The organism is Nocardioides xinjiangensis, assembly GCF_017916455.1.
GTDB classification, from domain to species: Bacteria; Actinomycetota; Actinomycetes; order Propionibacteriales; family Nocardioidaceae; genus Nocardioides; species Nocardioides xinjiangensis.
Map to the genome: position 1 here is coordinate 455,212 of NZ_JAFMSY010000001.1, position 227,164 is coordinate 682,375.

The window sequence follows — 227,164 nt, forward strand, 5'->3', positions numbered from 1 at the left end:
TCTCGGCGGCCTTCATGGCCTGCTCGGAGTCGAACGCCTTCTCGGCCTGCTCGATCAGGGTGAGCATGTCGCCCATGTCGAGGATGCGCGAGGCCATCCGGTCGGGGTGGAAGAGGTCGAAGTCGGTCATCTTCTCGCCGCTGGAGGCGAACATGACCGGCTTGCCGGTGATCGAGCGGATCGACAGGGCCGCACCGCCGCGGGCGTCGCCGTCGAGCTTGGTGAGCACCACGCCGTCGTACCCGACGCCGTCGAGGAAGGCCTGGGCCGTGGTGACGGCGTCCTGGCCGATCATCGCGTCGACGACGAAGAGCACCTCGTCGGGCTGCACCGCGTCGCGGATGTCGGCGGCCTGCTGCATCAGGGTCTCGTCGACGCCGAGGCGGCCGGCGGTGTCGATGATGACGACGTCGTGCAGCCGGCGCCTCGCCTCCTCGATCGAGGCCCGCGCGACGTCCACGGGGTTGCCGGTGCCGTTGCCCGGCTCGGGGGCGAAGACGGGCACGCCGACCCGCTCGCCGTTGACCTGCAGCTGCTGCACCGCGTTGGGGCGCTGGAGGTCGGCCGCGACGAGCATCGGGGTCTTGTCCTGGTCCTTCAACCACAGCGCGAGCTTGGCCGCGAGCGTCGTCTTGCCGGCGCCCTGGAGGCCCGCGAGCATGATGACCGTCGGACCGCTCTTGGCGTAGCGCAGCCGGCGCGTCTCCCCGCCGAGGATCGCGACGAGCTCCTCGTGGACGATCTTGATGATCTGCTGCGCCGGGTTGAGGGCGCCGCTGACCTCCTCGCCGCGGGCGCGCTCCTTGACCGCCCCGACGAACTCCTTGACGACCGGCAGGGCGACGTCGGCCTCCAGCAGCGCGATGCGGATCTCGCGCGCCGTGGCGTCGATGTCGGCCTCGGAGAGCCGGCCCTTGCCCCGGAGGTTCTTGAAGGTGTCGGCAAGGCGGTCGGAGAGTGTGGCGAACACGGTGTGGGCTGTCCCTCGCGTCGATGGCTGGATCGGGGGTCGTGCAGGAGTCGTACGACGCTCCAGCCTAACGTCCGGACCCGCGCAGGGCTCAGCCGCCGAGCGCGGTGCGCACGGCGTGCGCGGCCTCCGCGGCTCGTTCCTCGCTGGGGCGCACGCCGCCCACCTCCTGCACGTAGAACACGTCGACCGCCTGCGGACCGAGGGTCGAGACGTGCGCCGACGCGACCGTGAGGCCCAGTCGGGCAAGGGTGGTCAGCACGCGGTGGACCACACCGGGCCGGTCGGAGGTGCGGATCTCGAGCACCAGGGAGGCGCGCGAGGCGTCGGGACGCACCTCCACGATCGGCGGCAGCTCGCCGTCCGGCCGGGCCGGCAGGTCGGGCAGTCGCTGGGTGCCGTCGACGACGCGCCCGATGCGCTCGCGGAGCACCGTGGCGTCCAGGTAGGCGTCGGGCACCTCCCAGGCGCTGACCCCCCACTCCCCGTCGGCGTCGACCTGCGCCCAGGCGCGGGCGGCCTTGACGGGCATCCGCAGCGCGGCGAGTCCGCCCGCCACGTCGGCGAGGAGGCCGACCCGGTCGGCGGCGACGACGGTCACCGTGGCGCCGTCGTCGTGCGGCTCGACCGAGACCGCGACCGCCTCGTGGTCGCGGCGCACCGACTCCGGCACGGGCAGCGAGCCCTCGGGTGCGGCGGAGGTCGGCTCGGCGCCGAGCGCCTGGTCGGCCCGCGAGACGAGGCGGTCGACCAGCGAGGCCCGCCACGACGTCCACGCGGCGGCCGAGGCGGCCTTCGCGTCCGCCTCGGTCAGCGCCCGCAACAGCTCGAGGCTGGCGGCGTCGGGGACGTGCGCCAGCAGCTCGGCGGTGGTCGCCGGGTCGTCGGGGTCGCGGGTGGTCGCGAGGGTGACGAGCAGCAGGTGCCACCGCACCAGCGAGGCCACCACCTCGGCGTCGAGGTCGGTGAAGCCCATCCGGGTCACGACCTTGCGGGCCAGCGGCTCGCCGGCGACGGAGTGGTCGTGCAGCGAGCCCTTGCCGATGTCGTGGAGCAGCGCCGCCACCAGCAGCAGGTCGGGGCGCCGCACGCCGCGGATGAGCGCCCCCGCCGCCGCGCACGTCTCGACGACGTGGCGGTCGACGGTGAAGCGGTGGACGGCGGAGGCGTGCGGCAGCAGCCGGATCTGCTCCCACTCGGGCAGGAAGGTCTCGATCCCGTCGACCTCGTCGAGCGTCTCCCACACCGGCAGCAGGCCGGGGCCGCTCGCGAGCAGACGGACGAGCGCGTCGCGGGCGGCGGCGGGCCACGGCACCGGCAGCTCGGCTCCCTCGCGCACGAGGCGGGCCGCCGTGGTGGGGGCCAGCACGGCGTCGCGGCTGGCTGCCTCGGCGGCCGCCCGCAGCAGGAGCGTCGGGTCGTCGGCCGGCCGCACCCCGGTGTCGAGCACCACCTCGCCCCGGGAGAGGGCGATGCCGGGCGCGATCGGCTCGAGCGCGGGCGTCCGTCGGCTCCGCTCGCCCGTCGGGCGGGCGAGCACCATGTCCGTGCGCCGCCACGTCAGTCGCGAGAGGTGCGCCACCCGGCGACCCATGGAGCGCACGTGGCGCTGGGCGGCCCCGGCGTCGCCCAGCTCGAGCCGCTCCGCGAGCGGGGCCCACATCTCCGGGGTGATGCGGTCGGCGGGGCGGCCGGCGAGGTCCTGCACCTCGTCGCGCACGTCGAGGAGCTGGAGGCGGGCCGACTCCAGGTCGGGTGTGGAGGCGTCGACGAGCCAGCTGGCCTCGAGCGCCTTCAGCACCCCGGCGTCGCGCAACCCGCCCTCGGCCTCCTTGACGTCGGGGACCGAGGCGTGGGCGAGCTCCCCGGTGACGGCGTGGCGCTTGCGGCTCATCGCCTTCAACTCCGGGAGCCGGGTGCGGGCCTGGCGGCGCCAGTCGGCCAGCATCACCGTGCGCAGGCGCAGGCTCAGGCCCGGGTCGCCCGCGAGGTGGCGGGCGTCGAGCAGTCCGAGCGCGACGCGGAGGTCGGCGGCGGCCTCGAGCGCCTCGCTGAGGGATCGGACCGAGTGGTCCAGCCGCCGGCCCGAGTCCCACAGCGGGTACCAGAGGGTCCTGCCGAGGTCGCCGAGGTCGGCGTCGTCGTCGTGGACGAGCACGACGTCGAGGTCGGAGTGCGGGGCGAGCTCGCCGCGGCCGTACCCCCCGACGGCGACCAGGGCCACCCCGGTGTCGGGCCCTGCGGAGGCGGCGTACGCCTCCCGGCAGAGCTCGTCGGCCGAGGCGGCCCTGGTCCGGCGCCCAGGGGCGGTCACGCGCCCGCCGCCTGGGGACCGGGTGCCGTCGGAGTGCCGGTCACAACGCGCTGGCGTCCTGCTCGCCGGTGCGCACCCGGACGACGGTCTCGACCGGGCTGACCCAGACCTTGCCGTCCCCGATGCGCCCGGTCTGGGCGGTCTTGACGACGATCCCCACGACGTCGTCGGCGTCGGCGTCGTCGACGACGATCTCGATGCGGATCTTGGGCACGAGGGCGATGTCGTACTCGGCACCGCGGTAGACCTCGGTGTGGCCCTTCTGGCGGCCGTAGCCGCTGACCTCGGAGACCGTCATGCCGGCGACCCCGAAGGTCTCGAGCGCCTCGCGAACGTCCTCCCACTTGTGCGGCTTGATCACCGCGGTCACGAGCTTCATGCGCTGGCTCCTTCGGTCTTGGCGGGGGTGGAGGCGGCGGTGGACGCGGCCAGGACGCTGCCGCCACCGCTGGTGCCGCTGTGCAGGTCGTAGGCCGACTCGCCGTGGGCGACGAGGTCGATGCCGTTGACCTCGTCCTCCTCGTCCAGGCGCAGGCCGATGGTGAGCTTGACGGCCAGGGCGATGATCGCGGTCAGGACGCCGGAGTAGACGACCGCCACCACCACACCGAGGGACTGGTCGGCCAGCGAGCCGAAGCCGCCTCCGTGGACGAGGCCGTCGACCCCGCCGGCACCGTCGGCGGTGGAGAACACGCCGATCAGCACGGTGCCCACGATGCCTCCGACGAGGTGCACGCCGACCACGTCGAGCGAGTCGTCGTACCGCAGCTTGTACTTGAGGCTGACCGCCCAGGCGCAGACCGCGCCGGCAATGGCGCCGATCGCGACCGCGCCACCGATGTCGACCGCGCCCGCGGCCGGGGTGATGGCGACCAGCCCGGCCACGATGCCCGACGCGGCACCGAGGGAGGTGGCCTTGCCGTGCAGGAGGCGCTCGACCAGCAGCCAGCCGAGGATGGCGGCCATCGTGGCGAGGGTGGTGTTGGCGAAGGTGCGGCCGGTCTCCGCGAAGAACTGGGCGAGGTTCTCCTCGTCGGTCTCGCCGGCGAAGACGATCGAGCCGACGTTGAAGCCGTACCAGCCGAACCACAGCAGGCCGGCGCCGACCATGGTGAGGGTCAGGTTGTGGGGGCGCATCTGGTCCTTGGGCCAGCCGACCCGCTTGCCGAGCAGCAGCACGAGCACGAGGGCGGCCACTCCGGCGTTGATGTGGACGGCGGTCCCGCCGGCGTAGTCCTGCGCGCCGATGCGGCCGCAGATCAGCGAGTCGTCGGTGCAGCTGAAGACCATGTGCGCCATCGGGAAGTAGACCAGCAGCGCCCAGAGCGGGACGAAGACCACCCACGCCGAGAACTTCATGCGGTCGGCGACCGCACCGCTGATCAGCGCGGCGGTGATGATGGCGAACGTCATCTGGAACATCACGTAGATGTAGTCGCCGGTCGCGACACCGTCGAGCCAGAAGAGCTCGAAGGGGTTGGCGAACAACGTGCCGTCCCCGCTCCAGCCCATCGACCAGCCGACGGCGACGTACAGGATGCCGACGATCGCAGCAGCGATGTACGACATCATCATCATGTTGAGCACGGACTTCGACCGTGCCATGCCGCCGTAGAACATCGCCAGCGCGGGCACCGTCATCATCAGGACGAGGGCAGTCGCCACCAGCATGAAGGCGTAATAGCCGTCCACAGGACCTCCAGGAACGAAATGGGGGTGTGGCCGCCAGGCCGTGACGCCGGTGTCAGGCAGGGGTCCACGTGTTGCCCGCAGCCTGCAGGCGCCAGGTTTCCCCCGGCCGCGGCACGTGTTGCGCGCAGGCAACGGATCGGGCGGCTGTGTTACGCGTGTGTGAACAGGGAGGGGCCCGGCCCCTCCTTGTTAGTGTTCGGCCGTGTCCAGACTGGCCGTGATGGCGCACTACGACGTCGCCGGGGAGCTGCGGCCCCACGTGCGAGGTCAGGTGGAGGCGCTGGCCGCGTCGGTCGACACCCTGCTGGTCTGCACCACCGCCAGCCTGCAGGACCACGCGCGGGCCTGGCTGAACGAGCGCGCCGTCGTGGTGGAGCGGGCCAACTACGGCTACGACTTCTTCAGCTACAAGGTCGGCCTCGACGCCGCCGGCGACCTGACGGCGTACGACGAAGTCGTGGTCTGCAACGACACCTACGTCTTCGCCCTCGACACCTACGACCCGGTGTTCGCCGAGATGGCGACGCGGCCGTGCGACTTCTGGGGCCTCACCGGCGCGGAGCGCGTGGCGCCCCACATCCAGTCCTTCTTCGTCGCCTTCCGTCCGTGGGTCGTCGGCTCGCGCGCCTTCACCACGTTCTGGGAGGAGATGGAACCGATCTCCAAGCGCCGCCAGGTGATCCGGCGCTACGAGGTCGGCATGTCGCGCCGCCTCTACGAGGCCGGCTTCGTCTCCGACACCTACTTCGTGGAGACCAGCGAGGACCGCCGCATCGCCCGGGAGCGGATGCGCTGGTGGGCCGCGCACCGCTCCAGCTTCCCCCGCACGCGCGCGGAGGTCCGCGAGTGGCGCGAGCGGGCCAACGAGCCGTGGAACCCGGCGCGGAGCCTCGCCGACCGGGTGCTCGACAACGCCCGCCTGCCCTACGTCAAGATCGACACCCTGCGCTACGACCCCTACAACCTCGACGCCAAGCGCCTGCTCGAGCTGTGCGAGAGGCGCTTCCCCCAGCGCTTCGAGGGCGTGCGCGAGTTCCTCGAGGAGACCGCGCAGTACTACCCGCTGCGCGACACCGAGCGGCTGCTGCCGACACCGCTGGCCCTCGAGCCGCTGTTCCCCCGGGTGAGGTACTCCGATGCGCGCTGAGCGCCGCCACCAGGCCCGGCTGGACGACGCCGCCGAGGTCCTGGTCGAGTCCGGGCTCGTCGACGTCGACTACGTCGGCGCCCAGCTCGGCACCACCTTCGACTCCGTCCAGGAGGCCGCGCGCGCCGCCGTCCTCGCCGGGGACGTCTCGACGCACCCGCTCTTCGAGGCGCAGTGGATCGGACGGCGCCGCTCGTGGCAGCGCCTCGGCCAGCACCCCGTGCTCTGGTACGTCTCCGAGCGGCGGCGCCGCAACCGCATCGCCCCCCACCCGCTCGTCGACCCGCGGATCGTCTTCGCGGCCTACCCCGAGGCCCGGCACCACCCCTACGGCGCGCTGTCCTACTGGTTGTCGGTGGCGACGCCCGGTACGCCGCTGCCGACCCGGATCCTGCCGCGCAAGGTCTCGTGGGGCACCTACCGCGCCGCCGCGATCGAGGCGGCCGCCCAGTGGCGCGAGGAGGTGGTGCTCGCGCGACCGGAGCTCGTCGGACCGGCGCCGGCCCTGCCGGCGACGCTCGGCACCTCCCCCGCCGTCACCGTCGTGATGGCGACGCAGGACGCCGGCCCGCTGGTCCACCGGACGGTGGAGTCGCTCCAGGCGCAGTCCTTCGCCGACTGGCACCTCGTCGCGGTCGACAGGGGGTCCGTCGACGACACGGCCGCGGTCCTCCAGGGCATGGCGGCGTTCGACGCCCGGATCACGATCGTGCGCGAGTCCCGCTGCTCGCACGCCCGAGCGCTCAACGTGGCGCTCGAGCACAGCACCGCCGAGCACGTCGCGTTCCTTCCGCTGGGTCGTGAGTGGCTGCCCGACCACCTCGCCGCCCTGCTCGCGCACGCGCACCACTCCGGCAGCGCCGCCGTCGTCGCCGGCCCGGGCGGCGTCGCCCGCTCGCGGTCCGAGCTGGTGGGCGGGCGTCCGGTCGACCTCGCCACCGGCCTGCTGCGCCGCGACGCGGTCAAGGACGTCGGCGGCCTCGACGAGAGCCTCGGCGGGGCGGCCGAGCGCGACCTGCTGCTCCGGCTCACCCGCGACCACGAGCCGCTCGCCGTCGACGTACCCGTCCTCAAGCGGCCCGACCCCACGCCCTCCGGCTTCGCCGACGACTGGCGGTCGGTGGTCCTCGAGCGCCAGCTGGTCGACTGGGACGCCGCTGCCGCGCGCCGCACCGACGAGGGCCTCGTCAGCCACGTGATGCCGCTCGGCCCGGAGCCGCGCCGCACGGTCGAGTGGCTCGGGTCGGTGCCCCGCGAGGGTGCCGAGCTGATCCTGGTCGGGGTCCGGCTGCGCCGCGCGCACCACGTGCTGGCCGCCTCCATCGCCTCCGTCATCGCCGGCGCCCGGTTCGTCTCGGTGCCGGCCGCGGTGTCGACGTCCGCGGCGACCAACGTCGGCATCGCCGAGGCGGCCGGCAGCACCGTCCTGCTCGTGCGTCCGGAGGCGATGCCGCCGCGGCAGCCGATCGCCGAGCGGCTCGCCGACGTGGTGCGCCAGGACGGAGTCGCCCTCGCCCAGCCCCTCGTCGTCGACCTCGACGGGGTGGCGTTGAGCGCGGGGGCACGGTTCAGCGCGGACAACCCGCACCCCGAGCTGTTCTTGTCCGGTCTGCCGACCAGCGACGCCGTGCGGATCGGGCAGTGCGAGGTCGCCGCGCCCGCGGCCCCGCTGGTCGCGCTGCGGACCGAGACCGCGGTGGCGCTGCGCGGGCTGAGCGCTCGCTTCCACAGCGTGCTCGCCGAGACCGACCTCGGGCTCCGTGCCCGGCAGGCGGGGCACGGCACCTCGGTGGTCGTGCCCGACGCGGTGATCACCTCGCGCACGGCGTACGCCACCGCGGAGGAGCTGATCGGCGCGACGTCCTCCCTGCGCTCCACCGTCCTGGGCGGCGCGGGCACCCCGCCGCCCGATCGGGCACCCGAGCTGCTGCGCACGGCCGGCCTCGAGGTGACCGACCAGCGCAGCCGGCGGGTCTCCGCCGATCCGGAGGACCGTACCGCCCCGGCGGTGCTCGTGCCCGAGCTCGTGGTGCGCGCGATCGACGGCATCCACGAGTCGCCCCCGCGGCTGCGGTGGGCCGTGGACATCGCCGCGCCCGCCGCCCAGCGGGGGGACCGCTGGGGAGACACCTACTTCGCGCGCTCCCTCGCCGACGCCCTCGAGCGCCGCGGCCAGCACGTCGCGATCGACCGGCGCGACGCCCGCGAGCGCGACTCACGTGACCACGACGACGTCCTGCTGGTGCTGCGCGGGCTGGACCGCGTGGCGCCCCGCCCGGGACTGCTCAACGTCGAGTGGATCATCAGCCACCCCGACATGATCGCGCCCGACGAGGTGGCCGGCTTCGACCTCGTCTACGCCGCCAGCACGAGCTGGTCGGAGCGGGTGACCCGCGAGTGGGGCACCACGGTCCGCCCGCTCCTGCAGTGCACGGACACCCGCTGGTTCCACCCCGACCGGGCCGAGCCGGACACCGGGCCCGCACTGCTGTTCGTCGGCAACTCGCGCGGCGTGTACCGCTACGCCGTGCGCAGTGCCCTGGCCATCGGCGCCGACCTCACGCTGCACGGCAACGACTGGACCGAGTTCGTCGACCGCGACCAGATCGCCTCGGGCGGCGTGGCCAACGAGGAGGTGGGGGCGCTCTACGCCTCGGCCGGCATCGTCCTCAACGACCACCACCTCGACATGCGGCGCGACAGCTTCGCCTCCAACCGGCTCTTCGACGCGGCCGCGTGCGGCGCGCGGATCCTCAGCGACCGCATCGACGGGCTCGAGGAGACGTTCTCCGGCCTGGTGGTGCCGTTCGACAACGAGCACGAGCTCGCGCGCCTGGTGAAGCCGCCCTACGAGGCCTTCCCCGACGACGCGACCCGCCGCGAGATCGCGATGCGGATCATCGCCGAGCACAGCTTCGACAAGCGCGCGGAGCGGCTCGTCGACGACGCGGTGCGCGCCCTGCTCGCCCGCCGCTGACGCCGAGGCGGCGCGGACGTCCCGTCAGTCCACGTCGACTGGGCGCGAACGTCCCGGCGGCCCACATCGAGTCGGCGCGAACGTCCCGGCGGTGCACGTCCAGTCGGCGCCAACGTCCCCTCGGTGCACGTCCAGTCGGCGCCAACGTCCCCTCGGTGCACGTCGAGGCGGCGCGAACGTCTCGGCGGTGCACGTCCAGTCGGCGCCAACGTCCCCTCGGTGCACGTCGAGTCGGCGCCAACGTCCCCTCGGTGCACGTCGAGGCGGCGCGAACGTCCCGTCGGTCCATGTCGAGTCGGCGCCAACGTCCCCTCGGTGCACGTCGAGTCGGCGTCAACGTCCCACTGGCCCACGTTGAGTCGGCGAGAACGTCCCACTGCCAGCGGGCCACTCACGCCGCCTCGACACCCCGGCGCGGGACACCAGCGCCGCCTCGACACCCCGGCGCGGGACACCAGCGCCGCCTCGGCGCCGCGATTCGGGACACTCGCGCCGCCTCGGCGCCGCGACGCGGGACACTCGCGCCGCCTCGGCGCCGCGACGCGGGGCACTCGCGCCGCCTCGACACCCAGGAGCGGGGCACTCGCGCCGCCTCAGCGCCGCGACGCGGGACTCTTACGCCGTCTCGGCGCCGCGACGCGGGACACTCGCGCCGCCTCGGCGCCACGACGCGGGACACCCGCGCCGCCTCGGCGCCGCGACACGGGACACCCGCGCCGCCTCGGCGCCGCGACGCGGGACACTCGCGCCGCCTCGGCGCCGCTACGCGGGACACTCGCGCCGTCTCGGCGCCGCCTCGACCCCTGAACGGGTCCTAGCCGAGCAGCGCGTCGACGAAGGCTGCGGCGTCGAAGGGGGCCATGTCGTCGGCGCCCTCACCCAGCCCGACGAGCTTGACCGGCACGCCCAGCTCGCGCTGGACCTGCACCACGATCCCGCCCTTGGCCGAGCCGTCGAGCTTGGTCAGCACGATGCCGGTGACGTCGACGATCTCGCTGAAGACCCGCGCCTGGATGAGGCCGTTCTGCCCCGTCGTGGCGTCGAGCACGAGGAGGACCTCGGTGACGGGGGCCTGCTTCTCGATGACGCGCTTGACCTTGCCGAGCTCGTCCATGAGACCGGCCTTGTTCTGCAGCCGACCGGCCGTGTCGATCAGCACCGTGTCGACGCCGTTGTCGAGGCCGTGCTTCACGGCCTCGAACGCCACGCTCGCGGGGTCGCCGCCCTCCGGTCCGCGGACGACCTCCACGCCCACCCGCTCGCCCCACGTGGCGAGCTGGTCGACGGCGGCGGCGCGGAACGTGTCGGCCGCGCCGAGCGTGACGGTCAGGTCCTCGGCGACGAGGATGCGGGCGATCTTGCCGACGGTGGTCGTCTTGCCGGCGCCGTTGACGCCCACGACGAGGACCACGCCGGGCTTGCCGTCGGCGCCGGTGACCTGGACACGGCGGTCCAGGTCGGTGCCGACGAGCTCGATGAGCTCCTCACGCAGCACCGCCCGGGCGTCGGGCGCCTGGCCGCCCTCGACCCGCAGCCGGGTGCGCAGCCTCTCGACGAGCGCCTGGGTGGGGGCGACGCCGACGTCGGCGGTGAGGAGCGTGTCCTCGATGGCCTCCCAGGTGTCCTCGTCGAGCCGGTCGCGGCTGAGCAGCGCGAGCAGGCCCTGGCCCAGCCCGCCCTGCGACCGCGACAGCCGCTGGCGGAGGCGTACGAGACGCGACGCCGTGCCCTCGGGCCTCTCGACCGTGGGTGCCGCCGCAGCGGGGCCGGCGTCGACCGCCGGCTCCGGCGGCGCCCCGGTCGCGGTCTCGGTCTCGGTCGGCGGCGGCGCGATGACGTCGGTGCCGCCGCTCGGCGGGATTGCCCTGCGCCGGCGTCCGGAGGTCAGCAGCCCGGCGAGCGTGAGCACGCCGACGACCGCGATCGCGATGATCAGATAGAGCCAGTCACCCATGGGGCCAATCCAACCATCACCCGGCGACCCGTCCAGCGGCCGGGCGGGCCGGGATCAGACGCGGGACTCGGAGTCCTCCAGCGTCGGCAGCGCGTCGACCCCCCGGCGCATGGCGTTGCCGAGCTGCGGCGCGACGGGCAGGTCCTCCCCGCGGTGCGGGTAGGCGACGTAGATCGCCACCGCGGCCGCGACGAGCACGCCGAGGGTCATCATCGAGACGATCACGAGCACGGGGTTCCTCCGAGATGGTCCGGGCAGGTCGCCTCCACCATGGCACGTCGCGGGCGCGGCTCCGGCGACGCCACCCGACGGCGGCGCGTCGCCGTGGCGAGCGTCACCCGGGCTGTGCCCCCGGACGCAGCAGGGGGACGACGGCGGCGCGGACGACGTCGGGGATCGGGGTCACCGGGCGGTCGCCGGGGCCGCGGGAGTTGTCGACGTACACGTGGACGAAGCGGCCCTCGGCCGCGGCACTCTCCGCGGGGCCCTGGAACAGCCCGATCCGGTAGACGACCGAGCTCGTGCCGACCTTGTCGACGACCAGGCCCATCTCGATCGGCTCGGGGAAGCCGATCTCCCGGAAGTAGCGGCAGCCGGTCTCCGCGACGACGCCGATCTGCGGCAGCGCGCGCACGTCGACGCCGGTCGCCTCGTAGAGGTAGGCGTTGACCGCGGTGTCGAAGAGCTCGTAGTAGGTCGCGTTGTTGAGGTGCCCGTAGGCGTCGTCGTCACGCCACCGCGTCGTCGCGGTGCGCCAGGCGACGTAGTCGGCGCGGGTCGGCACGTCTCGAGGCATGCGCGCATCCTCCCACCGGGGGTGCGTGCAGCCGCGGGGCCGGGTCACCGTTGGGTCGCAGCAGGGGCGCAGCCGGGTCGCAGCAGGGTCGCAGCAGGTGGTCAGCGCGACTCGAACGCCAGGCGCAGCCCGAGCGCGGCGAAGGCGGCCGCGAAGAAGCCCTGGATGCGCTCGACGAGCCGCGGACGCGCGAGCACGCGTTCGCGCAGCAGCCCCGCGCACACGCCGTACGCCGCGAAGACCAGGAACGTCAGCGCCATGAACACCGCGCTCAGCAGCAGCATCCGCGAGGTCGCGTGCGGCGCCGAGGCCGGCACGAACTGGGGCAGGAACGCGAAGAAGAACAACGTGAGCTTCGGGTTGAGCAGGTTGAGGGTGACGCCCGAGGCCATGACGCTCCAGGTCGAGCCCGGCCGCTCGTCGGTGCCGCCGATCGGCTCACGGCGGTGCCGCCAGGTGCTCCAGGCCATCCACAGCAGGTAGGCGACGCCGAGGTACTTGAGCACGGCGAACGCCACACCGCTGGCGTGCAGGAGCGCGGCCAGGCCGGTCAGTGCCGCCACCAGGTGCGGGACCCGTGCCGACCGTGCAGGCGAGCGCGGCCACCACGGCGGCGCGCGGACCGCGACCGAGGCCGGCGGCGATGGTGAAGACGGCGCCGGTGCCGGGGGTGGCCACGATGACCAGGGCGGTCAGGAGGAACGCCCAGGTCATGGGCCCATCGTGCCAGCCGGTGGGCGGTCCCGGCAGGGGCCGGTCTAGGCCGACTCGGCGTCGCGGAGGCGCTGGCTGATCACCGCGGACACCCCGTCGCCGCGCATCGTCACGCCGTAGAGCGCGTCGCCGACCTCCATCGTCCGCTTCTGGTGGGTGATGACGAGGAGCTGGGAGTTCTCCCGCAGCTCCTCGTAGATCTCCAGCAGGCGGCCGAGGTTGGTGTCGTCCAGCGCCGCCTCGACCTCGTCGAGGATGTAGAAGGGCGACGGCCGCGCCTTGAAGAGCGCGACGAGGAAGGCCACCGCCACGAGCGAGCGCTCACCGCCGGAGAGCAGCGAGAGGCGCTTGACCTTCTTGCCGGGCGGCCGCGCCTCCACCTCCACGCCCGTGGTGAGCATGTCGGAGGGGTTGGTGAGCACGAGGCGGCCCTCACCACCCGGGAAGAGCCGGGCGAAGGTCTGGTCGAAGGCCTTCTCCACGTCGGCGTAGGCCTCGGTGAAGACCTGCTCCACGCGGGAGTCGACCTCCCGGACGATGTCGAGGAGGTCCTTGCGCGTGCGCTTGAGGTCCTCGAGCTGCTCGGTGAGGAAGCGGTGGCGCTCCTCCATCGCGGAGAACTCCTCCAGCGCGAGCGGGTTGACCCGCCCGAGCATCGACAGGGCGCGCTCGGCCGTGCGGAGGCGCTTCACCTGCTCCTCGCGCACGTAGGGCCTCGGCTCGGGCGGCTCCTCACCGTCGGGGACCTCACCGGCGAAGGGAACCGGCACCTGCGGGCCGTAGTCGCCCACCAGTCCGTCGGCGTCGAGCCCGAGCTCCTCCAGCGCCCGCTCCTCCAGCTGCTCGATGCGCATCCGCTGCTGGGTGCGGGCCATCTCGTCGCGGTGCACCGAGCTGACCAGCTCGTCGTGCTCGCGTCCGAGGTCGCGCAGCCGGGCCCGGACGGACACGAGCTCCTGCTCGCTCCCCTGCCGGGACTCCTCGACCGCGGCCCGCTCGTCGGCCGCCTGCATCACCGAGCGCTCCAGCTGGTGCAGGACCACGGCGACCGCGGCGGCGACGGCCCGGGCGGCCCGGCCCTCCCGCAGCAGCCGCTCGCGGCGCTCGGCGGCGCGGGCGCGGGACTCGCGCTCAGCCTGCGCGGCGCGGAGCAGGGAGTCGGCGCGGCCGTGCAGCGCCCGGGCCCGCTCCTCGGCGGTGCGGAGCCCGAGGCGGGCGTCCATCTCGGCCTGGCGGGCCGCGCGGGCGGCCTCGGCGAGCCGCTCGCGCTCGGAGGTGTCGGGCTCCTCGTCGGTGACGTCCTCGGCCGCGGCGAGCCGCGCCTCGAGCTCGGCCAGGCCGGCGAGGTCCTTCTCACGGGCCTCCCGGGCGGCGGCGATCGCCCGCTCGAGTCGCTCGGCCTCGCCCTTGGCGGCACGGGCCTGGGAGCCGTACTGCCCCAGCTCCTCGGCCACCGCGGCCAGCGTCGCGTCGGACTCGTGCAGCTTGGCCAGGGCGACGTCCACACGCTTCAGCGCGTCGTGGCGGGCGGCCTCGAGGCGCGAGATCTCGAAGCCGAGCCGCTCGGTGGTCGCCGTCGCCTCGGCGAGTCGCGTCGTCGCCTCGTCGACGGCGGCCTGGACCTCGATCAGGCTGGGCTGGCTGGTGGAGCCGCCGGCCGCGAAGTGGGCGCCCAGCAGGTCGCCCTCGCGCGTCACCGCGACGACGTCGGGCAGGTCGGCGACGAGGCGCCGGGCGGCGGGCAGGTCGTCGACGACGGCGACCCGCGCGAGCAGCCGCACCAGCGCGGGGCGTACGTCGTCGGGTGCGGACACCACGTCGACGGCGTACACCGCCCCGTCGGGGAGGCCCGGCCAGTCCCGCGGGTCCAGCGGGGCGCCGCCCAGGAGCATCCCGGCGCGGCCGAGGTCGTCGGCCTTGAGGTGGCCGATCGCCTCCACCGCGGCGGCCGCGTCGGTGACGACCACGGCGTCGGCCGCGGTGCCGAGCGCGGCGGCCACGGCGGTCTCGTAGCCGTGGTCGACGTCGAGCAGCGCCGCCACGGAGCCCAGGAGCCCGTCGACGGTGTCGGTGGCGGCGAGCAGCGCCCCGGCGCCGTCCTTGCGGTTGAGCCCGATCTCCAGGGCGTCGCGACGGGCAACGAGCCCGGCGCGGTCGCGCTCCGCCTGCTGGGCGTCCTCGCGGGCGCGGGCGAGCTGCTCCTCGACCTCGTCGAGGGCGTCGACCGCCTCCTCGTGCTCGGAGTCCAGTCCCTCCTCGCCGGCGTCGAGGCCGGCGACCTTCGTCTCGAGGGCGGTGAAGTCGCGCTGGGCCCGCTCGGCCCGGGCGACGGCGTCCTCGCGGGCGTCGGTCAGGCGCTGGATCTCGGCGTCGGCGGCCTCGGCGCGCGACGTCAGCGCGTTGACCTGGCCGGTGAGCCGGGCGAGCCCCTCGCGTCGGTCGGCGGCGGCGCGCTGGAGGGCGGCGATGCGCTTGTCCTCCTCGGCGGCGGCCTCCTCGGCCGCGCGCCTGGCCACGACCGCGGCGTCGAGGGCGCTGCGCTGCTCCTCGACCTGCTCGGCGATCTCCGCCTCCTGCCGGCGCACCCGCTCGGCCTGCGCCTCGAGCTCGTCGGGGTCGCGACCGGAGTCGACGGTGTCGCCGTCGGCGGCGCCGGCGGCGTTGCGGATCCGCTCCTCGGCCAGCGAGGCGGTGCCGCGCAGCCGCTCCCGCAGCCCGGAGAGCGCGAACCAGGTCTCCTGAGCCGCAGCCAGCCGCGGCAGGTCGTCGCGCAGGGCGGCCTCGAGCCGGGCCTCCTTCTCGCGACCCGCGGCGATCTCGGCCTCGACCTGCTCGCGCCGCTGCACCAGCAGCGTCTCGTCGGCGACCTCCTGGTCGAGGGCGGTGCGGGCCGTCACCAGGTCGTCGGCCAGCAGGCGGGCCCGGGCGTCGCGCACGTCGGCCTGCACGGTCTGTGCCTGGCGCGCGACCTCGGCCTGGCGGCCCAGCGGCTTCAGCTGGCGCCGGATCTCGGAGAGCAGGTCGGCGAGGCGGGTCAGGTTGCCGTCCGTGGCGTCGAGCTTGCGGAGCGCCTTCTCCTTGCGCTTGCGGTGCTTCAGCACGCCCGCGGCCTCCTCGATGAAGCCGCGCCGGTCCTCCGGGGTCGCGTGCAGGATCGAGTCGAGCTGGCCCTGGCCGACGATCACGTGCATCTCCCGCCCGATGCCGGAGTCGCTCAGCAGCTCCTGCACGTCGAGCAGCCGGCAGCCGGTGCCGTTGATGGCGTACTCCGAGCCCCCGTTGCGGAACATCGTGCGGCTGATCGTGACCTCGGCGTAGTCGATGGGCAGCGCACCGTCGGAGTTGTCGATCGTGAGCTGCACCTCCGCACGACCCAGGGGCGGGCGTCCGGACGTGCCGGCGAAGATCACGTCCTCCATCTTGCCGCCGCGCAGGCTCTTGGCACCCTGCTCGCCCATCACCCACGCGAGGGCGTCGACGACGTTGGACTTCCCCGAACCGTTGGGACCGACGATGCAGGTGATGCCGGGCTCGAGCTGCATGGTCGTCGAGGAGGCGAAGGACTTGAACCCCTTGAGGGTCAGGCTCTTCAGGTACACCGCGGGCTCCTCACCGGATCAGGCCGACTCTCATGGCGGCAGGGAGACTGAGGGCTGGGGAAGCTCAGCGCCGCTCACCCTACGACACCAGCGCCCGCCCGCAGGCCGGTGCACGCCGCGCGTGCCGGGGCCCGCCGGGGGCGGCCCGGGCTCAGCGCCCGAGGACGTCCTCGAGGGCGGCGAGCACGAGGAGCACCATGTCGGGGCGGGCGTTGCGGCCCATCAGCCCGATGCGCCACACGCTCGAGGCGTACGGCCCCGCCCCGGCGCCGATCTCGATGCCGTGCCGCTCGAGCAGCGCCGTGCGGACCGCCGCGGAGTCGACGCCCTCGGGCACCCTCACGGTCGTCAGCTCGGGCAGGCGGCTGCCCTCCGCCACGAACAGCTCGAGGCCCAGGTCCTGGAGGCCGGCCTGGAGGGCGTCCCCGGCGGCCTGGTGGCGGGCCCAGACGGCGTCGAGGCCCTCGGCCAGGATCCGGGTGAGGCCCGCGTGCAGGCTGGCGACCATCGCCGTGGGGGCGGTGTGGTGGTAGGTCCGCTGGGCCTTCCCGCCGTCCTTCACCCCGGCCTCGCCGACGTACCCGCCCAGCATGCCGAGGTCGAGGTACCACGAGCGCGGCTTCTCCACCCGGCGCTCGAACGCCCGGTCGCCGATGGTGAACGGCGCGAGCCCGGGGGCGACGCCGAGGCACTTCTGGGTCCCGGCGTAGCCGATGTCGATGCCCCAGTCGTCGGCGCGCAGCTCGATGCCGCCGATCGAGGTGACGGCGTCGGTGAGCAGGAGGGCGTCGCCCTTGCCGGCGCCCAGGGCGGCGACGTCGGAGCGCACGCCGGTCGAGGTCTCGGCGTGCACCGCGGCGATCACCGTCGGCGAGGGGTGGGCCGAGAGGACCCGGTCCACGTCGACGGGCTGGCCCCACTCGTGCTCGACCGCGACGACCTCGGCGCCGCAGCGCGCGGCCACGTCGGTCATCCGCTGGCCGAAGAGCCCGTTGACGGCGACGACCACGACGTCGCCGGGGTGCACGGTGTTGACGAACGCCGCCTCCATGCCGGCCGAGCCGGTCGCGCTGAGCGGGAGGGTGCGCGCGTTCTGCGTGCCCCAGACCGTGCGGAGCATCTCGCACGTCTCGTCCATGATGCGCAGGAACTCCGGGTCGAGGTGTCCGAGCAGCGGCTGCGCCAGCGCGCGCGTCGCCTCGGGGTACGGGTTCGACGGGCCGGGACCGAGGAGGTGGCGCTCGCGGATCATGCAGCCGACCGTAGCCAACCCGCGGGCGTCACAGCACCGCGCCCGGGTTGAGGATGCCGGCCGGGTCCAGCGCGTCCTTGACCCGCCGAGTCAGCGCCATCACGTCGGCGCCGAGCTGGTCGGGCAGCGCCGCCTTCTTGGTGCGGCCCACGCCGTGCTCGCCGGTGATGGTGCCGCCGAGGCGGATCGCCGCCCGGAGGATGTCGTCGAACGCCGCCCGCGCCCGGCGCTCGGAGTCGGGGTCCCCGGCGTCGTAGACGATGATCGGGTGGGTGTTGCCGTCACCGGCGTGCGCGACGGTCGGGATCTCGACGTCGTGCCGCCGGGCGATGTCGGCGACCGCCGCAAGGAGGTGCGGGAGCAGCGGCACGGGCGCTCCGACGTCCTCCAGCAGCAGCGCGCCGCGGGCCTCCACCGCAGGGAACGCGGCCCGTCGCGCCGCGACGAACATCTCCCCCTCGGCGGGATCGTCGGTGAGCACGACCTCGCTCGCCCCGGCTGCCGTGCACGCGGCCTCCACGGCGGCGATCTCGGCCACGCGGGCGTCCCCGGGCGCGTCGGACTGCACGACCAGCAGCGCCCCGGCCGTCCGGTCCAGGCCGCGCGGCGAGAAGTCCTCGACCGCGTTGATCGAGGCCTGGTCCATCAGCTCCATCATCGAGGGCCGCAGCGTGCGGCGCACGGCCACGACCGCCTCCGCCGCCGCGACGACGGTGGGGAACGACGCCACCAGCGTCGCGGGCGGCAGGGGCAGCGGGACGAGCCGTAGCACGGCGCGGGTGACGATGCCGAGCGTCCCCTCCGAGCCGACGAAGAGCTTGAGGAGGGAGAGCCCGGCGACGTCCTTGATGCGCTTGCCACCGAGGGTGACGAGGGTGCCGTCGGCGAGCACCACGTCGAGGCCGAGGACGTAGTCGGTGGTCACGCCGTACTTCACGCAGCACAGGCCACCGGCGTTGGTGGCGACGTTGCCGCCGATCGAGCAGATCTCGTACGACGACGGGTCCGGCGGGTACCAGAGTCCGTGCTCGCGGGCGGCCGCCTTGACCTCGGCGTTGAAGGCGCCCGGCTCGACCACGGCGACCTGGCAGTCGGCGTCGACCTCGACCGCCCGCATCCGCTCGAGGCTCAGCACGATCCCGCCGTCGACGGCGCTGGCGCCGCCGGACAGGCCCGTCCCCGCCCCGCGCGGCACGACCGGGACCCCGTGCCCGGCCGCCCAGCGCACCGCCGCCTGCACCTGCGCGGCGTCCTCGGCGCGCACGACGGCGAGCGGCGTGCCGGCACCGGTCTCGCGCGACCAGTCGTGACGGTAGGTGCCGACGGTCGCGGGATCGGTGGCCACGACGCCCGGGGGCAGGGCGTCCACGAGCTCGCTGAGGGCTTCCACCCGCCCATCGAACCACGTAGGCGGCCCCGCCGCCGGTCACGCGGCAGCGGTGACGACCTCGTCCGCGTGCGCGATGTGGGCGAGCTGGCGCCACACCAGGGCCAGCGTGACGCCGGCACCGCCGAAGGCGAACCACCACGGCGCGGTGAGCCCCCAATGGTCGGCGATCAGCCCGCCGAGCAGGGAGCCGACCAGCATGCCGCCCATCACGCAGATCATGTAGACCGAGCCCACCCGCCCCTGGAACTCCGTGGGCACGGCGCGCTGGCGCACCGCGTTGGAGAGCGTCCCCCAGACGAAGGCGTAGGCGCCGAAGAAGAACATCAGCGGGTACGCCGCCCACGCGGACGTCGTGAACGCCATGGCCAGGTGGAAGACGACCTCGGCGAGCAGGCAGGTGCGCATGAGGGTCGCCAGGCGCACGTGCTTCTCGAGGAAGCCGTAGGAGAAGGTGCCGACCAGCCCGCCCAGCGCGGAGGCGGTGGTCAGCAGGCCGAAGCCGGCCTCGTCGATGCCGACCCGCTCCAGCGACCACAGCACCAGCACGGACCACGGCGCCGCCCAGGTCACGTTGAACACGACGATCGTCAGCGCCAGCGTCCGGACCGCCGGGCTGCCCAGCAGCCAGCGCACTCCTTCGGCGATGTCCTGGCGGACGTGGGTGTCGACCTCGCCGCGGACCGCACCCGGCGCCGTGCCGATGCGCGAGATCAGCACCACGCCCAGCGCCACGAAGACCGTGGTGACCAGGAACGGCAGCGCCGTCGCGGTCACGAACAGCAGCGCTCCCACCGCCGGGCCGACGAGCTGGTTGGCGGTGACCGCCCCGGCCATGATCCGTGAGTTGGCGATGCCGAGGTCGCGCTTGTCCACCAGCATCGGGACCAGGGTGCCGCCGGTCGCGTCGGCGAACACCTCCGCGGTGCCGAGCGCGACGAGCGCCAGCAGGACGATGGCGATGTCGACGTGCCCGGTGACGATGACCGTGCAGAGCAGCCCGAGCACGACGACCCGCACGCCGTTGGCAACCATGATGACCCGGCGCCTGTCGAGGCGGTCGGCGAGCGCGCCGGCGTACAGCCCGACCACCAGCCACGGCAGCTGCAGCGCGACCGCGGCCGACGCCACGAGCAGCGGGTTGCGGGTCTGCGAGGCCACGAGCAGCGGTCCTGCGGCGAGCAGCAGCCCGTCGCCGACGTTGGTGGACCAGGACGAGGCGACGAGCCACCGGAACCCCCGCCCGAGGCGCGCCGGCAGCAGGGTCTCGAGCAGTCTCACCACAAGCCGGTGAGCCTACGGGGGCGGGGAGGGCGACCGCACCCGGATATCAGCCGGCCGGCAGGGGCTGTCGGGCCGGCGTCACGGACGTTCAGGCGGGCTGCAGGTCCTCGACGGCGCGCTCCGCCCGCGCTGCGGCACGCAGGCGGTCGTTGTCGGCCTGGAGCCGCAGGACCAGCGCCTCGAGGTCGTCGACGCGCCGGCGGAGCCGCCGGTTCTCGACGGCGAGGACCGACGAGGTCCGCACGTCGCTGTTCACATGACCCAACAGCGCCTTGGCCATGGGGAGCCTTTCGCGAGGTTTCGAGGGCCGGTCGACCGGCCGTCTCCAAGAGTCCCACCGCGGTGGCGGGTCGGTCAATGCGGCTCAGCGCGAGCGCGGCGGGCGCTGGCAGCGGGGGCAGAAGAACGACGACCGGTTCATGAACGCGACGCGGCGGATCGGGGTGCCGCACCGGCGGCACGGCCGGCCCTCCTGCCCGTAGGCGTCGAGCGACCGGTCGAAGTAGCCGGACTCGCCGTTGACGTTGACGTAGAGCGCGTCGAACGAGGTGCCGCCCTGGGCGAGGGCCTCCCCCATCACGTCGCGCACGTGCCCGAGCAGGCCGCGGAGGACGGGTCCGCTCAGCCGGTCGCCCGGCCGTTCGCCGTGGAGCCGCGCCCGCCAGAGCGCCTCGTCGGCGTAGATGTTGCCCACGCCGGAGACCAGGCCCTGGTCGAGCAGCAGCCGCTTGACCGCGGAGGTACGCCGACGCGCCCGCCGCACGAACTCGTCGTCGTCGAACTGCGGGTCGACGGGGTCGCGGGCGATGTGCGCGATCTCGACGGGGAGGTCGGCGCCACCGGCGGAGACGACGAGGCCGCCGAACATGCGCTGGTCGACGAAGCGCATCTCGAGCGCCTGGCCCGCGGGGGTGCGGAGGGTGAAGCGCACGCGGAGGTGCCGCTCGTCGAGCGCGCCGGGCTCGTGGAGCAGCATCTGCCCGCTCATGCCGAGGTGGCCGAGGAGGGCGTCGCCACGGTCCTGCCCGCTCGTGGGGGCGAGGGCCAGCCAGAAGTACTTGCCGCGGCGGCGGACGGCGTCGATCCGCTGCCCGGCCAGTGCTGCGGCGAAGCCGGTGGAGCCGCGGTGGTCGCGGCGCACCGGCCGCGGGTGCAGCACCTCGACGGCCTCGATCCTGCTGCCGACGACGTGGCGCTCGAGGCCCGCGCGGACGACCTCGACCTCGGGGAGCTCGGGCACGGCTGACGACCCGGCAGGTCAGGCGTCGGCGCCGGACGCGGCCGGCTCGACCTCGCGCGGGGCGGCCTGGGCGTCCTTGATCTCCCGGTAGGCCGTCTCGGCGGCGCCCTGCTCGGCCTCCTTCTTGGAGCGGCCGGTGCCGTTGCCGAGGACCTGCTCACCGACGCGCACCCGGGCGACGAAGGTCTTCATGTGGTCGGGGCCGTCGTCCTCGATGAGGTACTCGGGCACGCCCAGACCGAGGTCGGCGGAGAGCTCCTGCAGAGAGGTCTTCCAGTCGAGGCCGGCGCCCATGGAGGCGGCCGCCTCCATCACGGGGTCGAAGAGGCGGTGGACCACCTTGGCGGCCTCGTCGATGCCGCCGCTGAGGTGGATCGCCCCGATCACGGCCTCGACGGTGTCGGAGAGGATCGACGCCTTGTCGCGGCCGCCGGTGGTCTCCTCGCCGCGCCCCAGCCTGATGTGCCGGCCGAGACCGATCTGCCGGGCGACGTCGGCCAGCGCGCGCGCGTTGACGACCGCGGCCCGCAGCTTGGCCAGCCGGCCCTCGGAGAAGTCCGGGTGGGCGCGGTAGAGCGTCTCGGTCACCACGACCCCGAGCACGGAGTCCCCGAGGAACTCCAGGCGCTCGTTGGTCGGGATCTGCCCGTTCTCGTAGGCGAACGAGCGGTGCGTCAGGGCACGCTGCAGCAGCTCGGGATCCAGGACCGGATCACCGAGCGCTGCGCGGAGCTCGTCGGTGCTCAGAGGACCTGGCGACGGTCGGCGCGGGCGCCGTACTGGCCGCACTGGCCGCACGCACGGTGCGGCAGGTGCTTGGCGCCGCAGGCGGGGTTGGCGCACGTCACGAGGGTCGGCGCGACGGCCTTCCACTGCGAACGGCGGTGACGCGTGTTGCTGCGCGACATCTTCCGCTTCGGAACAGCCATGGTGGTCTCCTACTAGCTTGGCGTGCTTGCTCCGCCGGGGATTCCCGGCGGGGTGGTCAGTCCTGGGGGTGCTGCGGGTCTTCGGGGTCCTGCTCCGGCTGCAGCTGCTGCAGTCCGGCCCAGCGCGGGTCGATCGGCGCGTCGTGCGCGTGGTCCGGGTCGTCCGCGAGCCGCGCACCGCACTCGGCGCACAACCCGGGGCAATCGTCCATGCACAGCGGCTGGAACGGTAGCGCGAGCACCACCGCGTCCCGCAGCAGCGGTTCGAGGTCGAGCAGGTCGTCCTCGAGCCGGCTGGTCTCGTCGTCGAGGTCGCGGTCGTCGTTCTCCGCGGCCCTGTCGTGCTGGTCGGGGTAGACGTAGAGCTCCTGCAGCGTCGCGTGGATCTCGTCCTCGATCGGCTCCAGGCACCGTACGCACTCCCCCTCGAGCCTGGCCGTGGCCGTGCCCGTGAGCAGCACGCCCTCCATGACCGCCTCCAGCCGCAGGTCGAGCTCGACCGGCGATCCTTCGGGGACAGCGAGGACTTCGATACCGAGCTGTGGCGGTGCCGGAACGGAGAGCTCGAGCTCACGCTGGGACCCCGGGCGGCGGCCGAGCTCGCGAGTATCGAGCACGAGCGGCGCCCTCGGGTCCAGGCTGCTCACGTCGAACTCCCACATCTGGACACCAACACAACCTCGGAATCGTATCGGTCGCCCCGCCGGAGGGCCAAAACGAGTGCCGGGTGGGGCCCGTCACCCGGGCGGCGCACGCCGGGACCCGTCAGCCGGTGCGCTCCGCGAGGCGCGCCACGAGCCGCTCGCGGACCGCGTCGGGAAGCAGGCCCCGGACGTCGCCGCCGAGGGCCGCGACCTCCTTGACCAGGCTCGAGGAGACGAACCCGTGGCCGGGGGCGCCGGGGAGGAAGACGGTGTCCACGTCGGTGAGGTGGGCGTTCATCTGGGCCATCGGCAGCTCGTACTCGTAGTCGCCGGACCCGCGCAGCCCCTTGACGATCGCCACGGCGCCGACGTCGCGGCAGAAGTCGACGACGAGGCCCTCGAAGCCCGCGACGCGGACGTGGGGGAAGCCGTCGGTCGCCTCCTCGAGCATCGCGATGCGCTCCTCGGGGGTGAACAGCCGGTTCTTGGAGGCGTTCACGCCGACGGCGACCACGACCTCGTCGAACAGCCTCGCGGCGCGCCGGACGATGTCGAGGTGGCCGTTGGTCACGGGGTCGAAGGACCCGGGGCAGACAGCGCGACGCACGGGCGTGGCCTTCCTTCGGGGCCCCGTCCGGTCCGTCGGACCGTCCGGGCCGGGATGTCGATCAGGACGCGGGTCGGGATACGGGGGTGGCGTGACCGTACCAAAGCGCGGTCTCGCCGTAGCGCTTCGTGCGGTCCGCCTCGATCCCGCCCGGCCACACGACCTCGCTGCGCTTGGCGGCGCGCTCGACGACGACCAGCGCGCCCGGCACGAGCCAGCCCTGGTCGACCAGCGCCGCCAGATCGGCCGCGACGTCGGCGTCGGGCATGGGATAGGGCGGGTCGGAGAAGACGACGTCGTAGGGCGCGGCCGGCGGCGACTGCAGCACGGTCCGCACGGCCGCGGCGACCACGCGCACCCGGGAGAAGCCGAGCGCTGCGGCGTTGCGGGTGATCAGGGCGGCGGTACGGCGGTCCTGCTCGACCATCGTCACCACCCCGGCACCCCGGGACCACGCCTCCAGGCCGACGGCGCCCGACCCGGCGTAGAGGTCGAGGAAGCGCAGTCCGTCGAGGGAGCCCGTCCGTGACTCCACTGCGGAGAAGAGAGCCTCGCGCACCCGGTCGCTCGTGGGGCGGGTCGCTTGGCCGCGCGGCGTCTCCAGACGGCGACCCCCCGCCGTTCCCCCGATGATCCGAGTCATGTCGTCGCGTTCAGCCCTTCTCCGTCCAGCCCTCGTCGTTCAGCCCTTGTCCATGTAGGCCGACGCCGCGGAGCGCTCGACCTCGGCGACGGCACGGGCCAGGTCGGGCGCCTGCGCCAGCGCAGGGTCCTCGGAGAGTAGCGCCTCCGCTGCCTCGCGGGCACGGACGATGGTCTTCTCGTCGCGCAATACCCGAAGTGTGGCAAGGCCCGACCGGAAGCCCGACTGGCTGGCGCCGAGCACGTCGCCCTCGCGCCGCTGCTCGAGGTCGATGCGGCTCAGCTCGAAGCCGTCGGTCGTCGCGGCGACCGCGTCGAGCCGGTCGCGGGCGGCGGAGCCGGCCTCGGCGTGGCTGACCAGCAGGCAGAGCCCGGGCAGGCCGCCCCGGCCCACGCGGCCGCGCAGCTGGTGGAGCTGGGAGACGCCGAACCGGTCGGCGTCGAGCAGCACCATCGCGGTGGCGTTCGGCACGTCGACACCGACCTCGATGACGGTCGTGGAGACCAGCACGTCGACCTCCCCCGCCGCGAAGGCACGCATGGTCCGGTCCTTGTCGTCGGGCGGCATCCTCCCGTGCAGGACGGCCGTGCGCAGCCCGGCGAGGGGGCCGGCGGCGAGCTCGGCGTGGACCTCCTCGACGGCCGCGAGCGCCCGCCGCGGCGCGACCTCGGCGCCGTCGTCGTCGAGCTCGACCTGCTCGGCCTCCCCCTCCTCCCGGGCGTCGGCGGAGATGCGCGGGCACACGACGTAGACCTGGTGGCCCTTCTCGACCTCCTCGCGCACCCGCTGCCAGACCCGGTCGATCCACGCCGGCTGGTCGGCGAGCGGGACGACGTTCGTCTGGATCGGCGCGCGCCCGGCGGGGAGCTCGCTGAGCACGGACGTCTCGAGGTCGCCGAAGACCGTCATGGCGACCGTGCGGGGGATGGGCGTCGCGGTCATGACGAGCACGTGCGGTGGGGCGCCGGCCTTGTCGGTCAGCGCCGCCCGCTGCTCCACGCCGAAGCGGTGCTGCTCGTCGACGACCACGAGGCCGAGGTCGGCGAGCTCCACCCGGTCCTCGAGCAGGGCGTGGGTGCCGATGACGATGCCGGCCTCCCCGGTGACCAAGCGCAACATGGCCTCCTGCCGCGCCGTCCGGCCCATCGAGCCGGTGAGCAGCACGACCTGGGTCGCGTGCGCGGCGCCGCCGAGCATGCCGCCCTGGGCGAGGTCGCCGAGCATCGCCGAGATCGACCTGTGGTGCTGCTGCGCGAGCACCTCGGTGGGCGCGAGCAGGGCCGCCTGTCCCCCGGCGTCGACCACCTGGAGCATGGCGCGGAGCGCGACGAGGGTCTTGCCCGAGCCCACCTCGCCCTGCAGCAGCCGGTGCATCGGGTGGTCGCGGGCGAGCTCGGCGGCGAGCAGGTCGCCGATCTCGCGCTGGCCGCCGGTGAGCTCGAAGGGCAGCCGGTCGTCGAAGGCCGCGAGCAGCCCGTCGTCCCGGCGCACGCGCGCCCGGGCTCCCTGCGCCCGGTGCGCGGCGCGGCGCCGGGCGAGCACCAGCTGGAGGACAAGGGCCTCCTCGAAGCGGAAGCGCTTCTGCGCGGCACCGACCTGGCTCCACTCGTCGGGGGCGTGGATCCAGCGGAGGGCCTGCATGACGTCCAGCAGCTCGTAGCGCTCGCGGAGCTCGGGAGTGAGCACGTCGGGGACGCCGGCCACCAGGTCGAGCGCCGCGGCGACCACCTTCTGGATGTCCCAGGTGTAGAGCTTGGCGGTGAGCGGGTAGACCGGCATCAGCCTGCTCAGCCGGGGGGCCTCGGGGCCGTCGAGGGCGAACCCGTGCGGCTGCTCGAGCTGCCAGCTGCCGCGGAACTGCTTGGCCTTGCCGGTGAAGACGACCCGGGTGCCCGGGCGGAACTCGGTCTCGTGGCGCTGCGCCATGGCGGCGTACGGGCTGAACAGGGTGACCGAGAAGTCGGGACCGTCGGTGCGCAGCCGCACCGTCGTGCGGAACTGCCGGCGGTTGCCGCTGGAGAACGGGGCGCTGTCGCACGAGCGCACCTCGCCGACGATCGTGAGCTGCTCGCCGACGGCAGGGGTGGCGACCTCGGACAGCTCGGTCGCGGCGACATAGCGCCGCGGGAAGTGGCGCAGCAGGTCGCCGACGGTCCTCAGGCCGAGGCCCTCCTCGGCGAGCTTGCGCTTCTTGTGGTGGTTGCCGAAGACGACCCCGATGGGGCTCTCCGGCGTGATCGCGACCATCGACGCCGACCGCTCACTCGACGCTGACCAGCAGCGGGTAGCGCGACTGGCCGCCCTCGTGGACGGCGACGTCGACGTGCGGGTGGTGCTCCTCGACGCGGGCGGCGACCTTCTCGGCGAGCGCGCCGCCGTCCTCACCCGAGACGATCGTCACGAGCTCCCCGCCACCGGCGAGCAGGCGCTCGAGCACCTCGACCGCCACCTCCTCGAGGTCCGAGCCGACCACGGCGAAGTCGCCGGCGACGACCCCGAGCGCGTCGCCGGCCTCGCACGGGCCGGCCATCGTGATGGCCCGGCGGGCGGCGACGGTGACGGCGCCGTGCCGCACGTGGCGGGCCGTCGCCGTCATCTCGCGCACGTCCGCGTCGAAGCTCCTGCCGGGCTCGTGCACCGAGATGGCGGCGAGCCCCTGGACCTGCGCGTGGGTCGGGATGACCTCCACCGAGACGTCGTGCTCGGCCTCCGCGGTGCGGGCGGCGATCTCCGCGGCCCGGACGGTGTCGCCGTCGTTGGGCAGGACGACGACCTCGGCCGCGCCGCACCCGGTGATCGCCTCGAGCAGCTGGCCGGTGGACGGTCGCTGGCCGGGTCCGCCGGGCACCACCAGCGCGCCCGCGGACGTGAACAGCTCCGCGAGCCCGGCGCCCGCGGCGACCGCCACGACCTGGCGCCCGGCGCGGGAGGAGGCTCGCAGCCGGCCGGCGGCGGTCTGCTCGGCGAAGTGGGTGACCCGCACCCGGTGCGGACGGCCGGCAGCGATGCCCGCCTCGATCGCCGCGCCGACGTCGTCGACGTGCACGTGGACGTTCCACAGGCCCTCGCCGCCCACCACGACGAGGCTGTCGCCGAGCGAGGCGAGGCGGGTGCGGAGCTCGGCGATGCGCTCCTGCTCGTCGGAAGCCACGTCGAGGAGGTACATCACCTCGTAGCCCGGCCCGTCCGGGGTGAGGTCCTCCCCCGGGACCGCGGCGGCGACCGGGATCTGGTGGGTGCCGATCGGGGCCGACCACGGCGACGGACGGCGTCCGGTCGCGGTCGTCTCCGCCGCGTCCAGCACGACGCACAGCCCGCGCCCGCCGGCGTCGACCACCCCCGCCTGCGCCAGGACCTCGAGCTGCTCGGGCGTGCGCGCGAGCGCCGCCCGCGCGGCCGCGGCCGCCGCGGTGAACACCTCACGCGTGCGGACCCCTCGCCCGGCCGCCTCCAGCGCCGCGTCGGAGGCGGCGCGCGACACGCTCAGGATCGTGCCCTCGACGGGCGTGCCGACAGCGGCGTAGCTGGCCTCCGTGGCCTCGGCCATCGCCGCGGCGATCGTCTCCGCCGGGCGGTCCGCGACCTCGGCCCCCGCGAGGTGGCGTACGTAGGCGCGCAGCATCTGGCTGAGGATCACGCCCGAGTTGCCGCGCGCGCCCATGAGCGCCGCCCGGGCCAGCACGGCCATCCCGTCGCCCAGCGACAGGTCGGGGTCGGCGGCACGGGCCTCGCGGAGCGCGTCACGGGCGGCCGAGACGGTGAGGAACATGTTGGTGCCGGTGTCGCCGTCGGGCACGGGGTAGACGTTGAGCGCGTCGATCTCCTCGCGGGCCGAGGACAGCGCGTCGGTCGCGATGTCGACGAACCGCGCGACGCCGTCCAGCGTGATGCCGTGGGTGACGTGCTCCATCGAGTCGGTGTGCTCCCGGTGTCTGTGCTGCGATGTCTGCTGCTGCGGTCTGGTGGAGGTCCTGCCGGGTCCTGCCGGGTCGTGCTGGTGCCTGCCGGCGCCTGGGGGTCTGGTGGGGTCCGCCGCGGCGTCCGTCGTACGTCGCGGTGCGCGCCACAGGGTAGTGCCCGGCGGCGACGACGCTGCGATTTCATCTCGCCGCCGGTCCTCGGCTACTCTTGCGCGGTTGCCTGCTGCCACCTCCTGTGGCGTCCGGGCTCACGAACAACTGTCAACCTCGAACGGATCGGAGTGCACGGTGGCTGCCGTCTGCGACATCTGCGCCAAGAAGCCGGGCTTCGGAAACAACCGTCCCTGGTCGCGCAAGATCACGAAGCGTCGCTTCAACCCCAACATCCAGCGCGTCCGGGCGACCGTCAACGGCACGCCCAAGCGCCTCAACGTCTGCACCGGCTGCCTCAAGGCCGGCAAGGTCTCCCGCTGACCTGACCAGACTCGGTACGAGACCCCCGTCGCTGCTGCGGCGGGGGTCTCGTTCATTTCGGGGCGTTCTTGACGGATGCTGCGAATCCCCCGCTTAAGCGGGGGATTGCGAACTTCCGGTGGCGTGCATGCCACTGGAAGTTCGCGACACGCTCACGAAGTCCGCGGCGCCGCCTGGCGGCGGGGGCGTCATGCGAAGCCGTACGTATGGGTGCGGGTTCGTATGACGCGAGACGAGACACCGCCCGGGCGTCATGCGAAGGCGTACGTATAGGTGCGGGTTCCTATGACGCAGGCCCGACACCGCCCTGGGGCGTCATGCGAAGGCGTACGAATATGTGCGAGTTCGTATGACGCATGCCGGGACACCGCAGGAGGGCGTCATGCGAAGGCGTACCTATAGGCGCGGGTTCGTATGACGCAGCCCGGGCCCCGCTCAGAAGTGCGTCCAGCCGGTCGGGCCGTCGTACTCGGCGCCGTCCACGGTGACGCCCTCCCCCGCCCGCACCTCGCCGATGACCTGCCAGCCGGAGGGCACCGACGCCACGTCGGGGAAGGTGGCGAGCAGGGAGTGGTCGTCGCCGCCGCCGAGGATGAACTCCATAGGGTCGGCGCCGAGCGCGGCGCCCACGGCGTGCAGCGGCTCGGGCACCTCGAACGCGTCGCGGCGTACGTCGATCGCGACCCCGCTGGCGGCGGCGATGTGGCCGGCCTCGGCGAGGAGGCCGTCGGAGACGTCGATGAGGGACGTGGCGCCGGCCTCGGCGGCCTCCGCGCCGGCGGCGTACGGCGGCTCGGGGCGGCGGTAGGCCTCCACCAGCGCGCGCGGCGAGCGGAACCCGCGGCCGAGCACCGCCAGGCCGCCGGCCGCCCAGCCCTGCCGGCCGGTGAGGGCGAGCACGTCGCCGGGCTGCGCCCCCGAGCGCAGCACCGGCGCCTGCGTGCACTGGCCCAGCACCGTGACCGCGACCACCACCTGGTCGGCGCGGGTGAGGTCGCCGCCCACGACGGTGGCGCCGATGCTCGCGCACTCCTCGGCGAAGCCGCGGGCCAGGTCGAGCGCCCACTCCACCGGGAGGTCGGCGGGCGCGGCCAGGCCGATCGTCAGGTGGCGCGCCGTCCCGCCCATGGCGTTGATGTCGGAGAGGTTCTGCGCGGCGGCCCGGTGACCCACGTCGGCAGCGCTCGCCCAGTCGCGGCGGAAGTGCCGTCCCTCGACCATGAGGTCGGTGGAGACCACCACGTGGCCGTGCCTGATCCGCAGGACGGCCGCGTCGTCGCCGGGTCCGACGAGCACGTGCTCGTCGGTCTCGAAGATGTCCACCAGCTGCGAGATCAGGCCGAACTCGCCGGCCTCGCCGAGGGTCGTCGTCGCGTCCGGAGCCATGCGCCCATCCCACCAGACCGGGACGCCGACCACCGTCACCCCGCCCCTGTCGGGTGCGCCGCGCGGCGCGGTAGGTTGTGCCGGTCACACCCGCTGAACGAGACCGAGGAGTCCACGATGGTCGTCCAGGCCTACATCCTGATCCAGACCGACGTCGGCAAGGCCGCCGAGGTTGCCCGCGAGATCGCCCAGGTCAAGGGCGTCACGCTCGCCGAGGACGTCACCGGTCCCTACGACGTGATCGTCCGCGCCGAGGCCAAGAACGTCGACGAGCTGGGCAAGCTCGTCGTCTCCAAGGTGCAGAACCTCGACGGCATCACCCGCACGCTCACGTGCCCCGTCGTCCACATCTGAGGCACCCGGCCCACGTGCCACCGAGTCGACGCCCCGGCCGCCTGAGGCACCGGGGCGTCGCCGCGTCCGGGGCCGCCCTCGCCGCGCTGACCCTCGCCGGCTGCAGCGGCACGCCGACGATCGAGGAGGTCGACCTCTCGTCCTCCGACCGCGCCGCCTGCGAGGCCCTCGTCGCCGCCCTCCCGGACACGCTGGCCGGGCAGGACCGGGTCGACGTGCGGCCCGACGGCGCCCTCGGCGCGGCCTGGGGCGACCCGGCGTACGTCCTGACCTGCGGTGTCGCCGAGCCGTCGGACTACGAGCCCACCGCGGAGTGCAGCGTCATCAAGGGCGTCGGCTGGTACGTCACCGACGAGCAGCTGCGCGACCCGGGTGGGGACGCGACGCCGATCGCCCTCAGCCTGCGGCCGTACGTCGAGGTGCGGGTGCCGGCCGACTACCGGACCGAGGGCATCGACCGGGCGCTCGCCGACCTCGCGCCCGCGCTCAGGGAGCACCTCGGCGAGGGACTGTCCTGCCTCTGAGGCGCCGCCGGCGCAACGCCCGATCGGCGCCCGCTCAGCGCCGGCCCAGCGCCGGCCCAGCGCCGGCTCAGCGCAGCCCGGTGTCGCGGCGCAGCGCGAGCTGCAGCAGCCGGTCGACCAGCTCGGGATAGGCCATCCCGGAGGCGGCCCACAGCTGGGGGTACATCGACGTCGGGGTGAAGCCGGGCATCGTGTTGAGCTCGTTGATGACCAGGGCCCCGTCGGGCATCACGAAGAAGTCGACCCGGGCCAGGCCCTCGCACGAGAGCGCCTCGAAGGCACGCACGGCCATCGCGCGCAGCTCCTGCTCGGTCTCCGCGGGCAGGTCGGCGGGGATGTCGATCTCGGTGTGCTGGTCGGCGAGGTACTTGGCCTCGAAGTCGTAGAACTCGTGGTCGCCGCCGGTGCGCACCTCGCCGGGGCGCGACGTCTCCGGCGGCCCCTCGAAGGTGCCGAGCACGCCGCACTCCACCTCGCGGGCGCCCTCCATCGACTGCTCGACGAGCACCTTGGGGTCGTGCCGGAACGCCTCCTCGAGGGCCTCGTCGAGCTCCGAGGCGTCGTGCACCTTGCTGATGCCCATGCTCGACCCGGCGCGCGCGGGCTTGGCGAACGACGGGAAGCCCTGCTGCTTGACGCGGGCACGGCAGCCGACCGGGTCCTGCTGCCACTCCGAGCGGGTCACCACGACCCCCGGCGTGACCGGGAGCCCGGCCGCCTGCAGCACGACCTTCATGTACGCCTTGTCCATGCCGACGGCCGAGGCGAGCACGCCCGAGCCGACGTAGCGCACGGCAGCCATCTCGAGCATCCCCTGTAGCGTGCCGTCCTCGCCCCAGGGCCCGTGCAGCAGCGGGAACACCACGTCGACCTCGCCGATCACCGACGGCACGCTCGACGGCTCGGTGACGACGAGGTCGGTCCCGGTGGTGGCACCCATCAGGGCGACGGGCGAGCGGTCGGCGTCGACCTCGGGGAGGTCGGCGCCGCGGATCGCGAGCCGGGCCGGCTCGTCGGCCTCGAGCACCCACCGCCCGTCGGTGGCGATGCCGACCGGCACCACGTCGTACGCCTCGCGGTCGATCGCGGCCAGCACGCTGCCCGCCGTCACGCACGAGATGCCGTGCTCGGAGGAGCGTCCACCGAACACCACGGCGACGCGCGGCTTCCGCGCGGTCTTGTCAGGCGAGGTGTCGTTCATCGCGACGACCCTATCCACCTACGCTGGCGCGCATGGCCACGGACTCGCCCGCCTCCCCGACGCCCTCCTCCCCGACGCCCGCCTTCCCGACACCTGCGCTCAAGCCCAGCACCATCGCCGTCACCGCCGGCCGCCCCGCGCGGACCCCGGACGCGCCGCTGAACACGCCGATCACGATGGCCGCGACCTACGTCGCGGGTGGCGAGGTGGAGTACGGCCGCTACGGCAACCCGACGTGGACGGCGCTCGAGGACGCGCTCGGCGCGCTCGAGGGCGGGCGCTGCCTGACGTTCGCGTCGGGCCTCGCGGCGGTCGCCACGGTGCTCGACCTGGTGGGGGCCGACGGCAAGGTCGTCGTGCCCAGGCACGCCTACACCGGCACGATCATGCAGCTCGGCGACCTCGAGGCACGCGGTCGCCTCCGCACGGAGCTCGTCGACGTCACGGACACCGACGCGGTGGTCGCGGCGTGCGACGGGGCCGCGCTCGTGTGGCTGGAGTCGCCCACCAACCCGGCGCTCGAGGTCGCCGACATCGCGACGATCACCGCGGCGGCGCACGAGGCGGGGGCGTACGTCGTCGTCGACAACACGTTCGCCACTCCCCTGCTCCAGCGGCCGCTGGAGCACGGCGTGGACCTCGTCGTCCACTCCGCCACCAAGTACCTCGCCGGCCACTCCGACGTGCAGATGGGCGCGATCGTCACCCGCGACGACGAGCTCCACGGCGTGCTGAAGGGCCGGCGTGACCTCGTCGGCGCGATCCCCGGCCCGTTCGAGGCGTGGCTGACGCTGCGGGGGCTGCGCACGCTGCACCTGCGGGTCGAGCGGGCGCAGGCCAACGCCGAGGAGCTCGCCCGCCGCCTCGCCGAGCATCCCGCGCTCTCGGAGGTCCGCTACCCCGGCTTCGGCGGGATCGTCAGCATCGTCCTCGCGCAGGGCGAGGTCGCGGCCGACCTGCTCAGCCGCAAGACCCGGCTGTGGATCCACGCCACGTCGCTCGGCGGCGTGGAGTCGAGCCTCGAGCGCCGCCGCCGCTGGAAGGCGGAGGCGGCGACCATCCCCGACGGGCTGGTCCGCCTGTCGGTCGGGATCGAGGACGTCGACGACCTCTGGGACGACCTGCGCAGCGCCCTCGACGGGTGCGTGGGCTGAGCGCAGCGGGCCCGTGCGCCGTCAGTGCAGCTCGGGCTTGGTGTCGCGGGCGATGAAGGAGTTCATCATGTCGTGCGCGGTCATCCTGCCGTCCACGACCGCGTCGACCGCCTCGGCGATCGGAGCGTCCACGCCGGTGCGCCGCGCCAGCTCGAGCAGGGACTTGCAGGACTTGGCCCCCTCGGCGACCTGGCGCGTGGAGGCGTAGATCTCCGCGGTGGTCATCCCCTGGCCGAGGCGCTCGCCGAACGTGCGGTTGCGCGACAGCGGCGAGGAGCAGGTGGCGACGAGGTCGCCCAGGCCGGCCAGGCCCATCAGGGTCAGCGGGTTCGCGCCCTGCGCCGTGGCCAAGCGGGCGGTCTCCGCGAGACCGCGGGTGATCACCGAGGCGGTGGTGTTGTCGCCGAAGCCGAGCCCGACGGCCATGCCGACGGCGATCCCGACGACGTTCTTGTAGGCGCCGCCGATCTCGCAGCCGAGCACGTCGACCGACGTGTAGGGCCGCCACGACGGCCCGTGCGTGAGGGCCTGGATGTGCTTGGCCCGCTCCTCGTCGAGGCAGGCCACCACCGAGGCCGCGGGCTCGCGGCGCGCGATCTCGCGCGCCAGGTTGGGCCCGCTGACCACGGCGATGCGGTCGGCGGGGGCGTCGGTCACCTCCTGGATGACCTCGCTCATCCGCATCAGGGAGCCGAGCTCCACGCCCTTCATCAGCGAGACCAGCGTGGCCTGCCGCGGCAGGATCGGCGCCCACGTGGTGAGGTTCTCGCGCAGGCTCTGCGACGGCACGGTGAGCACGACGACGTCGGCGTCGGCGGCCACCCGCTCGGGGTCGGTCGAGGCCGTGATCGACGGCGGCAGCTCGACGCCCGGCAGGTACTCGGTGTTCTCGCGACGGTCGTTGACCGCCTCGACGACCTCGTCGCGCCGCGCCCACAGCGACACCTCGTTGCCGGCGTCGGCGAGGACCAGGGAGAAGGCCGTGCCCCAGGAGCCGGCGCTGAACACTGCGATCTTCGTCATCGGCTGCGCTTCCTCGTCCTGGGCTGGTTCTTCGGGCGGGTCCGGAACTCCTCGCGGGGGTTGCCGGTCTCCCGCACGCCGCTGCGGCGCGGGTCGTACCGCTCGGCCGGGGCGGTCGCGCCCCGGAGGTCCTCCACCAGTCCGGTGATGGCCGCCATGATGCGGTCGGTCGCCTGGGCTGTGGCCTCCGGGGTCGGCGGCAGCGCGAGCAGGTCGTCCAGCTGCACCGGGTCCCCGGCCTTCATGGTGATGTTCTTGCGCGGCAGCAGGTGCGGCGTGGTGGTGTACGGCGGCAGCACGTCCTGCGCGCCCCACTGCCCCACGGGGATGACGGGGCACCCGGTGGCGAGGGCGATGCGCGCCGCCCCGGTCTTGCCCTTCATCGGCCACAGGTCCGGGTCGCGGGTCAGCGTGCCCTCCGGGTAGATCACGATGCACTCACCGTCGGCGATCGCCCGCACGGCGGCGTCGTAGGCGCCCACCGCGTTGCGGCTGAGCCGCTCGACCGGGATCTGCCCGGCGGAGCTGAGGAAGCCGCCGAGGTACTTGTTCGTGAAGAGCCCCGACTTCGCGAGGTAGCGCGGCAGCCGGCCGTGGTCGTAGACGAAGTGCGCCGAGACCAGCGGGTCGATGTGGGAGATGTGGTTGATCGCGATGATGCAGCCACCGGAGGCGGGGATCTTCTCCCCGTCGATCCAGGTGCGCGACGTCGCTGCGAGCAGCGTCGGCTTCAGGATGCTCGCGGCGACGGTCATGGCCCATCCGCGCTTCCGCTCCAACTTCCTGACGCGCACGCCCCACCCCTCCCATCCGACGGTCGCGAGCAGGCTACTCGGTCGCACCGGTGCGGGGGCTGCACCGGCACGCTGTCCCACATGGGAGGATCCACACGATGTCCCAGCCCGCTCCGGCCCTCCGACCCCGCTGCGTGGTCGTCGTCCCGGTCAAGCCGCCCGCGTTCGGCAAGTCCCGCCTGAGCGGGCTCGACGACGACGAGCGGCGCGCGCTGGCGGAGGCGTTCGCGCTCGACACCGTGCAGGCGGTCGCCGCCACCCCCGGCGTGCACGCCGTCCTGGTGGTGACCGACGACTTCCGGCTGGCCTCGCGCGTGCGCGCCTTCGGTTGCGAGGTGATCCCCGACGGCACCACCGAGGACCTCAACGCCACCCTCGTCCAGGGCTGCGCCGAGGCCGTGCGCCGCTGGCCGGGCGCGGTGCCCGTCGCGCTGTGCGCGGACCTGCCGGGGCTGCGTCCCGTCGAGCTGGCCGGCGTGCTGGGTGAGGTCGTCGCGCAGGTCGAGGCCGGGCGGGCGGCGTACGTGCGGGACGCGTCCGGCGCCGGCACGACCCTGTACGCCGCTCCCGCCGAGCGCTTCGACCCCCTCTTCGGCGCGGCGTCCGCGGCGCGGCACGAGGCGGCGGGTGCGGTCGAGGTGGGCGCCACCGCGACCAGCGTGCGCACCGACGTCGACGACCTGGCCGACCTGGACGCCGCGCTCGCCGCGGGCGTCGGCCCGCACACCTCGCACGCGAGCCGAGGGCGGGCCACCCCGTCGGGGTGACCCGCCCTCGCTCGTGACCGCCGGGCCCGCAGGCCCGCCGGCTCAGGACGACTTCTTGGCCGCGGCCTTCTTGGCCGGGGCCTTCTTGGCCGGGGCCTTCTTGGCCGGGGCCTTCTTGGCGGCGGTCTTGGTGGCGGCCGTCTTCTCGGCCGGAGCGGCCTTCTTCGCGGTCGAGGACGACGACTTCTTGGCCGAGGCCGCCTTCTTCGTCGACGAGGACGACGAGGACGAGGAAGACGAGGAAGACGAGGAGGACGACTTCTTGGCGGCGGTCTTCTTGGCCGGAGCGGCCTTCTTCGTGGTCGAGGTCGAGGAGGTGCCCGACGTGGCCGTCGAGGAGGAGGACTTCGAGGCGGCCTTCTTGGCGCTCGCGCCGGTGACGGCGGCCGCGGCCGCGCGGACGCCCGGGGGCTTGGGCATGGTGGCAGCGGTCAGCCGGGGCAGCTTCTTGGCACCGGAGATGACGTCGCGCAGCTCCTTGCCCGGGGAGAACTTCGGCACCGACTTCTTCTTGGACTTGATCCGCTCGCCGGTCTGCGGGTTGCGGACCCAGCGGGCGTTGCGCACGGCCTTCTCGAACGAGCCGAAGCCGGTCATGGCGACCTTCTCGCCCCGCGCGACCTCGCGCGTGATGGTGTCGAGCACCGACTCCAGTGCGTACGCCGCCTGCTTGCGGTTCCCCTCGTAACGCGCAGCGAGCGCGTCGATGAGCTCAGACTTGTTCACTAGCTTCCCTTCCAATGAACCCCGGTGCCGAGCTCGTGCCCGACTCTCTGCAGGGCACGCTAAGCACATGGAAGGGTGAGGACAATCACCGATGCCCTTGTTTCACGGGGAAATTCACGCGGTGACGGGCTTCCAGCTCGGGCGCGTCGCCTCGAACGCGGCGATGTCGGCGTCGTGCCCCAGCGTGATCCCGATGTCGTCGAGGCCCTCCAGCAGGCGCCAGCGGGTGTAGTCGTCGATGTCGAAGGAGTCCTCGACGGCGTCCTCGCCGGCGCCGGCACGGATCGTGCGGCTCTCCAGGTCGACGGTGACCTCGCCGCCCGGGTGGTCCTCGAGCCAGTCCCACAGGCGCTGCACGACCTTCTCGTCGACCTGGGCCGCCAGCAGGCCGGCCTTGCCGGAGTTGCCGCGGAAGATGTCGGCGAAGCGGGAGGAGACGACGACCTTGAAGCCGTAGTTCTGCAGGGCCCAGACGGCGTGCTCGCGGGAGCTGCCGGTGCCGAAGTCGGGTCCGGCGACGAGCACCGAACCGGTCGCGTACGTCGGGTCGTTGAGCACGAACGCGGGGTCGTTGCGCCACGCGGCGAACAGCCCGTCCTCGAAGCCGGTGCGCGTCACCCGCTTGAGGTAGACCGCCGGGATGATCTGGTCGGTGTCGACGTTGCTGCGCTTCAGCGGGACGCCGACGCCGGTGTGGGTGGTGAACTTGTCCATCGTCTGGGGCTCCTTGGGGTGCTGACGGCTCAGGCGATCGGCGCCAGGTCGGCCGGGGACGAGAGGGTGCCGCGCACCGCGGTGGCGGCCGCGACGGGCACCGAGACGAGGTGCGTGCGCCCGCCCTTGCCCTGCCGGCCCTCGAAGTTGCGGTTGGACGTCGATGCGCTGCGCTCGCCGGGGGCCAGCTGGTCGGGGTTCATGCCCAGGCACATCGAGCAGCCGGCGCCGCGCCACTCGGCACCGGCGGCGGTGAAGACCTTGTCGAGGCCCTCGGCCTCGGCCTGGAGGCGTACGCGCACCGAGCCGGGCACGACCAGCAGCCGCGTGTCGGCGGCGACCCGGCGGCCGTCGAGGATGGAGGCGGCCAGGCGCAGGTCCTCGATGCGGCCGTTGGTGCAGGAGCCGACGAAGACGGTGTCCACCTTGACCTCGCGCAGCGGGGTGCCGGCCTCGAGCCCCATGTACTGCAGGGCCTTCTCGGTCGCGACCTTGTCGGTGGGCTCGTCGAAGTCGTCGGGGCTCGGGACGCTGGCACCGAGCGGCGCGCCCTGGCCGGGGTTGGTGCCCCAGGTGACGAACGGCGTCATGGTGGAGGCGTCGAGCTCGATCTCCTTGTCGAACACCGCGTCGTCGTCGGTGCGCAGCGTCCTCCAGTGGGCGACGGCGGCGTCCCAGTCGGCTCCCGTGGGCGCCTCGGGACGGCCCTCGATGTAGTCGAACGTCGTCTGGTCGGGGGCGATGAGGCCGGCCTTCGCGCCCCACTCGATCGACATGTTGCACACCGTCATCCGGCCCTCCATCGAGAGCTCCTCGATGGCCTGGCCGCGGTACTCCACGATGTAGCCCTGCCCGCCGCCCGTGCCGGTGTGCGCGATCAGGGTCAGGACGAGGTCCTTGGCGGTGACGCCCTCGGGGAGGCTGCCGTTGACGGTGACCGCCATCGTCCGGGGCCGCGCCTGGGTCAGGGTCTGGGTCGCGAGGACGTGCTCGACCTCGGAGGTGCCGATGCCGAACGCGATCGCGCCGAACGCACCGTGGGTGGAGGTGTGCGAGTCGCCGCACACGATCGTCATGCCGGGCTGGGTGAGCCCGAGCTGCGGCCCGACGACGTGGACGATGCCCTGCTCGATGTCACCGAGCGGGTGGAGGCGGACGCCGAAGTCAGCGGCGTTCTTGCGCAGGGTCTCGACCTGGGTGCGGCTCACCGGGTCGGCGATCGGCTTGTCCCAGTCCACGGTCGGGACGTTGTGGTCCTCGGTCGCGAGGGTGAGGTCCGGGCGGCGTACGGTGCGGTTGGCGAGCCGGAGCCCGTCGAAGGCCTGCGGCGAGGTCACCTCGTGCAGGAGGTGCAGGTCGATGTAGAGGAGGTCGGGCTCTCCCGGGGCACTCCGGACGACGTGCTCGTCCCAGACCTTCTCGGACAGGGTCTTGCCCATGCTGCGAACTCCTTCACTTGGTGCGGTGAGGACGACCCTACGGCTTGCATCCCACTCCCTGAGATGAGAATATCGGCATATGGACAACGGATCTGGCGTAGGCGTCCTCGACAAGGCCGCCCTCGTGCTCGCCGCCCTCGAGGCCGGACCGGCCACGCTGGCCGGACTGGTGGCCGGCACGGGCCTGGCCCGGCCGACCGCGCACCGCCTGGCGGTCGCGCTCGAGCACCACCGTCTCGTCGCCCGCGACATGCAGGGCCGCTTCGTCCTCGGCCCCCGCCTGGCCGAGCTGTCCGCCGCTGCGGGAGAGGACCGCCTGCTCGCCGCGGCCGGCCCGGTCCTGGCCCGGCTCCGCGACATCACCGGCGAGTCGGCCCAGCTCTGGCGACGTCAGGGCGAGCACCGCGTGTGCGTCGCCGCGGCCGAGCGGCCCTCCGGCCTGCGGGACACGATCCCGGTCGGATCGCAGCTCACCATGAACGCCGGGTCCGCCGCGCAGATCCTCCTCGCCTGGGAGGACCCCGAGCGGATGCACCGGGGCCTCCAGAACGCCGCCTTCTCCGCCACCGCGCTCTCCGGCATCCGCCGGCGCGGCTGGTCGCAGTCGGTCGGCGAGCGCGAGCAGGGCGTGGCGTCCGTGTCCGCCCCCGTGCGCTCCCCCGGCGGCAAGGTCATCGCCGCGGTGTCGGTCTCCGGTCCGCTCGAGCGGCTCTCGCGCCAGCCCGGCCGGATGCACGCACCCGCCGTGCTCGCCGCCGCCGACCGGCTCTCGGAGTCGCTGCGCCGCGCGGCGTCGGAGTAGCCGGGGAGCAGGCGGCGTCGGCCTTCTCACCGCCGCCGCGATCCGGCAGGGTGGTGCCATGGCAGACCTCATGGACCTCGCGCCGGCCGGCGAGCAGCTCGCCGACGTGGTCGTCGACGTCCGCGACGACCAGCTCGACGCAGCGACGCCCTGCGAGGGGCGGACCGTCGGCCAGCTGCTGCAGCACCTCGTCGGGTTGACGCTGGCGTTCCGCGCCGCGGCCGAGAAGGACCTCGGCCCGTGGACCGACACCCCGCCCGACGGCGACGACTGGCCCGAGGCCGAGCCCGGCTGGCGCCAGACGCTCGCCGAGCGCATCCCCGCCCTGGTGGCGGCCTGGCGCGACCCGGCGGCGTGGGAGGGCATGACGCGGGCAGGCGGCGTCGACCTCCCCGGCGAGGTCTGCGGTCTGGTCGCGCTCGACGAGATCGTCCTGCACGGCTGGGACCTCGCCCGCGCCACGGGGCAGAGCTACGGCTGCGACGACGCGACCGCGGGCGCCCTCCTGGCGTTCATCGAGGGCTTCGACGAGAGCGGCACGCCCGGGATGTTCGGCCCGGCCGTCACGGTCGGTCCCGGGACCTCCCGCTTCGACCGCGTGCTGGCCGGCTCGGGCCGCGACCCGCAGTGGCCGGGCCCCTGAAGGCGACCTCGCGACCGCCGCGGCTGCGGGCCGCGTCTCAGAAGAGGGCGTCCTGCTCGAGCTCGAGCAGCTGTTGCTTGCGCTGCAGCCCGCCGGCGTACCCGGTCAGCGTGCCGTTGGCGCCGATGACGCGGTGGCACGGCACGACGATCGGGATCGGGTTGCGGCCGTTGGCCAGCCCGACCGCGCGTGAGGCGGCGTTGGTCATCCCGAGGCGGCCGGCGATCTCGCCGTAGGACGCGGTCTCCCCGTAGCCGATGGTCGCCAGCTGGGTCCACACCCGTCGCTGGAAGTCGGTGCCGACCGGCGCCAGCGGCAGCTCGAAGCCGGTGCGCTCCCGGGCGAAGTACGCCGTCAGCTGGCGCACCGCCTCGACCAGCACCGGGTCGTCGTCGGTGCGCGCGCCGAGCGGCCGGCCGTCCACCGGCGGGCGGAACGGGGAGAACTCGATCGCCACGATCGCGCCGTCCCGCTCCACGATGCGCAGGTCGCCGACCGGCGAGGGCATCACGGTCCACATGTCAGTTCTCCTCCGTCGCGGGGGTGGGGGGCATCAGGGTGTTCCAGAGGTGCATCAGTGCGTAGGACCGCCACGGGCGCCACCGGTCGGGATCGGCGTCGCCGCCGAGGCCGGCCAGCACCCGGCGGACCGCCAGGTCGGTCGGCAGGAAGACGTCAGGATGCCCGAGCGCCCGCATCGCGACGTAGTCGGCGGTCCACGGTCCGATCCCGGGCAGCGCGAGCAGCGCACGTCGTACGTCGTCGCGGTCCGGTCCCCGGTCGAGCAGGACCGTCCCGTCGGCGAGGGCGGCCGCGAGACCCACGAGGGCACGACCGCGCGCCCGCGGCATCGGGAGCCGGCCGGGGTCGGCGGCGGCGAGGGAGGCGGCGTCCGGGAACAGGTGGGTGAGGCCCGGGACGTCGGTCGTCACCCGCCGGCCGTGCTCGGCCACCAGCCGGCCCGCGACGGTGCGGGCCCCGGCGACGCTCACCTGCTGGCCGATGACCGTGCGGATCGCCGTCTCGTCCCCGTCGACCTGGCCGGGCACCCGCAGGCCGGGAGTGGCCCGGACCAGGTGGGCGAGCGCCGGGTCGGCGCCGAGGTGCCCGTCGACGGCGACGGGATCGCAGTCGGCGTCGAGCAGGCGGCGCACGCGCTCGCTCGCGGCGGCGGTGTCGCGCAGGTCCCCGAGCCGGAACTCCGCGGTGACGGCGCCCGTGCCGCCGCCGTATCGGTCGGCCGGCTGCCCGGCGGGCAGGTCGGAGAGGTGGAGGCGCACGGTGCCGGGGGCGTGCGGCAGGTCGAGGGTGCGTGCGTACCAGCCCGGACCGGCCGCCTCGACGCCCGCGACGAGGTGGTGGGCCAGGAAGTCGAGCATCCGCCGACCGGCGAACGGCGTCCGCACCGGGAGCCGCATCGTCACCACGCCCGCGCTGCGCACACCGGCCCGGTGGCCGCGGAGCTCGGTCGGGGAGGCTGCGTAGATCTCGCGCAACGTCTCGTTGAACTGGCGCACGCTGGCGAACCCGGCCGCGAAGGCCACGTCGGTCAGCGGCAGGTCGGTCGTCTCGATCAGCACCCGCGCGCTCTGGGCGCGGCGGGCGCGGGCCAGGGAGAGGGGCGTGGCACCGAGCTCACGCACGAGCAGGCGGCCGAGGTGCCGCGGCGTGTAGCCCACCCGGCGCGCCAGTCCGGCCACGCCCTCCCGGTCGACGAGGCCGTCGGAGATCAGCCGCATCGCGCGTCCGGCGACGTCGGCCGCGACGTCCCACTCGGGGCTGCCCGGGGTGGCGTCGGGCAGGCACCGCTTGCAGGCGCGGTAGCCGGCGGCGTGGGCGCTGGCCGCGGTGGCGTGGAAGGTCACGTTGCCGGCGGCCGGGGTACGCGCGGGGCAGGAGGGCCGGCAGTAGATCCCGGTCGTGCGCACCGCGGTGTAGAAGACGCCGTCGAAGCGGCGGTCCCGACTCTGCACGGCCCGGTAGCAGGCGTCGGCGTCGAGGTGCCCAGTCGGTGTCATGGCACCAGTCTGGGGCGCGCCACGACTCCGTACCAGCGGAAAACGGACACGGCGGCGACGAGCAGGGCGCCCCTCAGGCGGCCCGCCGGTAGCGCCGCTCCGGCCTTCCGCCGCCGCCGTACTGCAGCCGCACCGAGACCAGTCCGACCGCCACGAAGTGCTCGAGGTAGCGCCGTGCCGAGACCCGCGAGATGCCGACGAGGTCGGCGCACTCGGCCGCCGAGAGCTCACCGGCCTGCGTCAGTGCCGCCGCCACGGCGTCTGCGGTCTGCGGGCTCAGCCCCTTGGGCAGCGCCGCGACCGTCGCCGGGGCGGGGGTCGCGCCGAAGACGGCGTCGATGTCCTGCTGGCCCGGAGCGGGCGACCCGGACAGGGCCTGGTGCGCCTGGTGCGCGGCGCGGAACGACTCCAGCCGCACGCGCAGGTCGTCGTAGTCGAAGGGCTTGACGAGGTAGTGCACCGCTCCTCCGGAGGCCGCGGCGCGCACGGTGTCGGCCTCGCGCGCGGCCGTGACCACCAGGACGCCGACGTCGTCGCCGTCGGCCCGCAGCCGGCGCAGCACGTCGATGCCGGAGATGTCGGGCAGGTGCACGTCGAGCAGCACCAGGTCGGGACGCAGCCGCGCGACGTCGTCCAGCGCAGCGCGCCCGCTGCTGGCCACGCCGACCACGCGGAAGCCCTGGGTCCGCTCGACGAACTGGGTGTGGATGCGCGCCACCATGAAGTCGTCGTCGACGACGAGGACCGTGACCTCGCTCATCCGACCTCCACCCCTGGCAACCGGGCCTCGAACACGGCGCCCGTGTCGTCGGCCCCGGCACGCACCACCACCTCGCCGCCCCGACGCTCGCAGACGACCTGCACCAGGGCCAGCCCGACACCCCGGCCCTCCACGGTCGGCGCCTTCGAGCTCCAGCCCCGGCGGAAGATCTCGCTCAGGACCTCGCTCGGCACGCCCGGCCCGGTGTCGGCGACGGCGAGTCGCACGGCGCCGTCGTCGAGCCCGAGCTCGACCTCGACGCCGGTGCCGCCGACGGACACCGACGCGTCGACGGCGTTGTCGACGAGGTTGCCGAGCACCGTGCCCACGTCGGTGGACGACTCGGGGTCCAGGCGCGGCAGGTCGCTCCCGTCGCTCACCCGCAGCTCCACGCCACGCTCGGAGGCGAGGCTGGTCTTCGCGATGAGCAGGGCCGCGACCGCCGGGTCCTCGACCCGAGCGGTGACCGCGTCGGAGATCTCCGCCCGGCGCCGGCTGAGCGTGCCCACGAGCCGCGACACCTCGTCGTACTCGCCGAGCTGCACCAGGCCGGAGATCGTGTGGAGCTGGTTGTGGAACTCGTGGGTCTGGGCGCGCAGCGTGTTGGTGATCGACTCGCGCGCGCTCAGCTCGCTCTGCAGGGCGAGCAGCTCGGTGCGGTCGCGCAGGGTGGTGACCGAGGCCACCCTCCGGCTGCCCTCGACGACCGGGTTGCGGTTGACGACCAGCACGCGATCGGCCAGCACCACGACGTGGTCGCGGATCTCCGCGTCGTCGGCGAGGAGGTCGCGGACGGCCGCGTCGAGGTCGAGCTCGTCCACGTTCCGGCCCACGACGTCCCCCGCCGGACCCGGCTCGAGGCCGATCAGCTCGCGGGCACTGTCGCTGAGCACCGTGACCGTGCCGTCCTCGGCGACGGCCACCACTCCTTCGCGGATCGAGTGCAGCAGGGCCTCGCGCTGGTCGGCGAGGGCGGCAATGGCCGCCGGCTCCAGCCCGCGCGTACGCCGGCGGATCAGGCGCGAGAGCAGGAAGGAGCCCGCCGCTCCGAGGCCCAGCCCCAGCCCGGCGAAGGTGAGCAGGTCGGGCAGCACGCCCCGGGCCCGCTCGGCCAACGACGGGTAGGACTGGGTGACGACGGAGATGCCGACGAGGTCGCCCTCGTTGTCGAGCACCGGCACGTGCGCGGCGATGGCACGCTCGCCGAAGTCGTCGACGTCACCGGTCCACGGCCGCCCCTGCTGCACCGTGCTCGAACCGAGGTCGACCCGCTGCCCGCGACCGACGAAGTCGCTGCTCACCTGCACCACCCCGGTGGGGTCCGTGAGGTAGACCCCGCTGGCCTGGAGGTTGTTGCGCACGCGCTGGGTGTACGACGTCAGCGACACGCGGTTGCCGACGACGTCGTCGCGGATGTAGGCCTTGCGCACGAGCCGGATGTTGGCCATCGACTCGGCCTCGGCCCGCAGCCGGGCGCCTCTCGTCTCGCGGAAGTCGGCGTCGCTCTGCTGCACCGACACCACGCTCGCCACCGCGACCACGGCGAGGAGCACCGAGAGCTGCAGCACCAGGAACTGGCCGGCGAGCGTCGCCGGCCACCACCGCGAGCGTGACCACAAGTTCCACAACCTCCATTGCTTACCCAAGCGTGACGGGCGCCACAGGAAGTCTCCACCATCGTGGGGGTCGGTCGCGTCGGCGCCGGCCGCGCGGACCCACGACGACCGTGGGGACGCGGGAGACACTGACAGAGATCGGAGTGCACATGCTGCGTCCCAGGACGAGTCGGCCGGTGGCCACCGTCGTGGCCCTCGCCGGCGCGCTGCTGCTCGCGACGGGGTGCGGGGTCACCCGAGGCCCGCAGAGCGACGACATGACGATGCTGATCCCGAACAGCCCGGGGGGCGGCTACGACACGACCGGGCGCACCGCGATCGCGGTGATGGAGGAGTCGGACATCACCGGCGGGTCGTTCGAGGTGACCAACGTGATCGGCGCCGGCGGCTCGGTCGCCATGACCCGGCTGATGAACGCCGAGGGCGACGAGCGCACCATGATGACCGCGGGCCTCGGCGTGGTCGGGTCGCTCTACTCCTTCGGCGCTCCCCACAAGCTCCAGGACGCGACGCCGATCGCCCAGGTGATCGAGGACCAGGAGGGCGTGCTCGTCCCCGCGGACTCGCCCTACGAGACGATCGGGGACCTGGCGGCCGCCTGGCAGGACGACCCCGGCTCGATCGTCGTCGGCGGCGGCTCCTCCCCCGGCGGCCCCGACCACCTCTTCCCGATGCAGCTCGCCACCGCCCTCGACATCGACGCCCGCGACGTGCGCTACGTGCCGTACGACGGGGGCGGCCCGCTGACCACCGCCCTGCTCGGCGGCAAGATCGACGTCGGGTTCTCCGGTGTCGGCGAGTTCGAGGGACCGCTGTCGGAGGGCAGGCTGCGCCTGCTCGCCGTCTCCGGCGAGGAGCGGCTCGAGGGCGAGGGCGTCCGCGAGGCCCCCACCCTGCAGGAGTCGGGCATCGACCTCGTGTTCACCAACTGGCGCGGGATCTTCGCGCCCCCCGGCATCAGCGAGGAGCGCCGCGACGAGCTCATCTCGATGCTCGAGGAGATGCACGACACACCCGAGTGGCAGCAGGCCCTCGAGGACAACGGCTGGATCGACGAGTTCAAGACCGGCGACGAGTTCACCGCGTTCCTCCAGGAGCAGGACGAGCGCGTCGCCACCACCCTCGAGGAGCTGGACCTGCTGTGAGCACACCACTGGACACCCCCACGACCCCGGCTGCGCCCGGGACCACCGACGGTCCCGACCGCGACCTGGCCCAGCTCGGCCTCGCCGCGCTCCTGGTCGTGGTCGGCGGCTACACCCTCTACGACGCGACGACCCTCCGGGTCGGGTTCGGCGACCCCGTCGGACCGCGCCTGTTCCCCTACGTCATCGGCGCCGTGACGGTCGTCCTCGGCCTGCTGCTCGTGCTCGCCACCCTCCGCGGCGACGTGCCCGAGGGCGAGGGCGGCGAGGACGTCGACCTGCGCCAGCCCGCCGACTGGGTCACCGTCCTCAAGCTGGTCGGCGTGCTGCTCTTCACCGTGCTGACGATCTCGTTCCTCGGGTGGGCCGTCAGCGGCGCACTGCTCTTCGTCGGCTCGGCGTGGTCGCTGGGCAGCCGCACCCTGGTGCGCGACGTGATCGTCGGCCTCGTGCTGTCGGTCGCCAGCTGGTACTTCTTCCACGAGGGCCTGGGCGTCATCCTCCCGGCCGGGATCCTGGACGGGGTGCTGTGATGGACAACCTCGGCCTGCTCGCGGACGGCTTCGGTGCCGTCCTCACCCCGGAGAACCTGCTGTACGCCGTCATCGGCGTGCTGCTGGGCACCTTCGTCGGCGTCCTCCCCGGCATCGGCCCGGCCATGGCGGTCGCGCTGCTGCTGCCCGTGACCTACGGCCTCGAGCCGATCTCGGCGTTCATCATGTTCGCCGGCATCTACTACGGCGGCATGTACGGCGGGTCGACGACCGCGATCCTGCTGAACACCCCCGGCGAGTCGGCGTCGGTGATGACCGCGCTCGAGGGCAACCTGATGGCCCGCGGGGGACGAGCCGCCCAGGCGCTCGCCACCGCTGCGATCGGCTCCTTCGTCGCCGGCACGGTCGGCACGCTGCTGGTCGTGCTCTTCGCCCCCGCGCTCGCGTCGGTGGCCGTGGAGATCGGCGCTCCCTCCTACTTCGCGCTGATGGTGCTCGCGATGATCATGGTGACGAGCGTGCTCGGGGGCTCGCCGCTGCGCGGCTTCATCGCCCTCTTCCTCGGCCTGACGATCGGCCTGGTCGGCCTCGACCTCAACACCGGCCAGACCCGGCTGAGCTTCGACCAGCCGCTGCTGGCGGAGCGGATCGACGTCGTCGTGGTCGCGGTCGGCATCTTCGCCCTCGGCGAGGCGCTGTGGGTGGCGGCGCACCTGCGCCGCACCCCGGCGCACGTGGTCCCGGTCGGTCGACCGTGGATGAGCGGCGACGACGTCAGGCGGTCGTGGGGCCCGTGGCTGCGCGGCACCGCCTACGGCTTCCCGTTCGGGGCGCTGCCCGCCGGTGGCGCGGAGATCCCGACGTTCCTCTCCTACGTCACGGAGAAGCGGATCGCCGCCCGCAAGGGCCGCGACGAGTTCGGGCGGGGCGCCATCGAGGGCGTCGCCGGTCCGGAGGCGGCCAACAACGCCTCCGCCGCCGGCACGTTCGTGCCGCTGCTCGCACTCGGGCTGCCGGTCACCGCGACCTCCGCGGTGATGCTCGCCGCCCTCCAGGGCTACGGCATCGAGCCGGGTCCCGGCCTCATGACCGACCAGCCCGAGCTGGTCTGGGCCCTCCTGGCCAGCCTGCTCATCGGCAACGTGCTGCTGCTGGTGCTCAACCTGCCGCTGGCACCGGTGTGGGCGAGGCTCCTCCAGATCCCGCGGCCGCAGCTCTACGCCGGCATCCTGTTCTTCGCCGCGCTCGGCGCCTACGCGGCCAACCTGCAGGCGTTCGACCTGTTCCTGCTCCTGCTCCTCGGGCTGCTCGGGCTCCTGATGCGGCGGTTCGGGCTGCCCGTCCTGCCGCTGATCCTCGGGGTGATCCTGGGGCCGCTCATGGAGTACCGGCTTCGCGAGGCGATGGCCATCTCCGGCGGGGAGGTGTCCGCGCTGTGGAGCGAGCCGCTCGCGGTGGTGATCTACGTGGTCGTGGCGGTCGCCGTGGTCGCGCCGCTGGTGGTCCGCCGGGTGCGTCCTGCACCGGCCGCGGTGGCCGTGGACGAGGGCATCGCCGGGAACGCCGACGACGAGGAGAAGGTGCGATGAACGACCGGGTGACGACGATCGTGGTGGGCTGGACGCCCGACGAGTTCGGGGCGGCCGCGCTGGCGCGCGGCACCGAGGAGGCGCGGTTGCGCGCGGGCCGCGTCGTGGTGGTCAACGCGACGCGCGGCGACGCGCTCGTCGACGAGCGGTACGCCGACGAGGACCAGCTGGCCCGTCTGGCCGGCGAGCTGGCCGACAGCGGGGTGGACGTCGACGTACGCCGCTCGATGGGCGCCGACGTCGGCGACCAGGTCCTCGAGGTGGCTGCCGACGTGGGCGCCGACCTCATCGTGATCGGCCTGCGCCGCCGCTCCCCCGTCGGCAAGCTGCTCATGGGCAGCGTGGCGCAGCGCGTGCTGCTCGGCGCGGAGTGCGCGGTGCTGGCGGTGAAGCCGGCGTCCTGACCGGCTCAGGAGCCGGTGAGGGCACGGCGCCGGTGCCACAGCACGAGGGCGACGGCACCGCCCGCGAGGACGACGGCGCCCGGCAGCAGCACGCCGCCGAGCCCGTCGTCCCCGCCGGCCTCGGCGGAGGTGGGTGCGGACGCCTCGTCCACCCCTGGCTCGGCGCCCGCACCCACCTGGAACTGGACCTCGCCGGTGATCTCGTGCCCGTCGGCCGAGACGACCTCGTAGGTCATGGTGTAGGCGCCGTCGGGGCCGGCCCAGAGGTTCTGGCGCACCTCCGGCCCGACCGACGTCGGCTCGCCGTTGACGACGCTGCCGTCGGGTCCGGTGACGCTCACGTCGTGCACCTCGCTCACCGGGCCGGTGAAGGTGAGGACCGCCCGTGACGGGAGGACGTCGACGACACCGGACTGCGACGGGTCGGAGGTGAGCAGCTCGTCGTGCGCGGACGCCGGGGCGACCGGTGCCCACCCGAGCGGCACCGCGAGCGCGGCGAGCACCGCGAGGGCAGCGGCCCCGGCGCCGGGACGGGTGGGCATCGTCGTCGCCTCAGGACTGCGTCGAGAAGGCGGCGTCGAAGGCGGCGGACGGGGCGTCGAAGGCGAGCCGGCGGACGAACTCGAGCGCCTCGGGCGCCCCGACGAGGCGGTCCATGCCGGCGTCCTCCCACTCCACCGAGATGGGGCCGTCGTAGCCGATCGTGTTGAGCATCCGGAACGACGCCTCCCACGGGACGTCGCCGTGCCCGGTGGACACGAAGTCCCAGCCCCGGCGCGGGTCGGCCCACGCCAGGTGCGAGCCCATCCGGCCGTTGCGGCCGTTGCCGACCTGCTTCTTCGCGTCCTTGCAGTCGACGTGGTAGATGCGGTCCTTGAAGTCCCAGAGGAAGCCGACGGGGTCGAGGTCCTGCCAGACGAAGTGGGAGGGGTCCCAGTTGAGGCCGAAGGCCTCGCGGTGCCCGATCGCCTCCAGCGCCGCGACCGTCGTCCAGTAGTCGTAGGCGATCTCGGACGGGTGCACCTCGTGGGCGAACCGCACGCCCTCGCTGTCGAACACGTCGAGGATGGGGTTCCAGCGGTCGGCGAAGTCCTGGTAGCCCGCGTCGACGAGGTCCTGCGAGGCCGGCGGGAACATCGCGACGTACTTCCAGATCGAGGATCCGGTGAAGCCGACGACGACGTCGACGCCGAGCCTGCGCGCCGCCCGGGCGGTCGTCTTCATCTCCTCGGCCGCACGCCGGCGCACGCCCTCGGCGTCGCCGTCGCCCCAGATCCTGTCGGGCAGGATGCCGCGGTGGCGCTCGTCGATCGGGTCGTCGCAGACGGCCTGACCCTTGAGGTGGTTGCTGATCGCGAACACCTGGAGGTCGTGCTTCTGCAGCATCTCGAGCTTCGCCGGGACGTAGGAGTCGTCCTCGACGGCCGCCCACGGGTCGAAGTGGTCACCCCAGCAGGCGAGCTCGAGGCCGTCGTAGCCCCAGCCCGATGCGAGCCGGCACACCTCCTCGAACGGCAGGTCGGCCCACTGGCCGGTGAACAGGGTGATCGGGCGGGTCATCGGTGCTCCTGAGTCTCTCGGTGGGGTGGAGGGGTGGTGCTGGGTGCTGGGTGCTGCTGGCGTTGCTGGTGCTGGGTGGTGCGGATCGTGCGGCCTGGTGCGGTGGGTCGTGCCGGCGGGTGCGGCCGGTGCCGGGACGGAGCGCGCTGTCCCGCCACCGGCCGCGTGGGCGGCACCTCGCGGTGCCGCCCGGCGCCCGGGCGGTGGACCCGGCCCCCCTCCCGTGACCCAGGGCCGAACCTGCGTCACGGTCGGGTGCGGCACCTCGCGGTGCCACGCGGCCGGGTCCATCACTGCGGACGTTCCTCGCCCCGCGCCTAGAGCTGCGCCTTCATGGCGCGCGCCAGGTGCTGGAGGGCGGTGCGTGCTTCTTCGTCCTCCACACGCTTCGCCAGCCTCTCGAAGCGCTTGAGCGCCTTGACGGCCTTCTGCGAACCGGCCTTCCTGGCGATCCTCAGCTCCTTCTTGAGCTTCTTCGCCAGCCTCGGGCCGACCGAGCCCTCGTCGTCGAGCCTGTCGACGAGGCGCTTGCCGGAGCCGAAGGACGCGACCACCGTGAAGGTGAGGGTGCGCGTCGTCTGGTTGCCGGCCTCGTCGAGGACGGCCACCTCCAGCCGGTGCGTACCGGCGCCGAGCGACATCGCGTCGAGGCGGGCCGGCGAGCCGACCACCGCGCCGTCGAGCCGCACGACGCTCTCCGCCGTCCCGGACGTGGCGTCACCGAGGGTGACGACCGCCGTCCGCACCGCCGCCGCGTCGAACGTTGCCCCGTCGGCGAGGCCGCTGACGGCGACCGTCGGTGCCGTGGCGTCGATCTTCACGGGGAGCGTGCCGACCGCCGACGTGGTGCCGGCCGCGTCGGTGGCCCGCGCCTGGACGAGCGTGACACCGTCGGTGCTGACCGTGAACGGCGCGGTGTACGCCGTCCAGGCACCGTTGCCGCCGATGCGGTACTCCAGGCCGACCTCGCCCTGGCCGCCCGACCCCGCGAGGGAGACGGTGACCGGACCGGTGAACCACCCGGCCCGGCCGTTGGCCGCGGCGGGAGCCGTGGTCAGGCTGACCGTCGGCTTGGCCGGCTCGACGGGCTCGCCCGGCTCGCTGACCACGACCTCGAGCTGGCCGCCCACGGTGTTGCCCGCCTCGTCGGCGGCGCGGTAGCGGACGAGGTGCGTCCCCGGCTCGTCGAGCACGAGCGGCGTGGCGTAGTCGCTCCACGACGCGTCGTCGCCGATGCGGTACTCGATGCCCGCCACGCCCGAGGTGGCGTCGGTGGCGGTCAGCGTGACCGTCTTGGTGGTGCTGCCGGTCTCCGCGGTGGTGACGACGGGCGGCGCCGTGTCGACCTTGACGGTCTGCGACCGCGTGGTCTCGACGTTGCCCGCTGCGTCGGTCGAGCGGTACTCGACCAGGCGCTCGCCCTCACCGGTGACGGGGACCGCGAGGGTGTACGGCGTCCATGCGCCTGCGCCGATGCGGTACTCGATCGCGGCGACGCCCGACCCGGCCGCACCGTCGGCCGCCGCCAGCGTGACCGACGGACGCGTGGTGTGCCACCCGTCCTGGCCCGTGGCCGAGGGGACGGTGATCGTCGCGGTCGGGGCGACCGTGTCGATCTTCACCGTGAGCGACTTCGTCGCCTCGGTGTTGCCGGCTGCGTCGGTCGAGCGGTACTCGACCAGGCGCTCGCCCTCACCCGTGACCGGCACGGCCGCGGTGTAGGGCGTCCAGGCACCTCCGGCGATCCGGTACTCGGTCGAGGCGACGCCCGACCCGCCGGTCTCGTCGGCGGCCGCGAGCGTGAACGACGGACGCGTGGTGTACCAGCCGGCCTGGCCGGTGGCACCCGGGATGCTGAGCGTCGTCGTCGGCGCCGTGGTGTCGGTGGGACCGCCACCGGGCTCGCAGGTGTCGTCCTCACCGAGGGTGAAGAAGTCGAAGCTGGCGGTGATGCCGGCCCCGGCTGCCTGGTTGGCGGCGGACAGCAGGCCGATCCGCGGGTTCGCGATGCCGGCCAGGCTGTAGCCGCCCGACATGGTCGTCCACGTCTGGCCATCGGTGCTGTAGCTGCCGAGGACCTGCTCGCCGTCCTCGCTCGTCAGCCTCAGCCAGACCGTGCTGGGGAAGGTGGCTCCCAGCCCGGGCGTGTTGGTCTCGACGGCGGTGCCTGCGGTCTCCCGCGCCGTCTGGACGATGTTGGACGCCGCGTTCGGGTCCGCGCTGCGTCCCTGGAAGACGTGCTTGAGGTAGTTGTCGTCGTCCCCGTAGACCAGCAGCCCCGCCGACTGGTACTGGCGGTTGATCGGCGCGCTGACCTTGGTGGTCGCGACGAACGGGCCGTCCGGGAGGTCCCGCAGCACCAGGTCACGAGCGGTGTTCGTGGTCTGGTAGAGGTCGGTGCCCTCCATCGGGATCTTCACCGAGCCGCCGGAGACCGTGAGGTTCCCGCTCGGCCGCACGACCGTCCACGGCGGGGAGGTCAACGACTGGCCGTTGAAGTCCTCGACGAAGCACGGCTGGGGGCACGGCACGGCCGTGTCGTCCGGGGTGATGGTGAAGTAGTCGAACCGCGCGTTGATGGCGGGCGTGGCCGAGGCCGCGGTGCTGCCCAGGGCCAGCAGGCCGACCTTCGGGGCGGTGATGCCCGAGAGGTTGCGCGCAGCCGCGGTGGTGCCGTTCGACAGGGTGATCGGGAGCCAGGTGTCGCCGTCGGTGCTGTACGACGGGGTCACCGTGCTGCCGTCCGTGCTCGACATCCTCAGGTAGACGGTGTCGGGGAAGGCCGCCCCCAGGTTGGCGGAGTTGGACTCCGATGCAGTCCCGTTGGTCTCCTTGGCGAACTGGATGACGTTGGCCGCCTTGTCGCCGTTGGTGGCGGTGGAGCGGCCCGAGTAGACCAGCTTCAGGTAGTTGTTGTCGTCGCCGTAGACGATCAGGCCACCCTGCTGGTAGCCCTTCGTCGCGGGCAGCGTCACCTTGGTCGTCACCTCGAAGGCGCCGGCCGGCAGGTCCTGCAGGACGATGTTCGGCGCGGTGTTGGTGCCCTGGTAGATGTCGGTCGCGGTGATCGGGATGGTGAGCATCCCGTCGGCCACCGTCAGTGCCTGGTTGACCCTGACGTTCCGGTTCCACCGGGTGGTGTCGAGCTCGGTGCCCAGGAAGTCGTCGGAACGACCGCTGAAGCACATGTCGGACTGCCTCCTGACCGTGACCTCCAAGGTCCTGGTCGTCCTGGCTCCCCGCGCGTCCGTCACCGTGAGCTCGACGACGTACGTGCCGGGCGTGGCGTAGGTGTGGCTCGGGTTGGCCTGCGTGGAGGTGGTGCCGTCACCGAACTTCCACGCGTAGGTCAGCGGGACGTCGTTCTCCGAGTCGCTCACCGTGCTGGTGAAGCTCACCGGCAGCGGCGCCTCGCCGTTGGTGGTGCTGGCGGAGATGGCGACGGTCGGCGGCTTGTTGTCGGTGACGCCGCGACCGTTGAACTCGAGCCAGTTGACGTTGGCGCCACCGGTGGTGGCGACGACGTAGAGCGCCTGGCTCGTGGTGGTCGCGCCGGTGAACGTCGCGGAGACGTTCTGGTAGGTCTGCGCGCCGCCGGTGTTGGGGATCGTCAGCGTGCCGATCGCGGTGCCGGTCGGCGAGCCCTGCCGGACCTCGAACGTGGCGCCGGCCGTGGTCGACGCGGCCCGCATGGTGACGCCGCTGATGCCGCTCAGGTTCATGACGTCCCACGCGAACCAGTCACCCGTCTCGACGCCGGTCACGTTCTGGCCGCCACCGGCGTCGGTGGTCGTCTGCGTCGCGACGCCCGCCTGCCCGGTGGTGTTGCTGCCCGTGCGACCGGTCCGGTCGAAGAACTCGACCTCCTTGTGCTTGGTGTGCAGGACCACGCCGTCGACACCGGTCAGCGCGCCGGCGACGCCGTTGCCCTTGTCGGTGTAGGTGGCCTTGATGGTGCCGAAGATGTTCGCGCCGGAGTGGCCGGTGTCGCCGGGAAGCGCCAGCGTGCCCGAGCAGCCGTTGTACTGCTCGTAGTCGTGCGAGTGCTGGTCGTGGCCCAGGCCGGGCTGCACGACGACCTTGCTGCAGTCGATCGTGCCGTCCTCGGGGTCGGTGACCTGGACCTCGTACGCGACGTGGTCGTCGAAGTCGAAGAACCCGCCGTTCCTCGGCAGGACCAGCTTCACCGTCGGGGCGGTGTTGCCCACCGTGATGGAGAGGTTGGTCGTGCCGCTGCGTCCGTCGACGTCCGTCACGGTCAGCCGCGCGGTGTAGTTGCCGGCCTGCGGGTAGGTGTAGGAGCCCTTCGCGGTCACGGCGTCGGCGGTGCCGTCGCCGTCGAAGTCCCACGAGTAGGTGAGGCCGGTCGCGTCACCGGTGTCGGGGTCGAAGGACGCCGCGCCGTCGAACTGGACGGTCAGCGGCGCCGGGCCCGACGTCTTGTCGGCCGTGGCCCGGGCGACCGGTGCACGATTGCCCTCGACGTAGTCGATCCGGTAGATGCCGGAGTCGGTGTTGTCGCCGTTGAAGCCGCTGCCCCACTCGATCATGTAGAGGGCACCGTCGGGACCGAACTGCAGCGCGTGCGGGCGCCGCATCTGCAGCGGGGCCAGGAAGCGGTTGAGGTCGGTGTAGCCCGTGCCGTCCTGGTTCATCTGCACCGTGAACAGGCGGTTGTTGTTCCAGTCGGCCCAGACCGCCTTGCGGTCGAAGTACGCCGGCCACTTGCGGTCGGACTCCAGCTCCGGGTCGTAGCTGTAGGTGCCCGAGGTCATCGGCGCACCGCTCGCACCGATCTCCGGGGTGCCGGTGATCGAGGCGTTGTTGCTCTGCCACATGGTGGCGGCCTTGGCCGCGGGCAGGTTGGTCAGGCCCGTGTTGTTGGGCGAGTCGTTGACGGGCGCGGCGCAGTCGAACGTCGCACCGGCCGTGCTGCTGGCGAAGTTGTAGTCGTTGTACGGCGTGTTGTTGCCCACGCAGTACGGCCAGCCGTAGTTGCCCGGCTCGTCGAGGACGTTCCACTCCACGCGGCCGTTGGGCCCGCGGGTGGCGCTCACGGAGCCGGCGTCCGGACCGTAGTCGGCGACGAGGATGTTGTTGTTCTGCTCGTCGAGGCCGATGCGGAACGGGTTGCGGAAGCCCATGGCGTAGATCTCGGGACGGGTCTTCTGCTGGGTGTCGGTGGCCTCGTCGAAGAGGTTGCCGGCCGGGATGGTGTAGCCGCCGTCGGCCTTGGGCCGGATGCGGAGGACCTTGCCGTTGAGGCTGTTGGTGTTGGCCGAGGTGCGCTGGGCGTCCCAGGCGCTGCGGTTCGGTCGCTCGTCGATGGGCGTGTAGCCACCAGAGTCGAACGGGTTGGTGTTGTCACCGGTCGCGAGGTAGAGGTTGCCGTCGTTGTCGAACTCCATGGACCCGCCCGCGTGGCAGCACTGGTCGCGCTGCGTCGGCACGTCGAGGATCGTCACCGCGGTGCCGAGCTGCAGCGTGTCGCCCGACATCGTGTAGCGCGCGATGCGGTCGGTCGGCGTGGTGCCCTGCGGGGAGTAGTAGAGGTAGACCCAGTTGTTGGTGGCGAAGTCGGGGTCGAGCGCGATCCCGAGAAGGCCGAACTCCTGGCCGGTGTAGACGGGGATCGTGCCGGCGGTCACCACGTTGCCGTTGGGCTTGATGATGCGCACGGCGCCGTTGCGGTCGATGTAGAAGACCCGGCCGTCGTCGGCGATGTCGAGCTCCATCGGGTTCGAGGTGTTCTCGTCGAGCGCGACCTTCTCGAAGCTCGAGGGCAGCGTCGCCTTGCAGTCGGAGTCGACGACGCCCGCGGCGGTCTGGATGCCACCGAGGACGTGCTCGAGGAAGGTCGGGTCGACGAAGGACGCCTCGGTGTGACCCATGCCGGTGTACCAGCTCCGGCCGCCGTCGTAGTCCTGGCACCAGGCGATGGGGTGCTCGGCACCCATCGCGCCGTTGCCGGGCGTGTAGGTCGTCTCGTCGAGGGAGGCGAGCACGTGCAGCTTCTCGCGGGGGTTGGCCGGATTGGTGCGGAAGTTGTACCACTCGTCGGTGCGCTGCCAGCGCGGAGCGATGCCCGCGGTGGACGCGTGGGCGTGGTCCTCGACCTTCACGGTCGCGGTGGGCGTGCCGGGCGGGTGGTTGTTGAAGTAGGCGCCCACGAGCTGGCCGTACCAGGGCCAGTCGTACTCGGTGTCGGACGCCGCGTGGATGCCGGCGTAGCCGCCGCCCGCCTGGATGTAGCGCTCGAAGGCGGCCTGCTGGGAGGAGTTGAGCACGTCGCCGGTCGTCGACAGGAAGATGACGACCTCGTACTGCTCGAGGTTCGCGTCGGTGAAGGCGGCGCTGTCCTCCGTCGCGGTCACCGTGAAGTTGTTGTCGGCCGCCAGGGCCTGGATGGCGGTGGTCGCCTCGTCGATGTTGGAGTGGCGGAACGCGGCGGTCTTGGAGAACAGGAGCGCGTCGAACGACTCCTCCGCGGCCGCCGCCGCGGACGCGGCCGCAGAGGGTGCGGTCCAGGGCGTCGCCTCGCCGATGACGTCCTGCTCCGGCTGGCGCTTCTCGGAGGAGGAGGCCTCCTTCGTCGGCCTGTCCGGCACGGCGGCGCCGGCCGGGGCGGCCGAGAGCCCGAGCGTCGCCCCGAGGGGCAGCGCCACGAGCATGGCCATGGTGGATCCGAGGGCTGCACGGGATCGACCCTGCAGCTGCGTGATGAGTCTGTTCATCACGATCCCTTCTCTGGTGATGGACGTGCGCTCCATCGGTTCCGGGGCGGGTCCCCGGGCGTTCGGCCCCTGGTGGTGCGGTCACCTCCCGGCGGGTTCGGCCCCGCCGGGAGGTGGGGGTCAGCGAGCTCCGAGCAGGTGCTCCAGCGCGAGCTGGTCGAGGGCCTCCATGCCCACGCTGCGCGCGGCGAGCCCCTCGACGTCGTACGACGCCGCCCGCAGGTCGGCGAGCGACTCCCCCTCGCCGAGGGTGGGGGTGCGCAGCGTGCCGACCTCGGCCGCCTCGAGCGCCGCGACGACGTCGGGGTCGGAGCGGAACGCCTGCACGCGCTCGCGCAGCATGAGGTAGTTGCGCATGCAGCCGCGAGCGGACTCCCAGACGCCGTCCATGGCCTCGGCCCGCGGCGGCTTGAAGTCGAAGTGCACGTAGCCGTCGTAGGCCTTGCCGGTGCCGGCGCCGAGCAGCGCGTCCACGGTCCAGAACGCACCGCGCAGGTTGCCCGCGCCGAACCGGAGGTCCTGGTCGAAGCGCGGGCCGTGCTGGCCGTTGAGGTCGACGTGGAAGAGCTTGTCGTGCCAGAGCGCCTGGCTGATGCCCTGGGCGAAGTTCAGCCCGGCCATCTCCTCGTGGCCCACCTCCGGGTTGAGCCCCACCATCGACGGGTCGTCGAGCTCGGCGATCAGCGCGAGCGCGTGCCCGATCGTCGGGAGCAGGATGTCGCCACGCGGCTCGTTGGGCTTGGGCTCGAGCGCGAACCGGATGTCGTAGCCCTGCTCCTTCACGTAGGCGCAGAGCAGGTCGAGGGACTCGCGGTAGCGGTCGAGCGCCGCCTGCACGTCCTTCGCCGCACCGTGCTCGGCGCCCTCGCGACCGCCCCACAGCACGAACGTCTTCGCGCCGAGCGAGGCGGCGAGGTCCACGTTGCGCAGCACCTTGGCCAGGGCGTAGCGGCGCACCTCGCGGTTGTTGGCGGTGAGCGCGCCCTCCTTGAAGACCGGGGCGCTGAAGAGGTTGGTCGTCACCATCTCGACAGCCAGTCCCGTCTCGGCGAGGGCCTTCTCGAACCGCTCGAGCACGGCGTCGCGCTCGTCCTCGTCGGGGAGGAGGTCGTCGTCGTGGAACGTCACCGCGGCCGCACCGAGCTCGGCGAGCCGGTAGGTCGCCTCGACGGGGTCGAGGAGGTCACGGCTGCTGGGACCGAACACGTCGGTGCCCTGCCAGCCCACGGTCCAGAGCCCGAAGGAGAACTTGTCCTCGGGGGAAGGGGTGTAGTCGGTCATGTGGGGATCTCCTGCCACGAGTTGGTGTCACTGCTGGTCTCGACCGCGGCCAGGACGCGTTGCACCTGGAGTCCGTCGGCAAAGGTCGGGGTGGGGTCCGATCCGGCCGCGATGTCGCGGACCAGGTCGACCACCTGGTGGATGAAGCCGTGCTCGTAGCCGATGACGTGACCCGCGGGCCACCAGGCACCGACGTAGGGGTGCTGCGGCTCGGTGACGAGGATGCGGCGGAAGCCGGCGGTGCGGGCGTCCTCCGTGCCGTCGAAGAAGTGCAGGACGTTCATGTCCTCGAAGTCGAACGCGATGCTGCCGAGCGAGCCGTTCACCTCGATCCGGATGGCGTTCTTGCGGCCGGACGCGAAGCGCGTCGCTTCGAAGACACCCATGGCGCCGCTGCCGAAGTCGGCCAGGAAGGTCGCCGCGTCGTCGACGGTGACCTTGCCCCGCCCGCTGCCGGCCGTGCCCGAGAGGCCCGAGTGCTCGCTGGGCAGCGGCCGCTCGTCCACGAACGTGCGCAGGCGGCCCGAGACCCTCGTGATGGTGTCGCCGGTGATGAACTGCGCGATGTCGATGACGTGGGCGCCGATGTCGCCCAGCGAGCCGGAGCCGGCCTTGTCCTTCTCCAGGCGCCACGACAGCGGAGCGTCGGGATCGACGATCCAGTCCTGGAGGTACTGGCCGCGGACGTGGTGGATGGTGCCGAGGCGGCCCTCCGCGATGAGTTGTCGGGCCAGGGAGATGGCGGGCACGCGCCGGTAGGTGAAGCCGACCATCGAGCGCACGCCGCTCGCAGCGGCCCGCTCGGCGGCCCGGGTCATCGCCTCGGCCTCCTCGACGCTGTTGGCCAGCGGCTTCTCGCAGAGCACGTGCTTGCCGGCCTCGAGCGCGGCGATGACGATCTCGGCGTGGGTGTGCCCCGGCGTGCACACGTCCACGAGGTCGATGTCGTCGCGGGCGACCAGCGCCTGCCAGGAGGTCTCCACGGAGTCCCACCCGAGGCGGTCGGCGGCGGCCTTCACGCCCTGGGGGTCGCGGCCCGCGACGGCGCTCATGCGCGGGCGCAGCGGGAGGTCGAAGAACCGCGGGGCGGTGCGCCACGCCTGGGAGTGCGCCGCTCCCATGAAGGCGTAGCCCACCATGCCGACGGACAGCTCGGCGTCGGGGGCGGTGCCGGCTCGGGCTCCGGGTGAGTCGGGAGTGGCGGTCATCGGACCTCCTCGGGTTCGGGACCAGCCGGGGTCGGCTGGGATCGGGCTACAGCTGCTGGGTGCGCCTGGGCGGGACTGGGGTGCGGTGGGATGCCGTGACAGGCACGGCGCGGGGCGCCAGTGGGCGCGGTCGACCCGCGGCGGCTCCCGTGGGAGCCGCCGCCGGCCGTCACGCGTCGCTCAGGACTCGAACGCGGTGTCGATGTACTGGTCGACGTTGTCCGTGGTCACGACGGGGGCGTAGAGCTGCACGGTGCGGGGCACCTCGACCTCGACGAGGTCGCTCATCGCCTTCTGCTGCAGCAGCAGACGGGCGAGCTTGACGCCGTCGGCGCCCTGGGTGGAGGGGTAGATGACGGTCGCCTTGAGCACGCTGTTGTCCTCCTGGATGGCGCGCATCGCGTTGGCCGAGCCGGCGCCGCCGATCATGGTGAACTCGTCGCGTCCCGCGTTCTCGATGGCGGCCAGGACGCCGAGGCCCTGGTCGTCGTCGTGGTTCCACAGGTAGTCGATCTTCGACTCGGCCTGCAGCAGGTTGGCCGCGACCTCCTCGCCGCTCTCGACGGTGAACTCAGCGGCCTGGCGGGCGTCCACGTCGAGGCCGCACTCGCCGAGCGCGTCCTTGAAGCCCTGGCTGCGGTCCTGGGTGAGGGGCAGGGAGTCGATGCCGGCGATCTCGGCCACGACGACGTCCTTGTCGCCGCCGGCCTGCTCGCAGACGTACTGGCCGGCGGAGACGCCCATGCCGTAGTTGTCGCCGAGCACGGTGACGCGTGCGGCGTTCGGGTCGTCGAACTCGCGGTCGACGTTGATGACCGGGATGCCGGCCTCCATCGCCTTGAGCGCGACCGGCGTCATCGCGGCGCCGTCGAAGGGCAGCAGCACGATGGCGTCGACCTCGTCGTTGATGAAGGTCTCGACCTGGCTGATCTGGAGGTTGACGTCGTTGGTGCCCTCGGCGACCTGGAGGTCGATGTCGGGGTACTGCTCGGCGAGGTCGCGGACGTTGCTGGTGATGGCGCCCATCCAGCCGTGGTCCGCGGCGGGCGCCGAGAAGCCGATGGTGACCTTCTCGCCCTCCTCGTCGTTGCTGCCTGCGGCGGCCACGGGCGCGTCGTTCGACCCGTCCTCGTCCGCCGCGTCCTGGGCGCTGCCGGTGCAGGCGGCGAGGGTGAGGACGGCGGCCGCGCCGACCACGATGCCGGTGAAGCGGCTCTGCTGCCGTCCGAAGGGGGTGCGCAGTCGCATGGGTGGTGCTCCTTGTTCATCTCGTTGGGTGCGGTGCTCGAGCCGGTTGCACGAGGCGTCCCGGCGCAGGGGGTGGGTGGTGCTGTTCGTCCGAGCTGGGAGGCGACCGACCGCTCAGGTCGAGGTCGCGTTGCGCGCCAGGCGCTGCTGCAGCAGCACGGCGACGACGATGATCAGGCCCTTGGCAACCGCCTGGGTCGAGGTGTCCTGGTTGTTGAGGGTGAAGACGTTGTTGAGGGTGGCGAAGATCAGGACCCCGACGACGGTGCCCACGATCGTGCCGCGGCCGCCGGTGAGGAGCGTGCCGCCGATGACCACGGCGGCGATGGCGTCGAGCTCCCAGAGGCTGCCGTGGGTCGAGCTGCCGACGGTCGTGCGGCTGACGAGCATGAGCGCCGCGAGCCCGCAGCAGACGCCGACCAGGACGTAGAGCATGACGGTGTGGCGGTTGACGTTGATGCCCGCCAGGCGAGCAGCCTCGGGGTTGCCGCCGACGGCGAGGGTGCGCCGGCCGAACGTCGTCCGGTTGAGCAGCACCCATCCGGCGATGGAGACGAGCGCGAAGATGATCACCAGGAGCGGCACGCCGAGGACGTCGGCGCCGAAGAAGTCCTTGAACCCGTCGACGGTGACGATCTGCGTGCGACGCTCGGAGATGATCTCGGCGAGACCTCGGGCGGCGGCGAGCATCGCGAGCGTGGTGATGAAGGGGACCACCTTGCCGTAGGCGATCACCAACCCGTTGATCAGCCCCGCTCCGGCGCCCACCGCCAGGGCCGCGAACACCATGACGATCCAGTGGTTGTCGGTGGCCATGGTCTGGGTGGCGAAGGTCGTCGCCCACACCGAGCAGAGGGCCACCAGTGCCCCCACCGACAGGTCGATGCCGCCACCGGTGATGACGAACGTCATGCCGATCGCGACCACGCCGAGCGCCGAGGCGAAGCGCAGGATGGTCAGCGTGTTGTCGAGGCTGGCGAAGCGGTCGCCGGCCGTGATGAGGCCGGCCGCGCAGATCAGCAGCAGCGCGACCACCAGGCCGAGGTTGCGCCCGAACGGGCCGCTCATGAGCCCGGCTGCACCTCCTCCCGCGTGCTCGGTCTCGGCTGCGGCGCGCTCGACCTGGACGGTGTCCCGCGTCGGGGCGACGGTGTTCTCGACGTCTCCCAGGTGGCGCGCGCGCTCGGCGCCCTGGCTCGTACCCTGCTCGCTCATGCGACCTTTCCTTCCATGACCAGGTCCAGGACCCGCGACTCGTCGATCTCGGTTGCCGGCCCCTCGTGCACGACACGGCCCTCGCGGACCACGAGGACCCGGTCCGCGAGCCCGAGCACCTCCTCCACCTCGCTCGACACCAGGACCACGGCGACACCGGAGTCGGCGAGCGAGCGCACGAGGGCGTAGATCTCGGCGCGGGCGCCGACGTCCACCCCTCGGGTCGGCTCGTCCAGCAGCAGCACCCGGCACTCCCGGAGCAGCCACCTGGCGAGCACGACCTTCTGCTGGTTGCCGCCCGAGAGGAGGCGCACGAGGCGATCGACTCCTGCCGGACGGACGTCGAGGGACTCCGTGAGCTCGGTGGCGCGCTTGCGCTCGGAGCGGCTGTCGAGCAGCCCGAGGCGGCTGAAGCGGCTCATCGAGGACACGGTGATGTTGCGGTAGACGGCCTGGTCGAGCAGCAGGCCCTGCGACTTGCGCTCCTCCGGGCAGAGGCCCATGCCGGCCTTGACGGCGGCGGGGACCGAGCCGCGGCGCAGCTCCTTGCCGTTGACGCGCACCCGTCCGGCGGAGGCGCGGCGAGCGCCGTAGAGCGTCTCGATGATCTCCGAGCGCCCGGCGCCGACGAGTCCGGCCAGTCCGACGATCTCGCCCGCGCGCACCTTCAGGTCCACGCCGGAGAAGACGCCCGGCAGCGCGAGCCCCTCGACCTCCAGGACCGTCGCCGCGTCCGCCGGCACGGCCTCGCCGCGAGGCGGGAAGACGTACTCGATGGAGCGACCGGTCATCAGCTTGATGAGCTCGCTCGTGGGTGTCTGGTCGACCGCGAGGCCGGTCGCGACGGTGCTGCCGTCCTTGAGGACCGTGATCCGGTCCCCGATCCGGCGGATCTCGTCGAGGCGGTGGGAGATGTAGACCACCGCCACCCCCTCGGCGGTGAGGTCGCGGATCACCCGGAAGAGGTTGTCGACCTCGCCCTGGTCGAGCACGGCGGAGGGCTCGTCGAGGACGAGCAGACGCGTGTCCTGCGACAGTGCCCGCGCCATGCTGACGATCTGCTGCGCGGCCGGGGACAGCCGGCCCACGGAACGCGTCGCCGGGATCTCGCCGTGCCCCAGCCGGGCGAGCAGCTCGCGGGTGCGGCGGAGCGTCTCGGAGCGCTGGCTGAAGCCGCCCCGGCTCAGCTCGTGGCCGAGGAAGATGTTCTCGGCGACACTCAGGTCCGGGACCAGGTCGAGCTCCTGGTAGATCGTCGAGATGCCGAGGTCCATCGCGGCCTGCGGGGTGCCGAGCGCGACCGGCTGTCCCTCCCAGAGGATCTCGCCCTCGTCGGGCTGGTAGCTCGCGGACAGGATCTTGATCAGGGTGGACTTGCCGGCGCCGTTCTGGCCGAGGAGGCAGTGCACCTCGCCCGCACGGACCTCGAGCTCGACGCCGCCGAGGGCGAGCACGCCGGGGAACCGCTTGACGATGCCGCGCATCGTCAGCAGTGGGGAGTCGGTCATGGGAGCACCTCCAGGGCGTGGCCCACACGCGGGACCAGGGTGGGGTCGTCGTAGACGTGGTCGATGGCCACCGCGGCGGCGCCGTGGACGGCCGCGGAGAAGCCGAGGGTCGAGAGGCCGATGCGGGTCCCGCCGGCGCCGGGGGCGAGCACGCCGGTCGCGAGCTCGGCCTCGACCTCGTCGCGGATCCACTCGCCCACCTCGCCGAGGTAGCCCGAGAGCACGATCATCCCGGGATTGAGGACGTTGGTCAGGAGCGCGGCCCCGATGCCGACCCACCGGCCGATCTCGCGCAGGGCCGCGAGGGTGCGCTCGTCGCCCGCGGCGGCGCGACGGGTGATCTCGCCGACCTTTCCCTCCAGGTCGAGCAGCGGCGAGCGGAGCAGGTCGTCCTCGCCCTCGGCTACCAGCTCGATGAGGCGGCTGAGGCCGATGACCGTCTCCCAGCACCCGGTCCGGCCACAGCCGCAGCGGTCGCCGTCGCGGTCGACGATCATGTGGCCGAACTCGCCGGCGTAGCCGCGCCGGCCAGGGAAGGGCCGTCCGTCGGCGACGATGCCGCCGCCGATGCCCACCTCGCCGTGCAGGACCAGGATGTCGCGGCGCTCCGGGTCGCCCGGCGTGGCCTCGGCGACGGCGGCGAGGTTGGCCTCGTTGGCCACCTCGAGGCGGTAGCCCGGGTCGGAAAGCTTGCTGCGCAGGAGCCCGGCGAGCGCGACGTCCTGCCAGCCGAGGTTGGCCGCGACGGGGACCGTGCCGCGGTCGTGGTCGACCAGCCCGGCGACGCCGACGACGGCCGAGACCGGCGTGCCACCGAGGTCGGCGAGGTCGGCGAGGGTGCCCTGGAGGAGCTCGACGAGCCGGTCGATGACCTCGTCGGGCTCCAGGCCCCTGGTGTCGACGGAGGTGCGCCGCTCGCTCACCACGACCCCGGCCAGGTCGACGGCGCGGGTGGAGACGTGGTGCACGTTGATCTCCGCGCCGAGACCGTAGGCGCCGGCGCCGTCGATCTCGACGATCGTGCCCGGCCGGCCGACGGCTCCGCGCTCGGCGCTGCCCTCGCGGACCAGGCCGCGCTCGAGGAGCTCGCCGACCAGGCTGGAGACGGTGGCTTTGTTCAGGCCCAGGTCCGACGCGAGCCGGGCCCTGGACCGCGGGCCGTCCTCGCGGAGGCTGCGGAGGAGGAGGGACAGGTTGGCGCGACGGACGGTGCCCTGGTCGGCACCGCCGTTGCTGGTCGAGGACCAGCCGTCACGCAGCTGCGACATCCCAGGCTCCGTCCCGTGTGACCGGTGTCACCACTTAGTTTGATGGACCGCCAAACTAAGTCGGTGACGCACGTCACGTCAAGGACCTGGGCGCGGAAGTTTCAGGTGGTCCGGTCCAGGTGCCGCTCGCGCCCCTCCGCGTAGCGCAGCCGGATCGCGTGGACGGGATCCGCCTCGTAGCGGCGGGTGCCCTCGCGCTGCCAGACCGGCGCCTGGTCGGTCCCCGCCAGCGCCCAGGCCGCTTGGCGCGCCGCGCCGTCCGCGACGTACTCGCCGGGCGGGGGGACGTCGACCGGGATGCCGAGCACCTCGGCCGCGACCGTGCGGACGGCCTCGGAGGCAGCCGCCCCGCCGACCAGCAGCGCGCGGGCGGGGCGTACGCCAGTCGTCACGATCGCGTCCAGGCCGTCGGCGAGGCTGCACAGCAGGCCCTCGATCGCCGCACGAGCGAGCATCGGACGCGTCGCGGTCGCGAGCGTGAGGCCGTGCAGCGACCCGGTCGCCTCGGGCCGGTTCGGCGTGCGCTCCCCCTCCAGGTACGGCACCAGCGCGAGGCCGCCGGCTCCGGACGGGGCCTCGAGGGCAAGCGCCGAGAGCGTCTCGTGGTCCGTTCCGAGGATCCGCGCGGCCGCGTCGAGGACGCGAGCGCCGTTGAGGGTCGCGACGAGCGGCAGGAACAACCCGCTGGCGTCGGCGAAGCCCGCCACCGACCCGGTGGGGTCGAGCGGCGCCACGTCGGTGACGGCGGTGACGACCCCGGAGGTCCCGATGGAGACGACCACGTCGCCCTCCCCCGCCCCGAGGCCGAGGGCGGCTCCGGCGTTGTCCCCCGCCCCGGCGCCGAGGACGGCGCCGCCGCCCGTCGAGCCGGCGACGGCGCCGGGCTCGACGACCCGCGGCAGGTGGGGGACGGCACCGAAGGCGCGCTCGAGGAGGTCGGGGCGGTAGGCCCCGGTGGCGGCCGACCAGTAGCCCGTGCCGCTCGCGTCGCTGCGGTCGGTGGTGAGGTCGGCGAGGTCGCTGCTGCCGGAGAGCCTCCAGGTCAGCCAGTCGTGCGGGAGGCACACCGCGGCCGTGCGGCGCGCGCTCTCCGGCTCGTGCTCGGCGAGCCAGCGGAGCTTGGTGATCGTGAACGACGCCACCGGCACGACCCCGACGGCCTCGGCCCACGCGCGTCCCCCCTCGTCGGGGCCGCCGAGCTCGTCGACGAGGTCGCGAGCGGCGGCGGCCGAGCGGGTGTCGTTCCACAGCAGCGCCGGGCGGACGACCTGCCCGTCCTCATCGAGGCACACCATGCCGTGCTGCTGACCGCCGACGCTGACCGCGGCCACGTCGTCCAGCCCGCCGGCCTCGGCGACGGCCGCCTGCAGGGCCTCCCACCAGCGGTCCGGGTGCACCTCGGTGCCGTCGGGATGGCTCGCGCGTCCCTGCCGGAGGAGGCGGCCCGTCTCGGCGTCGCGGACGACGACCTTGCAGGACTGGGTGGAGGAGTCGATGCCGGCGACCAGCCGGGGCCCGTCAGTCATGGGCGCGGATGCTAGCCCACCGCGCCGGTCCGGCTCCGCCGCGAGCAGCCGGGCGCGAGACGACGAAGGGCCCGGTCTGCTGACCGGGCCCTTCCTCGTGCGTTGTACCCCCGACCGGATTTGAACCGGCGTTACCGCCGTGAGAGGGCGACGTCCTAGGCCGCTAGACGACGGGGGCTTGCACTGCCGCTCTGCGAGCGACGGAGCGAGACTCTATCGAAGATGGAGTGCCGCTCCAAATCCGGCTCTCGTTCTCCGGATCCGCTGGGGTACTAGGACTCGAACCTAGAACAACTGAACCAGAATCAGCCGTGTTGCCAATTACACCATACCCCATGGGGGTATCGGATCGCTCCGACCACCCACGTGGTTCTGCCACAGAACTCTGCAGAACCGACCCCGAACGTTACACGCGCGGTGGTGGCACGGCCAAAACGGGGTCGGCCTCAGGAGGAGGCAGCGCTCCCCCGACGGGCGGCCCCTGGGTGACCAGGCCCATCGCCCTGGCCACCGCCACCGCGAGCCCGAGGTAGACCAGCGACTGGGTCAGCGTGGACAGGATCGTCCACCAGCTGCTGCCGCCCTCGGCGTTGAGTGCCGTGGTGAGGTCGCCGAACGCCAGCGCGAGACCGAAGGCGAGGAAGTTGTTGAGCACGTGCATCGCGATGGGCGCCTCGAGACCGCCGGTGCGGATGACGAGGATGCCCGCCACCACGCCGAAGGCGAAGCGGTCGAAGAAGACGGGCCAGTCCTGCGAGAGGCCGTGGAAGAGCGCGAAGATGAGCGCTGGTCCGAGCACCGCCAGGGCCTGCGAGGTGCGGCGCGCCCACACCAGCGAGCCGAACGCCTGGGTGAGGTAGCCGCGGAACAGGTACTCCTCCCCCGCGGCCTGCAGCGGCGTGAGCAGCAGGATCACGATGAGGAAGTCGCGGGTGCGCGTCGTGAAGTCGTTGACCTCGCCGACCGGCGCCTCCCCCGGGTCGAGCGGCAGCAGCAGGCCGACGCCGAGCGAGGCGAGCAGGGCCACGACCGACAGGCCGAGGCAGACGACGAGGTAGCCCCACCGCAGCCGCGGTGCGACCGACGACACCCAGCGCGGCTTGAGCCGGTGCAGCCACCAGGTCACCACGAAGGTGAGGGGGATCGCGGCGGCGATCACCACGTTGAGCAGCGCAAGCCCCGTGGGCGTGGCCTCCGAGGTCACGTCGAGGACCGCGGTGGCCTCGTCGACCGTCCTGCCGAGCGCCAGCAGGGCGGCGAAGAAGGCCCCGCCGGCCGCCAGGGGGACGACGGCGAACACGAGGAGCAGCAGCAGCAGCGAGCCGACGACCGAGCGCCAGGCGCCGGGGCGACCGACGCGGTGCAGCTGGTGGTACTGCGGCCGGAAGGACGGGTCGAGGGGGGCGGGCACGACTCAGCCGGACATCGCGTCGTGCAGCCGGGCGAGCGACCGGTCGCGGCCGAGCAGCTCCATGGACTCGAACAGCGGCGGGCTGACCTTGCGGCCGGTCACGGCGATGCGGACGGGACCGAAGGCGACGCGCGGCTTGAGACCGAGGCCGTCGATGAGCGCCGCACGCAGCGCCTCGTCGATCGCCGCGGTGCTCCAGGTCTCGACCGCCGACAGCGCGTCGTGCGCGGCCTTGACCACGTCCCGGCCGGCCTCGTCGATCTCCTCGTGCCGCGCGAAGTCGGCCTCGTCGACGAAGAGGAAGTCGAGCATCGTCGCGGCCTCGGTGAGCTTGTTGATGCGCTCGGCCACGAGCGGCATCGCCAGCTCGAGCAGCTGCGCGTCGGCGTCGCTGACCGGGTCGCCGACAACACCTGCCTCCTTCAGGAACGGCAGCACGCGGTGGGTCACCTCGTCGAGGGGCAGCAGCCGCATCTGGGAGGCGTTGATCGCCTCGGCCTTCTTGAGGTCGAAGCGGGCCGGGTTGGGGTTGACGTCGGCGATGTCGAACGCCTCGACCATCTCGGCCATCGAGAAGACGTCGCGGTCGCCGGCGATCGACCAGCCGAGCAGCGCGAGGTAGTTGAGCAGGCCCTCGGGCAGGAAGCCCTGCTCCCGGTAGGCCAGCGCGTGCGCCTCGGGGTCGCGCTTGGACAGCTTCTTGTTGCCCTGGCCCATCACGTACGGGAGGTGGCCGTAGGCCGGCACCTGCTCGGCGATCCCCAGCTCCACGAGCGCCTCGAAGAGCGCGAGCTGGCGCGGCGTGCTGGACAGCAGGTCCTCGCCGCGCAGCACGTGAGTGATCTGCATCAGTGCGTCGTCGACCGGGTTGACCAGCGTGTAGAGCGGGTCGCCGTTGGCGCGCGAGAGCGCGTAGTCGGGGACGTTCTCGGTCTCGAAGGTGATGTCGCCGCGCACGAGGTCGTGCCAGGTGATCGAGCCGTCGGGCATCCGGAACCGGACGACCGGCGAGCGGCCCTCGGCCTCGAAGGCCGCGCGCTGCTCGTCGGTGAGGTCGCGGCAGAAGCCGTCGTAGCCCTGCATCTTCGAGCCCGACGCCTTGCGGCGGGCGTCGACCTCCTCGGTCGTGCAGAAGCAGTCGTAGGTGTACGACGACGCGCGCAGCCGGGCGAGCACGTCGCGGTAGACCGCGCCGCGCTCGCTCTGCCGGTAGGGGCCGTGCGGGCCGCCGACCTCGATGCCCTCGTCCCAGTCGAGGCCGAGCCAGCGCCAGAGCTCCAGGATCGCGTCGTAGGACTCCTGGGTGCTGCGCTCGCGGTCGGTGTCCTCCATCCGGAAGACGATCTGCCCGCCGTGGTGGCGCGCGAAGGCCCAGTTGAACAGGGCGGTGCGCACCAGGCCGACGTGGGGCGAGCCGGTGGGCGAGGGGCAGAAACGGACGCGGACGGGGCTCGTCATGGGGTACTCAGCTTCTCTGGGCTACGGGGTTGGTCAGGGCGCCGATGCCGGCGATCGAGATCTCGACCTCGTCGCCGACCTGCATCGGACCGACGCCCTCGGGGGTGCCGGTGAGGATCACGTCGCCGGGCAGCAGCGTCATCACCGAGGACACGTGGGCGACCAGCGTCGGCACGTCGAAGATCATGTCCGCGGTCGTGCCGTCCTGCACGACGTCGCCGTTGAGGTAGGTCTGGACCGCGCGCCCGTCGGCGAAGTGCTGGGGGTCGAGGTCGGTCTCGATCCACGGCCCGAGCGGGCAGAACGAGTCGAACCCCTTGGCCCGGGTGAACTGCACGTCGGAGCGCTGCAGGTCGCGCGCCGTCACGTCGTTGGCGATCGTGTAGCCGAAGATCACGTCGGTGGCCTGCTCGGCGGGGACGTCGCGGCAGATCCGCCCGATGACGACCGCGAGCTCGCCCTCGTAGTGCAGGTCACCGGTCTGCGGCGGGTAGAAGATCGGGTCGCCCGGACCGATCACGGTCGTGTTGGGCTTGAGGAACATCAGCGGCTCGGCGGGCAGGTCGTTGCCGAGCTCGGCCGCGTGGGCGGCGTAGTTGCGGCCGATGCCGACGACCTTGCTGCGCGGGATGATCGGCGCGATGAGGCGTACGTCGCTCAGCCGGTGCTCCTCCTCGACGAGCTTGACGCCGACGTAGAGCGGGTCGCCCGCGAGGGTCACGACCACGGAGTCGTCGGCCGGCTGGCCGAACTCGTCGACCTCACCGGTGACGACGCCGAAGCGGGGCTCCTCGCCCGTGCTGAACCGACAGATGCGCATGCGCCGAGGCTATCCAACGCTCGGCAGCCGGCAGTCAGCCGCCCGCTGCGCGCCTGAGGGCGGCCAGGGTCGTCGCGACGTCGTCGACCGTCGTCGACCAGTTGCTGACGCTGACCCGCAGCACGGCTCGGCCGTGCCACCGCGAGCCCGTGGTCCACGCCGTCCCCTCGGCGAGCATGGCCGCGACCACGGCCCGCGTGCGGTCGTCGTCGCCGAAGGACGCGCACACCTGGGTGAACTCCACGTCGTTGAGCACCTCGGCGCCGTCGATGGCCGCGATCCCCTCCGCGAACGCGGCGGCATGCTCGCAGAAGCCGTCGACGAGCCGCGCGACGCCGTCACGCCCGAGCGCGCGGAGCACGGCCCACACGGGGAACGCACGGCCCCGCCGACTGATCTCGGGCACCTTGTCGAACGGCTCCCCCACCGCGTCGTGGATCAGGTAGTCGCCGTGCATGCCCATCGCCGCACGCAGCGCCGCGCGGTCGCGGACGATGGCGAGGCCGCAGTCGTAGGGCACGTTGAGGGTCTTGTGGGCGTCGGTGGCCCACGAGTCGGCGTGCTCGACGCCGGCGAGGAGGTACCGGCGTCGCGTGGAGGCGCCGGCAAAGAGCCCGAAGGCTCCGTCGACGTGCACCCAGGCCCCGGCGTCGTGGGCGGCGGTCACGGTCGCCTCGAACGGGTCGAAGGTCCCGGAGTGCACGTTGCCGGCCTGCAGGACGACGATCGTCGGGCGCCCGTCACCGGCGTCGAGGGCGGCGGCGAGAGCGGCCGGCTCGATGCGACCCTGGTCGTCGGCCGCGACCGGCTCCGGCGCTCCGAGCCCGAGGTAGCGCAGGCTGAGGTCGACGGTGTCGTGCCGCTCGGCACCGACGAGGACCCGCACGGGCGGCGACCCGGCGAGCCCCTGCTCGGCGACGTCCCAGCCGGCGCGGCGCAGCACCTCGTCGCGCCCGGCGGCCAGGCAGGTGAAGTTGGCCATCGTGCCGCCGGTGACGAAGCCGACCGCACTGCCTGCCGGCAGGCCGAGCAGGTCGAGGATCCACTCCTCGGTGACGTGCTCCACCGCGGAGTGCGCCGGGGTGGGCGTGCGGAGGCCGGCGTTCTGGTCCCACGCGCTGACCAGCCAGTCGACGGCGAGGGCGGCGGGGTGCGAGCCGCCGATGACGAACCCGAAGAACCGGCCGCCCGGCATCGCGGTCAGTCCCGGCTCGCATGCCGCGACGAGCTCGTCGACGACCTCCACCGGGTCGCGCGGTCCGTCCTGCAGGTGCCGGTCGAGGCGGGCCAGCATGTCGTCGGCGCCGAGCCGCGGCGGCACCGGCCGGTCGGCGAGCGAGTCGAGCCACGCGACCGCGTGCTGGTGGGCGCGGTCCAGGCCGGAGGTGCGGTCCATGCGGGCAGTGTCCTCCGCGCGCCGGCCCGGGTCGAGGGACCGGGCGAGCGGCCCAGACCGCCCCGTGCTGCAACCCCCACCGGGCCCCGCGGCTGGGTTGAACTACGTTGGAGCGGTGCGCGTGCTGTCCGAGTCCGAGTGGCGCCCGCTCGCCGAGGCGCACGCCGCCCGCGTCGACGCGTTCGTCGCGCCCCACCTGGCCCGGCGCGCCGACAAGGTCGCCCACCCGGTGCACGACTTCCTCTTCACCTACTACTCCCAGCGGCCCGCGCAGCTGCGTCGCTGGCACCCCGGTCACGGCGTCGCGCTGGCGGGCGCCGAGGCCTACGCCGGCCTCAAGGGCTACGAGCAGGTCGCGTGCGCGACCGGCAGCGGCGACGGCGCGGCGCCCGCGACGCGGGTGTCGACGGCGTACGTCGCCTCGCAGCGGCCGCTGCTGGACCGGCTGCACGCCCTGCTGAGCGCGACGGCCGGCCGCGCGCCCCAGTTCGGCTGCTTCGGCCTGCACGAGTGGGCGATGGTGCACCGCGCCCACGAGGTGGACGGCGGCACCCGCCACGACTGGCCGCTGCGGCTGGGGCAGGCGGGCACCGATGCCGTCGTGGAGTCGCACCGCATCGCCTGCTCGCACTTCGACGCCTACCGGTTCTTCACCCCGAGCGCGCGCCGGCTCAACGTCCTGCAGCCGGGGCGCGACGACCGGCCGGACTTCGAGCAGCCCGGCTGCCTCCACGCCGGGATGGACCTCTACAAGCACGCCTTCCGGCTCACGCCGATGATCAGCAGCGACCTCGTCGCCGACTGCTTCGAGCTGGCCCGCGACATCCGTGTCCTCGACATGCGCGCGGCGCCGTACGACCTCACCGACCTCGGCTTCGACCCGGTCCCGATCGAGACGGCCGAGGGCAAGGCGGAGTACGTCGAGGCCCAGAGAGGCTTCGCCGCGCGCGGCGCGCCGCTGCGGCGACGGCTGGTCGAGCAGTGCGAGCGGCTGCTCGCCGTCGTGCCGGTCGCCGCCGGGAGCTAGAACTCGTAGCCGAAGGCCTCGATGGTGTCGGCGAAGACGGTGGCGACCCGCTCGCGCGACGCCGGGGTGTAGAGCTCGCGGTAGTGCCCGGCCGGACGCGCGTGGCCCTTGGCGCGCGGCAGGTCGGGGCGGCCGGGCAGGCCGAGGTGGTCCCAGACCTCCTCGAGCTCGGCGTCGAGGTTCTCGTAGCGCAGCACCCGGTCGAGCGCCATCTTCCCGCGGATCCGGTAGAGCCGGCGGTTGTTGGCCAGCTGCTCGATCCAGATCTCGCGGACGTAGGACTCGAAGTCCGGGAGCTCGGCGCGGTCCTTGTACTTCCAGAAGTAGAGCGAGACGACCGCGTCCCACGGGTTCCGCTCGATCGCGAAGGTGAAGTAGTCGGCGAAGACGTCGGCGCCCACGAGGTCGCGCGTGGCCTTCGCGCCCATGTGGTTGTACGCCTTGCGCGGCAGCGGCGGCGACGTGAAGTTCTGGGGCGGACGGCCGCCGGCGGCCCGGCGGAGCTCCTCGTCCTCGGGGCTGATCTCGGTGATGATGTCGTCGGGACCGCACACCTTGGACAACGCGATCTCCACGCTCGTGCCCGCGGTCTTGCGGGTCTTGAGGAAGATGAAGCGGTGCTGGTGGGACGCGATCACGGGCACGACCCTATCGGCCGCGTGACGGATACGGTGGCTGCCGTGACCGAGCCCCAGCACGCCGCCGGACAGCACTTCCGCGGCGACGACTGGTACGGCGACGACCTGGGCGGGGCCCGCTTCGTGGAGTGTACGTTCACCGACGTGGACCTGTCCGAGGCGACCACGACGGGGGCGACGTTCGAGCGGTGCACCTTCCACGGCGGCCGGTTCAACGCCTCCGCCCACACCGCGACGGCGTTCGTGGGCTGCGACTTCCGGCGCACGTCGTTCTTCGGCGCGAGCCTCGACGGCTGCAAGCTCGTCGGCAGCACGTTCTCCGAGTGCGTGCTGCGCCCGCTGACGGTCACCGGCGGCTCGTGGCTCGGCGTGACGATCCGCGGCACCAGCCTCGCGCGGGTCGACCTCAGCGGCGTCGACCTCCGCGAGGCCGACCTGTCGCTGTCCGACCTCACCCTCGCCACGCTGGCCCGTGCCCGCCTCGACCGGGCGGTGCTCCGTGGGACCACGCTCGACCGCACCGACCTGCGCGCTGCGAGCCTCGACGGCGTCGACCTCACGGCCGCCGTGCTCACCCGGACCCGGCTGGACCTCGCCGGCGCCGTCCTGCTCGCGCAGCTCCACGGCGCCGAGGTCGACACCACGGCCTGAGCTCAGGCCAGCCGGGCGCGCAGGCCGTCGATCACGAGGTCGAGGCCGAGCTCGAAGTCGGGCAGCGACTCCAGGGACCGGTCGACCGCGCCGAGGCTGACGGCCTGCCGGGCGGTCTGCTCCTCGAAGGCGTGCCCGAAGACGTAGTGGAGCAGGGTCCGGGAGGCGACCGCGACCAGCTCGGCGGGCGCGCCGGCGTCGGCTAGGACCTTCTCGAGCTCGGCGACCGGGGCGGCCGCCCCGAGACCGAAGGCCCACACGGTCGCCACGACGTCGGCGCCGTCGGTGCACGCGAGCATCGCGTGCCGGAGCTCGGTGCACACCTCGCGCAGCCGGTCGGGCCACTCCACGGCGGTCCGCGGTCGCGCACCACGGGCCAGGATCTCGTCGGCGACCGCGGCGAGCAGCGCCTGCTTGCTCGCGAAGTGGTGGTAGATCGCGCTCGGCTGCACCTCGAGCTCCGCGCCGAGCCGGCGCATCGTGAGCGCGGCGAGGCCGTGCGCGTCGAGCAGGGCGACGGCCCGGGCGAGCACGTCGGCTCGGCGGTGCGGCACGACGTACCCCTCTCGCTCGCGAGGTCGCGACCCCGGCGTTGACGCGCCGGCTCCGCGACCCTAACCTGAACACCGTTCAACTGATCACCGTTCAGGTAGAGGAAACACCCGATGAGCACCCGTCGCAACCCCGGCACCGACGTCGCCCTGGTCGCCGCCTTCGCCGCCCTCGTCGCGGTCTGCGCCCTGCTGCCCGCCATCAAGGTCGCCGGTCCGGTCCCGATCACGCTGCAGACCTTCGCGGTGCTGCTCTCGGGCGCGGTGCTGGGCATGCGACGCGGCTTCCTCGCCGTCTCGCTGTACGTCGCCGCCGGCGCCGCGGGCCTGCCGATCTTCTCCGGCGGCGCCGCCGGCCTCGCCGTGCTGGCCGGTCCGACCGCCGGCTACCTGCTCGGCTTCCCGCTCGCCGCCGCCTTGTGCGGCGCCATCGTGGAGCGCCTCCCCCGGCGCTCGCTCGGCAGCGCGGTGGCGATCTTCTGCGCGGGCCTGGTGAGCTCGGCGGTCTTCATCCACACCTGCGGCATGGCGGGCCTCGTCGTGCGCGCCGACCTGACGTGGTCCCAGGCGTGGGACGTCGACAAGGTCTTCTGGCTCGGCGACGTCCTGAAGAACGTCGCCATGTCGCTCGTGGCCACCGCCGTGCACCGGGCCTTCCCCGACATGCTCGCCCGACCGGACGCCCCCGCCGGCACCGAGCAGCCCCAGGGAACGCCCGCCGCGTGAGCGAGGTCCGCCTCGAGCAGGTGACCGTCTCGTTCCCCACCCACGACGGCCACCGGCAGGTGCTCCAGGAGACGTCGCTGCACCTGACCGAGCGCCGCATCGCGCTGGTGGGGCCCAACGGGTCGGGCAAGTCGACGCTCGCCCGCCTCGTCAACGGCCTGGTCGCCGCGACGACCGGGCGCGTGCTTGTCGACGGCCTCGACGTGGCACGCGAGGGGCGGGAGGTGCGCCGGCGCGTGGGGTTCGTCTTCACCGACCCGGCCGCGCAGCTCGTGATGCCGACGGCCCGCGAGGACGTCGCCCTCTCCCTGCGGCGCACGCACCGGGACCGCCCCGAGCGCCTCGTCGCCGCGGACCGGGTGCTGGCCGACGTCGGGCTGGCGGGCTTCGGCGACCGCAGCGTGCACGGGCTGTCCGGGGGCGAGGGCCAGCTGCTCGCCCTGGCCGGCGTGCTCGCCACCCGGCCGTCGCTCCTCGTCGCCGACGAGCCGACGACGCTGCTCGACCTGGGCAACAGCCGCCGCATCGGCGAGCTGCTCCTCGGCCTGCCGCAGCAGCTCGTGGTGGTGACGCACGACCTCGAGCTGGCCGCGCGCTGCGACCGCGTGCTGCTCGTGCGCGCCGGGCGCGTCGAGCGCGACGGGGACCCCGCAGAGGTCGTCGAGCACTACCGGGCGACCGCGTGAGCGCTCAGCTCCTGGGCCTGCACCAGCCCGGTACGACGTGGCTGCACCGCCTCGGAGCCGGCGCCAAGCTGCTCGGCCTGATGGCCGCCGGCCTCGCCGTGGTCGTCGTCCGCGGTCCGGCCTCGGCGCTCGTCGCCGTGACCCTCGCCGCGGCGCTGCTCGGGTGGTCCGGCGCCCGGGTCGGTCGCACGCTGGCGGCGATGCGCTGGCTGCTGCTCACGGCGGCCCTCCTCGGCGGTTGGACGGTCTGGCAGCACGGCTGGCCGCGCGCGGTCGAGGTCGTCGGCGACCTCGTCGCGCTGATCCTGCTCGCGACCACCCTGACCGTGACCACACCGGTCGACGAGGTGATGGACGCCGTCGCCCGCGGCCTGCGGCCCCTGCGGCGTCTCGGTGTCGACCCGGAGGTCGTGGCGCTCGCCTTCTCGCTCATGCTCCGCGCCATCCCGTCGACGATCGTGCTGGCCGAGGAGGCCCGCGACGCAGCGCTCGCCCGCGGGTTGGAGCGCTCGCCGCGCGCGCGGCTGATCCCGTTCGTGGTGCGCGTCGTGGCCCGCGCCCGCGACACCGGGGACGCCCTGCACGCCCGCGGGATCGGCGAGGACTAGCGCCTCACCAGCCGGCCGGGCGCCGGTGCGCCCACGGCGCGGCGGTCTCGACCTGTGCGGCCACGGAGAGCAGCAGCTCCTCCTCCGCGGGCCGCGCGGCCAGCATGACGCCGACCGGCAGTCCGTCGTCGGTCCAGTGCAGCGGCAGCGACACCGCGGGCATGCCGGTGACGTTCCACGCGCTCGTCCACGGCGTGAAGGCCTTCTGGCGGTCGAAGTCCCGCGCGGGGTCCGCGTCGTCGCGGAGGGCGCCCACCGCCACCGGGGGCATGGCGAGGGTCGGCGTCAGCACGACGTCGTACGGCGCCAGCGCGGCGAGCGCCGCCGCCGCGTGCTGCCGCAGCCGCCCGATGGCCAGGCCGAACTCGGGCCCGCTGACCGCGTGACCGCGCTCGCCGAGCCAGCGGGTGAGCGGCCGGAGCCGGTCCTCGCGGCCCGGCGGGGCGGCCGACAGCGCGGTGAGCACCGCCCAGCACGTCTCGAAGTCCGCGACCGCCTCGGGCGGGATCGGCACGGGCACGTCCTCGACGTCGTGGCCCAGCGACTCCAGCAGCCGGGAGGCACGCTGCCAGGCCGTCACGCTGGAGCCGTGCACCTCCACGTCGGCGATGACGGGCGCGATGAACCTCGCGACCCGGAGCCGACCGGGCAGGCGGTCGCAGGCATCGAGGAACGGCCCGGACGGCGCAGGTGCCCAGAACGGGTCGCCCACCCGCCGACCCGCGAGCACGTCGAGCAGGGCCGCCGCGTCGCGCACGGTGCGGGCCAGGGTGCCGGCGGTGGCGAGGCCCACGGGGTCGCCGTAGCGCGGGGCGCCGCTGATCCGGCCGCGGGACGGCTTTAGCCCGACGAGCCCGCAGCAGGACGCGGGGATGCGGATCGAGCCGCCGCCGTCGGAGCCGGGCGCGAGCGGGAGCAGTCCCGCCGCGACGGCGGCGGCGGCCCCGCCGGAGGAGCCGCCGGCCGTCCGCCCGGTGTCCCACGGCGTGACGGCGGGCGGCGCGACGTCGGGCTCGGTGTAGCAGGGCGACCCGAACTCCGGCGTGCTCGTCTTGCCCAGGCTGGGCATGCCGGCGGCCTCGACCGTGAGGACGAGGTCGTCGGAGACGTCCGGGACGAAGTCGTCGTACGCCGCCGAGCCGAAGGTGGTGCGCACGCCGGCCGTCGGGTGCAGGTCCTTGATGCCGGTCGGGACGCCCCAGAGCGGACCCGCGTCCGTGGGGCGTCCCTCGGCGGTGAGGCGGGTGGTCAGCCGGCGCGCGTGCTCGCGCGCCAGGTCGTGCGTGGTGGTGACGAAGGCCCCGACGCGGTCGAGGCGGCCGGCGTAGTGCTCCACCAGCTCGAGCGGCGACACCTCGCCGCGGCGCACGGCGTCGCCCTGCTCGAGCGCGGTCAGGTCGTGGAGCACGCCGCCGACCGTACCGGGATCAGGCAGCGACCTCGGCCTCGTGCGCCACCAGGTCGTCGAGGGCGGTGAGGAAGCGCCGCACGGCCGCCTCGTCCTGCAGCGGGTCGCCCGCGACGGCGGGCTCGTCCACCACGATGGTGTCGACGACCAGGGCGCCGGCGATGCGCGCGGAGTGGCGGGCGTGCTCGTGCGACCACTTGCCGCCGTACGGCGTGGGCGTGGCGCCGATGGCCGCGAAGGGCTTGCCGACGATGGCGCCCTGGCCGTAGGGCCGGGAGAGCCAGTCGATGGCGTTGTTGAGCACGGCCGGCATGGTGCCGTTGTACTCCGGCGTCACGGCGAGGACGCGGTCGGCGGAGGCGACGGCCTCGCGCAGCGCGGTGGCGCTGGCCGGGGCGTCGTCCCCGTCGAGCTCCTCGTTGTAGAACGGGACGCGGTCGATGCCCTCGACGACGTCGACGGTGACGCCCGCCGGCGCGTGGTCGCGCAGGTGCTCGGCGATGCGGCGGTTGAGGGAGCCGGTGCGGGAGGATCCGAGGAGGACGGCGACACGGATCTGCTTGTCAGTGGTCATGCCGGTCCAAACGGACCGCAGTCCGGTTCTATTCCGGTGCAGCCGAACTTCCTGCCGCCCTACTCTGGGTGCCGTGACCACGCTGCTGCCGCTCGCCGACGAGCCGACGCCCGAGCGGGCCGACGCCGCGCGCAACCGGCAGGCGATCCTCGCAGCGGCGTTGCGCCTCGTGGAGACCCGGGGGGTCGCCTGCGTGACGATGGACACCGTCGCCTCGGAGGCGGGGGTGGGCAAGGGCACGCTCTTCCGTCGGTTCGAGAGCCGCGAGGGCCTGATGGCGGCGGTCCTCAACGAGTCGGAGACGGCCTGGCAGGCGAGCGTGATCTCCGGTCCCCCGCCGCTCGGTCCGGGCGCGCCGCCCCTGGAGCGGCTGCTGGCATTCGGGCACTCGCGGCTGCGGACCAACCTGACCCACGCCGACCTGATCGCCGCCGCCGGCCGGCCCGGCGCCCGCTCCGCGGCGGCCGTGTCGTTCGCGAACATGCACGTGCGCTACCTGCTCGGCGAGCTCGGGGTCACCGGCGACCTGCTGATGCTCGCGACCGCCCTCCTGGCGCCGCTGGAGATGGTCGTGCTCGAGCAGCAGGTCAATCGCGAGCACATCTCGATCGAGCGGATCGAGGCCGGCTGGGACGACCTGGTGCGGCGGGTCGTCGGCGGCTCCCCTACCGGTGGTGACGGCGCAGCCCGAAGGTGAGCCCGTCGACGAGGGCGCCCCACGACGCCTCGATGACGTTGGCGCCGACGCCGACGGTGACCCACGAGGACTCGCCGTCGCTGGTCTCGATGAGCACCCGGGTGATGGCGTCGGTGCCGTGGCCCTGGTCGAGGATGCGGACCTTGTAGTCGATCAGCTCGAACTTCGCGACCTCCGGGAAGGCCTGCCCGATCGCCTCGCGCAGCGCGGCGTCGAGGGCGTTGACGGGGCCGTTGCCCTCACCGGTCACGACGTAGCGAACGCCCGCGGAGCGCAGCTTGACCGTCGCCTCCGAGACCGCCTCGCCGTCGGGCCGGGTCTCGGTGATGACGCGCCAGGACTCCACGTCGAAGTACGACGGCCGCACGCCCTCGACCTCCTCGGCCAGCAGCAGCTCGAAGGACGCGTCGGCGGCCTCGAAGGTGTAACCCTGCTGCTCCATCGCCTTGACCCGGTCGGTGACCCGCGTGACCAGCTCCTTCATCTCGCGGGAGCCGTCGGAGAGGTCGTAGCCCAGCTCCTTGCCCTTGAGCTCGATCGAGGCGCGGCCGGCCATGTCGGAGACGAGCAGCCGCATGTCGTTGCCGACGCCCAGCGGGTCCATGTGCTGGTAGAGGTCGGGGTCGACCTTGATGGCGCTGGCGTGCAGCCCGGCCTTGTGCGCGAAGGCGGACGTGCCGACGTACGGCTGGCGCGACGCCGGCGGCACGTTGGTGACCTCGGCGACGGCGTGGGCGATCCGGGTGGCCTCGCGCAACAGGCCGGGGGGCAGCACGGTGCGGTCCAGCTTGAGCTCGAGGTTGGCGACGACGGTGACGAGGTCGGCGTTGCCGGTGCGCTCGCCGTAGCCGTTGATGCACCCCTGCACGTGGCTCGCCCCGGCGGCGACCGCCGCGAGCGAGTTGGCGACCGCGCAGCCGCTGTCGTTGTGCGCGTGGATGCCGACGCGCGCGCCGGTCGAGGCGATCACGTCGAGCACCACGTCGGAGACCCAGTCGGGCAGCATGCCCCCGTTGGTGTCGCAGAGGGCGACGACCTCGGCCCCGGCCTCGGCCGCGGTGCGCAGCACCTCCAGGGCGTAGGCGCGGTTGGCGCGGTAGCCGTCGAAGAAGTGCTCCGCGTCGACGAAGACCGTCTGCCCCTCATCGCGCAGGTGCGTCACGGTGTCGCGGACCATCGCGAGGTTCTCCTCCAGCGTCGTGCGCAGCGCCAGCTCGACGTGCCGGTCGTGCGACTTCGCCACCAGCGTCACGACGCCCGCCCCGGAGTCGCGGAGGGCGGCCACCAGCGGGTCGTCCGCGGCCGGTACGCCGGCGCGGCGGGTGGCTCCGAACGCAGCGAGCCGCGCGTGCTCGAGGTGCAGCTCCTCGCGGGCGCGGCGGAAGAACTCGGTGTCCTTCGGGTTGGACCCCGGCCAGCCGCCCTCGATGTAGCCCACCCCGAGCCCGTCGAGCTGGCGCGCGATGGCCAGCTTGTCGGCGACGGAGAGGTTGAGGCCCTCCTGCTGGGCGCCGTCGCGCAGGGTGGTGTCGTAGACGTGGAACGAGCCGTGCAGGTCCATCGGAGTCTCTCGGGTCGGGGTGGGACATGAAAAAACCTCCTGGGGTGCAGGAGGTCGGCGCGGCGGGGGTCCCGACGCGCTAGGCGATGATGATGGTGCGGGTGCTCACGGGACGATCGTGCCACTCAGGCGCGGGGCGTGAGACGGGCGTCTCGCGATCCGGTCGGCGCGCTGGCGGGGCGCGCGTGCTCGTCGCCCGTGCGGGGTACGGGGCGTCCCCGTCCGAGTCCCACTGAATTCGAGGTAGCCATGAGCGAGCAGGACGGCCGCGGCGCGGCCGAGGAGAACACCGGCGTCCCCGAGACCGAGGAGGAGCACGCCGGACCGGCGTCGCCCTCCTCCACGCCCGGCGGCGAGCCGTCGCGGGTCGACGGCGCCGCCGAGGAGGGCGCCGGCGTCGAGGAGTGACGACCGCCACCTGACACGCAGAGTCCGGCACGCATGGCGATGCGCGGGGTGCAGGAGCAGCCGTCCGGGCTGCTCCTCGCCCTCGACGTCGTCTCGGTGACCGAGGAGCGCGCGCTCCTCGCGTGGTGCGGCGGCCTGTCGGTGGAGCCTGTCGTCATGCGCGGCGTCGCCTCCCGACGCCAGGTGCGGCACTTCGGTGTCGGGTACGACTACGAGTCGTGGGCGCCCACGCAGGCCGAGCCGGTCCCCCGCGAGCTGCTCCCGCTGCGCGCGCGGGCGGCCGAGGTCGCCGGTGTCGAGGAGAGCAGCCTGGTCGAGGCGCTCGTGACCCGCTACCCGCCCGGGGCCGGCATCGGCTGGCACCGCGACGCGACGGCGTTCGGGCCCGTGGTGGTGGGCGTCTCCCTGGGCTCCGACTCGGTGATGCGCTTCCAGCGCCGCGCCGCCGGCGGGGAGCGGCGGGTCTTCGAGCAGCCGCTCGCCCGCCGTTCGGCGTACGTCCTGTCCGGCGCCGCGCGCAGCGCGTGGCAGCACAGCGTGCCGGCCGTCGGCGAGGAACGCTGGTCGGTGACGTTCCGCCAGCTCCGTCGGCGACCCGGCGGGCAGCGCGCACCCGGCACGCTTGAGGTCACGGGCGGTGGGGTACCGAGCGGCATGAACCACCACGAGCCGCCCCTGCCCGACTACGACAACCTCGCCACCGGCTCGATCGAGTCGCGGGCGCACGCCCTCGACCCCGACGGGGTGCGCCAGCTGCTGGAGTACGAGCGCAGCCACGCCGACCGGCCGCAGATCGTGCTGATGCTGGAGCACCGCCTGGCCTCCCTCGAGAGCGGCGACGCCACGCCGTCCGGCGGCGACCCCACGGCACCCGCGCCCGAGGCCGCGCCGGGAGCGCCCGCGGGCAGTGCGGTCACCGAGGGACCGCCGATCAACCCGCCGTCGCAGGGCGACCCGACCAACCCCGCCCAGCCGCGCGGCTGACCCCCGACAGGCGAGAGCCCCGATCCGCGGTCGCGGTCGGGGCTCTCGGCGTGTGTCGGCGTGGGTCGAGCGGTCAGCGCGCGTCGGGCTCGGAGTCGACGACCTCTCCGTCCAGCAGCAGCGGGTCCTCGACCTCCGGGTCGTCGACCACGTGCATCGCTGCCTCCTCGGCACCGGCCGCCGCGCCGTCGATGCCCACGTCGGTGGCGACGAGGTCCTTCTCGGCGTCCGTGCGGACGCCCTCGTCCTCGGCGACCAGCCGCCCGGCGCGCTCGCCGTCGACGTCGGCCTCGAGCGCCTCGTCCGACCCGCTGCCCTCCGCGACGAGGGCAGCCAGGTCACCACGCTCGGCCTCCTGGTCCGCGACCTCGTACGGGTCGGGCTCGGCGACCTCCTGGTCGACGCGCTGGTCCAGCGTCTCGCCCTGGATCTCCTCGAGCGGGGTGTTGCCGTAGCCCTGGCCGGCCGACCACTTCTCCGGGGGCGAGTAGCCCTCGTCGAGCGGCTCGGGCAGTCCGCGGTCGTCGACCAGGCTGTCGCCCGTGCTCTGCGGCTGCGTCTCGTCGTCGACGCTGTAGCCGTGGTAGCTCTCGTTGTCCGTGCTGTCCCCGGTGACGTCCACGGCGGGATCGGTCCCGATCTCGGTGCCGATGTCCGGTTGCTCAGTCATGAGCCCTCCTGTCTGGTCGTGAACAGCCTAGGTACCCCGTTCACCCCCGTGGAACCGCGAGGAACCTCACAGCCGGCAGTGCCCCGCCCTACGCGCCGGCGCGGTAGGCCGTCCAGGCCAGCTGCATCCGCGCGGTCTGCCCCGGCGTGAACTCCGTCATGCAGGAGTCGTAGGTGTAGTCCATGAAGTTGGTGATCGGGTCCGCTCCCCCGCCGGCGCAGGTGTCGCGACCCACCGGGCACTGGAAGGCCGGCGACGCCTCGGGCGCCGTGTCGGCGACGTGGTCGCCCGGCTCGGAGCACCCGCCCTGGAACGTGTGGTACAGCTCGAGCCAGTGGCCCACCTCGTGGGTGGCGGTGTCGCCCTCGCCGTAGACGCTGAACACGGCGCTGTCACCCGTGTCGCCGGCGACGGACGGCAGGCTGCGGTAGTCGATGACCACCCCGTCGCGGTACTGGGGCAGCGGGTTGCCCGCCGTGGCGTCGGCGTCGAAGTCCGACGGGAAGTAGGCCCACCCGAGCAGGGACTGGCCGAGCGAGGCGGAGTAGATGTTGAGCGTCTCGGACGTGCTGTCGCCGTAGAGCGCCTTCTTCATCGCGACCTCCTTGCCGCCGCCGCGGTAGAACCGGGGCTCGGCGCCGTTGGAGGAGATGAGGTTGAACCACTGAGGCTCGAAGGTCCGGGTGACGCGCTCGAGCTCGAAGGTGAACCCCGTGCCCTCGTAGGCGGCGTTGAGGACAGCGACCTGCGCCTCGATGCGGGCGCGGGAGAGGTTGCCGCCCTCCTGCCCGCGGTCCTTGGCGATCACGTGGAAGCGGACCGGGACCGTCACGGGCTCGAACGCGTCCGCCGCGGCACCGGCGCCCGACCTGCTCGTCGTCGACGCGGTGGCCCGTGCGACCTTGGCGAGCGGGTCCTTGTGGACGTGGTGCAGGTCGTCGCGCGGGATGGTGCCCGCGGGCGCGTCGGCGAGGTCGCCGTAGTCGATGCAGTCAGCCGCCCTGTCCTTCGCCGGTGCGGCGTGGACAGGGGTCGACATGCCGATCCCGAGTGCGAGAGCCGTGAGCGCGACGCCGAGCCGGCGGGCGACGAGGGTGCTGGTCGAGTGCATGTGGAGATCCCCTTACGACGGTGGTGCAGCGACGGTAGCCCGGCGACGCGCGGCCGGGGAAGACCACCTACGGGTGGAGCGGCCCCGGTCTGTTCACAGCCAGCCGGGCAGGCGTACGTCGGCGAACGGCGCGGAGTCGTCCGGCGTCCAGGACGTGCCCTGCGCCGACGCGGCGGCGGCCAGCCCCGAGCCCAGCGCCGCCACCAGCAGCGTGGTGAGCAGCCACGGCACGACGCGCCGGGACAGCGGGTCGACGGCGCGGTGCACGGGTGAGCGGAGCCGCTCCGAGCCGGGTCCCCACCACAGCCCGAGGGCGAACGAGACGCCCACCGGGCCCAGGGTGGTGGTCAGCGGGACGGACGCGGCGAAGCAGAGCAGCGCGATCGCCGCAGCGATGCCCAGGCTCCAGAGGAGGAGCACCACGGTGCCGCCCAGCCCGGCGATCGCGTGCCACGGCGCGGCCAGCAGCAGCTGGACGCCGTCGTACCACCTGGCCCCGCGCCGCTCGCGCCTGCTGCCTGCTGCGGCCGCGGCCATCGAGCCGCTGCGCAGCAGCCAGACGGTGACCAGGACCAGGGCGAGGGTGACGTAGGGCGCGAGGACGACGCCGCCGGCGACGACACCGCCGGCGGCGAGGATGGTGAGGGCGCGGCGCAGGCGCTCCCCCGCGGGTGCATGCGGGCGGGCGGGCGCGCCGTACTCCGCCGAGACCCACTCGGTCGTGCCGTCCGGCAGGACGCGCGTCTGGCGGCTCGGGACGGTGGTGGCGGCGTCCCACCCCGGGACGGGCCCGGCGCCGTGCTGGTCCTCCTGGGGGCTCCAGGCCGACGACCAGTGGACGGGCTCGTCGGCCGGTTGCGCGCGACCCGCCGGCGAGGCCGGGCCGACCGCTCCGGTGCCGAGGCGCGTCGGCGCGGCGGCGTCCAGGTGGGTGGCGGCGACGTAGGGCAGCGTCACGGGCGCCGCACGTGTGCCCTCGGCGCGGTCCCGCACGGGGGCGCCGCCCGCCGACAGGTCCTCCAGCCAGTCGCGGACCTCGTCGAGGGAGGGGCGGTCCGCGGCCTGCGGGGCCAGCGCCTCCTCCGCGAGGTCGAGCAGGAGCGGGTCGAGGCCGGTGAGGTCGTGCTCGCCGCGGCGGACGCGGTCCATGATCGCCACCGACGGTCCGCGGCCGAAGGGGGCGCGGCCCGTCCCGGCGTACGCCACCGTCGCTGCCCAGGCGTGCACGTCGGAGGCGGCGGTGGCGTCGTCGCCGTGCAGGATCTCGGGTGCCAGGTAGCCGGGCGTGCCGAGCAGCCAGCCGTTCATCGTGATGCGGGAGTCCTCGGCCACCCGGGCCAGCCCGAAGTCGATCAGGATCGGCGTACGCCCCTCCATGATGACGTTGGACGGCTTGACGTCGCGGTGCAGCACCCCCACCGAGTGCACGGCCTCGAGCGCCTCGGCGAGGCAGTCGGCGAACCACAGGAGGTCGTCGCCGTCGAGCGGGCCCTCCTCCTGCACGTGGTCGTGCAGCGAGAGCCCGGGGACGTAGCGGGTGGCCACGAACGGGATCTCGCCCCAGGGGTCGGCGTCGACGATCTCGGCGACGCGGCGACTGCGGATCCGGCTCAGCGAGCTGACCTCGCGGGCGAGGCGGCGGCGCGCCTCGTCGTCGCCCACCACGTGCGGGCGCAGCACCTTGATGGCCACCGGTCGCTCCCCCGGCCTCTGGCCGAGGTGCACGACGCCCATGCCGCCCTCGCCGAGGCGGGCGCGCAGCGCGTAGCCACCCACGGTCAGGCCGGGTGGCGGCGCCTCCGGGGACGTCGTCACGCCTCTGAGGATACGGGCGGCCGGCGCCCCCGCCCCTCATCCCGCGCGCCCCATCCGCCCCTGGTTCCCCCGCTTAGGCGGGGGATCACCAACTTATAGGGGTGTGCAGGCCCCCTTGAGTTCACAATCCCCCGCTCAACCGGGGGATTGCGACGGCGCTGTCGGACGGGTCGGCGACGATGGGACGGTGGACGGGACCAGGAGGCGCCTCGCGGAGGAGCGCGAGCAGGCGCTCGCGCGGCTGGCGGGCCTCACCGGCGACTACGACGCGGTGGTCGCCGCCTCGCGCGACACCAACGCCGACGACGAGCACGACCCCGAGGGAGCGACCATCGCGTTCGAGCGCTCGCAGATCGGGGCGCTCGTGCGGCAGGTACGCCGCCACCTCGCCGAGCTGGACGCCGCCTCGGCGCGCGTCGAGGCCGGCACGTACGGCATCTGCGAGCGGTGCGGGTCGCCGATCGGGGCGGCGCGCCTCGACGCGCTGCCGGCCGCCCGCCGGTGCATCGGGTGCGCCTCCGCCCCCGGCTGACCACCCGGCACGGACACACCCGGCACGGACACCCGGCGCGCACACCCGGCGCGGGACCTCGGACCGGTCCACACCCGGCGGACCCAGCGGCCGGGAGGCCTCAGCCGGTCGGCCGGCGTGCCGACTCGAGCGCGGCGATCAGGCTGCGGGCGTCGTAGGGACCGACGTGCCGGGTCTCGCCGACGAAGAACGTCGGCGTGCCACGCACGCCGCTCGCATCCGCCGAGGCGACGTCGTGCTCGACGTGCCGGACCACCGCGTCGTCGTCGAGGTCGCGCATGAACTGCTCCACGTCGAGGCCGACCTCGGCGGCGTACCCGACGAGGTCCTCGAGCTCGAGCTCGTCCTGGTGGGCGAAGAGGACGGCGTGCATCTCCCAGAACCGGTCCTGGCGGGCGGCCGCCTCCGCGGCGAGGGCGGCGAGCTCGGCGTGCGGGTGGACCGGGAGGGGCAGGTGCCGGGTGACGTAGCGCAACCGGTCGCCGAAGTGCGCCCGGAGCTCCGCGCCGACGCCGCTGACGCGGGCGCAGAACGGGCACTCGTAGTCGAGGTACTCGACCAGGGTCAGCTCGGCGTCGGCAGGACCGAGGACGTGGTCCCGGTCCGGGTCGACCGGCTGGCTGAGGGTGGTGGGCAGCGCGGCGTCGGTCTGGCCGAGCACGCGCGCGGAGAAGCGGAACGCCGCCCACCCGGCGAGGCTGGCCAGGACGGCGGCGAGCAGCACGCCCACGCGGGCCTGGTCCTGCAGCCGCGAGGACTCGAAGGCCAGGCTGATGATGAGCAGCGAGACGGTGAAGCCGATCCCCGACAGCGCACCGCCGGCGAGCGTGTGCCCGAGCCCGACACCCTGGGGCAGCCGGCCCCAGCCGAGCCGGACGCTGGCGAAGGCGCCGCCGAAGATGCCCACCGCCTTGCCGAGGACGAGGCCGAGCACGACGCCCCACATCAGCGTCGAGGTGAGGGCGTCGCCCAGCACCCCGTCGCGCAGGTCGACGCCGGCGTTGGCCAGCGCGAAGACGGGCACCACCACGTGGCTCGTCGGCGTGTGCAGCGCCTCCTGCAGGCGCTCGTTGACCGAGATCGCCCGGGTCAGCGAGCGGCGCGCGACCCGTTGCACGCCCGGCATCGGCGACTGCCGGAACGCGCGGAACGACCGCGCCGCGTCCTCCACATCGGAGCGGCGCGGATCGAGCGCCGGCACGAGCAGCCCGCTGACCATCCCCGCGATCGAGGCGTGGACGCCCGACTCGAGGGTCGCGATCCACAGCACCAGCACGACGAGCACGTACGGCGCCGCCTGCCACACGGCGTACCTGTCGAGCACGACCAGCACCACCAGGCACGCGCCGGCCACGGCCAGCGCCCCCAGGGACAGGTCGTCGGAGTACACGATGCCGATGACGCTGACGGCGACGATGTCGTCGATGACGGTCAGGGTCAGCAGGAAGATCCGCAGCTGCGTGGAGACGGCCGGCCCGACGAGCGCCATCACGCCCAGCAGGAACGCCGTGTCGGTGCCGATGACAGCGCCCCAGCCGGCGGCCTGCTCGCCGGTGGGGTTCAACGCGAGGAAGACCGCGGCGGGCACCAGCATGCCGGTGACGCCGGCGGCCAGCGGCACGACGACCCGGCGGCGGTCGGTGAGCTCGCCGATCGCGAACTCCTTGCGGACCTCGAGGCCGATGACGAAGAAGAACACCACCATCAGGCCGTCGTTGATCCAGTGGTGCAGGTCCATCGTGAGGCCGCCGTCGCCGAAGCGGATCGACAGCTCGGTGTGCCAGAGGTCGACGTAGGCCTGCGACCACGGCGAGTTCGCCCAGACCAGGGCGACCAGCGCGGCCACCACGAGCAGCCCGGCCGAGCCGGACTCGGTGCGCATGTAGTCGCGCAGCGACCTCGAGGTCTGGGCCTCGAAGGCGTGGGCGCCCTTGCAGGCCGACTGGTCGGCGGTCCTCGCCTCGGCCGCGGTCACCAGGGCAGGCTATCGGCGCCGGGCAACGCGCGGGCGGTCAGCAGACCCGGTGCATCCATCCGAAGGTGTCCTCGGCGCGGCCGAACTGCATGCCCACGAGCGCGTCGCGGATCCGCATGGTCAGCTCGGTGCTGGCGGGCGCCGGGGTCACGCCGTGGGGCGAGCGCAGCTCGCCGACCGGGGTGACGACGGCGGCGGTGCCGCAGGCGAAGACCTCGGTGATCTCGCCCGACGCGACGCCGTCGCGCCACTCGTCGATCGAGAACTTCCGCTCCTCGACGGCGTGGCCCAGCTTGCCGGCGAGCTCGATGATCGAGGCGCGGGTGATGCCCTCGAGGATCGTGCCGGTCTCGGGCGTGACGACGCGGCCGTCGGCGTGGACGAAGAACAGGTTCATCCCGCCGAGCTCCTCGATGTAGCGGAACTCCTGGTCGTCGAGGAACACGACCTGGTCGCAGCCCTGCTCGATGGCCTCGCGCTGCGCCGCCAGCGACGCCGCGTAGTTGCCACCGGTCTTCGCCGCGCCCATGCCGCCGCGACCGGCCCGGGTGAACGTCTCGGAGAGCCACAGGTTGACCGGCTTGACGCCGCCCTTGAAGTACGCCCCGGCCGGCGAGGCGATGACCATGAACGTCACGTGCTGCGCCGGGCGGACCCCCAGGAACTTCTCCGAGGCGAACATGAACGGCCGCAGGTAGAGCGACTTCTCCCCCTCGCTGTCGGGCACCCACCGCTGGTCGACCTCGACGAGCGCGTCGACGCACGCGACGAAGTCCTCGACGGGCAGCTCCGGGAAGGCCAGTCGCGCGCTCGAGCGCACCATCCGGGCGGCGTTCTGCTCGGGACGGAAGGTCCAGATCGAGCCGTCGTCGTGGCGGTAGGCCTTCATGCCCTCGAAGGTCTCCTGCGCGTAGTGCAGGACCGCGGTCGCCGGGTCGAGCGTCAGCGGGCCGTACGGCGTGATCCGCGCGTCGTGCCAGCCGGCGTCCGGTGTCCACTCGACCGTGAGCATGTGGTCGGTGAAGTGCACCCCGAAGCCCGGGTTGGCGAGGATCTCGACGAGCCTGGCGTCGTCGACGGGCGTGGGGTTCGCGGCGGTGCTGATCTGCATGGGGTCAACCTACTCAGAGGCGGGCTGCGATGGCGTCCCCGACCTCGCTCGTACGACGGCTGGTGCCCGGCGTGCGCTCGCTGAGGTCTGCGAGGACGGCAGCCTCGATGGCGGCGGCCGCCTCGGGGTGGCCGAGGTGGTCGAGGAGGAGGGCACCCGAGAGGATCGCGGCGGTCGGGTCGGCCTTCTGCTGGCCGGCGATGTCGGGGGCGGAGCCGTGCACGGGCTCGAACATCGACGGGGCGGTGCGGTCGGGGTTGACGTTGCCCGAGGCGGCCAGCCCGATGCCGCCGGTGATGGCCGCGGCGAGGTCGGTGACGATGTCGCCGAACAGGTTGTCGGTGACGATCACGTCGAAGCGGGCCGGGTCGGTGGCGAGGAAGATCATCGCCGCGTCGATGTGCATGTAGTCGATCGTGACGTCGGGGTGCTCGGCCGCGACGGACTCGAAGAGCCGCCACCACAGCGACCCGGCGTTGACCAGCACGTTGGTCTTGTGGATCAGCGTCAGCTTCTTGCGCGGGCGCTTCTGCGCCCGCGCGAACGCATCGCGGACCACGCGCTCGACGCCGTACGCGGTGTTGACCGAGACCTCGGTCGCGACCTCCGCGGGAGTGCCGACCCGCAGGGCGCCGCCGTTGCCCGTGTAGGGGCCCTCGGTGCCCTCGCGGACCACGACGAAGTCGATGTCGCCCCTCTCGAGAACCGGGTCCGCCAGGGGTGAGGTCGAGCCGGGGAAGAGCCGCGACGGTCGCAGGTTGACGTAGTGGTCGAGCTCGAACCGCAGCCGCAGCAGCAGGCCGCGCTCGAGGAGGCCGGGCGGCAGGCCGGGGTCGTTGGGCCTGCCGCCGACCGCACCCAGCAGGATCGCGTCGTGCTCGCGGACCTCCGCGAGCACGGAGTCCGGCAGCACCTCGCCGGTCGCGAGGTAGCGCTCCGCGCCGAGGTCGTACTGCGTGGTCGCGAACGACACCGGCGACGCGACCTCGAGCACCTTTAGCGCCTCGGCCGTCACCTCCGGGCCGATGCCGTCGCCCGGGATGACGGCGAGGGTCTGGCTGCCGGAGGGACGCGACGGGGACGGTGGCTGGCTGTCAGGCATGCCGGGAACGCTAGTTGTCCTCCGGCCACTGACCGCCGTCGTCTCGCAGGTCAAGCGCGGTCTGCACGGCGAACGCGACGTTCTCGGCGCTGCGCGGGTTCTCGGGGTCGTGGGCGGCGGGGCCCCATGCGTCGGGGTACATCTGGTACATCGGTCACTCCTGCGGCTTCGAGGGCGACAGCGTCGAAGGCGTCGATGGCTGTCGTGGCTGGATCGAGAAGCCGGGTGGCGGAACCTCGTCAACGCCGAACGCCGCGACGAGGTGGCCTCTCTGTCAGGCCTCGCCGCGGCGGTCGATGAGTACGAGCACGCTCCGCATGGTGCCGCGACTGTACGACCGTGGCTGCGGTCGGCGCACGCGACTTCGGGGAACGTGTCAGATCGTGAGATCTCGGATCGCCACGTGGGATCCGCCGCGAGGAGTGACAGACTCGGCGGCCTCATGTCTGCTCCTCCGGAACTCCCCGACATCGTCCAGCGCGCCTTCGACGTGTGCCGCCAGGCCGGCTACGTCGCGTTCTGCCGCAACGAGACCGGTCGGCTGCTGGCGACGCTGGCGGCGACGCGCGGCGGCACGATGGCGGAGTTCGGCACCGGCTGCGGCGTGGGGACCGCGTGGCTGCGCAGCGGCGTGCGCAACGGTGCGCGGATCCTCACCGCGGAGCTCGACGAGTCGCTCGCCGGGGCCGCGCAGACGATCTTCACCGACGACGACCGGGTCGAGGTGCTGGCCGCGGACTGGAGCGTGCTGCGCGAGCAGGGTCCGTTCTCGCTGCTCTTCCTGGACTCCGGGAGCCCCTCCGAGGTCGGCGTCGAGTCGACGATCGACCTGGTGGAGCCGGGCGGGATCGTGGTTCTCGACGACTTCGCGCCGTGCGAGTCGTGGCCGCCGATCGCCTACGGCCGCGTCGACACGCTGCGCGAGCAGTGGCTCACCGACGAGCGCTTCACCGCGGTCGAGGTGATGGTGGCGGCCGACGCGTCCGCGATCATCGCCACCCGTCGCTGACGGCGCGGCGTCAGCGCGGGCCCGGCGCCGTCACGTCGACGGTGAACCACGGCAGCATCAGCTGGGTGAGCGGCCCGATCGCCAGCGCGTAGACGACGGTGCCGACGCCGAGCACGCCCCCGAGCAGCAGGCCGATCGCCACGACGCTCACCTCGATCCCGGTGCGCACGAGCCGCAGGGACAGCCCCGTGCGCCGCGAGAGGCCGGTCATCAGCCCGTCGCGCGGGCCGCGGCCGAGCTGGGCGCCGATGTAGAGCGCGCCGGCCGCGCCGCACAGCACCACTCCGCCGACCACCAGCCCGAGGCGGGCCGCCAGGGCGTCGGGCCGGTCGAGCACGGCGAGGGTGGCGTCGGCGGACAGTCCCACCACGACCGCGTTGCTGATGGTGCCGAGGCCGGGCATCTCCCGCAGCGGGATCCACAGGAGCAGCACGACGAAGCTGAAGAGCACGACGGCCTGGCCGAGCGTCATCGGCACGTGGCGGATGAAGCCGGAGTGCAGCACGTCCCAGGGCGCGAGGCCGAGCGCCCCGCGGACCATGAGGGCGAGCGAGACGCCGTAGAGGAAGAGCCCCACGTAGAGCTGGGGCAGGCGGCGGCCGAGCCGGCCGGCGCGCAGCTGCGCGAGCGGGCCGAGGTCGACGAGGACGCGCCCGGAGGCGGCGGGGACGGAAGACGTGGTGGTGCTGCTCATGCCTCGAGCATCCCGCAGATTGGCCTTGTCGGAAATAGCCAATCGTGGAACAGTGGCCTGCATGAGTCGCGTCGTCACTGCCCAGCGCATAGCCAGTCTGGTGGGTGACTTCCCCCGCTCCCCCGCCTACGTCGGCCTCGCCGACAGCCTGCGCGTCCTGATCGGCGACGGCCGCGTCGGCATCGACGTACGCCTGCCGAGCGAGCGGGAGCTGACCAGCGCGCTCGACGTGTCGCGCACCACCGTGACGCGGGCCTACGAGGTGCTGCGCGAGTCGGGGTACGCCGAGGCGCGCCGCGGGTCGGGCACGTTCACGACCGTGCCGGGCGGGCAGCGGCGTGCCCACGACCGCGCCCTGATGCCGGGCACCGGCGGTCGCGACGTCATCGACCTCAACTGCGCCGCCCACTCGGCGCCACCCGGCCTGGTGGAGGCCTACCAGCGCGCGACCGAGCAGCTGCCGGCCTACCTCGGCGGACCGGGGTACTTCCCGCTGGGCGTCCCGGAGCTGCAGGCGCGGATCGCCGCGGCCTACGACGCCCGCGGGCTGCCGACGGCTCCGGAGCAGGTGATGGTGACCGCGGGCGCGCTGGCCGCGGCGTCCGTCGTCGCCCAGGCCTTCACCGCCCCCGGCGAGCGCGTGGTCGTCGAGTCGCCGACCTACCCCAACGCCACCCAGGCCGTGCGCCACGCCGGCGCCCGCCTCGTGCCGGCCGCCGTCGATCCCGACGGCTGGGACCTCGACGCGCTCGCCGCGACGCTGCGGCAGACCTCGCCGCGGCTCGCCTACCTCATCCCCGACTTCCAGAACCCCACCGGCCACCTCATGTCCGAGGCGCAGCGCGAGGCACTGGCCGCTGCCCTCGCGCGCACCCGGACGACCGTCGTCGCCGACGAGGCGCACCAGGCCCTGGCCCTGCGGCCGGGACTGGCCGAGGCGATGCCGCCACCGCTGGCGGCGTACGCCGACGACGCGATCACGATCGGCAGCGCGAGCAAGTCGTACTGGGGCGGGCTGCGGCTGGGGTGGGTGCGGGCCCCGATGGCGGCCGTGGAGCGGCTGGTCCAGGCCCGGATCGGCCTCGACCTCGGAGCGCCGGTCCTCGAGCAGCTGGTGCTCGCGGACCTGATGGACCACGCCGACGAGGTGCTGCCGCTGCACCGGGAGCGGCTCGTCGCCGGTCGGGACGCGCTCGTGGCGGCGCTGCGCGAGCACCTGCCGTCGTGGCGGTTCCGGGTGCCCGACGGCGGGCTCGCGCTGTGGTGCGAGCTGCCGGAGGCGCTCGGCACGGCGACCACCGTCGAGGCCGAGCGCCGCGGCGTCGTCGTGGCACCCGGACCGGTCTTCGCGGTCGAGGGCGGGCTCGACCGCTACGTCCGCATCCCGTGGACCGCCGCGCCGGAGGACCTCACCGAGGCCGTCCGCCGCCTGGCGGCGGCGTGGGAGCACGTGTCCACCGACGCCGCCCGGCCGGCGGCCCGGGCCGCCGGCCGCGTGATGGTGGCCTGAGCCACGACGGACCGGCCTCCCGTCAGGACAGGTCGACCGCGCGGACCGAGGCGGCCTGCATGGCGGTCTCGATCTCGGCCAGGGTCTCGGCCGGGATCGCGGAGTCGACGCTCAGCGCGACCAGCGCGGCGCCGCCCTTGTCCTGGCGCGAGACCTGCATGCCGGCGATGTTGACAGCGGCGTCGCCGAGGATGCCGCCGACCGTGCCCACCATGCCGGGGCGGTCCTCGTAGGTGAGGAAGGCGAGGTGGGTGGTCGGCTCGATGTCCACGTCGAACCCGTTGACCTCGACCAGCCGCTCCTTCTGCGCGAGGCCGACCAGCGTGCCGCTGACCGAGACCTGCGTGCCGTCGGCGAGGGTGCCGCGGAGGGTGATGAGGTTGCGGTGGTCGGGGCTCTCGGTCTCGGTCACGAGCCGCACCTCGGTGCCGCGCTCGGCCGCGAGCAGCGGGGCGTTCACGTAGGAGACCTGCTCCTCGACGATGTCGGCGAACACGCCCTTGAGGGCCGCGAGCTCGAGCACCTTGACGTCGTACTCGGTGATCTCGCCGCGGACCTCCACGTCGAGCTGGTGGGCGACCTCGCCGGCCAGCGCGGTGAAGACGCGGCCGAGCTTCTCGGTGAGCGGGATGCCCGGACGCACGTCCTCGGCGATGACGCCGCCCTGCACGTTGACCGCGTCGGGGACGAGCTCGCCGCTCAGCGCGAGGCGCACCGACCTGGCGACCGCGATGCCCGCCTTCTCCTGGGCCTCGTCGGTCGAGGCGCCCAGGTGCGGGGTGGCGACGACGTTCTCCAGCTCGAAGAGCGGGCTGTCGGTGCACGGCTCCTTCGCGAACACGTCGAGCCCGGCGGCGGCGATCTGCCCCGTCTTGAGCGCGTCGTAGAGCGCCGCCTCGTCGACGATGCCGCCGCGGGCGGCGTTGACGAGCACCAGGCTCCTCTTCGCGCGGGCGAGCTGGTCGGCGCCGATGAGACCCACGGTCTCGGGGGTCTTCGGCAGGTGCACGCTCATGAAGTCGGACTCGGCGACGAGGGTCTCGAGGTCGACGAGCCGGACGCCCATCTGCGCGGCGCGGCCGGCCTGGACGTAGGGGTCGTAGGCGATCACCTTCATGCCGAAGGCGCTCAGCCGCTGCGCCACGAGGACGCCGATGCGGCCCAGGCCCACGATCCCCACGGTCTTCTCGTAGAGCTCGATGCCGGTGTACTTCGAGCGCTTCCACTCGCCGTTGCGCAGCGCCGCGTGGGCCGGGCTGAGGTGACGGGCGGCGGCGAGCATCAGCGCGACGGCGAGCTCGGCGGCGCTGACGATGTTCGAGGTCGGCGCGTTGACGACCATCACGCCGGCCTGCGTGGCGGCCTTGACGTCGACGTTGTCGAGCCCGACGCCCGCGCGGGCGACGACCTTCAGGCGGTTCGCGGCGGCCAGCGCCTCGGCGTCGACCTTCGTCGCGGAGCGCACGAGGACCGCGTCGACGTCGGCGATCGCCGGGATCAGCTCGGCGCGGTCGGCGCCGTTGCAGTGCCGGACCTCGAAGTCGGGGCCGAGCGCCTCGATCGTGGCGGGGCTCAGCTCTTCGGCGATGAGCACGACCGGCCGGGCGAGCGGTGCAGGAGCGGATGCGTTCACAGCGGGGTCCTCGGGTGATCAAGGGTGTGTGCGGGGACTGCACGACGCTGTGCGCGCACCACACTACCCGCGAGCCGGGCGCGAGTCCCAGCGCCTCACCATCCGGACGTCGTACCCGGCGCCTACGATCCCGGCATGGGAGCCATGGACGACGCGCAGCGGCTGGAGCCCGCCTCGGTCGAGGAGTGGAGCGCGTGGCTGCGCGAGCACCACACGCAGCCCCAGGGAGTGTGGCTGGTGAGCCCGCGCAAGGCCGGTGACCGGGCGTTCTCCTACGAGGAGGCGGTGCTCGAGGCGCTTCGCTTCGGCTGGGTCGACTCGACGGTGAAGCCGGTCGACGAGCAGCGCTCGATGCAGTGGTTCGCACCGCGCCGCAGGGGCAGCATGTGGACGCGGATCAACAAGGGCCGGGTCGCCCGGCTCGAGGAGTCGGGGCTGATGGAGCCGGCCGGGGCGGCGGCGGTCGCCCTGGCCAAGGAGACCGGGATGTGGACCCTGATGGACGACGTCGAGGCCTGCGTCGTGCCCGACGACCTCGCCGCGGCCTTCGACCGCCATCCCGGGTCGCGGGAGCACTGGGAGTCGTGGCCGGCGTCGGCGCAGAAGCTGATCCTCACCTGGATCGTGCTGGCCAAGAGGGCCGAGACGCGCGCGAGCCGCGTCGAGACGACCGCCGAGCAGGCCGCCCGCGGCGAGAGGTCGCGCTAGGTCAGACGGCGCAGCCGTCGGGGCCGCAGGCCTCGCCGCCGTCGCTGGTCGCGAGCACCTCGATCCTCGGGTGCGACTCCGACCAGGCGCGCTCCAGCACCTGCGTGAAGACCTCGGTCGGCTGCGCGCCGGAGACGCCGTACCTGTCGTCGACGACGAAGAACGGGACGCCGCCGGCGCCGTAGGCCTGCGCCTGCGCGGCGTCGGCGTGCACGTCCTGCTCGAACTCGCGGGAGCCGAGCACCTCGTCGAGGCGCGCGGCGTCGAGCCCGGCTGACAGGCCGACCTCCCGCAGCACGGCGTGGTCGGCGACGTTGCGCGCCTCGGTGAAGTAGGCGTGCAGCAGCGCCTCCTTCACCCGGCCCTGCAGCTCGTTGCCGCCCTGCTGGTGGGCGAGGTGGATGACCCGGTGGGCGTCGACGGTGTTGAGGTGCAGCGTCTCGGAGAGCCGGTAGACCAGGCCCTCCTCGGCGGCGACGGCCTCCACACGGTCCTGCATCTGCCGCGCCCCGGCGGGCGACTGGCCGTACTTGCGGGCCAGCATCGCGCTGGTCCGCTCGGTCGGTACGACGGGCGCGCCGGGGTCGAGCTGGTAGGAGCGCCAGTGCACCTCCACCTCGTCGGCGTGCGGGAACCGCGCCAGCGCGTTCTCGATGCGGCGCTTGCCGATGTAGCACCAGGGGCAGACGACGTCGGACCAGATCTCGATCTTCACCTCCGCGCCAACGCCGCTCGTGGCCCGCGTGTTCCCTGCGGCCGCGGGAGCAGGATCAGGCGCCGGCCTCCTGGCGACGGACCGCGCCGCGGCGAGCGACGTACGTCACCGCGAAGCCGAGCACGAGCGCCAGGAGCACGCCGAGGTTGGCGTAGGGCCAGTTGCCCTCCCAGTAGGGGCCGGCCGGGTCGTCGACGTAGGTCCCGAGGCCGAGGGGGCCGATGAGGAAGCCCTGCCAGTTGTTCCACGCGGCGTCGGCGGCGAAGCTGTTGACCACCAGGCCCCAGCCGATGACCGAGGCGCCCACCATCGTGGCGACCGACGTCCAGTCGACGGCTCCGTAGCGGCCGCTGCTGTCGAAGAGCGCCTCGTCGTCGTAGTCGCGCCGGCGCAGCGCGATGTCGGCGATCATGATGCCCGCCCACGCGGCCAGCGGCACCCCGAGGGTGATCAGGAAGCTCTGGAAGGGACCGAGGAAGTCCTCGGCGAAGAACACCACCCAGACCGTGCCGAGGGTGAGGATGAGGCCGTCGACGAAGGCAGCCGCCGGCCGCGGCATCCGCACCCCCAGCGAGAGCAGCGTCAGCCCGGAGGAGTAGATGCCGAGCACCGCCCCGCTCACCAGCGCCAGGATGGCGGCGAGGAGGAACGGCACGAGGAACCACGTCGGCAGCAGCGTGCCGAGGGTGCCGATCGGGTCGGCGACGATGCCGGCGCTGAGGTCGCTCGACGAGCCCGCGAGCAGCAGGCCGAAGACGACCAGCACGGTGGGCGCCACCGCCCCGCCGAAGGTGTTCCAGCCGACGATCGCCGAGCCCCTGGCGTCCCGGTGCTGGTAGCGCGACCAGTCGGCGGCGATGTTGATCCAGCCCAGGCCGAAGCCGGTCATCACCATCACGAGGGCCCCGACCAGCTGCTGGGCGCTGCCGCCCGGGACGTCCTGCACCGCCGACCAGTCGATCTCGTCGACGGTGAGCGCGACGTAGACCACGGTGGCGATGCCGGTGATCCAGGTCAGCACCGACTGCATGCGCATGATGACGTGGTAGCCCGCGACGCTGGCCGAGACGATGAGCGCCGCCACGACGACGGTGGCCACCACCCGGGTGCTCGTGCCGGACGCCCAGCCGAGCTGGTCGAAGATCGTGGCGGTCGCCAGCACGGCGAGGATGGCGAGGAAGGTCTCCCAGCCGATCGACACCAGCCACGAGATCACGCCGGGCAGCTTCTGGCCCTGCACGCCGAACGCCGCCCGGCTCAGGATCATCGTCGGCGCCGACCCGCGCTTGCCCGCGATCGCGATGATCCCGCACAGCGCGAAGGACACCACGACCCCGACCACGGTGACGAGGAGCGCCTGGACGAAGGAGATGCCGAAGCCCAGCACGAACGAGCCGTAGCTGATGCCGAAGACCGACACGTTGGCCGCGAACCACGGCCAGAACAGGTCGCGCGGGCGGGCGGTGCGCGCGGACTCCTCGATGATCTCGATGCCCGTGGTCTCCACCCCGAGGCGACGGGTCTGCTCGAGGCCCGACCCGTCCGGGCCGGTGGTCGCTGTGTGACTCATGACCGCATCGTCGCGCACCGGGGCCTCGTGGGTCGAGGCAGGGCCCCGGACGCACGTACGGCTCGCCGCCCAGGAGGTCGTCCTGGCCGGCGCGCCGTACGACGCGGAGGCGGGGCAGCGGTCAGCGCGCGGCGGTGCCCTCGACGTAGTCGGAGTCGTGCGACTTCACCCAGGCCATGAGCTTGCGCAGCTCCCGGCCGGTCTGCTCGATGGGGTGGGTCTCCCCCTTCTTGCGCAGCTCGGCGAACTCGGGCGCGCCGGCGTCCTGGTCGTCGATGAAGCGCTTGGCGAAGGCGCCGTTGCGGATGTCCTCGAGGACGGCCTGCATGTTCTCCTTCACCTGCGGCGTGATGACGCGGGGGCCGGAGACGTAGTCGCCGTACTCGGCCGTGTCGGAGACCGACCAGCGCTGCTTGGCGATGCCGCCCTCGTACATGAGGTCGACGATGAGCTTGAGCTCGTGCAGGCACTCGAAGTAGGCGACCTCGGGCTGGTAGCCGGCCTCGATGAGGGTCTCGAAGCCGTACATGACCAGCTGCGAGGCGCCGCCGCAGAGCACGGCCTGCTCGCCGAACAGGTCGGTCTCGGTCTCCTCGGCGAACGTGGTCCTGATGCCGCCCGCACGGAGGCCGCCGATGGCCTTGGCGTAGGACAGGGCGACGTCCCAGGCCTTGCCGGACTCGTCCTTCTCGACGGCGACGAGCACCGGGACGCCGCGGCCGTCGACGTACTCGCGACGCACGAGGTGCCCGGGGCCCTTGGGGGCGACCATGAACACGTCGACGCCCTCGGGCGGGGTGATGTAGCCGAAGCGGATGTTGAAGCCGTGGCCGAACACCAGCGTGTCGCCGGGCGTGAGCGCCGGGGCGATCTCCTCGGCGTAGAGCGTGCGCTGGTGCTGGTCGGGGGCGAGGATCACGATGAGGTCGGACTCCTCGGCGGCCTCGCGCGGGGTCAGGACGCGCAGGCCCTCGGCCTCGGCCTTGTCCCGGCTCCTCGAGCCGGGCTGCAGGCCGATCCGGACGTCGACGCCGGAGTCGCGCAGCGACAGCGCGTGGGCGTGCCCCTGGCTGCCGTAGCCGATCACCGCGACGTTCTTGCCCTGGATCAGGCTCAGGTCGGCGTCGTCGTCGTAGAACATCTCAGCCACTGGGGCTCTCCTTCGAATGGTTGGTGGTACGCGTAGCAGGTGGGACGGCAGGTGGGACGGCAGGTGGGACGGGGTCAGCCGGCTCGCGGCGGGACGGGCACGGCGACGGGGCGCTGGGTGCGCTCGCTGATGGAGCGGGAGCCGCGGCCGATCGCGACCATGCCCGACTGCACGAGCTCGCGGATGCCGAACGGCTCGAGCACCCGCAGCAGGTCGGCCAGCTTGTCGGCGTTGCCGACGGCCTGCACCGTGACCGCGTCGGGCGCGACGTCGACCACCTTGGCGCGGAACAGCTGGACGGCGTCGAGCACCGCACCGCGGGTGGCGGCGTCGGCGCGGACCTTGACCAGGAGCAGCTCGCGGTTCACCGAGCCGGCGCCGTCGAGCTCGACGATCTTGATGACCTCGACGAGCTTGTTCAGCTGCTTGGTGACCTGCTCGAGCGGGGACTGGTCGACGTTGACGACGATGGTCATCCGCGACACCTCGGCGTGCTCGGTCGGGCCGACGGCGAGGCTGTCGATGTTGAACCCGCGGCGCGAGAACAGGCTCGCGATCCGGGCCAGGACGCCGGGCTTGTTCTCCACGAGCACCGACAGGGTGTGCTTGTTCATGCGCGGACCTCCCAGTCGTCCTGCACCTCGTCGAACTGGGGCGCCAGGTCGCGGGCGTACTTGATCTCGTCGTTGCTGGTGCCGGCGGCCACCATGGGCCACACCATGGCGTCGCGGTGGACGCGGAAGTCGACCACGACCGGCTGGTCGTCGATCGCCATCGCCTTCTCGATCGTGGCGTCGACCTCGTCGGGCGACTCGCAGGCCAGGCCGACGCATCCGTAGGCGTCGGCGAGCTTCACGAAGTCGGGAATGCGCTTGGAGTGCAGGTCGGTGTTGGAGTAGCGCTCGTTGTAGAACAGCGTCTGCCACTGGCGCACCATGCCGAGCGACTCGTTGTTGATGATGGCCACCTTGATCGGGATGTCGTTGATCGCGCAGGTGGCCAGCTCCTGGTTGGTCATCTGGAAGCAGCCGTCGCCGTCGATGGCCCACACGGTGCTGTCCGGCATGCCGACCTTGGCCCCCATCGCCGCGGGCACCGAGAAGCCCATCGTGCCGAGGCCGCCGGAGTTGATCCACGTGCGCGGCTTCTCGTAGCCGACGAAGTGGGCCGCCCACATCTGGTGCTGGCCGACGCCGGCGCAGTAGATGGTCTCCGGCCCGGCGATCGCGCCGAGCCGCTCGAGGACGTGCTGCGGTGCGAGGGAGCCGTCGGTGGGCGCGTCGTAGCCGAGGGGGTACTTCTGCTTCACGCCGGCCAGGAAGGCCACCCAGGCCTCGTAGTCCCCGTCGGCGCCCTCGGCCTGCAGCAGCGAGACGAGCTGCGCGATGACCTCCTTGCAGTCGCCGACGATGGGCACGTCGGCGTGGCGGTTCTTGCCGATCTCCGCCGGGTCGATGTCGGCGTGGACGACGAGGGCGTGGGGGGCGAAGGAGTCGAGGTTGCCCGTCACCCGGTCGTCGAACCGGGCACCGAGGCTGATGATGAGGTCGCTCTTCTGCAGCCCGGCCACCGCGGCGACCGTGCCGTGCATGCCCGGCATGCCGAGGTGCTGCGGGTGGCTGTCGGGGAACGCACCGCGCGCCATCAGCGTGGTGACGACCGGGATGCCGGTCAGCGTGGCCAGCTGGGCCAGCTCACGGTGCGCGTGGGCGCGGATGACGCCGCCGCCGACGTAGAGCACGGGCCGCTTCGCCTCGCGGATGAGGCGCACGGCCTCCTTGATCTGCTTGGCGTGCGGGGTCGTCACCGGCCGGTAGCCCGGCAGGTGCAGCTCGGTCGGCCACTCGAAGGACGTCTGCGCCTGGAGGGCGGACTTGGCCACGTCGACCAGGACCGGGCCGGGCCGACCGGTCGCGGCGATGTGGAACGCCTCGGCGATGGTCCGGGGGATCTCGGCGGGGTCGGTGACGAGGAAGTTGTGCTTGGTGATCGGCATGGTGATGCCCCGGATGTCGGCCTCCTGGAACGCGTCCGTGCCGATCATCGACGCCCCGACCTGCCCCGTGACGGCCACCATCGGGACCGAGTCCATGTGCGCGTCCGCCAGCGGCGTCACGAGGTTCGTCGCCCCCGGGCCCGAGGTCGCCATGCACACTCCCACCCGGCCCGTGGCGGCGGCGTAGCCCTGCGCGGCGTGACCGGCGCCCTGCTCGTGGCGGACCAGGATGTGCCGGATCCGCGTGGAGTCCATCAGGGGGTCGTACGCCGGCAGGATCGCGCCGCCGGGGATGCCGAAGATGTCGGTGACGCCGGCCGCCTCGAGCGAGGTGACCAGGCTCTGCGCGCCCGTCACCGATCGGCCCTGTCCGCCCTGCTCCGTCATGTCTGTCTCCGGTCCTGTCGTGCTGTGCCCAACAAAAAACCCCCCGGCCCGGTGGGCGACGAGGGGTGACGCGCGTGCATCCGGCCTGGGGGGCCTCAGCTCACGCGTCGCGTGCGTACGAGGATCTCGGTGCGCATGGGACAACCGTCGTCGCCGGGGCGGTCCGGCGTCAAGCAAGTGTGCCAGTCGTCCCAGCATTCGGACGGCGGTCTCGGAATGTGGCCTCTTCGCTGCGCCCGTTCACGCTCAGGAGCGGTCGAGCGGCGTGCAGATGCACGACCGGTTGCCGTCGGCGTCCGCCACGACCCAGAACGACGGCGCCTCGGCGTCGCTGACCAGCCGGCCGCCCGCGGCGAGGACGGCGGCGAGCCGGCGTTCGCCCTCGTCGTGGGGCACCCACACGTCGAGGTGCCAGCGCTGCTCGTGGTCGTCGGGCGGCAGCGGGGAGCCGGCGTCCTCGGGGTCTGCCGGCTCCTGGAACCAGATCGTCGGCACCTGCCCGCTCGGGTCGACGGGCTCGCCGTCCTTCACCTCCGCGCCGAGCAGGGCGGCGTAGAACGGGGCGAGCCGCGAACCGTCGGGCGTGTCGAGGCCGGCCTCGAGCTGGGTGAGCCCCGCCGTGTCGGCCACGGCCCCGAGCCCGGCGGCGATCCCGCTGATCCGCCGCGCCAGGTCGACGTCGCGACTCGTGATGCCGCCGACGTCGTGGCTGCGCAGGGTCACGATGACCTCGGAGTAGGTGAGCGAGACGTCGGGGTGGTGGTCGGCCTCCTCCGCCGCCGCGCCGACCCGGTCGACCAGCTCGAGGCCGGTCGCGAAGTCCCCGGTGCGGAAGCGGGCCTTGAGCCGGTCGACGAGCTTGCGCCAGTCGGCAAGGCCGGCGGCGAGCAGGTCGTCGTGGCTGAGTCGGGCTCTCGGGTCGGACGCGGCGTCGCTCTGGCTCATGCCGTGACCCTGCCACTGACCACCGGCGTCGGCCAGCCCTGTGCGCTGGCTCAGGCCAGGTTCTGGACGACCTGCCGGGTGTCGCCGTCGACGACGACGCGGGCCAGCGCGCCGTTGACCAGCGGCAGGTGCGGCGGGACGTGCCCGATCTCGAGGTCCCACACGATCGGCAGGTCCAGCCGGCCGAGCGCGTCGAGGACGGCCTCGCGCTGGGTGAGCTCGGGATGGTCCGGGGCGCTCGTGCGCCCGACGAGGACCGCCGCCGCGCGGTCGAACCAGCCCGCGAGGCGCATCCCGTGCAGATAACGGCAGATGTCCACCGCGTGGTCCTCGCAGGCCTCGACGTAGACGATCGTGGGCTCCTCGAGCCGCTCCGCCCACGCGCGCACGTCGCCGTAGGGCGTGCCGGCGAGGTGGCCGACGGTCTCGATGCAGCCGCCGATCAGGCGCCCGCTGACGTCCAGGCGGCCGCCGCCGTGCACCTCCCAGGCACCGTGGCCGACGGAGGTCCACTCGGTCGCCCGGGGGTCCTGCTCGAACCGCACCCAGTCGGCCACCAGGCCGGAGTCGCGCTGGACGAAGGGACCCGGTCCCCCGGCGAGGTCGAGCCAGTGCAGCAGGCCGCCGGGGACGGCGTACGGCGTGTCGGCGAGGTTGTCCCCGTGCAGGGTGGCCCAGCCGAGGCGGGTGGTCACCGGCACCAGGAGGGTCGAGATGTCCGAGAAGCCCACCAGCCAGGTCGGCTCGGCGCCGGCCAGGAGGTCCCAGTCGATGAGGTCGACGAGGTCGATGGCGGTCTCCCCGCCCCACGGCGGCACGACGCACCGGATGTCGGGGTCGGCCAGCATCCGGGTCAGCTCGGCGGCGCGCTGGTGCGCCGGCGCCGACGTCAGGCCCGCACGGCCCATGCACTCCCCCACCACGACGTCGTACCCGCGGCCTCGCAGCCACTCGACGCAGAAGTCGATGCGGGCGGCCGCGGCCCCAACCACGCCGGCCGACGGCGAGGTCACACCGATCCGGTCGCCGGGCCGGAGTGGTCGCGGGAAGCGCAGCGGCGAGCTCATGCGAGGAGTCTGTCACTGTGTGTCCATGGGATTCGGCGACGTGCTCCAGCAGGCCATCCACGCCGGCACCGGCGTGCCGCGACTGTGGGTCGCGGCCACGAGGGCCGGTCTCGGCCCCTCGGCCGCCGCGGAGGTGCTTCGTCTGTCCCAGGCCGCGCTGCAGGCCGCCGCGGCGCACGGTCGCGGCGTGCCGGGGCGCACCAACGCGATGCGCCACTTCTTGTGGCAGGCGGCGCTCACCGCGCGCTTCGGGGCGGACGTCGCCGGGTCGATCGCCGCCGCGCAGGAGGCGGGCACGCCGAACCGCCGCGACTCGCGCGTCGACGAGCACAACAACGCCGCCGGCCGGGCCCACGGCGCCGCCCACGCCGCCGACCTCGCGGACCTCTCGCCGCGGGCGGCGATGGCCAGGCTGGTGCCGGTCGCGCTGGCGAAGTGGGAGTCCGGCGAGCTGGTGTGGGTGCGCCGCTGACCGTGGCGGGGTGCGTCGCGGCCGGCTAGGGAAGGACGGACCGGCCGATCTCGCCCGGGTTGTGGGCCACTTCCCACCGGAAGCCGTCGGGGTCGGCGAAGTAGCCGGTGTAGCCGCCCCACTCCCGCTCGACCGCCTCGCTGACGTGGCTCGCCCCGGCCGCGCGCGCCTGCTCGAGGACGGTGTCGACCCCCTGGGCGGTGGCGACGTTGTGGGCGAGGGTGACCGGCGGCACGCCGCGGGTGGGCCGCTGCCCGACCTCGGCGACGAAGCCGGCCTCGACCCAGAAGCTGAGCACGACCTTGTCGGCCACCCGGAACATCAGGACCTCGCCGGGCACGTCGACCTCGGCCTCCCAGCCCAGCCCGCCGACGTAGAACCGGCGGGTGGCCTCGAGGTCGGTGACCACGAGGGTGATGAAGCTGACGCGCTGGTCCACGTCATCGCTCCGCGTCGGCCCGGTTGGCCTGGTCGGGCTGGTCGGGCTGGTCGGGCTGGGGCGGGCGAGCGGCGAGGCGGACGCGCTGGCGGCCCATCGAGTCGAAGTTGCGGTCGTCGAGCCAGTCGTCGAGGGCCTGGCGCACGCGCGGCCACTCCAGGTCCGTGATGGAGAACCAGTCGGTGTCGCGGTTGCGGCCCTTGTAGACCACCGCGTTGCGGAAGCGCCCCTCCCAGATGAACCCCAGGCGGATCGCCGCCCGGCGCGACGGCGCGTTGAGGCTGTCGCACTTCCACTCGTAGCGCCGGTAGCCGAGGTCGTCGAAGACGTGGCGCATGAGCAGCGCCATCGCCTCGGTGGCGGCTCGGCTGCGCTGGAGCTGCCGGCCGAAGGCGATCCCGCCTACTTCGACCGAGCCCATCGCGGGGTCGATCCGCATGAGCGAGCAGAACCCGGCCGCGCGACCGGTCTCGCGCGGCACGATCGCGTACATCACCTGGCCGGGGTCGGCCGCGCCGCGATGCACGATGTCGGCCAGCTCCTCGCGGTCGCGGGGCCGGTCCCAGGCGAGGTACGTCCACAGCGGGTCGTCGTCCGCGCCGCACACCGCGGCGAGCAGGTCGTCGACGTGCTGGGGACCGATCGGCTCGAGCCGGACGCCCTTGCCCTCCAGCACGTTGCCACCGGGCGGCTGCACGGGCGCCCAGTCCACCGGCCGGCCGATCCGCTGACCGTGGGCGTTGGTGCGCGGGCCCTGCGTGTGCGCGCTCACCGCAGGGCCTCCGCGACCGCGGCCATGCCACGCTCGACCTCGTCGTACGACGTCGACAGCGGCGACAGCCCGATCCGCAGCCCGCCGGGGTCGCGGTAGTCCGGGATCACGTCGCGCTCCCAGAGCCGGGCGGTCACCTCCCGCATCCGGTCGTGGTGGAGCGTCACGTGGCCGCCGCGCCGCTGGGCGTCGCGCGGCGACGCGAGGGTGACCTCGGGCAGGGTCGCGTCGGCGAGGTCGACGGCGTACGACGTCAGCGCGACGGACTTGGCGCGGATCGCCTCGATGCCCGCCTCCTCGACCAGCTCGAGCATCTGCTGCATCGCGACCATGCCGAGGATCGGCGGCGTGCCGGAGATGAAGCGACGGATGCCGGCGGCGGGGGTGTAGCCGGGGCCCATGCGGAACGGGTCGGCATGGCCCATCCAGCCCTGGATGGGCTGGGTGAGCTCGCCCTGGAGCCGGGCGTTGACGTAGCCGAAGGCCGGCGAGCCGGGACCGCCGTTGAGGTACTTGTACGTGCAGCCGACCGCCAGGTCGACGTCCCACGCGTCGAGGGCGACCGGGACGACGCCGGCCGAGTGGCAGAGGTCCCACAGCACGAGTGCCCCCGCGTCGTGGGCGATCCGCGTCAGCTCCGGCGCGTCGGCGAGCCAGGCGGAGCGGTAGGAGACGTGGTTCAGCACGACGAGGGCGGTGCGCTCGGTGACCGCCTCGCGCAGCTGGTCCGCGGTGACGCCGGCACTCGTGTCGACCTCGATCCACCGCAGGCTCAGGCCGCGCTCGGCCGCGATGCCCTCGGCGACGTAGCGGTCGGTCGGGAAGTTGTCGGTGTCGATGACGATCTCCGTGCGGGCGGGGTCCGTCCGCGAGGCGTGGTCGACCGCTGCGCGCATCAGCTTGTAGAGCCAGACGGTCGTCGAGTCACCGACCGCGGTCTGCCCCGCGGTGGCGCCGAGCACGACGCGCCCGAGGTCGTCGCCGAGCGTCGTCGGCAGGTCCATCCACTGCTCGTCCCACCCCCGGATCAGGCGCCCGCCCCAGTCCTGCTGGACGAACGCGGTGAGGCGGTCGGCCGTGGTCGCCACCGGCCGGCCGAGGGAGTTGCCGTCGAAGTAGACGAGGTCGCTGGCGGCGCCGACGAAGCGCTCGCGGAATCCGGCGAGGGGGTCGGCCGCGTCGAGCTCTGCCGCGCCGCGCTGGAGGAGACTGGTCACCACCGCAACCTATCCGTCGTCCGCCCCTCCAGCGACGGCGCGTCAGTAGCAGACGGCTCCGTGAGCGGCGCTCTGGACGACCTTGCGGTACTTGCCGAGGACGCCGCGGGTGTACTTCGGCGGGAGCGGCTCCCAGCCCTCGGCCCGCGCGGCCAGCTCGGACTCGTCCACGTGGACGTCGAGCGTCATGTTGGCGACGTCGAGGGTGATCCGGTCGCCGTCGCGGAGGAAGGCGATCGGACCGCCGTCGCTCGCCTCCGGCGCGATGTGGCCGACGCAGAGGCCGGTCGTGCCGCCGGAGAACCGGCCGTCGGTGATCAGCAGGACGTCCTTGCCGAGGCCGGCACCCTTGATCGCCCCGGTGATGGCGAGCATCTCGCGCATGCCGGGACCGCCCTTGGGACCCTCGTAGCGGATGACGACGACGTCGCCGGCCTGGATCGCGCCGTCGGCGAGGGCGTCGAGGGCCTTGCGCTCGCCGTCGAAGACCCGGGCGGTGCCGGTGAAGGTGGAGTCGTCGAACCCCGCGCTCTTGACCACCGCGCCCTCGGGGGCGAGCGAGCCCTTGAGGATCGTGAGGCCCCCGGTGGCGTGGATCGGCCGGTCCAGCTGGCGCAGGATCTCGCCGTCGAGCGGCTTCGGGTCGAGGTCGGCGAGGTTCTCCGCCATAGTCTTGCCGGTGCAGGTGAGCACGTCACCGTGGAGGTGACCGGCGTCGAGCAGCGCCCGCAGCAGCACCGGGATGCCGCCGACCCGGTCGAAGTCGGTCCACACGAAGCGGCCGAACGGCTTCATATCGGCCAGGTGCGGGACCTTGCGCCCGATGCGGGTGAAGTCGTCGAGCGTGAGGTCCACCTCGGCCTCGCGCGCGATGGCGAGGAGGTGCAGGACGGCGTTGGTCGAGCCGCCGAGCGCCATGGCCATCGCGATGGCGTTCTCGAACGCGGGGCGGGTCATGATCTGCCGGGCGGTGATGCCCTGGCGCAGCATGTTGACGACCGCCTCGCCGGACTTGTGGGCGAACCCGTCACGGCGGCGGTCCACCGCCGGCGGGGAGGAGCTGCCGGGCAGCGACATGCCGATCGCCTCGGCGACGCTCGCCATCGTGTTCGCGGTGTACGCACCGCCGCAGGCACCCTCGCCAGGACAGATCGCACGCTCGATCTCGTCGACCTTCTCACGCGAGATCTTGCCCGCGAGGCAGGCACCGACGGCCTCGAAGGCGTCGATGATGGTCACGTCGCGCCCGTCGACCTGGCCCGGCATGATCGTGCCGGCGTACAGGAAGACGCTCGCGAGGTCGAGGCGCGCGGCCGCCATGAGCATGCCGGGGAGCGACTTGTCGCACCCCGCGAGGAGGACCGACCCGTCGAGGCGCTCGGCCATCATCACGGTCTCCACCGAGTCGGCGATGACCTCACGGCTGACGAGGGAGAAGTGCATCCCCTCGTGCCCCATGGAGATGCCGTCGGAGACCGAGATCGTGCCGAACTCGAGCGGGTAGCCGCCGCCGGCGTGCACGCCGTTCTTGACCGCCTTGGCCAGGCGGTCCAGCGAGAGGTTGCAGGGCGTGATCTCGTTCCAGCTCGACGCGACGCCGATCTGCGGCTTCTCCCAGTCGTCGTCACCCATCCCCACCGCGCGGAGCATGCCGCGGGCGGCGGCCTTCTCGAGGCCGTCGGTGACGTCGCGACTGCGGGGCTTGATGTCCGGTCCCTCGGCTGCGTGGGTCATGCCTGCAGGCTAATCGGCGCGCCCGCACCCTCCGGCGCTCGTCTCACCGCCGGCGCCGAGTCAGCCCGGCCATGTGCCGGACCGGACGCTCGCCTGCTCGCCCTGTTGCTGCAGGCGGCGGCGCCGCCGTTCCTCGCGGACCTCGTCGAGGTGCACCATCTCCGCGACCAGCTGGTGGCGGGCGGGGTGGTCGACCGGGGTGCCGAACAGGTTCCGTTCGAGGTGCTTGCGCCAGGGCCCGTGGTAGCCGATCGCCGGGTCCTTCGCCGCGCGGGACCGTCGTGGCCACCCGAGCGCCTCGATCGAGGTCATCGCCCGTAGCCGCCGGGGCACCCACCACCCCGCCACACGCAGGTCGGCGTGCGCCGGGAACCGGCTTCCTCCGCGCGTGCGTGCCCCGTCGGCGCGCATCGGCTCCACCGGCTCACCGGATTCGCGGTCGCTGAAGCCGACCTCGAGCCGTGCCAGCTCGAGCAGCGCCTGGAGGACGCTGGCGCGGGGGCTCGTGCGTCCGGTCTCCCACCGGGCCACCGCGGACTGCGACACCTCCAGCGCCTGCGCCAGCCCCCGTTGCGAGACGTCGAGGATCCGTCGGATCCGTCGGACCAGCCCGGGGACCCCGCCCGGGAACGGCCCCATGCACAACCACTCCTCCTCGGCCTCGGTCACCGCCGCGCCGACCGTCGTACCGTCCACCACCTGTCTCCTCTCCGCTGTGACCACCGGCGCGTCTCTTCGGCGCCGGTGCGGCCATCACAGCCGAGCCCGCGGACGGACGCCGGACGTCGTCCACAGCGGGCCCGGTCACCCGCCGGTCCGCGCGCCTGTGGACGTCTGATGGCCGGCGACGAGCTGTGGTGGCGTACCGGCCACGCCTCCTCCATCTCGCGAAGCCCCGCCGCCACCCCTTGTCGCTGAGTCGCTCAGCGACTCACTGGCAACAGCCGGGCGAGCGGCCGGGGCGGCGGCGTGCCGCACCTCGAGTCGGTCAGCGACTCACGGGCAAGGACGCGACTGAGGCCCGCTCGGCCTCCCGGCGCCCACGGGCGGATTGCAGTTCCGGGGTCCGCCACGACCGGGCGCAGCGCGAGCACAAGCAGGCCGGCCACCCCCGCCCGGAAGGACTCAGGCGAGCCGGGCGGCACGGACGACGAGCACGTCCGGCAGGTCCTTGTGGATCTCCTGCCACGTCGCGCCCTCGTCGGGCGAGGCCCACACGCCGCCGTTGCGGCCACCGAAGTAAAGCCCGGGCTGCTCGTGGTCGTCGGCGCACATGGCGTCGCGCATCACGGCGGTGAAGTAGCCGTCGGGGAGCATCCCCTCGCCGAGCGGCTCCCAGGACGCGCCGGCGTCCGTGGTCCGGTAGACCCGGGCCTTGCCGTCGACGGGCCAGCGCGCCTCGGCCCCGGCGATCGGGAAGTTGTACGCCGTGTCGGCGCGGTGCGGGTGCGCCACGATCGCGAACCCGAACTCGGTCGGCAGACCGGGGGCGATGTCCTGCCAGGAGGCGCCACCGTCGTCCGAGCGGTACACGCCGCCGTGGTTCTGCAGGTAGAGCCGCTCGGGATCGACGGCGTCCCGTGCGACCTTGTGCACGCACTGGCCGAACTCCGGGTAGTGACGGTCGCCCGGGAAGAACTCGGCCTTCACCCCGGTGTTGGACGCCGCCCACGTGGACCCGCCGTCCGCGGTGACGTAGACGCCGCCCGTCGACAGCGCAGCGAGCACGCGGGAGGGGTCGGCGGGGTGCGGCAGGATGGTGTGGAACGCCTGGCCGCCGAACCCCTGGTCCCACTCCGCGCGGTGGGGGTGGTCCCACAGGCCGCGCACGAGCGAGAAGGTCTCGCCGCGGTCGGTGGAGCGGAACACCGCGCCCGGCTCCGTCCCGGCCCACACGACGCCGTCGCCGCCGTCCTCCGACGGCCCGGGCTGCAACTGCCACACGCGGGCCAGCGTGGCGCCGGTGTCCTCGGGGAAGCGGACCGCACCGTTCGGCGTCTCGTCCCAGGTGGCGCCGAGGTCGTCGGAGCGCCACACCTGTGGACCCAGCCAGCTCGACGACGCCCCCGCCAGCAACCGCGTGGATGGGCCGCGGGTGTCGACCATGACCGAGTAGACCTCCTCCATCGGGAAGTGCGGCCCGGTCCACTCCCACGACGTCCGGGCCTCGTCGGAGGTCCCCAGCCACATGCCCTTGCGGGTACCGACCATCAGCAGCGTGCGCGACATGGGGGCTCCTTAGTGTGGGGACGGGCGGCGACGGCGCTCACGGGACGGTTCACTGCATCGTGCGGTTGCGGAAGACCTTCAGGGACAGCGGCGCGACGACCGCCGTGATCGCCACCGTCCACAGGACCGTGAAGAGCACGGGGTGCTGCATCGGCAGGTGCGCGTCGGCCGGGGCCGGACCGGTGTTGCCCCAGAGCTCGCGCACGGCCTGGACGAGCGCGGAGATCGGGTTCCACTCCGCGATCGCCCGCAGGACCGTGCCCATCCGCTCCGACGGCGCGAACGCGTTGGAGAGGAACGTCAGCGGGAACATCGTGGTGAACATGACGCCGTTGACGGCCTCGACCGAGCGCATCGCCGAGCCGACGAGGATGCCGATCCAGATCATGGCGAAGCCCCAGAGCAGCAGCAGCCCGTACGCCGCCAGCGCGTCGAGGGCCGAGCCGCGGATCCGCCAGCCCACGACCAGGCCGGTCAGCGACATCACGATGATGCCGATGAACGAGTGGGTCAGGCTGGACATCGAGCGACCGACCAGGATCGCCGCCGGGTTGATCGGCAGCGACCGGAACCGGTCGACGACGCCCTTGTCGATGTCGGCGGTCAGGCCGACCGCCACGATGAACGACGCGAACGCGATGGTCTGGCCCATGATCCCGCCCAGCAGCCACTCGCGGTAGCCGGCCGGCGCCGCGACCGCGATCGCCCCGCCGAAGACGTAGGCGAACAGCAGCACGAACATCACCGGCTGGATGGTGACGTCGAGCAGCATCTCCGGCATCCGCTTGATGTGGATGAGGTTGCGCCGGAAGATCGTCACGGACTGGTGCCACAGCGAGGTGTGGCGGATCTCGGGGCGCTCCAGGGCGCCGTACGGCGTGTGGCTCATGCGCGCACCTCCTCGTCCTCGGTCGTGTGGCCGGCGGCGGGCCCGGCCGACGGGTCGGCGCCGGAGCCGTCGGGACCAGCCGCCGGCTCGGCCTCCTCGGCCCGGTGGCCGGTGAGGTTGAGGAAGACGTCGTCGAGGCTGGGCCGCTGGAGGCCCAGGTCGTCGATCTCGATGCCGCTGCCGTCGAAGAGGGCGGCGATGCGGGTGATGTCGGAGAGCCCCTCGGCCGGCGCGGTGATCCGGCGGGCCGACTCCTCGACGTGCACCTCGAGACCCGCCTCCCGCACACGCTCCACCGCCGCGGGCAGGTCGTCGGGTCGGGAGACCGTGACGACGAGGGCGGCCTTGCCGGACGCGTCCTTGAGCTGCAGCGGCGTCCCGTGCGCGATGACCGTGCCGCGGTCGATCACGACGATGTCGTCGGCGAGCTGGTCGGCCTCCTCGAGGTACTGGGTGGTGAGCAGCAGCGTCGTCCCGTCGTCGACCAGGTCTCGCAGGACGTCCCACAGCTCGACCCGGCTGCGCGGGTCGAGGCCCGTGGTGGGCTCGTCGAGGAAGAGCACCGGCGGTGTCGCCACGAGGCTCACCGCCAGGTCCAGCCGCCGGCGCATGCCGCCGGAGTAGGTCTTCACCACGCGGTCGGCGGCGTCGCTGAGCGAGAACCGCTCCAGCAGCTCGCCGCCGACCCGGTCGATCGTGCGCCGGTCGAGGCCGTACAGGCTGCCGATGAGCCAGATGTTCTCCCGGCCGGTGAGCAGCTCGTCGACCGTCGCCGACTGGCCGGTCAGGCCCATCGCGCGGCGTACGGCGGCCGGCTCGGTCAGGATGTCGTGCCCGGCCACGCGCGCGGTGCCGCGGGTGGGCTTGGTCAGTGTCGTCATCATCCGGACGGTGGTCGTCTTGCCGGCCCCGTTCGGTCCCAGGAGGCCCAGGACCGACCCCCTCGGTACCGCGAAGCTGACGTCGTCCACCGCCAGCGTGTCCCCGAACTGCTTGACCAGTCCGTCCGCCTCGATCGCGTGCTCGTGCGTCACCCCGTCGTCCCCGTCCCTCGTGTCCCTCCGTGACTATTCCGATTAGGAACACTACTCTCGGAACGCCATGAGTCAAGACATCCCGGTGACCGGGTACGCGATCCTCGGCCTCCTCACGTTCGGCGACGAGCTGACGGGGTACGAGATCAAGCAGCGCGCCGACATCACGTTGCGCTTCTACTGGGTCGCGCCCGCGATGAGCCAGGTCTACACCGAGCTGCGCCGGCTCACCGAGCACGGACTGGTGCGCGCGGACGCCCGTGCCGAGGGTGGCCGGGAGGTGACGTCGTACGCGATCACCGGCGCCGGCCAGGCCGCGCTGCGCGACTGGATGGAGGGCACTCCGGCCGGCTTCCCGGTGCTCAAGCACACGGTGCTGCTGCGCCTGCTGATCGGCCACGCGACCGAGCCGGGGACCACGCGGCGGATGCTGGACGACTACCTCGACGAGCTCGACCGCGCCAGGGCCGACCTCGCCGCCGTGCGCGAGGCCCTGCGCGGGGCCGACCGCCCGGGCGAGCCGTTCCGGTTCCCGTCGATGGTGGCGGACTGGGGACTGGACTACTTCGCCGCCGAGACCCGCCACGCCAGGCGCGCGCTCGCCAGTCTCGACGAGACCGGGCCGAGGGACGACGACGCCGCTGACTAGGGTGGCCCGGTGACGTCGCGACCGAGCCGGGCACTGCTCGGGCCCGTCGGCCTCGTCCTCGTGGGCATCCTGTCGGTGCAGGTCGGCGCCGCCATCGCGAAGGGCCTCTTCGGTGAGATTTCCCCGACGGCGATGGTGTGGCTGCGACTGGTGACCAGCGCCGTCGTGCTGGCCGCGATCGCCCGTCCCCGCCTCGGCGGGCGCAGCCGGCACGACTGGTTCGTCGTGCTCGGCTTCGGTGCCAGCCTGGCGACGATGAACTGGGCGATCTACCAGTCCTTCTCGCGCATCCCCCTCGGCCTCGCGGTCGCGATCGAGTTCGTCGGCCCGCTGACGCTCGCCGTGCTCGGGTCGCACCGCGCGCGCGACCTCGTCTGGGTGCTGCTCGCGGGCAGCGGCGTCGCCCTCCTCGGCTTCCAGCGCACCGACCTGGACCTCCTGGGCGTCGCCTACGCCCTGCTCGCCGGGGCCGCGTGGGCGGCGTACATCCTGCTCAGCGCGAGCACCGGGCGCCGGTGGGCGGGCTTCGACGGCCTCGCTGTCGCGAGCGTGCTCGCCGCGCTGGGCATGACGCTGCCCGCCCTGCTGACGGCGGGTACGTCGCTGTGGGACGGCCGGGTGCTTCTCATTGGCGCGCTCGTCGGCCTCCTGAGCTCAGTCATCCCCTACAGCTGCGAGCTCGTCGCGCTGCGCAGCCTGCGTCCGGCGGTGTTCGGCATCCTGATGAGCGTCGAGCCGGCGGCGGCGGCCCTGGCTGCCATCGTCGTGCTGGACGAGCACCTGTCGGCCGTGCAGTGGCTCGCCATCGCCTGCGTGGTCGCCGCCTCGATCGGCGCGACCCGCTCCGCTCCGGCGCCGGTCGAGCGTTCGGCGGCACCCGGCACACTGGCGACATGACGGGGGCGACATGACGGGGGCGACATGACGGGCGACATGGCCAGAGGCAACAGGGGACCGCGTCTGGCGCTCGGCGCGCTCGCCCTCGCGCTCGGGGTGACGACCGGGTGCTCCAGCAGCACGCCGGAGCCGCTGCCGCGCACCACGCAGCCGACCGACGTGCCGAGCCAGCCCACGCCCAGCGACACGACCAGCGAGGCGGAGCCGGGCGGCGGCCAGGGTCGACGCGACCCGCGGGCGGTCGGCACGCTCGTCGACCAGCTCGAGGTCCCGTGGGGCGTCGACTTCCTTCCCGACGGCGACGCCGTGGTCACCGAGCGGATGACCGGCCTGGTCCTGCGGGTCTCCCCCGACGGCAGGCGCACCCGGCTCGGCTCGATCGGATCGGTCGTGCCGCAGGGCGAGGCCGGCCTGCTGGGCGTCGCGGTCTCGCCGGACTTCGGCACGGACTCGACGGTGTTCTTCTACCTGACCGCGGGGGCGGACAACCGCGTGGTCAAGGCGCAGGTCGACGGCGAACGGCTCGGCGAGCCGACCGTCGTGCTCGACGGCATCCCGGCGGGGTTCATCCACGACGGCGGCCGCATCGCCTTCGGTCCCGACGGGCACCTCTACGTCACGACCGGCGAGACCGGGGACCCGGAGCTCGCGCAGGATCCCGACAGCTTGGCGGGCAAGATCCTGCGGATCACCGCCGACGGCGAGCCCGCCCCGGGCAACCCGGACCCCGGTTCGCCCGTGTGGTCGCTCGGCCACCGCAACGTCCAGGGCCTGGCGTGGGACGACGCTGGGCGCCTGTGGGCCTCGGAGTTCGGCGACTCGACGTGGGACGAGCTCAACCTCGTCGAGAAGGGCGGCAACTACGGCTGGCCCGAGGTCGAGGGCACCGGTGGAGGCCCCGACTTCGTCGATCCCGAGCTGGTGTGGCCGGTGGAGCAGGCCTCTCCGAGCGGGCTGGCCTACGCGGACGGGCACCTGTGGATGGCCGGCCTCCGCGGCCAGCGGCTGTGGCGGATCGAGGTCTCGCCGGCCGGCAGGGCGTGGCGGCCGACGGCGTTCTTCACCGAGGACTACGGCCGGCTGCGCACGGTCGCCGTCGCACCGGACGGTCTGCTCTGGCTCACCACCTCGAACCAGGACGGCCGTGGCAACCCGACGCCGGCCGACGACCGGATCGTGCAGGTCCAGCCCTGAGCCGCGCTGCTCGAGTTGCTGAGCGACTCACCGCACAGCGTGGCCGGCCGGCTCGCGCTGCACGACGGCGCGGCGGGCGGCGCGGCGCAGCGTGGTGAGGATCGCCGGCCCGAGGACCACGATCGCGATGGCGGTGGTCACCGCCCGCCCGGTGTCCCAGCCGCCGGTGGAGGTGAGCAGCGTGTAGACCAGGAACCGGTGGGCGTTCTCCAGCACGGGCGCACCCGCGACGTAGGCCAGCGAGCCCTCGTGGCCGGGGACCACGATGCCGAGCGCGAAGGGCCAGCTGCTGAGGTTCATCAGCAGACCGTAGAGGTAGGACGCCACCACGGCGTACGCCACGAGCATGGCGATCTCGGCGCGGCCGCCGACCCGGCGCGGCAGGAGGCCGGCGCCCATGCCGACCCAGGCGGCGCAGATCATCTGGAACGGCAGCCAGGGCCCGACGCCGGCGGTGAGCAGCGCGGACGCGAACAGCGAGGTGCAGCCGAGCACGAACCCGAATCCGGCTCCGAAGACGCGCCCGGCCAGCACCAGCAGGAAGAAGACGAGCTCGATCCCCGCGGTGCCGGCGCCGAGGCCCCGCAGCACGGCGTTGATGGCGGAGAGCACGCCGAGCACCGCCAGCACGCGGGAGTCCATGCCGCCCTCCCCCATCTCCGCCAGCACGACCACCATCACGAGCGGCAGGAGCGCCAGGAAGACGAAGGGAGGCTCGACCCGGTCCCCGGGCGAGGCCTCGAGCAGGAGCGGCCAGCACAGCATCATCAGGCCGGCCACGGAGGCGACGAGCAGGACGGCAGCGGTGCGCGGTCCGATCGGCAGGGCGACGGGGTGCGGACGGAGGATGCTCACCGGGTGTCTCCGAGCGCCGCCGCGACTTCCTCGACGGTGAGCCAGGGATCGCCGAGCACCTTGGTGACCTGCGGCGCGAACGACGGCGACTCCGCGAGCACCCGGCGCGGCGGGCCGCTCGAGACGACCTCGCCCTCCGCCATCACCACGACCTCGTCGGCGACGTGGGCGGCGAACTCGACGTCGTGGGTGGCGAGCAGCACCGCGTGGCGGTCGGCCGCGAGGCCGGCCACGATGCGGGCGAGCTCGGCCTTGCCGGCGTAGTCCAGGCCTCGCGTGGGCTCGTCGAGCAGGACGACCGGCGGGCGGGCGGTGAGCACGATCGCGAGGGCCAGGGCCAGGCGCTGGCCCTCCGAGAGGTCGCGCGGGTGGCTGGCGCGGTCGACGCCGGGGACGAGCCGGTCGAGGAGCGCCCAGCAGGTGCCGGGCGCCACCTCGGCGCCGGTGTCCGCGGCTGCGCACTCCTCGTCGACGGTCTCGAGGTAGAGCAGGTCGGCCGCCGTCTGCGGCACGAGTCCGACGCGCGTACGCCGCTCGGCCGGCGCGAGGGCGGCGGGGTCGGCTCCGTCGACGTCGACCGTCCCCGACCGGCGCTTGCCGGTGCCCTGCAGCGCCCAGATGAGGCTGGACTTGCCGGAGCCGTTGCGCCCCATCAGCACGGTGACCCTGCCTGCCGACAGCGTGAGGTCGAGCTCGCGGACCGCGACGTGGCGGCCGTGGACGACGGTGACGCCGCGGGCGGCCAGCAGCGGTGCCCCGCCCGGAGCAGGTACGCCGGGTGGCGCGGCCAGGTCCGGCAGCGACCGCGCCCGCCGGCGGGCGTCGCGCACCGTCAGCGGGAGCGGGTCCCACCCGACGGCGCGGCCGAGGTGGACCAGCGGCGGAGCGACGGGTGAGTCGACCAGCACCGGCTGCGGCGCGTCGACCCGGATCCCTCCGTCGCCGGTGACGAGGCAGATCCGGTCCGCGAACGGCACGACGCGCTCGAGCCGGTGCTCGGCGAGCAGGACGGTGAGCCCGAGGTCGTGGACCAGCCGGGTGATCGTCGCGAGGACGTCCTCCGCCGCGGTGGGGTCGAGCGCGGAGGTCGGCTCGTCGAGGACGAGCACCCGCGGGTGCGTGGTGAGCACCGCCCCGATCGCGACGCGCTGCTGCTGGCCGCCGGAGAGCGTGCGCAGGTCGCGGGCCCGGAGGTCGGCGATGCCGAGGAGGTCGAGGGTCTCCTCGACGCGGCGGCGCATCGTGCCCGGCGCCGTGCCGAGCTGCTCCATGCCGTAGGCGAGCTCCTCCTCGACCGAGTCCGTGACGAACCCGGCGAGCGGGTCCTGGCCGACGTAGCCGACGACGTGGGCACGCTCGCGCGGCGGCTGTGCGACCACGCTCCTGCCGCCGACGAGCACGTCGCCGGTGAGCACGCCGCCGGTGAAGCGGGGAACCAGCCCCGTCACGACGCCGAGGAGCGTCGACTTCCCGACCCCGGTGCGGCCGGAGACGAGCACCAGCTCGCCCTCGTCGAGGGTGAGGTCGACGTCGCGGAGCACCTCGTGCTCGTCGTAGCGGAAGGTGATGCCGCGGAGCTCCACCGCGCCGTGCAGGGTCACGCGGTCACCTCGCGGTGGGCGAGCGCGCTGGCCGGGACCGGGGTGGCCACGGCGGGGAGCGTGCCGAGGACGCCGACCGCGAGGGCGAGCGGCGAGAGGTACGGGACGACGTCGACCTGCGGGTAGGCGACGACCACCTGGGCGTGGCCGACGTACCAGCCGAGCACGGCCACGACGAGCCCGACCGCGAGCGTCGACAGCTCGGCGGCACGCCACGGGTCGGGCCGGTAGCGGGTGCGCTGCACCCGCCGGCCGGCGCTGACCAGGCCCAGCACCGCGACTCCCACCCCAGCACCGAGCATCGGGAGCGCCAGCACCCGGGGCGCCGTCGGGTCCAGCCAAGCGTACGTCCCCACGCAGATGCCGGTCAGCGCCAGGAGCAGCAGGCCACCGGTCAGCCACCGCTCCCGCGTGGCCGCCCCACCCGAGCGTCCGTAGCCCCGGGTGTCCATCCCGGCGGCGAGCGCCAGGGACCGTTCGAGCGCGTCCTCGAGGACGGGGACGAGGAAGCGGCGGAGCCGGCCGACCCCCGTGGTCGTCCCGCCGCGCAGCGCCTGCGCCGCCCGCACCCGGCGGGCGCTGTCGGCGAGCTGCGGGAAGATCGTCACCGCGACGACCAGCGCGGTGCCGATCTCGTAGAGCGCCGGCGGCACCGAGGCGAGCAGGCGCTTGGGGTTGGCGAGGGCGTTCGCCGCTCCGACGCAGAGGATGATCGCGGCGAGGCGGAGCCCGTCGTAGAGCCCCGCCAGGAGCGCCTCGCTGGTGATCGGGCCGAGCAGCCGGATGCCTGCGGCCCAGTCGGGCAGCGGCACCTCCGGGAGGTCGAGCAGCACGTTGCCGACCTCCTGGCCGCCGAAGAGGATCCGGAAGACGACCCGCAGGACCACGGTCGCCGCCGCGAGCGCGGCGTACAGCCGGAACGAGCGACCGAAGGGATGACCGGATCGGCGTGCCACCACCACCACCGTCGCCGAGCCCATCAGCAGGAGCAGCAGCAGCGGGTTCGTGGTCAGCGAGGCCGCGGTGGCCAGCCCGATCGCCCAGGACCACCAGGCGAGCGGGTGCAGGTCACGCGGCAGCCCCGTGCGGGGGAGCGCCGATCCGGTCACGACGCGTCAGACCCCCCGTCTACGACGCGTCACGACGGCACCGACTGCGATGGCGATCGCGAGCAGGCCGACGACGGCGAGGCTGAGGGCGGCCGGGACGCGAGCCGGTCCGTCGGTCTCGGGCCGGGCCGCCTCGGAGGAGGCGCCGGCAGACGGGTCTCCCGCCGCGCCTGGGTCGGAACCCGCGGCGGGGTCGTCACTGGCCGCTGAGTCTCCTGGCGACTCACGATCGTCGGAGGCCTCGGCGCCCTTCGCGCGCTTGCCCGCACCCGTGTCTTCGCCGCTCTCCGCGCCCTGCCTCCCGCCGTCCTTGCCGCTGCGCGGGGCTGGTGAGTCGCTGGGCGACTCACTGGCCGAGGGCGACGCGGAGGGGGCGCCGGACGGCGAGGCCGACGGACTCGACGAGGGCGAGGACGACCCGGTGGAGCCGTTCCTGCCACCCGGGGACGGGGACGAGGTGGGATGCGACCCGCCGCCGGACCCGCTCCCCGACCCGTTGCCCCCGGCGGACGGGGACGAGGTCGGGCCGGACGACGGCGTCGAGGCCGACCCCGTGGGCGTCGGCGTCGGGGTGGACGACGGCCTCACCGGCGGCGCGACGCCGGGAGGTACGGGGCCGCTGCCGGCACGGTCCTGCTGCCAGGACCACCCCACGGAGCCGCCCGCAGGAACGACGAGGCCGCCCACCCCGGAGGTCGAGTAGGACCACGATGCCGACGAGCCGTCGGCCCACCACAGCCCCCAGTAGGCGTCGGTCGGGGAGGCGTTCACGCACGGGTCGCTCGAGGGCGCGCCGTTGACGCGGCACACGAAGCCCGGCTGCCGCTGGGCGTAGGAGAGCTGGACGCCGACCGAGGCGAAGACCGCTGCTGCGCTCCTTCCCCCGCCGTCCGGGGCGCACGCGGTGATCGTGCTGCCCCCGAGCTCGCGGAAGTCCACGACGACGCTCACGCCGCCGGCCGACGTGCACGTCGCGGCCGCCGCGCCGGGGAGGAACGTCGTCGGCGCCAGTCCGAGCGTGGCTCCCCCGCCCACCAGGCCGACCACCAGCACGGCGAGGGCCGTCGCCGCCCGCCGGGCCCGAGCACCCATGCGGATCACCTCCTGCGGATCCAGAACGTCGTGCGGGCGGGCTCCGCTCCGCGAGCGGTCTGGGTAGCGACGACCCGCAGTCGCTTCTTCCCCAGCACGGCCCGGGCCGGCTTGGTGAGCCTCGTCTTGACGGTGGCCGTCGCGCCCGGCGCGACGGTGTAGGACGACTTCGCCAGCACCAGCGTCCGGCGCTCGCCGCCGGCGAGCTCCACCTTGCGGGCCGAGCGCAGCTTGAGCCTGCCGGCGCAGGGCCGGGCGGCGTCGCAGGCGATCTCGACCTTGACGACGTCGTTGTTCTTGACCCTGACGACCTTCGGGACGGACAGCTCCCCCGTCGCCGGGGCTGCCGGCGTGGCGGGAGCCGGCGTGACGATCGCCGCCGTGGTCGACGTCGTCGTGCCACCCAGGGTGGCCAGCGTGAACGTGCGCGCTGCAGCCCCTGCCGGCAGGACGAAGGAGACGACGAGGTCGGATCCGGTGCCGACGACGCGGCGGGCGTCGCCGCCGAGGCTCACGCACGCCTGCTCACCGGCCGCGAGCCCGCGCACGGTGGCGGCGACGGTGGTCCGCTCCGCAGCGCTGACCGGGGTCGAGATGGACAGCGGCTCGGTCGCCGCGGGCGCCCACCGGAGGACCGGCGCGGACTGGAAGGTGGCGCGGCGCCACTTGTCCCGCACCGTGGAGCTGCCGGCGATGCCGTCGGTCCGGGCGGCGGAGAGGTCCGCCACGTTGTAGGCGACGGCACCCGTCGGCGCCTGGCTCGCACAGGCGCCGGCGTCGGCGACCTGCATGCTCCGGGTCCAGACGGCGGCGCGCGCCGCGGACGTCGAGCGGCCCACCTCGCCGAGGGCCCAGCCGGCGAGTCCCGTGCTGTTCGCGTTGCTGCCAGGGGTCGAGGCGTCGCCCTCGAAGGAGCCGTCCGACTTCTGGACGGACTCGAGCCACTGGGTCGCGAGCGCGACGGCGGCGGCCACCCGGGTCGAGCCGATCCCGGACGCGCGCAGCGAGATGACGGCCAGAGCGGTCACGTCGGCGCTCGGGACGTCGCCGCACTCGGTGGAGCCGAGGGTGAAGAGGAAGTACCCGGCCGGGCACTGCTGGGCCAGGAGGGCCTGCGTCGCAGCGCCCGCCTCGTCCGACCCTGCCCGTGCGAGGGCCTCGACCGCGAAGGCCTGGCCGATGGTGTTGGCGTAGTCGGAGAAGCTCGTGTCGTCGCCGATCACGCCGGTGGCGTCGTCGGTGAGGTCCTCGAGCTGCGCGACCAGGTCCACGTTGTCGTACGCGGTCGCCGCGTCGCGGCCGACTCGCCCCGCGAACGCCGCAGCCTTGGCGGTCGCGTTCGCGTAGCGGCCCTGGCCGAGGTACTCGTTCCCGGGCCAGGAGTACTCGTCCGACGTGACGTACCCGTACGGGTACGCCTCGGAGGTGACGAGGGCCGGCTCGATCCGGTCGGCGACCAGCTCGGCCCCGGCGGTGTCGCCGATGGCCTCGAAGGCCAGGCCCGCGTCGATGCTCAGGCCGATGTCGGCGAAGTCGCCCACGGCGATGCCGTCGGTGAGCTGGCTCGCGATCCAGTCCCCCGCGAGGCGGGTGGGCGTCATGGGCGCCGCGCCGGCGGGCGCCGCGACGAGAGTGGTGGCGGCGACCGCGATGGCGGCCAGGCCGGAGAGGAGCTTCATGGTTCCTTCCCCCGCTGCGACAACGAGGGAAGGCGGCGTGCGCCGCTTCGCCCCGCTGCATTCCTCGACAGCGATGGTGGTCAAGACGCGTCGAGGCGGGTGTTCCGGCTCGCACGGGATGACTCCCGTGCCCACGGTTGCGGGTCAGCGCCGGATTCGGACCGGCTTTCCCCAGCTCGGGCGTGTGTGGTGCCGACCCGGACGGGCGCGGCGCGCGCAGCCTAACCCGCGCACGGCCCCCCACGCACGTCGGCCCGGCGTCCGGGGACGCCGGGCCGACGGCTCGGTCGCGGGTGTGACGCGTGGGGTCAGTTGCGCACCCGCAGCGACGTACGCGCGACGTCGTCCGAGGTCTTCACGAGCGCGACTCGGCGCTGGTTGCCGGTCGGCAGCTGCAGCCGGCGCACGATCTTCTCGCCGGACTTCTTGCCCGTCACGCGCAGGAAGTCGCCCTTGACCTGCATGCAGGCGCTCTCGCTGGGGGCGAGGCCGTAGACCCGGAACTGCACGCGGTCGCCCGCGCGGGCCTCGCGACGCACCGAGACGATCCGGAGGCGGTCCTTGCTCGCCGGGGCGAACTGGAGGCCGAGGATCGCCTGCGAGGTGGCCCGTCGCCACTCGTCACGGGCGTCTGCGGGGATGCCGGACGTCTTGGCCCCGTTCACCCGGTCCTTGCGGTAGGCCACCGCGCCGGTGTCCTTGGTGAGTGCCGTGCGGCACTTGTACTTGTCGACCGGCTGGTTCTTGCGCACCCACAGCGCCGCCTTGAGCGCGGCGTCGCGCTTCTTCAGCAGCCCCAGGGCGTAGCCGCCGATGGCGGTGGAGTTGGTGTTGATCTCCGCCGTGCCGGCGCCGCCGCGGATGGCGCCGCTGCCGCGCTGCCGCGCGGCCAGCCAGGTGCCGGCCTTGGCCAGGGCGGCCTGGACGGCGGGGCTCTTGTCGCCCGACTCGACGAGGTTGATCACCGCGAGGGAGGTGGCGTCGGGGTCGGCCTCGCTGCCGGCGACGCCCTCGGTGCACGACTGGTTGGGCACGTCGGCCTTGGCGAAGTTCAGCCGGAACCAGCCGGAGGGGCACTGCTGCTTGAGCAGGGAGTCGCGGGCCGCGCCGGCCTCGGTCGAGTTGGCGAGCGTCAGGGCCCGCACGGCGTACGACTGACCGACCACGTTGGCGTAGTTGCCGAACTCCGACTTGTCGAAGATGCGGCCCGCGAACGCAGCCGCCTGCGGCTGCGCGGCCGGATCGGCCGGCACGTCGGCGGTGCGCTCCTCGAGGCGGGTGATGAGGTTGATGCCCCCGTAGCTGGTCGGGTTCCTCTTCGCGGTGCGCGCGAAGGCAGCGGCCTTGGCCAGGGCGCCGGCGTAGGACTCCTTCGTCCCGTCGCCGACGTACTCGCCGATGCGGGGCTCGAGGGCGTTGTTGATCGCCGTGACGGTCGAACCCTGGCCGGCGACGGTCGAGAGCGCCATGCCGGTGTCGATGGTGAGGCCGAAGTCGGGGCCGTAGGGACCCGTCATCAGGCCGTTGGTGAGCTCCCCGGCCAGCCACTGGGCGGCGATCGTCGAGGGGGTGCTGTCGGTGTTGGCCAGCGCACGGGCGGACCGCAGGGCGGGGGACGGCTCGGCGGAGGCCGGGGCCGCGGTGAGCACGCCGGCCCCCAGCACGGCGCTCGTCAGGGCGACGGTGGCCGTCCGGAGGGGTCGATTCAGATGGTGCATGACTTCCTTCCCGCTCGCCGAGGACCGCGGGCGGCGAGCGCCCGTGCAGTCCCCCGAGTGGTGCGAGCGTTGGTTGGTGATGTGACCAATGTGACTCGCCAGCACCCTAACAAGTTGTCTAGACCGTCAACTTCTCCAGAATCAGCTCCCGGACGCGGCCGGCGTCGGCCTGGCCGCGCATCTCCTTCATGACTGCGCCGATGAGCGCCCCGGCGGCGGCGACCTTGCCGTCGCGGATCTTGTCGGCGACGTCGGGGTTGGCGGCGATGGCCTTGTCGACGGCGGCCCCCAGGGCGCCGTCGTCGGACACCACGGCCAGCCCGCGCTTCTCGACGACCTCGTCGGGGGTCCCCTCGCCGGCGAGCACGCCCTCGAGGACCTGGCGGGCCAGCTTGTCGTTGACGACCTTCTCGTCGACCAGCGCCTGGACCCGGGCGACGTCGGTCGGGGTGATGGGCAGGTCGACCAGGTCGACGCCGTCCTCGTTGCTGCGGCGGGCGAGCTCTCCGAGCCACCACTTCCGCGCGGCCTGCGGGGCCGCTCCGGCCGCGATGGTCTCCTCGACGAGCCCGAGCGCGCCGGCCCCGACGGTGTCGCGCATTTCGAGGTCGCTGAACCCCCACTCCGCCTGGAGCCGGGCGCGGCGGGCCGTCGGGTTCTCCGGCAGCGTGCCGCGCAGCTCCTCGACCCACTCGCGGCTCGGCGCGACCGGCACGAGGTCCGGCTCGGGGAAGTAGCGGTAGTCCTCGGCGTCGGACTTGGCCCGACCACTCGTGGTGATGCCGGTGTCCTCGTGCCAGTGGCGCGTCTCCTGCAGGATCGAGCCGCCGCCGCTGAGGATCGCCGCGTGCCGCTGCATCTCGTAGCGCACGGCGCGCTCGACGGAGCGGAAGGAGTTGACGTTCTTGGTCTCGGTGCGGGTGCCGAGCACGCCGCTGCCCTTGGGCGAGAGCGACAGGTTGACGTCGGCGCGCAGGTTGCCCTGGTCCATGCGGGCCTCGGAGACGCCGAGGGCGACGATCAGCTCCCGCAGCTGCGCCACGTAGGCGCGGGCGACCTCGGGGGCCCGCTCGCCGGCGCCGAGGATGGGTCGGGTGACGATCTCGATCAGCGGGATGCCGGCCCGGTTGTAGTCGACGAGGGAGTGGTCGGCGCCGTGGATGCGGCCGGTGGCCCCGCCGACGTGCAGCGACTTGCCGGTGTCCTCCTCCATGTGGGCGCGCTCGATCTCGACCCGGAAGGTCTCCCCGTCCACGTCGACGTCCATCCACCCGTCGAAGGCGATGGGCTCGTCGTACTGCGAGGTCTGGAAGTTCTTCGGCATGTCCGGGTAGAAGTAGTTCTTCCGGGCGAAGCGGCACCACTCGGCGATCTGGCAGTTGAGCGCGAGGCCGATGCGGATCGCGGACTCCACGGCCTTGCCGTTGACCACCGGCATCGCGCCGGGCAGGCCCAGGCAGGTCGGGCAGACGCCGGCGTTGGGCTCCCCGCCGAACTCCGCGGGGCAGCCGCAGAACATCTTCGAGGCGGTGTTGAGCTCGACGTGCACCTCGAGGCCGAGGGCGGGGTCGTACGCCGCCAGCACGTCGTCGTAGGCCATGAGTGTCTCGGTCATCGGGATCCCTCGGGGGTCGCGGCACCCGCGAGCTCGGGCGCCTTGTCGAGCAGCGGGCCGCCCCAGGCGGCGGTGTGGAGCGCCTCGAGGGCGGCACCGACCCGGTAGACGCGGTCGTCGGCCAGGGCCGGTGCGAGCACCTGGAAGCCGCTGGGCAGGCCGTCCTCCTCGGCGAGCCCGTTGGGGATCGAGATCCCCGGGACGCCGGCGAGGTTGGCCGGGATGGTGGCGAGGTCGTTGAGGTACATCGCCATCGGGTCGTCGAGCTTCTCCCCCAGCCGGAACGCCGTGGTCGGCGCCGTCGGCGAGACGAGGACGTCGACCTGCGCGAAGGCGGCGTCGAAGTCGCGGCTGATGAGGGTGCGGATCTTCTGCGCCTGCCCGTAGTAGGCGTCGTAGTAGCCGGAGGACAGCGCGTAGGTGCCCAGGATGATGCGGCGCTTGACCTCGTCGCCGAAGCCCGCGTCGCGCGTCGCGCGCATGACCTCCTCGGCGCTCGGGTCGCCCTCGGGGACCACGCGCAGGCCGTAGCGCATCGCGTCGAACTTGGCGAGGTTGCTCGACGCCTCGGCCGGCAGGATCAGGTAGTAGGTGGCCAGCGCGTGCACGAAGGAGGGGCACGACACCTCCACGACCTCGGCGCCGGCCCGGACGAGCAGCTCGACGGACTCGTCGAAGCGCGCCATCACGCCGCGCTGCCAGCCGTCGCCGGCGAGCTCGGTGATGACCCCGACCCTGACGCCGGTCATGTCGCCGGCGGCGCCGGCACGGGCGGCCTCGGTGAAGGACGGCCACTCCTGCTGGATCGACGTGGAGTCGCGGGGGTCGTGCCCGCCGATCACGTCGTGCAGCATCGCGGCGTCGAGGACGGTGCGGGTGACGGGGCCTGCCTGGTCCAGGCTGTTGGCCAGCGCCACGAGGCCGTAGCGCGACACGCCGCCGTAGGTCGGCTTCACGCCGACGGTGCCGGTGACCGCACCGGGCTGCCGGATCGACCCACCGGTGTCGGTGCCGATGGCGAGCGGCGCCTCGAACGCGGCGACCGCCGCGGCGGACCCGCCGCCGGAGCCGCCCGGGATGCGGTCGAGGTCCCACGGGTTGCGCGTGGGCCCGTAGGCGGAGTGCTCGGTGGAGGAGCCCATGGCGAACTCGTCCATGTTGGTCTTGCCGAGGATCGGGAGGCCGGCGTCGCGCAGGCGCGTCACGACGGTCGCGTCGTAGGGCGGCACCCAGCCCTCGAGGATCCTCGAGCCGCAGGTGGTCGGCAGTCCCCTGGTGGTCAGCACGTCCTTGACCGCGATCGGCACGCCGTCCAGCACACCGCGCGCCTCGCCGCGGGAGCGGCGCGCGTCGGACTCGGCGGCCTGCGCGAGCGCTCCGTCGCGGTCGACGTGGAGGAAGGCGTGCACGGCGCCGTCGACGGCCTCGATCCGGTCGAGGTGCGCCTCGGTGAGGTCGGTCGAGGTGACGTCGCCGGCCGCGAGCGCCTCGGCCAGCTCGGCGGCGGTGCGGCGCACGGTCTCGCTCATCAGGCCTCCTCGCCGAGGATCCGGGGGACGGAGAAGCGCTGGTCCTCCACGGCGGGCGCGCCGGAGAGCGCCTCCTCGGCGGTGAGCCCGGGCACCACGACGTCCTCGCGGAAGACGTTGGTCAGGGGGATGGCGTGCGAGGTGGGCGGCACGTCGTCGCCGGCGACGCCGTTGATGGAGGCGACGGAGTCCAGGATCACGCTCAGCTGGGGCGCGAGGTGATCGAGCTCGGCGTCGGAGAGGTCGATGCGGGCGAGCATGGCCAGGTGGGCCACCTCGTCCCGGGAGATCTCAGGCATGGGAGTGATCCTAGGTCCCCGCCCCGCCCGCCTCCGCGCCCGGTCGGGACGGGGGCCGGGACCGGTGTCGTGTTCGTCCCGGACCGGCGGGACCGCCACCACGTGTGCCGGGACCAGCGCCGGCCGGAACGTCGGCTGCACGGTGCGCGGACGGTCCGTCGCCCGGGGCGAGGTGGTCACGATGAGGGCACGGACGGTGGCGGCGACGGTGGCGGTCCTGGCGCTCGGGCCGCTCGTGGGGGCGTGCGGAACGGCGTCGCGGATCCCCCAGCCGGAGTCGGTCGCGTCGCCCCCGGCGCCGGCCGCCGCCACGAGGGGCACGGCGCCACGCAGGCCCCGGGCGCCCGAGCGACGCGGCAGCGAGGACTGGCGGGTCACCAGGCAGGCGCTGCGCGGCGAGGTGGCGGCGTACACCACCCGGGCGAGCGGCGTCCCCGGGACCCGCGTCGGGCTCAAGGTGTCGACGACCGAGGGCGGCTGGGAGGCGTCGGCGTTCCGCATCGGCTCGTACGAGGGCGGCACGGGCGCGCTCGTCTGGGAGTCCGGCTCCCGCGTGGGGCGCGAGCAGCCGGGGCCGGTGTTCCGCCCCTACGCGACGCGCACCGTCGTCGCGCCCTGGAAGCGGGACCTGACGGTGGACACCAGCGGCTGGGAGCCCGGCTTCTACGTCTTCCGGCTGCGGACGGACACCGGCTGGGAGACCCAGGTCCCGTACGTCGTCACCTCCCCCTCGGCGGCGGGCACGGTCGCCCTCGTCGCGCCGGTCACCACCTGGCAGGCCTACAACCAGTGGGGCGGCTACAGCCTGTACGCCGGCGCGGACGGCGACACCCGCAGCCACGCGGTCAGCTTCGACCGGCCCTACAACGGCGCGACCGGGGCCAACGACTACCGCACGGCCGCCCTGCCGATCGTCGTGGGCGCGGAGGCGACCGGCGCCCCGCTGTCGTACTTCACCAACGTCGACCTCCACACGACCCCCGGCGCGCTGGACGGCGCCCGCGGCTACGTGTCGATGGGCCACGACGAGTACTGGACGCCCACCATGCGGCGGGTCGTGCTGGACGCGCGCGACGCGGGCACCAACCTGGCCTTCCTCGGCGCCAACACGATGTACTGGCGGGTCCGCCTCGCGCCGGGAGCCGGCGGCCCGGCCCGCGTGGTGGTCGGCTACCGGCACGACGCGCACCTCGACCCGCTGTACGCGCAGGGCTCGCCCGAGGCGACCGCCCTGTTCCGCGACCCGCCGGCGCCGCGGCCCGAGCACGACCTGCTCGGCATGCAGTACGAGTGCTACCCGGTCGACACGGACTACGTCGTGGTGACCCCCGGCTGGTGGGGGTTCCGCGGGACGGGGGTGCGCCGCGGGGACCACGTCCACGGACTGGTGGGACCGGAGGCCGACCGCGTCTACCCCGACGCCCGGCTGCCTCGCCCCCTGCAGGTCCTCGCCCACTCGCCGTACTCCTGCCGCGGCGTCACCACGTCGTCGCAGTCGGTCTACTACTCCATGCCGTCCGGGGCCGGCGTGTTCACCGCCGGGACGCTGCGGTGGGGATGCGCGATGGTGGACCGGTGCGAGCGGCCCCTGGGGAAGGACACCCAGCGGTTCACCCGGACGGTCACCCACACCCTGGTGCGCGAGTTCGCTCGCGGCCCCGTCGGCCGACGCCACCCCGCCCGGGACAACGTCGACGCGTTCGACCTGCCAGCGGTCAACACGGTCCCGGCGAGTTGAGGCAGGCGGCGGGTCCGTCGGCCATGATGAACGACATGGGCCTCCCGCGACGCCGCACCGGCGGCACGGCCTCCGCTGCGGCGGTGGTCGTGCTGGTGGCCCTGCTCGCGGCCGGGTGCACGACGCAGGCCCCGCCGGACGAGCAGGAGACCCCGCGGTCCGCGGCGCTGCACGTCACGACCGTCGCGGGCGCCGGCCGCCTCGACGAGCAGACCCGCGCCGACCTCGAGGGTGCCGTCGGCGACGTGCTGTCGGCGTACGTCGTCGAGGCCTTCCTCGGCGACTTCCCGCGCGAGGAGTTCGTCCGGTCCTTCGAGTCGTTCACCAGCGACGCCGCCCGCGAGGCCGCCGGTGACATCCGCGTGCTCACCGCCGCCGGCGTCCCCGACGCGACCGCGGTCCGGGCCACCGAGCTCGACGCCCGGCTGTCCTTCCTCACCCAGGGGGGCACCGTGCACGCGGGCACCGCGAACGTCCACTTCGCGTTCGAGGCCACGATGGAGGACGGCAGCACGCGCCCGCTCACCCTCGACGGCCGGTTCCTCATGGAGTCCGGGAGCGAGGCCTGGTCGGTGTTCGGCTACGACGTGCGGTTCGACGGCGGCGACGGCGGGACCGTCGAGGGCTCGTCCGCGGGTCCGTCCGGGGGTCCGTCCGGGGAGTCCTCGTCGGGGACGGCGTCGTGAGGACCGCGCTGCGAGCGGTGCGCCGGGGAGCGCTGCGACTGGCCCTGCTCGGCGCCGTCGTGCTGGTGGTCCCCGACGGGTCGGTGCACCCGGCCACGATCAGCCTCACCACCGTCGGCACCGCGAAGGCGGTCGACAACGGGGACGACGTGCTCTGGGTCCTCGCGCTGGGGTCCGAGGCCGGGCCCGGCGAGGACGTGATGGAGGGACTGACCGACGCCGTGCAGCTCGTCGGCGTCCGGCCCGAGACGGGCCGGGCGACCGCGATCGGCCTCCCCCGCGACCTCTACGTCGCGGACCGTGGGGCGCGGCTCAACACGGTGCTGGCCCGGGCCGGCGTCGAGGGCGTGGCCGTCGAGGTCGAGCGGCTGCTGGGCATCGCTCCCGACCTCGTCCTGGTGACCGGGACCGAGGGCTTCCTGTCGATGATGGGCACCGTCGGTCCCGTCGAGGTCGACTCGCCGATCCGCTTCGACACCGAGGACGGGGAGGTGGAGATCCGACCCGGCAGCAACACCCTCGACGCCGACCAGGCGCTCTCCTACGCGACCACGCGCGACACCCTCCCCCTGCGCAGCGACTTCGCGCGCGCCGCCAACCACCAGCGGCTGCTGCTCGGCGTGCTGGCCCGGCTGCGTGCCGCCGAGGACGACGAGGGGTACCTCGAGGCGGTCACCCTGTCGGCCCTCGGCGGCCTGGAGACCGACCTGTCCCCCGCCGAGGCGTTCCGGGTCATCGCCTCGCTGACCACGGTGGATCCCTCGCGTACCGACGCCTGCATCATCCGCGGCACGTTCGGGGACGAGTCCGGGGCCGCGGTGGTCTACCCCGACGAGGACCAGGCGGAGGCGGTCGGCCGGGACGCCCGCGACGACGCACGACTGCAGGGCGGGTGCCGCGACGCCGGGTGACGTGCCCGGTGGCGCTCAGCCCAGGCCGGCCTCGCGGGCCTTCACGATCGCCTGTGCCCGGTGGGCGACCTGCAGCTTGGTGAAGATGTTGCTCGCGTGGTTGCGGACGGTCTTGATCGACAGGTCCAGCTGCCGGGCGATCTCGGCGTTCTCCTTGCCCTCCGCGATCAGCCCGAGCACGACCCGCTCCCGGTCGGTGAGGTCGGGGAACGCGTCGCCGGTCGGGCGCGTGCGGGCGCCGGCGAAGTAGGCCATCATCCGGTCGGCGATCCCCGGCCCGAAGATCACCTCGCCGGCCCCGACGGCCTGCACGGCGCGGATGATCTCGGCGCGCCGGGCGCCCTTGAGCAGGTAGCCGCGCGCCCCGGCGCGCACGGCGGCGAAGACCGACTCCTCGTCCTCCATCATCGTCAGCACCAGCACCCCGATGTGCGGGGAGGAGCGGACGATCCGGGTCGTCGCGTCGATGCCGTTGACGCGGGGCATGTGCAGGTCCATGAGGACGACGTCGGGCTGCAGGTCGAGCGCCATCGCGACCGCGAGCGCGCCGTCCGCGGCGGTGCCGACCACCTCGATCGCGGGCGTGGCGGCGAGCAGCGCCTCGATCCCGCGCCGGAACTCCTCGTGGTCGTCGGCGACCAGCACCCGGTGGGGCTCCATCGCGACCACCTCCTCCCTCGTGGGTGCCTCACCGGTCCTCGAGCGGCAGGCGTACCCCGACCCGGGTGCCGCCCCCGGCAGCGGGCCCGACCTCGATCGAGCCGCCGAGCTCCTCGGCACGCTCCCGCATCGAGGACAGGCCTACACCCGCGCGGCGGTCCGGAGCCAGCCCCCTGCCCGTGTCGACCACCTCGATCCGCAGGTCGGGACCGACGCGCGCGAGCCTGACGGTGCACCGGTCGGCCTCGCTGTGCCGCTGCACGTTGTTCACGGCCTCCACGACGATCCGGTAGGCGGCGACCTCGACGGCTGCCGGCAGCGGCTCGAGGTCGTCCTCGGCCTCGACCGTCCACGGCACCGCCACCGGCGCCGTCGGCGAGCCGTGCTCGGCCGCGCGGTGTCGCAGGGCCGAGACGAGCCCGAGCTGGTCGAGCGCGGGCGGACGCAGGCCCTCGACGAGGCGACGCACCTCGGCGATGCCCTCCCGCGTCTGGTCGGACAGCCGCGCCACCAGGTCGGCTGCCCGGTCGGGGTCCTCGTGGACGAGGTCGGCCGCTCCCTCGAGCCGCATCGCCAGCGTCGCGAGCGAGGGGCCCAGGCCGTCGTGGAGGTCGCGGCGCAGCCGTCGCCGCTCCTCCTCGCGCGCAGCCACCAGCCGTTGCCGGGCGAGCTGCAGCTCGCGGTTCGTGCTCACGGCCTGGACGAGCGTCCCCACCTGCGTTCCGACGTCCTCCAGCAACCGCTGGTCCCCCGGGCCGAACGGGTCGTGTCCCACGTCGACCTCGACCTGCAGCCGTCCGATCGTGCTCCCGCCGACCGTGAGGTCGATGGTCGCGGGGGTGCCGTACGCCGTCCCGATGGACACGGAGACCGGCTCGGAGGCGCCGGTGCCGACGACGTCGACCGCGGCGTAGGACAGGTGCAGCCGGCGGACCAGCAGCTCCAGCATCTCCCGGAGCGCGTCCTGGGGCGCGGTGACGGCGTCGAGGCGGCGCAGGTCGGACACCACCCGGTCCGGGAACTCGCGGTCGCCGTAGACGAGCCGTCGCACCGTCCGCCGCACTGCGACCGCCACCGGCAGGAGCAGGAGCGCGAGCAGCCCCCCGGCGAGCACCGAGCCGACGTCGACGTCGGTCGCGACGTCGACCGCGCGCGCGGCGCCGACGAAGGCGGCGGCCACCACCGTGAGCACCAGGGCCTGCACCAGCCCCCGGCGCACCCGCGGCTCGACGTCCTCGAGGCGGGACCGGGCGACGGCCGCGGCGACGCAGGCCACGACGAACCCGCCGGCGAGCAGCACCAGCAGGTCGCTCCGCACGAGAGGCGCACCACCGACCAGGGCGGGCAGGGGGCCGAGGACGAGCCAGCCGCCGACGCCGGCGGCCAGGCCGAGCAGCACCAGTCGCGTGGCCAGCACGTCCCCGCGGCTGCGGGCCCGGGCGTGGGCGAGGGCCGCAGCGGCGGCGAGGGCGGGGACCGCGGCCGCCAGGGCGGGGGCGGCGACCGTCGTGAGGACGCCGGGCCGCTCGGCGGTGGAGGCCGCGCCGACCCGGACGGCGAGCCACGCGGCGTACCCGAGGAGCGGGACGACGGCGAGGGCGCCGGCCCTCCAGCGGGCGCGGCCCTCGGGACGGGTGGTCAGCGCGACCGAGAGCACCAGCGCGACCATCCCGAACGCCGCGAGCGCCTCCGACCCGGCGCGGGGCCACACCCCGCGCCCGCCGGCGAGGTCGACCACGCCGGTGCCGAACGGCGTGGAGGCGACCGCCGCCGGGAGCAGCGCCGTGCTCGCCAGGAAGGCGCGCGCCGAGGCCGACGCCGACCTCAGCCAGAACACCACCGAGCCCGTCGCGAGCAGCAGCGCGGCCAGCAGCGGGACGTGCGGCGACGACCGGAGCGCGGGGCCGACGGGGTAGGTACCGAGGGTGACCTCGACCTCCTGGACCAGGTCGAGACCCTCGCCGGGGCGGCGCACCTCGTAGCGGACCACGTCGCCGACCTCGCGGCGCACGTCGCCCGGGCTCGCGAGCCAGTCGGCGAGCGGTCGTCCGTCGATGCGCTGCACCGCGTCGCCGGGCTGCAGCGGCGTCGCACCGTACGTCGTCGCCACCCGCACCGAGTCTCCCCACTGCGGACCGGTGCCCGGCACCAGCCGCGAGGACAGGGCGGTGCCGTCCGAGGGTCCGGCCAGCAGGGCGAGCAGCACCCACGAGGCGGGCACGGCCCAGGCTGCTGCGACCACGAGCAGCCTGCTGGTGCGGGACATGGTGGCATCGTGCCCCGCTGCACCGCCCCCGGGAAGCGCGCGGGCGGCGTCAGCAGCTCGAGCGCTTCTCCGCTGCCTTGCAGGCGTCGTTGCCCCCGCGACCACGGGCGATGTCGAAGCCCTTGCCGCCGTCGAGGCGGTCGGGCCGGCGCGAGCCCGTCATGACGTCCGCGCCGCCGCGGCCGTAGATCCTCGCGCGGTGGTCGGGGTGGGCGGTGATGACCTCGGAGTCGTTGCTGCCCTTGAAGACCGACGAGGTGTTGGCCGGCAGCTGCACGTCGCTGAAGCCGGAGATGCGGCCCACGAGGGTGTACGGCTGGAGGTCGCGGATCGTGGCCCTCGTGAGCTGGTCGATGCGCAGCGTCGGCTTCAGGGCCGGGTTCGGGACCGGGAGGAGGCGCAGGCGGTCCTGGCCGCCGTTGCCCTTGGCCACGAAACCGGACTCCACCGGGAGGGGGAACGTGATCGTGTCGACGCCGCTCCCGCCACGGAAGGCCTGGTGGAGCGACGACGTGGTGCCGAGGACGTCGATGCCGCTGCTGCCGACGAACAGGTCGGCGCCGACGGTGCCGCTGAGGGTGTCGTCGCCGGCGTCGCCGTAGAGGCGGTCGTTGCCGCCGGTGTCGTCGGCGGCGTCGGCCACGACCGTGTCGTCGCCGCCGCGACCGAAGATCGTGTCGTCGCCGCCGCGGGCGTAGATGGCGTCGGCGGAGTTGGTGCCCTTGACCGTGTCGGCGTGCGGCGACCCGACGAGCCGGACGCCGCCGCTGTAGCCGGTCACCGTGTCACTGCCCTCGGCGGTGATGGGGACGGTGTGGCTGGCGCGGAAGTCGACGACCACGGGGGCGCTCGCGTGGACGTACGTGACGCCGTCGAGCACCACGGGGGCGCCATCGGTGGCCGGACGCGGGTCGTGGCCGAGGTCGATGGTGTCGTTGCCGGGCCCACCGGCCAGCGTGTCGCCACGCTTGACGACCCGGCCGAACCGGTCGAGGCGCACGAGGTCGCTCTCGCCGAGGAGCCGGTCGTTGCCCTCGCCGCCGAGGATGGTGTCGGCGCCGTCGCCGCCGCACACCACGTCGTTGCCGCCGAGGCCGCGGACGACGTCGTTGCCGCCCCGCGCCACGACGACGTCGCGGCGGGCAGTGCCGGTGATCGTGTTGGACCGGTCGTTGCCGACGATCGTGGCCCGGAGGCCGCCGCACGTCGGAGCGGCCGCCGGGGCGGCCTGCGCCGCCGTGGTCACGGCGGGCGGTGCCGCGAGCGTGGTGGCGGCGACCAGCGCGGGGACGAGTGATCGGACGAGACGCATGCTGACTCCCGGGGATGGTCGTTCTCGGTCTCCTCCTGCATCCTGCGCGCCGCGGACGCCGAGCGCTAGACCTGCAGGGCGTCCGGCCCCTTCTCGAGCAGCGTCGTGAACTGCTCCTCGTCGAGGATCGGCACGCCGAGCTGCTCGGCCTTGTCGGCCTTGGAGCCGGCGTTCTCCCCCACGACGACGTAGTCGGTGTTCTTCGACACCGAGCCGGCGGCCTTGCCGCCGCGACTGATGATCGCCTCCTTGACCGAGTCGCGGGTGTAGCCCTCGAGGGACCCGGTGGCCACGATCGTCAGTCCCTCGAGCGTGCGGGGAACCGACTCGTCGCGCTCGTCGGCCATCGGGAGGTGCCGCGACCACTTGGTGACGATCTCCTGGTGCCACGGGACCTCGCGCCACTCCACGACGGCCGCCGCGATCGTGGGTCCCACGCCCTCCGTGGCGGCCAGCTGCTGCTCGGTGGCCGCCGCGATCGCCTCCCAGGAGCCGAACTCCTGCGCCAGCGCGCGCGCCGCCGTCGGCCCGACGTGGCGGATCGACAGGGCGACCAGCACGCGCCACAGCGCCGCTCCGTGCGCCTTGTCGAGGTTGTCGAGCAGCCGCCGCCCGTTGGCAGACAGCTGGGGGCCCTCCTCGCCCTTCTTGGGGGCGCGGGTGAACAGCGGCGTCGTGAGCAGCTTGTCGGCGTCGAGGTCGAAGACGTCGCCCTCGTTGGTGATGGCCCCGGAGTCGAGCAGCGCGCTCGCGGCCTCGTAGCCGAGCCCCTCGATGTCGAACGCCCCACGACCGGCCACGTGGAAGACGCGCTCGCGCACCTGCGCCGGGCACTTCTCGTGGTTGGGGCAGCGCAGGTCGCGGTCGCCCTCCTTCTGCTGGGCCAGGGTCGAGCCACAGGCCGGGCACTCGGTCGGCATCACCCACTCGGCGAGCCCCTCGGGCCGCAGCGGCAGCACGGGGCCGACGATCTCGGGGATGACGTCGCCGGCCTTGCGCAGGATCACGGTGTCGCCGGGGCGCACGTCCTTGCGACGCACCTCGTGCGCGTTGTGGAGGGTGGCCTTCTCGACGGTCGAGCCGGCGACGCGGGTGGGCTCCATGCGACCGAACGGCGACACCCGGCCGGTCCGCCCGACCTGCACCTCGATCGCGAGGAGCCGGGCGTTGACCTCCTCGGGCGGGTACTTGAAGGCGATCGCCCAACGGGGGGCGCGCGAGGTCGATCCCAGGCGACGCTGGAGGGCCACGTCGTCGACCTTCACCACCACGCCGTCGATCTCGTAGGGGACGATCGAGTGCCGGTGCTCGCCGGCGTGCGCGATGTAGTCCTCGACCTCCCCCAGCGACCCGACCACCCGGACCTGGTCGGAGGTCGGCAGCCCCCACGCGGCGAGGGCCTCGTAGGCGTGGGACTGGGCCTTCGGCTCGAAGCCGCGGCGCTCCCCGAGGCCGTGGCAGACCATGCCGAGGGCGCGGCTCGCGGTCACGCGGGGGTCCTTCTGGCGCAGCGACCCCGCGGCGGCGTTGCGAGGGTTCGCGAAGGCGGGGCGCCCCGCCTCGGTCATCGCCACGTTGAGGCGCTCGAAGGCCTCGACCGGCAAGAACACCTCGCCGCGCACCTCGAGCAGCTCGGGGACCGGGAACTCCTCGGTGCCTCTCAGGCGGTGCGGCACGGCGTCGATGGTCTTCACGTTGGGGGTCACGTCCTCCCCCGTGCGACCGTCACCGCGGGTCAGGGCACGCACGAGACGGCCCTGCTCGTAGAGCAGGTTGATCGCCAGGCCGTCGACCTTGAGCTCGCACAGCAGGGCGGGCGGGTCGATCCCGTCGCGCAGGATCCGCGCGTGCCAGGCCTCGAGCTCGTCGGAGGTGAAGGCGTTGTCGAGGCTCTCCATGCGCTGGAGGTGGTCCACGGCGGTGAAGTCCGTCGACACCGCGCCGCCGACCTTCTGGGTCGGCGAGTCCGGCGTGCGGAGCTCGGGGAACTGCTCCTCGAGCGACTCGAGCTCGCGCAGCCGCGCGTCGAAGTCGGCGTCGGACAGCGTCGGGGCGTCGAGCACGTAGTAGCGCCAGCGAGCGTCCTCGACCTGCTCGCTGAGCTCCCGGTGGCGCTCGCGCGCCTCGGGCGGGGCACTGGCGACGTGGGTGTCGGCCTCGGTCACGGCGACGGGCTCCTCGGGCGTGCTCATGGCCACAGTCTGCCGGTCCGCGCCGACACCCGGCACGTCGCTCGCCGCGACGGCCGGCCGCGCCCTGGTCTGGACCGGACGGAACGCAGGCGTTCCGTCGGAATAGACCGCGCCGCCCGCGGCGTTGGGCGAAACGAAACGGTTTCGTTTCACCGAACCGGGCGGAGAGGACGCATGACCCCGACGGAGACCGGCACCCGCCCGCGCGTGGCGGGCGAGCGCGAGATGGAGATCTACCAGGCGACCCTCCAGGTCCTCGACGAGGTGGGCTACGACCTGTTGACCATGGACGCCGTCGCCACCCGCGCCAAGGCGTCCAAGGCGACGCTCTACCGCCGCTGGAAGGGGAAGCCGGAGCTCGTCGTCGCCGCGATCCTGGCCTACAAGGGCGAGTCCGTCGTCCCCGACACCGGCAGCCTCCGCGGCGACCTCCTCGCGGCCTACTGCGGCGGCGACGGCGGCCTCGGCGACCCGCTCGCCCGGTCGGTCCTCTCCGCGGTGGTGACCGCGATGGCCCGCGACCCCGAGTTCGCCGAGGTCTACCGGCGCGACTTCATCGGCCCCAAGATCGAGACGTCCCGCGCGATCTACGAGCGCGCACGCGAGCGCGGGGAAGTGCACCCGGACGCCGACCTGGCGGTCCTCGCGCCCGCCCTCGCCGGGATCGTCCTGCACCGCGCGTTCCTCCTCGGCGACGCCGTGACGCCCGAGCTCGTCGGGCGCGTGCTCGACGAGGTCGTGCTGCCGGCCGCCCTCCACGGCCCGGTCGCGTCCGGGTCCCGCCACTCCCGGCCGTCCTGACCGCCGGCCCCGACCCACCCCACTCGACCCCACTCGACTCGACTCGACCCGCACGCTCTCCCGAAGGAAGTCCCATGACCGACCTGGCTCTCGCCGACGAGGTGACCCCCGAGCAGCACAAGCGCCTCCGATGGGCGCTCGTGCTCATCTCCCTGGCGCAGCTGATGGTGGTGCTCGACAGCACCATCGCCAACATCGCCCTTCCCTACATCGGCCGCGACCTCGACATCGGCCAGGCCAACCTGACCTGGATCGTCACCGGCTACGCCCTCACCTTCGGGGGCTTCCTGCTGCTCGGCGGCCGGCTCGCCGACCTGATGGGCCGCCGCCGCATCTTCATCGCGGGCGTCCTGCTCTTCGCCGTAGCCTCCCTCGTGGGCGGGTTCGCCCAGAACGAGGCGATGCTGCTCGGCGCCCGCGCGTTCCAGGGACTCGGCGCCGCGCTCGCCTCCCCCGCCGCGCTGGCGCTGATCGCCACCACGTTCCCGGCGGGCCGCGAGCGCAACCGGGCCTTCGCCGTGTACGCCGCGATGGCAGGCGTGGGGGCCGCCGTCGGCCTCATCCTCGGCGGCTGGCTCACCGGCCTCGAGGACCCGCTCGGCATCGAGGGGTGGCGCTACACCTTCCTCATCGTCGTGCCGATCGGGCTGGGCGCCGCCCTGTTCGCCCCGCGGTTCTTCGACGAGTCCGAGCGCCACGAGGGAGAGCTGGACGTCCCCGGCGCCATCACCGGCACGGCCGGCCTGCTCGCCATCGTCTTCGGCCTGAGCCGCGCGGGCGAGGAGGCGTACGGCTGGGACGCCCCCAGCACCATCGTCAGCCTCGTGCTCGGCGTCGCGCTGCTGGCGCTGTTCGCGGTGGTCGAGACGCGCGTGCAGCACCCGCTCCTGCCGTTCCGCATCTTCGCCAGCCGCAACCGCGCGGTGGCGTTCGCGGTCATGATGATCGTCCCGGCGGCGATGTTCGCGATGTTCTTCTTCCTCTCGCTGTTCATCCAGCTGGTCGTGGGCTACTCGCCGCTGCACACCGGGTTCGCGTTCCTGCCGTTCTCGATCGCGATGATCATCTCGGCGACGGCCGCCTCGAAGCTGATCAGCCACGTCGACCCGCGCTACCTCTCCGGCGCGGGGACGATCCTCTCGGCGATCGCGCTGTTCGGCTTCAGCCGCCTCGACGTGCCGCAGAGCGCCTCGGGCATCCTGTCGGCCACCGCGGACGGCGGCTTCCTCGGCGCCGACGTCGACTACTGGACCCACGTCCTGCCGTTCATCGTGCTGATGGCCTTCGGCATGGGCCTCAACTTCGTGCCCCTCACCCTGGTGGCGGTCCACCGCCTCCGCGCCCAGGACTCCGGCATCGGCTCGGGCGTGCTCAACACCATGCAGCAGGTCGGGGGCGCGCTCGGGCTGGCGACGCTCAGCACGGTGGCGCTGCACTTCAGCACCGCACGCGCCGAGGAGGCCGCCCCGCAGGTCGCCGCGGCCGCCCAGGGCCAGCTCTCGCCCGAGCAGCTCGGCGGACTCGCCGCAGTGGTGGGCTTCGCCGACGGCGCGACGCACGCCTTCCTGGTGGGCTCACTGATGATGCTGGCCGCCTCGGTGATCGTGTGGCTCTTCCTCGACGTCCACCACGACGAGCTGGCCACCGACGAGGCGCCCGAGGGCGTCGTCGTCCACTGAGCGGGGCGCGGGCACCGGGCGCGAGCCGCTCCGGTGCCCGCGCCGACGCGGCGGTCAGAGGTTCCGCGCGACCGTCGCGGCGAGCCGCAGGGCCCGAGCGGCCCACGCCGGCGTGGCCCCCGCGAGGCCGCACGACGGTGTGACGACGAGGCGCTGCCCCACCGCCTCGGGGTCCAGGCCCAGCATGTCGAGCCAGCGCTGGACGCGCTCGGTGACCCGCGCGTCCGACGGCCCGGTGGCCGGGTCGGTGGAGGGGACCACGCCGAGCGCGGCCGTGAGACCGGCCTCGAGCGCCTCGGCGAAGGTGTCGAGGTCGGCGGGCCCCAGCACGTCGAGGTCGGCGGACAGCCCGGCGACCCCGGTGCCGGCGACGAGGGACCACGGGGTCTCGGGGGCGCACGAGTGCACCCACGCCTCGGCTCCCGCGTCGGCGATCGCCGCGACCACCCACTCCAGGTGCGCCGACGCCTCGGGCAGGTCGACGCTGCGGTGCCGGCCGAAGCCGCTCGCGGTGGGCACCTGCCCCGCCACCACTGCGGCCAGGGCCGGCTCGTCGACCTGCCCCACCCACCGGTCGACGCCGGGGATCCGCCGCCGCAGGTCGGCCAGGTGGCCGCCCACGCCCTCGGCGAGCGCCTGCGCCAGCTCACGCCGGGCGCCGTGGTCGCTCAGCACCTTGTCGCCGCGCGGCTTCTCGACCGTCGCGGCCAGCGTCCACGGGCCGGCGACCTGTGTCTTGAAGGTGCCCTCGTAGCCCTGCGCCAGCTCCTCCACCGTGTCCAGGTCCTGCGCGAGGAGGGACCGGGCACGGCGGTGGTCGACCCCGCTGGTGTCGGTGAGCCGCCAGCCGGCGGGCTGCAGGTCGGCGGCGAGCCCCTCCACCACGGCCAGGCCGCGGCCGGTCATGGCGGCCGCGACGCCCCGTCCGGGGACCTCGGGGACGTGCGGCAGGCCGGGCAGCTCGCCGAGGACGAGCCGGACCGCCTCGGCGTGGTCGGCGTCGCGGGTGCCGGGCATCGAGCCGATACCGGTGGCGGCCGTCATGGACGGTCACCCGCCTCCGCGAGCAGGCGTGCCGCCGCTCCGTCGACCGAGCGGGTGGACGCGCTGACCAGGGCGACCCCGACGCCGTGGTCGCGGTCGATCCCGACGAACGACCGGAAGCCGCCGGTGCCGCCGTTGTGCCAGGTGACGGTGCGGCGCAGCAGGTCGCCGGTGAGCCAGCCCGCCCCGATGCGCGTCCTGCCGGCGAACGGCGCGACCGGGTCGAGCGCGTCGGCGCCGGCAACGGTGCGGTCGAGCATGGCGCGCAGCAGCACCGCGAGGTCGGTGGCCGAGGACCGCACTCCCCCGGCGGGCCCGACGGCCTCCCCCGTCCAGGCCTCGACCTCGCGGCCCCTGCGGTCGCGCGCGGCGACCGCGCCGGGTCGCAGGTCCCCGACAGAGGTGGGCACGTAGGTGTCGGTGAGGCCGAGCGGCACGGCGATGCGTGCGGCGACCAGGTCGGCGTACGGCATCCCGGCCGCCGCCGCCACCGCGTGGCCGAGCAGCTCGAAGCCGAGGTTGGAGTAGGCGGGCCGCGGTCGCCGCGCCACCTTCACCCCGTCGAGCTGCGCGAGGAGCCCGGCGAGGTCCTCACGGTAGGGGTTGCGGCCCTCGCGCCACAGCTCCCACGAGCGCCGCAGCACGTCGACGCCGGCGAGCCGGGGCAGTCCGGCGCTGTGCGTGGCGAGAGCGGAGAGACGGGTGCCCGCCAGCTGCTCCGGGACGTCGAGATGTTCGCCGAGCACCGCCCCCTCGGCGAGCTCGCCGCGGGCCACGGCGTCGCGCCACAGCAGCCCGGTGACCCCCTTGCTCACCGAGCCGAGCTCGACGTCGGCGTGGACGCCCAGGTCGCCGGTCCCCACCGCGTCGACCTCCGCCGCGCCCGGAGTGACCAGCGCGACGACGTACGCCCGGTGGCGCGGGCCGAGCAGCGCACCGGCCCGCGCGCCGAGGTCGCTCATGCAGGTGCTCCGGCGGGCCGGGTCGCGGCGATGGTGGCCGATCCGACGACGCGCGTGCCGTCGTAGATCACCGCTGCCTGGCCGGGCGCGATGCCCTCGGCGGGCTCGAGCAGGTCGATCGCGACCTCGTCGCCGTCGACGGTGACCACCGCCCGGTGCTCGCGGCCGTGCGCACGCAGCTGCACGGTGCCCTCCAGCCGGTCCGGGACGGTGCCGCACCAGCGCGGGCGGATCCCGGCGACGTGGTCGACCGCCAGCCGCTCCCGCGGGCCGACGGTGACGGTGCCGGTGACCGGCTCGATGCCCAGCACGAAGCGCGGCTTCCCGTCGGGGGCCGGCACGCCGAGCCGCAGGCCCCGACGCTGGCCGATGGTGAAGCCGTAGGTGCCCGTGTGGCTGCCCACCCTCTCGCCGGTGATGGCGTCGACGATGTCGCCTCCCTGGTTGGGCGCCCGGTCCCCGAGCTTCTCGCGCAGCCAGCCGGCGTTGTCGCCGTCGGCCACGAAGCAGATGTCGTGGGAGTCCGGCTTGTCGGCCACCAGCAGGCCGCGCGCCTCGGCCTCCCGGCGCACGGCCGGCTTGTCGGTGTCGCCGAGCGGGAAGAGCGAGTGCCGCAGCTGCTGCTGGTCGAGGACGCCCAGGACGTAGGACTGGTCCTTGCCGTGGTCGGTGGCGCGGTGCAGCTCGACGAGGCCGTCGGCGCCGGTGCGCAGCTGGGCGTAGTGACCGGTCGCGACCGCGTCGAAGCCGAGCGCGAGCGCGCGGTCGAGGACGGCCGCGAACTTGATCTTCTCGTTGCACCGCAGGCACGGGTTCGGCGTGCGCCCGGCGGCGTACTCGTCCATGAAGTCCTCCACGACGTCCTCGTGGAAGCGGTCGGAGAGATCCCAGACGTAGAACGGGATGCCGATGACGTCGGCGGCGCGACGCGCGTCGTTGCTGTCCTCGATCGTGCAGCAGCCGCGGGCGCCGGAGCGGTACGACGCCGGGTTGCGGCTCAGCGCGAGGTGGACGCCCGTGACGTCGTGGCCGGCCTCGACGGCGCGGGCGGCGGCGACGGCGGAGTCCACCCCGCCGGACATGGCGGCGACGACCCGCATCAGCGCGCCTTGGCGGCCCGGGCGCGCTCGACGACCGGACCGATCGCCGCCACCAGGGCGTCGACGTCGGCCGGCGTGCTGCTGTGCCCCAGGGAGAACCGCAGCGAGTGGCGGGCCTGGTCCTCGTCGCAGCCCATCGCCAGCAGCACGTGCGAGGGCTGCGGCACGCCCGCCGAGCACGCCGAGCCGGTCGAGCACTCGATGCCGCGGGCGTCGAGCAGCATGAGCAGGGAGTCGCCCTCGCAGCCGGGGAAGCCGATGTGGGCGTTCCCGGGCAGGCGCAGCGGTCCGGGCGGGGTGCCGTGCAGGTGGGCGTCGGGGACGACCTCGACGACCCGGCGGACCAGGTCGTCGCGCAGCTCGGCGACGCGCACCGCGTGGTCGTGCTGGTTCTTCACCGACTCCTCCACCGCTGCGGCGAGGCCGGCGATGGCCGGCACGGCGAGCGTGCCGCTGCGGATGTCGCGCTCCTGCCCGCCGCCGTGCACGAGGGCGCTGACCTCCAGGTCGCGGCGCACCACCAGCGCACCCACGCCGATCGGGCCGCCCAGCTTGTGCCCGGTGAAGGTGAGGGCGTCCACGCCGCACTCGCCGAAGTCGACGGGCACGTGGCCGACCGCCTGCACCGCGTCGGTGTGCACCGGGATGCGGTGCGCCGCCGCGAGCTCCACGACCTGCTCGATGGGCTGCAGCGAGCCCACCTCGTTGTTGGCCCACATCACCGAGATCAGCGCCACCGAGGCCGGGTCGCGGGCGATGGACTCGCGCAGCGCCTCCACCTCGAGGACGCCCTCGGCGGTCACGGGCAGCAGCTCGACGTCGGCGGCGTCGCTGGCCGCGAGCCAGTGGAGGGTGTCGAGCACCGCGTGGTGCTCGATCGCCGTGGACAGGATGCGCGTACGGCGCGGGTCCTCCGCACGTCGGGCCCAGAAGACGCCCTTGACCCCGAGGTTGTCGGACTCGGTGCCGCCGGAGGTGAACACGACGTCACCCGGTCGGGCGCCGATCATCCCCGCGATGGTCTCGCGCGACTCCTCCACGACCCGGCGCGCCCCGCGCCCGGAGGCGTGCAGCGAGCTCGCGTTGCCCACCCCGGTGAGCTGCCGGGTCATGGCCTCGACGGCGACCGGCAGCATCGGCGTCGTCGCGGCGTGGTCGAGGTAGACGAGGGACTGGCTCATGGCCTGCCAAGCCTACGCGCCGGGGCCAGTCGGCCCGCCATCGTCCCGCTCCCGCCCCCGCCCTCGCCTGCCGTCCGGGTAACGCCACCACCTGCGCACTCCCGCCCCCACCGGTCGGGGCGGGAGTGCACGGACGGTGGCGTTACCCGGGGCGTGGGAGGACGGACAGGGGTGGCGACGACGGCGCGGGGGCCGGCAGCCCCTGCAGGACCACCAGCCGCTACAGGACCACCAGGTCGTCGCGGTGGATGACCTCGCGCTCGTACGCCGCTCCCAGCGCCGCCTTGAGCTCGCGGGTCGAGCGGCCGAGTAGGGCCGGCAGCTCGTCGGCGTCGAAGTTCACCAGGCCGCGGGCCACGAGGGACCCGTCGGGGCCGAGCAGGTCCACCGCGTCGCCGGCGACGAAGCCGCCGTCGACCGCGGTGACACCGGCTGCGAGGAGGGACGCGCGGCGCTCGACCACGGCGCGGACGGCCCCGGCGTCGAGGGTCAGCGTGCCCTGCCCCGACGTGGCGTGCGCCAGCCAGAGCAGGCGGGTGGGGCGACGCCTGCCGGTGGCCCGGAAGAGGGTGCCCACCTCCGCGCCCGACAGGGCGGCCGCGGCCTGCTCGGCCGAGGTGAGCACCACGTCGATGCCGGCGCCGGTGGCGATGCGGGCGGCGTCGACCTTGGTGGTCATGCCGCCCGTGCCGACGCCGGCCGCGCCGGCGGACCCGATGGTCACCGCCGCCAGGTCGTCGTCGGATCGCACGAGCGGCACCAGCCGCGAGCCGGCGCGCGACGGCGGCCCGTCGTAGAGGCCGTCGACGTCGGAGAGCAGCACGAGGAGGTCGGCGTGGACGAGGTGCGCGACGAGCGCGGCGAGCCGGTCGTTGTCACCGAACCGGATCTCGGAGGTGGCCACGGTGTCGTTCTCGTTGACGATCGGCACGACGCCGAGCTCGAGCAGCTTGGCGAAGGTCTGGTGCGCGTTGCGGTAGTGGGCGCGGCGGGTGACGTCGTCGACGGTGAGCAGCACCTGGCCGGTCACGATGCCGTGCCGGGCGAACTCCTCCTGGTAGCGGTGGGCGAGCAGGCCCTGACCCACCGACGCGGCGGCCTGCTGCGCGGCGAGCGCGCGCGGACGCCTGCCCAGCCCGAGCGGCGCGAGGCCCGCGGCGATGGCGCCCGACGACACCAGGACGACCTCGGCTCCCCCACCCCTCGACGCGGCCAGGACCTCGACGAGGTGGCGTACGCGGGCGGGGTCGATGCCACCGGCGGCGGTGGTCAGCGACGACGAGCCGACCTTGACGACGATGCGCCGAGCAGCACGCACCAGCTCATCGCGGTCGCTCACGCGTCGTCCTGCTCCCCGCCCCAGTCGGGGTCGTCCTTGCCGCCGATCTCGTACGCCATCGGGCCGACGCCGGAGCTGCCGGTGCTGCGCGAGCGGCCCTTCCTGCCCTTGGCCGTGTCGAGGCGGCGGGCCACGTCGGCGCGGGCCTCCTCCTCGGCCTTGGACTCCATCGCCTCGTCGATCTCGCGACGGCGCTGCGAGGCGGGCCTGGACTCGTCGAAGCGCTGGTCCTCGCCCCGGCGGCCGAGCATCTCGGCACCGGCCTCGATGCTGGGCTTGAAGTCGAAGACCACGGCGTTGCGCTCCGGCCCGATGATGACCGTGTCGCCCTCCTGCGCGCCGAGCGCGACGAGCCTCTCCTCGACGCCGAGGCGGTTGAGCCGGTCGGCGAGGAAGCCGACCGCCTCGTCGTTGCTGAAGTCGGTCTGGCGCACCCACCGCTCGGGCTTGGTGCCGCGCACGCGCCAGCCCTCGTCGGTCTCGACGACCTCGAAGTCCGCGCCGCCGTCGACCGCCGCGGGCCGCAGCACGATGCGCTGGGCCTCCACGGCCGGCCGCTCCGCACGCGCTGCGGTGACGATCTCGGCCATGGCGAAGGTCAGCTCGCGCAGGCCGGCACCCGACGCGGCGCTGACCTCGAAGACCCGCAGGCCGCGCTCGCGCAGGTCGTCGACGACCATGTCGGCGATGTCCCGGCCGTCGGGAACGTCGACCTTGTTGAGCGCGACGAGCCGGGGCCGGTCCTCCAGCCCGCCGTAGCGCGCCAGCTCGCCCTCGATCACGTCGAGGTCGTCGATGGGGTTGCGGCCGGGCTCGATGGACGCGCTGTCGACCACGTGGACCAGCGCCGCGCAGCGCTCGATGTGGCGCAGGAAGTCGTGGCCGAGCCCGCGGCCCTCCGCGGCCCCCTCGATGAGGCCGGGCACGTCTGCGACGGTGAACGTCGTCTCGCCTGCCGTGACCACCCCCAGGTTGGGCACCAGGGTGGTGAACGGGTAGTCGGCGATCTTGGGCCGCGCCCGCGAGATCGCTGCGATGAGCGAGGACTTGCCGGCGCTCGGGAAGCCGACGAGCCCGATGTCGGCGACGACCTTGAGCTCGAGCCGTACGTCGAGCTCGTCGCCGGGCTCGCCGAGCAGGGCGAAGCCGGGGGCCTTGCGCTTCGACGAGGCGAGCGCCGCGTTGCCGAGGCCGCCGCGGCCGCCCTGGGCGACCACGAGCGTCGTGCCGGCGCCGACGAGGTCGGCGAGCACGTTGCCCTCCGCGTCCTTGACCAGCGTGCCGTCCGGGACGGGCAGCACGAGGTCCTTGCCGTGGGCGCCGTTGCGGTGGCCGCCGGCGCCGTGGCCGCCGTGCTCGGCGCGGCGCCGCGGGCTGTGGTGGTAGTCGACGAGCGTGGTGACGCTGGTGTCGACCTGCAGGATGACCGACCCGCCCGGCCCGCCGTTGCCGCCGTCGGGACCGCCGAGCGGCTTGAACTTCTCGCGGTGCACCGAGGCCACGCCGTTGCCGCCTCGTCCGGCGGCGACGTGCAGGGTGACGTGGTCGACGAACGTGGGGAGGGCCATGGAACGGTTCCTAGTCAGTGGTGGTGAAGCACGAAGGGCGCCCCCAGACAGGGACGCCCTTCGCAGAGAGTGCTCAGTGTCGCGGTGACGTCACTCGCCGGGGACGATGTTGACGACGCGACGACCGCGGCGGGTGCCGAACTCGACGGCGCCGGCCTGCAGGGCGAACAGCGTGTCGTCGCCGCCGCGGCCCACGCCGGTGCCCGGGTGGAAGTGCGTGCCGCGCTGGCGGACGATGATCTCGCCGGCGCCCACGACCTGGCCGCCGAAGCGCTTGACGCCGAGGCGCTGCGCGTTGGAGTCACGACCGTTCTTGGTGCTCGCGGCACCCTTCTTGTGAGCCATTGTTCAGTCCTTCGTGATGAGTCGGGAGTCGTCGACCTCGAGCGGGGCTCAGAGGGAGATGTCGGTGACCTTGACCTGGGTGTACTTCTGGCGGTGACCCTGGCGCTTCTTGTAGCCGGTCTTGTTCTTGTACTTCTGGATGACGATCTTCGGGCCCTTGGCGGCGCCCGTGACCTCGACGGTGACCGAGGCCTGGTCGAGACCGGTCGCGGTGACCTTCTCGCCGTCCACGACCATCACGACCGGGAGCGTCAGGGTGTCACCCTGGGCCGCCCCGGTCTTGTCGATGTTGATGACGTCGCCCACGGCAACCTTCTGCTGCTTGCTGCCAGCGCGCACGACTGCGTACACGGCGACTCACTCTCCTCGTCAGACTGCGAAAACTCAGGACTTCGATCTTGTGCTGGGGTCTGCGCACGACACCGCCTGGACTTCGGGCGAGTACGCCGCGGGGCGGGCGCGCAGGATGGTGCGAACACCGAGGGTCAAGACTACGGGATCGGGTGGCGACCGGGCAAAACGGCGTCAGGTGGGCACCGGGCCCCCTCCCCCGGGATCAGCGCTTGCGCGTGCCCTTCTTCTTGATCGGGACGTGCTCGACGGCAGGCGCGTCCACGGCCGACTCCTCGACCGGGGCGTGGGCCGGCTCGACGGCCACGGTGCCGGGCTCCACGACGCCCGAGACAGGCACCGTGCCGACACCGGACGTCGCCGGGACGGCCGGCGGGCCCGCTGGACGGCTCGCCGCCCGGCGACGGGTGCGCGTGACGACCCGCGGCTTCTCGGGCTCGGGTGCCTGCTCCGGCGCCTGCTGCTCCGGCGCCTGCTGCTCCGGCGCCTGCTGCTCGGGCGCCGGCTGCTCGGGTGCCTGCTGCTCGGGCGCCGGCTGCTCGGGTGCCTCGGAGCCTTCCGGCACCTCGGCCGGGGCCGCCTCGGCGCCCTTGTCGTGGCGCGCCATGGCCGCGACGTCCTTCGGCGACGGCGCCTGCAGCGGCTCCGCGGGCCTCGCGCCCCCGTTGCCGTTGCCGTTCGCGTTGCCGTTCGAGCTGCCGTTGCCGTTCGAGGTGGCGTTGTCGTCGTCGCCGGCGGCCGACCCGCGGCGCCCGCGGCGGCGGTTGCCGCGGCGGCCCTCGCCGCCGTCGTCGGACTTGGCGTTGGGGTCGACGGGCTGGTCCTTGATGACGACCCCGCGACCGTTGCAGTGCTCGCAGTTCTCGCTGAACGCCTCGACCAGGCCGGTCCCGATGCGCTTGCGCGTCATCTGGACCAGGCCGAGCGAGGTCACCTCGGCGACCTGGTGGCGCGTGCGGTCGCGGCCCAGGCACTCCACCAGGCGGCGGACCACCAGGTCGCGGTTGGACTCCAGCACCATGTCGATGAAGTCGACCACGATGATGCCGCCGATGTCGCGCAGACGGAGCTGCCGCACGATCTCCTCGGCCGCCTCGAGGTTGTTCTTGGTGACCGTCTCCTCGAGGTTGCCGCCGGAGCCGGTGAACTTGCCGGTGTTGACGTCGACGACCGTCATGGCCTCGGTGCGGTCGATGATCAGCGAGCCGCCCGAGGGCAGCCAGACCTTGCGGTCGAGGCCCTTGGCGATCTGCTCGTCGATCCGGTAGGTCGCGAAGACGTCCCCGCCGGTGGTGCCGCGCTCGAACCTCTGCACGCGGTCGGCGAGGTCCGGGGCCACGGACTCGACGTAGCCGTGGACGGTGTCCCAGGCGTCGTCGCCCTCGATGACGAGCTTGGAGAAGTCCTCGGTGAACAGGTCACGCACGACCTTGAGGGTCAGGTCGGGCTCGCCGTAGAGCAGCTGCGGGCCGGATCCCTTGTGGGTGGCCTTCTTCTCGATCTCCTCCCAGCGGGCCTTGAGCCGCTCGACGTCGCGCGTCAGCTCCTCCTCGCTGGCGCCCTCCGCCGCGGTGCGCACGATGACGCCTGCCGTGTCGGGGACGATCTCCTTGAGGAGGGTCTTGAGACGGTTGCGCTCGGTGTCGGGAAGCTTGCGCGAGATGCCCGAGGTGGTGCCGTCGGGGACGTAGACGAGGAAGCGGCCCGCGAGGCTGACCTGGCTGGTCAGGCGCGCGCCCTTGTGGCCGACGGGGTCCTTGGTGACCTGCACGAGCACCATCTGGCCGCTGGAGAGCACCGACTCGATCTTGCGGGGCTGGCCCTCCTTGTGGCCGAGCGCCTGCCAGTTGACCTCACCGGCGTAGAGGACGGCGTTGCGGCCCTTGCCGATGTCGATGAACGCCGCCTCCATGGACGGCAGGACGTTCTGCACACGGCCGAGGTAGACGTTGCCGATGAGCGACGTCTGCGACTCGCGGGCGACGTAGTGCTCGACGAGGACCCTGTCCTCGAGGACGCCGATCTGGGTGAGGTCGTGGCGCTGCCGGATCACCATCACCCGGTCGACCGACTCCCGGCGGGCGAGGAACTCGGCCTCGCTCACGATCGGCGCACGGCGACGGCCCGCCTCGCGGCCCTCGCGACGGCGCTGCTTCTTGGCCTCCAGGCGCGTGGAGCCCGAGACGGCGGTGATCTGGTCCTCGGCGGAGCGGGTCTTGCGGACCCGCGTCACGGTGTTGGCGTCGTCGTCGTCCGGCGCGCCCTCGTCGCCGGCGCGGCGGCGACGCCGGCGGCGCCGGGAGGATCCCTCGCCGTTGCCCTCGCCGTTGCCCTCGGCGTTGCCCTCGGTGGCGTCGCCCTGCGTCGTCTCGGCCTCGGCGTCGCCCGCGTCCGCGGCCTCGGCGCCGCCCTCGTCGGACGCGGCCGCGACCGTGCCGGCTGCGGCGTCGCCCGCCTCACCGTTGTCCGAGGACTTGCGCCGGCGGCGGCCCCCGCGACGACGACGTCGTCGCCCGGTCCCGCCCTCGGCGTCCTCGTCCGCGTCCGTGGTCTCGTCCGTGGTTTCGACGTCGGCGTCGGCGTCGGCGTCGGTCTCGACGTCGGTCTCGGCCTGGGTCTCGGCCTGGGTCTCGGCGGCGGCGTCGGTCGCCTCGACCGCGGCTGCCTCGGCGTCGAGGGCCTCCTCGTCGCCGTCCACAGGCGCGCTCGCGAGGGCGACCGGCTCGGCCGGCTCCTCGGAGCGACCGTGGGTCGACCCGGCTGACCTCCCGCCGGTCGTGCCTGACCTCGAGCCGCGCGACCTCTTCTGTGCGGTCTTCCGGGCGGGCCTGGCGGCTGCGTCCGGCCCTGCCGGCGCGTCGACGTCAGGGGTCGCGCCCGTGGTCTCGACCGGCGCCTCGGCCGTGGTCTCGGGCGGCGTCTCGACCGGCACCGGGGCGGGCTTCTTGCGGGCGCGCCGCGTGGTGGTCACGACGGGCGCCTGGAAGACGACGGCATGCCCGGTGGCGGCGTCGCCAGCGGTGGCGTCGGCAGACGCGGCCGCCGCCTCGGTGGGCGTGTCGGCGGCGGTCTCGGGGGCGGTCTCGGGGGTGGTCTCGGTGGGGACGTCAGCGGGCGCGTCCGCCGCCGCGGGGGACGCGGCGGTCTTCTTGGCCGTCGACCTCCTCGGGGCGGCCTTCTTGGCGGGCGTCTTGGCGGCGGCCGACTTCCGGGCGGCCCGCTTGGGCGGCGCGGAGACCTCGGCGGCCTCGGCCGCCTCCACGGCCGCCTCCAGCTCGGGGGCCACCACGGTCGGGGCGTCGGCGGTCGGGGCGTCGACGGCCGGGGCGTCGACGGCCGGGGCGCCGGCACGCTTGGCGGTGGTCTTGCGCGTCGTCGTCTTGCGGGCCGGAGCCTTGCGGGCCGCGGTCTTCTTCGCCGGCGGGTCGGCCGGCGCCTCGGACGAGGCGGCGGCCGCAGCGTCGGGGTCCGGCGCCGCCGGGGAGGCGGGGGCGGCCGCAGCGGCCTTCTTGGCGGGCGACTTGCGCGTGCGTCGCGTCACCACGGGTGCAGCCGGGGCGTCGGCGGCAGCGGGGGCATCGCCCGGGGCCGCGGTGCCTGCTTCGGTGCGGTCGGGCTGGTCGTCATCGAGCATGTGGTGCTCCTCAGGCACCGTGGCGGTGCCGATACGGCGTCCGCCGCTCTCGTGTGACGAGCCCGGGGACGCAAAGCTTCAGTGGCGGCGACCCCCTCCGCGTGTGCGTCTCCGGGCGACCGGTGCGCCACCCGCCGCGGTCGCCGGGCCACGCCGGAGTCGCTGTCACCGACTCCTGTGGCCGCGTCGCGGTCCGGTGACGTCCACCCACCCGGGGTGCCGACCACGGGTGTGGCCGGCGAGAACGTCGTCGGCTCGACGGATCCCGACGGTGTCGGGGCGTCGAACGTGGCGAGTATCGCACACCCCCGGACAACGAGTGCTATGCGCGATGCGCCAGTGGGTCGCCGACCTCGCCCGAGTCGAGCAGCGGTCCCTGGGCCAGCCGGGTCATCAGCGGGGCCGGCCCCGGTGCCAGGCCCACGACGGCCTCGAGGCCCCGCAGGACGTCGTCGGGACGTACGGCAGGCGTGCCGTGGCGCAGCACGACGTCGAGCGACGCGCGGCCCTGCTCCGCTCCGTCGGCCGGTGCGACGACCAGCGAGACCACGGCGCGACGCGCGTCGAACTCGCGCATGCCCTTCTTCGTCATGCGCTCGACGAGCACCTCGTCGGCGGCCAGGAAGCGGGTCACGCTGTCGGCGAGCGTGTCGTGGTCCACCCCGAGCTCGATGCGCCAGCGGCTGCCCTCGAGCAGGTCGGACAGTGACCCGCCGGGCGACGCGACCACCTCGAGGACGTCGAGGCCCGGCGGCAGCGCCTCGTCGAGCACGGCGTGCACCTCGGCGGGGTCGACGACCTCGGCGAGGGCGAGCTCGAGGTACTCCGCCTCGCTCGCCGATCCGGTCGGGGCCGCGCCCGCGTAGGAGATGCGGGGATGGGGGTTGAACCCCGAGGAGTAGGCCATCGGGATCCGGGCGCGGAACACCGCCCGCTCGAAGGCCCGGCTGAAGTCCCGGTGGCTGGTGAACCGGAGCCGTCCGCGCTTGGCGTAGCGCACCCGCAGCCGCTGGACGGGTGGAGCCTGCTGCTCTGGCTGCTGCTGGGGCACGGCTGACGAGCCTAGCGCGTGCACCCCTCGTCCCGGCGCCACCTCGTCGTGCAGCGCACCGCGATCCGGCTACGCAGTGGGCACCGACGCGCCGAGGCTCGGTAGGGTGCTCGCATGGGTCCACGCCGTTCTCCCGCCACCGGATGAGGACCCGTCCCGGATCCACCGCCGCGCGAATGCGCACCGAGATCAGCCTGGCGATGGCGTCCATGGCTCTCAACCTGGCGACGTACGCCCACACCGTGCTGGCCGCTCGCTACCTGGGTGTCGACTCGTTCGGGGCGTTCACCGCGGCGATGAACGTGCTCATCGTCCTCAGTGTGGTGTCCCTGGGCCTGCAGACGACTGTGGCGCGCCGGGTGGCCGCCGACCCCGGGGCCGCGGCTTCGATCGCGCACACGGCGTTGCGCCTCACCTACGCTGCTTCGGCTGTCCTAGGACTGGCGCTGGCAGTGGTCAGCCCGCTGATCGACAGCATCCTGCGCCTCGACAGTCCGGCCGCTGCACTCCTGATCGCGGCGGGCGCGGTCCCGCTGACGATCATGGGTGGCCAGGCGGGAGTACTGCAGGGCGAGCGCCGGTGGGCCGATCTGGCCTGGGTGTATGCGGCGTCCGGAGCCACTCGTCTCGCAGTAGGCACCGCTCTCCTGGTCTGGCACCCGACCGTAGCGTGGGGCGTAACGGGGATCGTCGCAGGCATGTGCGCCCCGGTCGCCCTGGGCTGGTGGCTCCTGCGGGCTCGCACCGAGGAATGGCGCACGCGGTCCACGGTCCCGCGAGGGCGTCTCCTGGGAGAGAGCCTGAGGGGCGCTCAGGCGCTGCTCGCCTTCATGGCTTTGAGCAACCTGGACGTGGTGGTGGCCCGGCACGCTCTCTCCGGTGAGGCGTCCGGGTTGTACGCCGCCGGGCTCGTGCTCAGCAAGGCGGTGCTCTTCCTACCGCAGATGGTGCTCGTGCGCGTGTATCCGGCGTTGTCGACGACGGCGAACAGACGGCGTGCCCTGTCCGCGAGCGTGGGCATCATCCTCGCGCTGGGCCTGTCGGCCGCGGCGGTCACGGCCCTGCTCCCGAGCCTCGCGCTGGTGTTCGTCGGCGGCGCGGACTTCGCGGAGGTCGGGGACCTGCTCTGGCTCTTCGCGCTGCTGGGCACCGCCCAGGGGGTCGTCCAGCTCTTCATCTACTCGGTCCTGGCCAGGGCAGCCACGGGTCCCACCCTCGTCACCTGGGCGGCGCTGCTGGTCATGCTGCTGATGGGGTTGCAGATGGAGACGGTGCGTCAGATGGTCGTCCTGCTGATCGTGGTTAACGCCCTGCTCCTCCTCGTGCTCGCCGTCATGACGCGCAGAAGTTGGGCTCGCGGGAGGACGGAGCCTTCCGGCGCAACCTCCTGACCGCCAGGTCGCCTCACCCAGGCCTGACCTCCAGGGGCGGGCCGTCGCGCCGTTAGGGTCCTGCCCATGGCAGAGACGGAGGAAGCGCCCACCCGCGAACGCCGATGGCGGGGACGGGACGACTGGTGGGCGGTGCTGGTCCTGATGCTGGCATCCCTCGTCTTCACGACCGACCAGGTCACCGAGCACGAGATGATGTCGCCGATCGACGAGTACCAGTACGTCGGCTACTACGCGTCCGTGCTCGACGAGGGCGTCGTGCGGCAGGGCACGGAGATGCCTCTGTACGCCCGGCAGTACATGGTCTGCCATGGAGTCCGCGCCATCCCCGAGATGGGCGTCAACCCCGACGCGTGCAAGAAGCCCAACAGCATCGGCTACCCCATCGCCGGCGGCACCACAGCCGACCTCTACACCCCGCTCTACTTCTGGAGCATCCGGATCCTGGCGCAGCCGATGATCTGGGCGGGGGTGGACTTCGTCGACGCCGGCCGCGCCGCCGGCGGCGTGTGGCTGGGCATCGGAGCCATCTTCCTCTACCTCGCCATGCGTCGGATGCGTACGCCCGTCCCCGTGGCACTCGGCTTGGGCCTCGTCCTCGTCGGCTCGCTGCCCGCCTACTGGGGCAACACCTACATCTCGACCGACGCAACCGCGCTCGCGTCTGGTGCGGTCGCCGCCTGGCTGACGGTGCGAGCCCTGCAGCGGGTGCGCGGGTCCCTCGTGCTCCTGCCGATCGCCGCCGCTGTCTTCACGCTCTTCAAGCTCCAGAACCTCATCGGGTTTGTCGTCGCGGCGACCGTGCTGGTGCTCGCGACGCTGGTCGACGTGGGCCGCGAGAACACCGGTGCGCGGACGCGCGTGCGCGCGTTCCTGCGTGACCGGCGACTGCTCACGGCGATCGCGATCGGAGTCGCGTCGATCGTCGCGCAGGGCATCTGGCTCTGGATCCGAGCCTCACTGGCCGTCGGTCCGCAGCCCGCGCTCGGCCTCGTCGTCCCCCTCGAGAGCAAGCACCTGGTCCTCGAGCTCGGCAACTTCCTGCCCCTCATGGCCCAGGGTGCGCTGGCGCCGTACGCCACGGGACCCGCCAGCCTCCCGGTGTACGCCGTCGGCACGCTGCTGGCGATCGGCGGAGCGGCCGGACTGGCGATGTCGAAGGGCGTGCGCGTGGGACATCGCATCATCGGCCTGGCGACCGTCGTCGTCGCCGTCCTCGCCGCGCCCGCGCTGGCGATCGCCATCGGCGTCATGGAGGACGTCTACATCCCGATCCCCAACCGCTACGGCGCGTCGCTGCTCCCGTGGGCGCTGCTCTCGGCCGCGGTGCTCGTCGACACGCGGCAGCGGTGGGGCCGCTACGCCCTCCTGGCGCTCGGGACCGTGACCTGGGGCGCGGCGCTGATGATGGGCGAGGCCTGATGGAACCCGGGCGAACCGTGCCCTTCCTGCACGTCGTCCTTCCCTACTGGGGCGATCCCGACCTGCTGGACCGGGCCGTCGACAGCGTCCTCGGCCAGTCCGACCCGGACTGGCGCCTGACCATCGTCGACGACCACTACCCCGACCTACGGGCGCAGGAGACGTACGCCGACCACCCCGACTCCCGGATCGACTACCTGCGCAACAGCGAGAACATCGGGCTCACGCGGAACTTCGAGCGCTGCCGAACGGTGGCCGACGGCGAGCTCGTGACGTTCCTCGGCGGCGACGACCTCCTACTGCCCACCTACGTCGCCGAGCTGCGCTCGACACGCGCCAGGCACCCGCACGCCACCATCTTCCAGCCTGGGGTCCGGGTCATCGACAGCACCGGCGAACCCAGCTTCGGGCTGGGCGAACGGGTGAAGGCGTGGCTGGCGCCCTCAGGGCCGCGCCCGGTGGTCCTCTCAGGCGAGGACCTCGCCACGAGCCTCATGCGCGGCAACTGGCTCTACTGGCCGTCGCTCGCCATCGCCGGCGCAGCGGTGGATCGTCATTCCTTCCGCACGGACCTGCCCATCATCTTGGACCTCGCCTTCATCATGGACATGGTGCTGGACGGGGCCGAGCTGGTCGTGCTTGACGCCGTCACCTTCTGCTACCGCCGGCACGACGACAGCGCCTCCTCGGTCAGCTCCCTCCAGGGCAGGCGCTTCGACGACGAAAAGCTCTTCTATCGCGAGATGGTGGAGCGGCTCAGTGCGTGCGGATGGCACCGCGCCGCCGGCGTGGCGAGGCGGCGAGTCGTCTCACGCCTCCACGAGCTGTCGCTGTTTCCAGGTATCCTGCGACGGCGGCTGCGGCATCGGAACGGTTGAGCGTCTCCGCCGGCTGTTGTCATCCCGGCTTGCGCGCGACGACGCAGAACTCGTTGTAGGGGAAGAAGCGTCCGGCGAGTCTCGGGAAGGGAAAGCTGTAGCTCTTCTCGACCGCGAGGCCGAGGCGCTTGGCAAGGTCGGCCATCTGGGGGCCGTCGGTGAAGTGCACGTGGGTGGCGTCGGTCGTGTAGCCCTTCTCCTGCGGGCAGATCATCATGACCGTCCCGCCTGGCTTCACGTACGGGAGGTAGGACGAGACGATGCCCTCCCAGTGGGCGGGGTCGATGTGCTCGAGCACGTGCGCGACGAGCAGGCCGTCGAACGACCCGGGCACCGCGACCGGTGGCCCGGCCTGCCACTCCTCGGTCGTGTACGCCTCGAGACCGCGGGCACGGCACTCCGCGATCGACTCCGCGTTGTGGTCCACCCCGACGGAGCCACCGCCGAGGTTGAGCAGGTTGCGGCCGATGCCGCAGCCGACGTCGAGGGTCCGGCCGAGGCCCTGCCGTTGCAGGTTCCAGCGGTAGGGACGCTGGACGTCGAGGACCTGCTTCCATCGCGCCGCGCTCAGCGTGCGGAGCCGGTCCGCGTACTCTCGCGAGCGTGTGTCCTGCGCATCCGGGTCGGGCGGTTCCCCCGAGGAGCCATTCATGCGCGGGACCCTACAGGTGGGGCGCCGGCAGCCGCTCCACCTGCGACTTCGTGTTCCGAAGGTCGAGCCGTAGCATGACGCCCCGTGAGAGACGTGGCGTTCGTGGTCCCGGTCTACAACGAGGCCTCGGTCATCGGCGACGTCATCGCCGACATCCTCAAGGTGACGCCCTACGCGGTGTGCGTGAACGACGGCAGCCGCGACGGCTCCGCGGCCGAGATCGTGAAGGCGGGCGCGTTCCTCGTGGACCACCCCATCAACATGGGTCAGGGAGCCGCGCTGCAGACCGGTATCGAGTTCGCGCGCTCCCTTCCCGGCGTGAACCGGTTCGTCACCTTCGATGCGGACGGACAGCACCTCGTCGAGGACGCCATGCGCATGGTCGCCCTGCTCGACGACGACGACGTCGACATCGTCCTCGGCTCCCGCTTCCTCGGCGCATCCGTCGGCGCGAGCCGGGCGAAGAAGGCACTGCTCCGCGCGGCCGTCGCCTTCAGCAACCTGACCTCCGGCGTGCGGCTCACCGACGCCCACAACGGGCTGCGGGCATTCAACCGCCACGTCGCCGACACCATCGAGATCACCGCACCGGACATGACCCACGCCAGCGAGATCGTCGAGCTCATCGCGCGCAACGGCTACCGCTATCGCGAGGTCCCGGTCACCATCCACTACACCGAGTACTCCCGCTCCAAGGGCCAGGCAAGCGTCAACGCGCTCAACATCGCGGTGGACACGCTCCTTCGGAAGGTCGGTCGACAGTGATCATCGTTCAGCTCCTCCTCGTCGCGGCGTTCGCTGCGGTCTTCTTGTACGCCCTGCGCAGCCGGACCGCCCACGGCGTGTCCGCCACCAAGAAGATCGCGTTCATGACCTTCATGCTGGTCGTCCTGGTCGCCGTCTTCTCGCCGCGACTGGTGACGGAGGTCGCGAACACCGTCGGCGTCGGCCGCGGTACCGACCTCGTGCTCTACCTGCTCGCCGTGATGTTCTGCTTCTACGTCGTCAACGACTACCTGCGGGGCCAGGAGGCGAGGAACCAGGTCCACAAGCTCGCGCGCCGAATCGCCGTTCTCGAGGCGCAGGAGCGCTACGAGGTGACCCGCGAGCCCGCAGAGGTTCCCGAGCGGGCCGCCGGGACGCATCAGGGTGCGGACGGCGACCGTTAGGACGGCGACCGTTACTGAGCTCGCGGCGCCGACACGACCGCCCCAGCGAGCGTCGGTCTAGGCGCGCGCCCTCGCCGTCGCCCGAGCACCGCCCTTGCGCCCCGCCGGCGAACGCCGGCCGCGACCGGGCACGTAGGGATCGACGAACGGCATCCCCCAGCGGCCGCGGACCAGGTCGCGCTCCCAGTCGTGCACCGCACGTTCGCGCGTGCGCGACTCGAAGTGGTAGAGCTCGACGGCGGCGACGTAGACAATGCGCTGGCCGTGGCGACGCACCTTGTAGCACAGGTCGACGTCGTTGAAGTTGGCCGGGAGCGCCTCGCAGAAGCCGCCGATCTGGACGAAGGTGTCGCGCCGCATGGCGGCGCACGCGGCGGTCACGCCGCTGGCCTCGCGGTTGATGATGAGAGCGCCGAAGGGCCCGTAGGACTCGCGCGGCAGATCCCGGAACGGGTGGAGGTAGTGACCGCGGGCGTAGGCGTGCCCGGCGTGCTGGACGGTGTCGTCGCCGAAGTAGAGGCGGGCGCCGGTCAGTCCCACGTCGGGCTCGTCGAGCGGCGCGACCAGTTGCTCGAGCCACCCCTCGGAGATCACCTCGACGTCGTCGTTGAGGAACACCAGGCGGTCGCCCGAGGCCCGCAGGCACCCCACGTTCATCTTCTCGCTGTAGTTGAACGGCCGCGTGAAGCGCACGAGGACGAGCTTGTCGCCGGCCGCCTCCTCGAGCTGCCGCAGCACCTTCCTAGGCGTGGGCTTGTCGTAGACCACGACGATCTCGAGGTTCTCGTGTTCGGTGTGCGCGAGCAGGGAGCGCACCGCCTCCACCACCATGAGCCGGCGCGAGCCCCAGATGAGCGCGGACTGGCCGATGGTCGGGATGACGACCGAGACGCGGGTGGCGGGGTCGAGCCGGCGGGTGATGCGGTAGTGCCCGGGGACGGGCCCCTGCCCGACCTCGGCAGGGAGGCCGAGACGGTCCATGTGATCCTGGACAGCCTTGGCGCCCGCGATCGTGGCGTAGGGCTTGGCGTTGATGTCGGCCGAGGCGGACCCCACCACCGCTCGCCAGTGGTAGAGCACCTCGGGGATGTGCACGACGCGGCGGGCGACCTCGCCGACCCGCAGGGCGAGGTCGTGGTCCTGGGATCCGTCGTAGCCCTCGCGGAACCCGCCGACCCGGCGCACGACCTCCGTGCGCATGACGGAGAGGTGCGAGGTGTACATCTGGCCCCGCAGGCGCTCCGGCGACCAGTCGGGCTTGCGGAACTCGTCGTACAGGTTCCCCTCGTCGTCGACCTTGTCCTCGTCGGAGTAGAGGTAGTCGACGTCGTCGTTGCGGGCGATCCGCTTCGCGTTGGCCGACAACGCGTCCGGCGTGAGCAGGTCGTCGTGATCGAGGAGCACGATGAACTCGCCCCGCGCCGCCTCGATCCCGTCGTTGGACGCGGCGACGATGTGGCCGTTGGTCTCGCGCTCGACCAGCCGGATTCGCGGGTCGCGGCCGGCGTGCTCGCGGATGAGGTCGCGGACCGCCTCGCTGGGCGAGCAGTCGTCGACCAGGATCCACTCCCAGTCCTCGAAGTCCTGCGCGAGCACCGAGGCGATCGTGTCCGCGAGCACGTCGACCGGCGGCTCGTAGACCGGGGTCACGATGGAGAAGAGGGGTGCGCTCACCGGCCCAGGGCCTTGCGTGCTGCGCGCCGCGCGAACGACGGGCGCCTGCGGAGCGCCGCGGCCTCGTCGGCGAGCTTGCGATTCCTTCGCTCCAGGCGCCCCATCCTGGTCCGCATCTGCTTCAACCGCCCGCGGACGTTGCCGAGCTGCTTCTTCGCCCGCGCGAGGTCGCCGCGGAGGCGCTCGTTGTCCCGGGTGAGTCGGGCCACCTCTGCCTCGGTGCCGACCACGTGGTCGCGCGTGGTCAGCAGCTGGTGGCGGGCCTCGAGCACCTCCGCCTCCCACTGCCGGACCAGAGCCGCCTGCTCGGCCACCTTGCCGGACACGCCGGACTCGAGCTGGTCGTTGAGCGAGCTGATGCGGCGGTGCGACTCGAGCAGGGCCTGCCTCTTCTCCATCAGCTCGGTGTTGACCACCGCGAACTGCTGCTCGTAGCGCTGGGTCAGCGTCCGCAGGGTGAGCTCTCCGCGCTCGAACAGGACCGCCCACGGCGAGAGGAACGACAGGTCCACGTCGGTGCGGCGGAAGAACCCGCGCTCGGCGAACCAGGCCGCCCACTGAGCCGTGGGACGCGTGTTGATGTGGGTGGGCTCGTCGTGGTCGCCCGGACTGGAGGAGAACAGCACGAGGTCGGTGGCGGCGGTGATGTTGTCGAGGGCGAGCTGGGCGTCCGCCGGGCTCATGTGCTCGATCACCTCGATGAAGGTCACCAGGTCGTAGCGACCGCCGAGTGGAGCGGTGGCCGATGCGACACGCAGCCGGTCGCGCACGTCGGCGTGCGCGCTGGCGATGGCGTGCTCGGAGATGTCGATTCCGGACGCCTCCACGCCCCTGGCCGCCAATGCCTGCACGAACAGCCCTCGGGCGCACCCCACGTCGAGGACGGAGCGCGGATTGGCGATCGCCACGACACGGTCGGCGAGCGAGTGGAAGAACGCGCGCCACTCCTCGTTGTCCCACGTGTAGTTGTCGTAGCCGCCCAGGTGTGCGTCGTTGTAGTAGGTGCCGGAGTAATCCTCCGAGCGCGTTCCCTCGCTCATGTGAGCGCTCCCCTGTCTGACGGCCGGCGATGTGCGGGGCTCAGGCTATACGTTGCGCAGCGCCCTTCCCGGTGTCGGGCCGCGGGCCGCTCCGCCTCAGGCCGACGGGACGATGCCGCTGCGACCTTCCCACGCGCCGTGCTCGGACAGCGGCCGGAAGCGCAACGTCGCGAACTCGTGGTGGAAGTCGCACGTTCGCGCTCGGCCATCGCCGCCGCGTGGCGCGACGGGTCGGGCACGTCGGAGCGCCCGTGCACCATCTCCTCCATCTCGCGCACGGTGCGCCACACCGAGAACGTCGAGATCGTGCGAGGCGGTCGCAGCGCGGCGACCGCCAAGGTGGTGCCCGGGTGGTCGCGGACCAGTCGCTCGACCGGCCTGCCGCTACGGAGGAACCGCGGCAGCTCGGGCACGCGCATCCGGGCCAGGGTCACCGCCACGACGGGCTCGTCCTGGTGCCACGCGCCGGCGCGCACCGGCAGGCCGGGCAGGGCGGCGATGGTCGACCAGCGGCGCAGGAAGTCGAGGCGGACGTGCCAGCCGCGGGCGAGCTCGCGACCGAGGCGGTCCCAGGCGAGGAACCGCTCCAGCGACGCCTCGTCGCGCCACTGCGCGAAGACCGCCAGCCGTCCGAGCTGCAGCCGGTCCGGCGACACGATCGGAGCGCCGAGGCGCATGAGCGAGAGGCACTCGGCGTGGTCGAGCCCGGGGGTGGACGCGGCGGGGGGCCGGGCGAGCGCCCGGGCGCCGACGCCTCGCGGGACCACGGCGAGGTGGAAGCTGTGAAGGGTCACCGCACGCGCTCGAGCCTGTAGTGCAGCCTGACGGCGGACGCGCCCCAGACCCGCAGCTCGTGGTCGGTCCGCAGCACCCCGTCGGGTTCCACGTAGAGGTGGAAGGTCTCGTGCAGCGGCAGGCGGGCGGCGTGGGAGCGCCGGTCCTGGACGACGACGTAGGCGCCGTCCCGGCCGAACCGGCCGGCCGGCGACTGCAGGACGAGCCCGCCGTCGCTGGTGACGGACGGGCGAAGGAACACCTGGACGTTGCCCGACTCGAGCGGGAACGCGACGTGCACGCTGGGCCGGTCCGCGCCCGGCAGGGCGCGCGCGGAGTAGGCACCGCTGAACACCGGCCTCCCGCTCGCGCGCAGCGTGCGCGTCCACGCCGCCGCGACCTGGCGACCCTGCCCGTCGCGGATCGGCGTGACCCGGCTGTCCATGCCGCGGGCGACGTCGAGGGGGCGCATCGGCAGGGCGAGCTGCTCGACGCGCCGGAACCACAGTCGCGAGACCAGCTCGCCGGCAGGCCAGAAGAGCGGCGACCAGCCGGTCCACACCTCCATCCGCCAGGCCGCCGTGTGCTCGTAGAAGTCACGCACCTCCGCGCGAAGGCGCCGAGCGTCGAACCCCGGACCGTCCAGGACCGCCATCGAGGGCAGCAGGCCGGCGTCGGGGTCCGCTCCCCCCGGCAAGCCGCCGTGCCGGGCGGCCTCGGCCGCGAGCCACTCGTCGTCGACCCGTGGTGACCGGCTCACGGGTGCGTCGAGCCAGCGCTCGGGACCGTCGAGGTCGACCTCGCGCCCGGTGAGGTGCCAGAGCTTCCGGGACGCAAGGTCCAGCACGTGGGACACGAGCCGGGATTGTGCCATGCGGCCGACACCGGCGCGCGGTGTCCGCTGCCCTCAGACGACGCTGAGCGGCAGCAGCTTCTGCCCGGTCGGGCCCACCTGAATCTCGGTGCCCATCTCCGGGCACACACCACAGTCGTAGCAGGGCGTCCAGCGGCAGTCCTCGACCTCGATGTCGGCGCCGTCGGCGGCCGCGAGGGCGTCCTCCCAGTCGCCCCACAACCAGTCCTTGTCGAGACCCGAGTCGAGGTGCTCCCACGGCAGCACCTCGTCGTAGTCGCGCTCGCGGGTGGTGTACCAGTCGACGTCGACCCCGGTGCCGGCGAGCGCCCGCTCGGCCGACGCCATCCAGCGGTCGTAGGAGAAGTGCTCGCTCCAGCCGTCGAACCGGCCGCCGTCGCGCCACACCTGCTCGATGACCCGCCCGACCCGGCGGTCGCCGCGCGAGAGCAGGCCCTCGACGATGCCGGGCTTGCCGTCGTGGTAGCGGAAGCCGATCGCCCGGGCGTACTTCTTGTCTTGGCGCACCACCTCGCGCAGCAGCCGCAGCCGCTCATCGGTGGCCTCGTGGTCGAGCTGCGGTGCCCACTGGAACGGGGTGTGCGGCTTGGGCACGAACCCGCCGATCGAGACGGTGCAGCGGATGTCGTTGCGCCCGGAGACCTCGCGACCCTTGGCGATGACGCGCTTGGCGAGGTCGGCGATGGCGAGCACGTCGTCGTCGGTCTCCCGCGGGAGGCCGCACATGAAGTACAGCTTCACCTGACGCCAGCCGTGGGAGTACGCCGCCGCGACGGTGCGGATGAGGTCCTCCTCGGTGACCATCTTGTTGATCACCTTGCGCATGCGCTCCGAGCCGCCCTCGGGGGCAAAGGTCAGGCCGGAGCGGCGGCCGTTGCGCGAGAACTCGTTGGCGAGGGTGATGTTGAAGGCGTCGACGCGGGTGCTGGGCAGCGACAGCGAGACGTTGGAGCCCTCGTAGCGGTCGGCGAGGCCCTTGGCGACGTCGCCGATCTCGGTGTGGTCGGCGCTGGACAGCGACAGCAGCCCGACCTCTTCGAAACCGGACTTGCGGATGCCGTTCTCCACCATGTCGCCGATGGTCTTGATCGACCGCTCGCGCACCGGGCGGGTGATCATCCCGGCCTGGCAGAAGCGGCAGCCGCGGGTGCAGCCGCGGAAGATCTCCACGGAGAAGCGCTCGTGCACCGTCTCCGCGAGCGGCACCAGGGGGTTCGCCGGGTACGGCCACTGGTCGAGGTCCATCAGCGTGTGCTTGCGCACGCGGAAGGGGATCCCGGGGCGGTTCGGCACGACGGCCTCGATCGACCCGTCGGCGGCGTACGCCACGTCGTAGAAGCGCGGGACGTAGATGTTGCCCGTCACCGCGAGCCGGCGCAGCAGCTCCTCGCGGCCGCCGGGGCGGTCCTCGGCCTTCCACTCGCGCACGACCTCGGAGATCGCCAGCACGACCTCCTCGCCGTCGCCGAGCACCGCGGCGTCGACGAAGTCGGCGATCGGCTCGGGGTTGAAGGCCGCGTGGCCGCCGGCGATGACGACGGGATCGTCCTCCCCGCGCTCCGCCGCGTGCAGCGGGATCCCGGCGAGGTCCAGGGCGTTGAGCATGTTGGTGTAGCCGAGCTCGGTCGAGAAGCTCAGGCCCAGGACGTCGAACGCGCGGACCGGGCGGTGGCTGTCGACGGTGAACTGCGGGATCGGGCCGTGCTCGTCACCCTCGCGCATCACCCGCTCCATGTCGGGCCACACCGAGTAGGTGCGCTCGGCGAGGATCCAGTCGCGCTCGTTGAGGACCTCGTAGAGGATCTGGACTCCCTGGTTGGGCAGGCCGACCTCGTAGGCGTCGGGGTACATCAGCGCCCAGCGGACCGTGGGGCCGCCGGTCCCCGACACCTCGGCGCAGTCCCAGTCCTTGACGACCGAGTTCAGCTCGCCGCCGACGTACTGGATGGGCTTCTGCACCGTCGGCAGCTTCGCCTCCAGGCGCGGGAACACCGACGCGACGGACATGCGCAGAACACCTCGACAAGATCGGGGACACGGAACCGGGGGAAGGATGGGGCGGCGCGACGGCGCCGACCCACAAGGGTACGTCGGAGCCGGCGCTGCGGCCTACTCACCGAGGCGCCGCGTCCGTTACGACCGGGCTCAGCGACGCCCCGCGTCGGCCGACCTCAGGTGGATGTTCTGGAGCAGGCCGAGGGCGAGCATGCCGGCGAAGAGCGAGCTGCCGCCGTAGGACACGAACGGCAGCGGCACGCCGGTCACGGGCATGATGCCCAGGCACATGCCGATGTTCTGGAACGCCTGGAAGCCCCACCAGCAGGCGATGCCGGCGGCGGCCACCCGGCCGAAGAGGTCGCCGGCACGGGCGGAGATCGCCAGCGCGCGCCAGATCACCAGGGCGAGCAGCAGGATCAGCAGCCCGGCGCCCACGAGGCCGAGCTCCTCCCCGGCGACGGTGAAGATGAAGTCGGTGTGCTGCTCGGGCACGAACCCCGAGCGGGTCTGGGAGCCGTCGAAGAGGCCCTGGCCGAACAGGCCCCCGTTGCCGACGGCGATGCGCGCCTGCTCGGTGTTGTAGCCGGCGCCGCGCGGGTCGAGGTCGGGGTTGGTGAAGGCCATGAACCGGTCGAGCTGGTAGGGCTTCAGCACGCCCGCCGACACCGCGACGACGGCGCCGGCGACGCCGCCGAGGGTGAGCCCGGCGAGCCACAGCCTCCCGGCGCCGGCGACGGCGAGCACCCCGAAGACGGTCGCGGCCAGCACCAGCATCGTGCCGAGGTCGGGCTGGAGCAGGATGAGGACCGCGGGCACGCCGGCGATGGCGAGCATCGCGACGACCTCGAGGCTGCGGACCCCGCGCCCCCAGCGGCGCTCGGTGCGCTCGGCGACGACCAGCGCCATGCCGATGACCACCGCGAGCTTGGCCAGCTCCGAGGGCTGGATCGACATGCCGCCCAGCTGGATCCAGGAGCGGGAGCCGTTGATCGTGCTGCCCGCGACGAGCACCATGACGAGGCCGCCGACGCTCGCGAGGTACGCCAGCGGCGCCAGGATGCGTACCCAGCGGTGGTCGGTGGCCAGCACGGCCACCATGAGCACGAGTCCGATCGCGACGTTGACGAGGTGCTTGCGCAGGTAGGCGTTGGGGTCGCCGCCGGTGAGCTCGGCACGGGTCGAGGTGGCCGACCACACGAGCAGGGTGCCGAGGGTGACGAGCGCGAGGGTCGCCACCATCAGCAGCCAGTCGAGGCCCGGGGCGCGCGAGGTCAGGGTGGGCTGGCCCGGGCGGGCGGGACGCCCCGTGGGGCGGCTGGAGGTGATCGTCACGGCGTTCGCTCCGTCCCGGCCGGGACCGGCGGCATGATGGAGCCGTCGTCGAGGAAGTCGGGCAGCCGCGCGGGCGGGACCGTGCCGGGCGTGGCGGCGCGGGCGGGGCGCACGGTCTCGCCGTCGACGCCGTACAGCGCCTCCCAGATCGCGCGGATGCCGTCGCCGGTGGACCCCGACCCGGTGCCGCCCTGGCTGATCATCATCACCACGACGTAGTCCTCGGAGTACGAGGCGACCCAGCCGGTCGACTGCTTGCCGTAGACCTCGGCGGACCCGGTCTTGGCCCGGATGGTGACCCGGTCGAGCGGGAAGCCGCCCATCTTCCAGGCCATCGTGCCCACGCGGGTGACGTCCTGCAGGGCCCGGTCGATGTAGTCGAGGTACCTCTGCGGCACGTCGACGCGACCGGCCCTGCGCGGCGCGATCCGGCGCAGCACCTCGCCTTCCGGGCTGACGACCGCCTTGGCGACGGTGGGGACCCACAGCGTGCCGCCGTTGCTGAGCGCGGCGTAGGCGCGGGCCAGCTGGAGCGGCGTCACGATCGTGTCGCCCTGCCCGATCGAGAAGTTCACGGCGTCCCCGGCACGGTAGAGGTTGCCCTCGAGGCAGAACTCGCGCGCGAACCGGTAGACGAAGTCGCTGGTGTCCGGCGTCTGCGGCTTGTCGCTGAGCTCGCAGTAGTAGTCCTTCTGCGACTCGTAGTAGTCCTGCTTCCACTGGCGGTCGGCGATCCGGCCGGGCGCCTCGCCGGGGAGGTCGATGCCGGTGCGCGACCCGAAGCCGAACTCCTTGGCCTCCGCGACCAGCGGGTCCTTGGCGTCGATGTCGGCGGGGTCGCTGCCGAACCGCTGCCAGAAGTCGTAGCCGATGCGGTAGAAGAAGGTGTTGCAGGAGACCTCGAGGGCCTTGGCGAAGCCGATGTCGCCGTAGGCGCCGGACTCGTAGTTCTTGAACACGCGGTTGCCGACCTGGAAGCCCGACGAGCACGGCAGCGTGGTGTCGGTCGAGTAGCCGTTGGTGAGCGCTCCGGCGGTCATGAACGGCTTCCACGTCGACCCGGGCGCGAACTGGCCCTGGGTGGCGCGCGAGAGCAGCGGGGTGCCGGCCTGCTCGGAGTAGAGCCGCCTCAGCTGCTCCTCGCTGATGCCCCCGGTCCACACGTCGGGGTCGTACGTCGGCTGGCTGGCCATCGCCACGACACGCCCGGTCCTGGCGTCCAGGACCACCGCGGCGCCGGAGTCCGCCGCGAATCGCCGACCCGTCACCGGGTCCACCTGGGTGCGCTGGTGGGCGATCCGCTCGGCGAGCTGCTTCTCCACGACCGCCTGCACCTTCGCGTCGATCGAGGTCACCAGCGTGTCGCCCGGCGTGCTCTCGACGAGGGAGTCGTCGCCCAGCACGCGGCCCATGGAGTCCACGGCGACCCGGCGGTAGCCGGGCAGCCCGCGCAGCCACTCGTCGTACTCCTTCTCGACACCGGCGCGGCCCACGACCGAGGCGCCGTTGAGCGAGCGGTCGTCGCGCTCGGCAGCGAGGTCGTACTCCTCCTCCGTGACCGGGCTGAGGTAGCCCAGCACGTGCGCGAGGTTGATGCCGAAGGGTCGGGGGTAGGAGCGCACGCTCTGCTGCTCCGCGAGGACCCCCGGGTAGTCCTCCGGCTGCTCCAGCACCCGCAGCGCGACGTCCTTCGTGACGTCGGTCGCGACCGGCACCGGCTGGTAGGGCGAGCCGTTCCAGCAGACGTCGCGGACGCTGCCCGGGTCGCCGCACGTGACCAGCCGGGCCTCGACGTCCTCGGGCGTCGCGCCGACGACGACGGCCACCCGGCGCAGGAGCTCGGTGCGCTGGTCCTCCTCGAGCTTGCCGAGCAGCGTCCGGTCGACCGAGATGACCCACGAGGTCCGGTTGGCGACCAGCGGACGGCCCTGGCTGTCCACGATGAGCCCGCGCTGCGGCTGGACGACGATGTCGCGGACGGACTGGTCGGCCGCCTGGGCCTGGTAGGACTCCCCGCCGATGACCTGGAGGTAGTAGAGCCGCACGAACAGGGTCGCGAAGAGCGAGAACACGAGCGCCTGCACGACCACCAGGCGGAGCCGGGTGCGGTGCGTCGCGGGACTCACGAGGTCGCCCACTGCGGGTGAAGGCGGGCGAACAGCCGCATCAGCGGCGGCAGCACGAACGGCGTCAGCAGCACGTCCCACACCAGCGCGACGAGGACGACCTCGAGCAGGCCGGCGACCGACGTCGCGGGGTCCCGGAGCAGGACGCCGCTGAGCGCGAAGAGCGACGTGGCGACGAACGACGCCGCGGCGACGGTGCCGACGACGGCCAGCGCGCTCGGCTTCTGGTCCTGCCGCACCCGGGCGGCGAGGAACGCCGCGACGGTGAGCGCGAGCGCCCAGCGGCCGGCGACGTGGTCGGCCGGCGGCGCGAGGTCGAGGGCGAGCCCCGCGGTGAAGCCGAGCAGCAGCGCGAACGGCGCCTCGACGGTGAGCGCGGCGGCCACGACGACGAGCAGGCAGAGATTGGGCACGACGCCGTGCCAGGCGACGTGGGGGAACAGGGAGACCTGCATGACCAGGGCGACGACGACGGCGGCCAGGGCGACCGGCCAGCGGAGGTGGGTCATCGCAGCGTCCCGTCGGCCTCGATGACCGCGCGGTCACTGGCCGAGCCGCTGGGGACCATCACGCCGACCACGTCGAGGGCGGAGAAGTCGACGAACGGCTCGACGACCGCACGCTGCGTCGCCTCGCGCAGGGAGCTGTAGACCTCGGTGATCGTGCCGATGGGGACGCCGGGGGCGTACGGCCCGGTGGTGCTCCCCCACGTCACGACGGTGTCGCCGCGCGCGGGCACCGAGGCGTCGTCGAGCAGCCGCAGGTCCAGGCCCGCCTCCTGCCGCAGCGAGCCGCTGCCGGTGACGAAGCCGATCTCCATGCTCGAGCCGACCCGGCCGCCGACGGTCGAGTCGGGGTCGATGACCAGCAGCACGGTCGCGGTGCTGCGCGTGACGCGCAGGACCCGCCCGACCAGGCCGTCGTTGTTGACGACGGTCATGTCAGGGCCGATCCCGGCCTCGGAGCCGGCGTCGATGGTGACGGTGAAGCTCTGCGACTGGCGCGAGCCGAGGGCCACCACGCGGGCCGGGACCAGCGCGGACCCGAGGTCCTCCGCCGCGGTCGTCAGCCCGTCGTACTGCTCGAGCCGGTTGCGCTCGAAGCCGGCGAGCTCGACCCGGCCGCGCAGCTCGGCGTTGCTGGCCTCCAGGTCGCGCACCTGGTCGGCCAGGTCACCCTTGCTGCGGAACCACGTCGGCACGGCGGTGAACGGGCGCACCGCGGCGGCGACGGTCGCCTCCGCAGGGCCGAACGCCTCGCCGACGACGCGGCGGGCCGGCTCGAGCGGGGAGCTGCCGCCGCCCGAGACGTCCAGCGTGATGAGCGTGATGCTGGCCAGCACGAGCGCGACGAGCAGCGAGCGCGGCGGCCGCCGCGACTCGAGCCGGTCGAGGCCGGTCCACCGGCGCTCGCGGCCGTCGTGTCCCCCGAGCGCGCCCATCAGAAGCGCCTCGGGTCCGAGACGAGGACCTGCTGCAGCGCCTCGAACTCCTCGACGCACTTGCCGGCGCCGTAGGCCACCGAGGAGAGCGGGTCGTCGGCGACGTGGACCGGCATGCCGGTCTCGTGGCGCAGCCGCTCGTCGAGGCCGCGGAGCATGGCGCCGCCGCCGGTGAGCACGATCCCGCGGTCCATGATGTCGCCGGCCAGCTCGGGTGGCGTCTGGTCGAGGGTCGTGCGCACCGCGTCGACGATGTTGTGCAGCGGCTCCTCGAGGGCCTGGCGCAGCTCCGAGCTGGACACCACGACGGTGCGCGGCAGCCCGGAGACCATGTCGCGGCCGCGGATCTCGGCGTCGGGCTCGCTGGGCAGCGGGAAGGCCGAGCCGAGGGTCATCTTCATCTCCTCGGCGGTGCGCTCCCCCAGCATCAGGGAGTACTCCTTCTTCATCCAGGCGATGATCGCCTGGTCGAGGTCGTCGCCGGCGGTGCGCACCGAGAGGCTGGTGACGATGCCGCCGAGGCTGATGACGGCGACCTCCGTGGTCCCCCCGCCGACGTCGACGACCATGTTGCCGGTGGCCTCGTGGACCGGCAGCCCGGCGCCGATCGCGGCGGCCATCGGCTCCTCGACGATGTACACCCGGCGGGCGCCGGCCTGGTAGCCGGCCTCCTTGACCGCGCGCTGCTCGACGGCCGTGATGCCGCTCGGCACGCAGATCACCATCCGGGGCTTGGCGAAGTAGCGGCGCCGGTGCACCTGGTGGATGAAGTAGCGCAGCATCTGCTCGGTCGCCTCGAAGTCGGCGATCACGCCGTCCTGCAGCGGCCGGATGGCGGCGATGTTGTCGGGGGTGCGCCCGATCATCCGCTTCGCCTCGTGCCCGACCGCGAGCACCTCGCCGGTCGTGGTGTTCATCGCCACGACGGACGGCTCGTCGAGCACGACGCCCTTGCCGCGGACGTAGACCAGCGTGTTCGCGGTGCCGAGGTCGACGGCCATGTCTCGGCCGATGAAGCTGTTTGCCATGCCGCTGGTGCCCTCGAGGTCAGTGGTACCGGGAAGAGGGGTCAGCAGCGCTCCCACCGACCCACGTTCAGGTTAGGGAGCGCGGCGGGGTGATCCCGGCAGGACACGCGCAGCCCGCCGCACGTCGTACCCTCTGTCCCCTGATCCCCCGCTTATGCGGGGGAGTGCGAACTTCCAGGGGCATGCAGACCACGGGAAGTTCGCAATCCCCCGCTTAAGCGGGGGATTCCCGGGGCAGGAGCGACCGGAGGCTCAGCGGGCGAGCGCGGGGAACCAGATGCCGATCTCCCGGGCGGCCGACTCCTCGGAGTCCGAGCCGTGCACGAGGTTCTGCTGGACGGCCAGGCCCCAGTCGCGGCCGAGGTCGCCGCGGATCGTCCCGGGAGCGGCGACGGTCGGGTCGGTGGCACCGGCGAGCGAACGGAACCCCTCGATGCAGCGCTGCCCCTCGATCACGACGGCGAGCACCGGGCCCGACAGCATGAACTCCACGAGCGGGCCGTAGAACGGCTTGCCCTCGTGCTCGGCGTAGTGGGCGGCGAGGATCTCGGGCGTCGCGGCGCGCAGCTCGACGGCCGCGAGCGTGTAGCCCTTCGCCTCGACGCGGCGCAGGATCTCGCCCGAGAGGCCGCGGCGCACGCCGTCGGGCTTGACGAGGACGAGGGAGCGCTGGACGTCGGTCATGCGAGCAGCCTAGTCAGCGCCGGCAGCGCCGGTGAGCCGGGTCACTCCCCCGGCGCCTGCTCGGCGCGGTACGCCGCCCACGCGGCGGCGCGCTCCCGATCGATCTTGCGGCCGAGCAGGTCCGCCGCCGTCCACAGCGCCGCGAACACCGCGCCGAGGGCGAACATCACCGGGACGACGAACCCGAGGCCGATCGCGGCGGCCTGCACGACGTAGCCCGCGAGGTAGGCCCACTCGGCGCGCAGCGCTCCGGCGAGCAGCAGGCACACGAGTGCCAGCCCGAGCCCGACGGCCATGGCGGTGCCGGAGTCGACGTCGGCGATGGTGATCATCACCGGCGTCGTGAGACCGAGCGTGATCGCCTCCAGGCTCAGCACGGCGGCAGCCATGCCTCGCCGGGGCGAGCGCTCGGTGTTGGTCGGCACCGGCTGCGGGTCCGGGCCGCTCATCGGCGACCCACCAGCAGCGTGCGCGCCTCGCCGACGGTGACCACCGACCCGGTGACGAGCACGGCGCCGGCGCCGATCGACACGTCGATGGCCTCGCCGGCCTCGGCGAGCGTGGCCGCACGCTCGATCGCGTCGGCCAGGTCGGGCACCACGCTCACGCGGTCCTCGCCGAACACCTCGGCGGCCGCGCGCCCGAGTGCCGCGGCGGACAGGGCGCGCGGCGTGGAGTTCTGCGTGCACACGAGGTGGGTCAGGTGCGGCTCGAAGGCGGCCAGGACGCCCTCGTGGTCCTTGTCCGACATCACGCCCATCACCCCGACCAGCGGGCTGAACGAGAACGAGTCCTCCAGCGCGGCGGCCGCAGCCTCCGCGCCGTGCGGGTTGTGGGCCGCGTCGAGGACGATCGTGGGGCTGCGCCGGACGATCTCGAGCCGCCCCGGCGAGGTGACCTCGGCGAAGGCGGCCCGGACGAGGTCCTCGTCGAGCTCCCCGCTGCCGAACGCCTCCACGGCGGCGAGGGCGACGGCGGCGTTCTGCGCCTGGTGGGCGCCGTAGAGCGGCAGGAAGACGTCGTCGTAGCGTCCGCGCAGCCCCTGCAGCGAGACGACCTGGCCGCCCACCGCCGGCGTGCGGGACACCACGCCGAACTCCATCCCCTCGCGGGCGATCGTCGCGCCGACCTCGGCGGCGCGCTCGACGAGCACCGCTGCGACCTCCGGACCCTGCTCGGCCAGGACGGCGACGGACCCCGGCTTGATGATCCCCGCCTTCTCGACGGCGATCGTGGCGGCGTCCTCGCCGAGGTACTTCGCGTGGTCCACCGCGATCGGCAGCACGACGGCCACGTCGGCGTCGATGACGTTGGTGGCGTCCCAGCTGCCGCCCATGCCGACCTCGACCACGGCCACGTCGACCGGCGCGTCGGCGAACGCGGCGTAGGCCATCCCTACGATCGTCTCGAAGAAGCTGAGCGGGTGGTCCTGCTCGGCGTCGACGAGGTGCGTGTAGGGAGCGACGTCGTTGAACGCGCGGACGAACGCCTCGTCGTCCAGCGGCTCGCCGTCGATGCTGATCCGCTCGCTCATCCGCTCGAGGTGCGGCGAGGTGAAGCGGCCGGTGCGCAGGTCGAGCGCGCGCAGCAGCGTCTCGATCATGCGGCTGGTGCTGGTCTTGCCGTTGGTGCCCGTCAGGTGCACCGACCGGAAGGAGCGCTGCGGCGCGCCGAGCAGCTCGGTGAAGGCCTCGATCCGGTCGAGGCTGGGCTCGAGCCGGGTCTCGGGCCAGCGGGACAGCAGGGCGTCCTCGACCTCGGCGAAGGTCTCGGCGAGGCGCGCCGACCCGCCGTCCGGGTCGGAGTGGGAGGCGTCAGTCATGGCGTCACGAGTCTAGGGACACCGGCCACCAGGTGACGATCCGCCGCCACGTCCGCCGCCCACCGAGGGCTGGGGGCGGTCGCGGACGAGGACGACGTGCTCGGCCATGTCCACGGTGGGCTCGTAGCCCAGGCCCGCGTAGATCTTGTTCGAGGTCGGGTTCGCGCGGTCGGTGAACAGGCACATGCGGTGCCCCGCCTCGAGGCCGCGCCGGGTCAGCTCGCCGACGACGTACGACGCGATGCCGCGGCCGCGGTGCTCGCGCGGGGTGAAGACCGGGCCGATGCGGGCGACGCCGTAGGACGGGAGCCCGCAGCCGGTGAGGTGCGCGAGCGTGCCGTCGGGCAGCTCCCAGAGCCACTCCACGCCCTCGCGGATGCGGACCAGCACCGACTCGAGCGTGTTGTGCTCGCCCGACGCCGGGTCGGGCCGGCGGCCGGCCTGCTCGTCGGCCTCGGCGTGGAAGTCCCGGAACGACGCCAGCACCAGCTCGGCGTCGTCCTCGGTGGCCCGCCGCAGCCGCCCCTCCGGAGCGGCCGGGACCGCGACGGACCTCGCCTCCCAGAGCCGGGTCTCCTTGTCGGCGACCACCTCCCCGCCGACGAGCTCGGCGCTCGCGCGGGCCAGCGCCGCGGCCCCCGGCAGCGCGCCGTTGGCCCCGCCGAGGAGCTCGCCGCGCTCGTGCAGCGCGGCGGCGAGCGCGCGGGCGGCCTCGTCGCTCATCGGCAGGGAGAACGTCGGGTGCGGCCTGAAGGGCGCGGTGCGCATCGCGGCGCTCACGACCCGCCCCTCGGGGTCGCGGACCGCTGCCCACCAGCGCTGGAAGGGGGCGTCGACCTCGGCCCAGGAGTCGTACCCGTCGGCCAGCTCGCGCGCCGTCCGCTGGCTGACGCTGGCGATGACGCTCCCGAGCACCGGGTCGGCGGCCAGCAGGTCGCCTGCCGCGTCGAGGAAGGGCTGCGGGGCGTCGAAGAACTCCAGTGTGGGCGCACGTTCCATGCCCCCCACGCTAGGGCTGCCGCCGCACCGCCGGTTACTCGTTTTCGCAGGCCGGAGGCCCGTCAATAGACTCCAGACATGACTGAGAACCCCAGCACCCAGGCCCCGGAGACGACGAGCACCGACCAGCGTGCCGTCGTCGTACCGGAGCGTCCGGCGCTGGAGGGCCTGGAGGACAAGTGGTCGCGGGTGTGGGCCGACAACGACACCTACGCCTTCGACCGCACGCAGCCGCGGGAGAACGTCTACTCCATCGACACTCCCCCGCCCACCGTCAGCGGCTCGCTGCACGTCGGCCACGTCTACTCCTACAGCCACACCGACCTTATTGCGCGCTACCAGCGCATGCAGGGCAAGGCCGTCTTCTACCCCATCGGCTGGGACGACAACGGCCTGCCCACCGAGCGCCGGGTGCAGAACTACTTCGGCGTCCGCTGCGACCCCGCCCTGCCCTACGACCCCGACTTCACCCCGCCGGAGAAGCCCGACCCGAAGAAGCAGGTGCCCGTCAGCCGGCCGAACTTCATCGAGCTGTGCGAGCAGCTGGTCGTGGAGGACGAGAAGGCCTTCGAGGCGCTGTGGCGCAAGCTCGGCCTGTCGGTCCAGTGGGACCCGACCTACACCACCATCGGTGACCACTCCCGCACGGTCAGCCAGCGCGCCTTCCTGCGCAACTACGCCCGCGGCGAGGCGTACCTCTCCGAGGCGCCGACGCTGTGGGACGTCACGTTCCAGACCGCGGTCGCCCAGGCCGAGCTCGAGCCGCGCGACTACCCCGGCGCCTACCACCGCGTCGCGTTCCACCAGCCCGACGGCACGCCCATCCACATCGAGACCACGCGGCCGGAGCTGATCCCGAGCGTCGTCGCGTTGATCGCGCACCCCGACGACGAGCGCTACCAGGGCGTCTTCGGCACGACGGTGACCTCGCCCGTCTTCGGGGTGGAGGTCCCCGTGCTCGCGCACCCGGCCGCCGAGCCCGACAAGGGCGCCGGCATCGCGATGTGCTGCACCTTCGGCGACCTCACCGACGTGATGTGGTGGCGCGAGCTCGACCTGCCGATCCGCACGGTCGTGGGCCGCGACGGCCGGCTCAGCCGCGAGACGCCCGACTGGCTGTCCGCCGAGCCCGCCGCGACGGCGTACGCCGAGCTGGCCGGCAAGACCACCTTCAGCGCCCGCGAGGCGATGGTCGCGCTGCTCCGCGAGTCCGGCGACCTCGACGGCGAGCCGAAGCCGACGCAGCGCATGGCGAACTTCTACGAGAAGGGCGACAAGCCGCTCGAGATCGTGGCCACGCGCCAGTGGTACGTCAAGAACGGTGGCAGGGACGCGGCGCTGCGCAAGGAGATGCTGGTCCGCGGCGAGGAGATCACCTGGATCCCGGCGCACATGAAGCACCGCTACGACAACTGGGTCGGCGGGCTCAACGGCGACTGGCTGATCTCGCGCCAGCGGTTCTTCGGCGTCCCCTTCCCCGTCTGGTACCCGCTCGACGCCGACGGGGAGCCCGACCACGACCACCCGCTGCTGCCCACCGAGGACCAGCTGCCGATCGACCCGTCCACGCAGGCGCCGCAGGGCTACTCCGAGGACCAGCGCGGCAAGCCGGGCGGCTTCATCGGCGACCCCGACGTGATGGACACCTGGGCCACCTCGTCGCTGACGCCGCAGATCGCGGGCATGTGGGAGGTCGACGACGACCTCTTCTCGCGCGTCTTCCCCTACGACCTCGCCACCCAGGCGCACGACATCATCCGCACCTGGCTCTTCTCACGGGTGGTCCGCGCTGACTTTGAGCACCAGGTCGTGCCGTGGTCGCACGCGATGATCTCCGGCTTCATCGTCGACCCGGACCGCAAGAAGATGTCGAAGTCGAAGGGCAACGTCGTCGTCCCGACCGACATCCTCGACAAGTACGGCGCCGACGCGGTCCGCTGGCGCGCCGCCATCGGCCGTCCCGGTCTCGACTCGCCGTTCGACGAGTCGCAGATGAAGGTCGGTCGACGGCTGGCGATGAAGGTGCTCAACGCCTCGAAGTTCGTCCTCGGCAACGTCGGCGCCACCGAGCTCAGCCCCGCGGCCGTCAGCGCCCCGGTCGACTGCGCCCTGCTCGGTCGCCTCGAGGTCGTGGTCCGCAGGGCGACCGAGGCCTTCGACGCCTACGACTACACCACCGCCCTCGAGGTCACCGAGAAGTTCTTCTGGGAGTTCTGCGACGACTACCTCGAGCTGGTGAAGGAGCGGGCCTACGACGCCGAGGGCGGCGCCGGCACGGCCTCGGCTCGCGCCACCCTGGCCATCGCGCTGCACGTCCAGCTGCGGCTGCTCGCGCCCTTCCTGCCGTACGCCACCGAGGAGGTCTGGTCGTGGTGGCAGGCGGGGTCGATCCACCACGCCGCGTGGCCCACCGCGGCCGACCTCGGCGCCGCTGCGGCCGCCCAGCCGCTGGTGCTCGACGCCGTCGCGAGCGCCCTCACCGGCATCCGCGGCGCCAAGTCGCAGGCGAAGGCCAAGATGCGGGCCCCGCTGTCGCGCGTGGTGATCACCGGGCCGGCGCACCTGGTCGAGGCGGCGCAGCAGGCCGGCGACGACCTCCGGGCCGTGGGCACCATCGTCGGCGACCTGCAGTTCGTCACCGACGAGGCCGCGACCGAGCTGCGGGTCGAGGCGGAGCTGGCACCGACCGAGGACTGACGTCCCAGCCCCGGTCTCGCGGGGCGGCACCTCGGCGTGTCGGACAGGACGACGTCGGGCGCCCGCCCTTGGCCGTACGCTCCCCGCGCCGGCGGCCGCGGAGCTCGTCCTGTCCGACACGCGGGCCCACGCGTGCGGTGAGCCTGGCAGCCGCGAGGGCTCACGTACCTGCATCACCCACCGCCGTCACGCGCGGCCGGCGGCATTCAGGCCTTGCGGCCGGCCTTCGCGCCGCCCCGGCCCGCCTTCGCGGCCTCGCGCTCGGCCTTCCGGGCCGCCTTGGCAGCCTCACGGTCGGCCTTCCGGGCCGCCTTCGCAGCCTCACGGTCGGCCTTGCGGGCCGCCTTCGCAGCCTCACGGTCGGCCTTCCGGGCCGCCTTCGCGGCCTCACGCTCGGCCTTCCGGGCCGCCTTCGCGGCCTCACGGTCGGCCTTCCGGGCCGCCTTCGCGGCCTCGCGGTCGGCCTTCCGGGCCGCCTTCGCGGCCTCGCGGTCGGCCTTCCGGGCCGCCTTCGCGGCCTCACGGTCGGCCTTCTGGGCCGCCTTCGCAGCCTCGCGGTCGGCCTTCTCGGCCGCCTTCGCAGCCTCGCGGTCAGCCTGCGCAGCCTCACGCTCGGGGTCCAGCGCCGTCTCGAGCACCGCCTTGGAGCCCTCCTGCTGCTCAGCCTCGACAGTCCGGACCGTCCGACCCGCACGAGCCGGGGCGGCGGCCCCCTGCACGGGCTCCGTGGAGCGCGCGACCGCGGTGCCGAGCGGCTGCGTGCTGAGCTCCGCCGGGATCGTCGCGGGGGGCGCCTCGACGGGCGCGATGGCGGGTCGTTCCGCCGGCAGCTCCTGCGCCGGCGCGGCGATCGGCTTGCCCGGGCGGATGATGTCGAGGCCGAACCCACGACTGACCGAGATGGTCATCAGGACGGCACACAGCACCGCCACCAATGCAAACGCCACGAGCGGTCGCTTCGCGTCGACACCCACCGGATCCCCTTCCCACATGCTGACGAGACGTCAGTGTGGCTGGGCCATGACGCCTGACCACAGCAGATAGTCCGGAATGGCCCGAAATGACTAGGGACGCATGGTCATTCCGGGTGGCGTCCGGGTCAGGCGGACTTCTTTTTCCGGCCCTCGGACTCGCGCGGGATCAGCGTCGGGGCGACGTCGTCCTCGACGACCTCGCGGGTCACGACCACCTTCGCGACGTCGCCGCGCGAGGGCACGTCGTACATCACGTAGAGCAGGACCTCCTCGATGATGGCGCGCAGGCCGCGGGCACCCGTGCCGCGCTCGAGGGCCGCCTCGGCGATGGAGTCGATGGCGTCGTCGGTGAACTCGAGCTCGACGCCGTCGAGCTCGAAGAGCTTCTGGTACTGCTTGACGAGCGCGTTGCGGGGCTCGGTGAGGATCTGGACCAGCGCCTCGCGGTCGAGCTTGCTCACGCTCGCGATCAGCGGCAGGCGGCCGATGAACTCGGGGATCAGGCCGAACTTCGTGAGGTCCTCGGGGCGGACCTGGGCGAGCAGGTCGTCGGCCTCGCGCTCGGCCGCGCCGCGGACCTCTGCGGTGAAGCCGAGGGACTTCTTGCCGACGCGCTGCTCGATGATCTGCTCGAGCCCGGCGAAGGCGCCGCCCACGATGAACAGGATGTTCGTGGTGTCGATCTGGATGAATTCCTGGTGCGGGTGCTTGCGGCCACCCTGCGGCGGCACCGACGCGGTGGTGCCCTCCAGCATCTTGAGCAGGGCCTGCTGGACCCCCTCGCCGGAGACGTCCCGGGTGATCGAGGGGTTCTCCGCCTTGCGGGCCACCTTGTCGATCTCGTCGATGTAGATGATGCCCGTCTCGGCCTTCTTGACGTCGTAGTCAGCGGCTTGGATGAGCTTCAGCAGGATGTTCTCGACGTCCTCGCCGACGTAGCCGGCCTCGGTGAGCGCCGTCGCGTCGGCGATGGCGAAGGGGACGTTGAGCATGCGCGCCAGCGTCTGGGCGAGGTAGGTCTTGCCGCAGCCGGTCGGGCCGATCACCAGGATGTTGGACTTCGCGACCTCGACGACGTCGTCCTTGGCCTTGCCGGTCACCGGCTGGAGGCCCGCCTGCACGCGCTTGTAGTGGTTGTAGACCGCGACGGCCAGCGACTTCTTCGCGTGCTCCTGGCCGATGACGTAGGAGTTGAGGAACTCGAAGATCTCCCGCGGCTTGGGCAGCTCCTCGAGGCTGACCTCGCTGCCCTCGGCGAGCTCCTCCTCGATGATCTCGTTGCAGAGCTCGATGCACTCGTCGCAGATGTAGACGTTGGGGCCCGCGATGAGCTTCTTCACCTGCTTCTGGCTCTTGCCGCAGAAGTTGCACTTGAGCAGGTCGCCGCCGTCACCGATTCGTGCCACGAGTCGTGTCCTCCAGTCTCGCCGGGAAAGGGTCCCGACACTCAACACCTTGCGCTGTGCTGTCTTGCAGTGAGCCGTACGACGGTACCCCGTGCCGGCCCCCGGAAGGGACCGGACACGGGATGTCGCCGACCATCATTTCGAGCCTCGTGCGTCGCGGGTGCGTCGCACTCAGGCGAGGACCGGGGCGCCCTTGCGGGACTCGATGACCGCGTCGATCAGGCCGTACTCGACGGCCTGCTCGGCGGTCAGGATCTTGTCGCGCTCGATGTCGGCGCTGACCTGGTCGATCGACTTGCCGCTGGAGTCGGCGATCATGCGCTCGAGGAGCTCGCGCATGCGCAGGATCTCGTTGGCCTGGATCTCGATGTCGGACGTCTGCCCGAACGTGCCCTCGGTGTAGGGCTGGTGGATCAGGATGCGGCTGTTGGGCAGCGCCATCCGCTTGCCCTTGGCGCCGGCGCCGAGCAGGATCGCGGCGGCCGAGGCAGCCTGGCCCAGGCACACGGTCTGCACGTCGGGCTTGATGAACCGCATCGTGTCGTAGATCGCGGTCAGCGCGGTGAACGAGCCGCCGGGGCTGTTGATGTAGATGCTGATGTCGGTGTCGGGGTTCATCGTCTCCAGGCACATCAGCTGGGCGATGACCGCGTTGGCGACGTCGTCGCTGATCGGGGTGCCGAGGTAGATGATGCGCTCCTCGAACAGCTTGGCGTAAGGGTCGATGCGGCGGAACCCGTAGGAGGTCCGCTCCTCCCACTGCGGGATGTAGTAGTTCATGTCTCTCAGTCCTTGGTCCGGGCCGGGCGGCCCTCGTCGGCGGCTTCGCGGGCGCTGGTGATGACCTGGTCGACGAGGCCGTACTCGACGGCCTGGTCGGCGGTGAACCACCGGTCACGGTCGGCGTCGGCGACGACCTGCTCGACGCTCTGGCCGGTGTGCTCGGCGATCAGGTCGAGGAGCACCTTCTTGATGTGGATCGACTGCTGGGCCTGGATCTTGATGTCGGAGGCCGAGCCGCCCATCCCCGAGGAGGGCTGGTGCATCATGATGCGCGCGTGGGGCAGCGCGTAGCGCTTGCCCTTGGTGCCGGCGCAGAGCAGGAACTGCCCCATGGAGGCCGCGAGGCCCATGCCCACGGTCGCCACGTCGTTGGGGATGTAGTTCATCGTGTCGTAGATCGCCATGCCAGCGTCGACGGAGCCGCCGGGGCTGTTGATGTGGAGGAAGATGTCGGCCTCCGGGTCCTCCGCGGAGAGCAGGAGGAGCTGCGCGCAGATCGCGTTGGCGTTCTGGTCGCGGACCTCGGAGCCGAGGAAGACGATGCGCTCGCGGAGCAGGCGCTGGTAGATGTGGTCGTCGAGGCCGTACATCCCACCGGCGCCGTTCATCTCGGGCGAGAGGGCTGGGCTGGAGTTGTGGTTCACGCTGGCGACACTAGCCGGAAGGTCGGACACTTCCACGCGGTTGGCCGCCCTGTTCGCCCACAGCAGACTCACCGGTGACGGGCCGGCCGACGCCCCGACCGGCATCGTCCGGACAGCACGGACGGCGCCCACCCGCCGGGTGGACGCCGTCCGGAGTGGAGCGTGTCAGGCCTGCTGCGAGTCCTCGTCGCCGGCCTCGGCAGCCGCGTCGGCGCCGTCGGCGGCGGTCTCCTCGACCGGCTCGCCGATGCTGCCGTCGGGACGCAGGTTCTTCAGCTCGACCACGTTGCCGGAGGCGTCCTTGACGGTCGCCGCCTCCACGATCGTCGCCAGCGCCTTGCCGCGGAGGATCTCCTGCACGAGCTCGGGGATGTGGTTGTGCTCGAACATGTGGTTCGCGAACTCCTGCGGGTCCTGCCCGGACTGCTGGGCGCGGCGCACGAGGTGCTCGGAGAGCTCGGCCTGGTCGATGCCGAACTCCTCCTTCTTCGCGATCTTGTCGAGGATGAACTGGGCGGCGACCGCGTCGCGGACCCGGCGCTCGAGGTCAGCCTCGAACTCCTCCTGGGTCTGCCCCTCGTCCTCGAGGTACTTCTCCATGGTGATGCCGGCGAAGCCGAGCTGCTGCTCGACGTTCTGGCGGCGGGCGTTGAGCTCGTCGGTCACCATCACCTCGGGCAGCGGGATCGAGACCTTCTCCAGCAGGGCCTCGAGCACGGCGTCGCGGGCGGCGGCGGCCTGCTCGAGCCGCTTGCCCCGGCCGAGGCGCTCGCGCACGTCGGCGGTGAGCTCCTCGGCGGTGTCGAACTCCGAGGCCAGCTGGGCGAACTCGTCGTCGTACTCGGGCAGCTGCTGCTCCTGCACCGCCGTCACCTTGACGGTGACCTGGACGGGCTCGCCCACCAGGTCCCCGCCGACGAGCTCGGAGTCGAAGGTCTTCTCCTCGTCGGCCGACATGCCGACCAGGGCCTCGTCGAGGCCGTCGATCATGCCGCCGCGGCCGACCTTGTAGGACATGCCGGTGACCTCGCCGCCCTCGACGGTCTCGCCGTCGCGGGCAGCGACCAGGTCGATCGTGACGAAGTCGCCGTCGGCGGCCGCGCGCTCGACGGGCACGAGGGTGCCGAAGCGCTCGCGCAGCGCCTCGACCTGCTCCTCGACGTCGGCGTCGGTGATCTCGACGTCCTCCACGGTGGCCTCGAGGCCCTCGTAGTCGGGCAGCTCGAAGTCGGGCTTGACGTCGACCTCGGCGGTGAACTCGAGGCCCTCGTTGTCCTCGAACTTCGTCACCTCGATCTCCGGCTGGGCCAGCGGCTCGAGGTCGTGCTCCTGGAGGGCGGCCATGTACTGCTGCGGGACGACGGCGTTGATCGCCTCGTCGAGGACCGGACCGCGGCCGACCTGGCGGTCGATGACCGCCGGCGGCACCTTGCCCCGGCGGAAGCCCGGGACGTTGATCTGCTTCGCGATCTTCTGGTACGCCGCGTCGAGGCTCGGCTTGAGCTCCTCGAAGGGCACCTCGACGGTCAGCTTGGCCCGGGTCGGGCTCAAGGTCTCGACGGCGCTCTTCACAAATGTCTCCTGATGCTGAAGGTCAGTTGGGTGGAACGGGTGGTGGTCCGGGTGGTGGTCCCGGACGGGGTACGTCGCGCGGGCACGCCGGAACGCGGCAGCCGCAAACCCGTTGAGTCTAACGACGGCGTGGGCACGGGCCGAATCACGCCCGGGACGCACCGGGCCGCGGGGGCCGGGAGGCGGGAGGCGGCCGGACGGTGGCCGAGCGGTCGGGGCGACAGGACTCGAACCTGCGATCTCCTGCTCCCAAAGCAGGCGCGCTAGCCACTACGCTACGCCCCGCCAGACGGCCTCCACGCGCCCCGGAGGAGGCGTGAGGACCCGTCTGGAGCGGATGACGGGAATCGAACCCGCGTAGCCAGTTTGGAAGACTGGGGCTCTACCATTGAGCTACATCCGCGCGCGTCCCGCGACCTGGTGGCCGCCGGTGCGGGTGTCATGGTGCCACACCGGCGCGGGTGCGCCCCAACCGGCTCACGAGGACCGGCGGCTCCTCAGCGGCGGTGCACCAGCAGCAGGGCGCGGTCGTCGTTGCGCGAGCCGAGCGCCTCGACGAGCCGGGTCGCCCCGCCCTCGAACCTGCCGCGCAGCAGGTGCTCGGCCTGGCCCAGCATGCGGTCGATGCCCAGGCTGATGTCGCGGGTGCGTGTCTCCACCATCCCGTCGGTGTAGAGCAGCAGCGCGTCACCGCGCCGCATCTCCCCCGAGGTGGGCGGGAAGTCGGCGTCCTCGAGCAGGCCGAGGATGGGCCCCTCGGCGCCCAGCACCTCCCACCGCCCCGACCCCGCGTGTCGCAGCGCGGCCGGGGGGTGCCCGGCGCTGCGGATGTCGAAGCGGCCGGTCGCGAGGTCGAGCGAGAGGTGGATCGCGGTGGCGAAGCCCTCGTCCCAGTCCTGCCGCAGCAGGAAGCGGTTGGCGCCGGCCAGGAACTCCGACGGCGGCAGGGCGCTGAGCAGGCCCCCGATCGCGCCGCAGAGCAGCAGGGCGCGGGTACCGGCTCCCTGTCCCTTGCCGGACACGTCGACGACGGCCACCTCGAGCCGGCCGTCGACACGCGACGCGACCACGAAGTCGCCGGCGAAGGGCGTGCCGCCGGCGGAGCGCAGCTCGCTCGCGGCGTACCAGTCGTCGGGCAGGTCGGGGATGCCGCCCTGACGCAGGATCCGGTCGCGCAGGTCGACGAACATCGTCTCGCCCTGAAGGCCCGCCACGCCGAGACGGGACCGGCGCAGCGACGCGAGCAGGATCATCAGGCCCAGGGAGAAGATGACCGTCACGGCGACCGCGACCCGCACGTCGATGTCCTGTTTCGGGGTGACGACGGCGAGCACGAACAGCACGAAGACGACGAACCACGGCAGCTGGCGCGGTCCCAGCACGAGGCTCGCGACCACCAGGGGGACGACCAGCACGACCAGCGGCACGACGTGGGGCTGGAACCAGATGCCCAGACCGGCGGCGAGCGTCACGGCCACGAGCGGCACCAGGACTCCCGAGCCGCGCGGCACGACCCGGTCGACGAGCTGCGTCAACCACTGCGGAGAACTCATGGCCGAGCTCCTCGCGACGTGCCGGGTTCCTTGGTGGACGATCGTACGGCTCGCGGACGTGCCGGGGGCCGCCTTCGGGGCGTCTGTGGACCGGTGTGTCGCACCGGCGTGCGGACCGGCGCCAGGACCGGCGTCAGGACTCGGCGGAGCCGCGCAGGGCGGACTCGGGCAGGGGCGGGAGCTCACCGGTCTCGTCGTAGGTGGACACCTGCGCGATGCGTCGGACGTGGCGCTCGTCGCCGGAGAACGGCGTGGTCAGGAACACCTCGACGAAGCGGGTCATGTCCTCGAGCGAGTGCATGCGCCCGCCGACGGAGACGACGTTGGCGTCGTTGTGCTCCCGGGCCAGCGCGGCGGTCTCCTCCGACCACGCCAGGGCGCAGCGGATGCCCTCGACCTTGTTGGCCGAGATCTGCTCGCCGTTGCCGGAGCCGCCGATCACGACGCCGAGGCTGTCGAGGCCGGCCTCGCGGTCCGCGGCCACCCCCTCGGCCGCCCGCAGGCAGAAGCACGGGTAGTCGTCGAGGGCGTCGTAGACGAACGGGCCGTGGTCGACGGCCTCGTAGCCGTGGTCGACGAGCCAGGCCATCAGGTGGTCCTTCAGCTCGAGGCCTGCGTGGTCGGAGCCCAGGTGAACGCGCATGGTGAGGAGTCTCCCAGAGGCCGGGGCCGGACCTCAGGACAGGTGCTGGTCCAGCCAGCCCGCGACCTGCCGGACGAGCGGCTCGGACGCCGTGGACGCCGCGTGCCGCCAGAACCCGTGGGTCTGGCCCAGGCAGCGGATCCCGACGGTCTCGACACCGGCCTCCGCGACGCGCCGGGCGAGCTCCTCGCCCTCGTCGCGCAGCGGATCGGCCTCCGCGGTCGCGACGAAGGTCGGCGGCAGCGTGTGCAGCCGGTCGGAGAGCAGGGGCGCGAGGTCCGGGTCGTCGAGGTCGGCCTCGCTGCGGGCGTACTGCCGCCAGTACCAGCCGGCCTCGGCCGGGTCGAACCCCGACGCGGGGCCGAGCTCCCACGACGCGGAGGCGCCGCGGGGGTCGAGGAAGGGGTAGACCAGCGCCACCGCGGAGAAGAAGCCGGGGTTGCGCAGGGCCGCCACGACGGCGAGGTTCGCCCCCGCGGAGTCCCCGTGGGCGGCGTACGGCCCGGGCGGCCCCTCGCGCCGCAGCCAGCCGACGACCGTGTCGAGGTCGTCGGGCGCGGCGGGGAACGGGTGCTCCGGGGGGCGGCGGTAGTCCACGCTCAGGACCGGCCGCCGGAGCCGGTTGGCGAAGCGCCGGCAGATGCCGTCGTGGACGTCGACGTCGTTGAGCACGAATCCCCCTCCGTGGGCGTGCACGACGAGGCCGGGCACCGCACCGGCCGGGACGTAGAGGCGGCAGCGGACGCCGTCGGCGTCGACGTCCTCGACCGATGCGACGTCCTCGCGCAGCTCGGCGAGGCTGGCGAGCCGGGTCCGCTCGCGGTGCGCAGCGAGGTCGAAGCCGGGCGCGGAGAGGTCCGGGCTGTCGTCGGCCGCGACCGCCGCGCGGACCTCCGGGTACATCAGCGCGCTCACCGCGACATGAGCGCGTCGACGGCGACGGCGACCGCGGCGGCGACGCGGAAGTCGATGCGTCGGTCCGGGACGGTGACGCGGTAGCGGTCGCCGATCGACATCTTCCGCTCCACGGAGAAGAGCGGCTGGCCCTCGCCGTCGACGAAGTCGAAGTGCACGGGGATGAAGTCGAGCTCGGTGAAGCGGCGCAGCAGCCCGACCAGCTGGCTCCGCTCGCGGCCGGTGCCGGTGTAGCCGGGACCCTCGATGTGGAAGGTCGAGCGCAGCAACGAGGCGCCGAAGTCCTTGCGGAAGAAGCCGATCTGCGCGCCGGACTCGTCGGTGACGTCGTACCCCGCGTTGAGGTCGAACGCCTGCCGCGCCTTGAAGCCGAAGACGGGGCGCGTCCTGCTCGCGTCGGAGAAGAAGGTGACCTGCTCCTTGAGGGCCATCCGCTTCTGCTCGGCCACGGCCATCAGCCGGGTGGGGTTGCCGGCGTCGTCGGACTCCGACACCTCGTAGCGGTTCACCATCATGGTGAGCTTCTGCTTCACCACGAAGTGCGGCAGGTACATCTCGGCGGTCGGCTCGGGCATGGGCAGGAGCCTAGCCAGCGCTGGCGCGCGCGAGCTCCTCCTCCACCACCGACGGGTCGAGCTTGCGGAACACCGGCGTCGGCTTGGCGACCTTCGCCCCCACGACGACCGGGCGGGACTCCCACGCCGGCGTCGCGGAGTACTCGCCGGTGATGACGGAGTACGCCGTGTGGCCGGCGCCGTTGCCCGGCTCGAGCTCCTCGACCTGCTCGATGCGCGGCATCGGCATGAACTCCCCCTCGCCACCGAGGACCGTGTGCACCTTGTTGGCCGAGTGGGGCAGGAACGGCGAGAGCAGGGTGTTGCAGTCGCTCACGCACTGCGCGGCGACGTGCAGGACGGTCCCGAGGCGCTCGCGCTGCGACTCGTCCTTCATCTTGTAGGGCTCGGTGACCGTGAGGTACTTGTTCACCTCGCCCACCACGCGCATCGCCTCGGCGATCGCGGCGCGCAGCCGGTGCTTCTCCACCAGGCCGCCGACGGTGGCGAAGCCGTCGCGGACCGTGGCGAGGACCCTCTCGTCGACCTCCTCGAACGGACCGGCCGCCGGGATCTCCCCGAAGCTCTTCGCGATCATCGTGGCGGTGCGGTTGACCAGGTTGCCCCAGCCGGCGACGAGCTCGGAGTTGTTGCGGGTCACGAAGTCGGCCCACGTGAAGGCGGCGTCGGAGGTCTCCGGGCCGGCGGCGCAGATGTAGTAGCGCAGCGGGTCGGGCCCGTAGCGGGCGAGGAAGTCACCGACGTAGATCACGTTGCCGCGGCTGGTCGAGAACTGCGAGTCGCCGAAGGTGAGGAACTCGCTGGAGACCACCTCGGTGGGCAGGTTGAGCGTGCCGAACCGTCCGGGCTCACCGCCCTTGTCGCCGCGCCCGTTGTAGGCGAGCAGCTCCGCGGGCCAGATCTGGGAGTGGAAGACGATGTTGTCCTTGCCCATGAAGTAGTAGGACTGGGCGTCCTCGCCGTCCTCGGCGGGGCTCCACCACTCGCGCCACTTCTCGGGCTCGCCCAGCCGCCGCGCCCACTCGATCGAGGCGGAGAGGTAGCCGATGACCGCGTCGAACCACACGTAGAGCCGCTTGGTCGGCTGGTCCTCCCAGCCGGGCACCGGGATACCCCAGTCGATGTCGCGGGTCATCGCGCGCGGCCGGATCTCCTGGAGGATGTTCTGGCTGAACTTGATGACGTTGGGACGCCACAGGCCGGTCGCCTCGCGCTGGTCGAGCCACTCCCCCAGCGCGCCGGCGAGCGCCGGCAGGTCGAGGAACCAGTGCTGGGTGTCGCGGAACTCCGGGGTCTCCCCGTTGATCTTCGACCGCGGGTCGATGAGGTCGGTCGGGTCGAGCTGGTTGCCGCAGTTGTCGCACTGGTCGCCGCGCGCCTCGGCGTACTTGCAGATCGGGCAGGTGCCCTCGATGTAGCGGTCGGGGAGGGTGCGGCCGGTGGACGGGCTGATCGCCGTCTTCGTCGTCTCCTCCACCATGTAGCCGTTGCGGCGGCAGGTCTCGAACATCTCCTGCACCACGGCGTAGTGGTTGCCCGTGGTGGTGCGGGTGAAGAGGTCGTAGGAGAGCCCGAGGCCGCACAGGTCGTCGACGATGACCTGGTTGTACTTGTCGACGAGCTCGCGCGCCGGAAGGCCCTCGTTGTCAGCCAGCACGAGGATGGGCGTCCCGTGCTCGTCGGTGCCGCTGACCATCAGCACGTCGTGACCCGCCATCCGCATGAACCGGCTGAAGACGTCGGAGGGCACGCCGAAACCGGCCACGTGGCCGATGTGGCGCGGGCCGTTGGTGTACGGCCAGGCGACGGCGGACAGGACACGAGTCATGGGCGCAAGCCTAGTGACCGGGCGCCGCCCCGCTTGCGCGGGTCGGCACCCGGACGAGTGCTCTCAGCTGAAGTCGAGGTCGCCCGTGCGGCTGCGCTTGAGCTCGTAGAAGTAGGGGAACTTCGCGACGGCGACGGCGCCGTCCCACAGCTCGCCGGCCTCCTCGCCGCGGGGGATCCTGGACAGCACGGGACCGAAGAACGCCGAGCCGTTGATGTGGATGGTCGGGGTGCCGACGTCGTCGCCGACCGGGTCCATGCCCTCGTGGTGGCTCTTGGCCACCGCGTCGTCCAGCGACGCGTCGTCCCACGCCTCGATCAGCTCGGCCGGCAGCCCCACGTCGGCGAGCGAGGCGGCGACGGTCTCGCGCGAGAGCTCCTCGCCGTTGTTGTGACGGCGGGTGCCGATGGCGGTGTACCAGTCGCCGAGGGTCGCGTTGTCGTACAGCTGGGCGATCCGGATCGCGACGCGCACCGGCTTCTCGGTGCCCTGCAGCATCTCGCGGTAGTCGGCCGGGATGTCCTTGTCCTTGTTGAGGTAGGCCAGCGACATCACGTGCCACTGCACCTCGATGTCGCGGACCTGCTCGACCTCCCGGATCCAGCGCGAGGTGATCCAGGCGAACGGGCAGAGGGGGTCGAACCAGAGGTCAGCGGTAGCCATGACGACCACAATCCCCCGCCGCGGCCGCCTATTCCCCCGGTGTGGGCCCGGCCACGCCGCCGGTGGCAGGATGCCCGCATGCCTGGAACCAACCTCACCCGGGACGAGGCCGCCACCCGCGCCGCCCTCCTGGACGTCGCGGCGTACACCGTCGACCTGGACCTGACGTCAGCCACCCGCTCCGAGGAGACCACCTTCGTCTCCACCACCACCGTGGAGTTCACCTGCCGCGAGCCCGGTGCCAGCACCTTCGCCGACCTGGTCGCCCCGAGCGTGCGCGAGATCACGCTCAACGGGCGCAGCCTCGACCCGGCCACGGCGTACGCCGACAGCCGCATCGCGCTCGACGACCTCGAGGCGACCAACACGCTGGTCGTCACCGCCGACTGCGCCTACTCCAACACCGGCGAGGGTCTGCACCGGTTCGTCGACCCGGCGGACGACCGGGTCTACCTCTACAGCCAGTTCGAGGTGCCGGACGCGCGCCGCGTGTTCACCACCTTCGAGCAGCCCGACCTCAAGGCCGTCTTCACCTTCAACGTCACCGCGCCCTCGCACTGGGTGGTGGTCTCGAACGCCGCCACCCCCGAGCCGACCGAGGCCGGCGACGGCGCCTCGCTGTGGCGCTTCCCGACCACGAAGCGGATGTCGACCTACATCACCGCGATCGTGGCCGGCGAGTACCACGGCGAGCACGACACCTACGAGGGCAAGTTCGGCACCATCCCGCTCGGTCACTACTGCCGCCAGTCGCTCAAGGAGCACATGGACACCGGCGAGCTCGTGAAGCTGACCAAGCAGAGCTTCGCGTGGTTCGAGGAGCAGTTCGACTACCCCTACCCGTTCGGCAAGTACGACCAGCTCTACGTCCCCGAGTACAACGCCGGCGCGATGGAGAACGCCGGCTGCGTCACGCTGCGCGACGAGTACCTGCCCCGCAGCCGCCAGCCCCGGTCGTTCTTCGAGTTCCGCGCCTCGGTGATCACCCACGAGATGGCGCACATGTGGTTCGGCGACCTGGTGACGATGAAGTGGTGGGACGACCTCTGGCTGAACGAGTCGTTCGCCGAGTGGGCCTGCTACTGGTGCGAGGCCAACGCGACCGAGTTCACCGACGCGTGGACCGGCTTCGCGAACGCCCGCAAGCAGACCGGCTACCGCGCCGACCAGCTGCCCTCGACGCACCCGATCGCGGCCGACAACGTCGACCTGCACGCGGTCGAGGTCAACTTCGACATGATCACCTACGCCAAGGGCGCCTCTGTGCTCAAGCAGCTGGTGGCGTGGGTGGGCATCGAGCCGTTCCTCCAGGGCCTGCGCGCCTACTTCAAGGAGTGGGAGTACGGCAACCCGGAGTTCAAGGACCTGCTCGCCACGCTCGAGAAGGCCTCGGGCCGCGAGCTCCAGGGCTGGGCCCAGGAGTGGCTGCAGACCGCGGGCGTCAACACCCTCGCCCCGTCCTTCGAGGTCGGCGACGACGGCGCCTACACGTCGTTCTCGGTGACCCAGTCCGCCCCCGAGGAGTGGCCCACCCTGCGCCGCCACCGCCTCGGCATCGGCCTCTACGACCAGGTCGAGGGCCGCCTCGTGCGCCGCGACTACCTCGAGATCGACGTCGACGGGGCGAGCACCGACGTCCCCGACCTCGTCGGCGTGGCGCAGCCGGCGCTGCTGCTGCTCAACGACGAGGACCACGCCTACGCCAAGATCCGCCTCGACGACCGCTCCCTGGAGACGGCGATCGCCTCGCTCTCCACCTTCGAAGACTCGCTCCCCCGCGCGCTCGTGTGGGGTGCCGCGTGGGACATGACCCGCGACGGCGAGATGCGCACCCGCGACTGGGTGGACCTGGTGCTGGCGAACATCGGCCAGGAGACCGACGCCTGGGCCGTGACCCGCATCCCGGCCTCCACCGCGCTCGCGGTCGCCTTCTACAGCGATCCCGACCACCGTCGCGAGCTCAAGGCCACCTGGGAGTCCGGCCTGCGCGAGCTGCTGCTCGCCGCGGAGCCCGGCAGCGACCACCAGCTGACCTTCGCCCGGTCCTACGCCGGGGCCGCGCACAGCGACGCCGCGCTCGACGACCTCATCGGCCTGCTCGACGGCTCCTTCACCGTCGAGGGCCTGGCGATCGACCAGGACATGCGGTGGACGCTGATCACCGCGCTCGCGAGGTCCGGCCGCTTCGGCGACGCCGAGATCGACGCCGAGCTCGAGGTCGACAAGACGATCTCCGGCAAGGAGAAGGCCGCCGCTGCCCGCGCCTCCCAGCCCACCGCCGAGGCCAAGGAGGCGGCGTGGAACGCGCTCCTCGACCCGGCGACGGCCAACGAGACGTCGCGCGAGATCGCGTTCTCGATCTTCCGCTTCGGCCAGGAGGACGTCATCGCGCCCTACCTCGAGAAGTTCCTGGACGCCTCCGCGACGCTCGTCGACGTGCTGGGCTTCCACAAGGCGTCGGTGATCCTGGAGTACGGCTTCCCGAAGCCGCTCGGCTCGGAGGCGACGCTCGCGCGCCTCGACGAGTGGCTCGCCGGCAGCACCGCACCCAAGCAGGCGCAGCGCTACGTTGGCGAGGCGCGGGCGGAGATCGCGCGGGCGCTGACCGCCCAGAGGTTCGACGCCAGCTGACGAGTGGGCGCCGGTGTCCCGCGATCACGCGTCGAGTGGGCGCGGACGTCCCGCGATCACGCGTCGAGTGGGCGCGGACGTCCCGCGATGACGCGTCGAGTCGGCGCTTGTGTCCCACGATCACGCGTCGAGTGGGCGCGGACGTCCCGCGATCACGCGTCGAGTTGGCGCGAGTGTCCCGCGATCACGCGTCGAGTTGGCGCGAGTGTCCCGCGATCACGCGTCGAGTTGGCGCGAGTGTCCCGGCGAGACCGGGGCACTCGCGCCGACTCGGCGCCCCTCCGCGGCGCACTCGCGCCCACTCGGCGCCCCTCTGCGGCGCACTCGCGCCCACTCGGCGCCCCTCTGCGGCGCGCTCGCGCCCACTCAGCGCACCTCTGCAGCGCACTCGCGCCCACTCAGCGCTCCACCGCGGCGCACTCACGCCCACTCGGCGCGCCTCCGCGGCGCACTCGCGCCCACTCAGCGCGCCTCCGCAGCGCACTCACGCCCACTCAGCGCCCCTCCAGAGCGTCAGGCGTGCAGCGTGTTCTGCGGGCGCGCGTGCTCGGCGAGCATCGCGATGCCGCGCTGGAGGCCGCCCAGCACGTTGCCGTCGGCGAACTCCGACGACATGGCGAGCACGGCGAGCTCGACCTCGCCGTCGGTGAGGTGGCGGCGGACCTCGCCGCCGGTGACGACCTCGATCACGCGGCGGGTGGGGTCGACCATCACGAGCACGCTGCGCGCGGGCGCCACGAGACGGTTGTGCAGGCGCGTGGCCCACGCGCGGGTGTCGTCGCCCTCGGCGGGACCGACGTAGACCGAGAACTCGAAGCGGCAGGACTGCTCGGCCAGGCGGATGGTCTTGTCGAGCGCCAGCCGGTCGGCCTCGCTCAACAGCTCACCAGCGGCCACTGGCGCCACCCGCTCGGGAGTCCTCGCCATCGGGCGCGGGGAGCTCGGCGACACCCTGGCGGGGGCCACCGATCCACTGGCCCTCGCCGGTGGAGTGGTCGGGGAGCAGCTTCTCGCCACGGACCATCGCCGGCAGGTAGACCGCCAGGACGATCAGCAGGAACAGCACGAGCGGCGCACCGACGTAGATGCCGAACGCGTGGAGCGCGTCGAGGTTGTTGACCTCGGTCGCGCCGCCCCACCCCTCGGGCACGTCGGCGTACGCCGGCGCGGTCAGCAGGGCCAGGGCCGGCGCGCTGGTCAGGACGAGGGCGCGGAGGCCCCGTCGCGTCGTTCGGGGGCGTCGGGCGTGCGTGCTCACGGCTACAAGGCTATCGCCATACTGGCGGGCATGCCTCACCCCCTCACCACCCCGATCCTCCACCTCGCCGAGCCCTCCGGGAGCGACACCGACTCCCTTGCCACGTGCTCGAGCGACGAGTGGCTCTGCAGCCGGGTCCTGGAGTGGACGGGCAACGAGAGGCTGGCCACCACGGTCGACTGGATCGTGGGCAAGCCCTCGGCCCTGGCGGGCCTCCTCCTCATCGGTCTCGTGGTCCGGTGGCTGCTGCACCGGCTGATCGACCGCATCATCAGGCGCGCCGAGTACGGCGTGCTGCCCGACCGCCTCACCCGCGCGATCACCGGCGGCCGGATGGGCGCCGCGCTGAACCTGCGCGACGACCCGGGCTACACCCGCCGGGTGCAGCGCGCGGCCACCATGGGCTCGCTGCTCAAGAGCATCGTCACCGGCGTGGTCTTCGCCGTCGTGGCGCTGATGTTCATCTCCGAGCTGGGCTACGACATCGCCCCCCTCATCGCGAGCGCGGGCATCATCGGCGTCGCCCTGGGCTTCGGCTCCCAGACGCTGGTGAAGGACTTCCTGTCCGGCATCTTCATGATCTTCGAGGACCAGTACGGCGTGGGCGACGTCGTCGACCTCGGTGAGGCCTCCGGCACCGTCGAGGCGGTGAGCCTGCGCGTCACCCGGCTGCGCGACGTCAACGGCACGGTCTGGTACGTCCGCAACGGCGAGATCCTGCGAGTGGGCAACATGAGCCAGAACTGGGCGCGCACGGTGCTCGACGTGACCGTCGGCTACACCGAGGACCTGGTCCACGTGCGCCGCGTGCTGGAGGAGGTCGCCCACGACCTCTGGGTGGACGAGGACTTCCAGGGCCTCATCATCGAGGAGCCCGAGGTGTGGGGCGTGGAGTCCCTGGGGGTCGACGGCATCGTCATCCGGGTGACCCTCAAGACCGCACCGATGGAGCAGTGGGGCGTGGCCCGGGCGATGCGCGAGAGGGTGAAGGCACGCTTCGAGGCCGAGGGCATCAACCTCGCCGTCGCGCAGCGGGTGATGTGGCAGGAGAGCGCCCCCTCGGCGGCATCCGCCGAGTCCACCGAGAAGGCGTAGCCCCGGCCGAGGGTCGCTGGCGTCCTGCGGGACAATGGCAGCGTGACCACCACGTTCTACGACGAGATCGGCGGCGAGGAGACGATCCGCGCGATCGTGCACCGCTTCTACGCCGGGGTCGCCGAGGACGAGGTGCTGCGGCCGATGTACCCCGAGGAGGACCTCGGTCCCGCGGAGGAGCGGTTCGCGCTGTTCCTGATCCAGTACTGGGGCGGGCCCACGACCTACTCGGACAGCCGTGGGCACCCGCGGCTGCGGATGCGGCACGCGCCGTTCAAGGTGACGCCGGCGGCCTCCGAGCACTGGCTCCGGCACTTCCGCGCCGGCCTCGACTCCGTGGAGCTCACCGAGGAGCAGGACGCCCGGTTCTGGGACTACGTGACCCACGCGGCCCAGTTCATGGTCAACTCGATGGAGTGACGTCCGCGGAGCCGCCCGGCCCGATCCGCCGGAGCTCCTCCGGCACCGGCGCCGGCCGACCGGTGGCGCTGTCGACGCAGACGCCGACGACCCGCGCGCGGGCGAGGACCTGGTCGCCGTCCCGCACGACCGACTCGAACACCACCGAGGTGCTGCCGACGCGCGAGATCCACGTCCGGCAGTCGTAGGGCTCGGGCCGGAAGAGGATCGGCCGGCGGTAGTCCACGTCAGTCTGCGCGACCACGAGGTGCTGGCCCTCGCCGAGCTCGCGGCCGGTGGCGACCAGCAGCTGGATGCGGGCCTCCTGGAAGTACTCGAAGTACTTCACGTTGTTGACGTGGCCGTAGACGTCGACGTCGCTGAACCGGACGTGGACCGGGTAGTGCCCGCCGGGCACCTCGACGACGTCGGGGAGCGCGGGTGGTCGGACCGGCTCGTCGGGCTCGAGGAGCCGCGACAGCGCCTCACGCTCGGCCTCGCCCAGCCGGCGGGGCCGCTCGGCGCCGAAGACGTACGGCGTCAGGACGGTCCGCGCGCGGAGGAAGACGGTCCGCTCGCCGGCCTCGTCCTCCTCGAAGACCTCGTAGGCCATCGTGAAGCTCGCGCCGCGGATCTCGGTGACCCAGCACTCGATGGCCACCGGCTCGAAGCCGAACGTCAGCGAGGAGACGTAGGTGACCTCGTGCCGCACGACCACGACGCCCTCGGCCAGGTCCTCGGCGCGGCTGTCCGGCGCGTGGGTGCGGAACAGGTCGACCCGCGCCTCCTGGAGGTAGTCGACGTAGGTGACGTTGTTGACGTGGCCCAGCAGGTCGAGGTCGGCCCACCTCAGCGGACAGCGGTAGAGATGGCGCACGGCCCGATCGTCGCAGATCCCGCCGCGGGCGGCGATCGGTACGGGCGCGGACGACCGGTGCGGTGGAGGCCGAGCGAGGCCGTGTCCGGCGCGGCGCTAGGGTGCGAGGAGACACCGAACCGACGAGTAACCGGAGTTCCCCATGCCCGAGGCAGTGATCGTTTCCGCAGCGCGCTCCCCGATCGGCCGCGCCAACAAGGGCTCGCTCAAGGACTTCCGCCCCGACGACCTCACCGCCCTGGTGGTGCGGGCCGCCCTGGAGAAGATCCCAGCGCTCGACCCCGCGGCCATCGAGGACCTCCTGCTCGGCTGTGGCCTGCCGGGCGGCGAGTCGGGCAACAACATGGCCCGCGTGGTGACGACCCTCCTCGGCCTCGAGGTGCCCGGCGCCACCGTCACCCGCTACTGCTCCTCGTCGGTGCAGACCACCCGGATGGCCTTCCACGCCATCAAGGCCGGCGAGGGCGACATCTTCGTCTCGGCCGGCGTCGAGACGGTGTCGCGCTTCGCCAAGGGCACCTCCGACCACCTCCCCGGCACGCGCAACCCGCTCTTCGACGACGCGGGCGCACGCACCCAGGCGTACGCCGAGGGCGGCCGGGACTGGCACGACCCGCGCGAGGACGGGCAGCTGCCCGACATCTACATCGCGATGGGCCAGACGGCGGAGAACGTCGCCCGGCTGCGCGGCCTCGACCGCCGCGAGCTCGACGAGTTCGCGGTGCGCTCGCAGAACCTCGCCGAGAGGGCGATCGCCGACGGCTTCTGGGAGCGCGAGATCACCCCGGTGACGCTGCCGGACGGCACCGTCGTGGGCAAGGACGACGGTCCGCGCGCCGGGGTGACCTACGAGGGCATCGCCGGGCTGGACCCCGTGTTCCGACCCGACGGCGTGGTGACCGCCGGCAACTGCTGCCCCCTGAACGACGGAGCGGCTGCGGTCGTCGTCATGTCGGACACGAAGGCCGCGGAGCTCGGCCTGACCCCGCTCGCACGCATCGTCTCGACCGGCGTCTCGGGGCTGTCGCCCGAGATCATGGGCCTCGGGCCCGTCGAGGCGACGCGCAACGCGCTGAAGTACGCCGGGATGAGCATCGACGACATCGACCTGGTCGAGATCAACGAGGCGTTCGCGGCTCAGGTGGTGCCGTCGTACCAGGACCTCGGCATCGACATCGACCGCCTCAACGTCAACGGCGGCGCGATCGCGGTCGGCCACCCCTTCGGCATGACCGGCGCCCGGCTGCAGAACACGATGCTCAACAGCCTCGACTGGCACGACAAGTCGACCGGCCTCATCACCATGTGCGTCGGTGGCGGGCAGGGCATGGCGATGATCCTCGAGCGGCTCTCCTGAGCTCTCCTGAGCGGTACTGGCGCGGCCCGCACTAGGCTGGCCGACATGACCACGACGGGCGAGCCGCGCTGGCTCGACGACCACCAGCAGCACTCGTGGCGTGCCCTCATGATGGGCATGACCCTGCTCGAGGAGCGCCTCGACGACGACCTGCGGCGCGAGTTCGGCATGTCGCTGACGGAGTACGAGGTGCTCGTGCGGCTCTCCGAGCGTCCGGGCCGCGCCATGCGGATGGCCCAGCTCGCCGACGCCATGGCGCACTCGCGCAGCCGCGTCACCCACACGGTCGCCCGCATGGAGGCCATCGGCTACGTCTCGCGCGGCACCACGCCCGAGGACGGGCGCGGTGTGGTGGCGACGATGACGGACAAGGGCTACGACCTGCTCGTGCGCGCGGCTCCGTGCCACGTGGAGAGCGTTCGCCGCAACCTGCTGGACCTCGTCGCGCCTGAGGACTTCGCCGCCGTCGGCCGGGTGTTCGACCGGGTCGCCGACCACCTGGTCACCCGCCACCCCGAGAGCGAGATCCGCACCAGCTGACCGCGCGCCGCGCGCGGCCACCCGGGCGGTCCCGCGGACCGTCCCGGGCGTCGCTCAGTCGCGCGTCAGGCGGCGGTGCGTGACCCGGTGCGGACGCGCGGCGTCGATCCCGAGGCGCTCGACCTTGTTCTCCTCGTAGGACGCGAAGTTGCCCTCGAACCAGAACCACTTCGCCGGGTCCTCGTCGTCGCCCTCCCACGCCAGGATGTGGGTGGCCACGCGGTCGAGGAACCACCGGTCGTGCGAGGTGACCACGGCACAGCCGGGGAACTCGAGCAGCGCGTCCTCGAGCGAGGACAGCGTCTCGACGTCGAGGTCGTTGGTGGGCTCGTCGAGGAGCAGCAGGTTGCCGCCCATCTTGAGGGTCAGGGCCAGGTTGAGCCGGTTGCGCTCACCGCCGGAGAGCACGCCCGCCTTCTTCTGCTGGTCGGGACCCTTGAAGCCGAACGACGCGACGTAGGCGCGGCTGTTCATCTCGAAGTTGGCGACCTTGATGAAGTCCAGCCCGTCGGAGACGACCTCCCACACGTTCTTCTGCGGGTCGATGCCGCCGCGGCTCTGGTCCACGTAGGACAGCTTGACCGTCTGCCCCACGGTGAGCTTGCCCTCGTCGGGCTCCTCGGAGCCGGTGATCATGCGGAAGAGGGTGGTCTTGCCGACGCCGTTGGGACCGATCACGCCGACGATGCCGGCGCGGGGGAGCTTGAACGACAGGTCGTGCATGAGGGTGCGGCCCTCGAAGCCCTTCTCCAGGTCCTCGGCCTCCAGCACGACGTCACCGAGGCGCGGCCCCGCCGGGATGTTGATCTCCGAGGTGTCGATCTTGCGCATCCGGTCGGCCTCGGCCGCCATCTCCTCGTAGCGCGCCAGGCGCGACTTGCTCTTCGCCTGCCGGGCCTTGGGGTTGGAGCGGACCCACTCCAGCTCCTTCTCGAGCATCTTGGCGCGCTTGGCGTCCTTGAGGCCCTCGACCTTCAGGCGCTCGCGCTTGGTCTCCAGGTAGGTGGAGTAGTTGCCCTCGTAGCCGTGGATCTTGCCGCGGTCGACCTCGGCGATCCACTCGGCGACGTTGTCGAGGAAGTAGCGGTCGTGGGTGATCGCCATGACGGCGCCCGGGTAGGTCTTGAGGTGGCCCTCGAGCCACTGCACCGACTCGGCGTCGAGGTGGTTGGTCGGCTCGTCGAGCAGCAGCAGGTCGGGCTGCTCGAGCAGCAGCTTGCACAGCGCGACGCGGCGGCGCTCACCACCGGAGAGGTTGTCGACCAGGGCGTCCGGCGGAGGGCAGCGCAGGGCGTCCATGGCCTGGTCGAGGCGGCTGTCGAGGTCCCACGCGCCGGCGTTGTCAAGCTCGGTCTGCAGGTCGCCCGTCTCGAGCATCAGCGCGTCCTGGTCGGCGTCGGGGTCGCCCATCTCCATGTAGGCGTCCTCGAGGCGCTTCATCTTCGCCTTGAGGTCCGCGACCGCCTCCTCGACGTTCTCCAGCACGGTCTTGCCCTCGGTGAGCGGCGGCTCCTGCTGCAGCATGCCGACCGTCGCCTCGGGGTCCTTGATCGCGTCGCCGTTGTTGGCGTGCTCGAGGCCGGCCATGATCTTGAACAACGTGGACTTGCCGGCTCCGTTGGGTCCCACGACGCCGATCTTGGCGCCATGGAGGAACGAGAGGGTGACGTTGTCGAGGACGACCTTGTCACCGTGGGCCTTGCGCACGTTGCGCAGCGTGAAGACGTACTCAGCCATGCGGGCGAGCCTACGGGGAACCGCACCCCGGCCGACAATCGCACCGCGGCGGCTGCGGCCCGCCGCCCGTCATGCCGCGCGCTGCCCGGCGGCCGGTGCCGCGGCACCCGCCGGCGCGGGGCCCTCCACGTGCTCGGCCACCGACCTCGCGAACGTGCTCGTGCCGTGGGTCAGGTCGTGGCCGACGGCGGACGCGACGACCTCGAAGGAGGTCTGCTGCTTGCCGTCACGCTCCCACACGTCGGCCACCAGCCTGCCGTGGACGACGACGGGGTCACCGGTGCTGAGCGAGGCGGCGACGTGGCGGGCGAGCCGGTTCCAGACCTTGACGGTGTGCCACGAGGTCGCGCCCGTGACCCACTCGCCGTCGCGGTAGCGGCTGGGCGTGCACGCCACGCGGAACGAGGCCACGGCGCGACCCTCGGCGAGCTCGCGCAGCGTCACGTCGCCGCCGACACGGCCGGTCAGCGTGATCTGGGTGTCGTACATCGGTGTCTCCTGGGGTCGGCGGCGGTGGGTCCGCCGCGATGACCCAAGGCTCGACATGCCGGCCGACAGCGGGGCGCCCGAGCGCGGGGCGCCTGTGGAGGACCTGCTGACGGCGCGGGCTGTGGACGCTTCCGGGCCGAACGGCCCCGGGGCTCTGGGCGGAGCGGTCAGCGCAGCGCGGCTGACAGCCCCTGGCGCACCTCGGCGTAGGAGGCGATCTCGGCCTGGATGGGCGCGACGACCAGCTCGGCGGAGACCTCTGAGATCGCGTCGCGCAACCGCTTGTCGGCGGTCCGGGCCCGCTTCCTCGCCGTAGCGGCGACGAGCCAGCGGCTCACGAGGGCCAGCAGCAGGCCGAGGAGGATCCCGCCGAGCAGCAGGAGGGTCGGCAGGGGGAAGCCGGCGACCTCGGGCGTCGGGGGCTCGGGCAGCCGGGCGTAGGACCCGAGCGCGAGCAGGGCCAGCCAGCCCGCGCCGACGACCGCGGAGAGGATCAGGACGTACTGCAGCACGCGCACGAGGTTCGCCCACACCGGGATCCTGGTGGCGCCGAGGTCGGTCGTGGCGACCGCTCGGTCGAGGCGGTCGCCGAGGTCGGGCAGCCGCGAGACCGAGGCGGCGCGGACGGCGGCCGCCCACGACGGGGCCATGCCCTCCCCGACCTGGTCGGCCAGGGCACGGACCTCGGTGTCGACGCGAGCGCGCTGCACGCCGGTCGCCTTTGGGACCGAGGTGCGCGCGGCGCCCGTGAGCTCCTTGCCGGCGGCGCCGAGGTCGAGGTGCAGCCGCTTCAGCGGGTCGGGCTTGAGCCGGGAGAACCACGCGGTGACCGGCCAGCCGGTGGCGCGGTTGGCACGCAGCCGCGTGGAGTCGGCGACGGCCTTGACCACCGTGGGCACGCCCGCCGCGTCCGCGAAGGCGTCGTCGAGGGCCGCGACGCGCTCCTTCGACAGGGTCGGCGCCTTGCTGGTGCCGACCGCCGCCTCGAGGCGCTCGGCCGCGGAGCGCACGTCGGCCTCGAGGCGTGACCGGGTCACCTTCTTCTGCGCGACGCGCTCGGCGATCATGCCGCGCAGCTCGTCGATGCCCCATCCCTGTCGGGCGCTGACCGGCAGCACCGGGACGCCGGCCAGCCCGTCGGCCTCGAGCAGCCGGCGGACGTCCTCCACCATGCTGGCGCGGCGGTCCTCCGGCACGGTGTCGATGTGGTTGAGCACCACGAGCATCACGTCGCGGTGCCCGGCGAGCGGCCTGAGGAAGCGGTCGTGGATGGCGGCGTCGGCGTACTTCTGCGGGTCGAGGACCCACACGAGCATGTCGGCGAGCTGGACCAGCCGGTCGACCTCGAGGTGGTGGGAGACCTCGGTTGAGTCGTGGTCGGGCAGGTCGAGGAGCACGACGCCGCGTAGGTCGACGTCCTCGTCGGCCTGGGAGAGCATCGAGTCGCGGGTGACCTGGTGGCGGCCCGGGATGCCGAGCCACTCGAGCAGCTCCTCGGCGCCCTGCTTGCCCCACACGACGGCCGTCGCCCACGAGGTGGTGGGCCGGCGGACGCCGACGGCGGCGAGCTCGAGCCCGCTGAGCGCGTTGAAGGTCGAGGACTTGCCGGATCCGGTCGCCCCGGCGAGGGCGACCACGGTGTGGTCGGCGGAGAGCTTGAGGCGGCTCGCGGCGCGGGAGGCGACGGCCATGGCGTCGTCGACGACGGCGTCGTCGACGCGACCCCGGGCACCGGCGGCGGCGCGCTCGAGTCCTTCGACGCGGGCGCCGATGTCAGAGCTCCTGGTGACCAGCTTCTTGGCCCCTTCGAGCAACGACGTCATGGCTCCCTCACGGTCCGGTGGCTGTGCGTGCGCCACCAGCCTAGGGGGCGCCGTCCCCCGTGCCCGACATCCGGGGCGGCTCGTCCTGCGCCGGGTCCTGCCCCGGCTCCTGCGACGGGTCGCCGGGAGCCCCTGCGGGGTGCGTCGCGGCGTAGCGCAGGTCGTCCACCTTGCGGGCGGCCGCGCGCAGCCGCTCCGGCGCCTCCGGGGACACCTCGAGGCTGTCGAGGAGGTCGGTGTAGCGGCGTCGCTCGGCGTCGAGGAGGTCACTCATGGACGCCTCCAGCCGGCGCCGGGCGCGCTCGGCGAGGGACCGCACCGCCTGGTCGCCGAAGACCGCCTCGAGCAGCTTCTGCCCGAGGAGCGCCGACCCGCCGGCGATGCCGGCCTCCGCCCCGACGAGCATCCCTCCGGTGTGCGCGAAGACGACGACCATCAGCGCGACCGCCAGGCCGTTGACGCCGAAGGCGAGGAAGCGCGCGGTCGAGCGCTTGTCGGCGCCCTCCGAGCGGACCATGTCGAGCACGTCGGCCTGCCAGTCGCGCACCGCGCGCTCGGCGCGCCGGCGGAAGTCGCGCGACGCGCGGCCGAGGTCCTCACCGGCGTCGCGCAGCAGGACCTGGCCGGCCGCGGTGCTGCGCCACGACGCCTCGGCGCGCTCGGCGGCCGCCTCGGCGTGCTCGAGGATCAGCGTCTCGAGGCCGGACTCCACGGCGACGGTGACCCGCTCGGCCTGCTGGGGCTTGCCCTTGACGGCGCTGACCACCCGGTCGCGGATCCACCCCACCCGGGTCTCGAGCGTGCGCAGCAGCTCGCCGGTGCCCACGAACTCCTGCCAGCGGGCCAGCACCTCGCCCCGCAGCAGCGTGCCGTCGGCCGACGCCTCCCCGACGGCGCTCACGGCTCGGTCGTAGGCGTCGTTGACGTCGTCGCGCAGCCGGCGCACCGCGTCGACCTGCTCGGTGGCGGCGTCGGCGACCGCGTGGGTACGCCGGCCCAGGGTGCGGATGGCGCCCTCGAGCGTCTGCTGGACCACCGCGCTGCGGGCCTCCTGGTCCTGGGCCAGCGCCTGCAGCCACTCCCGGATCTCCAGGACCGCCGTCGACGGCAGCAGCCCCATGTCGGAGACCTCGCCCTCCTCGACGATGAAGAGCGGCGAGTCCTTCAGCCCGCGGCTGGCCAGCATCCGGGCCAGGTGCGTGGAGATGGTGTCGACCGCGTCGGGCGCCGTCCGGTCGAGGACGATCGCGACGGCCGCCGAGCGCTCGGCGGCCCGACGGAGGAAGTCCCACGGCACCTGGTCGGCGTACCGCGCCGCGGAGGTGACGAACAGCCAGAGGTCCGCCGCGGCGAGCAGCTGCGCGGCGAGCAGGCGGTTCTGCTCCTCCACCGAGTCGATGTCGGGGGCGTCGAGCACGGCGAGCCCGGGTGCCATCACCGGGGACGGCACCAGCTGCAGCGCACCCGGGTCGTTGGTCTGCCGGTCGACGCGCTCGAGCTCGGGCAGCAGGCGGTCCTGGCCGAACCACTTGGCGTCGGAGGGGTGGTGCACGAGGACGGGCGAGCGGGTCGTGGGGCGCAGCACGCCGGGCGTGGTCACCCGGGTGCCGACGATGGAGTTGACCAGCGTCGACTTGCCGGCGCCGGTGGAGCCGCCGACGACCGCGAGGAGCGGCGCGTCGAGCGTCATCAGCCGCGGGATCACGTAGTCCTCGAGCTGGTCGACCATCTCCGCCTTCGCGGCGCGCTGCTCCTCGGCCCCGGGCAGCTCCAGCGGCAGGTGGGCCTCCTGCAGCGCCCCTCGAAGCCGCACCAGCGCGGTCACCATCGCGGTGGTCACGTCGGGCGTGCGTCCGGCTGCTGCGGCCGGCTCGCCGGCGTCGTGCTCGCTCATCGGGTCGGCACCACCTGTCCGGGGAAGGAGATGTAGGGACGGATGCGGCGCAGCTCCTCGACGTGCTCCTGGCCGCGGACGGAGAAGTCCGACGGCGCGGTGCCGCGGAGGTATCGGTGGTGGAGGTATCCCAGCTCGATCGCCGCGGCCTGGTAGGCCCGCATGCCGCGCTCGCCCTGCGGGCCGCCGTGGTGGCGGGCCCAGCGCCGGGCGTGCCGGCGGGCTCGCAGGTCGACGAGCCACGGGATGTCCGTCGCGGGCAGCAGCCCGCGGTCGGCGGCGTCCTGCAGCGCCAGGGTCAGCAGCGGCCGCTCCGAGCGCCGGCGGTAGACCGCGAAGGCCGCCACGCCGAGGAGGGCGGGGAGCATGAGGGTGCCGTAGACGACGAAGAAGTGACCGGTGCCCGACAGGGTGGAGGAGTTCCAGAGCCCGTGCAGCAGCGCCGCCAGCGCGAAGCCAGCGATCGGGGCGAGCAGCCGCACCCACGCCAGCCGGGCGGCGATGGCGAGGCCGACCCCGATGCCGATGAAGACGGTGAACAGGGGGTGCGCGAAGGGGCTGATCAGGCAGCGCAGGATGAACGTGCCGGTGAGCGCGGTCGTGCCGCCGGGGCCGAGGCCGTCGGTGCCGTCGTAGGCAGCGGCCAGGTAGAGGATGTTCTCGGTGAAGGCGAAGCCGATCCCGACCATGCCGGCGTAGACGATGCCGTCGAGCACCCCGTCGAGCTCGTGCCGGCGCCACCACAGGAGCAGCAGCAGGAACGCGCCCTTGGTCGCCTCCTCGGTGATCGGCGCCACCACGGCGAGGCTGTCGCGCTCGCTGGCGCCGCCGGCGATGCCGATGCCCTGGAAGACGAGCGCGGCCGCGGTCGCCACGAACGCCCCCCACAGCAGCCCGGCGAGGAGCAGGCTGCGCGGCTCGGGCTCGTAGCGGTCGAGCCACATGAAGCAGCCGACGAGCGGGCCGACGGGCACCGCTGCGAGGACCGCCGCGAGGGCGAGCGACCCCGGGGCGCCGGACAGGCCGACCACGAGCGCCATCGCGAGGCCGCCGAGCAGCACCAGGACGCCCACCACGACGGTGAACGCGACACTGTCGCGGCGGCTGCGGTGCATGGTCCCGACCCTAACGGAGCGGCTGCGGCGGGCCGGCGCTCGCCGCACCCCTACGGGGGACGGTTCTCCGCTCGCGGCGCCCGCGTGGCGGCGTACAGTGACCGCGTGAGCGAGCCGACCGCAGAGATCCCCGCCGAGACCGCCCAGACCGCCGACACCGCCGCTGACGGCGCCGGCGACCAGCCGAGGACCGAGTCGCACGACCCGGCCGTTCCCGCCGCCTACGCCGCCTTCATGCGCGAGGGCTGGGGCGACCGCGCGCTCGACGTGCCCCGCCACCCGGTCGCCGACCGTGCCGCCGACCGCCGCGCCCGGCTGGCCGAGGCGTTCCCCGGGGACCGGCTCGTGCTGCCCGCCGGCACCTACAAGGTCCGCGCCAACGACACCGACTACCGGTTCCGGCCCGACACCGCCCACACCTACTTCTCCGGCAACCAGACCTCCGACGCCGTGCTGGTGATCGAGGACGGCGAGTCCGTGCTCTACGCGCGCCCGCGGTCCGAGCGCGACACCGACGAGTTCTTCCGCGACCGGCAGTACGGCGAGCTGTGGGCGGGCCGCCGCCCGTCCGCGCAGGAGATCTCGGACTCCCTGGGCATCGAGGTGCGCCACGTCAAGGACCTGCCCTCGTTCGACGACGACCGCAAGACCCGCGACCTGACCACCGACGAGGACCTCGCCCGCGTGGCGGACGAGCTGCGGCTCGTCAAGGACGAGTGGGAGGTCGGCGAGCTGCAGGAGGCGTGCGACATCACCGCGCTCGGCTTCGAGGACTCCGTGCGCGAGTGGGACCGCGTGCTCGAGTTCGGCGAGCGGTGGATCGAGGGCACGTTCTTCCGCCGGGCCCGCGCGATGGGCAACGACATCGGCTACGACTCCATCTGCGCCGGCGGCTCGCACGCCACGACGCTGCACTGGATCGACAACACCGGGGCGGTCGAGCCCGGCAAGCTGGTCCTGCTCGACATGGGCGTCGAGGGCCACAACCTCTACACCGCCGACGTGACCCGCACGCTGCCCGTCGACGGCAGGTTCAGCCCGCTCCAGCGGGACCTCTACGACCTCGTGCACCGCGCGCAGCAGGCCGGCATCGACGCGGTGCGCCCGGGCGTGCCGTTCCTGGCCGCTCACGAGGCCGCCATGCACGTGCTGGCCCACGGCCTCGAGGACATGGGTCTGCTGCCCGTCCCCGCCCAGGAGGCGCTCGACCCGGAGTCGAAGGTCTACGCACGGTGGACGCTGCACGGCACCTCGCACATGCTCGGCATGGACGTGCACGACTGCGGCCGCGCGTCCGCCGACATCTACCCCAAGGGCGAGCTCGCCGAGGGCATGGTGCTCACCGTCGAGCCCGGCCTCTACTTCCAGGAGGACGACCTCCTGGTCCCCGAGGAGCTGCGGGGCATCGGCATCCGCATCGAGGACGACATCCTCGTCACCGCCGACGGCAACCGGAACCTCTCAGCCTCGCTGCCCCGGACGTCGGCCGACATCGAGGAGTGGATGGGTCGGCTGCGCTGACCGTCCAGCCACTCGTGGACTGCCACCACTACGACGCGTTCCGCTGCCGCTCGTGCACCCTGCTGGCGGTCCCGCGCGCCCGCCAGCTCTCCGACAAGGAGGCGCACGCCCGGTCACTGGTGCCGGCCCCTGTGTGGCTGCCCACCGTGGCCGGGGCGGACGCGGGCTTCCGCAACAAGGCGAAGATGGCCGTGGGCGGCACGGTCGCGGCGCCGACGCTCGGGATCCTGGACCGCGACCTCGCCGGGGTCGACCTGCGTGACTGCGGCCTGCACTCCCCCGGCCTGACCGCGGCGCTCGACGGCGTCGCCGCCTGGATCAGCAGCGCCGGCCTGGTGCCGTACGACGTCGCGGCTCGAGCGGGCGAGCTCAAGCACGTGCTCCTCACCGAGTCGGGAGACGGCGCGCTCATGCTCCGGCTGGTGATGCGCTCGACCGCGCTCGAGGCGCGGGTGCGCTCGCGGCTGCCGGCCCTGCTGGAGGCGGTGCCGGCACTCCGGGTGGTGACGATCAACGTGCAGCCGGAGCACAAGGCGGTCCTCGAGGGCGAGCGGGAGATCGTGCTCACCGCCTCGTCGACCCTGCCGATGCGGCTGGCGACCGGCGTCACGCTCCGCCTCGGCCCGCGCTCGTTCTTCCAGACCAACACCCCGGTCGCCGAGGCGCTGTACGACCAGGCGCGTGCCTGGGTGGACGCGGTGCCGGACGTGCGCACCGTGTGGGACCTCTACTGCGGTGTCGGCGGCTTCGCCCTGCACCTCGCCGCACCCGGGCGCGAGGTGCTCGGCGTCGAGGTCTCCGCGGACGCCGTCGAGGCGGCACGGGCGACGGCGGCCGACCTCGGCGCCGCGGCGACGTTCGTGGCCGCGGACGCGACGGCGTACGCGCTCGCGCAGGACGCCGCACCGGACCTGGTCGTGGTCAACCCGCCCCGTCGCGGGATCGGCGCCGACCTGGCGGGCTGGCTCGAGGCGTCACCCACCCGCCACGTCGTGTACTCGTCGTGCAACGCCGAGTCGCTGGCGCGTGACCTCGAGGCCATGCCGTCGCTGCGGCCGGTCGAGGCGCGGGTGCTGGACATGTTCCCGCACACCAGCCACTACGAGGTGATGGTGCTGCTGTCCCGTTGAGGGGCTCAGGCCTCGCGCCAGCCGGTGGCCGTGTCGTGACCGTGCGCGGCCATCAGGCTCAGCCCGCCGTCCACGGTGTAGGAGGAGCCGGTGACGTAGGCGGACCGCGGCGAGGCCAGGAAGCCGATGACCGAGGCGACCTCGGCGACGTGGCCCGGGCGTCCGACCGGGTTGCCGGGCCGGTCCTGGTGGTAGGCCTCCGACTCGTCCTGCCCCGTCATCGGGGTCGAGATCTCCCCGGGCGCGACCGCGTTGACCGTGATGCCGTGCTCGGCGAGCTCGAGCGCCATCACCTTCGTCAGCATCCCGAGCCCGGCCTTCGCGGCGCAGTACGCCGCCGCGCCGTACCGCGGCAGGTGCTCGTGCACGCTGGTGACGTTGACGATGCGGCCACCACGGTCCTGCTCGACGAGCCGGCGCGCGGCGTGCTTCGCGCAGAGGAACGGCCCGTCGAGGTCGGTGGCGAGCACGCGGCGCCACGTCTCGAGGTCGAGGTCGACGGCCCGGTCGGAGTGCCCGGTGCCCGCGACGTTGACGAGCACGCCGAGCCCCCCGAGCTGGTCGGTGAGCCGGTCGACGACGCCGCCGGCGTCGGGCGAGGAGGCGTCGAACGGCTCGACGAAGGCGCGCTGGCCGCGCCGCGCGACCTCCTCGGCCGTGTGCCGGATGCCGTCCTCGTCGGTGTGGAAGGTGAGCCCGACGTCGAAGCCCTCGCTGGCGAGGAGGGTGGCGGTCGCCTGACCGATGCCGGAGTCGCTGCCTGTCACGATCGCGAGGCGTGGGTAGTTGTTGGCCATGCCGTTGGCGTACCCGACGACGCACGGCTCATGCGGCCGTGCGTGCTCGCCTGTCAGCCGCGGCGGATCCTGGGACCGGTGCCGGTGCTCCTCGGCCTCACGGTCTCGCGGTGGCCGTCGTCGACGGTGGACCGAGGACCGCGAGGTCGGTCGTGGGCAGCGGCGAGGAGGCGGTGACGCCCAGCCGGACCCAGCGAGGCGAGGAGAGGCACGCCGTGGGGACGGACACCGCGAGCAGGTCTCCCCCCGCGATCGAGCCGTGCCCGGAGGGCGCGACAGTCGATCTCCCCGTGCCGGCCCGCGATCCCCACGCGCGTGCGCCGGCCCTCCGCCCTCACCACGACGGAGAACGAACCTGTCCTCGTCCGGACCAGGATGCGCACGGAGTGCTCCTCCGCACCAGCGAGATCGCGGAAGTGGACGGTGACGGCCAACCGCTTCCTCCCGTGCGCGCCCACCGTCCGGACGATGTCGGCCGGTGACGGGTCAGGCGGCGGTGGGAGCTCGGCGTCGTCGTCGGCGAGGAAGCCGACGACCACTGCGTCACCTGCCGGGTCCTCAGTGACCGCCTTCTCGGCGTGGGCTGCCGTCGGCAGGAGGAGGAGCGCGGTGGGGGGCAGCAGCGCGGCGAGCAGGCGCGTGCCGGGGCGGTGGATCATGGCGTCCAGCTCCGTGGGTGGTGAGGGTGGCCGGCACGGCTCAGCCGCGGCGGATCCGCGGCCCCTTGGCGAGGCTGTTCACCCGGTACCCGTCGCGGTGGCCGTCGTCGGCGAGGAAGAAGACGGTGCCCGGGTCGTCCGCGTACAGCCTCGGCGTGGCGGTCGCCCTGACGCCGAGCCGCACCCAGCGAGGAGCGCCGATGCACCGCGCGGGCACGGAGAGGGCCACGGTGTCCGCCGCCCCGCCGTACATCGCGCTCGCTCCCCGACACCCGAACGCCTCGCCGCGCTGCCGCGCCAGTGCGACCGTCACCCGGCGCGCAAACCGCCGCTCGGCAGGGACGTCGAAGGTGCCACGGGGCGTCCAGACCCGCACGAGCGTCCGGTGCTGCATCCGCACCTCGAGGTCGCGGAAGTGCACGGTGACGGTCAACCGGCGCGGAACGAACGCCGCGGCCGTGCGGAGGACGTCGACCGACGCCTCCTCCGGCGCCGGGACGAACTGGAACTTCTCGTAGTCCGTCCACGCTCGGGAGTCGCCCGTGGCGTCCTCCGTCACCATCGTCCCGGCGTGCGAGGCGGCGGGGAGCAGGAGGGCGGCGAGAGCCAGGAGGGCGGCCAGACGGGCACCGTGCCGGGACGACATGAGCGAACCCTGGTCAGGCGTCCCACGACGTGTGACTCGAACCACGGAATCCGGACGGGGCACCTCCGGTTGTGACTGACGTGCGAGCCGCCACGACCACCCCCACGAGCGTCGGAGACCTCCTGACGCAGCGTCGTGCCATCGACCTCGTTCGCACCGAGAGCGCACTCTGTCGGCTCCGACGCACCGCCTGATCCCCCGACATCCCCGATCCGTTGCGTCTGTCGTCCGGCACCCGTCCGGACGGTCCCCGAAAGGTTGCCCTCGAGCATGAGTACTTCTGTCATCGAGCCCGAGAAGCGGACCCGCTTCCGGCTCCCCTCGTTCGGCGTCCAGGTCCTCATCGGCCTGGTCCTCGGCGTCGTCCTCGGCCTCGTCGCCCGGAGCATGGGCGCGGACGGCGTGGACGCCGCGACCGGCGAGGTCGACCCCAACTGGCTGACCGAGACCCTCAGCACGATCGGCGGCACGTTCGTGACGCTGCTGCGGACCGTGGTGCCGCCGCTGGTCTTCCTCGCGATCGTCGCCTCCATCGCCAACCTGCGTGACGTCACGGGCGCCGCGCGGCTGGCCTGGCGCACGCTCGCGTGGTTCGCCATCACCGCGCTCGTCGCCGTGGTCATCGGCATCGTGCTCGGGCTGGTGCTCCAGCCGGGCGCCCACACGAGCGTCACCTCCGACGCCGCGTCCGCCCCGTCGACCACCGGCTCGTGGCTGGACTTCCTGACCGGGCTGGTGCCTGCGAACGTCCTCGGCCTCCAGGGCTCGGCCCCCGGCGACGGCTCCGTCGGCCTGTCCTTCAACGTGCTGCAGATCCTCGTCATCTCCATCGCCGTCGGCATCGCCACCCTGAAGGTCGGCGAGGCCGCCGAGCCGTTCCTCGCGATCGTGCGCTCGGCCCTGGCCGTGGTGCAGAAGGTCCTGTGGTGGATCATCCTGCTCGCCCCGATCGCCACCGTCGGCCTGCTCGGCAACGCGGTGGCCAGCTACGGCTGGGACGCGCTCGGCTCGCTGGGCATGTTCACCGTCGCGATCTACGCCGGCCTCGCACTGGTCGTCCTCGGCGTCTACCCCGCCCTGCTCCGGCTGCACGGGCTGTCGGTCCGCCAGTTCTTCTCCGGCGCCTGGCCGGCGATCTCGCTGGCGTTCGTCTCCCGCTCCTCGGTGGGCACGATGCCGCTGACCGAGTCGGTGACCGAGCGCAACCTGGGCGTCCCGCGCGCCTACGCCTCGTTCGCCGTGCCGCTCGGCGCGACGACGAAGATGGACGGCTGCGCGTCGATCTACCCGGCGATCTCGGCGATCTTCGTGGCGCAGTTCTTCGGCCTCGACCTGTCGGTCACCGACTACCTGCTCATCGCGTTCGTCTCGGTCATCGGCTCGGCGGCCACCGCGGGCGTCACCGGCGCGACGGTCATGCTCACGCTGACCCTCTCCACCCTCGGCCTCCCGCTCGAGGGCGTGGGCCTGCTCCTCGCGATCGACCCGATCCTCGACATGGGCCGCACCGCGGTCAATGTCACCGGTCAGGCGCTGGTGCCGACGATCGTCGCCAAGCGCGAGGGCATCCTCGACCAGCAGGCGTACGACGCCCCGCGCGGGCGCAACGCCTGGCGCGAGGACGCCGACGCGGACGCCCCCCTGCAGCCGGTCACCGCGGCCTGAACCACCCGCACCACCTGATTCGGGGACGATCTCGGTCGAGACCAGACCCTCCCGATGGTGCGCCGCCCCGCACGGGCGGCGCACCATCGTCGTCTCCAGGGCAGGGGGACGAAGGCGGTCGGCGGGGGCCGACCGCCTTCGTGGCGTCCGGGCACCGTGCCGCGCCGTCGCACCGGGCTGGAATACTGCTCCGGCCAGCCCCCGTAGCTCAGCTGGACAGAGCGGCGGCCTTCTAATCCGCGGGTCACAGGTTCGAATCCTGTCGGGGGCGCCACGCACGCCTCGGTGATCGGCGAGGGTTCAGCCCTCGCCCTCCCTCTCAGGGGTGAAGGCGCCCACATGAGGCCCCTAGCGACGGGTACGGACCGCGCGTCGCACCCCCCACCGCAATCGAGGTCCCGCATGTCCAACGACCTGGACGTGTCCGTCCTGACCGTGCTCGCCGTGCTGGCCGGCATCGCCGTCCTGCTCTACGTCATGGCCGCGCTCGACCCGACCAACGTGCGCAAGCCGAAGCCCGCGCACCGGGCGGCTGCCCGGGGCCGCGCCGAGTCCTGACGGCCCGCGCGCCGCTCAGCCGGCGGCGTAGGCGTCGATCTCGGCCCCGATCCGCGCCTTGACCTCGTCGGGCGCGAACGACGCCCCGACGGCCGCCCGGGCCAGGTCGGCCACACCCGCCTCGTCGAGGCCCAGGAGGCCTGCCGCGACTTCGTAGTCGTGGTTCAGCGACGTCGCGAACATCGGCGGGTCGTCGGAGCTGATGGTCACCGTCACCCCCGCTGCGACGAACTCCCGCAGCGGGTGGTCCTCGATGCGCTCGACGGCACGGGTGGCGACGTTCGAGGTGGGGCAGACCTCGAGCACCACCCCGGTCCCGGCGAGGTGCGCGAGCAGCTCCGGGTCCTGCGCCGCGGACGTGCCGTGGCCGATGCGCTCGGCCCCGAGCAGCCGCACCGCGTCCCAGACGGTGGCCGGGCCGGTGGTCTCGCCCGCGTGCGGCACCGAGTGCAGCCCGGCCGCCCGGGCGGCGGCGAAGTGCTCGCGGAACTGCGCGCGCGGCACCCCGATCTCGGGGCCGCCGAGGCCGAAGCCCACCAGCGCGTCCGTGCGGTGCTCGAGGGCGTACTCGAGCGTGGCGTCGGCCGCCGGGATGCCGAGCTCGCCCGGGATGTCGTAGATCCAGCGCAGCACCAGTCCGAAGTCGCGCTCCGCCGCGACCCTCGCATCCTCGATCGCCTCGGTGTAGGCGGTGATGGGGATCCCCCGCCGCACGGAGGTGTACGGCGTGCAGGTCAGCTCGGCGTAGCGCAGGTTCTGTCCCTCGGCCATCTCGCGGGCGACCTCGTAGGTCAGCAGCCGGACGTCCTCGGGCGTGCGCACGAGGTCGACGACGGCGAGGTAGACCTCGATGAAGTGGGCGAAGTCGCGGAAGGTGAAGAACCTCCGCAGCTCGTCGAGGTCGGACGGCACGCCCGCCGCCGGGTGGCGCGCCGCGAGCTCGGAGACGATCCGCGGCGACGCCGACCCGACGTGGTGGACGTGGAGCTCGGCCTTGGGCAGCCCGGCGATGAAGGACGAGAGGCTCACGCCCGGCAGTGTCCCAGAGGTCAGCCGCCGGTGCCGACCATGGCCGCCGCGATGTCGGCGACGCTCCGCCCCTCGACCTCCTCGCCGTCGACGAGGACGGTCGGGGTCGAGTCGACGCCGGCGTCGGACGCGGCGTCCGAAGCCGCCTCCACCCAGCCCTCGAACGCCATGTCCTCGATGCCCGGGCGCACGTCGTCCTCGGTGGCGCCGGCCTCGACGGCCCACTCGACGAGCCGGTCCTCATCGGGGAAGGGGCCGGACTCCGCGGGCTGGTTGTCGAACAGCAGGTCGTGGAACTCCTTGGCGACCTCCGGTCCGGACGCGTCGAGGACGACTGCGAACGCGTTCGCGGCCTCGGGCGAGTAGTCGCTGATCCGCTCGAGGAACGCGATCGGCCGGTACTCCACGGTGACCTCACCGGCCTCGACGGCGGCGTCGAGCTGGTCGCCGACGGTCTGCTCGAGCTGGCCGCAGAACGGGCAGAGGAAGTCCTCGTAGATCACGATCTCCTTCGGCGCGTCGGCCTCGCCGACGACCAGGCCGTAGTCGCTCGTCGCGCCCTCGGGCGGGGTGTCGGGCTTGTCCGAGCCGAGGCTCGTCACCAGGAAGTAGCCACCGACCAGGAGGACCAGGACACCCACGATCGTCCCGAAGCGCACCAGCTGCTGCTTGCGCTTGGCCGCCTTGCGGCGCTCCTCCGCCTGGGCACGGGCACGCTCGGTCCTCGCCCGCCTGGCCTCCCGCCGGGCCGCGGCCGCGGCCTTGTCGTCGGGGGTCCTGCGCGAGCTCTTCTTCTGCGCCATCGAGGGCTTCCTTCGTTCGCGGTCGTCCGGGATCAGTGCGTCCGGCCCGGGCAGGGGCGCCGGACCGGTACCTGCACAGGCACCGACCCTAGGAGGTGAGGCTGAGTCGACGCTGAGAGGGCCGCAGTAGGGTGGCTCGTCGTGAGCGACAGACTGGTGTGGATCGACTGCGAGATGACCGGGCTCGACCTCGGGGCCGACGCGCTCATCGAGGTCGCCGCACTCGTGACGGACTTCGAGCTCAACGTGCTCGGCGAGGGCGTCGACGTCATCATCAAGCCGCCGCAGGAGTCGCTGGAGCAGATGGTGGAGTTCGTGCGCTCGATGCACGAGAAGTCCGGCCTGCTCGACGAGCTCGCCTCCGGGACGACGCTGGCCGAGGCCGAGGAGCAGGTGCTGGCCTACATCAAGGAGCACTGCCCCGACGGGAGCCGGCCGCCGCTCGCCGGCAACACGGTCGCCACCGACCGCTCCTTCCTGGCACGCGACATGCAGGCCCTCGAGTCGTTCCTGCACTACCGGATCGTCGACGTCTCCTCGATCAAGGAGCTGTCGCGCCGCTGGTACCCCCGCGCCTACTTCGCCGCGCCGACCAAGCGCGGCAACCACCGCGCACTGGCCGACATCCAGGAGAGCATCGAGGAGCTCCGCTACTACCGCGAGGCCGTCTTCGTGCCGCAGCCCGGCCCCGACAGCGCCCGGGCCCGGGAGATCGCGGCTCGCCACGGCGGGCAGCTGACCGGCCTCGGCGCGGACCCCGACCTCGATTCCAGCCCACCGGCCTGAGTGCCCTACACTTCACGACGTCCTTCGCGCTCGCGCGAGGAACATGGTGGGTATAGCTCAGCTGGTAGAGCGCCGCGTTGTGGTCGCGGATGTCGCGGGTTCAAGTCCCGTTACTCACCCCAACCGATCGAGGCCCCGGCTCCGCGAGCCGGGGCCTCGGCCGTTCCCGCTCGGCCCCTCCATCGGCGGCTCGTGCTCTCAGCCGCGCCGGCCGGGGACCCGCAGGGCGAGCGGCCGTCCCATGATCGGGTTCGCCTCGGCGACCTCGTCCATGGCGTCGACGATGTTGCGCAGGTTGATGATGAGCGCGCCGTAGATCGGCCACTCGGGTGAGCGCTCCGTCCTTCGCAGGTCCTCCGAGAACGCCTCGAGCCGGCGGCGTACGTCGACCAGCGCCCCGGGGTTCGCGTCACCCGCCGCCCTGCCCGCGTCGCCGAGCATCGAGATCCACGGCACCGCGAACGCCTCGCCCCAGGTGCGGCGGTGCGCGCTCTGCCCGCCCAGGGTGCGGGCGAGGCTGCGGGTCTCGGCCACCGCCTGCTCCATCCGCCGCAGCAGCTCGTGCCAGTGGTCGGGGTCCCGCAGCGACCGCGCGGACCGGCGCGGGTTCATCCGCGCGCTCTCCTGCGCCTGCCGCACCAGGGCCCACGCGTGGTCGAGGTCGGCGTCCAGCTCGCGGGTCCGGTCGACCCACGCCGCCACGTCGTCGTCCTGGCAGCCGTCGCCCAGGCCGCCGGCCATGTCGACCAGCAGCGCGCCGATGCCGTCGTCGACCGCGTCCAGGGCCCGCGCCGCGGTCTGCCGCCGCAGCGGCGGCCAGACCATCACGTTGACCAGCAGCCCGACGCCCACGCCGATCGCGGTGTCGTAGAGCCGCGACAGCAGCATGACGTCGTCGTCGAAGCCCGTGGTGAGCACCACGAGACCCGTCGTGGCGATGGTGGTCGCCTCGGCTCCCAGCCACGGGACCGCGCCCAGCACCAGGGCGACCGCGATCAGCAGCGCCACCGCCCACGTGGTCAGCCCGAACGCCTCGCCCACGAGCGCGGCGAGCAGCACCGCGACCACGGTCGCCGCCACCTGCTGGGCGCCCTTGGAGAACGTCCGGTACACGGTGGCGTGCACCACCAGCAGCGCGGCCCACGGCGCGAGGAACGGCTGCGGCAGGTCGAGCACGCTCGACGCCACGACCCACGCCGCGACCGCCGCCAGCACGGTCTTGCCCAGCTGCAGGGCGTCGTTCCACCAGATCGGGTCGCGGAGCCGCTCCTCGATCCGGTCCTTCAGTGCCTCCCTCATGTCGTCTCCTCCCTCCCCCGGGCCGACCCTACGGGTGGGCCGGGCGCCGTCCCACCCACGCCCGAGGGTCTACGTTGACCGGATGCACCCCCGCAGCAGCAGCTATGACGTCGTCGTGGTCGGCGGCGGCCACAACGGGCTCGTGAGCGCGGCGTACCTCGCACGCGCCGGGCTCTCGGTCCTCCTGCTCGAGCGCCTGGGCCACACCGGCGGCGCCGCGGTCTCGACCGAGCCCTTCGCGGGACGACCGGTCCGGCTCTCGCGCTACTCCTACCTCGTCAGCCTCATGCCGGAGCAGCTGATGGCCGACCTCGACCTCGACGTCCGGCTCGCCTCGCGCACCACGGCGTCGTACACCCCGTGGACCCGCGGCGAGCGCACGGGCGGCCTGCTCGTGGAGCGTCCCGAGGGCGAGGCGACCCGCGCCTCGTTCCGCGAGCTCACCGGCGGGGACGACGAGTACGCCGCGTGGCAGCGGTTCTACGGGGAGGTCGGCCGGCTCGCCGAGGTGGTGGCACCGACGCTGATGCGGCCGCTGCCCCTCGCCCGGGAGGTGCGCGACCTGGTCGACGAGCGCATCTGGGACGACGTGGTCGAGCGGCCGCTGGGCCGGGCGATCAGGTCGCGGTTCAGCGACGACACGGTCCGCGGCGTGGTGGCGACCGACGCGCTAATCGGGACGTTCGCCTCGCTGGACGACCCGTCGCTGGTGCAGAACCGCTGCTTCCTCTACCACCTCGTCGGCAACGGCACCGGTGAGTGGCGGGTGCCCGTTGGGGGCATGGGCGCAGTGACGACCGCTCTCGCGACGGCCGCGGCGGGCGCGGGCGCCGAGATCGTGACCGGCGCGGGCGTCAGCGCCATCACACCCGGCCCGGACGGCGCCGAGGTCACCTGGCACGACGGCGAGCGCGAGCACGCCGTGACCGGCCGACGGGTCCTGTCGGGCGTGGCCCCCTGGGTGCTGCGGATCCTGCTCGGCGAGGGCGAGGACACCGCGAGCAAGCCCGTCGGCTCGCAGCTCAAGATCAACCTCCTCCTCGACCGGCTCCCGGGGCTGAGGTCGGGCGCCGACCCGGCCGTCGCGTTCGCCGGGACGCTCCACCTGGCCGAGGACTACAGCCTGCTCGAGCAGGCGTACGCCGCCGCGGCCGGCGGGGCCGTGCCGGACCCGCTGCCCGGCGAGGTCTACTGCCACAGCCTCACCGACCCCTCGATCCTGGGCGACCGCGCGGGGTCGGCCCACACGCTGACCTACTTCGGGCTGCACACCCCCGCCGGCCTCTTCGACGCCGACCCGTCGGCGCGCGAGGTCGCCACCCGGCGCGCGCTCGCCTCGCTCGACGCCGTGCTCACCGAGCCGCTCGCCGACTGCGTCGCCACTGACGCGGAAGGCCGGCCGTGCATCGAGGTGAAGGTCCCGCAGGACGTCGAGCGGGACCTCGCCATGCCCGGTGGGCACATCTTCCACGGCGACCTCGAGTGGCCGTGGGCGCCCAACCGCTCCCGCCTCGAGACCCCCGCGCAGCAGTGGGGCGTGCAGACCGCGCACGACGCGGTCCTGCTCTGCGGGGCGGGCGCACGCCGTGGCGGAGCGGTGTCCGGGCTGGGCGGCCACAACGCGGCCCAGGCCGTGCTGGCGGAGCTCTGAGGGGATCCCCCTCGATTTCGTCTGCCGATCACGACGCGGTAGAGTTCTACTCGCTTCACCGCCTGCGCCATTAGCTCAATTGGCAGAGCAGCTGACTCTTAATCAGCGGGTTCGGGGTTCGAGTCCCTGATGGCGTACCGAAGCCGAGAGCCGGTCCTCACGGACCGGCTCTCGGCGTTTCCGGACTGGAGTGCGGACTGGCGTGCGCGGGCTGGCGTGTCCGGCGTCGGCGTTCGGGGAGTGTGCCGTCCCCGGACATGCGAAGAGCCGGTCCGTGGCGGACCGGCTCCTCACGTTTCCCTCCCGCAGGGTGTCCTACGTGAACAGGCTGACTCCGCCCGGGCCGACGAGCAGCCCCACGACGATGAGCAGGATGCCCCAGAGCATCTGACCCCTGATCAACGAGACGATGCCGGACACCACGAGGATGACGGCAAGAATCCACAGCAGAAATGCCATTTCATGCTCCCTTCGGTTGAAACCCTCAACCTAGCCTTCAGGCTTGGCGCGCGGAAAGCCGGTCACACCCCTACGGAGGGCGGCTCAGGACCCTCCTCCCGCAGTCGCGGCGGGGTGAACGACTCGGGCCGGAACCCGGTCTTGTCGGCGTAGAAGTCGCGCAGGACGTCCATGTCGGCGCCCACGTCGCCGGTCGGGTGGAAGGTGGGACCCCAGCCGACGGTGCGCGAGGGGACGTCGAGGAACGCCAGCGTGATCGGCAGGCCGGTCTGGCGGGCGATCCGGTAGAAGCCGGACTTCCAGTACTCGCCCCGCGAGCGGGTGCCCTCCGCGGCGATCCCGATCAGCCAGGGGTCCTCGCCCTCCGCCTCGGCGAGCAGCTCCTTGATCGTCGCCGCCGGGTTCGTGCGGTCGAGCTCGACCGCACCCGTGCGCCGCAGCAGCCAGCCCAGCGGACCGACGAACAGCTCCCGCTTGACCAGCAGCCGGATCGTGATGCCGTACCGCCAGGCCAGCAGCATCGTCAGGACCCAGTCCCAGTTCGAGGTGTGCGGCGCGCCGACGAGGACGCCGCGCTCGGGCACCTCGCCCACGGTCCGCCACCGGACCGCGCGCAGGACGAGCCCCGCGACCCCGCGCCGGAGCGCGGACCCGGCGCTCACAGGTAGAGCCCGGTCGAGCCGCCCTCGAGGCGCTCGGCCGCGACGGCGTGGACGTCGCGCTCGCGCATGACGACGTAGACCTCGCCCTGCACCTCGACCTCGGCCTTGTCCTCGGGGTCGAAGAGCACGCGGTCGCCGACCTCGACGGCGCGCGCGTGCGGGCCGACCGCGATGACCCGCGACCAGGCCAGGCGGCGGGCGCCCATCGCCGCGGTCGCCGGGATCACGATGCCACCGGTCGAGCGGCGCTCGCCGGCGTCCTTGTCGACCTCGACGAGCAGGCGGTCGTGCAGCATCTTGATGGGGGCGCTGCCCCCGGCCATGGTGCGCGCCATGTCGCTCAGCGGGCGACCCTGCGCACGAGCGCGAGGAGCACCACGACGCCCACGACCGCGCCGGCGGCCTTGAGGATGTTGTCGGTGCGCGGCGCGCCGGTGTCGAGGTCGACGAAGCTCGACTTCACCGTGGTCACCTGGCGCCCGACGATCGTCTTCGGGTGGGCGCGGTGGGCGAGCTGGTCGATCGTCGAGGCCAGACGCTGACGGGTCTCCTCGATCTCGCGCTCGAGCGCGCGCATGTCCTGGGTCACCCGGGAAGGCTATCAATGCGGCGCGGGTCGAACCCCCACGGCAGCTCGAGGCGGTGGGCGGCCATCAGCGCCTCATCGGTCAGCACGTCGAAGGTCGACCGGTCGGCCACCACGACCCCATGGCTCAGCACGACGCTGCGCGGGCACAGCTCGAGCGCGTAGGGCAGGTCGTGGGTCACCATCAGCACCGTCACGTCGAGGCTGCGCAGGATCTCGGCGAGCTCGCGCCGGGAGGCCGGGTCGAGGTTCGACGAGGGCTCGTCGAGCACGAGGACCTCGGGCTCCATCGCCAGCACCGTGGCGACCGCGACGCGGCGGCGCTGGCCGTAGGACAGGTGGTGCGGGGGCCGGTCGGCGAAGTCCGCCATCCCCACGCGGTCCAGCGCGTCCATCACCCGGCGCTCGAGCGCGGTGCCGCGCAGGCCGAGGTTCGCCGGCCCGAACGCGACGTCCTGTCGCACCGTGCCGAGGAAGAGCTGGTCGTCGGGGTCCTGGAAGACGATCCCGACCCGCCGCCGGATCTCCTGCAGGTGCCGCTTCGCGACGGGCAGCCCGCTGACGGCGACCGAGCCCTTGCCAGCGGTGAGGATGCCGTTGAGGTGGAGCACCAGCGTGGTCTTGCCCGCGCCGTTGGGCCCGAGGAGCGCGACGCGCTCGCCGCGGTGGACGTGCAGGTCGACCCCGAACAGGGCCTGGTGGCCGTCGGGATAGGCGAAGGCGAGGCCCCGGACGTCCAGGACTGGGGTGCTCACGTCGGCAACTTACCGTCGTACCCCCGCGACAGCATGGCCAGGTGGACCCGCTCGCCGCGCTCGTAGGAGCGGATGAACAGCGCACCGAGCGACCGCGCGAGCACCGGCCAGTGGCGGGGCGAGCGCGGGTCGCAGCCGCGTGAGCGGAGCGCGGTCATCATGCGGCCAAGCTCGGCCGTCACGACCTGCAGGTAGCGGATCATGAACCCCATGATCTGCACGAGCAGGTCAGGCGTGCGCAGTCGCTGAAGGCCGCGCAGCAGGTCCTGCGGGTGGGTGGTGGCGGCCAGCGTGAGCGAGGCCAGCACGCCGATGCTGCCCTTGACCAGCAGCGCGAGGCCGGCGACCAGCCCCGGCTCGGAGACGCTGACCCCGAGCACGTCGGTGCGCGGGCCGTGGGCGATGAAGGGCATCAGCACCGCAAACACGACGAAGGGGACCTCGACCACCATCCGCGGCAGCAGGTGCCGCAGCGGCACCCGGGACACGGCAATCACGCCCAGCAGGACGGCTGCCTCCAGCGCGAAGACCGGGTAGGCCTCGCGCGGCGTCGCCACCACGACGAGCATGAACCCCAGCAGCGCCAGGACCTTGAGGTGCGCGGGTGCGCGATGGACCGGGCTGTCACCGCGCGGGCGCTCGCCGGGGACGTGGGACCGGTGGGCGTGACCGGTGCCCACTCAGCCCTCGCTGTCGGCGGTCTCGCGGCGGCGGACCAGCCAGAACAACCCGGTGCTGAGGACGAGCATCACCACGACGCCGATCACGCCGGCGAGGCCGCCGCTCAGGCGCGCGTCGTCGACGCCGGAGGTCTGGTAGTCGGCGAGCGGGCTGTCGGCCGTGGCGGAGTCCTCGGCCGAGCCGAGGAACCCGGTCTGCTCGGCGACGTACTCCAGGCCGTCGGGGTGCGAGCTGGCGTAGTAGCTCGCCACGCCTGCCACGAGCAGGCTCACCACCAGGGCGACGACGAAGAACCCGCGAGTGCTCACGCGTGGGGTGCTCACGCGATCTCGATCGTGCGGGTCTCGAGCTCGCGCTCGGAGAGCAGCGACCGGGCGCCGTGCACGAGGTCGGGGCGGGAGCTCACGACGCTGGCGACGACCAGGCCGGTGACCACGGCCTCGCCGATCCCGATGACGGTGTGCCACCCGAGCATGGCGGCCAGCACCGCGCCGAGGTCCACCGGCACGTTGCCGCCCAGCGCGAAGAGCCCGGTGAACACGAGGGCGGCGACGGGGACGCTGAGCAGCGCACCGACGGCCGCTGCGGGCGCGACCACGGCGAGCCGCGACGGCAGCACGCGGCGCAGCAGCGCGAACACGGCCCAGCCGACGGCCACGGTGACGATGCCGATCAGCGTGATGTTGGTCCCGAGGGCGGTGATGCCGCCGTCGGCCATCAGCAGCGCCTGCACCACGAGCACGACCGAGAGGCAGAGCACCGCCGTCCACGGTCCCGCCAGGACCGCGGCGAGCGCCCCGCCCATCAGGTGACCGCTCGTGCCGGCGCCCACGGGAAAGTTGACCATCTGTGCCGCGAACACGAACGTCGCGACGAGACCCGCCATCGGGGCCGTACGGTCGTCGAGCTCGCGTCGTGCGCCCCGGAGCGCGACCGCCACCGCGGCTGTGGCCACGACGCCGGTCGCCACCGAGGTGGGGGCGTCGAGGAAGCCGTCAGGCACGTGCACGCGGTCACTTCCCTGCTGTGGGCCAGCCCTCCAGGGGGCTGGTTGGATGTCAGGTGGCCGACGCGGATCCCCCGATGCCGCGCCGGCACACCTCCGACCTTATTGCAAAGATCTTGCAACAACCACATCGAGCCCGAATTCCAGCCCGAGACCCCGCCCAGGAGCCCCACCGACATGACCGAGAGCCCGCACCGCCTCGTCCCCGGCGACGCCGCCCCCGACTTCACCCTCACCAGTGACAGCGGTGAGCAGGTCTCGCTGGCGGCCCTGCGCGGGCGGAAGGTGATCGTCTACTTCTACCCCGCGGCGATGACCCCCGGCTGCACGAAGCAGGCGTGCGACTTCTCCGACTCGCTCGACTCGCTGCGCGCCTCGGGCTACGAGGTGCTCGGGGTGTCGAAGGACGAGCCGGCCAGGCTGGCGAAGTTCCGCGAGCGCGACGCCCTCACCCTCACGCTGCTCTCCGACGGGGACCTCGCGGTCCACAAGGCCTACGGCGCCCACGGCACGAAGAAGCTCTACGGCAAGGAGGTCGAGGGCGTGATCCGCTCGACCTTCGTGATCGACGAGGACGGCGCGGTCCAGCTCGCGCAGTACAACGTCAAGGCGACCGGTCACGTCGCCAAGCTGCGCCGGGACCTCGGCCTCGACTGACGCGTGTGAAGATGTGGCCCGCGCGCTCGTAGCCCAATTGGCAGAGGCACCAGGTTTAGGTCCTGGCCAGTGAGAGTTCGAGTCTCTCCGAGCGCACAGGCACGACCGGCGAGCCGAGTCCGGTCCGATCCCCCTGACGTGTGACGCCGCTCACCACTAGGGTCCGCGCATGGATTCCGCGCTGACCACCGTCGGACTGCCCCTCGCCCTGGCGATCATCATGTTCGGCCTCGGGCTCGACCTCACCGTCGGCGACTTCAAGCGAGTCGCTCGCGCACCCCGGGCCGTGGCCGTCGCCCTGGCCTGCCAGGTCGTGCTCCTGCCGGTCGTCTGCTTCGGGCTGGTCGTGCTGTTCGACCTGCCGGCCCTGCTCGGCATCGGCATGCTCCTGCTCGCCGCCTCGCCGGGCGGCACCACGGCCAACCTGTTCAGCCACCTGTTCCGGGGCGACGTCGCGCTCAACATCACCCTGACCGCGATCAACACGGTCATCGCGGTCGTGACGCTGCCGGTGATCACCGGCCTCGCCATCGGGTACTTCGACCGGCAGGACGACGTCTCCATGCCGCTGGTGGAGATCGTCAAGGTCTTCGCGCTGATCCTGATGCCCGTGGGCCTCGGCATGGTCGTCAACAGGCGGGCGCCCGGCTTCGCGCGACGGATGGACAAGCCGGTGCGCATCGGGTCGGCGGTGTCCCTCGCGATCCTGGTGCTCGGGATCCTCATCGACCAGGTCGAGAACGTGGGCGACTACCTCGCGGACGTCGGCCTGATCACGGCGCTGTTCTGCGCGATCAGCCTCGTGGTGGGCTACGTCGTGCCGAAGGCCCTCGGGGTGACCGGCCCGCAGGCCATCGCCTCGTCGATGGAGGTCGGCGTGCACAACGCGACCCTGGCGATCTTCGTGGCGGTCGAGGTGCTCGACGAGGTCGAGATCTCGGTGCCGGCCGCGGTCTACTCGCTCGTGATGTTCCTCTTCGCGGCGCTCTGGGGCGCGTGGGTGAGCAAGCGGGTCGACACCCGGGAGTCGGTGACGGCCTGAGGAGCCGGCGGCCTCAGGACAGGTCGGCGGCGACGTAGGGCGCCAGCTCGCGCAGGGCCCGGCCGCGGTGGGAGATCCGGTCCTTCTCGCCGGGCTCGAGCTCGGCGGCGGTGAGACCCGCGGCGTCGTGCTCGACCGGGACGAAGACGACGTCGTAGCCGAAGCCGCCGCTCCCCCGCTGCTCCCGCACGATGCGTCCGTCCATGCGGCCCTCGACGACGCGCTCACCACCGTCCGGCATCACCCATGCGACCGCGCACGCGAAGTGGGCGCCGCGGCGCTCGTCGGGCACGTCGTGCAGCTGCGCGAGGAGGAGCTCGTTGTTCCGCTCGTCGGCCGCCCGCTTGTCACCGTGCGGCGAGCCCGACCACCGTGCGGAGAGCACGCCCGGCATCCCGTTGAGGGCGTCGACGCACAGCCCGCTGTCGTCGGCCACGGAGGGCAGCCCGGTGGCCGCGACCCCGGCCCTGGCCTTGAGCAGCGCGTTGCCCGCGAAGGTCGGCTGGTCCTCGACCGGCTCGACGTAGCCGTCGACGTCGGCGATGCCGAGCACCTCCACGTCGGGGACGTGAGCGGCGAGGATGCGCTGCATCTCGGCGATCTTCTTGGCGTTGGCAGAGGCGAGGAAGATCCTCATCGCGCCAGCGCCTCCTGCTGCAGGCGCGTGAGGTCCGCGCACCCCTTCTCGGCCAGCACGAGCAGCGCGTCGAGCTCGGCCCGGTCGAAGGCGGCGCCCTCGGCGGTGCCCTGCACCTCGACGAACTTCCCCTCGCCGGTCATCACCACGTTCATGTCGGTCTCGGCGCGCACGTCCTCGACGTAGGGCAGGTCCAGCCGCGGCACGCCGTCGACGATGCCGACGCTCACGGCGGCGACCGACCCGGTGAGCGGCTCGCCCGCGAGCGCACCGGTGGCCCGCAGGTGGGCGACCGCGTCGGCGAGGGCGACGTACGCCCCGGTGATGGCGGCGGTGCGGGTGCCGCCGTCGGCCTGCAGGACGTCGCAGTCGAGGACGATCGTGTTCTCGCCCAGCGCCCGGTAGTCGATGACCGCGCGCAGCGAGCGGCCGATGAGGCGGGAGATCTCGTGCGTGCGGCCTCCGATACGGCCCTTGACCGACTCGCGGTCGGAGCGGGTGTTGGTCGCCGCGGGCAGCATCGCGTACTCGGCGGTGACCCAGCCGAGGCCGGATCCCTTGCGCCAGCGGGGCACGCCCTCCGAGGCCGAGGCGGCGCACAGCACCTTGGTGCCGCCGAACTCCACGAGCACCGACCCTGCGGCGTGGTCGAGCCAGTGGCGGGTGATCGTGATGGGTCGCAGCTCGTCGTCGGCACGGCCGTCTGCGCGCGGAGCCGGCGTGGGCTCGGAGGGTCCGGAGGTCATGGCACGACCCTAGACGCGGCTGAGCCGGGTCCGGTCACCCCCGTGTGTCACCGGACCCGGCTCGAGGCCCCGTCCCCTGCGGGACCGACCTGCTGCGCGCGGCCCCACGCCGCGCAGCTCCCTCCGCGCGGTGGTGACACCAGAGTGCGGTCCGCCGCCCGGTCGGGGCATCAACCCGTGGGCGCTGCCGGTGCAGACCAAAGTAGGAGTGGCGCTCGCTACCCTGAGCGCCGTGGACACGCGTCGGGCGCACCCGGAGGGCCACCCGGGCCAGCCCGAGCTGACCTGGGTGTCGCACGCGTGGCGCTACGCCGTGTGCCTCCTGTTCTCGGCGCTGGTGTGGTCGAACGTCGCGGCCGTCGAGTGGCGCGACGTCCGCGGCTTCTTCGTCGTCGAGCTCGCCCTCGGGGCCGCCTCGTTCGTGCTGGTGCACTTCCGCAGGCGGGCCCCGGTGCGCATCGCGCTCCTCGTCGCGGGAGTGAGCGCCTTCTCGGGGCTGGCCTCCGGGCCGGCGACGCTGGCGGCGGTGTCCGTGGCGACCCGCCGGCAGTTCCGCGAGGTCGTGCTCGTCGGGGTGGTGAACTTCCTCGCCGCGCAGACCTGGACCACGATCGCGCCGATCCAGGGCGACGACTACCTGATCACCACCCTGGTCAACCTCGCGGTGAACGCCGGGATCATGGGATGGGGGCTCTACATCGGCTCCCGCCGGGAGCTGCTCTGGAGCCTGCGCAGCCGCGCCGAGCGCGCCGAGCTCGAGCAGGAGCTGCGGCTGTCCCAGGCCCGCACCGTCGAGCGCACCCGGATCGCAGGCGAGATGCACGACGTGCTGGCGCACCGGATCACGCAGGTGTCGATGCAGGCCGGTGCGCTCGCCTTCCGCGACGACCTCGACGGCGACCGGTTGCGCGAGGGGCTCGGGCAGATCCAGCGGCAGGCCAACGACGCGCTCCACGAGCTGCGCGACGTCCTCGGCGTGCTCCGGGAGGACGACCCGAGCCCGCCGACCGCGCGGCCCCAGCCGACGTACGACGACATCGCGGCGCTCGTCGACGAGGCGAGGACGCTCGGCCTCGACGTCGACTACACCGACACCGTGGACACCGCCACGCCGGTGCCGGCGGCCACCGGCCGGACGGTCTACCGCATCGTGCAGGAGGGCATCACCAACGCCCGCAAGCACGCGCCGGGCGCGCGGGTCACCATCCGGTCCACGGGTGACCCGGGGTCCGGCATCACCGTCGTGGTGAGCAACCCGCTGGGCGAGCGGCGCAGCGCCGCACCGGGCGCCGGGCTCGGGCTGGTGGGCCTGCGCGAGCGGGCCGAGCTGCGGGGCGGCCGGCTGCACCAGCGCGCGGAGGGGTCGTCGTTCGCGCTCGAGGCTTGGTTACCGTGGTCGGCGTGATCCGCGTGCTGCTCGTAGACGACGACCCGCTGGTCCGCTCGGCGCTGTCCCTCATGCTCGGCGGACAGTCCGACATCGAGGTGGTGGGTGAGGCCCCCAACGGCGAGGCCGGCCTGGCGCTGGTGGACGACACGGAGCCCGACGTCGTGCTCATGGACATCCGGATGCCGGTGATGGACGGCCTCGAGGCGACCCGGCTGCTGCACTCGCGGCCCGCGCCGCCGGCCGTGGTCGTGCTCACCACCTTCGACGCCGACGACCACGTCCTGCGCGCCGTGGCGTCGGGTGCCGACGGCTTCCTGCTGAAGGACACCCCGCCCGGCGACATCGTGAGCGCCATCCGCACGGTGGCCGCCGGCGACGCGATGCTCTCCCCCTCCGCGACCCGGAGCCTGGTCTCCCGCCTGCGCGACACCGCGCCGACCGACCGCTCCACCACGGCCGCGGACCGGCTGGCCGTCCTGACCGAGCGCGAGCTCGAGGTCGCGGTGTGCGTCGGGCGAGGACTCAGCAACTCCGAGATCGCCTCGGAGCTCTACCTCTCGATCCCCACCGTGAAGTCACACGTCTCGAGGCTGCTCACCAAGCTCGAGAGCACCAACCGCGTGCAGGTCGCGATGATCGTCCACGACGCGGGCCTGGTCTAGATCTCGTACGTCGCCCCGGCGCGGGCGAGCTCGACCCGGCCCGCCCACTCGGCGCGCGCCTCGGCCTCGGCGTCGGCCGCGTCGTGCCACGGCGGCACGTGGGTCAGCACGAGCCGGTCCACCCCCGCCTTCGCGGCCGTGCGTCCGCAGTCGGCGCCGGTCATGTGGAGGTCGGGCGGGTTGTCGTCCGTGCTCCGGAAGGACGCCTCCGCGAGCAGGAGGTCCGCGCCGGACGCGACCTCGTCCAGGGTGGGGCAGGGGCCGGTGTCGCCGGAGTAGACGAGGGTGCGGCCGCCGGACGTGACCTTCAGCGCGTAGGCGGCGACGGGGTGCACCACCGCGTGCGCCTCGACCCGGAACGGGCCGAGGTCGACCGGGCCGGCGTGCTCGCGGAAGTCGAACTCCTCGGTCATCCCGGGCTCGGAGGGGAGGTCGTAGGCCCGCGCCATCCGCTCGGCGGTCCCGGCCGGTCCCCAGACCGGGATCGGCGGCTGGGCGCCGGTCGGGTGGTACTTGCGCATCACGTAGTAGCCGCAGAGGTCGAGGCAGTGGTCGGCGTGGAGGTGGCTCAGGAACACCGCGTCGATGGCGAGCGGGTCCGCGTGGCGGTGCAGCTGCCCGAGCGCGCCGTTGCCGAGGTCGAGCAGGATCCGCCAGGTCCGGCCCTCGTGCTCCTCCTCGAGCAGGTAGCAGCTCGCCGGCGACTCGGGCCCGGGGTAGGACCCCGAGCACCCGACGATGGTGAGCCTCATCGCAGGCCTCCCGCGAACTGGCTGGCGCCCAGGAGCTCCGAGCCCAGGAAGCGGCGGCCGATGGTGGCGAAGTCCTCCGGGCTGCCGGTGGTGGCGAAGGTGTAGTCGGCCTCGCCGCCGGCGCGCATCAGGCCGGTCCGGGCGAGCATCTTGTAGACATCCTTGGCGCACTCCTCCGCGGAGCTGACGAGCGTGACCTCGTCACCCATGACGTACGAGATGACGCCGGTCAGCAGCGGGTAGTGGGTGCAGCCGAGGATCAGGGTGTCCACGCCGGCGGCGGCCAGCGGGTCGAGGTACTCGTGGGCGGCGGCCAGCAGCTCGTCGCCGCCGGTGACGCCCTGCTCGACGAAGTCGACGAACCGGGGGCACGCCCGGATGTGCAGGTCGAGGTCCGGTGCGGCGGCGAAGGCGTCGTCGTAGGCCATCGAGCCGGCCGTGGCGCGCGTGCAGATCACGCCGACCCTGCGGTTGCGGGTGGCCGCGGCGGCGCGGCGCGCGGCCGGCAGGATCACCTCGACGACCGGGACGTCGTAGCGCTCGCGCGCGTCGCGCAGCATCGCGGCGCTGGCGGAGTTGCAGGCGATCACGAGCGCCTTGACCCCTTGCGCGTAGAGGTGGTCGAGGCACTCGAGGGCGTACTCGCGCACCTCGCCGATCGGCTTCTGGCCGTAGGGCTGGCGCGCGGTGTCGCCGAGGTAGACGACCGACTCGTGCGGCAGCTGGTCGATCACCGAGCGGGCGACGGTCAGCCCGCCGAACCCCGAGTCGAAGATGCCGATGGGGGCGTCGGCGGTCGGTGCGGGCTGGGCGGTCGGCACAGGAAGCAGGCTAGGCGCTCCCCGGTCGCCGGTCACGCCGTCGGGGGCGTCGGCCCGGTCACACCCGGGGTGCTCGGGTTATCGTCGGGCAGTGACCCTGCGCAACGTGCTCGTCTCGCTCCTGGTCGGCTCGGGCCTCGTCCTCGCCGGCACCCAGGCGCCCGCACTCGTCCCCGACAGCTCGGTGGAGGGAGCGGTCGACGGCCGCACCGCCCCGGGCACGGCCGCCAGGGCGGCAGCCGATGCCGAGTCCGTGCTCGCCATCTCCATCGACGGCATGAGCGTGCCCGCCGTCCGCCGGCTCGGCAGGAAGCAGCTGCCGCACCTCCACCGCTTCATGCGGGCCGGCGCCTCCACGCTCAACGCGCGCACCGAGCACGAGATGACGGTGACCCTGCCCAACCACACCGGCATGGTCACCGGTCGTCGCATCGAGGCCGCCACGGGCGGCCACGGGGTCACCTGGAACGACGACCGGCCCGTGCCGAGCACGGTGCAGGCCGCGGCCGGGCACGACGTGGCCTCGGTCTTCTCGGTCGTCGACGCCGCAGGCGGATCGGCTGCGCTGTTCGCCTCGAAGACGAAGTTCGGCCTGTGGCAGCGGTCGTGGCCCGACGCCATCGACCGCACCACGATCGACCTGGACAACGCCGCGCTGGTGACCGCGCTGGTCGACGACCTCGAGACGGACCGAGACTTCCGCTTCCTCCACCTCTCCCTGCCCGACAACGCCGGCCACAGGAGCGGCTGGATGTCGCGGCCCTACCTCGCCGCGGTGCGGAGGTCCGACGCGCTCGTCGGTCGTGTGGTGCGGGCCGTCAACGCCGACCCGGCCCGCCGGGCCGGCACCACGATCCTGCTGACGAGCGACCACGGCGGGCACGGGCCCTCGCACGACAAAGCCACGCTGCTCGACAACTACCGCGTCGTCTTCATGGCACGCGGCTCCGCCGTGGACCGCGGGGTCGACCTCTACGCCATCAATCCCAGCTACAAGGACCCCGGCACCCGGCGCACCCGCTACGGCATGCGCCGTCCCCCGGTCCGCAACGGCATGATCGCCAACCTCGCGCTCGACCTGCTCGACCTCCCCGCCGTGGAGGGCAGCGAGTTCGACGCCGAGATGGACCTGCGGCTCACCGCCCCCTGACGGCAGCCGCCTCGCGTTCCAGCGGCCACGGGTTGAACCGGCACCCGCCGGTGCCCTTCGACTGCTGCATCATCACCGGCGCCCGGCGGCCGCCGCGACACGACGCGTGCCCGAGGCCGAGCCAGTGCCCGGTCTCGTGGTTGACCACCATGTGGCGGTAGTCGCGCCGCGACCGACCCGCAGCGTTCCACGCCGGCGACGCGCGCAGCCACCGCAGCTGGTTGATGACCACGTGCCGGCCCACCCGGCACGACCACCGCGTCGAGCAGCCCGCCGAGAACGACGGCAGCGTCCCCGGCGCCGCGAGCACGAGCGTGAAGTGCCCGCCGCGGCGCACCCGACGGAGCTCCACGCCGCCCGACCTCCAGCCGCGCGGGTCGTCGAACGTCTCCTGCGCCTGCCGCCGAAACACCTTCGTCGACGCGCCGATGCGTCCCCGCGTGGTGACGGAGTAGGTGACGCGGCGCCGGACTTGGACGACGTCCTCCCCGGCGGCGTACCGGTCGGCCCTCGCCGTACGCCGGTGCTCGCTCGCGTCGAGGTGACCCGGTGCCGCGTGGTGCCTGTGTCCGGGGCGTTCCCCGCCGGCGTGGGCGGGGCCGGCGAGCAGCGTGAGGAGGAGCGAGGCGAGGAGGAGCGGCGCGAGGACGAGTGGGGCCAGGACGACGCGCACGACTGTGCTCACCCGTCGAGCGTAGACCGGAGCGGGCGCACGTGGGAGCCCGGCTGCCCGACCGCCGACGGCCTGCTCAGGCCCAGAGCTGCCCGTCGAGACGGTCCTCGGCGTCGTCGACCGTGCCCTCGTAGGCGCCGGTCGAGAGGTACTTCCAGCCGCCGTCGCACACCACGAAGGCGATGTCGGCGCGCTCGCCGGCCTTCTGCGCCTTGGCGGCCTGGCCGAGCGCGGCGTGCAGGATCGCGCCGGTCGAGATGCCGGCGAAGATGCCCTCGAGCTCGAGCAGCTCGCGCACGCGGCGCACGGCGTCGCGCGGGCCCACGCTGAAGCGTGAGTCGATCAGCGAGGCGTCGTAGAGCTCGGGGACGAACCCCT

General features: G+C 73.1%; 208 protein-coding genes and 8 tRNA genes (2 of these 216 running past the window's edge). 60 read left to right on the forward strand and 156 right to left on the reverse strand.

The window, feature by feature from the left end; translation table 11 throughout:
• From ffh to J3P38_RS02235, 4 genes are all read right to left on the reverse strand, one after another.
• Window positions 1-970, reverse strand: partial view of a signal recognition particle protein gene (gene ffh, locus J3P38_RS02220; RefSeq protein WP_210438238.1) — the 5' portion only. Its footprint begins 614 nt before the window's first position; only the first 970 of its 1,584 coding nucleotides appear in the window; its start codon is at window positions 968-970; the stop codon falls past the left edge of the window.
• Window positions 971-1,061: 91 nt separating this feature from the next.
• Entirely contained in the window at window positions 1,062-3,284 is a 2,223-nt protein-coding gene (locus tag J3P38_RS02225; RefSeq protein ID WP_210502540.1) for a [protein-PII] uridylyltransferase, read from the reverse strand.
• Between the two features lie 40 nt (window positions 3,285-3,324).
• Window positions 3,325-3,663: a P-II family nitrogen regulator gene (locus J3P38_RS02230; RefSeq protein WP_210438240.1), complete on the reverse strand. Its 339-nt coding sequence runs from the start codon at window positions 3,661-3,663 to the stop codon at window positions 3,325-3,327.
• Window positions 3,660-4,976, reverse strand: coding sequence for an ammonium transporter (locus J3P38_RS02235; protein WP_307807657.1), 1,317 nt, complete (start codon window positions 4,974-4,976; stop codon window positions 3,660-3,662). The genes J3P38_RS02230 and J3P38_RS02235 overlap by 4 nt, the downstream gene beginning before the upstream one ends.
• Before the next feature lie 202 nt (window positions 4,977-5,178).
• Here J3P38_RS02235 and J3P38_RS02240 point away from each other — a divergent pair, with 202 nt between their 5' ends.
• Window positions 5,179-6,123 carry a rhamnan synthesis F family protein gene (locus tag J3P38_RS02240; RefSeq protein WP_210438241.1) on the forward strand — a complete coding sequence of 315 codons (945 nt, stop codon included), beginning with the start codon at window positions 5,179-5,181 and terminating at the stop codon, window positions 6,121-6,123.
• The gene (locus J3P38_RS02245; protein WP_210502541.1) at window positions 6,113-9,100 is read left to right on the forward strand and encodes a glycosyltransferase family protein; all 2,988 of its coding nucleotides are present in this window, start codon (window positions 6,113-6,115) and stop codon (window positions 9,098-9,100) included. The genes J3P38_RS02240 and J3P38_RS02245 overlap by 11 nt, the downstream gene beginning before the upstream one ends.
• An 814-nt stretch (window positions 9,101-9,914) precedes the next feature.
• Here the strand turns inward: J3P38_RS02245 and ftsY are convergent.
• The 17 genes from ftsY to J3P38_RS02330 all read right to left on the reverse strand — a co-directional run bounded on the left by ftsY (window position 9,915) and on the right by J3P38_RS02330 (window position 28,059).
• Window positions 9,915-11,054, reverse strand: coding sequence for a signal recognition particle-docking protein FtsY (ftsY, locus tag J3P38_RS02250; protein ID WP_210502542.1), 1,140 nt, complete (start codon window positions 11,052-11,054; stop codon window positions 9,915-9,917).
• A 54-nt stretch (window positions 11,055-11,108) separates the two neighbouring features.
• The gene (locus J3P38_RS02255) at window positions 11,109-11,285 is read right to left on the reverse strand and encodes a hypothetical protein (protein ID WP_210502543.1); all 177 of its coding nucleotides are present in this window, start codon (window positions 11,283-11,285) and stop codon (window positions 11,109-11,111) included.
• Window positions 11,286-11,388: 103 nt separating this feature from the next.
• On the reverse strand, window positions 11,389-11,850 hold the full coding sequence (locus tag J3P38_RS02260; RefSeq protein ID WP_210502544.1) for an acyl-CoA thioesterase: 462 nt from the start codon (window positions 11,848-11,850) through the stop codon (window positions 11,389-11,391).
• Window positions 11,851-11,951: 101 nt separating this feature from the next.
• Window positions 11,952-12,413, reverse strand: a complete 462-nt coding sequence (locus tag J3P38_RS02265) for a LysE family translocator (RefSeq protein WP_210502545.1) — start codon at window positions 12,411-12,413, stop codon at window positions 11,952-11,954.
• 195 nt (window positions 12,414-12,608) lie between these two features.
• Complete coding sequence (gene smc / locus J3P38_RS02270; RefSeq protein ID WP_210502546.1) at window positions 12,609-16,163, reverse strand: chromosome segregation protein SMC; 3,555 nt, start codon at window positions 16,161-16,163, stop codon at window positions 12,609-12,611.
• A 151-nt stretch (window positions 16,164-16,314) separates the two neighbouring features.
• Window positions 16,315-17,415 carry a pyridoxal-phosphate-dependent aminotransferase family protein gene (locus tag J3P38_RS02275; protein ID WP_210502547.1) on the reverse strand — a complete coding sequence of 367 codons (1,101 nt, stop codon included), beginning with the start codon at window positions 17,413-17,415 and terminating at the stop codon, window positions 16,315-16,317.
• Between the two features lie 28 nt (window positions 17,416-17,443).
• The gene (locus J3P38_RS02280; protein ID WP_210502548.1) at window positions 17,444-18,805 is read right to left on the reverse strand and encodes an FAD-binding oxidoreductase; all 1,362 of its coding nucleotides are present in this window, start codon (window positions 18,803-18,805) and stop codon (window positions 17,444-17,446) included.
• A 36-nt stretch (window positions 18,806-18,841) separates the two neighbouring features.
• On the reverse strand, window positions 18,842-20,083 hold the full coding sequence (locus J3P38_RS02285) for an MFS transporter (RefSeq protein WP_307807658.1): 1,242 nt from the start codon (window positions 20,081-20,083) through the stop codon (window positions 18,842-18,844).
• A 91-nt stretch (window positions 20,084-20,174) separates the two neighbouring features.
• Window positions 20,175-20,366, reverse strand: a complete 192-nt coding sequence (locus J3P38_RS02290; RefSeq protein ID WP_210502550.1) for a hypothetical protein — start codon at window positions 20,364-20,366, stop codon at window positions 20,175-20,177.
• 84 nt (window positions 20,367-20,450) lie between these two features.
• Complete coding sequence (mutM, locus tag J3P38_RS02295) at window positions 20,451-21,326, reverse strand: bifunctional DNA-formamidopyrimidine glycosylase/DNA-(apurinic or apyrimidinic site) lyase (protein WP_210502551.1); 876 nt, start codon at window positions 21,324-21,326, stop codon at window positions 20,451-20,453.
• 18 nt (window positions 21,327-21,344) lie between these two features.
• Window positions 21,345-22,115: a ribonuclease III gene (gene rnc, locus J3P38_RS02300; protein WP_210438253.1), complete on the reverse strand. Its 771-nt coding sequence runs from the start codon at window positions 22,113-22,115 to the stop codon at window positions 21,345-21,347.
• Window positions 22,070-22,255 carry a 50S ribosomal protein L32 gene (gene rpmF / locus J3P38_RS02305; RefSeq protein ID WP_056906555.1) on the reverse strand — a complete coding sequence of 62 codons (186 nt, stop codon included), beginning with the start codon at window positions 22,253-22,255 and terminating at the stop codon, window positions 22,070-22,072. Before rpmF ends, rnc begins: the two co-directional genes overlap by 46 nt.
• A 56-nt stretch (window positions 22,256-22,311) precedes the next feature.
• Window positions 22,312-22,902 (reverse strand): YceD family protein, encoded by a 591-nt coding sequence (locus J3P38_RS02310; protein ID WP_307807659.1) that lies wholly within the window; start codon window positions 22,900-22,902, stop codon window positions 22,312-22,314.
• 118 nt (window positions 22,903-23,020) lie between these two features.
• Window positions 23,021-23,506, reverse strand: a complete 486-nt coding sequence (gene coaD / locus J3P38_RS02315; RefSeq protein ID WP_210438255.1) for a pantetheine-phosphate adenylyltransferase — start codon at window positions 23,504-23,506, stop codon at window positions 23,021-23,023.
• A 61-nt stretch (window positions 23,507-23,567) separates the two neighbouring features.
• The gene (rsmD, locus tag J3P38_RS02320) at window positions 23,568-24,149 is read right to left on the reverse strand and encodes a 16S rRNA (guanine(966)-N(2))-methyltransferase RsmD (protein ID WP_210438256.1); all 582 of its coding nucleotides are present in this window, start codon (window positions 24,147-24,149) and stop codon (window positions 23,568-23,570) included.
• A gap of 39 nt (window positions 24,150-24,188) precedes the next feature.
• Entirely contained in the window at window positions 24,189-26,396 is a 2,208-nt protein-coding gene (locus J3P38_RS02325; protein ID WP_210502553.1) for an ATP-dependent DNA helicase RecG, read from the reverse strand.
• A gap of 13 nt (window positions 26,397-26,409) precedes the next feature.
• Window positions 26,410-28,059 (reverse strand): DAK2 domain-containing protein, encoded by a 1,650-nt coding sequence (locus J3P38_RS02330; protein WP_210502554.1) that lies wholly within the window; start codon window positions 28,057-28,059, stop codon window positions 26,410-26,412.
• A 298-nt stretch (window positions 28,060-28,357) separates the two neighbouring features.
• Between J3P38_RS02330 and rpmB the strand changes: the two genes are divergently transcribed.
• On the forward strand, window positions 28,358-28,543 hold the full coding sequence (rpmB, locus tag J3P38_RS02335) for a 50S ribosomal protein L28 (RefSeq protein WP_056602600.1): 186 nt from the start codon (window positions 28,358-28,360) through the stop codon (window positions 28,541-28,543).
• A gap of 435 nt (window positions 28,544-28,978) precedes the next feature.
• Here the strand turns inward: rpmB and J3P38_RS02340 are convergent, their stop codons facing one another.
• Window positions 28,979-29,929: a thiamine-phosphate kinase gene (locus J3P38_RS02340; RefSeq protein ID WP_210502555.1), complete on the reverse strand. Its 951-nt coding sequence runs from the start codon at window positions 29,927-29,929 to the stop codon at window positions 28,979-28,981.
• Window positions 29,930-30,046: 117 nt separating this feature from the next.
• Here J3P38_RS02340 and J3P38_RS02345 point away from each other — a divergent pair, with 117 nt between their 5' ends.
• Both J3P38_RS02345 and J3P38_RS02350 read left to right on the forward strand, forming a co-directional pair.
• Complete coding sequence (locus J3P38_RS02345) at window positions 30,047-30,283, forward strand: Lrp/AsnC family transcriptional regulator (protein WP_129454702.1); 237 nt, start codon at window positions 30,047-30,049, stop codon at window positions 30,281-30,283.
• Between the two features lie 14 nt (window positions 30,284-30,297).
• Entirely contained in the window at window positions 30,298-30,807 is a 510-nt protein-coding gene (locus tag J3P38_RS02350; protein ID WP_210502556.1) for a DUF3515 domain-containing protein, read from the forward strand.
• 67 nt (window positions 30,808-30,874) lie between these two features.
• Here J3P38_RS02350 and J3P38_RS02355 read toward each other — a convergent pair whose 3' ends face one another.
• Entirely contained in the window at window positions 30,875-32,008 is a 1,134-nt protein-coding gene (locus J3P38_RS02355; protein WP_210502557.1) for a D-alanine--D-alanine ligase family protein, read from the reverse strand.
• A gap of 32 nt (window positions 32,009-32,040) precedes the next feature.
• Here J3P38_RS02355 and J3P38_RS02360 point away from each other — a divergent pair, with 32 nt between their 5' ends.
• On the forward strand, window positions 32,041-33,162 hold the full coding sequence (locus J3P38_RS02360) for a trans-sulfuration enzyme family protein (RefSeq protein ID WP_210502558.1): 1,122 nt from the start codon (window positions 32,041-32,043) through the stop codon (window positions 33,160-33,162).
• Between the two features lie 21 nt (window positions 33,163-33,183).
• Here J3P38_RS02360 and J3P38_RS02365 read toward each other — a convergent pair whose 3' ends face one another.
• Both J3P38_RS02365 and J3P38_RS02370 read right to left on the reverse strand, forming a co-directional pair.
• Complete coding sequence (locus tag J3P38_RS02365) at window positions 33,184-34,185, reverse strand: NAD(P)H-dependent glycerol-3-phosphate dehydrogenase (protein ID WP_210438263.1); 1,002 nt, start codon at window positions 34,183-34,185, stop codon at window positions 33,184-33,186.
• Window positions 34,182-34,940, reverse strand: a complete 759-nt coding sequence (locus J3P38_RS02370) for a lysophospholipid acyltransferase family protein (protein ID WP_210502559.1) — start codon at window positions 34,938-34,940, stop codon at window positions 34,182-34,184. Before J3P38_RS02370 ends, J3P38_RS02365 begins: the two co-directional genes overlap by 4 nt.
• A 137-nt stretch (window positions 34,941-35,077) precedes the next feature.
• Here J3P38_RS02370 and cofC point away from each other — a divergent pair, with 137 nt between their 5' ends.
• Window positions 35,078-35,746 carry a 2-phospho-L-lactate guanylyltransferase gene (gene cofC / locus J3P38_RS02375; RefSeq protein WP_210438264.1) on the forward strand — a complete coding sequence of 223 codons (669 nt, stop codon included), beginning with the start codon at window positions 35,078-35,080 and terminating at the stop codon, window positions 35,744-35,746.
• 42 nt (window positions 35,747-35,788) lie between these two features.
• Here the strand turns inward: cofC and J3P38_RS02380 are convergent, their stop codons facing one another.
• The 3 genes from J3P38_RS02380 to leuC form a co-directional block, all read right to left on the reverse strand.
• A complete protein-coding gene (locus J3P38_RS02380) occupies window positions 35,789-36,472 on the reverse strand; it encodes an HU family DNA-binding protein (protein WP_210502560.1) in 684 nt (227 codons plus the stop codon).
• A 114-nt stretch (window positions 36,473-36,586) separates the two neighbouring features.
• Window positions 36,587-37,186, reverse strand: coding sequence for a 3-isopropylmalate dehydratase small subunit (gene leuD, locus J3P38_RS02385; RefSeq protein WP_210502561.1), 600 nt, complete (start codon window positions 37,184-37,186; stop codon window positions 36,587-36,589).
• Between the two features lie 29 nt (window positions 37,187-37,215).
• Window positions 37,216-38,625: a 3-isopropylmalate dehydratase large subunit gene (gene leuC / locus J3P38_RS02390; RefSeq protein ID WP_210438267.1), complete on the reverse strand. Its 1,410-nt coding sequence runs from the start codon at window positions 38,623-38,625 to the stop codon at window positions 37,216-37,218.
• Between the two features lie 79 nt (window positions 38,626-38,704).
• Between leuC and J3P38_RS02395 the strand changes: the two genes are divergently transcribed.
• Entirely contained in the window at window positions 38,705-39,427 is a 723-nt protein-coding gene (locus tag J3P38_RS02395; RefSeq protein WP_090972091.1) for an IclR family transcriptional regulator, read from the forward strand.
• A gap of 58 nt (window positions 39,428-39,485) precedes the next feature.
• Window positions 39,486-40,070 (forward strand): TIGR03086 family metal-binding protein, encoded by a 585-nt coding sequence (locus J3P38_RS02400; protein ID WP_210502562.1) that lies wholly within the window; start codon window positions 39,486-39,488, stop codon window positions 40,068-40,070.
• Between the two features lie 37 nt (window positions 40,071-40,107).
• Here the strand turns inward: J3P38_RS02400 and J3P38_RS02405 are convergent, their stop codons facing one another.
• The 4 genes from J3P38_RS02405 to J3P38_RS02420 form a co-directional block, all read right to left on the reverse strand.
• Window positions 40,108-40,590, reverse strand: coding sequence for a methylated-DNA--[protein]-cysteine S-methyltransferase (locus J3P38_RS02405; protein WP_210502563.1), 483 nt, complete (start codon window positions 40,588-40,590; stop codon window positions 40,108-40,110).
• Window position 40,591: 1 nt separating this feature from the next.
• Window positions 40,592-42,088 carry an AlkA N-terminal domain-containing protein gene (locus J3P38_RS02410; RefSeq protein ID WP_210502564.1) on the reverse strand — a complete coding sequence of 499 codons (1,497 nt, stop codon included), beginning with the start codon at window positions 42,086-42,088 and terminating at the stop codon, window positions 40,592-40,594.
• A gap of 73 nt (window positions 42,089-42,161) precedes the next feature.
• Window positions 42,162-42,848 carry a response regulator gene (locus J3P38_RS02415; protein ID WP_210502565.1) on the reverse strand — a complete coding sequence of 229 codons (687 nt, stop codon included), beginning with the start codon at window positions 42,846-42,848 and terminating at the stop codon, window positions 42,162-42,164.
• Window positions 42,845-44,467 (reverse strand): sensor histidine kinase, encoded by a 1,623-nt coding sequence (locus tag J3P38_RS02420; protein WP_210502566.1) that lies wholly within the window; start codon window positions 44,465-44,467, stop codon window positions 42,845-42,847. Before J3P38_RS02420 ends, J3P38_RS02415 begins: the two co-directional genes overlap by 4 nt.
• 173 nt (window positions 44,468-44,640) lie before the next feature.
• On the opposite strand from J3P38_RS02420, the gene J3P38_RS02425 reads away from it, so the two are divergent.
• Genes J3P38_RS02425 through J3P38_RS02440 form a run of 4 tightly spaced genes read left to right on the forward strand, consistent with a single transcriptional unit; the run spans window position 44,641 to window position 48,096 of the window.
• On the forward strand, window positions 44,641-45,609 hold the full coding sequence (locus J3P38_RS02425) for a Bug family tripartite tricarboxylate transporter substrate binding protein (RefSeq protein ID WP_307807661.1): 969 nt from the start codon (window positions 44,641-44,643) through the stop codon (window positions 45,607-45,609).
• Window positions 45,606-46,142 (forward strand): tripartite tricarboxylate transporter TctB family protein, encoded by a 537-nt coding sequence (locus J3P38_RS02430; protein WP_307807663.1) that lies wholly within the window; start codon window positions 45,606-45,608, stop codon window positions 46,140-46,142. Before J3P38_RS02425 ends, J3P38_RS02430 begins: the two co-directional genes overlap by 4 nt.
• Window positions 46,142-47,692 carry a tripartite tricarboxylate transporter permease gene (locus J3P38_RS02435; RefSeq protein WP_210502568.1) on the forward strand — a complete coding sequence of 517 codons (1,551 nt, stop codon included), beginning with the start codon at window positions 46,142-46,144 and terminating at the stop codon, window positions 47,690-47,692. Before J3P38_RS02430 ends, J3P38_RS02435 begins: the two co-directional genes overlap by 1 nt.
• Window positions 47,689-48,096 carry a universal stress protein gene (locus tag J3P38_RS02440; RefSeq protein WP_210438275.1) on the forward strand — a complete coding sequence of 136 codons (408 nt, stop codon included), beginning with the start codon at window positions 47,689-47,691 and terminating at the stop codon, window positions 48,094-48,096. The genes J3P38_RS02435 and J3P38_RS02440 overlap by 4 nt, the downstream gene beginning before the upstream one ends.
• A 5-nt stretch (window positions 48,097-48,101) precedes the next feature.
• On the opposite strand, the gene J3P38_RS02445 is transcribed toward J3P38_RS02440, so the two are convergent.
• The 16 genes from J3P38_RS02445 to J3P38_RS02540 form a co-directional block, all read right to left on the reverse strand.
• Window positions 48,102-48,638, reverse strand: a complete 537-nt coding sequence (locus J3P38_RS02445) for a copper resistance CopC family protein (protein WP_210502569.1) — start codon at window positions 48,636-48,638, stop codon at window positions 48,102-48,104.
• A 10-nt stretch (window positions 48,639-48,648) separates the two neighbouring features.
• Complete coding sequence (locus tag J3P38_RS02450) at window positions 48,649-49,656, reverse strand: sugar phosphate isomerase/epimerase family protein (RefSeq protein WP_210502570.1); 1,008 nt, start codon at window positions 49,654-49,656, stop codon at window positions 48,649-48,651.
• A gap of 317 nt (window positions 49,657-49,973) precedes the next feature.
• The gene (locus J3P38_RS17535) at window positions 49,974-56,390 is read right to left on the reverse strand and encodes a ThuA domain-containing protein (protein ID WP_246855730.1); all 6,417 of its coding nucleotides are present in this window, start codon (window positions 56,388-56,390) and stop codon (window positions 49,974-49,976) included.
• A 120-nt stretch (window positions 56,391-56,510) separates the two neighbouring features.
• A complete protein-coding gene (gene xylA, locus J3P38_RS02480; RefSeq protein ID WP_210502571.1) occupies window positions 56,511-57,671 on the reverse strand; it encodes a xylose isomerase in 1,161 nt (386 codons plus the stop codon).
• Complete coding sequence (locus J3P38_RS02485) at window positions 57,668-58,879, reverse strand: Gfo/Idh/MocA family protein (RefSeq protein ID WP_210502572.1); 1,212 nt, start codon at window positions 58,877-58,879, stop codon at window positions 57,668-57,670. The genes xylA and J3P38_RS02485 overlap by 4 nt, the downstream gene beginning before the upstream one ends.
• 180 nt (window positions 58,880-59,059) lie before the next feature.
• Complete coding sequence (locus J3P38_RS02490; RefSeq protein ID WP_210502573.1) at window positions 59,060-60,127, reverse strand: substrate-binding domain-containing protein; 1,068 nt, start codon at window positions 60,125-60,127, stop codon at window positions 59,060-59,062.
• A gap of 114 nt (window positions 60,128-60,241) precedes the next feature.
• Window positions 60,242-61,342, reverse strand: coding sequence for an ABC transporter permease (locus J3P38_RS02495; RefSeq protein WP_210502574.1), 1,101 nt, complete (start codon window positions 61,340-61,342; stop codon window positions 60,242-60,244).
• Entirely contained in the window at window positions 61,339-62,850 is a 1,512-nt protein-coding gene (locus tag J3P38_RS02500; RefSeq protein WP_210438283.1) for a sugar ABC transporter ATP-binding protein, read from the reverse strand. Before J3P38_RS02500 ends, J3P38_RS02495 begins: the two co-directional genes overlap by 4 nt.
• On the reverse strand, window positions 62,847-64,118 hold the full coding sequence (locus J3P38_RS02505) for an ROK family protein (protein WP_210502575.1): 1,272 nt from the start codon (window positions 64,116-64,118) through the stop codon (window positions 62,847-62,849). The genes J3P38_RS02500 and J3P38_RS02505 overlap by 4 nt, the downstream gene beginning before the upstream one ends.
• Window positions 64,119-64,219: 101 nt before the next feature.
• The gene (gene xylB, locus J3P38_RS02510; RefSeq protein WP_210502576.1) at window positions 64,220-65,644 is read right to left on the reverse strand and encodes a xylulokinase; all 1,425 of its coding nucleotides are present in this window, start codon (window positions 65,642-65,644) and stop codon (window positions 64,220-64,222) included.
• A gap of 105 nt (window positions 65,645-65,749) precedes the next feature.
• A tRNA-Glu gene (locus tag J3P38_RS02515) sits at window positions 65,750-65,822 on the reverse strand.
• An 86-nt stretch (window positions 65,823-65,908) separates the two neighbouring features.
• A tRNA-Gln gene (locus J3P38_RS02520) sits at window positions 65,909-65,980 on the reverse strand.
• A gap of 70 nt (window positions 65,981-66,050) precedes the next feature.
• A complete protein-coding gene (locus J3P38_RS02525; protein ID WP_210502577.1) occupies window positions 66,051-67,055 on the reverse strand; it encodes a CPBP family intramembrane glutamic endopeptidase in 1,005 nt (334 codons plus the stop codon).
• Window positions 67,056-67,058: 3 nt separating this feature from the next.
• Window positions 67,059-68,513 carry a glutamate--tRNA ligase gene (gene gltX, locus J3P38_RS02530; RefSeq protein WP_210502578.1) on the reverse strand — a complete coding sequence of 485 codons (1,455 nt, stop codon included), beginning with the start codon at window positions 68,511-68,513 and terminating at the stop codon, window positions 67,059-67,061.
• A gap of 7 nt (window positions 68,514-68,520) precedes the next feature.
• Window positions 68,521-69,333, reverse strand: a complete 813-nt coding sequence (locus tag J3P38_RS02535) for a fumarylacetoacetate hydrolase family protein (RefSeq protein ID WP_210502579.1) — start codon at window positions 69,331-69,333, stop codon at window positions 68,521-68,523.
• 34 nt (window positions 69,334-69,367) lie between these two features.
• Window positions 69,368-70,729: a pyridoxal phosphate-dependent decarboxylase family protein gene (locus J3P38_RS02540; RefSeq protein ID WP_210502580.1), complete on the reverse strand. Its 1,362-nt coding sequence runs from the start codon at window positions 70,727-70,729 to the stop codon at window positions 69,368-69,370.
• A 115-nt stretch (window positions 70,730-70,844) separates the two neighbouring features.
• Here J3P38_RS02540 and J3P38_RS02545 point away from each other — a divergent pair, with 115 nt between their 5' ends.
• A complete protein-coding gene (locus J3P38_RS02545; protein WP_210502581.1) occupies window positions 70,845-71,756 on the forward strand; it encodes a 3-methyladenine DNA glycosylase in 912 nt (303 codons plus the stop codon).
• Here the strand turns inward: J3P38_RS02545 and J3P38_RS02550 are convergent.
• Window positions 71,753-72,394 carry a sulfotransferase family protein gene (locus J3P38_RS02550; RefSeq protein ID WP_210502582.1) on the reverse strand — a complete coding sequence of 214 codons (642 nt, stop codon included), beginning with the start codon at window positions 72,392-72,394 and terminating at the stop codon, window positions 71,753-71,755. The genes J3P38_RS02545 and J3P38_RS02550 overlap by 4 nt on opposite strands.
• A 42-nt stretch (window positions 72,395-72,436) precedes the next feature.
• Between J3P38_RS02550 and J3P38_RS02555 the strand changes: the two genes are divergently transcribed.
• Window positions 72,437-73,045, forward strand: a complete 609-nt coding sequence (locus tag J3P38_RS02555; protein ID WP_210502583.1) for a pentapeptide repeat-containing protein — start codon at window positions 72,437-72,439, stop codon at window positions 73,043-73,045.
• Window positions 73,046-73,047: 2 nt separating this feature from the next.
• Here J3P38_RS02555 and J3P38_RS02560 read toward each other — a convergent pair whose 3' ends face one another.
• A complete protein-coding gene (locus J3P38_RS02560) occupies window positions 73,048-73,599 on the reverse strand; it encodes a TetR family transcriptional regulator (RefSeq protein ID WP_210438293.1) in 552 nt (183 codons plus the stop codon).
• A gap of 111 nt (window positions 73,600-73,710) precedes the next feature.
• Here J3P38_RS02560 and J3P38_RS02565 point away from each other — a divergent pair, with 111 nt between their 5' ends.
• Genes J3P38_RS02565 through J3P38_RS02575 form a run of 3 tightly spaced genes read left to right on the forward strand, consistent with a single transcriptional unit; the run spans window position 73,711 to window position 75,616 of the window.
• Window positions 73,711-74,322 (forward strand): biotin transporter BioY, encoded by a 612-nt coding sequence (locus tag J3P38_RS02565; protein ID WP_210502584.1) that lies wholly within the window; start codon window positions 73,711-73,713, stop codon window positions 74,320-74,322.
• A complete protein-coding gene (locus tag J3P38_RS02570; RefSeq protein ID WP_307807667.1) occupies window positions 74,319-75,008 on the forward strand; it encodes an energy-coupling factor ABC transporter ATP-binding protein in 690 nt (229 codons plus the stop codon). Before J3P38_RS02565 ends, J3P38_RS02570 begins: the two co-directional genes overlap by 4 nt.
• A complete protein-coding gene (locus tag J3P38_RS02575) occupies window positions 75,005-75,616 on the forward strand; it encodes a CbiQ family ECF transporter T component (protein ID WP_210502585.1) in 612 nt (203 codons plus the stop codon). Before J3P38_RS02570 ends, J3P38_RS02575 begins: the two co-directional genes overlap by 4 nt.
• Window positions 75,617-75,620: 4 nt before the next feature.
• Here J3P38_RS02575 and J3P38_RS02580 read toward each other — a convergent pair whose 3' ends face one another.
• Both J3P38_RS02580 and J3P38_RS02585 read right to left on the reverse strand, forming a co-directional pair.
• The gene (locus J3P38_RS02580) at window positions 75,621-77,024 is read right to left on the reverse strand and encodes an amidase (RefSeq protein ID WP_307807668.1); all 1,404 of its coding nucleotides are present in this window, start codon (window positions 77,022-77,024) and stop codon (window positions 75,621-75,623) included.
• Between the two features lie 19 nt (window positions 77,025-77,043).
• On the reverse strand, window positions 77,044-77,598 hold the full coding sequence (locus tag J3P38_RS02585; RefSeq protein ID WP_210502586.1) for an NADPH-dependent FMN reductase: 555 nt from the start codon (window positions 77,596-77,598) through the stop codon (window positions 77,044-77,046).
• A 73-nt stretch (window positions 77,599-77,671) separates the two neighbouring features.
• Between J3P38_RS02585 and J3P38_RS02590 the strand changes: the two genes are divergently transcribed.
• Window positions 77,672-78,295, forward strand: a complete 624-nt coding sequence (locus tag J3P38_RS02590; protein ID WP_307807669.1) for a TetR/AcrR family transcriptional regulator — start codon at window positions 77,672-77,674, stop codon at window positions 78,293-78,295.
• Here J3P38_RS02590 and cimA read toward each other — a convergent pair.
• Complete coding sequence (gene cimA, locus J3P38_RS02595; RefSeq protein WP_210502588.1) at window positions 78,264-79,856, reverse strand: citramalate synthase; 1,593 nt, start codon at window positions 79,854-79,856, stop codon at window positions 78,264-78,266. The two genes, J3P38_RS02590 and cimA, sit on opposite strands and share 32 nt — an antisense overlap.
• A gap of 249 nt (window positions 79,857-80,105) precedes the next feature.
• On the opposite strand from cimA, the gene J3P38_RS02600 reads away from it, so the two are divergent.
• Together J3P38_RS02600 and J3P38_RS02605 are read left to right on the forward strand one after the other, a co-directional pair.
• A complete protein-coding gene (locus J3P38_RS02600; RefSeq protein ID WP_210438299.1) occupies window positions 80,106-80,264 on the forward strand; it encodes a hypothetical protein in 159 nt (52 codons plus the stop codon).
• 33 nt (window positions 80,265-80,297) lie between these two features.
• On the forward strand, window positions 80,298-81,248 hold the full coding sequence (locus J3P38_RS02605) for an alpha-ketoglutarate-dependent dioxygenase AlkB (protein WP_210502589.1): 951 nt from the start codon (window positions 80,298-80,300) through the stop codon (window positions 81,246-81,248).
• 73 nt (window positions 81,249-81,321) lie between these two features.
• Here J3P38_RS02605 and J3P38_RS02610 read toward each other — a convergent pair whose 3' ends face one another.
• The 3 genes from J3P38_RS02610 to J3P38_RS02620 form a co-directional block, all read right to left on the reverse strand.
• A complete protein-coding gene (locus J3P38_RS02610) occupies window positions 81,322-81,918 on the reverse strand; it encodes a DUF5709 domain-containing protein (RefSeq protein WP_246849858.1) in 597 nt (198 codons plus the stop codon).
• A gap of 88 nt (window positions 81,919-82,006) precedes the next feature.
• A complete protein-coding gene (locus J3P38_RS02615) occupies window positions 82,007-83,029 on the reverse strand; it encodes a zinc metalloprotease (protein WP_210438301.1) in 1,023 nt (340 codons plus the stop codon).
• Window positions 83,030-83,122: 93 nt separating this feature from the next.
• Window positions 83,123-84,844, reverse strand: coding sequence for a serine/threonine protein kinase (locus J3P38_RS02620; RefSeq protein WP_210502590.1), 1,722 nt, complete (start codon window positions 84,842-84,844; stop codon window positions 83,123-83,125).
• A 187-nt stretch (window positions 84,845-85,031) separates the two neighbouring features.
• On the opposite strand from J3P38_RS02620, the gene J3P38_RS02625 reads away from it, so the two are divergent.
• Window positions 85,032-85,376 carry a TraR/DksA family transcriptional regulator gene (locus tag J3P38_RS02625; protein ID WP_210502591.1) on the forward strand — a complete coding sequence of 115 codons (345 nt, stop codon included), beginning with the start codon at window positions 85,032-85,034 and terminating at the stop codon, window positions 85,374-85,376.
• 100 nt (window positions 85,377-85,476) lie between these two features.
• Here the strand turns inward: J3P38_RS02625 and nhaA are convergent, their stop codons facing one another.
• From nhaA to J3P38_RS02645, 4 genes are read right to left on the reverse strand one after another with little or no spacing between them, the layout of a single operon-like run.
• Window positions 85,477-87,351 carry a Na+/H+ antiporter NhaA gene (gene nhaA, locus J3P38_RS02630; protein WP_307807671.1) on the reverse strand — a complete coding sequence of 625 codons (1,875 nt, stop codon included), beginning with the start codon at window positions 87,349-87,351 and terminating at the stop codon, window positions 85,477-85,479.
• 37 nt (window positions 87,352-87,388) lie between these two features.
• A complete protein-coding gene (locus J3P38_RS02635) occupies window positions 87,389-88,462 on the reverse strand; it encodes a branched-chain amino acid aminotransferase (RefSeq protein ID WP_210502592.1) in 1,074 nt (357 codons plus the stop codon).
• A 13-nt stretch (window positions 88,463-88,475) separates the two neighbouring features.
• Complete coding sequence (locus J3P38_RS02640; RefSeq protein ID WP_210502593.1) at window positions 88,476-89,564, reverse strand: 3-isopropylmalate dehydrogenase; 1,089 nt, start codon at window positions 89,562-89,564, stop codon at window positions 88,476-88,478.
• Between the two features lie 10 nt (window positions 89,565-89,574).
• Window positions 89,575-89,715, reverse strand: coding sequence for a hypothetical protein (locus J3P38_RS02645; protein WP_210438306.1), 141 nt, complete (start codon window positions 89,713-89,715; stop codon window positions 89,575-89,577).
• A gap of 291 nt (window positions 89,716-90,006) precedes the next feature.
• Between J3P38_RS02645 and J3P38_RS02650 the strand changes: the two genes are divergently transcribed.
• The gene (locus J3P38_RS02650; RefSeq protein ID WP_210438307.1) at window positions 90,007-90,573 is read left to right on the forward strand and encodes an O-methyltransferase; all 567 of its coding nucleotides are present in this window, start codon (window positions 90,007-90,009) and stop codon (window positions 90,571-90,573) included.
• A 10-nt stretch (window positions 90,574-90,583) separates the two neighbouring features.
• Here the strand turns inward: J3P38_RS02650 and yczE are convergent, their stop codons facing one another.
• A complete protein-coding gene (yczE, locus tag J3P38_RS02655) occupies window positions 90,584-91,267 on the reverse strand; it encodes a membrane protein YczE (protein WP_210502594.1) in 684 nt (227 codons plus the stop codon).
• Window positions 91,268-91,328: 61 nt separating this feature from the next.
• Between yczE and yczR the strand changes: the two genes are divergently transcribed.
• The gene (yczR, locus tag J3P38_RS02660) at window positions 91,329-92,777 is read left to right on the forward strand and encodes a MocR-like transcription factor YczR (RefSeq protein ID WP_210502595.1); all 1,449 of its coding nucleotides are present in this window, start codon (window positions 91,329-91,331) and stop codon (window positions 92,775-92,777) included.
• 22 nt (window positions 92,778-92,799) lie between these two features.
• On the opposite strand, the gene serA is transcribed toward yczR, so the two are convergent.
• Complete coding sequence (gene serA, locus J3P38_RS02665; RefSeq protein ID WP_210502596.1) at window positions 92,800-94,410, reverse strand: phosphoglycerate dehydrogenase; 1,611 nt, start codon at window positions 94,408-94,410, stop codon at window positions 92,800-92,802.
• Window positions 94,411-94,545: 135 nt separating this feature from the next.
• Here serA and J3P38_RS02670 point away from each other — a divergent pair, with 135 nt between their 5' ends.
• The gene (locus J3P38_RS02670; protein WP_210502597.1) at window positions 94,546-95,118 is read left to right on the forward strand and encodes a YdeI/OmpD-associated family protein; all 573 of its coding nucleotides are present in this window, start codon (window positions 94,546-94,548) and stop codon (window positions 95,116-95,118) included.
• Window position 95,119: 1 nt separating this feature from the next.
• On the opposite strand, the gene J3P38_RS02675 is transcribed toward J3P38_RS02670, so the two are convergent.
• From J3P38_RS02675 to J3P38_RS02705, 7 genes are all read right to left on the reverse strand, one after another.
• Complete coding sequence (locus J3P38_RS02675; RefSeq protein ID WP_210502598.1) at window positions 95,120-95,833, reverse strand: DsbA family oxidoreductase; 714 nt, start codon at window positions 95,831-95,833, stop codon at window positions 95,120-95,122.
• A gap of 55 nt (window positions 95,834-95,888) precedes the next feature.
• Entirely contained in the window at window positions 95,889-97,403 is a 1,515-nt protein-coding gene (locus tag J3P38_RS02680; RefSeq protein WP_210502599.1) for a purine-cytosine permease family protein, read from the reverse strand.
• A 121-nt stretch (window positions 97,404-97,524) separates the two neighbouring features.
• Window positions 97,525-98,553 (reverse strand): ketol-acid reductoisomerase, encoded by a 1,029-nt coding sequence (gene ilvC / locus J3P38_RS02685; RefSeq protein ID WP_307807674.1) that lies wholly within the window; start codon window positions 98,551-98,553, stop codon window positions 97,525-97,527.
• Window positions 98,554-98,627: 74 nt separating this feature from the next.
• Window positions 98,628-99,167 (reverse strand): acetolactate synthase small subunit, encoded by a 540-nt coding sequence (gene ilvN, locus J3P38_RS02690; protein WP_210438314.1) that lies wholly within the window; start codon window positions 99,165-99,167, stop codon window positions 98,628-98,630.
• The gene (locus J3P38_RS02695; protein ID WP_210502600.1) at window positions 99,164-100,936 is read right to left on the reverse strand and encodes an acetolactate synthase large subunit; all 1,773 of its coding nucleotides are present in this window, start codon (window positions 100,934-100,936) and stop codon (window positions 99,164-99,166) included. The genes ilvN and J3P38_RS02695 overlap by 4 nt, the downstream gene beginning before the upstream one ends.
• A gap of 246 nt (window positions 100,937-101,182) precedes the next feature.
• Window positions 101,183-101,881, reverse strand: coding sequence for a 4a-hydroxytetrahydrobiopterin dehydratase (locus tag J3P38_RS02700; protein WP_210502601.1), 699 nt, complete (start codon window positions 101,879-101,881; stop codon window positions 101,183-101,185).
• A 50-nt stretch (window positions 101,882-101,931) separates the two neighbouring features.
• Window positions 101,932-102,948: a S66 family peptidase gene (locus tag J3P38_RS02705; protein WP_210502602.1), complete on the reverse strand. Its 1,017-nt coding sequence runs from the start codon at window positions 102,946-102,948 to the stop codon at window positions 101,932-101,934.
• Window positions 102,949-102,973: 25 nt separating this feature from the next.
• On the opposite strand from J3P38_RS02705, the gene J3P38_RS02710 reads away from it, so the two are divergent.
• Complete coding sequence (locus tag J3P38_RS02710; RefSeq protein ID WP_210502603.1) at window positions 102,974-103,420, forward strand: DUF6973 domain-containing protein; 447 nt, start codon at window positions 102,974-102,976, stop codon at window positions 103,418-103,420.
• Between the two features lie 25 nt (window positions 103,421-103,445).
• Here the strand turns inward: J3P38_RS02710 and J3P38_RS02715 are convergent, their stop codons facing one another.
• The 8 genes from J3P38_RS02715 to J3P38_RS02750 form a co-directional block, all read right to left on the reverse strand.
• Window positions 103,446-103,859: a VOC family protein gene (locus tag J3P38_RS02715; RefSeq protein ID WP_210502604.1), complete on the reverse strand. Its 414-nt coding sequence runs from the start codon at window positions 103,857-103,859 to the stop codon at window positions 103,446-103,448.
• Between the two features lies 1 nt (window position 103,860).
• Window positions 103,861-104,631: a GNAT family N-acetyltransferase gene (locus J3P38_RS02720; RefSeq protein ID WP_210502605.1), complete on the reverse strand. Its 771-nt coding sequence runs from the start codon at window positions 104,629-104,631 to the stop codon at window positions 103,861-103,863.
• Window positions 104,628-105,848, reverse strand: a complete 1,221-nt coding sequence (gene kynU, locus J3P38_RS02725) for a kynureninase (RefSeq protein ID WP_210502606.1) — start codon at window positions 105,846-105,848, stop codon at window positions 104,628-104,630. The genes J3P38_RS02720 and kynU overlap by 4 nt, the downstream gene beginning before the upstream one ends.
• Before the next feature lie 42 nt (window positions 105,849-105,890).
• Window positions 105,891-107,582 (reverse strand): dihydroxy-acid dehydratase, encoded by a 1,692-nt coding sequence (gene ilvD, locus J3P38_RS02730; RefSeq protein WP_210502607.1) that lies wholly within the window; start codon window positions 107,580-107,582, stop codon window positions 105,891-105,893.
• A 60-nt stretch (window positions 107,583-107,642) separates the two neighbouring features.
• Window positions 107,643-108,278 (reverse strand): helix-turn-helix domain-containing protein, encoded by a 636-nt coding sequence (locus tag J3P38_RS02735; RefSeq protein WP_210502608.1) that lies wholly within the window; start codon window positions 108,276-108,278, stop codon window positions 107,643-107,645.
• Window positions 108,279-108,707: 429 nt separating this feature from the next.
• Window positions 108,708-109,811: a WD40/YVTN/BNR-like repeat-containing protein gene (locus J3P38_RS02740; protein ID WP_210502609.1), complete on the reverse strand. Its 1,104-nt coding sequence runs from the start codon at window positions 109,809-109,811 to the stop codon at window positions 108,708-108,710.
• Between the two features lie 49 nt (window positions 109,812-109,860).
• Complete coding sequence (locus tag J3P38_RS02745; RefSeq protein WP_210502610.1) at window positions 109,861-110,700, reverse strand: ABC transporter permease; 840 nt, start codon at window positions 110,698-110,700, stop codon at window positions 109,861-109,863.
• Window positions 110,697-111,734, reverse strand: coding sequence for an ATP-binding cassette domain-containing protein (locus tag J3P38_RS02750; protein ID WP_210502611.1), 1,038 nt, complete (start codon window positions 111,732-111,734; stop codon window positions 110,697-110,699). Before J3P38_RS02750 ends, J3P38_RS02745 begins: the two co-directional genes overlap by 4 nt.
• Before the next feature lie 67 nt (window positions 111,735-111,801).
• Here J3P38_RS02750 and J3P38_RS02755 point away from each other — a divergent pair, with 67 nt between their 5' ends.
• The 3 genes from J3P38_RS02755 to J3P38_RS02765 are packed head-to-tail and all read left to right on the forward strand — an operon-like array spanning window position 111,802 to window position 114,474.
• Entirely contained in the window at window positions 111,802-112,383 is a 582-nt protein-coding gene (locus J3P38_RS02755; protein WP_210438327.1) for a PadR family transcriptional regulator, read from the forward strand.
• Between the two features lie 9 nt (window positions 112,384-112,392).
• Entirely contained in the window at window positions 112,393-113,280 is an 888-nt protein-coding gene (locus J3P38_RS02760) for an EamA family transporter (protein WP_210502612.1), read from the forward strand.
• Window positions 113,281-113,304: 24 nt separating this feature from the next.
• Window positions 113,305-114,474, forward strand: a complete 1,170-nt coding sequence (locus J3P38_RS02765; RefSeq protein WP_246855611.1) for a PQQ-dependent sugar dehydrogenase — start codon at window positions 113,305-113,307, stop codon at window positions 114,472-114,474.
• Between the two features lie 27 nt (window positions 114,475-114,501).
• Here the strand turns inward: J3P38_RS02765 and J3P38_RS02770 are convergent, their stop codons facing one another.
• From J3P38_RS02770 to gatC, 9 genes are all read right to left on the reverse strand, one after another.
• Window positions 114,502-115,329, reverse strand: coding sequence for an ECF transporter S component (locus J3P38_RS02770; protein ID WP_307807676.1), 828 nt, complete (start codon window positions 115,327-115,329; stop codon window positions 114,502-114,504).
• Window positions 115,326-116,930: an ABC transporter ATP-binding protein gene (locus J3P38_RS02775; RefSeq protein WP_374222609.1), complete on the reverse strand. Its 1,605-nt coding sequence runs from the start codon at window positions 116,928-116,930 to the stop codon at window positions 115,326-115,328. The genes J3P38_RS02770 and J3P38_RS02775 overlap by 4 nt, the downstream gene beginning before the upstream one ends.
• Complete coding sequence (locus tag J3P38_RS02780) at window positions 116,927-118,039, reverse strand: energy-coupling factor transporter transmembrane component T (protein ID WP_210502613.1); 1,113 nt, start codon at window positions 118,037-118,039, stop codon at window positions 116,927-116,929. The genes J3P38_RS02775 and J3P38_RS02780 overlap by 4 nt, the downstream gene beginning before the upstream one ends.
• A 6-nt stretch (window positions 118,040-118,045) precedes the next feature.
• Window positions 118,046-119,131 (reverse strand): hypothetical protein, encoded by a 1,086-nt coding sequence (locus J3P38_RS02785; protein WP_210438330.1) that lies wholly within the window; start codon window positions 119,129-119,131, stop codon window positions 118,046-118,048.
• Window positions 119,132-119,136: 5 nt separating this feature from the next.
• The gene (locus tag J3P38_RS02790) at window positions 119,137-120,810 is read right to left on the reverse strand and encodes a prenyltransferase/squalene oxidase repeat-containing protein (protein WP_210438331.1); all 1,674 of its coding nucleotides are present in this window, start codon (window positions 120,808-120,810) and stop codon (window positions 119,137-119,139) included.
• A 308-nt stretch (window positions 120,811-121,118) separates the two neighbouring features.
• Entirely contained in the window at window positions 121,119-122,528 is a 1,410-nt protein-coding gene (locus tag J3P38_RS02795; protein ID WP_210502614.1) for a prenyltransferase/squalene oxidase repeat-containing protein, read from the reverse strand.
• 118 nt (window positions 122,529-122,646) lie between these two features.
• Window positions 122,647-124,143, reverse strand: coding sequence for an Asp-tRNA(Asn)/Glu-tRNA(Gln) amidotransferase subunit GatB (gatB, locus tag J3P38_RS02800; RefSeq protein WP_210438333.1), 1,497 nt, complete (start codon window positions 124,141-124,143; stop codon window positions 122,647-122,649).
• Window positions 124,140-125,672: an Asp-tRNA(Asn)/Glu-tRNA(Gln) amidotransferase subunit GatA gene (gatA, locus tag J3P38_RS02805; protein WP_210502615.1), complete on the reverse strand. Its 1,533-nt coding sequence runs from the start codon at window positions 125,670-125,672 to the stop codon at window positions 124,140-124,142. The genes gatB and gatA overlap by 4 nt, the downstream gene beginning before the upstream one ends.
• Window positions 125,672-125,971, reverse strand: a complete 300-nt coding sequence (gene gatC, locus J3P38_RS02810) for an Asp-tRNA(Asn)/Glu-tRNA(Gln) amidotransferase subunit GatC (RefSeq protein WP_210438335.1) — start codon at window positions 125,969-125,971, stop codon at window positions 125,672-125,674. The genes gatA and gatC overlap by 1 nt, the downstream gene beginning before the upstream one ends.
• Before the next feature lie 181 nt (window positions 125,972-126,152).
• Between gatC and J3P38_RS02815 the strand changes: the two genes are divergently transcribed.
• The 3 genes from J3P38_RS02815 to J3P38_RS02825 are packed head-to-tail and all read left to right on the forward strand — an operon-like array spanning window position 126,153 to window position 129,306.
• The gene (locus J3P38_RS02815) at window positions 126,153-127,709 is read left to right on the forward strand and encodes a N,N-dimethylformamidase beta subunit family domain-containing protein (protein ID WP_210502616.1); all 1,557 of its coding nucleotides are present in this window, start codon (window positions 126,153-126,155) and stop codon (window positions 127,707-127,709) included.
• A gap of 35 nt (window positions 127,710-127,744) precedes the next feature.
• Window positions 127,745-128,395, forward strand: coding sequence for a hypothetical protein (locus tag J3P38_RS02820; RefSeq protein ID WP_210502617.1), 651 nt, complete (start codon window positions 127,745-127,747; stop codon window positions 128,393-128,395).
• A complete protein-coding gene (locus J3P38_RS02825; RefSeq protein ID WP_210502618.1) occupies window positions 128,392-129,306 on the forward strand; it encodes an LCP family protein in 915 nt (304 codons plus the stop codon). The genes J3P38_RS02820 and J3P38_RS02825 overlap by 4 nt, the downstream gene beginning before the upstream one ends.
• A 15-nt stretch (window positions 129,307-129,321) precedes the next feature.
• Here the strand turns inward: J3P38_RS02825 and J3P38_RS02830 are convergent, their stop codons facing one another.
• The 4 genes from J3P38_RS02830 to ligA form a co-directional block, all read right to left on the reverse strand.
• Window positions 129,322-129,966 carry a response regulator gene (locus J3P38_RS02830; protein ID WP_210502619.1) on the reverse strand — a complete coding sequence of 215 codons (645 nt, stop codon included), beginning with the start codon at window positions 129,964-129,966 and terminating at the stop codon, window positions 129,322-129,324.
• A gap of 28 nt (window positions 129,967-129,994) precedes the next feature.
• Window positions 129,995-132,232: a sensor histidine kinase gene (locus J3P38_RS02835; RefSeq protein ID WP_210502620.1), complete on the reverse strand. Its 2,238-nt coding sequence runs from the start codon at window positions 132,230-132,232 to the stop codon at window positions 129,995-129,997.
• A 49-nt stretch (window positions 132,233-132,281) separates the two neighbouring features.
• Window positions 132,282-133,544, reverse strand: a complete 1,263-nt coding sequence (locus J3P38_RS02840) for a calcium-binding protein (protein WP_210502621.1) — start codon at window positions 133,542-133,544, stop codon at window positions 132,282-132,284.
• A 65-nt stretch (window positions 133,545-133,609) separates the two neighbouring features.
• Entirely contained in the window at window positions 133,610-135,736 is a 2,127-nt protein-coding gene (gene ligA / locus J3P38_RS02845; protein ID WP_210502622.1) for an NAD-dependent DNA ligase LigA, read from the reverse strand.
• Window positions 135,737-135,910: 174 nt separating this feature from the next.
• On the opposite strand from ligA, the gene J3P38_RS02850 reads away from it, so the two are divergent.
• Together J3P38_RS02850 and J3P38_RS02855 are read left to right on the forward strand one after the other, a co-directional pair.
• Window positions 135,911-136,537 (forward strand): TetR/AcrR family transcriptional regulator, encoded by a 627-nt coding sequence (locus J3P38_RS02850; protein ID WP_210502623.1) that lies wholly within the window; start codon window positions 135,911-135,913, stop codon window positions 136,535-136,537.
• A 74-nt stretch (window positions 136,538-136,611) separates the two neighbouring features.
• A complete protein-coding gene (locus J3P38_RS02855; RefSeq protein ID WP_210502624.1) occupies window positions 136,612-138,216 on the forward strand; it encodes an MFS transporter in 1,605 nt (534 codons plus the stop codon).
• A 54-nt stretch (window positions 138,217-138,270) separates the two neighbouring features.
• On the opposite strand, the gene J3P38_RS02860 is transcribed toward J3P38_RS02855, so the two are convergent.
• From J3P38_RS02860 to J3P38_RS02905, 10 genes are all read right to left on the reverse strand, one after another.
• On the reverse strand, window positions 138,271-139,260 hold the full coding sequence (locus tag J3P38_RS02860; RefSeq protein ID WP_210502625.1) for a uroporphyrinogen decarboxylase/cobalamine-independent methonine synthase family protein: 990 nt from the start codon (window positions 139,258-139,260) through the stop codon (window positions 138,271-138,273).
• Complete coding sequence (locus tag J3P38_RS02865; protein WP_210502626.1) at window positions 139,257-140,222, reverse strand: serine hydrolase domain-containing protein; 966 nt, start codon at window positions 140,220-140,222, stop codon at window positions 139,257-139,259. The genes J3P38_RS02860 and J3P38_RS02865 overlap by 4 nt, the downstream gene beginning before the upstream one ends.
• A complete protein-coding gene (gene mnmA / locus J3P38_RS02870) occupies window positions 140,219-141,322 on the reverse strand; it encodes a tRNA 2-thiouridine(34) synthase MnmA (RefSeq protein WP_210502627.1) in 1,104 nt (367 codons plus the stop codon). The genes J3P38_RS02865 and mnmA overlap by 4 nt, the downstream gene beginning before the upstream one ends.
• Window positions 141,322-142,503, reverse strand: coding sequence for a cysteine desulfurase family protein (locus J3P38_RS02875; RefSeq protein WP_210502628.1), 1,182 nt, complete (start codon window positions 142,501-142,503; stop codon window positions 141,322-141,324). Before J3P38_RS02875 ends, mnmA begins: the two co-directional genes overlap by 1 nt.
• A 220-nt stretch (window positions 142,504-142,723) precedes the next feature.
• On the reverse strand, window positions 142,724-143,842 hold the full coding sequence (gene proB / locus J3P38_RS02880; protein ID WP_210502629.1) for a glutamate 5-kinase: 1,119 nt from the start codon (window positions 143,840-143,842) through the stop codon (window positions 142,724-142,726).
• Window positions 143,839-145,410: a GTPase ObgE gene (gene obgE / locus J3P38_RS02885; protein ID WP_210502630.1), complete on the reverse strand. Its 1,572-nt coding sequence runs from the start codon at window positions 145,408-145,410 to the stop codon at window positions 143,839-143,841. Before obgE ends, proB begins: the two co-directional genes overlap by 4 nt.
• Before the next feature lie 90 nt (window positions 145,411-145,500).
• Window positions 145,501-145,755, reverse strand: a complete 255-nt coding sequence (rpmA, locus tag J3P38_RS02890) for a 50S ribosomal protein L27 (protein ID WP_210438357.1) — start codon at window positions 145,753-145,755, stop codon at window positions 145,501-145,503.
• Between the two features lie 48 nt (window positions 145,756-145,803).
• A complete protein-coding gene (rplU, locus tag J3P38_RS02895; protein ID WP_210438358.1) occupies window positions 145,804-146,106 on the reverse strand; it encodes a 50S ribosomal protein L21 in 303 nt (100 codons plus the stop codon).
• A gap of 205 nt (window positions 146,107-146,311) precedes the next feature.
• Complete coding sequence (locus tag J3P38_RS02900; protein WP_210502631.1) at window positions 146,312-149,740, reverse strand: Rne/Rng family ribonuclease; 3,429 nt, start codon at window positions 149,738-149,740, stop codon at window positions 146,312-146,314.
• A 322-nt stretch (window positions 149,741-150,062) separates the two neighbouring features.
• Window positions 150,063-150,791 (reverse strand): TIGR03936 family radical SAM-associated protein, encoded by a 729-nt coding sequence (locus J3P38_RS02905; RefSeq protein WP_210502632.1) that lies wholly within the window; start codon window positions 150,789-150,791, stop codon window positions 150,063-150,065.
• A gap of 176 nt (window positions 150,792-150,967) precedes the next feature.
• On the opposite strand from J3P38_RS02905, the gene J3P38_RS02910 reads away from it, so the two are divergent.
• From J3P38_RS02910 to J3P38_RS02920, 3 genes are all read left to right on the forward strand, one after another.
• A complete protein-coding gene (locus J3P38_RS02910) occupies window positions 150,968-152,182 on the forward strand; it encodes a lipopolysaccharide biosynthesis protein (protein WP_210502633.1) in 1,215 nt (404 codons plus the stop codon).
• A gap of 66 nt (window positions 152,183-152,248) precedes the next feature.
• Window positions 152,249-153,604, forward strand: coding sequence for a hypothetical protein (locus J3P38_RS02915; RefSeq protein WP_210502634.1), 1,356 nt, complete (start codon window positions 152,249-152,251; stop codon window positions 153,602-153,604).
• Complete coding sequence (locus J3P38_RS02920) at window positions 153,604-154,482, forward strand: glycosyltransferase family 2 protein (RefSeq protein ID WP_210438363.1); 879 nt, start codon at window positions 153,604-153,606, stop codon at window positions 154,480-154,482. The genes J3P38_RS02915 and J3P38_RS02920 overlap by 1 nt, the downstream gene beginning before the upstream one ends.
• A 19-nt stretch (window positions 154,483-154,501) precedes the next feature.
• Here J3P38_RS02920 and J3P38_RS02925 read toward each other — a convergent pair whose 3' ends face one another.
• Window positions 154,502-155,134: a class I SAM-dependent methyltransferase gene (locus tag J3P38_RS02925; protein WP_210438364.1), complete on the reverse strand. Its 633-nt coding sequence runs from the start codon at window positions 155,132-155,134 to the stop codon at window positions 154,502-154,504.
• Between the two features lie 84 nt (window positions 155,135-155,218).
• Here J3P38_RS02925 and J3P38_RS02930 point away from each other — a divergent pair, with 84 nt between their 5' ends.
• Together J3P38_RS02930 and J3P38_RS02935 are read left to right on the forward strand one after the other, a co-directional pair.
• Window positions 155,219-155,899 (forward strand): glycosyltransferase family 2 protein, encoded by a 681-nt coding sequence (locus tag J3P38_RS02930; RefSeq protein WP_210438365.1) that lies wholly within the window; start codon window positions 155,219-155,221, stop codon window positions 155,897-155,899.
• Window positions 155,896-156,303, forward strand: a complete 408-nt coding sequence (locus tag J3P38_RS02935) for a DUF2304 domain-containing protein (RefSeq protein WP_210438366.1) — start codon at window positions 155,896-155,898, stop codon at window positions 156,301-156,303. Before J3P38_RS02930 ends, J3P38_RS02935 begins: the two co-directional genes overlap by 4 nt.
• A gap of 57 nt (window positions 156,304-156,360) precedes the next feature.
• On the opposite strand, the gene J3P38_RS18260 is transcribed toward J3P38_RS02935, so the two are convergent.
• From J3P38_RS18260 to J3P38_RS03005, 14 genes are all read right to left on the reverse strand, one after another.
• Entirely contained in the window at window positions 156,361-157,977 is a 1,617-nt protein-coding gene (locus J3P38_RS18260; protein WP_210438367.1) for a glycosyltransferase family 2 protein, read from the reverse strand.
• Window positions 157,974-159,017: a class I SAM-dependent methyltransferase gene (locus J3P38_RS02945; protein ID WP_210502635.1), complete on the reverse strand. Its 1,044-nt coding sequence runs from the start codon at window positions 159,015-159,017 to the stop codon at window positions 157,974-157,976. Before J3P38_RS02945 ends, J3P38_RS18260 begins: the two co-directional genes overlap by 4 nt.
• A complete protein-coding gene (locus J3P38_RS02950; protein ID WP_246855612.1) occupies window positions 159,014-159,811 on the reverse strand; it encodes a hypothetical protein in 798 nt (265 codons plus the stop codon). The genes J3P38_RS02945 and J3P38_RS02950 overlap by 4 nt, the downstream gene beginning before the upstream one ends.
• The gene (locus tag J3P38_RS02955) at window positions 159,808-160,647 is read right to left on the reverse strand and encodes a hypothetical protein (protein WP_210502636.1); all 840 of its coding nucleotides are present in this window, start codon (window positions 160,645-160,647) and stop codon (window positions 159,808-159,810) included. Before J3P38_RS02955 ends, J3P38_RS02950 begins: the two co-directional genes overlap by 4 nt.
• Before the next feature lie 51 nt (window positions 160,648-160,698).
• Window positions 160,699-162,672, reverse strand: a complete 1,974-nt coding sequence (locus J3P38_RS02960) for a TIGR03960 family B12-binding radical SAM protein (RefSeq protein ID WP_210438371.1) — start codon at window positions 162,670-162,672, stop codon at window positions 160,699-160,701.
• Between the two features lie 138 nt (window positions 162,673-162,810).
• On the reverse strand, window positions 162,811-163,995 hold the full coding sequence (gene rodA / locus J3P38_RS02965; RefSeq protein WP_307807678.1) for a rod shape-determining protein RodA: 1,185 nt from the start codon (window positions 163,993-163,995) through the stop codon (window positions 162,811-162,813).
• Entirely contained in the window at window positions 163,992-166,121 is a 2,130-nt protein-coding gene (gene mrdA / locus J3P38_RS02970) for a penicillin-binding protein 2 (RefSeq protein WP_210502637.1), read from the reverse strand. The genes rodA and mrdA overlap by 4 nt, the downstream gene beginning before the upstream one ends.
• Window positions 166,118-166,630, reverse strand: a complete 513-nt coding sequence (mreD, locus tag J3P38_RS02975; RefSeq protein ID WP_210502638.1) for a rod shape-determining protein MreD — start codon at window positions 166,628-166,630, stop codon at window positions 166,118-166,120. Before mreD ends, mrdA begins: the two co-directional genes overlap by 4 nt.
• Window positions 166,627-167,562: a rod shape-determining protein MreC gene (gene mreC / locus J3P38_RS02980; protein WP_210438374.1), complete on the reverse strand. Its 936-nt coding sequence runs from the start codon at window positions 167,560-167,562 to the stop codon at window positions 166,627-166,629. The genes mreD and mreC overlap by 4 nt, the downstream gene beginning before the upstream one ends.
• Window positions 167,562-168,590 carry a rod shape-determining protein gene (locus J3P38_RS02985; RefSeq protein WP_210438375.1) on the reverse strand — a complete coding sequence of 343 codons (1,029 nt, stop codon included), beginning with the start codon at window positions 168,588-168,590 and terminating at the stop codon, window positions 167,562-167,564. The genes mreC and J3P38_RS02985 overlap by 1 nt, the downstream gene beginning before the upstream one ends.
• A gap of 252 nt (window positions 168,591-168,842) precedes the next feature.
• Window positions 168,843-169,274, reverse strand: a complete 432-nt coding sequence (gene ndk / locus J3P38_RS02990) for a nucleoside-diphosphate kinase (protein WP_210502639.1) — start codon at window positions 169,272-169,274, stop codon at window positions 168,843-168,845.
• Between the two features lie 41 nt (window positions 169,275-169,315).
• Window positions 169,316-169,723, reverse strand: coding sequence for a DUF4233 domain-containing protein (locus J3P38_RS02995; RefSeq protein WP_246855613.1), 408 nt, complete (start codon window positions 169,721-169,723; stop codon window positions 169,316-169,318).
• A complete protein-coding gene (gene folC / locus J3P38_RS03000; RefSeq protein ID WP_210502640.1) occupies window positions 169,720-171,096 on the reverse strand; it encodes a bifunctional tetrahydrofolate synthase/dihydrofolate synthase in 1,377 nt (458 codons plus the stop codon). The genes J3P38_RS02995 and folC overlap by 4 nt, the downstream gene beginning before the upstream one ends.
• A gap of 12 nt (window positions 171,097-171,108) precedes the next feature.
• Entirely contained in the window at window positions 171,109-172,095 is a 987-nt protein-coding gene (locus J3P38_RS03005) for a GNAT family N-acetyltransferase (RefSeq protein ID WP_210502641.1), read from the reverse strand.
• A gap of 78 nt (window positions 172,096-172,173) precedes the next feature.
• On the opposite strand from J3P38_RS03005, the gene valS reads away from it, so the two are divergent.
• A complete protein-coding gene (gene valS / locus J3P38_RS03010) occupies window positions 172,174-174,792 on the forward strand; it encodes a valine--tRNA ligase (protein WP_210502642.1) in 2,619 nt (872 codons plus the stop codon).
• Between the two features lie 206 nt (window positions 174,793-174,998).
• Here the strand turns inward: valS and J3P38_RS03015 are convergent, their stop codons facing one another.
• The 13 genes from J3P38_RS03015 to J3P38_RS03075 form a co-directional block, all read right to left on the reverse strand.
• Window positions 174,999-175,739: a hypothetical protein gene (locus tag J3P38_RS03015; RefSeq protein ID WP_210502643.1), complete on the reverse strand. Its 741-nt coding sequence runs from the start codon at window positions 175,737-175,739 to the stop codon at window positions 174,999-175,001.
• A gap of 152 nt (window positions 175,740-175,891) precedes the next feature.
• Window positions 175,892-177,172: an ATP-dependent Clp protease ATP-binding subunit ClpX gene (clpX, locus tag J3P38_RS03020; RefSeq protein ID WP_210438381.1), complete on the reverse strand. Its 1,281-nt coding sequence runs from the start codon at window positions 177,170-177,172 to the stop codon at window positions 175,892-175,894.
• Window positions 177,173-177,343: 171 nt separating this feature from the next.
• Entirely contained in the window at window positions 177,344-177,952 is a 609-nt protein-coding gene (locus J3P38_RS03025; RefSeq protein WP_210438382.1) for an ATP-dependent Clp protease proteolytic subunit, read from the reverse strand.
• Between the two features lie 5 nt (window positions 177,953-177,957).
• A complete protein-coding gene (locus J3P38_RS03030; protein WP_374222504.1) occupies window positions 177,958-178,599 on the reverse strand; it encodes an ATP-dependent Clp protease proteolytic subunit in 642 nt (213 codons plus the stop codon).
• 165 nt (window positions 178,600-178,764) lie between these two features.
• Window positions 178,765-180,171 (reverse strand): trigger factor, encoded by a 1,407-nt coding sequence (tig, locus tag J3P38_RS03035; protein ID WP_210438383.1) that lies wholly within the window; start codon window positions 180,169-180,171, stop codon window positions 178,765-178,767.
• A gap of 212 nt (window positions 180,172-180,383) precedes the next feature.
• Window positions 180,384-180,456: transfer RNA gene (locus J3P38_RS03040), tRNA-Pro, on the reverse strand.
• Between the two features lie 44 nt (window positions 180,457-180,500).
• A tRNA-Gly gene (locus J3P38_RS03045) sits at window positions 180,501-180,574 on the reverse strand.
• 94 nt (window positions 180,575-180,668) lie between these two features.
• Window positions 180,669-181,724, reverse strand: a complete 1,056-nt coding sequence (locus tag J3P38_RS03050) for a PP2C family protein-serine/threonine phosphatase (RefSeq protein ID WP_210438384.1) — start codon at window positions 181,722-181,724, stop codon at window positions 180,669-180,671.
• A gap of 133 nt (window positions 181,725-181,857) precedes the next feature.
• Entirely contained in the window at window positions 181,858-182,367 is a 510-nt protein-coding gene (locus J3P38_RS03055; protein ID WP_210502644.1) for a ribose-5-phosphate isomerase, read from the reverse strand.
• Between the two features lie 33 nt (window positions 182,368-182,400).
• Window positions 182,401-183,282, reverse strand: coding sequence for an alpha/beta hydrolase (locus J3P38_RS03060; RefSeq protein WP_307807681.1), 882 nt, complete (start codon window positions 183,280-183,282; stop codon window positions 182,401-182,403).
• On the reverse strand, window positions 183,279-183,857 hold the full coding sequence (locus tag J3P38_RS03065) for an LURP-one-related/scramblase family protein (RefSeq protein WP_246855614.1): 579 nt from the start codon (window positions 183,855-183,857) through the stop codon (window positions 183,279-183,281). The genes J3P38_RS03060 and J3P38_RS03065 overlap by 4 nt, the downstream gene beginning before the upstream one ends.
• A 10-nt stretch (window positions 183,858-183,867) precedes the next feature.
• Window positions 183,868-185,685 carry a methionine--tRNA ligase gene (metG, locus tag J3P38_RS03070; protein WP_210502645.1) on the reverse strand — a complete coding sequence of 606 codons (1,818 nt, stop codon included), beginning with the start codon at window positions 185,683-185,685 and terminating at the stop codon, window positions 183,868-183,870.
• Window positions 185,686-185,748: 63 nt separating this feature from the next.
• A complete protein-coding gene (locus J3P38_RS03075; RefSeq protein WP_210502646.1) occupies window positions 185,749-186,348 on the reverse strand; it encodes a mycothiol-dependent nitroreductase Rv2466c family protein in 600 nt (199 codons plus the stop codon).
• 78 nt (window positions 186,349-186,426) lie between these two features.
• Here J3P38_RS03075 and pepN point away from each other — a divergent pair, with 78 nt between their 5' ends.
• Window positions 186,427-188,979, forward strand: a complete 2,553-nt coding sequence (pepN, locus tag J3P38_RS03080; RefSeq protein ID WP_210502647.1) for an aminopeptidase N — start codon at window positions 186,427-186,429, stop codon at window positions 188,977-188,979.
• Window positions 188,980-189,492: 513 nt separating this feature from the next.
• Here the strand turns inward: pepN and J3P38_RS03085 are convergent.
• Together J3P38_RS03085 and J3P38_RS03090 are read right to left on the reverse strand one after the other, a co-directional pair.
• Complete coding sequence (locus J3P38_RS03085) at window positions 189,493-189,876, reverse strand: DUF5130 family protein (protein ID WP_210502648.1); 384 nt, start codon at window positions 189,874-189,876, stop codon at window positions 189,493-189,495.
• Window positions 189,863-190,237, reverse strand: a complete 375-nt coding sequence (locus J3P38_RS03090; RefSeq protein WP_210438390.1) for a hypothetical protein — start codon at window positions 190,235-190,237, stop codon at window positions 189,863-189,865. Before J3P38_RS03090 ends, J3P38_RS03085 begins: the two co-directional genes overlap by 14 nt.
• 30 nt (window positions 190,238-190,267) lie before the next feature.
• On the opposite strand from J3P38_RS03090, the gene J3P38_RS03095 reads away from it, so the two are divergent.
• Both J3P38_RS03095 and J3P38_RS03100 read left to right on the forward strand, forming a co-directional pair.
• Window positions 190,268-191,332 carry a mechanosensitive ion channel family protein gene (locus tag J3P38_RS03095; RefSeq protein WP_210438391.1) on the forward strand — a complete coding sequence of 355 codons (1,065 nt, stop codon included), beginning with the start codon at window positions 190,268-190,270 and terminating at the stop codon, window positions 191,330-191,332.
• 42 nt (window positions 191,333-191,374) lie between these two features.
• Window positions 191,375-191,752, forward strand: coding sequence for a globin (locus J3P38_RS03100; RefSeq protein WP_210438392.1), 378 nt, complete (start codon window positions 191,375-191,377; stop codon window positions 191,750-191,752).
• On the opposite strand, the gene J3P38_RS03105 is transcribed toward J3P38_RS03100, so the two are convergent.
• Complete coding sequence (locus tag J3P38_RS03105) at window positions 191,736-192,608, reverse strand: acyl-CoA thioesterase (protein WP_210502649.1); 873 nt, start codon at window positions 192,606-192,608, stop codon at window positions 191,736-191,738. The two genes, J3P38_RS03100 and J3P38_RS03105, sit on opposite strands and share 17 nt — an antisense overlap.
• A 142-nt stretch (window positions 192,609-192,750) precedes the next feature.
• Here J3P38_RS03105 and J3P38_RS03110 point away from each other — a divergent pair, with 142 nt between their 5' ends.
• On the forward strand, window positions 192,751-193,965 hold the full coding sequence (locus J3P38_RS03110) for an acetyl-CoA C-acetyltransferase (protein ID WP_210502650.1): 1,215 nt from the start codon (window positions 192,751-192,753) through the stop codon (window positions 193,963-193,965).
• Between the two features lie 45 nt (window positions 193,966-194,010).
• Window positions 194,011-194,505, forward strand: a complete 495-nt coding sequence (locus tag J3P38_RS03115; protein WP_210502651.1) for a MarR family winged helix-turn-helix transcriptional regulator — start codon at window positions 194,011-194,013, stop codon at window positions 194,503-194,505.
• A gap of 54 nt (window positions 194,506-194,559) precedes the next feature.
• Here J3P38_RS03115 and ettA read toward each other — a convergent pair whose 3' ends face one another.
• From ettA to J3P38_RS03140, 5 genes are all read right to left on the reverse strand, one after another.
• Window positions 194,560-196,242, reverse strand: coding sequence for an energy-dependent translational throttle protein EttA (gene ettA / locus J3P38_RS03120; RefSeq protein ID WP_210438396.1), 1,683 nt, complete (start codon window positions 196,240-196,242; stop codon window positions 194,560-194,562).
• Between the two features lie 69 nt (window positions 196,243-196,311).
• Complete coding sequence (locus J3P38_RS03125; RefSeq protein WP_210502652.1) at window positions 196,312-196,731, reverse strand: single-stranded DNA-binding protein; 420 nt, start codon at window positions 196,729-196,731, stop codon at window positions 196,312-196,314.
• Window positions 196,732-196,898: 167 nt separating this feature from the next.
• The gene (locus J3P38_RS03130; protein ID WP_210502653.1) at window positions 196,899-198,554 is read right to left on the reverse strand and encodes a YfjP family GTPase; all 1,656 of its coding nucleotides are present in this window, start codon (window positions 198,552-198,554) and stop codon (window positions 196,899-196,901) included.
• 40 nt (window positions 198,555-198,594) lie between these two features.
• Window positions 198,595-200,448, reverse strand: coding sequence for a dynamin family protein (locus J3P38_RS03135; RefSeq protein ID WP_246855616.1), 1,854 nt, complete (start codon window positions 200,446-200,448; stop codon window positions 198,595-198,597).
• Window positions 200,445-201,563: a PrsW family intramembrane metalloprotease gene (locus J3P38_RS03140; RefSeq protein ID WP_210502654.1), complete on the reverse strand. Its 1,119-nt coding sequence runs from the start codon at window positions 201,561-201,563 to the stop codon at window positions 200,445-200,447. Before J3P38_RS03140 ends, J3P38_RS03135 begins: the two co-directional genes overlap by 4 nt.
• 105 nt (window positions 201,564-201,668) lie before the next feature.
• Between J3P38_RS03140 and J3P38_RS03145 the strand changes: the two genes are divergently transcribed.
• Together J3P38_RS03145 and rlmC are read left to right on the forward strand one after the other, a co-directional pair.
• Window positions 201,669-203,084 (forward strand): aminopeptidase P family protein, encoded by a 1,416-nt coding sequence (locus J3P38_RS03145; RefSeq protein ID WP_307807682.1) that lies wholly within the window; start codon window positions 201,669-201,671, stop codon window positions 203,082-203,084.
• A 14-nt stretch (window positions 203,085-203,098) separates the two neighbouring features.
• The gene (rlmC, locus tag J3P38_RS03150; protein WP_210502655.1) at window positions 203,099-204,214 is read left to right on the forward strand and encodes a 23S rRNA (uracil(747)-C(5))-methyltransferase RlmC; all 1,116 of its coding nucleotides are present in this window, start codon (window positions 203,099-203,101) and stop codon (window positions 204,212-204,214) included.
• 5 nt (window positions 204,215-204,219) lie between these two features.
• Here the strand turns inward: rlmC and J3P38_RS03155 are convergent, their stop codons facing one another.
• From J3P38_RS03155 to J3P38_RS03165, 3 genes are read right to left on the reverse strand one after another with little or no spacing between them, the layout of a single operon-like run.
• Window positions 204,220-205,011: an SDR family oxidoreductase gene (locus J3P38_RS03155; RefSeq protein WP_210438401.1), complete on the reverse strand. Its 792-nt coding sequence runs from the start codon at window positions 205,009-205,011 to the stop codon at window positions 204,220-204,222.
• 53 nt (window positions 205,012-205,064) lie between these two features.
• Window positions 205,065-205,670: a hypothetical protein gene (locus J3P38_RS03160; RefSeq protein ID WP_210502656.1), complete on the reverse strand. Its 606-nt coding sequence runs from the start codon at window positions 205,668-205,670 to the stop codon at window positions 205,065-205,067.
• A 40-nt stretch (window positions 205,671-205,710) separates the two neighbouring features.
• Entirely contained in the window at window positions 205,711-206,316 is a 606-nt protein-coding gene (locus J3P38_RS03165; RefSeq protein WP_210438403.1) for a hypothetical protein, read from the reverse strand.
• Between the two features lie 270 nt (window positions 206,317-206,586).
• On the opposite strand from J3P38_RS03165, the gene J3P38_RS03170 reads away from it, so the two are divergent.
• From J3P38_RS03170 to J3P38_RS03180, 3 genes are all read left to right on the forward strand, one after another.
• Window positions 206,587-207,981 carry a dicarboxylate/amino acid:cation symporter gene (locus J3P38_RS03170; protein WP_210502657.1) on the forward strand — a complete coding sequence of 465 codons (1,395 nt, stop codon included), beginning with the start codon at window positions 206,587-206,589 and terminating at the stop codon, window positions 207,979-207,981.
• A gap of 197 nt (window positions 207,982-208,178) precedes the next feature.
• Window positions 208,179-208,255 (forward strand) — tRNA-Arg (locus J3P38_RS03175).
• Between the two features lie 128 nt (window positions 208,256-208,383).
• Entirely contained in the window at window positions 208,384-208,539 is a 156-nt protein-coding gene (locus J3P38_RS03180; protein ID WP_210438405.1) for a hypothetical protein, read from the forward strand.
• Window positions 208,540-208,554: 15 nt separating this feature from the next.
• Here J3P38_RS03180 and J3P38_RS03185 read toward each other — a convergent pair whose 3' ends face one another.
• On the reverse strand, window positions 208,555-209,568 hold the full coding sequence (locus J3P38_RS03185) for an adenosine deaminase (protein WP_210502658.1): 1,014 nt from the start codon (window positions 209,566-209,568) through the stop codon (window positions 208,555-208,557).
• Between the two features lie 20 nt (window positions 209,569-209,588).
• Window positions 209,589-210,371 (reverse strand): DsbA family protein, encoded by a 783-nt coding sequence (locus J3P38_RS03190; protein WP_210502659.1) that lies wholly within the window; start codon window positions 210,369-210,371, stop codon window positions 209,589-209,591.
• Window positions 210,372-210,512: 141 nt separating this feature from the next.
• Here J3P38_RS03190 and orn point away from each other — a divergent pair, with 141 nt between their 5' ends.
• Window positions 210,513-211,157, forward strand: coding sequence for an oligoribonuclease (orn, locus tag J3P38_RS03195; RefSeq protein WP_210438408.1), 645 nt, complete (start codon window positions 210,513-210,515; stop codon window positions 211,155-211,157).
• Between the two features lie 46 nt (window positions 211,158-211,203).
• Window positions 211,204-211,279 (forward strand) — tRNA-His (locus J3P38_RS03200).
• Between the two features lie 76 nt (window positions 211,280-211,355).
• Here the strand turns inward: J3P38_RS03200 and J3P38_RS03205 are convergent.
• Window positions 211,356-212,456: an FUSC family protein gene (locus J3P38_RS03205; protein WP_210438409.1), complete on the reverse strand. Its 1,101-nt coding sequence runs from the start codon at window positions 212,454-212,456 to the stop codon at window positions 211,356-211,358.
• 82 nt (window positions 212,457-212,538) lie between these two features.
• On the opposite strand from J3P38_RS03205, the gene J3P38_RS03210 reads away from it, so the two are divergent.
• Complete coding sequence (locus tag J3P38_RS03210; RefSeq protein WP_210502660.1) at window positions 212,539-214,107, forward strand: phytoene desaturase family protein; 1,569 nt, start codon at window positions 212,539-212,541, stop codon at window positions 214,105-214,107.
• A 64-nt stretch (window positions 214,108-214,171) separates the two neighbouring features.
• Window positions 214,172-214,244 (forward strand) — tRNA-Lys (locus J3P38_RS03215).
• A 178-nt stretch (window positions 214,245-214,422) separates the two neighbouring features.
• Here J3P38_RS03215 and J3P38_RS03220 read toward each other — a convergent pair.
• The 8 genes from J3P38_RS03220 to J3P38_RS03255 all read right to left on the reverse strand — a co-directional run bounded on the left by J3P38_RS03220 (window position 214,423) and on the right by J3P38_RS03255 (window position 218,259).
• On the reverse strand, window positions 214,423-214,566 hold the full coding sequence (locus J3P38_RS03220) for a GPGG-motif small membrane protein (RefSeq protein ID WP_210438411.1): 144 nt from the start codon (window positions 214,564-214,566) through the stop codon (window positions 214,423-214,425).
• A gap of 62 nt (window positions 214,567-214,628) precedes the next feature.
• On the reverse strand, window positions 214,629-215,228 hold the full coding sequence (locus tag J3P38_RS03225) for a 1-acyl-sn-glycerol-3-phosphate acyltransferase (protein ID WP_210438412.1): 600 nt from the start codon (window positions 215,226-215,228) through the stop codon (window positions 214,629-214,631).
• Window positions 215,225-215,563 carry a GroES family chaperonin gene (locus tag J3P38_RS03230; RefSeq protein ID WP_210438413.1) on the reverse strand — a complete coding sequence of 113 codons (339 nt, stop codon included), beginning with the start codon at window positions 215,561-215,563 and terminating at the stop codon, window positions 215,225-215,227. The genes J3P38_RS03225 and J3P38_RS03230 overlap by 4 nt, the downstream gene beginning before the upstream one ends.
• Before the next feature lie 5 nt (window positions 215,564-215,568).
• Entirely contained in the window at window positions 215,569-215,817 is a 249-nt protein-coding gene (locus J3P38_RS03235; protein ID WP_210438414.1) for a DUF3618 domain-containing protein, read from the reverse strand.
• Window positions 215,814-216,569, reverse strand: coding sequence for an energy-coupling factor ABC transporter ATP-binding protein (locus tag J3P38_RS03240; RefSeq protein ID WP_210502661.1), 756 nt, complete (start codon window positions 216,567-216,569; stop codon window positions 215,814-215,816). The genes J3P38_RS03235 and J3P38_RS03240 overlap by 4 nt, the downstream gene beginning before the upstream one ends.
• Window positions 216,566-217,249, reverse strand: a complete 684-nt coding sequence (cbiQ, locus tag J3P38_RS03245) for a cobalt ECF transporter T component CbiQ (RefSeq protein WP_210502662.1) — start codon at window positions 217,247-217,249, stop codon at window positions 216,566-216,568. The genes J3P38_RS03240 and cbiQ overlap by 4 nt, the downstream gene beginning before the upstream one ends.
• Window positions 217,250-217,558, reverse strand: coding sequence for a PDGLE domain-containing protein (locus J3P38_RS03250; protein WP_307807684.1), 309 nt, complete (start codon window positions 217,556-217,558; stop codon window positions 217,250-217,252).
• 11 nt (window positions 217,559-217,569) lie between these two features.
• Window positions 217,570-218,259 (reverse strand): energy-coupling factor ABC transporter permease, encoded by a 690-nt coding sequence (locus tag J3P38_RS03255; RefSeq protein ID WP_210502664.1) that lies wholly within the window; start codon window positions 218,257-218,259, stop codon window positions 217,570-217,572.
• Between the two features lie 174 nt (window positions 218,260-218,433).
• On the opposite strand from J3P38_RS03255, the gene bcp reads away from it, so the two are divergent.
• The 3 genes from bcp (at window position 218,434) to J3P38_RS03270 (ending at window position 219,955) form a co-directional block, all read left to right on the forward strand.
• Window positions 218,434-218,913: a thioredoxin-dependent thiol peroxidase gene (gene bcp, locus J3P38_RS03260; RefSeq protein ID WP_210502665.1), complete on the forward strand. Its 480-nt coding sequence runs from the start codon at window positions 218,434-218,436 to the stop codon at window positions 218,911-218,913.
• A 22-nt stretch (window positions 218,914-218,935) separates the two neighbouring features.
• Window positions 218,936-219,009: transfer RNA gene (locus J3P38_RS03265), tRNA-Leu, on the forward strand.
• 73 nt (window positions 219,010-219,082) lie between these two features.
• Window positions 219,083-219,955, forward strand: a complete 873-nt coding sequence (locus J3P38_RS03270) for a bile acid:sodium symporter family protein (RefSeq protein ID WP_210502666.1) — start codon at window positions 219,083-219,085, stop codon at window positions 219,953-219,955.
• A gap of 13 nt (window positions 219,956-219,968) precedes the next feature.
• Here J3P38_RS03270 and rdgB read toward each other — a convergent pair whose 3' ends face one another.
• On the reverse strand, window positions 219,969-220,592 hold the full coding sequence (rdgB, locus tag J3P38_RS03275; RefSeq protein WP_210438420.1) for an RdgB/HAM1 family non-canonical purine NTP pyrophosphatase: 624 nt from the start codon (window positions 220,590-220,592) through the stop codon (window positions 219,969-219,971).
• The gene (rph, locus tag J3P38_RS03280) at window positions 220,589-221,338 is read right to left on the reverse strand and encodes a ribonuclease PH (protein WP_210502667.1); all 750 of its coding nucleotides are present in this window, start codon (window positions 221,336-221,338) and stop codon (window positions 220,589-220,591) included. Before rph ends, rdgB begins: the two co-directional genes overlap by 4 nt.
• A gap of 232 nt (window positions 221,339-221,570) precedes the next feature.
• Here rph and J3P38_RS03285 point away from each other — a divergent pair, with 232 nt between their 5' ends.
• Together J3P38_RS03285 and J3P38_RS03290 are read left to right on the forward strand one after the other, a co-directional pair.
• Entirely contained in the window at window positions 221,571-222,743 is a 1,173-nt protein-coding gene (locus J3P38_RS03285; protein ID WP_210502668.1) for a sensor histidine kinase, read from the forward strand.
• The gene (locus tag J3P38_RS03290) at window positions 222,740-223,390 is read left to right on the forward strand and encodes a response regulator (protein WP_210438423.1); all 651 of its coding nucleotides are present in this window, start codon (window positions 222,740-222,742) and stop codon (window positions 223,388-223,390) included. The genes J3P38_RS03285 and J3P38_RS03290 overlap by 4 nt, the downstream gene beginning before the upstream one ends.
• Here the strand turns inward: J3P38_RS03290 and J3P38_RS03295 are convergent.
• Complete coding sequence (locus tag J3P38_RS03295; protein WP_210438424.1) at window positions 223,387-224,142, reverse strand: MBL fold metallo-hydrolase; 756 nt, start codon at window positions 224,140-224,142, stop codon at window positions 223,387-223,389. The two genes, J3P38_RS03290 and J3P38_RS03295, sit on opposite strands and share 4 nt — an antisense overlap.
• Window positions 224,139-224,963 (reverse strand): glutamate racemase, encoded by an 825-nt coding sequence (gene murI / locus J3P38_RS03300; RefSeq protein WP_210438425.1) that lies wholly within the window; start codon window positions 224,961-224,963, stop codon window positions 224,139-224,141. The genes J3P38_RS03295 and murI overlap by 4 nt, the downstream gene beginning before the upstream one ends.
• Before the next feature lie 91 nt (window positions 224,964-225,054).
• Between murI and J3P38_RS03305 the strand changes: the two genes are divergently transcribed.
• A complete protein-coding gene (locus tag J3P38_RS03305; RefSeq protein WP_210438426.1) occupies window positions 225,055-226,113 on the forward strand; it encodes an alkaline phosphatase family protein in 1,059 nt (352 codons plus the stop codon).
• On the opposite strand, the gene J3P38_RS03310 is transcribed toward J3P38_RS03305, so the two are convergent.
• Window positions 226,100-226,798 (reverse strand): DUF3152 domain-containing protein, encoded by a 699-nt coding sequence (locus J3P38_RS03310; protein WP_210502669.1) that lies wholly within the window; start codon window positions 226,796-226,798, stop codon window positions 226,100-226,102. The two genes, J3P38_RS03305 and J3P38_RS03310, sit on opposite strands and share 14 nt — an antisense overlap.
• 64 nt (window positions 226,799-226,862) lie before the next feature.
• Window positions 226,863-227,164, reverse strand: partial view of a PLP-dependent cysteine synthase family protein gene (locus J3P38_RS03315; protein WP_210438428.1) — the 3' end only. It continues 646 nt past the right edge of the window; the window shows 302 of its 948 coding nt (coding positions 647-948); its start codon lies beyond the right edge, outside the window — the gene reads right to left on this strand; it ends in the stop codon at window positions 226,863-226,865.

Excerpts from the sequence above, each read along its gene's own strand:
- J3P38_RS02230 (WP_210438240.1), bottom strand. The coding sequence starts at position 3,663 with ATGAAGCTCGTGACCGCGGTGATCAAGCCGCACAAGTGGGAGGACGTT.
- J3P38_RS02245 (WP_210502541.1), top strand. The coding sequence starts at position 6,113 with ATGCGCGCTGAGCGCCGCCACCAGGCCCGGCTGGACGACGCCGCCGAG.
- ftsY (WP_210502542.1), bottom strand. The coding sequence starts at position 11,054 with ATGGGTGACTGGCTCTATCTGATCATCGCGATCGCGGTCGTCGGCGTG.
- J3P38_RS02260 (WP_210502544.1), bottom strand. The coding sequence starts at position 11,850 with ATGCCTCGAGACGTGCCGACCCGCGCCGACTACGTCGCCTGGCGCACC.
- J3P38_RS02275 (WP_210502547.1), bottom strand. The coding sequence starts at position 17,415 with ATGATCCGCGAGCGCCACCTCCTCGGTCCCGGCCCGTCGAACCCGTAC.
- J3P38_RS02290 (WP_210502550.1), bottom strand. The coding sequence starts at position 20,366 with ATGGCCAAGGCGCTGTTGGGTCATGTGAACAGCGACGTGCGGACCTCG.
- rpmF (WP_056906555.1), bottom strand. The coding sequence starts at position 22,255 with ATGGCTGTTCCGAAGCGGAAGATGTCGCGCAGCAACACGCGTCACCGC.
- rsmD (WP_210438256.1), bottom strand. The coding sequence starts at position 24,149 with ATGACTCGGATCATCGGGGGAACGGCGGGGGGTCGCCGTCTGGAGACG.
- J3P38_RS02325 (WP_210502553.1), bottom strand. The coding sequence starts at position 26,396 with ATGGTCGCGATCACGCCGGAGAGCCCCATCGGGGTCGTCTTCGGCAAC.
- J3P38_RS02330 (WP_210502554.1), bottom strand. The coding sequence starts at position 28,059 with ATGGAGCACGTCACCCACGGCATCACGCTGGACGGCGTCGCGCGGTTC.
- J3P38_RS02340 (WP_210502555.1), bottom strand. The coding sequence starts at position 29,929 with ATGGCTCCGGACGCGACGACGACCCTCGGCGAGGCCGGCGAGTTCGGC.
- J3P38_RS02345 (WP_129454702.1), top strand. The coding sequence starts at position 30,047 with ATGGTCGTCCAGGCCTACATCCTGATCCAGACCGACGTCGGCAAGGCC.
- J3P38_RS02355 (WP_210502557.1), bottom strand. The coding sequence starts at position 32,008 with ATGAACGACACCTCGCCTGACAAGACCGCGCGGAAGCCGCGCGTCGCC.
- J3P38_RS02360 (WP_210502558.1), top strand. The coding sequence starts at position 32,041 with ATGGCCACGGACTCGCCCGCCTCCCCGACGCCCTCCTCCCCGACGCCC.
- J3P38_RS02365 (WP_210438263.1), bottom strand. The coding sequence starts at position 34,185 with ATGACGAAGATCGCAGTGTTCAGCGCCGGCTCCTGGGGCACGGCCTTC.
- J3P38_RS02370 (WP_210502559.1), bottom strand. The coding sequence starts at position 34,940 with ATGACCGTCGCCGCGAGCATCCTGAAGCCGACGCTGCTCGCAGCGACG.
- cofC (WP_210438264.1), top strand. The coding sequence starts at position 35,078 with ATGTCCCAGCCCGCTCCGGCCCTCCGACCCCGCTGCGTGGTCGTCGTC.
- leuD (WP_210502561.1), bottom strand. The coding sequence starts at position 37,186 with ATGGACAAGTTCACCACCCACACCGGCGTCGGCGTCCCGCTGAAGCGC.
- leuC (WP_210438267.1), bottom strand. The coding sequence starts at position 38,625 with ATGGGCAAGACCCTGTCCGAGAAGGTCTGGGACGAGCACGTCGTCCGG.
- J3P38_RS02395 (WP_090972091.1), top strand. The coding sequence starts at position 38,705 with ATGGACAACGGATCTGGCGTAGGCGTCCTCGACAAGGCCGCCCTCGTG.
- J3P38_RS02400 (WP_210502562.1), top strand. The coding sequence starts at position 39,486 with ATGGCAGACCTCATGGACCTCGCGCCGGCCGGCGAGCAGCTCGCCGAC.
- J3P38_RS02405 (WP_210502563.1), bottom strand. The coding sequence starts at position 40,590 with ATGTGGACCGTGATGCCCTCGCCGGTCGGCGACCTGCGCATCGTGGAG.
- J3P38_RS02410 (WP_210502564.1), bottom strand. The coding sequence starts at position 42,088 with ATGACACCGACTGGGCACCTCGACGCCGACGCCTGCTACCGGGCCGTG.
- J3P38_RS02415 (WP_210502565.1), bottom strand. The coding sequence starts at position 42,848 with ATGAGCGAGGTCACGGTCCTCGTCGTCGACGACGACTTCATGGTGGCG.
- J3P38_RS02435 (WP_210502568.1), top strand. The coding sequence starts at position 46,142 with ATGGACAACCTCGGCCTGCTCGCGGACGGCTTCGGTGCCGTCCTCACC.
- J3P38_RS02440 (WP_210438275.1), top strand. The coding sequence starts at position 47,689 with ATGAACGACCGGGTGACGACGATCGTGGTGGGCTGGACGCCCGACGAG.
- J3P38_RS02445 (WP_210502569.1), bottom strand. The coding sequence starts at position 48,638 with ATGCCCACCCGTCCCGGCGCCGGGGCCGCTGCCCTCGCGGTGCTCGCC.
- J3P38_RS02450 (WP_210502570.1), bottom strand. The coding sequence starts at position 49,656 with ATGACCCGCCCGATCACCCTGTTCACCGGCCAGTGGGCCGACCTGCCG.
- J3P38_RS17535 (WP_246855730.1), bottom strand. The coding sequence starts at position 56,390 with ATGAACAGACTCATCACGCAGCTGCAGGGTCGATCCCGTGCAGCCCTC.
- xylA (WP_210502571.1), bottom strand. The coding sequence starts at position 57,671 with ATGACCGACTACACCCCTTCCCCCGAGGACAAGTTCTCCTTCGGGCTC.
- J3P38_RS02485 (WP_210502572.1), bottom strand. The coding sequence starts at position 58,879 with ATGACCGCCACTCCCGACTCACCCGGAGCCCGAGCCGGCACCGCCCCC.
- J3P38_RS02490 (WP_210502573.1), bottom strand. The coding sequence starts at position 60,127 with ATGCGACTGCGCACCCCCTTCGGACGGCAGCAGAGCCGCTTCACCGGC.
- J3P38_RS02495 (WP_210502574.1), bottom strand. The coding sequence starts at position 61,342 with ATGAGCGAGCAGGGTACGAGCCAGGGCGCCGAGCGCGCGCGCCACCTG.
- J3P38_RS02500 (WP_210438283.1), bottom strand. The coding sequence starts at position 62,850 with ATGACCGACTCCCCACTGCTGACGATGCGCGGCATCGTCAAGCGGTTC.
- J3P38_RS02505 (WP_210502575.1), bottom strand. The coding sequence starts at position 64,118 with ATGTCGCAGCTGCGTGACGGCTGGTCCTCGACCAGCAACGGCGGTGCC.
- xylB (WP_210502576.1), bottom strand. The coding sequence starts at position 65,644 with ATGACTGACGGGCCCCGGCTGGTCGCCGGCATCGACTCCTCCACCCAG.
- gltX (WP_210502578.1), bottom strand. The coding sequence starts at position 68,513 with ATGACGAGCCCCGTCCGCGTCCGTTTCTGCCCCTCGCCCACCGGCTCG.
- J3P38_RS02535 (WP_210502579.1), bottom strand. The coding sequence starts at position 69,333 with ATGCGCATCTGTCGGTTCAGCACGGGCGAGGAGCCCCGCTTCGGCGTC.
- J3P38_RS02540 (WP_210502580.1), bottom strand. The coding sequence starts at position 70,729 with ATGGACCGCACCTCCGGCCTGGACCGCGCCCACCAGCACGCGGTCGCG.
- J3P38_RS02565 (WP_210502584.1), top strand. The coding sequence starts at position 73,711 with ATGAGCACCCGTCGCAACCCCGGCACCGACGTCGCCCTGGTCGCCGCC.
- J3P38_RS02585 (WP_210502586.1), bottom strand. The coding sequence starts at position 77,598 with ATGACCACTGACAAGCAGATCCGTGTCGCCGTCCTCCTCGGATCCTCC.
- cimA (WP_210502588.1), bottom strand. The coding sequence starts at position 79,856 with ATGGACCTGCACGGCTCGTTCCACGTCTACGACACCACCCTGCGCGAC.
- J3P38_RS02600 (WP_210438299.1), top strand. The coding sequence starts at position 80,106 with ATGAGCGAGCAGGACGGCCGCGGCGCGGCCGAGGAGAACACCGGCGTC.
- J3P38_RS02605 (WP_210502589.1), top strand. The coding sequence starts at position 80,298 with ATGGCGATGCGCGGGGTGCAGGAGCAGCCGTCCGGGCTGCTCCTCGCC.
- J3P38_RS02610 (WP_246849858.1), bottom strand. The coding sequence starts at position 81,918 with ATGACTGAGCAACCGGACATCGGCACCGAGATCGGGACCGATCCCGCC.
- J3P38_RS02615 (WP_210438301.1), bottom strand. The coding sequence starts at position 83,029 with ATGCACTCGACCAGCACCCTCGTCGCCCGCCGGCTCGGCGTCGCGCTC.
- J3P38_RS02635 (WP_210502592.1), bottom strand. The coding sequence starts at position 88,462 with ATGCAGATCAGCACCGCCGCGAACCCCACGCCCGTCGACGACGCCAGG.
- J3P38_RS02640 (WP_210502593.1), bottom strand. The coding sequence starts at position 89,564 with ATGCCTGACAGCCAGCCACCGTCCCCGTCGCGTCCCTCCGGCAGCCAG.
- J3P38_RS02645 (WP_210438306.1), bottom strand. The coding sequence starts at position 89,715 with ATGTACCAGATGTACCCCGACGCATGGGGCCCCGCCGCCCACGACCCC.
- J3P38_RS02650 (WP_210438307.1), top strand. The coding sequence starts at position 90,007 with ATGTCTGCTCCTCCGGAACTCCCCGACATCGTCCAGCGCGCCTTCGAC.
- yczE (WP_210502594.1), bottom strand. The coding sequence starts at position 91,267 with ATGAGCAGCACCACCACGTCTTCCGTCCCCGCCGCCTCCGGGCGCGTC.
- yczR (WP_210502595.1), top strand. The coding sequence starts at position 91,329 with ATGAGTCGCGTCGTCACTGCCCAGCGCATAGCCAGTCTGGTGGGTGAC.
- J3P38_RS02670 (WP_210502597.1), top strand. The coding sequence starts at position 94,546 with ATGGGAGCCATGGACGACGCGCAGCGGCTGGAGCCCGCCTCGGTCGAG.
- J3P38_RS02680 (WP_210502599.1), bottom strand. The coding sequence starts at position 97,403 with ATGAGTCACACAGCGACCACCGGCCCGGACGGGTCGGGCCTCGAGCAG.
- ilvN (WP_210438314.1), bottom strand. The coding sequence starts at position 99,167 with ATGAACAAGCACACCCTGTCGGTGCTCGTGGAGAACAAGCCCGGCGTC.
- J3P38_RS02695 (WP_210502600.1), bottom strand. The coding sequence starts at position 100,936 with ATGACGGAGCAGGGCGGACAGGGCCGATCGGTGACGGGCGCGCAGAGC.
- J3P38_RS02700 (WP_210502601.1), bottom strand. The coding sequence starts at position 101,881 with ATGAGCCAGAGCGACGCCGCGTCCGACCCGAGAGCCCGACTCAGCCAC.
- J3P38_RS02705 (WP_210502602.1), bottom strand. The coding sequence starts at position 102,948 with ATGAGCTCGCCGCTGCGCTTCCCGCGACCACTCCGGCCCGGCGACCGG.
- J3P38_RS02710 (WP_210502603.1), top strand. The coding sequence starts at position 102,974 with ATGGGATTCGGCGACGTGCTCCAGCAGGCCATCCACGCCGGCACCGGC.
- ilvD (WP_210502607.1), bottom strand. The coding sequence starts at position 107,582 with ATGACCCACGCAGCCGAGGGACCGGACATCAAGCCCCGCAGTCGCGAC.
- J3P38_RS02740 (WP_210502609.1), bottom strand. The coding sequence starts at position 109,811 with ATGTCGCGCACGCTGCTGATGGTCGGTACCCGCAAGGGCATGTGGCTG.
- J3P38_RS02745 (WP_210502610.1), bottom strand. The coding sequence starts at position 110,700 with ATGAGCCACACGCCGTACGGCGCCCTGGAGCGCCCCGAGATCCGCCAC.
- J3P38_RS02755 (WP_210438327.1), top strand. The coding sequence starts at position 111,802 with ATGAGTCAAGACATCCCGGTGACCGGGTACGCGATCCTCGGCCTCCTC.
- J3P38_RS02765 (WP_246855611.1), top strand. The coding sequence starts at position 113,305 with ATGACGGGCGACATGGCCAGAGGCAACAGGGGACCGCGTCTGGCGCTC.
- J3P38_RS02785 (WP_210438330.1), bottom strand. The coding sequence starts at position 119,131 with ATGGGTGCTCGGGCCCGGCGGGCGGCGACGGCCCTCGCCGTGCTGGTG.
- J3P38_RS02790 (WP_210438331.1), bottom strand. The coding sequence starts at position 120,810 with ATGAAGCTCCTCTCCGGCCTGGCCGCCATCGCGGTCGCCGCCACCACT.
- J3P38_RS02795 (WP_210502614.1), bottom strand. The coding sequence starts at position 122,528 with ATGCACCATCTGAATCGACCCCTCCGGACGGCCACCGTCGCCCTGACG.
- gatB (WP_210438333.1), bottom strand. The coding sequence starts at position 124,143 with ATGACCGAGACACTCATGGCCTACGACGACGTGCTGGCGGCGTACGAC.
- gatA (WP_210502615.1), bottom strand. The coding sequence starts at position 125,672 with ATGAGCGAGACCGTGCGCCGCACCGCCGCCGAGCTGGCCGAGGCGCTC.
- gatC (WP_210438335.1), bottom strand. The coding sequence starts at position 125,971 with ATGCCTGAGATCTCCCGGGACGAGGTGGCCCACCTGGCCATGCTCGCC.
- J3P38_RS02815 (WP_210502616.1), top strand. The coding sequence starts at position 126,153 with ATGAGGGCACGGACGGTGGCGGCGACGGTGGCGGTCCTGGCGCTCGGG.
- J3P38_RS02820 (WP_210502617.1), top strand. The coding sequence starts at position 127,745 with ATGGGCCTCCCGCGACGCCGCACCGGCGGCACGGCCTCCGCTGCGGCG.
- J3P38_RS02830 (WP_210502619.1), bottom strand. The coding sequence starts at position 129,966 with ATGGAGCCCCACCGGGTGCTGGTCGCCGACGACCACGAGGAGTTCCGG.
- J3P38_RS02835 (WP_210502620.1), bottom strand. The coding sequence starts at position 132,232 with ATGTCCCGCACCAGCAGGCTGCTCGTGGTCGCAGCAGCCTGGGCCGTG.
- J3P38_RS02840 (WP_210502621.1), bottom strand. The coding sequence starts at position 133,544 with ATGCGTCTCGTCCGATCACTCGTCCCCGCGCTGGTCGCCGCCACCACG.
- ligA (WP_210502622.1), bottom strand. The coding sequence starts at position 135,736 with ATGAGCACGCCCGAGGAGCCCGTCGCCGTGACCGAGGCCGACACCCAC.
- J3P38_RS02850 (WP_210502623.1), top strand. The coding sequence starts at position 135,911 with ATGACCCCGACGGAGACCGGCACCCGCCCGCGCGTGGCGGGCGAGCGC.
- J3P38_RS02855 (WP_210502624.1), top strand. The coding sequence starts at position 136,612 with ATGACCGACCTGGCTCTCGCCGACGAGGTGACCCCCGAGCAGCACAAG.
- J3P38_RS02860 (WP_210502625.1), bottom strand. The coding sequence starts at position 139,260 with ATGACGGCCGCCACCGGTATCGGCTCGATGCCCGGCACCCGCGACGCC.
- J3P38_RS02865 (WP_210502626.1), bottom strand. The coding sequence starts at position 140,222 with ATGAGCGACCTCGGCGCGCGGGCCGGTGCGCTGCTCGGCCCGCGCCAC.
- mnmA (WP_210502627.1), bottom strand. The coding sequence starts at position 141,322 with ATGCGGGTCGTCGCCGCCATGTCCGGCGGGGTGGACTCCGCCGTCGCC.
- J3P38_RS02875 (WP_210502628.1), bottom strand. The coding sequence starts at position 142,503 with ATGAGCCAGTCCCTCGTCTACCTCGACCACGCCGCGACGACGCCGATG.
- obgE (WP_210502630.1), bottom strand. The coding sequence starts at position 145,410 with ATGGCCCTCCCCACGTTCGTCGACCACGTCACCCTGCACGTCGCCGCC.
- rpmA (WP_210438357.1), bottom strand. The coding sequence starts at position 145,755 with ATGGCTCACAAGAAGGGTGCCGCGAGCACCAAGAACGGTCGTGACTCC.
- J3P38_RS02900 (WP_210502631.1), bottom strand. The coding sequence starts at position 149,740 with ATGCTCGATGACGACCAGCCCGACCGCACCGAAGCAGGCACCGCGGCC.
- J3P38_RS02910 (WP_210502633.1), top strand. The coding sequence starts at position 150,968 with ATGCGCACCGAGATCAGCCTGGCGATGGCGTCCATGGCTCTCAACCTG.
- J3P38_RS02915 (WP_210502634.1), top strand. The coding sequence starts at position 152,249 with ATGGCAGAGACGGAGGAAGCGCCCACCCGCGAACGCCGATGGCGGGGA.
- J3P38_RS02920 (WP_210438363.1), top strand. The coding sequence starts at position 153,604 with ATGGAACCCGGGCGAACCGTGCCCTTCCTGCACGTCGTCCTTCCCTAC.
- J3P38_RS02925 (WP_210438364.1), bottom strand. The coding sequence starts at position 155,134 with ATGAATGGCTCCTCGGGGGAACCGCCCGACCCGGATGCGCAGGACACA.
- J3P38_RS02945 (WP_210502635.1), bottom strand. The coding sequence starts at position 159,017 with ATGAGCGAGGGAACGCGCTCGGAGGATTACTCCGGCACCTACTACAAC.
- J3P38_RS02960 (WP_210438371.1), bottom strand. The coding sequence starts at position 162,672 with ATGTCCGTCGCGTCGGTGTTCCCGCGCCTGGAGGCGAAGCTGCCGACG.
- mreD (WP_210502638.1), bottom strand. The coding sequence starts at position 166,630 with ATGACCCACCTCCGCTGGCCGGTCGCCCTGGCCGCCGTCGTCGTCGCC.
- mreC (WP_210438374.1), bottom strand. The coding sequence starts at position 167,562 with ATGGGCGCGCTCGGGGGACACGACGGCCGCGAGCGCCGGTGGACCGGC.
- J3P38_RS02985 (WP_210438375.1), bottom strand. The coding sequence starts at position 168,590 with ATGGCAAACAGCTTCATCGGCCGAGACATGGCCGTCGACCTCGGCACC.
- ndk (WP_210502639.1), bottom strand. The coding sequence starts at position 169,274 with ATGACCGACGTCCAGCGCTCCCTCGTCCTCGTCAAGCCCGACGGCGTG.
- J3P38_RS02995 (WP_246855613.1), bottom strand. The coding sequence starts at position 169,723 with ATGAGCGGCCCGGACCCGCAGCCGGTGCCGACCAACACCGAGCGCTCG.
- folC (WP_210502640.1), bottom strand. The coding sequence starts at position 171,096 with ATGACTGACGCCTCCCACTCCGACCCGGACGGCGGGTCGGCGCGCCTC.
- J3P38_RS03005 (WP_210502641.1), bottom strand. The coding sequence starts at position 172,095 with ATGGAACGTGCGCCCACACTGGAGTTCTTCGACGCCCCGCAGCCCTTC.
- valS (WP_210502642.1), top strand. The coding sequence starts at position 172,174 with ATGACTGAGAACCCCAGCACCCAGGCCCCGGAGACGACGAGCACCGAC.
- J3P38_RS03025 (WP_210438382.1), bottom strand. The coding sequence starts at position 177,952 with ATGAACTACTACATCCCGCAGTGGGAGGAGCGGACCTCCTACGGGTTC.
- J3P38_RS03050 (WP_210438384.1), bottom strand. The coding sequence starts at position 181,724 with ATGAGTTCTCCGCAGTGGTTGACGCAGCTCGTCGACCGGGTCGTGCCG.
- J3P38_RS03055 (WP_210502644.1), bottom strand. The coding sequence starts at position 182,367 with ATGCGCGTTCACCTGGGCTCCGACCACGCAGGCCTCGAGCTGAAGGAC.
- J3P38_RS03065 (WP_246855614.1), bottom strand. The coding sequence starts at position 183,857 with ATGCCCGAGCCGACCGCCGAGATGTACCTGCCGCACTTCGTGGTGAAG.
- metG (WP_210502645.1), bottom strand. The coding sequence starts at position 185,685 with ATGACTCGTGTCCTGTCCGCCGTCGCCTGGCCGTACACCAACGGCCCG.
- J3P38_RS03075 (WP_210502646.1), bottom strand. The coding sequence starts at position 186,348 with ATGGCTACCGCTGACCTCTGGTTCGACCCCCTCTGCCCGTTCGCCTGG.
- pepN (WP_210502647.1), top strand. The coding sequence starts at position 186,427 with ATGCCTGGAACCAACCTCACCCGGGACGAGGCCGCCACCCGCGCCGCC.
- J3P38_RS03095 (WP_210438391.1), top strand. The coding sequence starts at position 190,268 with ATGCCTCACCCCCTCACCACCCCGATCCTCCACCTCGCCGAGCCCTCC.
- J3P38_RS03110 (WP_210502650.1), top strand. The coding sequence starts at position 192,751 with ATGCCCGAGGCAGTGATCGTTTCCGCAGCGCGCTCCCCGATCGGCCGC.
- J3P38_RS03115 (WP_210502651.1), top strand. The coding sequence starts at position 194,011 with ATGACCACGACGGGCGAGCCGCGCTGGCTCGACGACCACCAGCAGCAC.
- ettA (WP_210438396.1), bottom strand. The coding sequence starts at position 196,242 with ATGGCTGAGTACGTCTTCACGCTGCGCAACGTGCGCAAGGCCCACGGT.
- J3P38_RS03125 (WP_210502652.1), bottom strand. The coding sequence starts at position 196,731 with ATGTACGACACCCAGATCACGCTGACCGGCCGTGTCGGCGGCGACGTG.
- J3P38_RS03130 (WP_210502653.1), bottom strand. The coding sequence starts at position 198,554 with ATGACGTCGTTGCTCGAAGGGGCCAAGAAGCTGGTCACCAGGAGCTCT.
- J3P38_RS03135 (WP_246855616.1), bottom strand. The coding sequence starts at position 200,448 with ATGAGCGAGCACGACGCCGGCGAGCCGGCCGCAGCAGCCGGACGCACG.
- J3P38_RS03140 (WP_210502654.1), bottom strand. The coding sequence starts at position 201,563 with ATGCACCGCAGCCGCCGCGACAGTGTCGCGTTCACCGTCGTGGTGGGC.
- J3P38_RS03155 (WP_210438401.1), bottom strand. The coding sequence starts at position 205,011 with ATGGCCAACAACTACCCACGCCTCGCGATCGTGACAGGCAGCGACTCC.
- J3P38_RS03160 (WP_210502656.1), bottom strand. The coding sequence starts at position 205,670 with ATGATCCACCGCCCCGGCACGCGCCTGCTCGCCGCGCTGCTGCCCCCC.
- J3P38_RS03165 (WP_210438403.1), bottom strand. The coding sequence starts at position 206,316 with ATGTCGTCCCGGCACGGTGCCCGTCTGGCCGCCCTCCTGGCTCTCGCC.
- J3P38_RS03170 (WP_210502657.1), top strand. The coding sequence starts at position 206,587 with ATGAGTACTTCTGTCATCGAGCCCGAGAAGCGGACCCGCTTCCGGCTC.
- J3P38_RS03180 (WP_210438405.1), top strand. The coding sequence starts at position 208,384 with ATGTCCAACGACCTGGACGTGTCCGTCCTGACCGTGCTCGCCGTGCTG.
- J3P38_RS03190 (WP_210502659.1), bottom strand. The coding sequence starts at position 210,371 with ATGGCGCAGAAGAAGAGCTCGCGCAGGACCCCCGACGACAAGGCCGCG.
- J3P38_RS03205 (WP_210438409.1), bottom strand. The coding sequence starts at position 212,456 with ATGAGGGAGGCACTGAAGGACCGGATCGAGGAGCGGCTCCGCGACCCG.
- J3P38_RS03210 (WP_210502660.1), top strand. The coding sequence starts at position 212,539 with ATGCACCCCCGCAGCAGCAGCTATGACGTCGTCGTGGTCGGCGGCGGC.
- J3P38_RS03220 (WP_210438411.1), bottom strand. The coding sequence starts at position 214,566 with ATGGCATTTCTGCTGTGGATTCTTGCCGTCATCCTCGTGGTGTCCGGC.
- J3P38_RS03230 (WP_210438413.1), bottom strand. The coding sequence starts at position 215,563 with ATGGCGCGCACCATGGCCGGGGGCAGCGCCCCCATCAAGATGCTGCAC.
- bcp (WP_210502665.1), top strand. The coding sequence starts at position 218,434 with ATGACCGAGAGCCCGCACCGCCTCGTCCCCGGCGACGCCGCCCCCGAC.
- J3P38_RS03270 (WP_210502666.1), top strand. The coding sequence starts at position 219,083 with ATGGATTCCGCGCTGACCACCGTCGGACTGCCCCTCGCCCTGGCGATC.
- rdgB (WP_210438420.1), bottom strand. The coding sequence starts at position 220,592 with ATGAGGATCTTCCTCGCCTCTGCCAACGCCAAGAAGATCGCCGAGATG.
- rph (WP_210502667.1), bottom strand. The coding sequence starts at position 221,338 with ATGACCTCCGGACCCTCCGAGCCCACGCCGGCTCCGCGCGCAGACGGC.
- J3P38_RS03295 (WP_210438424.1), bottom strand. The coding sequence starts at position 224,142 with ATGAGGCTCACCATCGTCGGGTGCTCGGGGTCCTACCCCGGGCCCGAG.